Genomic DNA, 230,686 nt, shown 5'->3' on the forward strand with positions numbered 1-230,686 from the left:
TAAAGTTGTTTCAGTATAACTCGTGCCACCGCCAGAAACTACAACTCTGTTTGAAGCCTGAGTTGAAATACCGCCTTCCACAAGTTCAACCGGAACGTTGAAGTAGATTTGGACTGCATTGTCTTTTAAGCTCTTAGCTCGTACAGTTTTTACAGCCTCTACGCTTGCTTCAGAAGGAATGTAACTCTCTAAAGTCGTAACAATGTTTAAGGTATTATCAGATAACTCTGCTTGATAATGAGTATTGCCATTGTAAACGCTATATGCTGAGTTATATTCATTGTAATTAACTCTAACGTTTCTTGATTGGTAAACAACCCCATCCGCTTCAAAGCTAGGGATCCTTAGCGCTAACTCACCAAAGAAGTTCGCATCAACAGCATACTGCTTAGACGCTTCGTCATACACTGCATTGTCAGCACCACGCTCATTGCCTTCAACAACAACACGTCTTACTTTCATTTCATTGCCTAACTCATCTAACACGGTTAGAGCAACGGTGAATTCATGTGCGTTGATAGCGTCTAAATAAATCTGGTGAGTTGAGTCTACATTGGCTGCACGCGCCAACATAGCGTGTCCGTTATTGGTTGTGTGAAGCGTTTCATGCCTGTAATCAACGTTGCCGTCGTTATCAACATCTGCCGAAAACAGTAAATCAACAGGTAAATCTTTAGCGACTTGAATTTGGTACACGCCCTTTTCTTCATTGAATGTCGCTTTTGTTGCAAACTCCTCATTTGCAAAATTTATAAACTGAAGGTTTTTCCAAGAGTTGTGCGTTGCGATTAGGTCATCAGCCCAAATAGTCAGACCTTTTACAACCTCTTCACTCTTTGAGTCTAGGATACTAAACTCTTTTGTAACACCTTCTGAAACTTCTAGGTTTAGTAGATCAATTGTTGACTCTACGCCTTCAGCAACATAGCCGCTTGTGGTCGTCATAAAGTGTCTAGTCAAAAACGCATTGCTTTCACTTGCTACTCTAACAACAATATCTCGACTTGCTGGTAATCCATCAATACTAAATGTACCGTCTTCAGCAACTGAAACGGCAGCAGTCCATGCATTATTCACAAATGCACTTACTTTGGCATCTGCAACAGTTACACCTTCGGTAGCTGATACGACTTTACCTAAAACAACCGCTGGCGCTTCTGTATTTGCTTGCTGTTCTTTTAGTATGTCAACTTGTTGCTGTAAAATCTGGTTTTGGCTATCTAGGCGATCTGCAAGTTCTTTATTGCTATCGTCTTCTACCTCTAAACAACCAGTTAGTGCAAAACAAGTAGCTAGTCCTAGGGCAACTTTTGAATATTTAAACATTAATATCTTCCTGTATTAACTTTATATCATTTTGTAATCGGCGAGTATTAGAACATAACTTTTTAGGAAAATATTCATGTTGCAAAATAAAATTCATAAAAGGCCAGTTTTTTGAGTGATTTTTAACCAAATCCACATATTAAAAATAATATCAATGCGTTTATAAATCCTAATGTAATAGATTGTAAAAAAACCAAAAGATTATTAAGATAATAGCTGGAGACAAAGGCTTAACATTAAATTTACAATCAACATAGTAACGAGCAAAGTGCTCATCACTATGTAAAAAGCAGACAGCTAATCTAGTCGATATTAACTTTCTTTATGTTAATTGAAACACTGCCACTAGAATATGCGGCATCACCAATCAAAAATAAAGAAATATCACTTTGCGATTTAATATAAACAGGGCTTGATCCGTTAATGGTTTTAACTTCCTTATCGCCATCAATATTTATATAACTCATCCCTACTGAATTATACTTGCCACCCAATTTATTATAAGAAGCGTTATTTTCCATAATTTCTAAAGAGTAAGTTAAATTTGGTTCAACGCTATGTGTTAGCACTTCACCTGAATCCGTACCTAACGCATTTAGTTGTGCATTCAAGGTAACTAAATCACCCTTAATTTTAGACACGCCACTGACCTGAATACGTAAATCACGAATGGTTACGCTTGAGTCAGTTGTGTAAGGCGTAAAGGCTATTTTACCTTCTCGAATAAAACTCTTAGAGAAACCTTCACTTTCATTAAAACATGTTGAGAAAGTTGGCCTTGCTAAACTGCTTGACCTACCACTTTGGCGATTATCACCTCTGTACGTATCACTATAAACGAAATACTTGTATAGTGTGATACCAGCCTCTCCAGGCGTTGAGCCGTTGCCAGAATACTCCGTATCCACTTCAAAACAAACCGACTCAACAGAGTCAAAATGTTTAGAAATATCTACATATGCTTTAGAAAACTCAGATAAATAACCTAGCTCTTTATTATTTAAATCGAGACCATTAGCGTCCAGCTCACTATAGCTTAATGGAAAAGTAGATTTAACGACAGGTGTTAAATTATATGTTGAAATTGACGCTTGAGAAGAGATAGAAAAAATAAATGCTGAAGTTAGAATTGCTTTATTAAGCATGTGTCGTCCTTTTTATTAAATATAAGCATAGCCCCTCTATGCTGCGGCGAATTATATATATTAATAAAACCAAGTCAAATAAATAACATAAATAAATTAAAACCATAAAGTAAGAACCAAAAAAATCTAACACATTTTAAATTTACGGAAACACCGACCTTCAATCTAAAAACAACTAAAAATTAATTATATAAATAAAAAACATTATTAAAATGTTAATGCATATAGCAAAACAGCTGCTATGCTTAACGACTAGTAGTTTATTTAGAGAGTCAACGATTGATGTTTGTACGTTGTGCCATGTGGCTATTATGGTTATCTACTGCAAGTGTTTTTGCAGCCCCATTCACTGAAGCTGAGTTCGAAGATCTCAGAACAGAAATAAGAAAAGCTTCGGCGCAATCACCATTAACAGCCATTGCTACCACAGACAGCATTTTGAAGAGATACGATACACAGCTTTCGGTTAGGCAAAAAATCAGATTGCTGTATGGAAAGGCTTGGTTTCAAATCCAAACCGATGATGTACACAGTGCCATTTCTACCCTATCAATTTGCAAAAGAATGAGTATTCAAGTTACTGATCCGACGATTTTATATAGCTACTATAGCCTTACAGCTGGCGCGTTAACGCGAATGAGCCTATACGAGCGCGCATTAGAAAACTACTTAGAAAGCTATAAGCTAGCAGCTTTAATGGACACAGAGTTATATTTGCGCCAAACCGAAAATAACATAGGAAATGTCTACCTTAAATTAGACCGCTTTGAAGACGCTAAAAGCTATTTTGAACGCTTTTATCAAGATGCTAAAAGCAGAGAGCTCCCCCAACAAATGGGGGTTGGGCTGAACAACTTAGGCGAAGCCTACTTTGGGTTAAAAGACTATGAAAAAGCACTCGAACTTCACAAAAATAGCCTCAGTTTAAGGGAAGAAAATAACCTCTCCTATCACAGCTCTTGGTCTCATCATAACTTAGGACGCACTTACCTCGCACTCAAACACTATGAGTTAGCAGAAAGCCACCTAATAAAAGCGATTGAGATTAGGGAACAAAGCAATGCAATCGCAGATAGTATAGGGCCCAAAATTGACCTAATCAGACTCAGGATTAGTAAAGGCGAGCAAACGGGAATTGAGTATATCCTCAAAGGAATTATCACCTTAAGCGCTCAACATGCTCGGCTTCAAGAGAGAGCACAAGCATATGAATTATTGGTTAGCTACTTTCAACAAAACCAACAATGGAAAAGTGCATTCGATACCGCCCAACAGCTTATGCAAAATAAGTTTGAGTTTTTGCAACGACAAGCGGAGATTGGCGTCGCTTTTTATGCGGCCCAAATGAACCTTGCGATAAAAGAGAGAGACATAGCATCGCTCACACAAGAAAACATGCTGCACCAAATCAACTCCCAAGCAGCAAGAAATCAGCTGATTTTAGTTTTAGTTGGCGTACTGATAATCGCACTGTTAACACTGTATTTTGTAAGTAGAATAAACGCAAAAAACAAAGCATTAGTCGAAACACTTGAAAACCTCAAGGCGACGCAAAAGCAATTGCTTGAGTCCGAAAAAATGTCAGCGATGACAACTTTGGTGTCTGGCATGGCACATCAGCTTAACACGCCCTTAGGTTTGGTAGTGACATCTGCGTCGTGCCTAGAAGATAAGTTAAAGGAAATCCTTGCGCTTTTAGCAGGTAAAAAACTCAGTGCCAAACAATTGCAAACCTTTCTTGAAGATGCATCAGAAATGCTCGCAATGACGGCTAACAACTCAGCCCGTGCTGCTGATTTAATCGCACGCTTTAAAATGATTGCCGCAAATTTAGATACCAGTGAAGCAGTGGATTTTGAAGTACTTGATTATCTCACGCAAAGATGCGGGTTGATTGCTCAAAGCCTCGAAAACGGCATTAAGCTAGAAGTGAGAGGCGCGAATGTGCAACTCCACTCTCACCCTGAAATATTATTGAAGGTGATTTCTCAACTGGTCAATAACTCCTGTACCCATGGCTTTACAACGCAACATGCGGGCAATATTTCCATAGAAGTGAAAGAGCAAAACGAGTGGGTAGTGATAACGTACGAAGACAATGGTGTGGGCATTAGTGAAGAGGATCAAGAGCAAATATTTGACCCCTTTTATACAAGTCAGTTAGGTCAAGGCAACCTTGGACTAGGGTTGAACATAGCCTACAACTCAGTCGTACATGTTTTGAAAGGCGAAATCAGCTATGAACACCAACCAACTGGCGCTAAGTTTATCGTACGTATCCCCAAAAACATTGAATAGAGGCAGTCTAGCAAATAAGCTGTAGCAGCCAACAAGGCTATAACGGAAGACCATCATAAACCTGATTATTGGGGCCTGAATTCTACCATTTGATAGTAAACGTAAGTGTGAGTGCTATTTAAAAGCTACGTTACTGCGTCATTCCCCAAAGATCTCTTCCGACAAGTGCAGCACAAAATAAATTTTTACATTATATTTCAATATTTATATCAATTAGATCAAATTATAAACAAAAATATTATAAGCATTTGGTCTCTTCTACGTTGTTTTTAGACCGTTCCAAGCTTACAGTTATTGAGAAACACACACCAAATTGCTGATATGTTTATCGCAGTAAAGTGCCTCATCAGATATAGGCCAAAGTAGTTGAACCGCTTGTATGCACCGTAATTCAGGGCAGATGTTCAAGTGAATAATCAGTAGGAAATAACATGTAAAACGTAAGGAACAGACATGAGTATCAACAAGCGATTTAAACTTTCGACCATTTCCACAGTCATGCTATCTACTATCAGTTTGTCAGCTATGGCTGATGCCCCAGTATTTGATGGCCATTCTGACACGCAAACGTTCGCTGTTAAATCAGCTAAAGATCAACGCTATATTGTTCGATTCAAGCAAGATCTTTCGGGTGGAAAGACAAACTTCAATGATTTCATTGCACTAAATTACTTATTCACAGCTGGTGCTGAACCATTATTTTCACTGGGTGAGCAACAAGCGATGGTTGCGCATCTAGACGAATACAGCCTTAAAACACTGCGTGGCTTCTCGTCCGTTGAATCCATAGAAATAGACCCTAAGCGCTATTTGTCCCCTGCTATAAAATCCCAACAGGCCATCACGCCATTTGCCCAAAGCACACCTTATGGCATTAATATGGTACAGGGTCACCTGTTATCGCAATCCAACACCTCCGCAAGAAAAGTCTGTGTCATTGATACTGGCTACAACTTGGGCCACCCCGATTTGCCATATGGTAATGTGACCGGAAATGCAAATAACAATGCCGTAGGTAGATGGAACAATGACGGCAATGGCCACGGCACCCACGTAGCGGGTACTATCGCAGCTGAAAATAATAATCAGGGCGTGGTCGGTGTGTATCCTGGTATGGACCTGCACATTGTAAAAATCTTTGATGATAATGGCCAATGGACATACGCATCAGACCTAGTTAAAGCAATTCAACAATGTAAAGACGCGGGCTCACATGTTGTGAATATGAGTCTGGGTGGTGGCAACTACTCAAATAGCGAAAACACGGCAATGCAAAACTTCGTAGACGGCGGACTTATGCTCGTAGCCGCTGCGGGTAATGACGGAAATAGCTCAAAGTCTTACCCTGCGTCTTACAATTCTGTTATTTCTGTCGCATCTGTCACGTCAAATGAATCTCGCTCTTCTTTCTCGCAGTACAATGACCAAGTTGAAATGGCAGCACCGGGGTCGAGTGTCAATTCCACCTATCCTACCAATACCTATAGAAGTTTAAGTGGCACGTCAATGGCAGCCCCTCACGTTGCAGGTGTTGCAGCACTTGTTTGGAGCCACAACACCCAGTGTACAAACCAAGAGATCCGCGCTGCACTCAACGCCACAGCCAAAGATAAAGGCGCAACTGGTCGTGACAACTACTATGGCCACGGTATTGTTAAAGCCAAAGATGCCTCAGACCATATTGCAGCTAATGGATGTCAAGGCGGTGGCGACCCGGGCGGCGTACAACCAGTGAATGGCGCTTTGCCAAACCTTCAAGGGACGCAAAATGGCTGGACACATTACACATGGGATATCCCACAAGGCGTGAAAGAAATGAGTTTACAAATCACTGGCGGAACAGGCGATGCAGATCTGTATGTGAGATATAATGCACGCCCTGATGCAAATAACTATACCTGCCGTCCATGGAAAAATGGCAATGAAGAACAGTGTGTGTTTACCAACCCTAGTTCAGGAAAGTGGCACATTAGTTTATATGGTTACAATAACTACAGTGGTGTAACGTTAAACTACGCGTATAAGTAACAAGCTTCTCAGCGGGGGCTTCCCCCGCTATTTAAGTTTATCAATATAAGCACACTCAAAAATTGACCCTATACTTTGCTTTTGTCACTTCTGCCACACCCCAGAATGAAAGCACCGCAGTGTCAGCAAGGCAATCAACACGACCAGTTCTTGGCTAAACACGGGTGTGATTAATAGGTTTAAGGGCAAAGAAAAAGCCCCGAAGGGCTTTGGTTAAACTAAGAGTAGAAATATAAATTACAGTACTGATGAGTGGATTTTGAAATAGTTCCTTCCTTCACAGCCTGCTCAAAGTCCTGTTTTAAATTATTTGATTTTGTATACATATTGTATTTACCACCCCTTTCAGATACATACTGAGTTAAGCGCCATAAATCAAATCCATCGGCCCGATCGTCAGGCCCAAAATCAAAATCGACATCGTAATCTTTGTAACTAAGCAAACAACCAACTCCATGAAGTTCATACTCTACTCCACTAGTCAACAGGCCCTTTTGAGGAATATCATTATCCCTCCATGCTCTTAGAGGAGGTTTCCCCTCAGTGAGTTCTTTTAAAAGCTCAACTCCTCGAGCAACATCATCTAAATAATCATCAATTAATATTCCAAGGTCTTTATTCATCGTCTTCTCGGCGGTTTTAAGCTATCTAACCCTACAGGTTCTGCCGACTCTACAACCTCCTTTACGCTATTGAAATTACTTGGATGGTTTGCGACGTCATCAACTATATTTACATTCACATTAGTTCTAGTTCTTCGAGCTGCTGCTCTGTGATGTCCATCAATAATGTACCTTTGACCATTATCTTCAACTACATCAATTCCGTCAAAAACATAACCATCTTGTCTCATAGTTTGTGAAAATTCATCCACTTTTTTTGATGACTTTTTCCAGATATGCTTTGGCTTCTTTGTAAAGTATTAGGGTCTACACTCTTTATAACATCCGTTTTATTAATGATTTTTGTGCAAAGAAAAAGCCCCGAAGGGCTTTGGTTTTTATTTATACAAATCGCAAGCCTATGCAACTATATTTTCAATAGAATATTCCATTTGTTGCATAAGTTTCTTACCAATTCAATGTAATTATCATTGCAAATATCAGCTTGAGCGTCCTCCATGTAGAACTGAACTCTTTGCATGAAAACTTTAAGTGGCCCATAATTTTATACATTTCAACGATTTCTTTTGCTGTTTTATCTTTGAAAGAATTACCTAGACCTTTACTGTTTGTAACATCTAATCTTTCTTACTTGCTTCAAACTCAATGAGATGAGTCGATGCCTTATTCAACATCTCCATTAAGTCATTCGTGCTAACAGTAAAGTTACAGTCCCACATCGTAACCGTAGTTTTTTGAGAATCGCTGCACAATACTATTTCTCCCCATTGGTTATTGTCGTACATTAATTCAGCATAAAAAATACCTCTATCATCACAATGTAACAGGCCATAATCTAGTTTACTGTTCATTTTTTAGGCTCCCTAAAACCTGATAAGTTATTTTCACTTGGGTCAAATCGAAATATTCTACCATCAGGTGCTATCGCATCGACAACGGGAACGGTCTGCCCATTTTTCTTTGCTGTTTTATTAATTAGCTTTGTTCCAGGTGTCGTAAGAATATCGTCTACAATATCTTGAGCTTCTTGATTCTGAACTCTTGCTTTTCTGCTAGAAGATGAATAAATACTGCCTTCGCGTTGAGAGTGTTTATCTAGACTAAAGCCAGCTCTTGTGCGTCCTCCTTTATATGGTTCGGCCGCTAGCTGACTTAGCTCATCTATATTATTTGTAACCTTATTATCAACCAGTCCCCCAACAGTATCAACTAATCTATCAGCTACTTTAACCCTATTTTCAACGACAGCTTTACCCACCAAAAATGTAGCATGGGAATACTCTCCATCCGTCGCAGCTTGCAATATTGGCTGGTAATCTATTTGAACAAGTGATTTCCCATTCTCGAATATCCAATCACGCATAAACTTGCCGCCATGGTACGTGTGGTGCACAACTTGACCCAAGACGCTTTTATCTTTTCCTTCAATAATATCGGAAGTAACGAAAGATGGCGTATACTCTTGTGAAAGCTGTTGGTATTCCATTTCAACTTCTTCAAATACAGCTTTGACATCATCAAGTATGTTATTAATGCACTCAGACGGCATATGCCAGTCATCAACTTTGCAGGTATACCCCGTTGGATCTGTAAAGCTAAGTGGGTTATTAAATACGTAAGTATAACGATTTAAGCTTCGCGCCGATTCTGGCGATTGTACAATCGGGTCAGCTTGCATAAAGCGGCCAAGCGTTGGGTCATATATTCGCCCGCCCATATGTATGGCTTCAGCATGGTCAACATGCTCATGACCTGTATAGCCTTTTTCAGTGATTTCAGCTGCATTTTGCACGGCAGGGTCAACGTGTAACTGTTGGATATTGCCCCATGTAAAGCCGTCTCTTCTTCGACCAAACGCATCGTAGCTCAACCTTTCAATCAGCTGACCCGCTTCATTCGTTATTACATCAGTAGAACCAATATGGTCTTTAAACATATAACGTGTTGATTGCGACTCGTCGCTTAGAATAGAAATCGCATGGTCGCCAATATACCTGCGATAGCTATACTTACTGTCTTCAACAATGACCTCGGTATTGCCAACGTAATAGGTATCTTTTTGTTTACTGCCTTCAATGTCAGAACGTTTAAATCGGGCGTTATTTGCATCGTATTTAAACTCTGACGTCGCAGCTTGTGAGCGAATCAAACGTGGCTTATCAAAGTAGGTGTAGGTCACACTTCGTTGAAGCGCCGTGCCGTTGTATGCATGAGTTTGGTTGCCTCGAGCATCATAACAGTAACTTAAACTGCCCACAGTAGAGACCGCATGCTTACCAGCATAGTTAACACAGTTTTTTGCTTTTTCACCGTATTTATATTCACTACCTAACTGTAGGTCGCTCTTAGTTTTAATATTACCGTTACTAAAGTAGTCCATCGACAGCGTCTGGGTACTGTTCATAGAGGCAGTCTTCAAACGATTCATCGTGTCGTAAGTAAATGTCTCTAGCAATTCACTGCGCGCAGCATCACCAATTTTGTCTTGCCTTGCCCGTAAATTACCTACTCCGTCAAATTCATAAGCTAAATCTTGTGCCACCCCGTTACCGGTATTAATGCTACTTATATAGCCGGTTTTAGGGTCCCAACTCGCCTTACTGATGATACCGGAGCCAGAGCGCCACTCAGTGATATTACCAAAAGCATCCATCGTTTTTGCTTGGTAATACGTGAGGCTGCTATTACTTGCTTCTTTAATGGCATCGGTATAGCCATTTTTATAACTATATTGGATCCCTCTAAAATTACCTGATGCATCAAACTGTTGAAATACGCGCCCTAAATGGTCATACGTAGTCGACGTCATAAACTGCTGTTCATCCAGCTCATAGCCAACCGCACTGATACGACCTAATCTATCGTACGCAAAGTAACTTTTAGCACCATCCTTACTGCCCTGCTCGTTAAGCAGCGACTTTTTATAATTAAAGTAATGGTTGTCAACAGTTTGACCCGTTGGGTTTTTCGCTGATTTGTCCTTTACCCTTCCGACACTATCATAAAGGTAGGTCACCACGCTGCCATCTGGCGCAGTACGTGTAACCATCTCCCCCAGTGCGTTATTGGTAAATTTGATGTCGCCTTTATCTGGGTCAGACATGGCCACTTTATGACCTTGGGCATTGTACTCAACAAATATTTCACTACCATCAGGGTTGAGTGCTTTGCGTAATAATCGGTGCTCGTTATAACGATATTTAGTTTCGTTATTGTCCGCATCAAAGCTTGATACTAGCAGCCCTAAGCCACTCATTTTTCTGGCAACTGTATACTCAATATTAGCGCTTGAAGAGAGTGTACCTGAGTGACTACCAAAGACATATGTATGGCTTACCCCTTTATCTATTCGTACCGACTCTTTGATACCAGAAGGTTTGACGGTGCGCCACAGACGATGTAAATCATCGTAACTATGCTCCGTATAATGGGCTGTTTCTCCCTCTTTATGTGGGTGACTCTGAGCGACTAGTTGACCAAAAGCATCGTATCTACTAATTTGGTCAATCCACTCCAGCGTCAAGGAACGTGTTTTTTGAAGTACCATCCTCCCACTGTTATCAAAGTATTGGATTGTTCTAGGCGCCGATGAGCTCTCAAAAGTAATTGCAGAGGTAGCACCTATCGAGCTGATTGAAAAAGCACTTCTCAGTTGTTTTGAGTAACTACCGTCTTCACTTGCAACAAAATACTGACGGCCGAAAACATCATAGCTGATATGAGTTTTCATACCCGCCGCATCTTCTACAACTGTCGGTAGGTTTAAACTGTTATGTCCAGAATACTTAGCGACGTAAAATAAACCATTGTGCTCTGAAGTAAGAAATCGTCCGTCAAGATACGTATAAGTTAGCTTTTGTGCTACATGATATGCCGATAACGTTTTGTCTGTTATATCTGCGGTCGTACAAGTTGTTCTGTAATGCGAGCTACACTTACGATTTTCCAGTACATTGCCATAGGTGTCGTACTTAAATGTTTCTTTTAAGTACGTTTGTTCAGATACTGGGGAGCCGTGTTCATCAACGCCGGTTTCGATCGATTCAGGTAGATTGTTAGTATTATATGTGCTTTTGACATGTTGAGTACTTTGAATCGTATCATCGCTATCGGTTCTAGATTGCGTAATAGTTTCAAAGGTAGGCCTTGCAATATACCAGTTATTAACATCCTCATCGTCATAACTATATGAGGTATGTTTCTTCCACGTGTAACCTGCCAAGCTATCAGTATATTCGTCTGTATTACTCTTTATACGGACATAATCTTTATCAATGGTTTCGTAAGTTGTGGTTTGCAGTCTCTTTAACGATTTGACGCGACTAGTACCACTTGCAACCACTCCATTCTTAGATCCAAAACTGTAACTTTGGGTCTCGACTTTTTCAGGTAAAACTGTAACTACCCTGCCATCAAGAATAGAGAGGGTCTGCCATGTATTCACCTTGGTGGTTTGAATTACATTGCCTTTATACGCCACGGTTACTGCTTGTTGCTGCCCAGTGAATGGATAGTGTTGAAGAAATTTACGTGTGGTAACCTGCTCATTCTCTAATGACGTTTTAGTTACTTCAGCAAAACCCAATGAGCCGCGACCGCCAGCCTGAAATTTTAGGCCCGCATATTTATATTGGTAAGTTTGTGTAAGTTCTTTGCCATTGGAATCTTTGCCGGTGTAAATCTTCCACTTAGATACGACGTAACCGCCGCTTTTGGCATCTTTTACAACCGCGCCATTACCCCAAGTTTTTTGATTCGCATCCGTGTGTTTTTGATAGACATTGGACCCAAGAGAAGCATAATCAAAGTTATGTGATAACCCCTGGCCATCACCCTCTTTAATACTTACTAGCTTATCGACAGCTATATCGTTGGTATTGGCATCATGTAAGATATGAATTGTGTCTTTGGTCTCTTCAAGGTATATCAGTGCCGGTGAGCCATCTCCATCTAAGTCAACCCACATAGCTTTGCCTTCTCGGCCGGGGTTAGGTTCCCACTCATTAGGCGGTGTAAACGCGCCTAACGAAACAAGCTTATTCTTGTCAGGGTTACTAATTTGCGCATAGAGCGTGCCCTTATCCCAGTATAAGCTATCGCTTTTACCATCCATGTTGATATCTTGGTAGCTGGCAAGGCCAACTGAATTGGTGTTTACATAGTTTAAATTGGTGTGTGTATCACATTTAACAAAGTCGGTGCCATCATAACAGTGAGTACCAAAGTCTATATAACCATCTCCGTTAACATCACCCATAGCATGAGTGTTCCAACGCTCTCCAGAATCACTAAAAGAATCCGACTCAACAGCTTTTTCTTCACTAAATGTTTCACCATTGGAAGTATTGATTAGAGAGGCTGTGTGCCCACCATAGAATGCTTGTCCCGTCTCTAGATCTACGGCATATGCACTTACGTCATATATTCGGTCAAGCAACCCGTCGTAGTTCACATCAAGTAATTGCATAACGGTAACAACCGCACCACACTTTTCTAATTGTGAACATTCAGACTCTTCGTCTTCAATTGTTTGAAGCAGCCCAATATAATCTGAAGAAGCTACTTGCTCACCCGTTCCAAATAAATCTCCGTATACATTACCGAACCTTAGTGTTTTTTTCTCATTGATGGTGATTTCATCTTTGCCATCATTATTTAAGTCCGTTACATACCAATTAATATAGTGTCGCCGTCTGTCCAAGCGATCATCGCTAACGGTATGAGATGTCCCTTCCTTACTTAACGAACCACGAGTCGCACTGGTTCCAGAAATATCAAAGTTGTAGATTTTATACTTGTCTGTATCCACATTGGATGCGTAAACAGCCAATTCCAAGTTACCATCACCGTCATAATCCATTAACTGCATCGACGGATCTACAAGGTGGTTGCCAAAGCCAAACTCTTTCTTTAAATCAATCTTCAGTGCGCTTGCAGAGCCTACCAAGCCAATGGGCACATTGTCACTGTAGCTAAACTTCGTCGCAGGTAAGCACAGCTCTGAGCCATTACATCTCGTAATTGATTCAAGTAATGAACGGCCAGTTGCTGCACTGTTCTTATATTTAAATGCATAATCAGCAACTATATCATTGTCGTGGTTGTATACTTCAATTGCTGATAGTATTTGATCATTAGCGACTTCATTCCCTAAAAAGTATTTATGGCTACTGTCTGTGCGCGCTTCGTATACAAAGCTAACTTTATTGCTCGCGTAGGTGATTTCTGACAGTCTTACTTGGTTACCTGCCTTATTGTTATATTCATACTTAATAACGTTGCCATAGCTGTCTTTTTTCTGACTTAAATGCCATTTATAAACAGTACTACTCGCATCTTTTGTTTGCGCATTTACAGTGCTACCAAAAGACCATTGCTCACCAGATTGAGTGTATACGGTAAAGCCTGAGCTAGAATAAATCACCTTAAAGTTAGGGTCTGATTTAAGTCTATACTCTGCGCCTGCAGCAATAGCCTGATCCTCTGTGACAGGTATCAATCTTTCACCGCCATAGCATAGCGCATCGGCACTATTTAACTGTACATTTTGGTAATAGCCGTCTTCTTCTAGGAATCTGCGGCACCGAGTAATGGCAGAGTGTCCTGAAAGGTTCCAACCAACCCCTAGAAGACCATTTTTACCAGAACTTGAGTAGTTAACAGATAGCTCAGGCGAAAACCCACCACGTCCTTGTAAAACCTCGATTTTGGTTGAATAAACAGCACTACCACCAGAATTTACATCAACATTTGCTGGTATAACGCCGACTTTCTGATTCTTATCTTCAAGAGCTGGTGCTTGAGCAAATTGAGGCAACTCCGGCTGATCTAAATTGATTGTGCCATCTGTTATTAAATTCTGACTTAGCACTTCGCCGCCAAAGCCAGTGGCGATTAATGTAAACTCAGTCATTTTATTTACATTAACATACAAAGAACCTTTGGTTGGACTCAAGTTATCTAGCTTAGAAACCACGGTGCCCGCTTCTTCACGAAGCAAGGAAACACTTGTTGCGCCTTGTAAGCTCCACTCAAGTTTAACCCGACCCGAACTGTTAAACTGGCTGTTGTCAGATGTGAAAGAGAGGATATCAAGTGACCCCTGCACTTGATGATTGTACGATTGCCAAGGCGCGCAGCCATACTTGTGGCACCCTCGCACCCTAAAAGGTCCACTACTGCCATATACAGAATGATACGTTAAACTATGTCGCTCTGTAACATACGTCCAAACACCATTTTCGTACTTTTGTAGTTGATAATAATCAGCATCTTTATTTGGTGACCAAGCAACATCGGCTCGATTTGAGTGAGTTTTAACAGATAAGTATCTAGTAGTCTCAGGTATAATTTCTACCGGTATAAAAGTGACAATATCACCGACAAAAATAGGGGCATATGCTTGTTCAAACTCAGCTCGAAGCTGGGTTGAAAAAAACAACGCGGCAAAAAGAATCAACATCCTTTTCACATTTACTCTCCCAGTTTAATCAATAAAAATCGTGTAATTATACTGGTATATATTTAATCGAACAATGCTGCTAAATTATTTATTTTTACCTCTTAAGCCTCACTATTTAATGAATAAACTCGCAAAAATGCACCTTCCGCTTTAAATAAGCACTAACTCGTTCCGAGTTATCTACTTTCTTTTCATTATTCTTTTAAAAAGGAAAATGCGAGCACTCAAATAATAAGTTCGAAAGTAAAAAGAGGCACTTTCAAAGCCCCTCTTCGATTAAGGTTGTGAGCAAAACGCTAGGCTGATTTTCTAAAGCCATGTAGCGCAACCTGCGACAATATGAAAAGTGTCAATGTCATTGCCAAACCAAAAAACATCTCTGGATTGTACCCTTCGATAAATGTTGAGAGAGTCCTCGCAGAGAAGTTGAAAAAGAAATACATAGATGCTGGTAATAGAAGTAGCCAATCTTTTTTATAAGCCCCAATTGCAGTGATCACAGCCAAGCTCAAAGTCGGTGCGCCTAGCGTCCGCAAATTAGTAAATCCATAATCACTCGCGGCATTAAAGCCGCTTGGTTGATTGATTAATTCAGGAAATAACATGGTCACTAGCGCTGCTGAACCAAGAATTAGTACAAACAAACCAGACAGAATTTGTGCAAATTTAATCATAATATGTAAACCTATATCGTGTTGATTTAATGATTTACATGCTAGCTTTCTCTCCAATTAAGTACTTGCATAATCCAGTTAAGAATTTGCACTTTTCAGTCAACCCGTATGTTTTCTGAGTTGGGAAGGCGTCACTTGATACTGCTGTTTAAATGCACGAGAAAAATAGCTCAATTCCTCAAAACCACATTCTATCGCAATACTCGTTACACTTTTGTCGGTTAACTTTATGAGTTGCCGAGCTTTTTCAAGGCGTTTACCAATTAGGTATTTGTTGGCGCTAGTACCGTAGACTTGTTTGAACCTACGATTAAAAGTCGATGCACTCATGTGGCATAAAAAGGCCATTTCATCCACTTTTAAGGGAGTGTACAAATGCGCATTTACCACTTTTTGTAATGCGGGCTGGCTTGGTATAAACAACTGATTCAATAATGCAAGTACGCGACCACTGCGGTCAGTTGAGATTATCAACTCGATTAACTCTTGAACTTTCAAATCCACGAGCTTATTTGTCATCAAGTTAGACTGCAAAATATATGCTTTCAGCAAGGTAAAGTAGCTACTTAACAGTTTTGAGTCAGGCAGTACAACGGCTGAAGAGGCTTCTAAACCCTCCTTAGCTTGATTAGTACCAATCATGTTTGGTAGTGAGGCTTGATAAAGCTGTTGTATAAAGGATTGCGTCAATCTTACACCTACAAACTCTACTGAATTTCCCCTAGCATCCTCCAGCCATCTATTAATAAAATTGTCAGATTTCATTAATAGCGTATCACCCGCTTTCAAGGAGAATGCCTCACCTGCACAAATGAGTGCAGATTGCCCTTTGAACACATGGACGATTCTAGCTTCATCGACTAACTCATCTTGATAGGTAAAAGGCGCATTAAACCTGCGCAGGCCCATCACGGTTTGATCGTTATATTGAATACCAGTAAACATCGCATCTTGCGAAGAGGACATAGATCAAACCACCACTCTTGTTATAACCATATATAAATTCCTGCCATGCGATTAGCTCGGCCAATGTGTGTATGGATTAGCTATCTGCCTGTTTACGACTTTGAGGTACGCTTGAAAAACACTAGGCTCCAAAGAGGTCCAAAGATAAACCAAAAGAATACGGTGAAAAAGGGTATTTTGAACCATATCTCTAAGGCCTGAGTCTTCGAAGGATCATTGACAAAGCCCGTTATCAGGATAAGAAGCACATACATTATCGCAACCGCAAAAATGCAGCGAGCCCAAAGCTTGAAGTCGTCGATGACTGCACCCCACCCAGTTAAAACTGTATTGGTAATGTCAGTCCCCATTACTTTATTAGCAAAGACCCTATCAGCCCAAGCAATGAGCTTTTGACCAAACGCTATTGTAAACCCTATATAAGCCGTGGCTAAACCATGTGCAAACGTCGCGCTTTGCCCATCATTAAGATCAAATATAACAAATGCTAATAGCATTAAATCGACCAATGGAACACTTGCTAGAATATAGAAACTTAACCTCTTTTTATTGAGTAAATACCTCACTGAAAAGCCACAAAAAAGCAAAGCCCAAAATGCAATTTCACAGCCTAAGATCAAAATATAAACAACATTAATATCAAAGAGCATATTGCAATTCTCGTTATATCGGATGTGTCATTATCTGTATTATTCAGAAAGCCCGACTGAAAAAATTCAATCAATATGAGTACATTAACATATGTGATCAAAATTCAATAATAGCCCCCCATGTATAATACTGAAGTGCAAATCGGATCTGCTACCAAAACGCTAGATTTACCGTATTCACCAGCACACATTCACACTGCGTTACATATTGAAATATATGTAAATATTGTAATTTTACCGCTATGTTATTAGCATAAGAGTGCATAGAGAGTTTGTCGTTCTCATCGTTCGATTCGCAAAGCAAATAAACTCACATACCCATACAAATAAAGGATAATTTAATGAAAAGAACAATACTAGCTCTCGGCCTCTCAGCTACTCTGTTGGGCTGTACTACACAGATAAATGAATCAGGCTTTATAGCGCAAGACGAGTCTACTATTAGGTATTCTCAAGTACTTTTAAGTAAGCTGAGTGCTCAAACACCAAATCATGACATCAAGCCCATTGAACTCAATGTCGAAGATGAGAACGTCGTGCTCCATGGCCTGCATTTAGATAATAAAAATACAAACAATACAATCTTATACATTCCAGGAAATGGAATGAGTGTGGCAGATTCAGCAGAGGGTCCACTGATCAATCTAGCAAAATACGAATTTGATATCGTTATTTTTGATCGTAGAGGACTCGGCGCAACAAAGGGGCCTGCGACTATCGCCAACCTCATCAAAGACGCAAATCTAAGTTATCATTTTACAAAAGATAAGCTAAGTGCAGACACCCTTATCGTGCATGGGTTCTCACTGGGTAGTTTTGTTGCTGCGCAAGTTGCGAAGAAACAACCTATCGATGGCCTTGTAATGGAAGGCTCGGCAACCAATGTCGATGAATGGGTTGACGAGGCGATGCCTTGGTATGCAAAAGTGCTTTTTGACGTTCAAATAGATAAAGCATTTTATAGCGTCGACAATAAGCAGGTGCTGCGAGACGCTTATCGAGGACCCTTATTAGTCATCGGTGGCGGTCAGGACAAACAAACTCCTATTTCACTCACCCATAAATTATTTTCGGCCAGTCAAAGTACGAATAAACAACTCATAATCGCTGATGAAGCTGGTCACAATGATATGTTTAACAATAAGGAAGTGAGAGCAGCCTACCAAACCTTTTTATCTCACTTTTAGCGGGTTTTATTGCTGCAACTGAGCAGCATCAAGTAGCTCAGTTTCAATATGTATTATCCTTATTAATGTTGAAACTGAGATCTTTATAATCTTCCCTCTACGATTTGTATCTGGCCCCCAGTGACATCAAGAAATAATGAACAAGCCATATAAAATCATTGATAAAAAATAGCCTTAACACCAATTAACATTAATCTTCAGGCTTTTCAGATGACATATGCGCCGAAAACATTGTCTGTTTAGGTACTCACTACATTTGAGATTCGGCCAGCTCAGCAAAAAAGCCAAATATACGCTTTGTTGATGGATTAACCAAACCAGTATCAAAGAAGCCTTTGGTGGAGAGCGCTCGATTACCTAGACGCGGTGATAACTCTGTAAACTAACCGTCTAAGAGTTCAATACCAACTTTCTGAAATCAGACATCAATAAAACAACATATAAACATTACTTTAACTTGAAGGAAACATGATTAATACTTACCCTTGTGTTTCCAAAATAGATAAATACTATGACCGTGTTGAGTAAATAGCAAAAAGTCCAAGGGCAACTCGTCACTCGAGCTGCCTCGTTTGTTAAGAAATGACGCACATTAAACAATTATTAAGGATAAATAATGACATCTAAAATCACCCTCGTTAGTCTAGCTTTGGCTTCTGTAGCAATTGGCTTCAATGCAAGTGCAGGACAAGATATTACGTTTAAATTAGCAGCAACGACAGATGGTACTACACATTCAGTCCCCATGCCGATAATGGGCCAAAATGCGTTCTCTTTTGACGTACTCCTTGACTACCAGTATCAGAGCAACGGCGGTCGCTGCGTTATTTTGTATCACCAAGACTCTTGTACCATAGAGAATATGAGTGGCGCTGTGACTTTGTCTAATATTCACTGGGGAAGAGCTTCCATAAATGGTTCAATTCAGCAGATCTCGAGTTGGATGTACGTAAACTCTCAGGAGCCAACAGCAACAGTTTTGATTCCATCAAGTAACGTACACTTTTACTATCTCAATAAAGAGAAGCCAACATCCACATTAAATGTGTATGGGCGCTCTTCTCTTCAAGTCAGTAACTACGGGCGCGCAAGCCTTCAAACCACAAAAAATGCAAATAACACAGGCTTCGAAATAGCGCGCGTTCCAGCTTACACAAGCGAGTACGGTGTTAAGTTTCCAATGATGGCTGGCTGTATGAATTTAGCCGTTCTTAACACTTCAGCATCGAGCATCAAAAGAGTTAACTTCGTTAATACAAATCAACCAACAGGTCCCATTACGACCACATTATGTGTACCAGGGAATGATGTAACAACGTTTGTAGGTATTGACGCAAAAGCAGAACGTGTTGCCAATATTTCTACGAAAGTTCCAGAAGAACTAAAACACCTCTATTAATCAGATCCTCGAATCTACCAAGCATTTTGGTATGGCCTTAATGTATATGGCTATACCAGATACGAAGGTTCGTGTATCTTTTATTTACATATTAAGTTTTACCATCACCACAATGACCATTTTGCTGCTAAGAGCTTAGCGCCAGTTTTATATAGGTGCTGAGATTAGTGAATCTATGTAATATCAATGGAAATAAGCGTTAGAGACTAAGACTAAAGGGTTTACTTTTCACTGCTGTTTTATATGAGGGCTATAAAGTGCTACAAACACAGACAAGAGGCACAAGGTCACCCATAAGCTTTCAATTTTTTCTAAATGTTCTATACGTTCTAATTGAATGTTGACAAACCCTTCCTAGCTGAATATATTATCGCGACAAGTGAGCGGTCTTCTATGATCTGAATCAACCTAAGTATTGGAATATTAGAATCAAAATAACTTTTTGAACTCAACCAATACGACAGATATGGAACTTAACCAACGTGGCATCGCTCCTCATTCTAATTTGTGATATTTAAAAGCATGGAGATATGCGATGGATCATTGGTCAGATTTTTTCCCTTATATTTTTATGGGCGTCAAAGTAATTGCATTAGGCGTGGCCGGCTATTTCGCCGTAAAATGGCACTTTGACCAAGACAGAAAGCTAAAAGAGAAAGAGTCAAAAGAAAGCTAAAATGAGGGAGTCAAACACGCTTTGACGTCTCTCTATTTGCATTTATGAATGCCTAGCAACAAAGAAAATGTCTAATATTTTCCCTTTCAATTATTTCTGCTCTAAGTAACGTACTATTGAGATGACACCCTATTCGCTAACTTGGGTGTCTAGTCAATTTCTCGTCAATTTTAATGGTGCCTTATTCTTATACTTAGTTAATACTCGCTCTTCAAAAGTGATCAGGTTCTAGCTATATCAACGAGTTTGAGACCACCCAAACCTAGTGGTCTAATGTATTACCAAAGAGTTAAGGGGAAAACTCGTTTTTAGTCGGTCGTTTCCCTCTATTGCATAGCAGCAAGTCGGGCTGGTGATTCTATGTTTGCCACTTGAGAACAAACACTTAGATACGCTTTGAGCACCCGCATGCTTCGTCCGATATCGGTGACTATTAAACTCTTTTGTTGATAAGCCCCAGCATCCAGTAATTATGCCGTATCGATAACCTTTTGGTTAATTAACTGACAGGCAAGCTACTTTTTACCAAGACGTATTTTGGGGACGAATATAAGTTTATTTCGTTATCTAAAACAACTTATTGTTCTCTAATCGACTGGTATAAGTACAGATGTTTGCTAGGCTTGCTATATAAGATTACCTCATAGATACATCATAGATGTCCACGCATAGCAGGTATTTGGATGCAGCTTTCAGAATTACAAATAGACTATATAAAAGAGTTGTTCAATGTTGGACTGGGTGAAGCAATTGTTGAACTCAACGATATGATTAACGAAGAGATCTTGATGTCGGTTCCAAACTTTGATCTGTTCGAGAAAAATGCCATTTTTGATAAACTCCAGATAGAGTCAAGCCGCAATATCACTGCGGTTGTTCTGCCAATTCAGGGAGGGATGGAGTGCAATGGGATTTTATTGTTTCCCGCTCAGCACAGCCTCAACCTAGTGAGAAAGGTGCTAAAAGAAACGAGTGGTGCTGATACTTTAACCGCATTAGAAGTAGAGTCACTGACTGAAATATCCAGTATTATTTTAGACGCCATAATCACCTCGATAAGTGACATGATGCATGTGTCTATCAGTACAGGCATGCCAACGGCATACTCTGGTACCTTTCAAGCGCTGGTAGATAAGTATTACGTTGGTGACACGGTTATGTCCGTCGGTATGCATTTTGAAATCAAAGACAGCCAAGTCAGAGGCGATATTTTATTTGTACAAGACATATTAGTCATTGAAGACTTCTTAGAAAAAACCAATCAAATGTTATCTGAATTGGGGCTTTAATGACACAAGGCAATGCACCTCCTGAATATATGACCGAGGCCATTAATCGCACGGATCTCGGCATGATAGTTATTAACTGCCACAGAGAAATTGTATTTGCAAATGACTGGGTAAAGGAACACAGTGCTGTTGAAGGCGCAATTGAAAATAAGCTCATTACGTCTGTCTTTCCCGACCTTCCTCCTCGTTTAAATAGAGCGATGGATAAAGCATTAAACCTTAGGCGAGCTGCTATTTTATCAAACAAGCTTAACCCAGCCCCCTTCCCTTTTTATCGTGACAAACAGTCTATAGAAGAACGTACGCTAATTTCTCAAGTCGTTAAAATTAAGCCTATTAATGTTGAAAAGCAGTACTGCCTAATCGAAATAATCGACATATCTGAAAGTGTTAACCGTGAAACGGCGTTGCATCAGTTGGCCACAGAAGCCAACCTCAAAGCTGAACAAATAGAGGCTCAAGAAAAGCGGATCAGAGGAATTTTTGAAAGTGTCAAAGATGCCATCATTATCGTAGATGCGGGTGGTAACATACAAATGTTTAACCATACAGCAAACGAACTACTTAGTAGCGCGTCAGACACTCTAAATAACATCAATTTACACCAATTCCTAAAAGAGAAAAACCAGCCATTGTCAGAAGCCAATGGCGGTGTAAATCAGATGGCTGCCATGCTTCCCTTGTGGGCAAAATACGCCGACTCGATAGAGTTAGAAATCACGCCATATGGCAAAGAAAGTAGCTTTTCTGCAGAATTGTCGGTGAGCACAGTTGAACTCTCAGAGCAGCGGCATTTTGTGGTTGTATTACGTGACATCACCGAGCGAAAACAGTACGAGCAGCAACTTGAAACAATGGCTAAATTTGATGAACTAACCAGCTTGCCTAACCGCACTTTATTGATGGACAGGATCCAGTCTGCAATTGGGCGGGCGAAGCGATTTGATAACAATGTCGCCATTATCTTCTTAGACTTGGACCGCTTTAAAATCATTAACGATACTTTAGGCCATGATACCGGAGACAAGTTATTGCAACTTGTCGCAAATAGGCTTCTCGAAGGCATAAGAGAGTTGGATACTGTTGCTAGGTTAGGTGGAGATGAGTTTGTTATTTTATTAGAAAATTTAGAGCATAAGGAGCATGCGGCCCGTGTAGCTGAAAAAGTTGTATCTATTTTTGAATTGGCTTTTGATATTGACGGCCACCAGCTGTTTGTAACAGGCAGCCTTGGCATAGCGACCTATCCAGAAAATGGAGAGACCGCTTACGACTTGATCAAATGTGCCGATACTGCCATGTATGCAGTTAAAGACTCTTCGCGAAATAACTACATGTTCTTTTCCGAAAAAATGAATGAAAATGCAAGAAAGCGCTTAGAACTTGAAGCAGAGTTGCGCTTAGCAGTCAAAAATGAACAATTTTCCATTGTGCTGCAGCCTCAACTCTCTCCAGATAAACAGGTGTTACACGGCGCAGAAGTGTTAGTACGATGGTTCCATCCCTCGAAAGGATACATATCTCCCGTAGATTTTATTCCTATTGCCGAAGACAGTGGTTTTATTGAGCAGATATTCGACAGTGTTCTTGACCAAGCATGTCAGTTTTTAGCGCAATATAAACACGCTTTACCACAACACTTTAGAATGGGTGTAAATATTTCCCCAAGGCAGTTTTCAAGTGAAGCCTTCACCAAACGATTTATGGCGGTGCTTAATCGGTACCAGCTAGAAACACGCTTCTTTGAACTCGAATTGACCGAAGGAATGTTGATGAAGCGAACTGACGAAACCATTGCTCTGTTGCGCAGCCTCGTTGAAAAAGGGTTTGTTATCTCTATTGACGATTTTGGGACGGGCTATTCGTCTTTAGCATATCTAACACGCTTTCCTCTGCACACATTGAAAATTGACCGCAGCTTTATTATTGACCTACCCAATGACGAAGAAGCCGCTCTGGTTTGTAAGAGCATTATTGGACTCGCCAAAAACCTAGGACTCATGTTAATTGCTGAAGGCGTAGAAACAAAACAGCAAAATGAATTTTTGGCCGCTGAGCACTGCGATGTGATACAAGGGTATTATTTCGCCAAACCGATGCCTGTGCAAAATTTTGTAGAGTGGCTAGATGCACTCAATGCAGACTCAAATTAAACAAAGCATCAATTGGAGGTTTTTTACCGAAAGCCAAGATTTATCCTAAACTAATTAGTAACAAAGAAATGGGAGAATTTATATGAAAGCACTGGTTGTGGACGATAGCTTAGTTGCCCGAGCACAAATAAAAAAAGTACTAAAAGAAGAATATCCCGACATCGTTATTGATGAAGCAAAATGTGCTGCTGATGCAATCGCGCTGCTAGCAAAAGCAAATTATGATATTTTTACCATTGATTTCAACATGCCTGGCGGCACGGGTGATGAAGTCATTGTTGAAGCAAAAGCCAAGTGTCCAAACGCAAAAATCGCCTTACTCACGGCGAATAAACAGCTCCCAATGAAAGATAAATGTCAGGAATGGGGAGTCAAGCTACTTGAAAAACCCCACTTTAAGAATGCTTTAATTGACTTTCTCACTTGTGCCAGTAATACATAGCAAAAATGAAAATCAGTTTTTGTTATGGTTGAGAAGCGAAGAGCCGTCAATTTAATGCTGACATCACCGTGACTTTCCTCTAAGTCAAAAAGGTTAAGTTCAACTAAACTTTGGACAAAACAGGATCTGTCCTTATCACCTTTGCCATAAAATCTAAAAAGCTCCTCACCTTTAAAGGTATATAGCGGTTTTTAGGAAATACCGCACTGATCGGATAGCGTTTATAATGATCGTTTAGGATATGTAATAACCTTCCCGCCTCTATTTCTTGATGTACCATCCATTTTGGCATCAAGGCAATTCCCGCATCCGCAAGAAGCATCTCCATCAACCCCATTCCATTATCACATTGAAAGTTGCCCGTTACCTCAACTTTGGTTGTGTTGGATTGAGTACCAAACACCCATACGGTGCCTCGCTTTGGAGACAGGCTATAAATCAAGCAGTTATGCGTTTTTAGGTCCTCTAATCGACTCGGTATGGAATATTTACTAAGGTACTTAGGTGACGCTACGACAATGAGTTCGTCATAGCCTAAATTTTTTGCAACCAACGATGAATCTTGCAAATCACCTAATCTAATCGCCACATCAATCCCTTCCCTAACGAGGTCTACCATATTCTCATCAAATTTCATGTCCAAGCCAATTTCAGGGTACAGCGATAAAAACTCTGATATGACTGGCGCAACATACATGCTACCAAACATTGTTGGAACGGTAATTCTCAAATGTCCTTTTGGTGTTGCGGTTAAAGAACGAGCTTCGGCTTCAGCCTCATCAATTTCCATTACAATGTTAGATACTCTTTCGAAGTAGGCTTTCCCCGCTTCAGTTAGCGTGTGTTTTCGGCTTCCCCTAACAAGTAGCTTTGTGCCCAATTTATTTTCAAGGCTCGCAATGCGTTTACTTATTGTCGCTTGATTTGTATTCAACTCCACCGCCACGGCACTAAAACTACCCGTTTCAACCACTCTTATAAAAGAGCGCATCGCAATAACCGAATCCACAACCATTCCCCTAAGGCATAGTTAGTATGCCATTGAACTTCTATTTATGACACTAGAGCATACCTCATACTCCTTATCAAGAGATACGAACGGCCCAAAAGCAATTTCTTAGTTCAGTTCCAACAGATAAAGGGGAAACAAATGAACACCGATGAGATACGTATTATTGATAAACAAACGCTACCGTTAGGTGGATTTGCAGGCATAGTCGAAACTCGCATGGCAATGAGCCCCAGAGCTTGGCCTCATGCGCGCTCTAACTCTCAAATTAGTCACGGGTTAGATGATTTTATTTATCTTGCATATGGTCATTTTAAACCGAATAACGGCGCACCAATTCACCCACATACAGATGTTGATATCGTGAGCTTTATCACTTCAGGCAGCGTGGGGCATCAGGGCTCTCTGGGAGATGGCACCGTTATCAACGGCCCGGGCGTTCAAGTTCAACGTGCGGGAACAGGCATGCAGCATGCGGAATTTAGCGTAAATGATGAAAAAGCAGGTATCGTCCAGATTTGGTTTTTACCTCCTAGAAATGGCTTAACGCCAGCCTATCAAGATTTCAAGCTTGAAAAACTGGGTTAACGACGGTATTAGGCGGCAACACCAGTGACACATTCGACAGCAATATGCATTGCCAAATTGGCTTTATCGAGGATCACAAAACCCTGCCTGTCTCCAAACCTTTTGTCGCCATTATCACGCGAGGTAGCGCAACGATTAATGGTGCAAAAGTAACAGAGGGACAACTCATCGAAGGCAAACAGATGTCGTTAACCGCCATTGAAAATCTTGGTCTTGTTTTAATCACACGTGGAGAAAGTAAATGAAAATATTAGCCTTGGGCGCTTCGAACAGTAAAAACTCGATTAATAAAGCACTGGCTATGTATGCCTCGAGTTTAATTGGCGAAGCAAAAGTCGACGTTTTGGATTTAAACGACTTTGAACTCCCCATGTATAGCGAAGACAGAGAAAAAGAAATTGGTCAACCAAAGCTTGCTCAGAATTTTATTGCAAAAATGAACAGTGCAGACGCCATCATCGTGTCCTTTGCTGAGCATAATGGGACATATACCGTCGCCTTTAAAAACATTTTAGATTGGGCTAGCAGAGTATCGAGAGACGTTTATCAGAACAAACCCGTTATTTTCTTGGCCACTTCTCCAGGCCCCGGCGGTGCATCAAATGTACTCAATACCGCACTGCAATCGGCCCAATTTTTTGGCGCAAATGTCAAAGGTAGCCTGTCAGTACCCAGTTTTTACGAGAACTTCGACTCGTCAACTCTGCAACTTTCTAATCCTCAACTTAGAAGTGAATTAGAAATCATAGTAAAAAGCCTTACTAACGAAGTGGGAGAAAAACATGCATAAATATCAACATCACCTAAAAAGTATTGTCATCACACTGTCTCTAAGTGCAGCTGCGATGCAAGTCAACGCTGCTGCCAATCCGGTATCAGCGACTATCTTAGAATTTGCAGAAGCCAACACTTTGTTTGTTGCTGACTCGGAATTAGGTCAGATTTTTGCGTATTCGCTGCCCTCGCTCCCCTCAACTAAGACCTCAGAAAGTTACAACTTAGAAGGCGCTGGAACAAAAATCGCTGCCCTACTGAATGTGGCTCCCGCAGCAGTTAACTACCATGACATTGCTGTTCATCCAACAACTAAAGAAGCATTTATTTCCGTTTCATACTTCAGTGGAAAGCAAAAAGCCTCAGCGATTATAAAAGCAAACCAAAATGGTGACTTTACGAGAGTTAATCTAAATAAATACAAGCATACAGTAAAAACCCTAGCAAAAACGGCCGATGACTCCGTTAAGTTTTGGCGAGATATTCCTGCTACAACGCTAACAATTACCGACTTAGACTACGTCGATGGCACGCTTTATGTTTCAAGCCTCTCAACGGGTGAATTTGCATCAACACTTCGAAAGATTAAATACCCCTTTGATGAAGCTGACACCAGCTCAAATATCGAAATTTATCACACTGTGCACAACCAAACAGAAACGAGAGCGCCCATCAGAGCTATGGAAGTGATTAACCTAGATGGCGTTGAGACAGTTGTCGCCGCTTATACATGTACGCCACTTGTGACTATTCCAACATCAAGTTTATCCAACGGTGCGCATGTAAAAGGGAAAACCATTGCTGAACTTGGCTATGGCAATACTCCTCTAGACGTTATCCACTTTACAGCTACAGATCACACTCAAAAACAAGAAGATTTCGTACTAGTAATCAACAAAGAGCGAAGTGCTGATTTAATTCGCGTTGCCGATTTGACCAAAGCAAATAAGAGCGAAGGGTTATCAACACCTGAAATGTGGGCAAAAGCGGGCGTACCCACTCGACCAGTCCCCTTATCTGGCGTACTTCAAGCAGCGGATCAAGACGCGCAATTCATTGCAACGTTAAAACGTAATATGACAACAGGCGATATTGATTTGGTCTCATTTAGAAAAGGTGCATACTTCCGCTTGAATGACTTTATCAGTGAATATAACTTCAAAGATTATCAATATTACCCAGAGCAAGAAATGTTCAGGCACTTTCAGAACCTACTCAAAACAGATGCTGGATACCCTGAATTGACGCGTGAACTCGCGAAAGAGGCTAAAAAGTGATGAATCGTGCACTGCTATTAGGCGCTTTATTGTTTTTTTCTTCAATATCAAGCGCTACGTTATCTGCGCAATGTAGTGATATACGTATGCAAGTGCACGTGTCAGCAGTCTACCCGACTGCTGACACGCTGCCAGAAAATCTGCTTCGATTTTATATCTACTTTAATCAAGCCATGCGAACTACAAATACACTCGCGCACATTTATCTCACTGACGAGTCTGGCCAGCGGCTCGAGGGCGTATTTCTCGAAAACAAGTTTAGCCTTTGGAGCCCAGACAGAACGCGATTAACACTGCTGTTTGACCCTGGCAGAGTAAAAACGGGTTTAGTCGCACATAATTCATTAGGACGTGCCCTAGAGGTTGGTAAAACGTATCATCTAGTCGTTGACGCAGGCGCGCTCAATCGCAGCAACTGTGCCGACAAATATATCAAAACCTTTAAAGTCAGTCAGGCAATTGATAGCAAACCAACTATTTCAAACTGGGTCGTTAATCAACCACTTGCAAATTCAAAAATGCCCTTAACGATTGATTTTACTTCATCAATCGATCACACGTCACTGGCTTTTAGAATCCGAGTTAAGAACACACGTGGTGACACCGTTGCGGGTTCAATTGATATCGCGCAGGAAGAGAAAAGGTGGGTGTTTACACCAAAACAATCTTGGCAACCTGAAGAATCTTACACCTTAGTCATTGATGCAATTCTTGAGGACATTGCAGGGAACAGAATAACAGGTCTTTTTGATCAGCCTGAGTTGGTTGAAGGTATCGCGAGCGAAAATATGTATTTTAGTTTACCAATAGCGCTGAATCAGAAACTGTAGTGTATGAAAGTTTCTCCGCTTGAGTAGGCAACTACAACCAAACAACAGGTGAGCAGTTTCCTTGAGCTTACGCAGCTGATATCAAGCCCCTATCTAGGGGCATATCATTCGTTAAAAAATGCCTTTCTAAAGGCTTTAATTTCCGCTGTATAATGACTTTGCCATTGCTGTTCAGATAAATGTGAAAGCGCTGTTCTTCTGTCCATTCGTAACTTTGCTTTCTTTTTATTTAACGCATGATGATAACTTTTCACAGCCTTTTGTTGCTCGACGACCTGATTCTGTCGAGCTAAAATCGCGTTTGCCTTAAGTGGACTAAAATAATGCTGCGCTAGCTGGCTTTTTAACTGTGATAATTCGCTGGGGTCCATGTTTGCGCCTAGCAACTCTATCGCGATACTGTACTGTTCGTTTTTACTCGCTGGCACTTTGCCTTGCTGACCAAGGGTGGTTAGCTGCGCAAGAAATTCACTTTGTTCTAGTTTATTGCCCATTGCCGTTAATTCTGCCAACGTCGCTCTAGCATCGTAAAAAGAGAAGGCCTCATGAAATAACTCAGCGGCACTATCACCCCAGACTTGCGTGTAGATATTTTTGATTCTCTCAACTTTTTCCACAGTACTGGTGTTAAAACCTTCACTCTCTGTTAATTGGTTAAATTCCCTCTGTTTGGCTGGGTATTCAGCAATCAATTGGTATTTACTGAAACTCAGTTGATTTTGTAATTCCATTAATAAATCATCACATTCAGATCTCAGCGAGCAAGATTGCCAAAAAGATTCAATGAAGGGCTTTAGCTCCTCAATATCAGCATCAGCGAGTTTTTTAATCAACGCTCTTACTCGCTCGCCATCATATATTGGCTCAAATTGTTCCGTTCTATCTTGGTTATGATGGCGCGCCTCATGTTGCTCTTTTACTGGCGATTGTACGTGGGTTACATGCTCAACGGACGCTGAATCTGCGTAGTTAAAAACAACCAAAAAGGCGATTACCAATACTGAAAAAATAAAACAAAGAAGACTTTTTTTCACACAAAACCTCTACTGCGCAGTTGCGAGTTAATCACAGAGAGTGAGCTTGATAAATTAACATCCGCTCACTCTATTAATCGTAGATTACTTAATCACCGCTTTTACGGGAAAATGGTCAGATAAATCCCAATGCTCCCAAATACTCTGATGCGTGCTACGAGGCACTTTAACCTCATTCGTGTTATTACTCACAGCCTTGTACTCATCACTTACAACGATATAGTCCAAGTACTCAACTGTTTCTCCGGCTTTTTTTGCAAATGCGTTAACTCGAGGATCAAACGTCGAGCTTGTGTAACCTGTATATTGTGGCGCAGACGCTGCCAAGTTAGTCAGCATATTTGCGTAATCCCCCGGAAACTTAAGCTTATTAACGTTAAAATCACCACCGTAAACAACCGTTTCATTTTGTGGAATATTTAAGCTAATTGCCAAGTTGCGTATTTGTTTAAATTGCTGCTGTCGGTGCTGTCTTGCAGTGTCTGTATCACTGGAAGCGGTGTGCGTGGCAAATAGATGATAGGCTTCGCCATTTTTTATTATTTCAGCATAATTCACCCCTTTGTCAGCAAAGCAATCTGTACTAGAACAATCCGGAAACACATACTGAGCCTGATTGACGATTGGGTATCGACTAACGATGATCACACCGCCATCATATATATTGACCCCAGGCTTATCTAACATTCTAGTTTGATAAGGATATTCAGCCGAAATTTGCTGTAAAAATTCCTCGCGTTGAGCGTGAAAGACCTCTTGCAATAATAATGCGTCGTACCCTTTCAAATACTCTGGTAACAGCGCCATACGATCTGAGATATGAGAGGCAATAACAGGCAGCGCCCATATATTGTATGACATGACTTTAAGCTGTTCCGGCGCTGGTTCCGACGCTTCGTCTAACTGATTAGGTGTAATTGTGTAGTAAAAATCATCGTATCTCGCTGTAGACTTGGCTTTAAACGCCACCTCAACGGGATGCGACGATATATCCATGTTTGACTGGTAACGGTGTATATTTCTATCGCTAAACTTCGCAGAACTAAAGCCCTGTCCATGAGCACTATGGGTGATGGTCGATCCATACCACGTGCCTTTCATATTTTGTTGTAAGTTAACAACTTCCCCTGATTGGGTGGTCACTTTCGTTTTAAACTGATAGGTATGCCCTGACTTAGCGCCATAATAACGATTAAAGCTTAAAACCATTTTACTTTCATAGGGCTGTAACTGCGTGACATGCTGAGACCACTCATCGCCATACTCCATTAAATCTGAGCCGGTGTGCTCAACTGAAATATTTAAAATTTGATCGCTATTGTTGGTTAAATAGATATCACTATCTGCAAGCACTGATGAAGAAACCATCGCTGCAGCCAAGCTTAGTAATTGAAGTTTCATAATTTTTCTTGTTGGTGATTAAAGTTGCGAGAGATTATTAGGAATATATGTTACTTTTTTATGTCTTTTAGATGAATTAGTCTAGACCAGATTAACCAGAAGTTTTTGTCGGATATGAATGCCCAAGCCCTTCACAAAGTCTTGCTAATTCATGTCCTCAGTCTACCACCTACAACAGTTCAGCTTGCCCCACAGTTGTAACCTGCCATAAAACCGGCACCACTATGTAAGTCACTAATATATAAATAAACACTACTAAAATAATTATTTATAAAAACAGTAGTGAAAACGTCTAAATGCATATCACATATTTTACAAATGGGTTATTTGCTTAAGTTTTAAACCTTTTCTTTATACATTCCGACTAATAGGGGAACCCAAAAAAGGAGCATAATCGATGTATAAAATCTTAATGTTACTAACTGTATTTTTGGCTTTTTCAACTAGCCTTTTGGCAAACACGCTTCCAGTCATTACAAGTAAGCCAGTGATTGATGGACACCTAGATAAATCCCTTCAACCTATAAATCTAAATACATTCTCAAAGATCTATACATTTAATAATGAGTTTACTGAACAAAATATCAGTGCAAATTACCTCTTGGCTCTTCATCAACAAGGACTTTATGTTTTTATTCAAACTGATGCCGATAGGGTCCGTTTTCACAAACGTGGATACCTCTATGGTGATGGCTTCAAGCTGCTCATTGGTAAGGTCACACCATTTGGCATGAGCAAGGAATATCTAGAATTCGCCTTTTCCCCTACAAACTTAAAGGAAGATAAAGAGTTCGAAAGCTATGTTTCATCTTACAATGGCAATAATCAACACCGTGTGATTTCTAACCAAGTGACGCTAACTGCCAGTCAACTTAAAAACGGGACAGGGTTTGAAACTTTTATTCCTTGGCAATTTCTCCACCCCTACCACCCCGCTTCCCACAAAAATTTAGGTATAAATTTGTACTTTGCAAAAGGAATGGAAAACAAATCGGGTCAACATGTGACCAAAGGCTTTGCTATCAAGGCTGATGAAGGGCTGTGGGATGAATCAATTGAGCATAGAAATTTGAAAGCGTTTAATTTCGAACGCGGAGCAATTTTCTCGGAGGTTTTTGATGGTAGCTTTTACTTTGAGAACAACGCCGTTATTCAAGGTCAGCCATTAAGCGGAACCATTCAATCTACTACAACAAAAAATCACAAGAAAACATTCGAAATATCAGATGATAACTATGAGGTTATAAGTACTTTCGCAGACATTCCGGTAAATAGTGGTAACTTCACGTTGGCCACGACGTCATTGCCAATAGGTACTTATAAAGTGACGCTTCAAAGTACAGAAATTCACCATACGCAAAGAGTAACTATATTACCTGAAATTAAAATTCAATCACTTGTGGATGAGTTGGCGCATTTAAACTTAAGAGCAAGCGAAGAAGCAACATTGGCATTCAAGATAAATGAGCTACGTAGTCGAATTATTAGCTTAAAATCATATGAAACCGCTGAATCAATTGAAAAAGATTACTCTGAAATAAAGATCTTACTCAAGAAACGAGCACATGGTGAGCAATTTAATACTGTACCCAATAAAACCTATCGCAGAGCATTTTATTCATTGCTAGATGGTCAAATACAGCCTTACTCTATTCGATTACCAAAAGGGTACAACCCCAACATCAAGTACCCCTTGTTAGTCTTTTTACATGGTAGTGGCCAAGATGAGCAACACCTATTACAACGAGAGAGAAGTAATGGTAAATTTATCGAAATTGCGCCATTGGGCAGAGATATATACAACGCCTATGCATACCAACATTCCAATATCGACATAGAAGAAGCCATACAGGATGCACTTAAGCATTATTCTATAGACGAGAATAATATGATCATTGGTGGATTTTCGATGGGTGGTTATGGTGCACTAAAGGTCTTCTATGAAAACCCTCACAGATATAAGGCCGTAGCAGTTTTTGCTGGTCACCCAAATTTAGCCAATCAATGGCTAGATAACGGCCACTTTCCTAATTTTGAAAAGTTAAAATATTTGAACATTTTCAAAGATATACCAATTTTCATTTACCATGGTACAAAAGACCCGGCTTTGGAATTCAAATTAATAAAAAAGCTTGCTGAAGACCTAAACAAAACAGGAGCTTTAGTAACAACTTCGTTTATACCTAATCGAGGTCATATTTATCAAGACGCTAATACTCATAAACTTTATGGACAGTGGCTAGACAATATCATAAAGCAACAACACAAAATTGAGACAACACCCAAAGTTACACTTGAACGCCTTAAGGAAAGGGAGTAATAGTTTAACGCCTTTTATTGATAGTCCTATATGTCCAGCTAAACTTAGGACATCATCGCAAAGTGTATGCTCACTAAAACACGCATGTTTTTGAAAGAATGCGCTTTCTACCAGTTGGGCGAATTATGAACTGCGAACGATACGGACTCGAAAGCTAAGGAGGCTTAATGACAGAAAATAAACCCGATGAACGACACGCTCACGTCAAACAGCTACTTAGCAAAATGGACCCTGATGTCGCCGCCAGCTTTAGTTACAAACAACGAAAAGCACTGCAAAAAGTCATTAATACGCGAGATTGGAACAGTCACAAAATAGACTTTAGGCCAACGTTAGCTTTACCATTTTTGCCTTGGAGCTTTTATTTTGTATTCCTCGGAGGGGTGAACAAACGTAGTTTGAGCTCAGCAGAGCGTGTTACTGCGGCCATCGCATTTTTAACTACCTTACTCATTGTCGGCTTTATTTTGCTTGGTATTGTATTTGTTGTGCTCTATTTATTTAAGTCTTGGTTGGGTATTGATTTTTTCCCAGATGAATCACTGGGAATTTGGGATCAATTTAAAGACCTGTTTCGGTAGTAAGGTTTATAACCAGTATTAAAGTAGCATGCTAAAAACATTTTTATGTGCATCTATCGCAACTTTACCTTTGCAAGGCGGCCTACATCAGTTTGAGGAGTATCGCTGTTTGACGAGGCAAAGGAATAGACACTTTTATAGGCATGAATACGGTACATCGAAGTCGAAAAAAGACCTTAAACACCCATTTCTAATTCTGTAAGCTCAGCTTTTCAAAAAGCGAAAAGAGAGTAAGAAAAAGACACTTCAAATTAAAATGGTTTACCCACACTCAACCTGGTCAAAAATAACACAACGCAAATTTTATAATTGCCTCCCTTATCTATTTCCTTGACCTGACTGGCTAGTATAAGCCAGATTATTTAACCTAAAAAAACCTTAAAACATCAAAGACATTATATTAAATTGTTAATTTATTATGCGTTAATTAATATAATAATCAATTTTCAATAAATAGTATTTTTGTTTCATTCCTGCACAAAAGTCAGAGTGTTAAAATCACACTATATCCAATAACACAGAAGTCAATATAATGAAAGAAATGAAAACAAACACTATCGCAAAATGGGTAGCGCTAGCCCTAGGTGTTTCTTGCTCTGTCGCTCAATCACAAGAACTTGTCTTAAACGGCGACTTCAGCACACAAAGCCTCGCTGAGTCTGAAACTACTATGGTAGCCGATCATTGGCTTTTCTCTGGCACAGGTCAGGCGGGTCTTTTGAACCCGGCACCACACCATTATTCGAATGAATCTGAAGTTAATAACATTGCTTTCGCGGGTGCCAACTCAGTTATATCTCAAGACTTGGGTACTCCATTAGATCTGAACGCCAATTATAGAGTACGCGTAAAGCTAGGTTGGCGAGAAAATGCTGATGCTTTTAATTATAAAATTGGACTGCGTGTTGATAATCACACCATTGATATTACGCCAACCACGCAGCTAACCAAAGGCGTATTTACCCAGTTAGACATCGAGTTTAAACCAGATGCGACACACCAGTATTTGGCTGACCTGAATTCAAACTTGGTTTTAACTCTGGAGAATAATGACACACAGGTAAGCTTTATAGACTTTGATGATGTATCGGTGACTATTTCAGCTAAAAACCAGGACTCAGACCAAGACAATATGCCCGATAGCTGGGAGTTGAGCCACGGATTAAACCCTTCAGATCCATTAGACGCATCAACAGATCTTGATGGTGATGGTGTCACAAACCTCAATGAATTCTTAGCTGGCACAGATCCGACGAATGCTGCAAACTTCCCGCATATATTCAATCACCAATTCACCGGTAACGTTGAAATAGAAAGTGCACTGAGGTTAGTCCCTCAAAATACGGCCCCTATGGTGTGTAATACTGAACATGAAGGCTCAATGTACTACAACAGTGTTGAACGGCTCGTATTCGTTTGTGATGGCAGTATTTGGAATGAGTTTAGAGGGTTACAAGGTGAAGCTGGTGCAGCTGGTCCTCAAGGTATTCAAGGCCCACAAGGTATTCAGGGCGTTTCAGGAGAAATCGGTCCTGTAGGACCACAGGGAGATATAGGGTTAACGGGGCCTCAAGGGCCACAGGGTGTTCAAGGTGTATCTGGAACTTCTCATTGGCAAGATGGTGCATCTGCGGTGTCCACCACAGTTAAAGTGGGTGTCGGTACCGTCTCACCGAGCGCTGCACTTGAGGTCATTGGTAACGCAATCGCAAATGATCCAATTGAGTCAAACCACCTAGTAACCAAATCATATTCGGATGCGCAATATACAGAGTTGAAGCAAAAGTACGACCATTTACTTGCTATGGTTAGCACTCTGAACAAAGATGTTTATCCGAGTGACGGCTTAAGCTGTGCTGACGTACTTGCAAATAACCCAAATGCGCAAAGCGGCTTGTATCAAATTGATGCAGATGGCCCTGGCGGTAATGTAGCGATAGAGTATTTCTGTGATATGCAGAATATCGACGCGTCAAGACCTATTGTGCCTGCTGATACGACGGGTAGTAACAACAATATTGCTCTTGTATACAGCAATGGTTTACAACTTAATAATTACAGCGCAAGTGGTAATGTAAGTCCATTTAGCCCTGCTGGTGCATTTGATGGGCACGTTTACTACACAGATCCCAACGCAAAAGTAAATCCTGATGCTGGTAATATTGTCACAAAGGGGATTTGGTTAGCGCCAACTAATAGCAATCAATGGTTGCAGGTTGATTTTGGCAGAAAAACGGTTGTTACAGGATTTAAAACACAAGTTTCAACTCAGCACGCTGAATTCTCTCCAAGAACCCCAAGAGAAGTCATTTTCCAAGTCTCTAACGATGGCGTGAACTTTGTAGATCATGAGCAAATTGTTATGGACAAAGGCACTGCTCAAGTTACTTTGAATCGCGCAGCCTTTGGTACTCACTTTAGGCTGCACGTAATAAACACCCACGGCTCTAGTGATTATGTGCAAATTGATGAAATGGAGTACTTTGGATTTTTTGTTCAGCCAGATCCACAAGAGCCCGTAGATACGCAAATTTCAAACTGCCAAACAATCCTAGCCGAGAACCCACAATCGACGTCTGGATTTTATCAAATTGACCCTGACGGTACCGGCGATATTGCGCCATTCACTACATTCTGTGATATGGAACTAAAAGGAGGTGGTTGGACATTAGTTGGGATACGTTATGTGCCTAATAAGCCATATGATCACATTAATAATTTCGACGTACTATTCACTGAAGCGAGTAATATCACTTCGTTTGATGACAACTATCATTTACCTGACTCTCATTGGCAGTACCTAAAGTCGAATAGCCAAGAATTGATGATGAATATGCGCGACGTTGGAGTATATGCAATTGCTGATATTGCCGCATTACAAAACGCCAATTGCATTCCTTTAGTCGACACACTTGGTCGCGTGCCAAATAAAACAGGGGAAGAACAATTTAGACTGTTTTGGCAAGAAGTCTCTGGCTGTTCAGCTGTAGGTACCGACTATTCAATGCTTAATTATCATAATATTTATACTTATGATCCCAGCATTTATAAAGATACAAATATAGCAAGCACCGCATTTGAACAAACTAATTTTATTTATGTAAGGTAAGTTAAAAACAGCGCACAGGTTGCTAATTGCAGCTTGTGCTTTTTATCCTTACAGGGTCAAAAGAATATCCCGCAATAAAAATATGCCGCCCAAGTAATCTGTCGTAAATAGGTGCATGGCATACCTAAGCACAAACTATCACTCGCACTTATCGAAAAACGCCTTGCTTACCAAGCTTTAAGTGTTAGGAATTAATTCATAGTAATAATATTAAAATATGAATGGTCCTGAGCTAAATTCAGCTTTTTAAGCCACCGTAAGTTTTGGTGAGCTTTTTTTCAACTTAGAACGATGGAGAATTCATGATGGATTTATCAAGTAAAAATCGCCGAGATTTTATCAAAAAAGTCAGTATTACCGGTATTTCAGGTGTTGGTGTCGTGGCAGCTTCGAGTTCTCTTGCAACAGAAGCCCCGAGTAACCTTCAAAATACCAAGGTGTTTGACAATGTTAATGCGATGCGAAGTGCCTCACTAAGTGTCGGTGACGTCGTTACGACACTGGGTTATCACAACTCGCTGGATGGGGGTGGAAACCAATATACCGTAATAGTAGACAATGCCATTACCCCAGACAATGGGGAGTATATTGCACTCAATACAGGTGGGTTAATCGCAAAGGGGTTGTTTTCATCTGGTGTGCATAACATTAAACAATGGGGTGCTAGGAATGATGGTTCGGACTGTTCCGAGCACATTGAAAAAGCGCTTATATGGCAACAGTCTGCCCCAAACCGAGTGCTGTACGGTGCCGGCGGTACTTATGTGCTCAACCGCGCAGTTTCGATTTCAACAGGCTTAAAAAACGTATACTCCACGAATCTGACTCGCTCATACCCGCTTGTTTTAATCGGCGATGGTGATTGTATTCTTAAGGCAAGTGGACAAATTCGCGTACATCACTTTCGATTTCCTCAAGCGCGCAGTGATCACTTTATCGAAGGAATATGCTTTGATGGCGCAGGCATTATTGAGCGTGTTGTCTCGTTCGAGTGTACAGGAATGCCGGGCAATGGCACTATTAAAATAGCGCAAGACACCATTGTCAAAAACGGCCTTGCAATGGGTATCTACTGCCGTGGTGTTTTTGCACGCCTTTATTTTGATGGCTCAATACAAAATATTAGCACTGAACAACCATACCCTACGACAGGACTGAGCATAGCCCAAGGGACTAACAATACCGAATACACTAAACACGTAGTAATTGGCTCCTCTGCACACATTTCATCTATCTCTAATGGCTACAGTCCTATACGTGATGCTGACGGTATAATCTACATCGCTATGAAAGATGTTACTGAAAAACATGATGCCACCTTTACGGTAAACCCTGGCGCCACCTTCGAAAACTGCCAAGGCAGAGCGATTAAATCTCAGGTTGTTAATAATGTTATCGTTGGGCCCATCATTAAAAGGGATTCGTGTAATGGTCTAGTAGACATAGATTTACAATATGGTGGTGGCAGTATCTCAAATGCCGTAATAATCCATAAGAATAGTGCAGTAACTTACGCCATTGGTGTCTCAAAACGTGCGCTTCCAGATGTGACAGGGGTATCAGTTACACACAACACCCTTTCTATCATTCAAGACGATACGTCATTGCCAGTGACAACAGCCATGATAAGTGTTGGTGTACTGATAGCGTTCCACTCAATGGTGTTTTAATTCAAGGAAACAAGGTAGAAGGTAAAGTTAAATACTTTAGTACCGTCCGCGTGGCTGAACTTACTTCAGGTATCAATGAAGTGGTAATAAAGGACAACTATCTCAAAGCACTGCAAACAGCATTTCTGCAAGTTTGGGCCTGCAATGGAGGTTACCCTGAAGTATTTTTACGTAGTTCAGGCAATTTTGTTGAGGGCTACACGATACATACTGAACAAGTTCAGAACACGCGAGCCTTTCCAGTGACCTGCAATAACAGCGGCATTGCTCCTTTTAACATGATTAGCGAAGTAGCGTTAACTCAAACGCGCAGTAATGTTTCTGGCAATGCTCAAGCACATGCGCTTACATTCGATAAGGTCGCTTCAGACCACCTAGGTTTGTACAATAGCTCTACTGGTGAGTTTTCAGCGCCATTCTCGGGGTTGCTTAAGTTTCAATGTCATTTGGAGCTACACAATATTGACGATGAACATGGTGATTTAGAACTTACAATCCTAACCAACAGTGCCGTAAGTAACAGCTATGTGGCAAATTCAATTAACTTACAAACAATGAAAAGTAATAGTAAAAAATACTTTTTAAAAGAATGTGGTGAACTACAAGTTCAAGCAGGTGATACGTTGTCATTCAAAATTACGGTTGCAGGCAGCACGAATGGACTGGACATAGTGGCATCTCCAAACACAGTCATTAAAGTTGAGGCAGTTCCTGATTTAACCTGATTTATATCAGGGTTATTTTTAGTTCAATAAACAGGACATAACCATTTCTTAAAAGACTGCAGCAATGTAAGCCAAATCATAAGCCCTTAAGTCACAGGGCTTATTCAGATTAGAGTAAATATGCATTTAATGACAAAAACTGAGCGTATTTTTCTTTATATTATTTACCCCTACCTTCCTAATGCCTTTGGAAAATTTAATCATTGCCAATAATCCTTATATCGCGCGATAAATAGGTAAAACAGTCAATGTCATTCATGTGAATATTTTAATGAAGGATTAATTATTATTTAGTTTTGGTGTATGTTGGCTAAAGCCAGATTGCAAATTAATGACTTTGACTTGATTGCAATTGGCCCATTCAAGTGCATTTTTTGCATAGATTAAATCTGTCATTTACAGGAATTAAATAATGATAAAATCTCTCTCTACATCTGCTTTTGCCACAACATTCATGCTCGCATCTACGATTGTCTCTGCCACTGATACAGCTGTAATTACCTATGATGAAGTGTTAGATGGTGTGGATAACAACACCCATTCTTTGTCGATTGGTGTGTCTTTTTCGGGTGACGTCATTGCAGGTATGGAGCAATCAACCAACTCACTTCTAACAGGCAAACGTGAAGAAGCACAAAACTTATTTGAAGGAGCAGGATCTCAAGCTCGTTATAGTTTTGTATATCGCGATAACTCGGGAGAAAAGTGGTTTGTAGGTGCTGAAAATGCCTCAGGTCTTATATCGGGAACATGGTATGGCGCAAATGGAGACAAAGGTGACTTTACAGCAAACTTTAGCTGCCCTTCGCCACTCCCTAGCTATTGTAGCACCTTGAATATGACCGCTGACGCGATATTTTCAGGCTCAGGATTAAATTACTCTAGAGCTATCGATGAGTCTTTTTTACAAGACTCCAACGATCCTAACAAAGGGCTTTACGTGCAATCTGATGACGGCGGCCTCCCCTTTCCAATGGGATTCAATATAGAATTTACTAAAACATTTACCTTACAATCATTTAAGTTTGGTACCTATAACAATGGACAAGGAACGCGCGCTACGGGTTTTACCTTTGAAGTATGGGAGAATAACGGCTGGGTCAACAAAGGAACGTTTAATTTCAATGCATTACCTTCAAAGCAGTGGATTAGACAAGAGTTCTCTTTACCTGCACCTGTCACAACGTCAAAAATTAGAATCGCCGCTACCGGCACAAGTGACTATTACAACGGCGGTCGTGTTTTAATGTGGGGTCTATCTTTCCATTAAAATATTAATCAAGCCCCTGCATCGCAAATTGCAGGGGCGCTAGAATAGATATTAAGAGAATTACGCAGTCAGAAAAAGTAGACCAGTGTAAAGTAAAAAAGGTACATAATTATATTGATTGTATATACAGTTAAACTAAAAACGTCACCATTCCATTTTTTTGCAATTTCTAAACCCCAATAAAAATTAAAAACAATACTCATAAGAACTAGTGGCGCGCAACGTAGATTAACGATACCGAACATCCAAAATCCGCACCTGATGAACCAATGTCGTAAAATGATCAACAGTGCTTGGTTGAATAGAATAAGATTGCTAGAAAAAACACATTGAAGATTACTGATATTTTACTCTTAACAAGCTAACTAACATAAGCCCTTGTACTCTATTAGTTTTCTTCTATGAGTCATACTTACCATTATTTTTGCATATGGAAGACATTGCATCTCCATAAATGTCCATTTAATTTAATATCCTACCCACTCATGTATGCTCTTAATTTCTTATCTAATTAAAGGCACAAAAATTATATTTTCACACTTAGCATGGAAGTAAACCATAGCTAATTGGGCATGAGCCTTGAATGGATTATATTTGCAAAGCGCTTACGATGTTTGATAGCGTGAGCGCCTTGCCCTCCTATACTATTCAACCTCACAGCCGCAAACAGAACCAGCAGAGCGATTTATATTCGTCCAGTTTCCATTCCACTTAAGGTAACCTCTGGCATTTTTACATGTCCCCTTACGCTCTTTATCGTTATCTGCGGACGGGTTTCCTCCACAAATTCGTGCTGCTTGCGCGTTAGATGGGATTTGGCTAATCGCATTAACATCAGCTGCTTTGCCTTGACCAGTAATAATATCAATAAAACTATGACTCAACTTTTGGCTCGTAATATTATTGCTCATGGACTGGCTGGTACCTGAATATTGGTGACATCCAAAACAGTTACTTGAAAAATTGTTATTCAAATTAACATGTTGAAAGTCGGTTTCAGCAACACTATTAGCCAAACGCAGAGAACCTCGTTCATTTGGTACACCAATACCACCAGAGCTTTTAGAGGTATCACTCACCCAGATAGCACCAACATTAAAATAATTATTCAAAATTTGCATAGGCATTGGGGCGCTTGTAGCCGATAGCGACCCATACAAATGCGAATTCTGAGATACAATGTTGGCTAAGTTTTCAGCGGCTTTATGATCACCTGAAGCGGTACCATAGGGATAAACCGCGCAAATATTAGTGGGTTTACCCGTTGCTGGACCATTGGTCACTTTTGGTTGATTAAATTGACACGCATTATCGCTTTCGGCACTGCCAGGTAAACTTGCTGTACATGATTGGCTGGCGAACAACCATGGCGTGTCTTGAGTACCCTGAGCATCACATGTGGGTGAATTGGTGTTATGTTCATAGGTTGCCCACACAAATTCGGGATGATCTGTTGTGGCCACAGCAATATGCATACCTAGCAAACCCAATGTCTGCGATTTGCCCTCTATGATTTGCTGCTGAGTAACAAACTGATTAGCTTGTTTTTCACTGTCACTAAGTACCTTCCATGCGAACTTTAACTCAGTGGTTCCCGAAGGGAAGTTAATAATGTTGCGCTTTGCCAGCTCTACCGCGCTAGCTGGCAAATCACACAAAGATCGGTTAAATCTTACATCGTAATAAACAACGTTACCGTCCTGAGCATATATCGTAGAGCCTCCACCTGCTTGACCTGTGGAAATCGAAGATTTTTGTAACGATGTACGCAAAGTCTTTGGGCTTTTTATATCATCACAAGAGTTAGCTGGACTGCCTATGGCATCATCATTAAATTCCAGCAACGGATAGTGAGCATTTACTTGAAAATTGCGCAATGACGCATCTTCTGATGATGGTGACATCAAGTATAAATATGCTTGAGTCGAAAACTGATAAAAGTCGCAAAAGTTTGATGAACCATCAGGACCACTCTTTTTGACTTCAATAGGGAATGAAGGGTTAGTGATCCATTCAGGGTCAACTAAGCAATCATAAGTGTTTGAAGGAACGCTAGTAATATTATTTGAGGATGAATTGGCGGAAGATACCGTATTCCCTGAATTATAACAGGCAGTAAGCTGAGTTACCGAGAACACCAAGGCACCTGTTAATATGAACTTGCTAAATTGTGTTTTCATTGCAATATCCCAATTTTCATGTGGCTGCGCCAACAATAAATGATTCCATATCTACTGATATATGAAGGTTTAGATACGCTATAAGCCTTGCACTGATTGAAGGGAAAAGGTATTACATGCAATTACAATTAATCACATTTACAGATTGAATGCAGCTCTCTGCATTGACTCACTCATCAATAGAAACGACCGCAACCGTCAAATAGGCGTGTACGGCAATTGGGGGAAAGCAACAAGGAATGAAAAAGTACCTAATATTAAGCGCTTTAGATTGGCTTTATACTGCCACCGAAGACTTTATTAAAATATCCAACTACAAATCTTTACCAAACCAAATAAGATGATGAAAACCAGCACGATAGAATACGCTATAACAGCCATCAATCTCGCGTCACCGTCTTTACAGGAACTTGTTAGCTTTTCGACCATAGATACTCTAATCGCTCCTCCTCTAAAAAAACTTATAATATTTGAGGCACAATAGAAATATACGAGTGAAACAAAAATCAAACTCAATAAATCTGACGCTTGAAAGTCAACAATCAAACTTCCAACATAAATCAGGTACCCTAACGCAATTGTGAAAAATATTTTTTTATTATTCATCTTTAGTGGTATCTACCATAGGTACTATCCAACTCGGCCAAAGGAAAGTCTACGTATGAATTTTTATTTTGATTTATCACAGCGCTTGACGAATGATGAATCTATAAATGGCACTGATTTCTTTCGACCATCTAGCCAAAATGGTGCATGATGAACAATGTAAGAAGAAGGGAGCTCAACTTCAATAGCCCGACCATTTAAAACCACCTCGCCTCTCACAACCCAAAAACGCCCTACAGTTCCCCATCCATGATGTACTACTCTTGTAATGACGATCTTTTCACCAGAATCAAGATACCCCAACATTGACCTTTGCTTTTCAAAAGCGAGCCTGTCAAACATATCTTTGTCGAATGAAGAGCTGATTTGCACATACGCGTCCCAGCTTTTAGGAAATCCACCTTCCCCAACTACCTGTATGCCATTGCAAAATTCACTATTGTTGTTAATTCCTGTCAAATCCGCACACCTTCCTTCGAACACAAAAGTTGGCTTTTTCATGTAAAAGCATTGATTAGTCAAATGAACCGCTTCTTTTGAACCAGTGTAATCTATTGAAGAAGTACACCCCCCTAATGCTAACGCCACTATACAGATAGCTATTAATCGCATATAAGCTCCTATTCATTCTGCTTTTACAGCGAGTGTTTACTTTCCCAACTCCACCGGTTTAAACACAATCGCAGACAGCTATATCAGCCCATTTTAAGGTCTTCTAGTAGCTGATTTAACCAAGATGGCGCTGATTCATGGCTGAGCAAATAAACTTGCTCGGTGTATTCTAAATTTTCAGAGCACTCAGGCAATTCACATAATTGCCATTCTCTAACAATGTAATCAGGCAAATATGCCAACGCCAATCCGCTTTTAACGAGTTGACCAAGTACGGCATAGTCGTTAACCACCCACTTTATATTCCTACCTACTTTTGGTGCCAGCCAACCATCACACCCTATTCCTCTTTGCTCACCGCAAAATGGCGACGTATCAGGCGCTGCAAAGGGATATTGAACTAACTGTGTTGAACAGATGCTTTTGTGCTTTCGCATTGGGTGGCTCTGTCCCATAGCTATTTGCATCGTTAGTTCGCCGAGCTTTGTTAAGTGAATATCATTTGGCAGATCTTTTACAACTTCTCCTGTTACGATGGCTAGATCCACTTCCCCTGCGAGTAATTTATGCACAGCATTTGACTCATATTGCGTGTCAAAAATTAACGTAATGTGCTCATTCGAGTTGGTTTGACGTGCTAAAACGCTTGCCCATTTGAATTGCAAAATACTCGAAGCTGCAACAACACATTTAATGGCGTTACTTCCTTGCGTTAACTGTGTTTTGGTATCTTCGGCTAAATTGGTCAAAGCCACAGCTCTAGGCTGCAACATCAAGCCATGTTCATTTAAACGTAATGACTTGCCTACTCTGTCAAACAACTTAACTTGTAAAGAGCCTTCTAACCGCTTTAAAGATTTTGATAATGCACTGGGTGAGGTATCGAGGATCTGGGCAGCCTTTTGCAAATTCTGTTGCTGCGCGATAACGATAAACTTGTGTAAATCAGCTATTTCCATTTTGGAATCTATAACCACAATTAAGAAACGATTTAGAACTAAAAATAGCATACTCTAAACTACCTCTAACACTTTTTATTTTGATAGCTTCCTATGAAAAACGTTTTTATTGGCTTTTTACTGATTTGCATTGGTAGCGCTGTGCGAGCGCATGACCATTCTATAGGCTTACATGGTATGGTTTTATTTTCAGTTGATGATCGCATATATGCCTCCCACCTGCCGATGCCAAGTGGAAAACACGCCGTACAATTTATTTTTGAAGCGCAGCTGCCAAACCAATATAGAGCGCAATTAATGCCTTTTTTAAAAGCGAATACGCTGGTAACCGTCCGACCAGAGACATTCTCTCTAAACGAACTGAGAGCTGGCAGCCTCACGCAATTTTCAGGCGATATTTTTATCGGTCACTTTGAACGTACAGGTAAAGTTAAATATACGGACATCACATTTCATGTTCAAAACGTCTTGTTAAATAAACCTGTGAGTACATCACAACAAAACGGGCAGTTTTATGCACTTGGACTTGGCAATAACACCTGTTTACTCGTACATAAAATTGGGAAATCTCCGAGTTTTGATCAAATTGCAAAAGCCCAATGTGACTATGATGCAGGGCATACAACTGAGCAAAGCAGCTCAACAAACCGACCATTTACAACATTTGAATTGACTGATTTTGCAAATCCTGAAACGCTATACTTAGAAACCAGTGATTTTAAATAAGGACTCGCTATGCCTTCACTAGAAATACTCGCGGCCTTTTCTGTCGTTTGCTTTTTACTGAGTATTACCCCTGGCCCTTCAATTTTGTACATTATGGCGCGCAGTATAAGTCAAGGCCCAAGTGCTGGAGTATCAGCAGCAAGCGGGATGGCAATTGGCTCTTTTGTATATGTAATTGCGACGGTACTAGGATTAGCTGCCATTTTTAAATACTCCCCCATTGCTTACACAGGATTAAAAATTGCTGGCGCTGTGTACTTAGTATACTTAGGCTGGCAATACTTTAAGCCAAAAGAGCAAGCAGAGAGTAACCCCTCACTTACCAAAGCAAATAACTTTGCCATTATGAAACAAAGTTTTGTAGTGGAGCTCACAAACCCAAAAACAGCGTTGTTCTTTTTAGCTTTTTTACCTCAGTTTGTGACTAACGAAGGTGCGCCAGTATCTGCTCAGCTAATGGTGCTCGGTGTGGTATACACTCTAATCACCCTTTGCTGTGATATTTCTATCGCACTGCTCTCAGGCAAAATGGGGAACTGGCTTAACCAAAAAAGTAATCAGAGTCAATGGCCGGACAAACTAGCTGGCTGTGTGATGTTTACGTTGGCCGGCGTGATAGGCTACGAGAGCACAAAATAAACACATTAGTGGCTATTTTTTATTATGGTAAAAGTGATAAGCCGAAAAAGATTTATCTTACCATGTTGATAAGTATTGCTCTTCATATAAGAGCATACTCCCTCAATTCTGATGAATCTTGAAACGGTGATTCCTAAGCCTTTAATCAAATAAAGCACAATTTCATCGATGTCTTTGAGTCGCTCTACAATATAAAGCTAAGGGCACTCAATCTTATGACTAAACTTCAATTAACGTATAACTCTAAAAACAGCCGGTGAGAAATCGTTTCATAAAATGAGTAATTTAAGAGCGCAGGCTAGCATTTTTGCATCCGATGCTGAGAAAATTATTATATTTTTTAATACGTCCGCACTTTTAATATATCAAATAAGACTTTTCCACTTGTGCATTCAGCCCCAGATTTATTATGTAAAGTAATTGTATAGTTGTTTGCTAAAGCTGTGTTTAAAAGCATTAGGGTGTTCTGTAATTCTATTTCACTTTGTACATTAAGATAGAATCGTTCACCTTGACAATCATCTTTGTGAGGTTGATGCATTATTTCAACCATAAGTTCACGCCCATCAACTAAAGTTATTTCTTCGATTTTTCCTTGAGCAACAAATGAGTTAGCGTGCACATTAAAACTACAAAATAATATTAGAACTAAAAAGGCTTTCACTATGGCCCCCTAAAAAACTTCGATTAACAGGTTAATAATTGCGGACTAAAATTGAGCGAAGCGAAAGCGCTAAAAATTTAATATCCGCTTTAAAAACTTTTCATGCACGGCAATTTAACTTTCAAGAAATAATGCACCTATAATCAACAAAACCACAAAAAATCATGCAAACTCCTAAAAATACTAAACATGACAGATATTAATACTCCATTTATGTCTTCGTCAATTTGTGTATTTCCAAAGTTGTTAGGTGCGGCTACAATGGCCTTCTTTAATTACTTTATGCATGCGCCATTTTAGTAGGTTGGCTTTCCTTGGCTTTATAACTCTTCTAATTCCAAGGTACAGTCCTCAACTCAGATAGCTTATACCTTTCAGGTACAATACACGTTACGAATTTATTTTCTGATTCATTTAACTTACTATAATTTAAGTAAATGTATGCAGAGCTAAAACTCTTATCTGACATAGAAAGGTTGGTTTGATAGTAACTGCCAGAGAACTCAAGTGTCTCATTGAATTCCAAATCAACAATCAATTCCTTTTTTAGCTCTAAAGTAACTCCCTTAAGGTAGTAGCCATTAAATTTTTTTTGGGTAAAAATTTCAAAATCACTGTAATCACTATTCAGCTTCACAGTTCGCATAAAGATATTTAATTTGTCATTATTACCTTCACAAGCAAAAACATTACCAATCATAGTAAAGTAAGCTAAAAGCACAGTTAAAATATTCTTTTTCATTTTTGTCACTCGTTATTAACCCTTTCTAGCTACTCGCCAGAAACACAGTACATATGAATCAATAAAAGGTGTATAAATATAGAATAGTAGATACACGACACCCATCTTAATTTATACCACAACTACATCTCGACATGTTTCAAAGCAGAAACAAACCACTAAAAATTGCTCAATTCACTTTGTAGTCCATTCATCCTCTCTAAGTCGGCTACGAACAGCCCTTTCCGCATCCCTCCAACCAGCTATTTTTTCCGATAATTCGTAGCTGCTGCATTTAGTAGTCGCGCCATTCGCAAACTTACCACCAGTGAGAGAACCCGCCGTACCTCCAATTAATGCGGCAACAATTGTTCGACCAGCAATTGCCTCAGACTCAATACTATCCGTATCAAACCCTGCATTACCCATTGCCATTTTGGTAAAGCCTGCAGATACAAATCCATGACCAAACTTTCTGCCAGAAGCAACTAAAGTAATACCGTCAACCAAGGCATGACTTCTTGCCCACTCTAGTTGCTGCGCAAACTCAAGCTACCCGAAATCAACGCCTTGGAATTTTGCGGCCCGTCAAATCGACAAGCACTAAATAGTACTTAAATTCAATTGGCAGCCCTTTTGGCATGTGCTTTGTTGGGTTACCAGCAAAGCGCAAGGTGAATTGGGTTGTTTACCTTCTTTCTGCTCTTTGCGAAATTTATAAACACTTGTGATTCTAAAAACCGCTTGCGAGTAGTACATAACAAAGTTAGCATATAACAAATTTGTTATGTACTAACTTTTGATAAAGGCACTGATGTGAAAGTTTTGTTTTTATGTACCGAGAATTCAGCTAGGTCTTTAATGGCAGAAGTACTGTTAAAACACCATGGCAAAGGGCAATACGAAGTGTATAGCGCAGGTACTGAGCCCAGTGGCGTTGACCCTCGTACACTGACAGCCATTGGGCACTTTGGTCTGAATACCGAAGGCCTCAATTCACAACATATCGATGAGTTTACACACATGCACTTTGATTACGTCATCACTTTGTGTAGTAGTGCGACCAAAGAATGTGAAGGTAGAGTCAATGGCGTAAATTGCTTAGCGTGGGACATAAAAGAACCGAAAACACGCTCTGGCGACAATCCATTTGAAAAAACACTGCAAGAGATCAACGAAAAAATACAATCCTTATTGCTAGAACGTGCACCACAGCCACCAGCAACAGTTGACCCAACTGCTTTCTTTAAAGCAATGGCAGACGAAACGAGGTTGAAAACCTTACTGATCATTGCTGTGGAAAAGGAAGCCTGTGTTTGTGAACTTATGACAGCTCTGGATGAGCCAAGTCAGCCTAAAGTATCTCGTCACTTAGCACAATTGAGAAAAGTCGGCATCTTATCCGACAGAAAATATCATCAGTGGGTGTTTTATTCTCTCAACCCAACCTTACCTGAGTGGATGAAACACACCATCACTTCGACAGTCATAAACGAACCCCGCTTTATTGAGCAACAACTCGCACGACTCAATGCGATGGGCGATCGCCCGACTCGTTTTTCAAATCTATGTAGTTAAGAGGTATTTTAATGGGTATTTTTGAGCGTTACCTATCTGTATGGGTCGCGGCAAGTATTGCACTCGGTGTGGGGCTCGGCATTGCGTTTCCAGCGCTTTTTGAAGTCGTTGCGTCATTGAGCATCTCTAATGTGAACTTGGTTGTTGCGCTTTTTATCTGGGTCATGATTTACCCAATGATGGTGCAAATCGATTTCTCTACGATTAAAGAAGTAGGTAAAAACCCGCAAGGATTGGTCCTCACGATTGTTATTAATTGGTTGGTTAAACCCTTTTCGATGGCAGCGCTTGGCTGGCTATTTTTTGAGGGTATATTCGCTAATTATGTCTCTCCAGAAACCGCTCAAGAATACATTGCAGGTATGATTTTACTGGGCGTTGCGCCCTGTACTGCCATGGTGTTTGTGTGGTCTCAACTGACCAAAGGCGATGCCAATTATACTCTGGTACAAGTTTCGGTAAACGATGTCATCATGATTTTTGCGTTTGCGCCTATAGCGGGGTTGTTGCTAGGCGTATCAGATATTCATGTTCCATGGAGTACCTTATTTGTTTCAGTGGTGTTGTATGTACTCATGCCGCTTGTAGCAGGTATTTTCACCAGAAAAAGACTAAATAACTCAGGCAAGAATGACGACGCAATAAATGCTTTGCTCTCGAAGCTCAAACCTTTTTCTGTCGTTGGATTGTTGGCAACGGTGGTTTTGTTGTTTGGTTTTCAAGCCAACACCATCATTGCGCAACCACTTAATATCGTGCTCATTGCAATCCCTTTAATATTGCAAACGTACGGTATTTTCTTTATCGCATATTTTGCAGCACTGAAACTCAAGTTAAAACACAATATTGCAGCCCCTGCATGTTTGATAGGGACTTCTAATTTTTTTGAGTTGGCTGTAGCTGTCGCAATATCACTGTTCGGTTTACATTCAGGCGCAGCGCTTGCGACCGTGGTTGGCGTATTAGTAGAAGTGCCAGTTATGTTATCGCTGGTTGCAATAGTGAACAAAACCAAGCACTGGTTTAACCCTTAATTTTTAATTGAGAGATTTGTATGCAAACTCACCCTTTTGACAAGTTAACGTTAGACAATGGTACAACATTTATCTTTACTCCCTGCCCGGGTACGAAGGAAGTCGCACTGGAAGCATCCGTGCGTCATTTACAAGAGGCTGGTGCGCAAGCAATCGTCACGCTAATGTACGACACAGAGATGCAAAAACACAACGCTGAGGACTTGCCAACGGCTTGTGAAAAGTTAGGGGTGCAGTGGTTTCAACTGCCTCTACCAGATGATGACGCACCTAATGTTGACTTTACACAGGCGTATAACGCCAATATCGCCGCGATCATGTCAATATTAGAGCAAAAAGGCACGCTTGCTGTGCATTGCAAAGGTGGCTCAGGCAGAACAGGGCTAGTTATTGGCCTACTTATGAAGCAGCAGGGCTATGAAAACGAGCAAATCATCAAGCAGGTGCAACAAATCAGGCCCAAAGCCCTAAAGCATCCTACTCAGTTGGCGTTTTTTAACAACTTCTAGCCTCTAATCACGGTGAGCGTACCAACGCTCACTCAAGCTGTTTAATCGCCAATTGCACGTGCTCGATGAAGCGTTTCACCTTGACTGGCACATGCTTTTTACCTGAGTAAAATGCGTTTAAAACCAAATCTTCTGGCTCATTGTTTAAATTTATTTTGACAAGTTCACCGGATGCAATCTCAGCAGCACATGCATGCAGAGGTAGCAATGCAAAGCCAATCCCCTTCAACGCTGCTGACTTTGCCATATGCCCACTATTAACTTTAAACCGAGATTGTACGTTTAGTGTGATGTTTTCTTTAAATCGCCATGGCATCCCCTGCATAACAGAATGTGTTGTAATACAAGGCTGTTTACTCAGTGCTTCGAGCGTATCGATATTTGTGTGCTTATCTAGTAACGAAGGCGCTGCCACAACACAACTTGCCCAGCGACACATCTCCTTTGCAACCCAGCCAGAGTCATCCAATTGCCCCCGATTAAAAGTAAGCACAACGTCAAATCCATCTAGCAGCCCCTCTTTGGGATTGAGCTGTGTATCACAACTAAATCGCAATTGCGGATGGTTTACAGCAAACTCAGCAACTATATCAGCCATAAAAGGTAAATCTGGGGTCATTACTTTAAGATGACCTGCGACTACCTCGCCACCCTGCTTAGCCGAGACTAAGGCTTCTTCTATGGCTAATAAGTTCGGCGTCAAGGAATCAAACAACATCTTACCTGCAATGGTTGGGTGCATCTTTCGTGTCGTACGCTCTAATAAACGTACGTTCAATTGCGCCTCTAATAACGCCAGATGTCGACTTACATTGGAAGTCGGTAAATGTAACTTTTCAGCCGCCAATTTAATGCTGCAATTTTCGTAAATCGCTTTAAAACTGACTAACCACTTTATTTCTATCTCTTCAAGCACCCTTATTATCTCATTGAATAGGATTGTGAAACCTAAAATATCATATTTATCCCAAATTCAGTGTTTGAAATAATTTCGCCAACAGACAAGAGGAATAGATATGAAAATTAACATTGCAATTGTAGGTGCTGGCGTAGCAGGATTAGCGCTCGCTATTTTAGCAACCGAGCACGGACATAATGTCACGGTATTCGAGCAAAAAAATACCCTCGCTAGCATAGGTGCTGGGGTTACTTTATGGCCAAATGCCACCTTTGTGTTAGACCAACTGAACCTGTTAGAAGAGGTGATGCAAATCAGTGGTAAGCCGCTTACGATGTGCAGTATTGATAAATATGGGAATGCGCAAACCTTAATGAATATTGAGCAATTAAACAAAGCGTGTGGCTACCCCAGCTTGACCATTTTACGACAAGACCTGATGCGAATCTTGTATCAAAAAGCACAAAGTTTGGGCATTAAAATTCAATTTCAATATCCAGTCGACAAACAATCGTTGCATTTGTTCATGGACCAGTTTGACTTGGTTGTCGGCGCAGATGGCAGAATGCGCTCAACAACGCGACAATTGATGTTTGGCCAACATTACCAACCTCAATATCAAGGGTTCATTAATATTGTTGGTACGAGCCCCCTGAGCACCCAACTCGCTAACACAATTATTGAGTATCGTGGTGGCGGCCAGCGCTTTGGTATCGTGCCTTCACATCCAGGGACCTGTTACTGGGCAGCAGCCTGGCCGGAGCCCTTAAACCAAGAGAAGACCTCGGTGGATTGGGCCACAGAACTAACGCATCGCTTTAAAGATTGGCCCAATGCAATTCGACAAGCAATTCAAAGCCGCTATTTAGCAGACGTTAAACCCATATTTTTACATGACCTTGCGCCATTACCTCACTGGCATAACAAGAATCTTTTATTGATCGGGGATGCCGCTCACGCATCTTTACCAACATCAGGTCAAGGTGCATGCCAAGCCCTCGAAGATGCGTGGCATTTGGTTACAGTATTAACCCATGATCTACCACTAAAAAAGGCACTCAAAGCCTTTTATCAACGCCGCATTGAAAAAACGACAGCCGCTCAGGCCGCTGGTAGGCACATTGCAGCCCAGACCTTTTCTTCTGACGATACCGAAATGGTAAATAGGACATTGCCTGATACTAATCAGCTGAGTCAATTTTGGATGCAAGGGTTGACCTCAGATCCAGCGGTATATCAGCCACATTTAGAGTAACCCACATTTTTAGATAAGGGTTTAGAGTAAAAGTTGAGTGTTAACTTAATTTAAATAAAAAATCGGTTTCCGGTTGTGTAAAATTCAAACTATCGTAATGTATTAAGAAATCTCTATAACTCATCAAAAAGAAATCGAATATGGAAATATTTTCAGTCATTGTGGCAGTGTCACTCACTATGTTTTTGTTTTCTTCACTGAGCTCTATGTTAGTTGAATTAATTAATCGTAGATTAAATACTCGCAGCCGGAAGCTGAATAACATGCTCCATACATTCTATGAAGAAGAATTAAAGCCCTACGCAAAAAATGATGAGCAAGGGGCCGCAGACAAGTTTGTGCGTAATATGGATAAGAAAGATAGCAAAGAGCAAATCAGTACTTTGGACTTTATGCGTGGCCTAGCACAAACAGACATTGGCTATCAGATCTATACCAGTATTGAGAAAGATGCGCAGTACTTTTTCGATGATATTGCGTACAGATTTGAAGAGTTTGGCGAGCGATATAGTGAATACTATCGACAACACGCCAGAAAGGTGAATATATGGGTGTCTATTTTTTTGGCCTTTGCCATGAATATAAACCTCATTACCATTGTCGACTCACTTCAGTATCGAAATGGCGTCAGTGAATCATTGGTAGCAAAAGCACAAACACTCGTGCAAGAGACGCATAATCCAGACACCTCCGCTAATTTGCAATCGATGTTAGCTGAAATTAACAGCTTACAAATCCCCTATGGATGGCCAAAACAGCCCTTTATTGACAATGAAGCAAAGCCATTTGATCTTGAGGCATATGTCATGGCATTTCGAGACTCAATTCTTATGGGAGTTGAGCAGTTTGGCTTAGGGTGGTTAATTTGGATAGTAACCACCCTCGTCACGGGCATGCTAATTGGGTTAGGCTCTCCGTTTTGGTTTGACGTGTTAAAGCGGCTTTTCTCATTTAGTAAAGTGGCCAATATAATGTTTTCAGCCAATAAAAATATAGCCAAAGACAGCCAACCACAACAGCAAGCACCTGAGCCGTGGCAAGTATTTCAACACAGTATACAAGCACGAGAAGCGCAACAAACATTGCTAGAAAATATTAAAAGTAGCCAAAACAAATCCGATTCATAAAACAATAATAGCAATTTTAAGGATAAGAATATGGCTGATGACAATGCCAATAGCCAAGATGAAAAACCGCGCCTTATCACCCGGTTTAGACTTGTGGGGCTATCAATATTTGGCGCACTGGCTGCATGTGTTCCCTTATTTGGCGAAGGCTACATTAGCAATGCTATGAATTACTTTGTTACCGGTGGGTACAAGCCTGAGGCCGTTATCTCAACAAACAATGAACAAGGTGTGTTTCAGCTTTTGGATACTGTCGTTTTTGATGGCAAAAAAAGTACAGCTGGTGCGGGTTCGCTCTCACAAATCACCAGCCATCACCTTACGCTCCACTTTCAAAATGACATTATTGCAAGCTGTGAAGCTGATACTTGTAGTCATACTCTCACCAAACCAGGTGTTTACGACATCGAATTGACCATTCAAACAAACGGTCCATTTCATGATCAAGATAATGAAAGCGCCAAGACCACTATCTTTGTTCGCGATAAAACCATCGAAAAAACACAGCTAGTCGAAACCGACTTAGATATCAAAAAAATTATCGCGGCACTGATCGCTGAATATGCGAACTCAGAGAAAAAATTGCTTGAAGATCTCAACTATCGTGGCTTAAGTGAGCAGCTTAATAACCCCTACTTAGCCTTGCAAGCATGGGAAAATTTAGAGGTTTATAAAACCCAATCAATAGTGCTCGGTCATAATAACTTTGCCCAGTCCATGGCTGCCTTAAAAATGGCATTAACGTCCATAGACTCTCTTTCAGTGCAACAAAACTATTACTTAACAGAACATCAACGACACTGGAAACACGTGGAGGAAGAAGCAAACAAGGTGTTATGTTCGCTTGAACCGGCTTTAATGAGTTGCTCAAACGAAGACCAGAATAATATCAAAAAAACTGCTGACAACGTGGACGATGACACGACTCCCCCCTCTGATAACAACGATGAAAAACACGCTGGCACACAGCATAATAGTAGTGGTGATCCAAATCTAAAAAATGCAAAGCCACTAGAGTTTGCCACACTTAAACCAATCAAGTTACCTACCGCCAATGATATAAAAGAGTTTATGCAAATTTACTTTTTAACCAAAAAAGCGGGTGGTAACTTTGCATTTAAAACTTTCGATAGCATGCCTACTGGGCCCATGTTTGGGGAGCAACTCTCCCCTGACTTAGTACAGCAGGAACCCTTTATCGTTACATTGAAAAAGCGCACCTTTTTCGGTCGCTACCTGTGGTTTAAAATCACACGGCCAACACTAGCATCATCAAACAATCAATCTGGTGAAATCTGGTACAGTTGGGAAAACATCAATACTGAATCTTACCAATCTTGTGAACAGACACTAAAAGCCGACAGTAATGCAGCTGAAGCACCGGTCACGAGCCAGATATATGATTTAAATAAAAACAGAAGGTTTTGCCATGAATGGCATGGGACGAATATCAAATTAAACAAAGGAAAGCCTTACTGTATCTCGGCCAAAGCTGCTGAGAATCATCCCATCTCGCTAAATGCAGATACAAAAAACACCACCGTGAATGGGCTCCCTATCGATCAAAGCAATGACAATGACAGCTTTTTGCACAATAAACAAAACCAAAGCGTCAACATTGGGAAACTGATCGGCACGATTGGCACAAGAAATGGCATATTTGAAATCGGTGAGCAACTATCATTTATTGCTGAAAATACGGGCGTTTTATATCTGAACCTAAACGACCGCTCCCCCGAAGATAATAAAGGGAAAGTCAGCTACTCAATAATGGACACACTCTGCGAAGGCTAGCTTTGTCTGTCTTGCATATTGCGCCTCAAATTCAAAGAGGCGCTTATACATATCTAAACATATCCTAACCTGAACTGTCAGACTCGAAAACTAAGTTTGATCAAATTAAACCGTCGCGCAGGTGCCATAAGCGACTAGACGTGATTACCCCGTTAATGTAACTCAGGAATTTAGCTCAATTGATTACTATGACGAGGAAACGGACAATGTCCCTTTAAATCTCCAGAATTTCAGGCTTTAGCAAAGCGTACAGGAGACTCCCCAAAAAATGTTTGTACATCGCCTCTATCTCTTCTTTAGATATCGTCCCACCACGTATAAGCATTTCTTGTCTTTCAGCGGGTTCCTTCACAATATACCCTGTAGAACTGAATCCATTTTTTGCATAAAAAGCTTTACGTTTAATTCTCTGTTGAAAATTATCTGCTGAATCGTCAAGCTCCTCAATGTTCAAAACAACTCTTTGCTCGGAATATTTATCTTTCATCGAATCCATAACCTTGCTTCCGTAGCCATCAGAACGACGCAACTCTGATATTGCAAAAAATTTTACAAAGACAATATTTTTATACTCTTTAACATAAATAAATCCCACCCAAAGGTCTTGATCATATAGAGCGTAAAAACCCGCTTTACCATTTCTCATTCTATATTTAACAATCCAAGGAGGTAGCCGTTGAGTTTTTGGAAAAGCTTCAAAAAAAAGGTCTATAACTTTTGAGTAGTTAGTATCATGCTTGGTTAGAGGTTCGAATTTGATGGTCATATGTTGTATCCACAAATAGAGTGATATGGTTCGAGAATTAAGAGGTAGTCACTATTGAGTAATGAAATGTTATGGTGATTCGGTTCAAATGCGATTATTGATACTTTAACTGCTAAGCTTATATAGATTTCATTAACGCTGACAACCAATCGAATGTTAAAACTGTGGTGAAGACTTTTAAACCGATTAAGCTCAGAAATAATAATATCAATACAGCCTTCATTTTTTTACTTCTCACATTTTTCCAATATAAGCTCTTTGCTTTAAATTCATTTTTGATATCCTCAAAATTATCTTTCATCAACCGGTCCCTAAGCTTTCTCATTGGTATTGACTAGAACAAAATGTCAGCCAAGTTGCAAACAGTATGTTGTAACAAAACTTGAGGTGAATTGCGCCTGCATGGTCGCGTGAGGAGTGGTTTTATCTCACCACTCCCAATCATTAATTCAAACATCTCACTTGAAACGAATTTTACTGATTAGTTCGAATAAGGTTTTCTAAGGCTTGTGCGTTTACATTGCTGACACTGCTGATTTGAGAGCCATTATTGAGTATTTTTTGCATCGCACTGCCATCTCGCCTCATCTTGAACACATCTAAAAAGCCTGTTTGGTTCTCAGAAGTAAAGAAGATGTGTTGACCGTCAACCGACCATGTAGCGCTCCAGTCCTGCTCCTTGTTAAAGGTCAAGCGTGTATGATTCTCTCCTTTGACATTCATGCTATAAACTTCTTGATTACCATCTCGATTTGACAAATACACTATCTGGCTGCCGTCTGGAGATAAACTCGGTGCTCGATTATCTGCGTCGTCATGGGTAAGCGTAACAAACTCACTCCCATCTAAATTTGCCATTGCTATTTGGCTAGGTTTTGCATGCGTATGAAATAACACTTTCGTGTTACCAACAAAACTTGCCCCCCCTCCCAGTAAATTAGGAAGCTGGCGTTGCTCGCTGCCATCGGGCTTCATGGTCCATATTTCCTCTTGCCACTGACCTTTGTCATTTTTGTATTCTCGGGTGAACATAATGGCGTTGCCATCTGCCGACCACGAGGGGGCGCTGTCCCATTTATATTTGGCAGTGGTGAGACGCTTTAGATTGGTACCATCGATATCAACAACATGAATAGACCAAGTTTTGAATTTATCGTATTTACCATAAAAAGCGATATGTTGACCGTTTGGGGAAACCGCTGGGTAACCGTCGGCTTTTGTCGCATTGACGACTCTTAATCGCTGTTGACCTGACTCATCACTCAAGTAGATAGAACGATTTTTTGACTCCAATGAGGAGTAAACTAGTTTATAAGGCGTTGAATTAGTACTCTGTACTGCTGCGCAACCGCTGAGCAATACACCTATTACTACACAACTCGACAATAGGTTAAGTGTTGTTGTTTTCATACATCTCCTGTACACCGTTTTGGCATGATTCAGTCTGAACCAAATATTAGAGTGCAAAGATGCTAACTTGCTTTGCAGCCACAGGCTTGATGTATCGATGACGTCTTGGTGATTTTACGACTTTTGAAATAAAACCCATTAGATAAGCTTAAATATCAAATGGTTAAATTCAAGCCTCATGCGATATTGAATAGAAAACTTGTGGCGCATTGCACCACCTACCGTTACAAATGCGCATATTTAGTTGCTTAGTTGCCAATCGCCTTGTTGACGACAGCTAAGATCTCTTGCTTAGTAGAGGGCTTCAAAATATACCCATCAAGGCCATGCTCAGCCCATTTTTTAACGAGTTGCTTGTTCTTATTTCCTGTTAAAGCAACGACTGGCGTTTTGATATTTTTACCGACATTTCTTATATGCTTGGTTGTATTTAACCCATCTAAGTTAGGTAGAAATAAGTCCATAACAATCAAGTCATACTGTGTAAGCTTAATTTTTTTGATAGCAGCTAACCCATCATCAACTTGCTCGATCTCATACCCAACATTCGTCAAAACGTCACTTATCATTTCTCGATAAATATGATTGTCTTCAACTAATAAAATAGACTGCTGACTTGTCGGTGTATCTAAAAACCCGTCACTCGACCCTGTGCCATGTAGATCTGATACCTGTTTTTCTTTGATTGGTTGCTGGAGTTGCTTCATCAACAAGCTGTTTAAATCTTGGGATTGTTTAAGCCCATCTACAAGTCCCAATAACTTGCTCGATAACGACTCCTCTAAAGCACTTAACAAGGGTTGTATATGGGATTCATTCAACTCTGAAAGTAGCTCTTTATGCATACTGTCAGGCAGCTTTTCAAGGATGTCTTGGTTAATTGTATTGACTTCATCTCGGCTTTTACTGATCTCCTCAACCACAGACGCTTTGTAACTGAGCCCCATTTCAATTAACGCGTTCAGCTCTTCGTTTTGATTTTGTACGATGCTATCGAGCGAATCTATGTAAGTATCTGAATCAGTGAATTGTTTTAGTCCTTCATAAACTATGAGCTGTAGACGGAATTTTTCATATAATGGTTGGTATACAAAGTAACTGTCAAACAGGTTTTTTAAACAGCACTTAAACGCCAACCCTGACTCCTTATTGCTGCAAAGTAAAACGCTGTAATGGTTTTTGACTAAGCGCTTTTCCTTAATCAACATATTGTATAAGCAGATGCTTTTTTTCACATCTGACAACGCAAACAAAATTACTTTGGGCGCTAATTGTTCAATATCATCCAGAGCTGATTTCCTCACGACTAAGCATCTAAAGTCGTTCGTCTGCTCAGAAATAAGCTGCGTTACCCCCTGAACATCGTCTTCTCTATGAGTCAGTACCAAAACAGCTGGATGGCGTTTTGCAATTCGGTTAATGCTCGCCATTGGTTAGCTCCTTTTTAATTGCAATAAATTCCCCATTTAACTTGATGATGATTTGTTTTATTGCGGACTTATTTTTGGTCAAGCTATAGCGCTCGATTGTTTCAAGAAAGTAGGCGCTGCGCTCCGCGCCCACAGCCCTCGCTGAGGTTTTAAGAAAGTGAGCCTGGCTCTTCAACTCTCCAAAGTCATTGATATTAAAAGATTGGACAATGGTTTTTAGCACCGTTGCCGCCTGTGCCAAAAATTCAGTATGAAATTTTTGAATTTTATCTGGCTCATCGCCTACCAGATCAATAATGGTTTCGCGATTTAGCGTCTTTAGTTCATCAGGCTGAGTGTTCATACCAACGCTCCATAATCAGCTTTATATCTGTGAGTCTCACAGGTTTGCATAAAAAATCATTCATACCGATGGATGTACACATATCCTTTTCACCTTGCATTACTGCGCCCGTAACAGCAATGATGGGCACTGGCGGTTGCTCACTTTTGGCTTCCTCTGTGCGGATTTGCTTGGTCATTTCATAACCATCGACTTCTGGCATGTGGCAATCAGTTAAAATCAGTTTGTAGTGATGACTGTGCCAAAAATTAAACCCCTCAGCTCCATTACTCGCCACATCACAATGAAAACCCAGCTTTTCAAGTTGGTTTTTTATTAATTTTTGATTAAACGGGTTATCTTCAACTAAAAGAATGTCGTGACCGCAAGTACCGCTTTCAACTGTTTTGTCCTGCGGCTCAGCGTCAAATGTAAAGTCGTCCATATTCAACTGCTCTTGCTGCTGGGCCTCAAGTTGCGAACACAATTGATGTGCGGTCAATGGCTGGTTTGGATAAACGGCTAATTGCACAAAAGACAAAGCAAACTGACTCTGTAACGAAGCGTCCGTATACACGATTAAGTTTGGGAGTTGCTCTAGCTGAGGCAACCAAAAGCGCATAGAGTCTATTTCGCTAGACAAGACCAAGTGTAACTGCGCTGGAGGCATAGCGTTCATTTTGCTTGCGCTGTTCAACTCACGAAGTGTAACGTCATAAAAAACGTGAGCGAGCTTAAGTAAATGTGCATTGTCGAATGACAATTGGCCCACAACATAACAAGCGAGCGGTGTTTTTTCACGCGCCTCACGCTCGCTAATGTCTAACCAAAATGGCGCTTTTATCGTAAAAACACTGCCCTTATGTAGTTCACTTTCTACAATAATTTGGCCACCCATAAGGTCTATAAGTTTGCCACAGATGGAGAGGCCTAACCCCGTACCGCCAAACTTTCTGGTTGTAGATTTTTCGGCTTGAGTAAAGGGTGTAAACAGCTTATTGATAGTCTCCTTGCTCATTCCAACGCCCGTATCCGAGATACTAATTGTCACCTCGCCTTGATATATATTGAGCTGTTTAAACTGTGCATTCAGTGTGATGTGCTTTTGTTTTACCCCTTGAGTGTTTGTAAACTTTATCGCGTTGCCAAGTATATTGAGTAGAATTTGCCTAAAGCGGTTTTCGTCACCTTTTAGGGGTTGTAGCTGGGCTAGGTCCTCATAAATGTTGAGACTGATCCCCTTTTCTTTAGCCGATGCAGCGAATGTGCTAACAACCTCTGACACCAGTGTTGGTAACTCAAATACCACAGTCTCTAATTCTAATTTGCCCGCTTCAATTTTGTTTAAATCAAGTAAGTCATTCAAAATCGTGATCAAGTGATTTGCCGATGTCGATGCAGTGTAAACTAAGTCCTTCGACTCACTGGTGAGTTGGCAATGGGCGAGCAGATCCAACGCCCCAATTATGCCATTGAGCGGTGTTCTTAATTCATGGCTAATCATGGATAAAAACTCAGATTTCACTTTATTGGCGCGCTCTGCTTTTTGTAGTGTGTTATGAAGCTCAGCAGTGCGATCGTTGACTCGAGTTTCAAGCTCTGTATTAAGCTCTTTTAGCGCCTGTTGCGCTTTGTGAATTTCGGTTTGATCGATACAAACACCGTCTATTCGACAATGCTCTCCTTTGTAGTTTTTACCAACTCGCCCTTGAGCAAAGACATAAATGACATCGCCATTTTTCAAAATACTGCGATAATGCTGTTTAAATTCAATGCCCGTCTTTAAGCTTTCATCCAAAGCCGCTAATACCTTGGGCCTATCTTCTGGGTGTAATAACTCAACCCATTTGTTTAAGTCACCAATATCTTTGGGCTCTAACTTAAAAATGGTGTTGGCCAACATATCCCATTTCCAACGCCACAAATTACCTGACTTTGTCGCCCGCCAAGTGCCTATTTTCCCTGCTTCAATTGCCAATTGCTTACTTTCATCCGCATCATTGAGGGCAATCACGGTATTTTTCTCAATTGTGCAGTCTTGAAGTGTCCCATTTATCCATTGCAATGCCCCTCGCTTAGCAAGGCTCCCTTTAAGCGCAAACCAACGTTTTTGACCCGCACTTTTAAGCCTAAACTCAAATTGCAAAGGCACACCAAATTGGGCATGGTTTTCAAAAAACAGCGGAAATAACGCGCGGTCATCCTTGTGCACCAAACATATAAGCTGACGCCAAGTGACTTGCACATCGTCTTCAATGCCTAAGAACTGTTTAGTTATATCTGAGAGGTACACGTGCTTTGAATCTAAATTGTATCGCCACAACCCTATGTTGGCGCTGTTAATGGCATCTGCCAAAAAGCTCCCTTCATCAAACACCGTGTTACATTTTTGCAGCACAACGGAATAGCCGTTCGTTGTTCCATATTTGTAAAGTTTAAAATAACGATTTTTGTAACAGCCAATGGCACTGTCGACTTTATCTAATTCAAGATTTAGGAGCGCTTGAACAGACAGCCCCAATACCTCTTTACAACCCAACAGCTCAACTGCAGCTGGACTGATTGACTTAATGAGTAAAGCCTTGTCGGTAACGAGAAAGGGGATGCTGCCTTCCATACACTTCCCTGCTGCAAATCACTGAGTAATTAAAATTAAATATAGCAGCTAAACACCAGATGGCTCTGTTCATTGCATCCAATGTATTAGCCCTGATGGCGCAATCAGCATCATTCGTTATGTTGATAGTCGCGCCTTCATTAAATCGCTTAATTACTCGATGGTGGGATAAGTAACATTTTCCCTAATACTTTACCGCTTTGAATTTGTTCGTGCGCCTTAGCTGCGTCGATAAGCGGCATCGTTGAATATACCGGTGCTAGCTTGGTTTCTTTTAATAACTCATAAACGTGCTCTAATGAACGTTTTACCAGTGGAAAGTTGGTAAAGTAGGTCGCGTATATTTCTGAATACGAAATAGTGGGCGCTTTACTAAAGTGATTAGCAACTTCAGCCTGCAAATTGGTGCTGCCAATACCTGCTAAAAACCCAAAGACAACAATATGCCCTAAAGTAGCAAGTGCTTCTAAATCTTGTTTTATGGTATCCCCGGCCACGGGATTGAAAATATAATCGACCCCTTTACCAGAAGTGACCTGTTTCACTTGAGTCAGCCAGTCCCCTGTAGAATTAAAGGCATAGTCTGCACCTAGGTTGAGCGCCTGCGTTACTTTTTCGTCTTTTCTATCTAGCGCTATGACTGTCACGCCAGCGGCCTTTGCAAGCTGGATCAAAGCTGTACCCACGCCACCAGTTGATGCATACACTAACGCGGTTTTGCCTTGCTGTGCACGCACAACGTTATGCAACATATGATATGCCGTAAAATAAGTAACCGGCATAGCGCCTGCTTCGAGCAGATCCGCGTCATCATCTAAAACAATGAGCTTGTCTGCATCAACAGCAGTGTACTGGGCATACATTGAAGCGCCAATTGGGCCTAAAAATGCCACTTTTTGCCCATTTTCAAGCCCAGTTCCGTTGTTATCCACTATGGTGCCACTGCCTTCCACACCTGATATCAAGGGTAACTCAGGCATCATTCCCGGTGGCATGTTACCTTCACGGATCACAGTATCGATGAAATTGACCGGAGCCGCAGCCACTTTAACTAACACTTGACCGCTGTTAAGTTTTGGAGTGGGAATGTCCGTATATTGCAGCTGTTCACTACCGCCAGTTTGCTCTAATAAAATCGCTTTCATGTCTCTCTCCTATCATTCAAACAGCCCTATGCTGATATAGGGCTTCACTTTAGCGAGCTAATGATGAGAAAAAAATAAGCAATGATGGACTTGTCAATCCCAAAAATGGGATAATCTTTCTAGTCTTATTGCTGTGAGTACATACTATGAAACGCGTACTGGATGATCTGAACCTTTTTTGTGAGGTGGTGGAACAAGGCAGCCTAAAAGCTGCATCTATGAGCACTGGCATACCGCATAGTACCGTCAGCCGTAGAATTGAGGCGCTAGAACTCGCTTTGGGATTAACCTTGCTGCAAAGAACAACGCGAGAAGTGACTGTTACCCCAAGGGGCAAAGAGTTATACCTTGATTGCTCTGTGCTTTTTAATAACCTCAGAGATTCGATAGCGCTTGCAGAAAATGCTGAAGCGACATTTAAAGGCCCACTCAATGTGTCGATGCCAGTACGTGCAGGCATTGATTTTTTGGGTGCATGGTTAATCGATTTTGCATCAGAGTATCCTGAATTAAAATTAAATATCGCGCTTTCAAACACCAATAAGAATCTTATAAAAGAAGATATAGATCTTGCTTTTCGTGTAGGCCCGCTATTGGATTCTTCCGCTATTGCATTGCATTTATGGGATATACCCTACTCTGTTTGTGCACACCGTTCTTATCTCGAAAAGTACAACTTGAGCCAGAATAGGGTTACCGAGCACCAAATATCCACTCTGCCTTGTATCGTTGCACACCCCGCAAAACAGTGGTCATTTTTGAATGCTTCAAGTAATGAAGTGATGCTCAGCCCGCTGCAAAGCCTAGTCGTAGATGATCTAGGGCTTGCCTATCATGGTGTACTCACGGGAAAGTACATGGCCATGCTACCCAATTCAATGATTAAAAGTGATGACGTGGTAAGACTCGCAGTTGATAACCTAAACCCACGTACAAGAGTCATGTATGCATACTACTTTGGTAAAAGGCATGTACAAAGCCAGATAAAACAGCTCGTACAATACATAAAGAATAGGTTTCAAAAGAATCTGCAAACACCCATATAAAATACCCTCACAGCAAAATACTTAATCGCCACTACTGGCTATCTGTGTCAATGGCAATGACCGAAGACAATGTCTCTTGTGGCCCCACTTTGGCTGCGCCACCAATTACGTAAAGGGTATTATTTAAAGTCACCATTCCATGACCATGCCTAGGCGTTGGCATATCATGCAATGACGTCCACGTATCGTTCACTGGGTCATAAGACCAAACCTGCTTAAACGCTTGCCCCGCTCGCCAATTGCTATTCGGGCCAAATACTTCCCCGCCTGAAACAATAATCTTGTTATCTAACACACTGGCAGAGAGGCCGCCAGAAGCAACGGGTAACGGTGCAACTGTGGTCCATGTATCTTTTTTGACATCATATACTTCCACATCACGCACATTTTTGTTATCAGCACTGGTTACACGGCCGCCAATAACATAAATTTTGTCACCAATAACTGCACTAGCCGCTGAGCTTCTCAATATGTTTGCAGGTTTAGCTTTGCGCCAATAGGCGTTGTTGATCAATACGAAGTGCGCGTCACTATCAACATGTTTGCCCGTACTTTTTGAAACTGTTTTCCCTCCAATGACATGAATATTTTTACCCACATTTGCATATACAGACTCCGCCAATGGAATGGGTAAAGAAGGACCTTTTCGCCACTCTCGAAATGTCCCATCGAGTCTAAATACCGTGCGTTGAATTTGCCACGCATCGTCCTTGTTTCCCGTGAAGCCTCCAATTCCATAGACATAGTGTCGATTGCTCACCATACCTAGATGATGTCTGGGTTCGGGCAAAGAAGGTTTTTTTTGCCAACGACCCGTTGGTGGATTCAATAAATACACGTCACGTGTCGGGCCTAGCCCAAAAAAAGAAGGCGTTTCTGACGGTGTAAATCCGCCGCCAACGACGATGCGCTCTTTAAACACTGCTGGATAAACCTCTTGCATTGCAATTGGTAAGTCTGGTGCTTGTCGCCAAACACTCTTTTCAGTGGTTTTTGAATCACCGCTTAGTTGATTAGCGAATGCCAAAACACTGACAAAACTCATTGCAAACATGGTCAATTTAGCAGTAGATAAATGCATTTATGCTCCTTAACGTATGCCCAAAGAATGATACCTTCAAAACACAATGCAAGATCATTCTCTTTGTGACAAATTAATGGCTATCAATCTGTGTGTTAATCAATAACATATCTTTGACCATAGTGGATAAAAATACGTCCAGCTACTATTTAAACCGCTAAAGTGCAAATTAATGAACATCACCTTGCACCACATGCAAAATAACAAACCACAATATACTTCCAACGAAGCGGTTTACGTCTGCCACTGCGCGTAATCAAAACTCATATACATACTGAAGCTTGGTCAAGTACCTGACCCCAGATTAAACACTCAGTGGCAGAGGGCATTGGATGCACTTTTAGTATTTTCAACAACACAAATTAAGCAAATACAGTTGAGATAAAAGGCACTCCCCAAGACAGCGCTAAGGTAAAGCAAAGTGCCCAGAATATCTGGCGCATTGCCAAGCGCGATGCAAATCCTAAGCTCATTTCACGAACAATGGTCAGCAAAGAAACCACACAAGGTAACATCACTCCTGCGAGATACACTGCGCAAAGCAGCTGGATATCGGTGATTTCTGTCAACTTGAGGCCCTGAGATGTACTGTCAATCAATCCGATTGCTAAACCATCTTTACGAATAGCCCCTAATATTACCGCTATGGCAGCCCCTTCTGGTAAATTGACCATGGTCATCAAAGGCGCAATAAAATGTGTGAGCGATTCAATTACGCCAAGCCACTCTAAGAAACCAACCAATAGACAAATGACAACAAAGAGCGGAAAGGCTGTATTAAAAAATGATTTCATCACGCCTACCATTTCAGATAAGGCAAATCGCCAGTTGGGTGGCTGTAAAAACCCTCTACTGAGTAGATTATAAGAAGCAGCATTGCGCTGCTGTTTCGTTGTAGTTAAAAGCAAATAAATACAAGTTGTTACGGCTAAGATAAGCAAGTATGGTAATGTGAGGTACGGCTTTCCCGCAGCAGAAAAAACAGCAACAGTTGCAGGTAGTTGGTAAGAGCATGCGGAGCCAAATGAAATGGCTGAAATACAACTTCCCCTTGTACAACATGAGCAGTTTCTAGTTTGAATAATGGCAGGTACATTGCATCCAAAGCCCATAACTACTCGCACTAAATCTCGCCCACTGAGCCCTATCTTATGCATAAAAGGGTCGAGTCGGTAAGACAGCCGATCTATCAGGCCTGTGGTTTTATAGATAGATATTATCATTGAAAATACAATGACCGTTGGCAACGCATATAATATCAAAAAAGGCAGCATCGAAATTAAACCATAGTCACCAACTAGCATATGGTTAAAAGGGGCAGGCAAAGTACCTAAATTGTTTTTGAGTGTATTAACTGGTGATTCGACATATGGGTAAAGCAAGTCTGCAAAAGCATTGGCATTGGTCACCGCAAACCAAGCAGGCAAAACCAATAAACACAGCGATAGTATCGGCCCAAGCCAAGCATACTCAAACACCAATTGCTTGGGTTTCACAGACCAATTGGCTTCAAGCTTAGGAATTTCAGTAGGAAAGCGCGCAGGCTGAGTCAATGCCTGCTCTATCTGTACAAGTTGCTCTGTTGTGACATGACGATTGTCGATAGTTATCCAAGCTAAGTCAGTGTCAGCCCTTAGTTTGTCTAGCTCTTTTCTAACGTTTTCTCGATGTTTAACTTTGTCCCAATAAGTAATGATAACGATCCCACTCCGCCCTTGCACCATATGCCATAAATCACTTAAATCACTGGGTAAATCCGTTGATTTGAGTGTTAATATGACGTGTTCACTGGTTTTTAAACGGCGTAACACTTGAGAAGTTACAACACTGTCCATCCGAGTTTGAATACCGGGCGTATCGGTGATCACCTGTCCATTCCAAGTGTACTCCTGACAGAACAGAGAACTACCTTGTAAATTGCTACTCCCAGACTTTTTGCCCATGAGGTTTTCTGTTAACGCGGTTTTTCCAACACTTTCTTTGCCAATTAGCAGCCACTGGCTTTTTACTTTTGGCTCAGGGTAAAAGGTTTGTACATCAATAAACTGCCCCATTAGCAAAAGCACTCCTGCTCTTTACAGCAATCTAAATCTTGCAACAGCATGCCTGCTTGTTTGTAGTGTTTGAATATCGATGTATCTAGCTCTAGCTCACCGGCAATAACCGCACAAGGCGCCGCAAAACGTCCTCTGAATTTATAGATGAAGCACAACAAGGTAGGATCATGGTATAAGCGTGGACCCGCTAAAAAGACATTACGCATTTTAGTCGACTCATCAAAAGGGCTCACCCAAGGGTAACCATTGTCTTGGTAAACAAAGAAGTCTGTTAGGGGACCTAAGTCTATTTCAAACCCGGTACAATTAATGGGGGGATATGGCGTGACAATCTCTTTGCCGTCGGTAGATTGTACAATATACTCCTCTCCTTGTTGGTATACGTTGCTGACTTCAAAGTCATCATCATACTCTACCCCCTCTGCACTAGATAGACTTGATAAACGCTCCGCCGTATAAGGCGATAACACCCGGCTCGGGTCAAAAGTGTCTTGTTGAGCACCATTTAAGTCGAGCAGCGTTACTTCATGACCTTGACTCACTAAGTTAAATGTCGCATCTACACCACTTTCATAACCACCAATCACAACATAATGACCTTTGGAGAAGTTATCCCAATCACTTATTTTGGAGTTATGGATACACAGCTCTGCGCCGCTAAAACCAGTGGTATTCGGGGATTGAAACTCACCACCTGCCCAAATGATAAATTTACAGTGTATCGTTAACTCACCTGCCAGCAGCTCATACCCTTTGTTTGGCCCTCGAGAAGACACTGAGTCTAACAGGGTGTTGGTCGTCACTTTAATCTTGTAGTGTTTCGCAACCATATCTAAGTACTTTGCATACTCTTCACCACTTAGATGTTCTTTGCCAGCACTAAAAGCAGGCGACGTGTCTGGTGTTATCGCGTTTAAATCTGTTTGGTGATAGCCATTACTGGGAAACGAGGGGGTGATCAATCGCATCGATTTTGGCCACCTTAAAAATGACTCCCCAATCTCTCCTCTTTCCAATACGATGAGTTCTTGATCTTCAATCCCCATTTGTTTCAATAGTGCAGCGCAACCCAAACCCGCAGGGCCTGCACCCACTATCACTACTTCAGTTTTTGTTATTTGTTTTTCACTTGGCATTACCACACCTCAAATTGATACAATATAACATACCAATATACAACAATAGAAATGAGAATTCATTGCATTTAACTGACAAATGTTTAAAGTCTGCTATGCGAATCCGCTTATCCAGAGCCACTACCCAATAGTTATCAGGCACTTGAGTATATTTTACTTTTAGCAAAATTAGGGACATCGACTTGTTCAAAAAACTTGATATACTGATTAAAAAATAAGAAAAATATAAAAATGAATAAGTTAGTTATTTCCATGTCTATAGCGCTGAGCAGCTTAGCGCTCCCCAATTTAGCGCAAGCTTTAACTTGGCAAGAAGTCAGTCAAGGTTACAAAACTCAGCTTTTAGATCTTGGGGTCGTCGGCGGCGCAATCGCACTTATCAATCGAGACCAGTCAAAGAACACACTCTACTTTGGTTTAGCCGACAGACAAAACGCCTCAGCTATTACAGAAAAAACGCTCTTTCATTGGGCTTCTATTACTAAAACCTTCACCGGTATTGCTATCATGCAATTAAGAGACAGGCATAAACTGAAACTGTCGGATCCCGTGGTCAAATACCTTCCCGAAATTGCCAAGGTATATAACCCATATGCAAACACTCACGAGATCACAATAAAGCATTTACTGAGCCATTCAGCAGGGTTTCGCGCTTCCAGCTTTCCATTTAAAACCCATGATTGGCAACCTCATGAGCCCACAGATTTTGCACAGCTCACTGCAATGATGCCCTACTCCAAAATCCAATTTGAACCGGGTTCAAAATACAGTTACTCAAACCTTGGGATCAATTTTTTAGGTGAAGTGGTCAAACGTATCACAGGCGATGATATTGAGGTTTACATCGACAAAAACATCTTTAAACCTTTGAAAATGTACGATACTTACTTTGACTCGACCCCCTATCACCTGCAAAAGTACCGTTCTAATAATTACTATTTTAAGAACAAGGAATTCCACGCAGGCGGCCCAGAGTTCGATACTGGTGTGACTACCGCCAATGGCGGTATTAATGCATCAATTGAAGACATGACGAAATATGTCGCTTTTTTAATTGGTGATACAGCAAACGCTTCCTATGAAGGCATCCTATCTCGCAGCTCGTTGGAAGAAATGTGGCAGCCACAACACTCTACCCAAAAAAGCACCAAAAAAGACGAGCGCATTGGTTTAACCTTTTTCAGCCGGACATTAGAAAACCAGCAGTTTGTTGGCCACACAGGGTCTCAGAAAAACTTTTATAGCTCACTGTTCGTTAATCCAACATCTAAAACCGGACACTTGTTTGTGTATAACACTTCAAAAATAGTCACACAAGCCAATGGTAAACGTATGGCCCTGACGATGCCCATCTACCATCACACTCAATTACAGTTGTTTGAGTTAATGGCAAAGTAGTAGGTACAATCTTTAGGGCTATCAAAAAACCATTAGGTTTATCATTTTTATTCAGTGCTTTCCTGAATTGATTGCGATATAAATAGCAGGTGTTTTCAATTAGGAACCTGTAATGGATGTCGTACCCACGGTAATTTATTCATTCATGCTTGGTATTATCGCACTTGCCCTTGTACAAGCATGGCGTAAACCTCAGCAACAGCAAACTACCTTTTTAATTGTGCTGTTGTGCCTGCTTTTTACCCATGTATGCGGTGAACTATTTATTTATTCTGGCGCATACCAATATTTGCCAGCTCTGGCAGGTTTACAATTTCCCATACGTACTCTACTTGGGCCAGCCTTATACTTTTATGCTCGTGCAACAATGTCTCCCAATGTCTCCATTTCAAGACGCAGCTATGCAATCGCCGCATTAGGGCCAATACTTGTGATGGTTGCTATGATCCCGTTTATGTTCAGTTTAACGCCTCAAGAGAAACTCGCACTGGCAGATCCAGCAACACGAAACCCAGAACACTTTAAAGTTGCCTTCTTAACCTGCCTAGTAGCGATGGTGATTTTTATTGTATTTATCGCTATTTACTTTGTAAGCGCACTCAAGGTACACGCACGGCATCGTCAACAGCTTATGGAACGCTTTGCCGACATTCAATCTCGCTCTCTCGACTGGTTTAAAGTCATGTTATTACTGTGGGGCCTTGTTTGGTTTTTTTATGCAACAGCTTATTTACCGGGGTTCACAGGTTGGAGCATACCGGGGCAAGGTGTCTTTTTACCGTTACTTGAAGCTGGCGTTCTGCTGGCTTTTGCCCAGCTAGCACTCAATCAACCAATTCTGACCCAATCAGATAAAGGCACTCCCATTGCGCACCAAACCAGAACTGCGACCCTAAGTAACGACCGAATGGACACAATTGCCAGCAAATTGAAAGATGTGATGGCGCAGGAAGCACTCTTTATGGATGACGCACTTTCTTTGAATAAGCTCTCTCGCTCCATTGGTGTCAGTGAAAATCATATTTCAGAGACGCTGTCACAATTACTAAAAACCAACTTCTTTCATTTTGTGAACAGCTATCGTGTTCAGAACGCGCAACAGCTGCTAATCAACACAGATAAACGCGTTTCCACAATTCAATATGAGGTTGGTTTTAACTCTAAATCTACCTTTAACACTGCTTTTAAAAAAGTTACAGGCATAACCCCATCACAATACCGCAAGCAAGCATAAGGCAACGTTAACAAATTGGAGTCACGTAATGCATTACGTGACTCCCGTTGTAGAATAGGACTCGATTTATTCTGCGTCTGCACTCCCTATGAGGCATGGTTCAATGGTGTATTTTAGATACGGGAAAACAACAATTTGCAACTTGATATTTACAAGTCTTTTGTTACCCTAAGCCGTGGAAATCTAGACTCAAGTGACCCATTTTGGCCCCTATATGAACAACGACGTGACGAGACTAATAGACAATTGGAAGTCAGGCTGTAAACAATCTGAACGAGCGCTCAAAGCTGAGATTTTTTTGCACCTCAAAGGGCGTTTAAAGAAACACAAAGAACAGCTGTTCTCTAATGGTGAAGCGGAGGATATACTCCCAAACACTACCTCGTTTATCAACGAGTATTTTATCGACTTCGCGCCACCTACCAGAGACTATGACAACCGCAGACAATACTTAAAAGACGTCTCAATATTCATTCGAAACGCCTTGATCAGTGAACTCAGAAAGAGAAAAGCACTAAAACGTGGCAATCTATTGGCACATACATCCCTGAGCGAACTCCACAGGATTAACATATCCGAAAATGATGAACAGTATAGTATTTTTGACGAAGCAATCTCTCTACTTAAAGGCAAGTCTGAGCAGTGTTATGAAGTTGCGCTATTCTATTATTTTTTAGGTATGACAGGAGAAGAGATCGCCGCAGAGTTCGCTATTCCCGCAGGGAAGATATATCGCCATATTGACGCAGCTAACGCATTTTTACGCAGTAAATTTACTGACGCTCCATGAACGCGCACAGCAATGAATCAGTAGATGCATTCAGCATATTCTACGAGCTCTTAGATCACCCCACCGACCAACTGATGCCAAATTTAGCTCAGATGAATGAGCTCAATGAGGATGTACATTGCGAGGTCAAAGAACTCGTCAAAGCACATATCAAAAATAAGCAAGACCACTTTTTACACAAGCTTGTATCGCACAGTACCAATATTGCTCTTGGCAATGATGAACTACTGTTTATGCATGGAGAGGTAATCGAAGGGTACGTCTTATCTGATCTCATCGGCGAAGGAGGACAAGGTGTCGTATACAAAGCACACCGCTGTGACGGCAAATTTGAGCAAACAGTTGCCATCAAACTTCTCTATCCAAACACGGCTATCGTCTCGGGAGAAAAGACATTAAAAAGAGAAGCACAAAGCCTCGCTAAGTTTCAACACAGTGGTATTGCACGTGTATTTACGATTGGTGAATACCAGCATCACTGCTACATGATTATGGATTACATTGACGCCCCCTCAATGGACAAGTTCTTTAGCACTCATCTACTCACGCTAGAACGTGTTATTGATATATTTATTAAGATTTGTGAAGCTCTGGAGCATGCTCACGCTCATCAAGTGTTACATGCGGATATTAAGCCGAGTAATATTTTGATTAATAAAAACATGCAGCCGCTATTGATTGACTTTGGTATTAGCAAGCAAGTGAGTGTTTCCAGCAAGTTAGATAATAAGGCCTTGGGCTTTACGTATCGCTTTTCTAGCCCAGAGCAGCAAAAAGGCGAGCCATTAGATTACGCTAGTGATGTTTACTCTGTCGCTAAAGTCATGCAGTACTTCCTGTCTCAATACTTTGCAAATCCAACGTTAAAAGCACGCCTTCTTAAACCTGTTCTTGCAAAGGCACTGAGCGAAAACCCAAATGAGCGTATCGGTTCAATCACGTCTCTAAAAACGTCGATTGCAGCCGTACAGGCGCTCTGCCCTGTGGAGTTTGAAACCGTAAGTCGGCTAGATAAGCTTAAATGCCTCTACGCTCGGCGTTCAATGCTATTTAAGGCTGTCGGCGTGGCATTACTCATTTGTCTACCCTTGCTGATAGCATTTTCAATTCAACGCGCCACCATCGCAGGACTCTTCTTACAACAAACTCAGGTCTCGGCATTTTTGCAATCCATTTTTGAAACAACTCAAAGTGATGGGCACTTCCACGATATTCTGAACCAGAACAGCTTACCTTCATTCTCGGATAATCAAATTAAGAATATCGAAGGGCATGGAAAAATATTATCCCCTTATGTTTTCACTAATCACGGTGGCAAAGTCGGTGAGCCTATAAAACTTAAGGTAGTGAGTGAGCATACTACGCCAGCAGATGTGGCATTTACTATTTTAGGCGACGGTTATATAAGCCATACAGGCCATTACATGCACCGCTTTTCTGTTCCAGGTATTCATACCGTCACCATAGAAGCCGTTAAAAATGCGAAAGAATACGACAAACTCGTTTTGCGATTTGTCATTCGAGATGGTCGATCTCTCCCCATAAAATTTGATGATGTGTCCACTCAACATCCCTATTTCGACAATATACATTACCTTGCTTTGCGCGGCGTAGTGATCGGGCGGCCAAACCCAAACGGCAGTGGACGACTATTTCAGCCATCTCAGATAGCAAAGCAAGCAGAAGTATTGTCTATTTTGTATCTGGCAGCCCATGAACAAGGCATCATCAAGCTTAAAAAAACACAACGACAGTACAGTAACTTACAAATCGTAAACGACAAAGGATACATTGAAGACTTTTCATGGGCTAGCGCGTATTTAAGCCATGCTGAACAGCAAGGTCTATCAATTGACCCAGCACACTTTGATCCTAAAAAGCCCGCTTCAAAAGCATGGACTGCAAGGACTGTCAGTCAATTATTAGATCTGTATGACCCTAGCCAATTGAACAACTTTAAACATATTGAGTTTAAAGACCACCTTGAATTCGAGAATACACAGTTACTAAAATACGCAAAAATTTGTGTTTTGTACGGCCTGTGCGCAGCCCATGGTGGTCACTTTCAGCCGCAAAGAGCAGTAACACGCGCAGAAGTTGCCAATATCGGCGCTAAAATTCTTAAACTATCTAAACCTGAAATACTGGAATCACTTTAATACTCACTTACCTCAGCAACTAACTCGCTAAAAAAGTCAGAAAAATTTCTCTTAATTGCGTGCCTTAACAGTTAAAGCACAGCTGCTTATTGTATCGCCTGTTTCAAAAGCACCACTGCAATGTATTTCACGCAGGGTAAAAACCGCAAAAACGTAAGGAATATCATTTATGAAAATCAGAATTATAGCAGCTTCACTTATACTAGCGTGTGTCACTTCCAGCCAAGCGAAGGCACAAGATGTGCTGGTCGAATTGGCGGAAGCGCCCGATAATTTTGCCCAAATTAGCACCCCAAGGTGTGGTTATTGCCCTCAACTTTTAGAGCCTGAAGGTGATATTGCGTGGACCAAATCATCTCATGGTGCGACAAATGCCTCAGAATGCTACGAATTCGTTAAATTCAAAGGAGATGATGAAACTGACTGTATTGTCAGATATGCTGACTATAATACCGGTGCAAAGCTCGTGGATACTACCATGACAAAATGGATCAGTATGAAATACCCTAATGGGTTAGCCGCCTACACAGTTAGAGGAAAGGGCTTGTACCTTCGAATGGGAAGCCAAGCATGCAGCCGTCTACTCAATGCACAAGACCATGTAAGAGTTGACCTGTGATTTAAGATCACACCATAAATAGCTGGCGGATGTACGAATTGGTAAACGCTTGCATTCGCGCTTTTCCCCCCTGCCAGCTTTAAATAAATCAACACTCAGTAAAAACTTGCAGTAAGATAACCCGCTCCTAGACTCGACTACTTCCCTTTATATAGCATTTTATCTAGCGCTTCTTGGCAATCAGCACGGTTCCACACTTCAACGTTTTACCTACCAAACTTCAATAGCAACATTTATTCGCAACTAAAGTCGGCGCAAACTATTTCTCTAAAAAAAGAATTAATTCGGAAAAAAATCACCAAATTGCGTGCCTTCAAGCTTTGGCAAATCGCAAATATCCTTGTCTTATCACGAAGCAATTAGTGATCCGCACTTATCCTACATGGAAAGTTATTACTCTCATTAACTATTGAGGTTTTTTATGAAAAGCATGACATTAGTATTGGTAGCACTCTCTACATTTTTATCAACGTCAGCACTAGCAGGCACGGTTACTGGCGAACAGTGCTGGACAGAAGATAACAGTGTTAAGTTCAGAGCGAAGGCATCGGTTTGGGATAGAATTGCCGAAAATAAGCTTTATATCAGTGTAACGACTGATTACAACCGAACTTATACGGTAACGAGACCATTAACTAATATTCAAAGCGTATTCATGGATATTTACTTTACGTCGATGTTTCAGCAGTCAGGTTACCCGAATGCGCAGCCAGTCAACTATCGCATCTACGACGCATTTGGTAGCGTAGACAAAAGTGGCAGCTGTATTTAATGTATTGCAAAAAAGGGGGGTAACCCCCCTTTCTATATTTGAAAAGCAGTCGTTTAATTTAGATGTCTAACATCAATTATCCCAACTAAAACAGATGTGTTTAAGACAACGTACTCAAAGCTTATCAACTCAGTGCATTTGTAAGTCATGTACGTAGTCTACTCTGACAAGCTCAATCACCTGATCATCAATGATGCGAGACTCTATTAGTACATCTCCTACTAATGCAAACACTCTATTACCAATATAAAACGGCCTAGCGTTACCATACCAATCACTGCAACTCACTTCGCAGTCAATAAAGGTTTGTGGGTTCACTTTGGCTTTTACTTGACCAGCTAGAGACACTGATTCATTGCTCGTTATGCCCAAATAGACAATGCTCAAATCATCTTCCATTTCTTCTGATAGGCTTGCTTTGCTCAGTGCCGTAATGCCAGCAATGCCATAGTTGTCAGTCACGCTTTGATAGTTAAACGCGTGGCTAATATCTTCTTTTTCTTGAAACTTGTCGAACACCCCTTCACTGTCAATAGATGGGCTACCTGCTAGGTTGAAAATCGACACGCTATAGTTTTCTTGTAGATTGACTCCAGACACAAACAGCTTGTCACCAATGGGCTCAATTCGATCCACTGTGTGTGGTAAGTCAAAGGTAAGTTGTTCATCACGCGACAAATGAGTCAAAGAAAGGCTGTCTAATTGCTCAACATGCCTATTCTCAATGTAAGTTCCATATAAGTTTTCACCCAGCACTAGCCACTCATTGGTGAAGCGGTTATTGATATATTCAGTCTCCACAGACCATTCACGCTGGGGCCTAACAATGCTATCACTACTTTGCCCGAATTCGACATCAGAGAGCTTATACAGCAAGGCTTTTATCTCAGGGGTGGAATGCGCTTCACTCACAGTCAATAAGTGTAACGCCCCTTCGCTTTGCATAAATGAAAACTGATTACGGGGTTTCCCTTTAACCAATGCACTGCCCATTACCTCACCGCTGTGCGGCAACTTCAATAACCTCGACACTCCTTGAGTCTGCACGCCCTCATACTGAAAGTCAGTCAGTCTCTCTTCATGCAAAATGGGTGTTGACAGATAGAACGCTGAATTGGAGACAAAATATTCGGACTCACCAGAAGCCACAACCGCCGTGCCACCGCAATCAAAATTGACCGTTAAAGGATCACAAACAATGACTGTATGCAGTATCGGTGACAACTGCATGTCTAAAGGTTTATAGATATCTTTAACGCCTATAATACTTTGCCACTTTAATGCACTAAACCCTTCGTCAGTGATCTTTGCAAATTGCGGCAAGACGCTTGCTTTATGTGAACTTGGATACTCAGATGTAAGCTCGATGGGCAAGTATGTGAGATACTTATTATTGACGATTCTTGAGCCGAAATTAGATCCGCTAAAGTAGTCATCTGATTTGATTAAAATACCGTCTCGATAAGTAATTTCGCCCTGACTGCCTAAATTAAAACGCAACAGCTGAGATGCATCTAATCCATAGTTGTAGCCAAGTACCAGTAAAGTATCTTTTAATACGAGCAGTTCGTCATACCAAACATCTTGATTCCAAGAAGGCTGGTTTATTTCAACTTTTGACTTGGCATCAAGTATATCGTGGCTGTTCTCGGTGATTTTGACAGAATATATGACCCCTTTACGGAGAATAATCAAGTAGTCTCCAGTGAATTTTATAATGCCACCTTCATCAACATTGTCGACTTGATTATTGGTGATACTTAAGTCAGAAGAAGCAATACGGCTTCCAGTCACTTCTATAAACTCAACTCCTTCAGAGTAGTGCTCTAAAAGCTGCTTGCGGCGTTCCGACTCACGATAACGGTGTAATTGGTGCATGCCCTCTTTATAATTATCAAAGTCTGCTTGTGATTGAAATGTCGTAACATGTGCCGACTTCAACCCTCTTAAACTTGGCTGTTTAAAACTACTACACCCGCTCATTAACAATGTTACTAAGCATGTAAACAGTAAAACTAGCTTCATAGTCACTCCAAGTATTTAAATACACATCATCATAAAGACACCGCACTCTTCGCTAACACAGCTGTTAATCGACGCTTGCGATTTAAATAGGCCTCATAACCGTCATCGTCTTTATCAGCTAATTTCAATGCAATATTTACCTGCTCTAAAGATTGCGCATATTGGTTGTTTTGTTCATACGCATAGGCCAGACCATTATAAGCGCTGGCCATGGTTGGGTTTTGTTCGATGTTGTATTTAAAGACTTCAATCGCCCCTACAAAATCTTTGGCATCCACCAGCTCATACCCTAGTCCGCGTAATACCCACTCCTCGGGAAGAGTCGGCTCTGCACGTTGAAAAGAAACCTGCTTATAATACTGTTTGATAGAGCTCACCCCGTCTGTCAGCGCACTGCTAGGCATTATGAGAGACAAAAATAGGTTATGATACGCATTAAAGATACCCGCAGCAGAAGTCATCGCATGCGGTACATCATCAAAAGTATCTGCCGTTAATTTAAATTTGTGTGGTTTATTGTTTGCTAGAAATGCGTGCAACTCATCATAAATGTCGCGCATTGGCGCAGCTTCTGAACCAATATTGATATAAAGGTAATTGTCAAATGTCTGTCTCTTAGCTACAAAGGATTTTACATTTTTAAGGGTGCTATGTGCCCCCCACCAGACGGCAGGACTGTATGCGATATGTCCTTGAAATAAATGAGGCCTTGATTGCATTGCATGCAACACCAGTAGTCCACCTATGGACGCGCCTGAAAAGACCTTAAAATCATGTGTGCGAAAAGTGCGATTGACCTCTGGGATCAGCTCTTTTTCTATAAAATCTAAAAACTTGTCGCCGCCACCACCAACGCCCACAGGACCTCTTGGGTCATAATTTACAGTCGGAGCCAAGTCTCTTGCTCTATCGGTGTTTTCAATCGCAACTATGATCATTTCTGGCGCTGCACCTGAGCGATGAAGCTTGTTTAATACTGCGGATTCTAAAGGGATATTCTCTTTACCATCAAGCCGATACAAGACCGGAAATATCTTTTGTTTATTCTTATAGTAGGAGTCAGGAAGCAAAATTGTGACCGTTCTTTGCTCAGACAATATTTTTGAAGAAAGCGTCTTGGTTATGTTCAGTTGCTCAGTTGCAAGGAGCGAGCTTGTGGTGAGCATAAATAAAAACGTAGAGAGTAGGACTTTGGCATAAAACATCGAATTTCCTTTTTTTGTTGTTATGCCAACACCTTAAAGAATCAAAAGCTTTTTTGCAAAACTAAAAAACGAGCAGCCGTACTTGCTTATTTCATTGGCTAAATATCAAACGCCAAGTGTAAAGAAGCGCGATTAACGAGATCTATGAACGCCCTTACTTTTGGCATATTCAACATGTCTCGATGTACCAACATCCATGCATTTACTTGCCATTGCTGTCCAATATCGACTTCAATAAGAGCTATAAAATAGTTGTTAGTCACCTTTTTATAGCTGAATGCACGGTTATTATGTTCTTTTTCTAGAAATCAGCCGAATACCTTTCACTGTCAATAGATGGCGGAACTACTAAATAGAAAATTTACACACTATCGTTTTCTTGAAGATTTATACCGAAGAGAAACAGCTTTTCACCGATGGGCTCAACACGATCCAAGGTATAAGGTAAGTTGCTCATCATGCGATATATAAATCAAAGAAAAGCTACTTGCTCCCAAAGCGCCTTTCACACATATTAATGAGCATTTAAGCTCAAATAGTTCGTAATCATAATCAGGTCATTAGTCCGAGCTTTTATCTAAATAAAGGTACCTTCTTTAAGGCTAGAAATTGTCTTTGAATAGCTCATCTAGCATACCTTGGTCAACATCATCTGAACGTGTTGCAATCATCTTGGCTAAATTGTTTAACTGCTCTAAATCGTCTGGACTCTCATTACTAATTCGATACTCTAAGATACTCTGTTCAATATTCATCTCATAACTTGGTGGTATAGATATGTTTTTATTTATCAGTATATTGGCAAAAAAATAATGATTTCTTGAGTTTTGAGCTGACAAAGAAAACAGCTCGAGTAGGTAACTATCAACATCAAGGTTTTGTCTAACTGCATCGATTAAAAGGCGATGCCTCTCATTAAAGTTACTTGGTAAAAACTCTATGATTGCAATTTGATATAAATCTTTCTGAGAGCCTGAAAGCCCTTTATACAGCAACACTTTTAGCTCTTCGTAATCAAGAACTCCACCACTGCAACTCTCAAAAAGCGCCTTAGCCGACTCATACTCCATATCCATATGCTGGTCGTAGTTTGCTAAAAATAAATCTGCGCTTTCGTAGCCTCGCGTTGCATAACACTCTCTATTTTTCAAAACAAATGCTTTTGCTGCATCTGCTTCACCATTTATTAATCGCTCTTTCAGCTCGTATAAAGGCAATGTCTGATCTTTAAATTCAAAGTTAACAGGTTCAAAATAATCTAAAGAACCGGCTTTAATTACTTCATTTTCAACGTCTGTAAGTGGTTCTACTTTTTCATTGACCTCTATCGCTAAGATATTGTCATTCGTAATTTTAGCTTTATCACTTAGCGCTTTCGCGCTAAGTGAATTGTATTGAATAAAAATAAATATAATCAATACACTTGAAGCTAGAACTAATAAAGAAAAGTTAGTTCTACTCATCATTTACCTTACAATACCTTGCTTCACAGTCGTCAGGTGACCATCACTTACTGTGACTTTGTATCTGTATGTATTACGCTTGTTAGCAGGTAAGTATGCTGGATGCATCAAATGACCAGGGTTTGAATTTAATACACGGCCATCATAATAAAAAGTCCAATCAACTTTAAGGTTTTTATTTGCTGTATGCTTATCAAATATGTCGATATCGATCGCCATAAATCTGCCAAAGTTACTACCCCAAGGAGTAAATGAGAGTGACCTAATTTCAGGACGAGTGTTTGTTTCGATAACAACTTGTGTCGCACCACATCCATATACTCCCATATCCTTACCCCAGATCGGCTTAAAGTCTATTCCTTCATAATTATACCCACCACCACTGCTAGAGGCTTCAATTCCGATTGAAAAACCGATTTCATAGTCAGAAAATACAACTCCATTAAGCAACTTTTTACCACGTCCTTGAAATACATGATCAAAGTTATAATCGTGTTTACCCGAGTTGTTGATAACTGTATAACCATTTCTATCACTGATCATCCAGCTATATTTAAAATCAGCAAAACGCTTTACACCGGCACGTTTATAGTTTTTAGACTCAATCTCATATGGAGTACCAGTAGAAACAAGGTATTTGTCAATCTTACGGCTGTAGTCACCACCCACAAAATAGACGTCAACATCAGCTGTACCAGCTTTCGTGATTCCAGATAACCAAGGAGCTAACCATTTAGATCTTTTATCTTTTCCGCAGGCAGCCATTGACAAGCTAGCAATGTCATTGTCATAACCGTTATGCATATCACCAATAAAACGTATCGCATTTTGTTCTGGAATATGGGTGTTACTTTTAGCGTACTTATGTGCTCGTTCGAATACCCAATCAATTAGCCAACTCCATTCGCTATTTTTACTTGAGTTGTGTATTAATTGATGGTCGCTAGTTTGAGATGCCCCAGCAGTCAATGTTGTTAAGGCAAGTGTCGTTGTCAAAATGGTTTTTTTAAAATTCATTAAGTTTTCCCTTTAAATACCAAATCAAAATAGAGTTAAAATTCTATTTTGCGCAATATACAACAAACACGTCCCAAATCAAGAAACAAAAAAAACTAAAAATCCTGAAAAAATCAACAAAAAGTAGAGAAAAGGCACAAAAAAACTAAAAACAAATTAAAAATTTAAGTATTAAAATAAGAAGTAATGAATAGATAAAGATTAAAATACCAATAATTGCAATTAAAAATATTTATATTTTAAAGATAATCGTATTTAATTAATCTAAAAACTCATACATTGAGGCTCAATCCATCAGGGTTCCTTTGCTTTACAAGATCAATAAACGCCCTTACTTTTGGCATATTCAACATGTCTCGATGTACCAACATCCATGCATTTACTTGCCATTGCTGTCCAATATCGACTTCAATCAGCGCAGAATTGTTTGCGATGGTTTCTTTGGTGGATACACCAATGCCAAACCCATGATGTAATGCGTAATTAAGGACCTGCCCAACGGAGCTTGTCAGCACAATTTGCTGCGTTGGAATGTGATTATAAACCCACTCATTCCAAGGTAGATGGGCCACCCGCTCATTTAGCGCGATGAACTTATGCTCCGTGATATTACTTTTGTTTGGAGTACCAAAGCGTTCGATATAATCGACATGAGCACATAGCTTTAATTCGAGCTGTGCAAATTCAAAAACGATATTATCTGGTGTATCTGGCCTTGGACCCATTCTAATGGCAATGTCAGCCTCGCCGTACTCTAGGGCAAACTTGCGAATATCGCCAAGTATATCTACCTGCATTTTTGGAAATAGGGTCTGGTATTCCATAATTAGCGGCATCAGCATGGGGGCTAATTCACTGACACATGTTATGCTAAGAACGCCAGCTAACTCACGTTCAGCGCTGCTTGCTTTATTTGCAAACTGCGTAAACTGAACGTCTGTCACCTCCCCAAGTCGCATGACTTCTAACCCAGCTTCGGTCGGTATGTAGCCTCGGTCGTTGCGTTGAAAAAGCTTAACAGACAAAGCAGCTTCCAATGCATCAATATGACGCATAACGGTACTGCGGTGAATACCCAAATCTTCCGCCGTCGCACTCAGCGTACCAAGCTTACCTAGACGATAGGCCGTTTTCATTTCAGTCCATTTGTTCATTCCAATTCTCGTTGCAAATACGCACACACTGGTTGCATTTTCAATCATTCATTGCGCTTTCGCAACAGGTTAAGCTACTTACATCGCTCGAATTCAATTAAGACAGAGATATGAAAACACAGGTATTAATCATTGGTGGTGGTTTTGCAGGTGCCTCCACTGCACAAGCGCTAGAAAAACGCGGTATAAACACGACGTTAGTGGATAAAAAGGATTATTTTGAGGTGACTTACGCCGTACTGAGAGATGTCGCGCATCCTGAGAAAAACAACGGAAAGTCGAGAAAGCGTTACGTCGACTTTCTCGATGGTCAATTTATCCAAAGCGCAGTCGTCGAACTCAATACTCATTTCGCAGTGCTCGCAAGCAGCGAAACAATCCATTTCGATAAAGTCGTTATCGCGTCGGGGTCCAGATACCCAAGCTTACCGCTTGCAAAGTCAGTCGATGCAAATTCTCTCGAGAGCAGAAATAATGAATTGCAAACGTATCATGAAGCGCTCAAACAAGCTAAGGACGTACTCATTCTTGGCGGCGGCGTTGTCGGTGTCGAGCTTGCGGGCGAACTTGCTTACGCAATACCGCACCTCAAAGTGACTTTGGCACACAATGGGCCTCACCTTCTCAATGGATTCAAAAGCAAGGCAAGCAAAAAAGCGCTCAGTCAACTGACACGCATTGGCGTTGAAGTGCAGTTTAATGCCCGCTACCAAGACACTGAAGATGGGCTCGTCAACACAACCAATGGAGCTAAAATCAATCCAGATATCACCTTTAGCGCAACAGGTGTTATCCCAAATAACGAATTTTTAAAGCGACATTATGCACACGTATTGAACCCGCAAGGTCAAGTCATAGTGAATGAGGCACTTGCCGTAACTGGACAACAACATATGTATGCCATAGGCGACATTGCGGATGTGGGCGAGGCCAAATTGGGGTACTTGGCCGTTGAGCAAGGTAAATACTTAGCAAACTCGATTGCTAAGCAAATTTCAGGGTCACAACCAAAACCTTACAAACGTCACCCATTTATGGCGCTCGTTCCGACTGGCCAAGAAACCGGCATCGTGCAATTTCCATTTATGGTCTCAACTTGGAAACCGCTGGTGAATATCAAACAAAAAGACTTGTTTATCAGCAAAACATTTAATGGATTCACTCAATGACTATGACTTTGCGTATCCGCTACTTAGAATACTGAAAAGCTTTTTGATAACGAGATTGTCAAGCAGCCACATCACTAAGACAGCTATGACAATTGCCATAAAAATAGAGCTAAACCTGTACAACAGGACGATTATGGCGTCTTGCAGGTTTGGTACAACATCAGTTAGCGGTACACTCAAGGCCCCTATGGCAGAAAACCCAATACCGCCATAAAGAGGGCCTTTTGAAAGCATACAAACACAGACATTGAAACGAACCAACCCATAGTAACCTGAGATAACTTGTCGTGATGACGTTTTAAATTCGGTTTGGCTTTATAAAAAAGCCAAACCGTACGGTCATTACTTGAGTAAAAAGCGTCGAAGAGTGTTAAAAACAAAATCCCTGTTTTTTAAAATAAATCGGTTTTTAGGAAGCCTCGCACTTGAATACAACACCGTTTTTGCTTTAGAAAAAGTCAAAAAGCCTTCATAACCATGGTAGTGCCCCATACCTGAATTACCTACCCCACCAAACGGTGCATCATCGGCTGCAACATGCATGGCAGTGTCATTAATTGCGACGCCACCACTGTGCGTATTGGTAATAACCCGGTCAATCAATGTCTTGTTATTCGACATGATATAAAGTGCAAGTGGTCTTGGACGTTCGTTTATGTAATTGAGTACTTCACCTATGTCTGAGTATGTAATGACAGGCAATATTGAGCCAAAAATTTCCTCCTGCATGACAGACATATCCGCAGTTACATCTGTTATTATGTGTGGATAAACCAATCGTCCCAAGCGCGTATCTATGTCTTTTACGGCATGAATATGTGCGCCTTTCGCTTTAGCGTCATCTATAAATCCCATCAGTCTTTGATATTGCCTTGCGCTGACAATATGAGTCTGACTGTTGCTATCTGAACTGTCGAGGTGATATTCACGGTAACGTGCTAGGAAAGTTTCAACAAATTCATCTTTTCTCGACTCTGGTACGAATACATAGTCTGGAGAAACACATATTTGCCCCGAATTCACTGATTTACCAACAATCAAAGCATCAACCGCTATATCCATGCTGATCTTGTCATCAACAATTGTTGGCGACTTTCCGCCCAGCTCTAAAGTAATCGGAGTAAGATTGTCGGCAGCCGATTTAGCCACTAACTTCCCAACCGTTGAAGACCCCGTAAAAATCAAATGATCAAAAGGCAGTGCAGAGAAAGCAGCGCCAACATCTGCTTCCCCTTCAAATACTTGAATATGTTTACTCAATCCACTTAATGCTTCTCTGAGCGCATTATTTGCATTTGGCGTAAACTCACTCATTTTGATCATTACGCGATTACCTGCTGCAAGTGCTTGGATTGCAGGGCCCATTGATAAAAAGATCGGGAAATTCCATGGCGTGATCACACCGACAACGCCGAGAGGCTGATAATGTACTTTCACTTTGGATGGCGACAACATAAGACCAGCGTGACGTTTAGACGGTTTCATCCACTTTTTGAGGTGCTTAATCGCATAGTTAATGCCTGCAACACTAGGTAAAACATCGGCAATCAAGGTGTCAAATTCACTACGGTATCCATAATCTTGCTTAAGCGCCTGATAGAAAACGTGTTCGTTTTTGATGAGTGCGACTTTGAGCGCCTTTAGTACGGCAACACGCTCCTCAAAGCTTGGGGCTGGATTGCGATTATATGCCGCCTTCATGGTTGCAAAGTCATGTTTCAATTGCGCAGGCGATAAACTGGTAAAAGGCGATACACTTCTAAGGTTAGTCATTTAAATCTCACTTCTCGTTAAGCTGCTCATGTCAGTATTTATTTAACGCCGGCTGTTACAAAGACAAACTCAGTTTGTAGTACGCTATCAAGGCGTTTTGAAATCTGTGATTAGACTAACGGCTAACTGCACAAAAGAATAATTATAATCTTTGGCTAGGGTTGCAAAATTTTGGAATAACAAAACTAAACAGTACAAATTAAGCCCTGCTAAGGCTCAATTATTTAAACAGTATATTGATTGAGTATGTCGATAAACTTTTTAACTGTTGGCGCATAAATGGTCTCAGGGCGTGTAATACAGTAGGCTCGCCAAGGTATCTCAGCTTCGATCTTAACTTCGACCAAGTCTCCGTTGGACAGTTCGTTAGAAAACAACTCTCTAGGCCCCCCTGTGTAATGTTCTGACATCATCACAATGGACTTGGAAATATGATAGTTATCACAGGTAATATTGAGTGGTAAGGACATCCCATGGCTTGTTAAAAAGTCCGCTATGGGTTTATTCATTGCAGGACCTATGACTGGGTATTTATTTAGATCGGCAATACTGACCGGGCCTCTGCTTTTTAAAATTGGATGTCCGGCCCTCACCACAAAAATCAATGATTCATTTTTAACTTCGGTAATGACCCACTCTTGTGGTAGTTCTCCCCGCACAAATGGGCCAATGGCAATGTCCAAATCACCGTCCAGAATGCCTTGTTGTAACTTATCAGGCAGCGCGACCTGGAACGAAATCTCAACATTATTTGAATCTTCAACAAAATCCATCAACACTTTCGGAAAGAACAACTGTTCAATGATCGGGCTTACTCCGATATTCAGTGTTCCACCCTCTAAATTAGACAGTAGCTCAACATGGCGACACATCGCGTCCAGCTTCGATTGTATTTGCTTCCCATTGCTGATGAGGTAGTTTGTGACATCGGTGGGTTTCATGCCGGTGCTATTGCGATGAAACAGCTCAACTTTTAATACTTGCTCCAGCCGAGAAATACGTTTGCTCAATGTGGGTTGAGACATAAATAACTTCTCAGCTGCCTTATTGATACTTCCGGTCTCAGAAATTGTGCTAAGTATATGAATATCAGATACATCTAACATAAGAACAGATTCTGCATTTTTCTTCGCGATGCGTTTAAATATATGCCCTTTCTTGTTGTATTCAAAGACTTTTGTTTTAGATAGTGTCATTTTAAAGTTCGCTTATTCATTACCCATTCGCAGTACAAATCACCCATTTAGACTGACCATTTACCTTATTCCCTTTCCCTGATGAGCCGCACTTCATCACTTTTAGGCTAACACTCACTCAAAACTCTCAGCTAATGAAGAGTTTTCGCTAGAGAGTTCAAAAACTTGAATAACAAATCGGTGGTCGTTATTCATTTTTTTATAGCGGGTCGTAAAAGCATTCAGCGCGAGCGCCGCGCAAAAGGAATAAAGTGCGCATTTAGAAAAGGCTGCAACTTGGGACGAAAGTCGCTTAGCAGCAAGTGCTAAGCATTAACTGATTTAACCAATTTGGAGGTAAATCATGAGAAACCGAACCGTGACTCAAAACGAATTTGAAATTGCTGAGGGAATTAAACTTATTTCTTCAACAAACACGCGTGGTGTTATCACTCACTGTAATGATGAGTTCGTCGAAGTAAGTGAGTTTGCAAAGAAGAATTAATTAGCCACAATCACACTAGTATCACTTTCATTTAAAGGTTTTCATTGATTAGAGCAGTCAGCCATTTGTGGTAACTTTAATTATTAGCCTAAAACTAATAATTAAATAGCTTTTACTCATCTAATGCATAGCCGTGCGCTCACTTATACTGCGGCTTCTTTTTACACATTTGCAAGGGGTATCAATGCTCAAACATGTTGTGCGTATTTCAACTTTGGTTGCCACTTTAGTGATTGGTCATGTGCACGCCAATCCATTGCCATCGTTGCATCAAGCTGTCATTGCAGGCGACTTACAAAAAGTGAAAAAACTTGTCGAAAGTGGCGCAGATGTAAACCAATTAGACAGTGCAATGGGCAATTCCCCTCTGCATATTGCCGCCCAAACAGATCATGACGACATCTTGAAGTATTTGTTAGATAGAGGCGCATTTATCAACCTACAGGCCCCTCGCTCTGGATTTACCCCCTTGATGGTTGCGGCCTGGTATTCTAAAGAAGCGAATATCGAGCTTTTATTTCAATACCCAGAGTTAAATATCAATCTCAAAACACGCACAGGCACAACTGCGGCAGACATGATTGGAGGATGGGACAAACATATCGAGCCCCATGAGGCCAAGCTGTATAACGCTTTGAGCGAGCTGTTCAATCAAAAACATGCTGAATTAAAGCATGCGCTAGCCAAACAAAAGATTTTAAACGTGGTGGAAGACTCGCTTCTCAGTGAAGCACAAAAAATAAAGCGCATCTCGTTGCTCATAGATTATGGACAAGATGTCAATCAGCGCAGACCTGTATACTCTAGCCCCAATGACTGGCACACACCTTTGCTTGTCGCAGCCAGAGACGGTTATCCAAAAATCGTTAAACTGCTGTTAGATAATGGCGCAGATCAAACGATTCCGGGCTATCCGATGAACGCGATCGCTTTTCATAAAGCCGGATATATGGGACACCCCGAAATTGTTGAGTTACTGCTCAATGCACCAAAAGCCAAAGAAGTACTCAATGCACAAGGGCCAAATAATGGCTATACCCCACTTCATGATGCAATTTGGCATGGTAACACAGCAGCCGCCAAAGCATTTTTGCAAGGGGGAGCGACAACGCATTTAACGACCTACGAAAGTGATACGCCGCTAGAACTGGCCAAGCGATATCAATATCGCGATATCATCCAGCTTTTGCAAAACAAGTCAGCACTGTAATACCTATCAAGGCAGAGAATACCGCCCGATAAACATCGGGCTTTACTGAGTGTTAGTTAGCCATAAGCCCGCGCTTTTTGGTATGCACTACGCCCTTGCACCTCTGCTAAATAACGTGAAATATGCGGCCTACTTTCAATTAGGCCGACACTTAGCGCGATTTCCAATAAAACAGTCATCATAATGTCAGCAGCACTGAACTGCTCGCCAGCAAAATAGCGCTGTTTTGATAAGGTTGCATCGATAAACGACAAGTCCAGGTTGAGTTCTTTTGCGATATAACCATCCATCGCTTGCGAACCATCTCGCGACTCCATCTGCATCAACAAGCTGGCGATCACAGGCAGCGCCAATGACCCTTCTGCAAAATGGCTCCATTCAAGGTATTGGTAGTATGCGCGAGTTCCTTTTTCAGGGCGCAGGTCACTTTCCTTGGCTTGATCCAATATGTATTCCACAATCGCACCAGATTCGCATATTTTAAGGCCTTTGTGCTCGATAATCGGGGCTTTACTGAGCGGGTGTACTAGACCTAGACTAGCAGGCGCAAGACGGGTTTGCTCATCACGCAGGTGATGCTCAACCTGATAGTCCATTTGCAGCTCTTCCAACAACCAGAGTATCCGCGTGGAGCGAGATTGGTTTAAATGATGTACTTTGATCATAACTTAGCCCCAAGATCTAATTGCTCAGGGCCAACTTGCACAACTAGCTTGCCAAAGTTCTTACCTTGTAACAATCCGATAAATGCAGTGACCGCCTGCTCAAGCCCCGTGACGGTGTCTTCTTTATATTTGATTTGGCCAGACAATAGCCAAGGCACCATAGCATCTTGAAACTCTTTATAGCGGTGGCCGTAATCATCAAACACGATAAAACCCTGCATTTTAATTCTTTTGACTAACATATTGCCCATTAGCAAACCCATTTGATCGGGGCCTGCGGGTAACTCCGTCGCATTATACTGAGATATCAAGCCGCACAGGGGAACCCGTGCTTTGGTATTCAGTAACGGTAATACCGCATCAAAAACTTTGCCTCCGACATTTTCATAATAAATATCAATGCCATCGGGGCAAGCTTGTACAAGCTGTTCATCTAAATCTGTAGCGCGATGATCAATGCAAGCATCAAAGCCAAGCTCGTGAACTGCGTAGTCACACTTTTCTTGACCACCTGCGATACCCACGACCTTACAGCCTTTAAGCTTAGCTATCTGACCCACTAAACTGCCTACAGCACCCGTCGCCGCTGCCACAACTAATGTCTCACCAGCCTGAGGCTTGCCAATGTCTAGCAATCCCATGTAAGCCGTAAGACCTGGCATACCCAACACGCCTAATCCATACGATGGATTTTGCATCGTTTTATCAAGCTTGATCACCCCAACGCCATCAGACACACAATAATCTTGCCAGCCACCAAATGCGACAACCAAATCACCTTGTTCAAAATCAGCATGATTTGATATTTCCACTTGGCAGATACTGCCTCCTACCATCACTTCCCCAAGTCCAACGGGGTCTGCATATGACTTAGCATCATTCATTCGGCCACGCATATATGGGTCTAATGATAGATAGCGTGTTCTTAACAACATTTCACCATCAGCGGGGGTTGGTACAGGCGACTCCACCAGCTTAAAATCACTCTGTATTGGCGCTCCGTTTGGACGTGCCGCTAAAGTGATCTGACGATTAATATGGGTACTTTGATTCATTATCAAACCTTTATTCCTTTTCGCTCAAAAGTCTTTATTACTTAGCCAGTTGCTTTACTAACGCCTCGCCTACGGCGTGCGCACTTGCAGGGTTTTGACCTGTAATAAGCCGTTCATCCACAATCACCAGCTCATTCCATGGCTGTACCTTGCTATATTTGGCTGCTTTTCTGGCCAAAGCTTCTTCTAACAGGAATGGAATGTCATTGATGGTGCCAAAGTCGACTTCTTCTTCTCGCGTGAATGCGGTCACTGATTTGCTCGCAAGTAAAGGCTCGCCTGAACTGAGCGTAATTGGCAACAAGGCGGCTGGACCATGACAAACCGCAGCGATAATACCGCCTGACTCGTAGTGCCTAGCTGCCAGTGTGCCAACCTCTTCATTGCTTGCCAAATCTGACAACAAGCCAAAACCGCCAGGATAAAAAATAGCGTCATACTCATCCATATTCACTTGCGAAAGCGGTACTGTGTTGTTGACCTGAGTTTGAAAAGATTCATCGCCCAATATCTGATTATTTACAGCATCTTCTGCGATATCCGTACCATACAGTGGTGCTTTACCGCCATTAATTGAGGCAATATCAAATGCGATATTATGTGCGTTTAACACATGTATTACGTGTGTCAGCTCAGGTGCATAGGTACCATTTGCTTGATCTGTACTGCCTAACGTTGCGTGATTTGTTACAGGGATAAGTACTTTTTTCATGATCAATACCTTAAGTAAATGTTGTCTGTGAGGTTGTGTAATTCAACTCTATATTGTTACCGCATGAATGATAATTATCTAAATCTGTGAATCTCTTTTGCTATTTAGCAATAATAAGCGTTAAATGTTGGCATATACGATATCGCCTTTAGATAGATTGTAGAGGAACTAGATGGATAGCTTTGATGGTATTTTCGAATTTGTTGCAGTTGCTGAGAGCGGCGGGTTTTCGGCAGCCGCCAAAAAACTGGGCTGCTCTACTAGCCATATCAGTCGACAAGTTGCGCGCTTGGAAAAGCGCACGGGCAGTATCTTGCTGGCGCGAACCACCCGCCAAATCAACCTCACAGAAAACGGTGCTTTTTACTATCAGCAATGTAAGCAACTCGTCGCTGGATTACAACAGGCCAACGAACAGTTAAACCAGCAACAGTTTAATCTTAGTGGCACGCTTAGAGTCAGTGCGGCTGGTGCATTTGCTGAACGTTATATCGCACCCGCATTGATGGAATTTGCCAAACAGCACCCAGAATTAAATATTGAAATCGACTTCAACAGCCGCATGGTTAACTTTGTCGAAGATGGCATCGATTTCGCGATTCGCTATGGTGAGCTCAATGACTCTAATCTCATTGCGCGCAGACTAATTAGCCGTTCAATGATGGTGGTTGCCGCGCCAAGTTACCTTGCAGCACATGGCACCCCCAACCACCCTAATCAACTTAAAAGTCATCGCTGTATTATTGCAAATAATGATCACTGGACATTCAATATTGATGGCACAAAGCAAAGCATTAAGGTAACCGGTAACTGGCGCAGCAACAATGCCAATGTCGTGCTAGAAGCTTGTGAAAAAGGCCTTGGTATTGCTTACATGCCGCAAAGTACTTTTACTGAATCACTCGCACAAAAAACCCTAGTGCCAATTTTAGAGCCCTATTGTATCAGTGGCGCAACAAGCTGGATTGTTTATCAAAATAAGCAATTTATGCCTCTGCGTGCGAGGCTCGCAATTGATTTTTTACTGGCTCAGTTTGATGATTGGAAATAACATCTTAGCAAAGTCATTTACGTGAATGGCTATCCAACCACTGCAATGGAATGTGCCAAAGGGAATGAGATTTTCGGCTAAAAAATTTCATATGGCCAATTTCTTTTAGACCATGCTCTTTCGGGTCTAGGGTCAATGTCTGCGCTTTTATGTTGGGGCTGACTGACATCATATCTCTGACATTTTTGTCATTTGCAATAAAATCATCCACGGCATTCACCCACAGAGCAGGCAAGGTCAGCTCTTCAAAATAGTGTTTATCAATGGTCTTGCCAAATGCGGTTTTGACATAGCCACCCCCATTGCACCATGTACGCCATTGGTGACCCACTGCTGCAGGGAGTGGTTCACCCATCCCAAACCACTGTGACTTGGTATGCCCAAACAATAAATTAGAAAATGGAATAAACATGTTCATAAAAAAGTGAGACTTAAACTGGTCTCGTATTTTCATATTCAACAACCGACCAGAAGAACTGGCAAAATTGAACATGGATGTCAGTTCTTTTGCATTAGGTGCTAGACCGATTAACTGACCCCCAGCACTGTGCCCTATTAAATGATAGTTTGAATCAGGAAACGCTTTAATTAAGGCAGCGATGGCAGCTGGCTGGTCTAGCTGACCCCAACATTGCAAGCTGGCTGGATGCTTGCCAACCTCCCCCTGCAAGGAGTCTCCAATACCGCGGTTGTCATAGCTCAAGACACCATAATCGTGACTCGCTAAAAACTCACAAAATGCAGTATAGAACTGACGCTTAATCCCTGTTGCAGGACCTATTAAAACAGCCCCTTTTACATCATTGTTTGATTGGTAAACGGTCGCTGCTAACGGGTAATTATCCTCACAAATAATTGTGATTTCTCTACTGGTTATATTTGGCATAACGGCAAAAAATTAAGAGTGCATAACTTTTAGCTTACAAGTGGTAGAACCAGTTAGCAAGCAACGAACCCTGAATTTAGAGTAAAAACTCAATTCATAGAACTTCATACCCTTAATTTCATTTACTTTCCATCACGGAAAATTATAACTTGCCAAAGCGGAAAGTTATAAATTAGACTAAGTTTCCACCATGGAAAGTAAAAGGAAGTACCCAGTGAAAAACGATTTACCATCTCAGACAGAAGCAAAAGATGCACTTAACGCGGTGCACAATATTCAACAAAACCTGCTCATTGAATATTCACCGCCAGTTTGGTTGAGACTGATCATGAGTTTAAGTTATGGGGCGATATTCTTTGGTTATGGTATGACCGAGCACGAAAACAATTGGGCGCTGGCAATGATAGTTGGCGCAATCATCTTTACCTTATCTACTGCGCTTTATTATTACTTATATAAAATACAAGGGATCAAAATCCGTATCATCCCTCGCTCTATTAAAGCTGAGAAAATAAATGCGTATGCAGCAATTGGGTTTGCAGCCCTTGGGTTTTTCAGCCGATTTTTACGCACCGACATAAGCCTTGATTGGGCGCCACACATTTGTGCCGCAACGGCTTCAATTGTCATGTTTTGGCTGCTTATCAAGCTCCCTACAGGAGAAACCGTGGTAGAGGAAAAATAGAGATGCCAGAGTTAGATCCCATTATTCATGCCCCAAATAGGTTACGCATTTGCGCAATGTTAGCGACCAGTGCTGAATTAGACTTTAGGCTCCTAAAAGAGCAACTAGATGTGAGTGACTCAGTACTTTCGAAACAACTCAAAGCATTGGAAGACGCCAATTACATTGAAGCGAAAAAGCGCAGCTACAACGGTCGCCCACGTACTTGGGTATCATTAACAGACCTTGGTCAATTAGCATTTAATAATCATGTTGCGGCGCTAAAAAGTATTATCAATAGTGATTAGACCAAGGTGAAAATGCGCCACATCTTTTTTAAACATTCAGTGGCGCATCGGTTTGCTAATGATTAAAAGCTCACATTTACAGGTGTAGTTGGCGTTGAGCCTGCCGCATCATCCCAACACTTTACTTCACCGTTAGCAATCAACGCGCATGATTTTCCGTCGGCATTGGCGATTTGTATGGCATCCGCGATCCCGCTCACTGTGTAGTCACCGTCACCATACGCTGAACACTTTATAGTGCCATCGTACATCACCGCGCATACTCTAGACGTCGGTTCATTTTCACCTGTAATGGCCACGCGCTGCGCACCTTTTAGATAAGCGAACTCAATGGGCGTTAGGTGCTGTGCACCATCAATGAACCCCCAACACATTAGCTTATTTTCGCTTGGCTCTGAACCAGCATCAATGGCGCACGCAACAACATCACTACTGACCAAATCTACAGCATTGCTAATCCCTGAAATCGTAGAAATTTCATTTTTCATGCTACGAGAGCCACTTAGGATGGTTTTACCTAAGCACTTAACCTCACCTGTATGCATTGCCGCACACACATGCCCAGCACCTAATGGGTTGCCAACCGCAATTTGTTTCACGCCCACAAGTTCAGTACTGACAATATTTTGAGGGTCACTGCCACTCCAACTATTTCTGTTGTTTAGAATCGGAAAAGAACCCCAGCACTTAATAACACCTCGTTCGGTACTCACGACATTATTAAGTGTTATTTCAGCGCTGTCTTGTACTGCACACGTGAAATTATCAGTTGCGGCTAGTTGAATCGCATTCGCAACCGAGTTAGTGGATACCGGGGTTGAAGAATTTGTTGTATTGCCATCACCTAGTTGTTTGTGATCATTTCGACCCCAGCATTGCACTGAGCGGTCTGCCAAAATGGTACAACTATGGTTATTGCCCGCTGCAATTTGAGTGGCATTGCTCAGTGAGCCTGCTGACACTGGCGTACTTGAGTCATTCACTGTACCGTCGCCAAGCTGTCCGTAGGTATTGGTGCCCCAACATTTTACTGCGCCACTTGCTTGTACAAAGCACGTATGCGCTTGACCGGCAGCTAAAATGGTATCTTTTTTAACCTTAAAGCCGGATGTGCCCGTACCTGCTGTTGCATCATTGGGCGTCACATTCAACTCACACGAGTTTGAAGTCAGGGCCGAATTATAATTCCAAGACATGCACTTATTATCGTCTTCACATTGCTGCATACATGCTAATTCAGAAGTCACAGAAAGTGTCTTATATGTGTTACCAACACGTTGTTGATTGCTAGCTACTGGGCTTAAAGTCAAAGTCTGTTCTTTAACACCCGAGGTACAATAGTTACAGGTTGTTGGCGCATTACCAGAGCTTTTCAGCCAGCACCGTGGCGTTGGACCCTGAATGCCTGCATCAACATAAGTCCATGAACCACATAAGCCATCTTCTTGACACATAGTTTTGCATTCAGAAGCTTGAGCACCAGCACTCAGTAGTACATGATAATATTCATTACCTAACCGATCTGTTTGCGTCTCTTGTGCCCCCATATCACTAAAGTGAGTTACCGTTTTGTACCCCGATGTACAATATGTGCAAGGAGTGGAAGTATTTTGGGCACTTTTCAACCAGCACATACCATTTGTATGCTGATAACCTGGGTCCACATAGGTCCAAGAGCGACATCTGTCATCATTTTCACACGCAGCTAAGCACACGTTTTGATCATTACTTTGCACGGCAAAGTTTCGGTATTCTCGCCCGAATCTATCTGTATTCTCTTCCACCGCACTCATTGAGCTTGCTAATGTATAACAAGGCAATATCACGCTTATCAGTAGAAGCAAAAACCTCAATTGACTATTCATAGTTTATCCTTTCGAATGATTATATTTATGGCATGTTCCAAACCTAATTTTCGAAACCAAGCTTGAATAGTGTGTTTTTAACAATATTAAAGTGCCAAATCCATTACACTTAATTACACATGTAAGCAGAGAAGCATGAAGCCCAAGTAAAACAACATTAAATTCAGAAAAAAGTAAATACCACTCTTTAAGTGATTAAAGTTTATTACAGTTAATGCAATAGATGGCGCTTTACAACTGACTGTGCCCCCACAGCACTTATTTGGTTGTATTGCATTTCAAAGGAGAGAAAGTAGCCAACTATCTTGGCTACTCAAGCCCGATTAAATATCTAAAATTACCGCTAAGCGCTTTTTAATAAGCGGATTATTTTGTTCGCGGTAAAGCGCTTGCAGCCTATCGACATTATTTTCAGACAGTTTGTAATTCGCTTGCTGATATACCCGAGTGAAAGAGTCTATTGTTGTGACATGAGGCGATTGCACTAAACTTGCGATTACTTGATCTTGATACTCTGTTTTATGCGCCAAAGATTTGATCGTGTTATTGCGAACCTGAGTGTCACTATGATGTAAGTAATTAGGCAGCTTTTCGACCAATTCAGGGTTTTTACTATTGGCTATAGCCAGTATTGCCGTAGGCAATTGAGTTGGATCCGAGAGTTTAGTATTTAAAAACCCAGCAACCTGCTGAGACTGCATGGGTGAAAAGCGATTCATAGTGCCGATGCTCAGCATTGCCATGTTCGACAGCGCACTATTCTCAGCGTTATCAGCCACCGTTTGTAAGCTCGAAAACGCAATATTTGTGGCATTTTCAAACCGCCCGAGGGCCATCACTATTTTTTGTCGTACTTGCTGACCCAGTTCTTCATCGCTGATCAGATCAGACAGCATTTGCTCTGCTTGCGGGGTTTGCGCTTTTTGTAACGCATAAATCAATGCCGAGTTGAGTCTTACATGATTCATCAATAACGACTTAATCTCATTTGGGTCCTGATTGGCCAGCAGGTATTTACCCAACTGTGCAGCAAGATCCGCATCCAAAGACGATTTGAGCTCAGTTAAATGAGAAAGCAAATTTTCGTCTGTGATGTCATAGACTTGTTTGGCCTTTAATTGAGCTGTGGACACTGTCCCATTTTGGTTACTGTTCCAGCCAACATAGTCAAAGCTTGTAAAGTCGATGGGTCTCACAAATACCGACTGTACGACATCATAATGTTGCTCACCTTGCTGCCAAACCTGTTGATTATGATAGTTAAGCTCGCGAATACCGACCCAAATAGAGCCGTTATCATTAAGCGTTAGCTGCCACTGCTCTTCTTCTTCGCGTTCTGGGTGGGATGCTGTGTTTATTCTCGTGCGACTTACCGCGTTATCTTTTTGGGTATAGCGATAAGTTTTCATCCCTTGCGCGTCTTCAAATGTCAAAGCAGCGCTAAGCGAGTAACTCATCAAATCCAGTACCTTAGGTAGCACAGATAACGTGTGTTGTTCACCTAACCCGAGTAAGTTTAACTTGGTAAACTGACCATCCTTGTAGGTCATATAAAATGGCAACTGGGTAGGCATTTCTTGAGCTTTGTTGTCTGACGTGAACTGTATATTCGTGAGCATCGCCACCAAATCTGATGCCCCTTCAGTCTTTGGCTTGAAATACATCTGCCAGCTGAGATCTGAGTATGTAATTGCAGTACCTTTCTCACTTAAAACCGCTGAATGGATCTCAACCTGATACCCATATTCCTGGTTATCCTTATGCATCGGTTGCATTGATTCAGAGGCTGTATATGTCACTTGCACTGAGGGTTTGCTATCTGAGTCCTTTAATACCAAAAATGCGCTAACAGCAATGACAAATATCGCAATAATCGTTATTTTTTTCATGTTCTTATCTCAAAGTGGTGGCCGGGGCCACCACAGTCAAATATTAAAGCGCTTCCCAAACAGGGCTTGCGTATTCGTATAGCACCGTTTCACGTGTATAAAGTGGATCCCACTTCATTACGTCAACATTAAACTGCAACAAGCCCCAAAGCTTTTTACAGTAAGCTTGGATTTTTCCATCTCCACCTGTTAGCTTAGTGCTCACTTTGAGCTCTAAGAAGCCTTGTTCAATAACTTGCTCATCTTGAACTACACGACGAATACCAGCTTCAACGTAGCCTTTACCTTTTACTTTCAATAGGTTTAGCTTTCCTTTTACGCCTGCTTCAGAAATACCGTGGCCAAAGCTACCATACGCTGAGCTTGATACTAAGCCACTCACATACGGCTCAACAGCTGCGTATAAATAGTCTGGGCGTCTTACACCGTCAACTTCAAATGGCTCTTCATTGCCATGTCCACCAACAACACCGCCTACGGTAAACTCAGCGCCAGCTTCAATACCCGCACCAAACTTTACACCCACTTTTAGCAAACCAAGCGGATCGAGTGGTAGCTCAACTTTTGGCTTAATTACTTCAGGGATTAAATCAAAGTAATATTCCACAGGGTAAGTGATAGATGCATTCAAAAGATCATCACAATTCGGTTTGAAGCTCGCTACTGTGTCGTCACCAACGGTAAAGTTAAAGCTCATGCCCTGAGTACAATCTAACTTGCTGGGGTTAAAAGCAAATTCCAATTCACCAATCGACATTTTGAAATTGCGATTGTGTAGTTTCAGCCAATTTCCAGCTTGATAAAAGCCCTGAGTTGCACCGTTTGCGACTTGATCAACATACATCCACCCCTGTTGATCACGGTACTGATGAGACTGCCCAATAACGTCATTTTTTTGAATTGAACGCACATTGCGCTCAACATAACCTGGATCTTTATATAGATATGCATCAGCGGCTGGTGACAATGTGATCGCAGAGATGACGCCAAGTATTGCAGCGTAATTAAATTTCATGGTTTTCCTCATGTTTTTGAGTTATTAAATTTATGAATGTTGCGCAACACTTGTAAATTAACACTCATTTTTTACATTTTGCTTTCATTTTTACCTTTATTGGCTAATTCATTAACGCTGACTCAATTCGTATCTCAGATTTACAGATTAAAAGTTGTAATTAAAAGATCATTAATTTCATAGAATTACCAATTAGAGCATAGAGTTAGGATGGAATATTTCGCCACAATTGAGATACTCACGCTTGCAACTTATATCATTGTGAAATTTTTAATTAATTTTGATGTAAAACTGGTATTTGGCCGCAACAAAACACACCCGCTTCATTTCATGCACGTTGCAGTTATATTGCCTAATTAAAATGTAGTGATTACAACCCTTTACCTAACCTTCTGAGACACCATATACTCATAGGTAAATACCTATCTAAAATTGAAATGACATGCTTCCTAGCCAACTTCCCATGTTTATCGCAGCAGCAAAAGAAGGCAGCTTTTCAGGTGCAGGACGTAAGCTAGGCGTATCTGCGTCCGCTGTAAGCAAAAGTATATCCGCACTTGAAATGCAAACAGGTACTCGTTTGTTCCATCGCAGCACACGACAGTTTTCTCTTACCGAGGATGGTCAGATCTTATTTCAGAAAATTTCGCCGCTATTGTTAGAAATTGACAACAGCATCGAAAGTATCTCGCAGCAAAATCAACAAGCCAAAGGCAAGCTAAAAATCAACTTACCAGACAGCTTTGGCCGTGAATTTGTCTTACCCCACCTAACGACCTTTTTGCAAGCTCATGAAGGTATTGAGCTTGACCTTGTTTTCGATGATCGGACGCTCAATATTGTGGAAGAAGGGTTTGATATCGGCATTGGTAATAAAATAAATGAAGATAGCCGACTGATAGCGCGACGACTATACACCATGCAATCTGGTATTTTCGCAACGCGAAAGTACTGTGAAAAGTTTGGTGTACCAGCATCTCTTGAAGATCTCAGTTTGCATAACTGTGTTGTTTACAGCCCATTGGGACAAGGTCAGCGGTTTACTTGGCCGTTACTAAATGATGCTAAGGAGCTTATTCGTATTGAGCCAAAAGGTAACCTAACGGTCTCTAGTATCAGTGCAGCAAAAGCGGCCATGCTACAACATTTAGGGCTCACCTACATGGGGAGGTGGCATATTGAATCAGAGCTCAGTACCGGAGAAGTTATCCCTATCTTACCCCACCATTGGAGTACGCCAAGTACAGTATGGCTCTATTACTCCTCTAAAGCGCATTTACCCAAAAGAACACGTCTATTGATTGACTACCTCGTGGATAACATCGCTCAGAACGCTTCATAGCTCATTTTATTTATGAATTTTAGTCACAACTGAAATGAGCTTTACCCTACTACTGCGCACAACTGATTTCATAAATAATGAGCTCAATTCATAAATCATGAGAGCAGAGACTATGAAAAAAATACTCGTACTTGGTTCAACAGGCTTGTTAGGTAACGCGTTACTAGATGCATTAAAACCGCGCTATGAGGTGATCGAAGCGTCATTCAGTCACCCTGAAAATGCATTTGATTTGTCTGATCCCCAATCACTAATGGCACTGTTTGAAAAAGTCGGCACGGTAGATGCCATTATCTGTACTGCTGGTGTTGCCAATATGGTTGACTGGCACACAGCACAAAGCACGGACTGGACGCTTGCCATCAACAACAAGATGATGGGACAAATTAATACGCTCAGATTTGGCGAAAAATTTGTCAACGACGACGGCGTGATCATATTAACCTCGGGTATATTGGCGCAGCACCCTTTTAAAGGCAGCAGTGTTGTTACCACCGTCAATGCCGCCGTAGAAGCCGCGGTAAAAGCCGCCGCCATTGAAGTTGAACGCATTAGATTTAATGCAATATCACCGGGTTGGATCTCTGAGACCATGGTCAGTATGGGTATGGATCCAGAACCAGGTATGCCTGCTAAAGAGGTTGCACAATACTATGTTAATTTACTAGATAACAGCGAGAGTGGCACAACAACTATCGCCGCTAAACTCTAATTCAATTACAGCTCCAACAGAGGATAGGCCCCAATAAAAAACATCGGAGGCCTATCACACTAAGTTGTAAAAACAGACTATCAGTCAGCAATTTATAAAATTAATAATTAATTCGTCGACGCTGACTGTTACTTAACTTAAATGATTGCGCAGTATCTGCTTTACCAATACCATATTGATACTTTATAACATAACAAATGGTATTCTAGTGTCTAAGCAGTATCTAGCTCTTATTATCTCTTCTCTCCTTGTCCCTAATTTTGTATTTGCCAACGAGCAAGATAAAGAAATTGAAACTATTCAGGTCGTTGAAAAACGACTTCCTTATCGCGGAAATGTCTCTATAAACGATTTGCCGCAATCTGTCTCTGTCGTTTCTAGCGATTTACTCAACGATATTGGCGTGAAAGACTTTCAAAACGCGGTGGGCTTGGTTAGCGCAATTTCACGACAAAATAATTTTGGCGGCCTTTGGGAAAGCTTTGCAATTAGAGGCTTTGCAGGTGATGAAAACCTGCCATCGGCCTATTTGATTAACGGGTTCAGTGCCGGTAGAGGCTATAGCGGCTTGCGCGATACCTCTAATATTCAATCTATTGAGGTTTTGAAAGGCCCGGGGTCTGCACTTTATGGTCGCAGTGAACCTGGAGGCACCGTTAATATCATCACTAAAAAGCCTCAATTTGAACAAAGTGGTTATATCGCACTAACTGCGGGTGAATTTGCCCAACGTCGAGTCGAAGCAGATTACACCAATGGACTCACTGACTCTGTGGCATTTCGTATTAATGGCGCCTATGAAAAAGCCAATAGTTACAGAGACACCATCAGCTCTGAAAAACTCGCACTAACGCCCTCATTCACTTTTAAAGTCTCTGACTCGACACAGGTTAACTATGAGCTTGAACATGTCGATCAGGAGATCCCATTTGACCGTGGTATTCCTGTTTTACCGGGGTTTGAATTACCCATTGAGCGTTTTTTAGGCGAGCCCAGTGATGGCCCAATTAAAGTCGAAGCGACAGGTCATCAGTTTGAAGTCTCACATCAAATGAATAACACTTGGATGTTCAATGCGGGTTTGGGCTACCGTACATCTTCACTAACTGGACTCTCATCAGACACTGAGCTTTCGCCCGGACGCCAGCTTTTGTACATAGATGGAAAAACGCTGAATCGACAACGTCGTTATCGTGATTATGATGCGACAGATTTATCGGCACGATTTGAAATAAGCGGCGATGTCCAACTGTTTGAACTCAACCATAACCTGCTTATCGGTGCCGATATTTATGACTATGAACTGGATTTTGAACAACAGCGTTACCGTGTAGCTTGGGGTAAGGGTGATTCAACCTACAGTATCAATATTTTCAACCCTGTTTATGGACAAGCAAAGCCTGCAATGAGTCCAACCATTCACAACCTCGAAGCGCAACAAGCGTGGGGGATATATCTGCAAGATCAAATTGATGTCACGGACGCATTACAAATACTTGTTGGCGCGCGCATTGATAAATTTGAACAAACGGTCACAAATCAACTTAAACAAACGGCCAGCGAACAGTCACAAACAGAGTTTAATCCTCGTGCTGGTGTTGTATACCGCATCAATAAGCAGCTGAATTGGTACTCAAGCTATTCAGAAGGATTTAGACCTAACGCGGGTGCTGATTTTGAAGGTAATACGTTCGAACCGGAAAAGAGTAAATCGCTAGAAACCGGTATAAAGTTCACAACAGCCAACGATATCGTGCGTTTAAATGCTGCACTTTTCCAAGCTGAAAAGTCAAACATTCTAACAGTCGACCCTGTCAACGAAGGCTTCTCTGCGGCGCTTGGTAAAGCACAAAGTAAGGGGGTCGAACTCGACTTAGCTTGGGATATAAGTAATCAAACTGAGTTGTCTGTTAGCTACGCATATACCAAAGCCGAAACAGCCAACGATATGGTAAACCTCGATTGGGGTGTGCAGTTACCCGCGGGCAGTCAATTGATTAATATTCCTGAACACAGTGCGAATGTCATATTGCGCCACAACCGTGCGCTGGCTGGTTACCCTGTCGACTTTGGTGCCCACGTCCAATATGTCGGCACGCGGTTAGGTGAAACCATCAACCCAGACTATACCCTACCAGCTTACACACTGGTAAATCTGTTTTTCAACGTTGAGCTGACGCAAGACCTTGGCCTGCAATTGAAACTAGATAACGCGTCTGACGAGCGCTACTACGCAAACTCCTATTCTCATATGTGGACGATGCCGGGTCAGCCATCAAAGTATAGCGCAACGCTAAAATATCAATTCTAATCAATAGGAACGGCCTGCTTGCAGGCCTTTTAAACTATGAATGAGACAACTATAAAAAAACGCATCGACTCCATCGATATGCTTCGGGGGTTGGTCATTTTAATCATGCTCGTCGACCATGCACGCGAAAAGTTCTATTTACACAAAAACGTCGCTGATCCGATGAATATTGATAGTACCGATCCCGACCTATTTTTCACACGGTTACTCGCGCATTTTTGTGCACCCATTTTTGTCTTTTTAACCGGCTTGTCTGCGTGGTTATATGCCCATCCGGCCAATAAAGCACCACGCAGTGCACAGAGCTTTTTACTTAAACGCGGCTTATTTTTGATTTTAATTGAAATCACGCTCGTTAATTTTTCGTGGTTTGCAGCCTATACCACCCTCTACTTACAGGTAATTTGGGCCATTGGTGTGAGCATGATTGCATTAGCCGCGCTCCTATACTTGCCCCGTCTTTGGATAGCAGTCATCGGATTAGCCATTGTATTTGGCCACAACGCGCTTGGTTTTATTGAGTTTGCGCCTCATGAAACGGGTTACTCACTGTGGACTATCCTGCATGACAGAGCATTTTTAGTCAGCGAAGGGGCGTTAAAGATCAGGGCATCATACCCTGTGCTGCCTTGGATAGGCGTGATTGCCGTGGGCTACGCAGCAGGACCGCTATTTAGCCACAACGTAGATGAATTGACGCGACGTAAAACCTTAATCATGGGCGGCACGGCGTGCCTTGTTGCACTGGTACTACTTAGAGCCTTTAACATTTATGGCGAGTCACAGCCTTGGCAAATGTATGATGAGTCTATTCGCAGTGTGATGTCATTTTTGAACTTTACCAAATACCCACCATCGCTGATGTTTTTGCTCTTTACCCTTGGCATAGGCGCATTTGTATTAGCCTATTTAGAAACTGCAAAAAGTAAGCTGTGCGCGATGCTAAAAACCTTTGGTTCAGTACCGATGTTCTTCTACATTTTGCATTTATACGTGCTGCTCATTACCTACTTTATACTGTCAAAAGTCATTGGCACAACCACTGTCATTGGCCCTAACGACTACCCTTACTTGGGGTTCCCTAATGTTTGGTTAGTTTGGCTTGCAGCCATTGTGCTTGCAGCGCTACTTTATTGGCCATGTAAAAAGTTTTCTCAGTTTAAGCATTCAAGTCAATCTGCTTGGGTGAAGTACTTTTAAGCAACACGCATTAGCCACCATCACTTGATGGTGGCATTTTCCATTTAAAGATGGGTATTAAACCACGTGCTCGCTTGCACAATTGATTCATTGACCTCCGCATCTTGATCATAGAAATTAAATTGATGATAAGGCGACGCCAACTCAGTCTCCATCCAATATAGTTTTTTGTCCTCGCTGGCGATATCAGCAAAATAACGCTTTGTGTAATCTGGTAATACGGCACCATCAGAGTGGATCATCAGCGTCGGAGTTTTAAGTTCTTTAGCTGATGGCATAGGATCAATAGTTAACCAATCTTCCCATGACATGACCGCAAATTTATCACTACTCCACTGTGGGACAGCACCGCGCTCAGGGTTAAGATAATAATCATACGGTCCATACATCGCAGCACTGGTATCCGTTGTCGAAATACTTGGAATATACGCAACATCTCCGGTTAACTGGTATTGCCTTTTGGCCTGCTGCGCTTGTGTAATTTTTTCAAATACCCCCGCTTCACCGCCGTAAAATTGTTTAACGGCCTCAGCATCGTGCAACCAAGATGCCGCAGTGACAACAGACTGAATCCTGCTATCTTGAGACGCCGCAATGAGTGTGTACATAGCGCCAGCACAGATACCGAGCGCACCAATCTTGTCATTGTTAACCGTAGGCAATGATTGTAAATAAGTGACCGCGCTTTTTATATCTGCCACCTTTTGCGTTGGGTTTTCGTAAAACCGAGGCGCGCCTTCACTTTGGCCAAAATTTCTAAAATCAAAAGCAAGCGCAATAAAGCCTTGTTCGGCCAGTTTATCTGCGTAAAGGCCTGCCATTTGCTCTTTTACTGTGGTCCAACTGCCTGAAACTATCACCGCGGGATACTGTTTACTTGCATCATAGTCTTTTGGTAAATATAGGTTTCCGACTATTTTTTCTCCATCGCTTAAAAACTCAATGCTTTTAATCACACGTGTATTATCGCTTTGAACCTGCTTAGTTTGACTCATTTGGCTTGCCTCTTGTAAAAAGTTTAAATTGCCCTTTTGACCATGTGTTTGTAACGTCATCTCTACGATTTGCCAACGACCATTGACGTTTTCTAAGGCGTGAACATAACGTCCATAAATATCCCAAGAATCAATGCCTTGTGCACTATGACTGGCATAAACATGAGAGAAAACTTGCGCTGATTTCCCTTTTACAGACACCTGAAAATTACTCAGCATATGATGGGTCTCAACCTCAGCGAGCAGATTGCGCCATCCAGAAATGAGGTCAGTGGCAGCCACCTTGCTGCCAGCCTGACCTGACATGCTTGAATAATCAACAAATACGGTATCAGCGAATGAAGTTTGCGCCTTTTGCCATTGCTTGGTGTCTATGGCACTTACCATATCAACGATCACTTGTTTGACATCTGCTTGTTGCTGCATCAATGCTAAGCGTTTGAACTGGCTATGGTTAGCTGGACTCTCTGCCGTCATACCAATTGAAGGTAACCCAGCTAGCGCGGACAAAAGGCAGATGGTCAGTGATTTACGTTTGCCTATGGGGGATTTCATATTGTCACTCCTACTCTTAACCCGTCAGGCAAACGGTTTGGTCTGCCTTTGAACTGGATTTAGATTATCAAGTGATAAAATGAGAAGATTGAACAATCCTGCTCGATTTTTTGTACTTTATTGCTCGGATTAATCGGTTAAATGACTTTTTATAAATTGGCCCGGCGTGCACCCCATATTGGCTTTAAATATTCGGGTGAAATGAGACTGGTCATTGAAGCCGAGCTGCTCAGCAATATCAGCAATATGTGCAGACGGTTGTGCCAAGAGTGCTTTGGCGCGCAGCAAGCGATGATTTAGCAAGTATTGATATGGCGTAATATCCATTCGCTTTTTAAACTCACGCAGGAAGTAATACTTACTACACCCCACCAGCTCAGCTAAGTCATCTACCGTGATGGTGTTACTGATATTATCAGTGATGAACTTATCAACTTTTTCAATTTGATACGTATCCAGTTTGGAGGCTTGCTTTTTTTGGTTGATGAGATCTTGATAGTTGGAGTAGTTATTGATGTAGTGATTACTTAGCAATGACACTAAGTTATTTATAAATGGCCTGCCATTTCTGCCTTTGTTTTTTGCCTCCAGAATAAACAGCTCCATAACGCTTTTTATGGCGTCGTCTTGCACGTTATAGTTGTTCAAGAACTGGAGCGACTTACCCTGCAAATCGAGTGGACAATTGTTCAAAAAGATCGCTTCTTCAATCGCCAAAATCACAAAATAACAAGGTTCAGAAATATTGTGTGTAAACGGCGTTTTGGGGGGATTAATCCAGATATTACCCGGTACCGTTTTCAGTGCAGTGATCCCTTCATCCGTGTGTACCTGCCAATTGAGATCTTTTTCCAATGCCAGAGCAAAATAAAAGTACGGCGTATACACATTTTGCGGATAAAAGTGAGGTGAACTGCCCTTTTCTAATACAATGCCCGGCCAATCAAGCCCTTGATTAGAAAACTCAATGTCCAACACGTCACCGCAGTCAGAACGCTTTTGGCTGTCATAGCAATAAAATTGAAGTGATGATTTCTTCATGCCCTTACCTGTTCTTTATGTCTTCTTTTCGGGCTTGCTGTAATTGAACGCTCTGTTCATCACAATCCGCCATTTTTAGCCCTGTTTCAGGATGAAAAATCACCGCACCTTCACTCACTTTAATGAAAATGGCGCCGTCATTTAGTTTCCAAGATGCATTCGGAGCCCCAGGTAAACGATAAAATGGCGCAATCACATAGCCTTGTTTTGTCATTTGGATCTTGAAAATCATGCCGAGATTGGAAAAACCATGGGCAAGCCCAGTCACAGCATAAGCATAGTCACCAATGACATACACATCCTCGATATTCTCTTTCAGAATGATTTTGGTCTTATCACTTTTGACAAAAGACATCAGCTCGCCGCCAAACTCACCACGGCTATCACCTACAAGCCACCGCCCTTGAAACTTGGCAGCAAAGGCTGGCGTGATGTTACGAGGTACTTCACAGTACTCAGCTTCATAAGCACATACTGGCTCCGGATAGCTAAACGCCGTTAACGGCTGCGCTTTGGTAGCATACTGTTTGACTTCAATCGATTCGGGCACTTTTTCAAAAAAATGTGTATGGCAAATAGGGGGAACTTGTGCCAAAGCCATCAACTTAAACAAGTCTTCGGATCTATCTTGCTCTTGATAGAAGGCACTTAACGGAGTTTCCTGCTTAAAAGCGGTCACGACTTCATGGGCATATTGCCTCAGAGGTGCATACCAATGTGTTTGCGCCACGTCATCAATGGCGGGTAACGCAGATTTTGCAGACAATAAATGTAGTGCTTTGATGCCTGCGTAAGATTGACGCCAATCATGAGGGTTTTCAACTAAGGTAATCAGGTCTGAAATACCTTGGTGATACCCGATATAACCCAAGCTTAGCGCCGCTTCGACTCTGACTTCCCAGCTTGGCGCTTGTAAAAAAGCCACGATTTGACTGCCCGTTTTTTCAGACACTTTCCCCAGTCTAGCTAAGTCAGTAAATGGCAATTGATAAACGGAAGAGGGAAACCCAGCCTCTATTTCTTGACTCAACTGCGCTGAATAAAAATACTCTACCAATGGGCTTTTCATGGTTTGTAATGACTCGGTTACAGAGTCAACAAACTTGGGATGCGCAATGGCATAGTCATAAACCCATTGAGCAATTTTGGGGTCTTGGGTAATGTCGCCTATTGCTGACATAGCGACATGCTTTGCAGCATCGGTTACTTTGTCATCTTGTATGAGTTTTATCAGCTGTTTGGCAGATTCTGCATCAACTATGCTGAGTTCGTTTCCGAGCTTATAGAAAACTTCTCCAATCCCATCAAACGCCTCCTCATCCTCATGACAAGGTTCAAAACATCGGAGACCTTCAATCAAAAAGGGAATGCCATCAGCGCCTAAACGCATCAACGCAACACCAATTTGATTTGACGCAGTTTGAACACGCTTGAGCTCATCAACTAAAAACGTGCCCGCCTTTTCGCCGCCTATATAGCCCAGTGCTCGATAAGACCACACTCCTCCCCTTTCATATGAACGGTTGTGTTTTATCACACTTTGGATAATCTCAAAGTCTTCTTCTTGCAAACCTTGTATTTGAGCAATCAAACTGTCAGCTACCGCTTGGCGATTAGGATTTGATTCTTTTGCCACTCGCGCCAAAGGCACAAGTGCTTTTCTTCCATGCGCGAGTAACTGTTCTCTGATCGCTTTGTCGACGTTACCTTTACCCCGCACATTCTTGTGTTTGTAGGGGATCTGACTAATACACTGCTCAATATCTTTGCACCGAGCTGCACTGGCAACATGCGACATAGTCATCGACATCGCGCAGAACAAGCCAACCCACATTATCCATCTCATATTTTTCTCGTTATTTGTCAGATCAATTACGGTAGATTGCAACCCCTGCAATTTTGAACAATCATCTATCAACTAGTTGCGTAAGCTGATGTCAGTAAGGGGGGAGTCTATGCAGCACGCAAAATTCAGCTTTTACGACGATTTGGTTTTCAATAATGAGTGATTTATCGAATAAGCCAAGCGTTTTGCGTTCTTTTGAGTAAATTGATATGTGTTCCTATTACTAACAAAAACTCTCACAGGTCACAATCATTCGTTGAACCGGCATCAACAGACCAATCATGGTGATAATAAATTGATAAATAATACTGTAACTTAGGAAATTGACTACCCATATACATAAGGACCCAACGCGCCTTAAACGGCAAGTAATTGTTGTCTACCCTGTAAAGCGAATCAAGACCGAGCCAACAGTTACGAGTCTACCTTTAAGGCTTTGTTATATGAACATCGATTCAAATGTCCCCCTATTAGTACACAAGGAATGAGCAATAAAAGAACTAAGTATGAGGATACTCCCTCATTAAAGTTAAAAACAGTAAATAGTACTTGTGGTAATAGACCAACACCTGCAACCATTTTTACATTCATACGCTTAGTATCTTCATAGGTTCTAGCCGCTATATAGCCTGCGAGAAGTGCGTAAATAATGCCTATTGGTACATAAAGCATTGCTACATAGTCCGCACTGTATTGCTGAAAACTCTCGGTTGTGAGGCGGTTTACTAGGTAATTCATAAAGCCTAACGTAACAAATTGCCCTAAAACCAAAATTCCCACTCCTCGACCTACAGCAGCTGGAGCTGAAGGTAATTTACCTTTAAGACATTCATTCAACGCCTTGTAAAGTAGGTAGACTAAAACTAAAACAACATAATCAAAATATTGCATAATGGTTCACCTTGTTTCACATAACGCCTTACTAAGTGACACATAAATGCTTGGCTAAACATAGCAACGAAGGAGCGCAAGCCAAGCGTTCTGCGTCCTTTTGAGTAACTTGTGAGTAGTTGAGTTCGTCCATTTAATACGTTTAAACATGAATATTCTTGACCCCCTTTGAAGGTTAAGCTCATGCTCATTTCTTAATAGAATCTTTAATTTTTGGCTTTTAGTATGGCCTTGTAAGAAAGACTGTTGTTTGACCTTACGATTTAAGAAATAGACATAGTCGTTATCGGTCTCAATATGTCCACTTTCTATGATGGGCTCTCCTGGATCAAATCCATAGCAATCATTATAAATGATATAGTTATCACCATTGAATTCTAGAGCATCAGGACATTCAAGTTCCTCACCATATTGAAGCCATGTATAAGCACTTGCGGAAAACTCATTAAGAATATAGAAATAGTTATTAATCTGAACATAACCAAAGACTGCTAAAGCCACGCTCTGTGGAAATTTAGGCGCACTGGCGAGTGAATTCCCGTAGCAGCGCCTTGTTATAAGTATTTGTGGGCACTATTGACCTACTGTTACATGGTAAGTTGTAAAACACCGACCTGATAATTCTGTTGTATGCACTTTGGTGGACATTTTATTCAACGCCTTGTATTCGGGCCTACTGTCAAGCAAATGGAATCGTATTTCTTTATGCCCTAACTCTTTAGCCCAGCACATGAGGCTTTTGAAAATTGATATGCCAAATCCCCAGAATTTTTGTGAGATAACAATCGCCAATTCATACTCGTTGCCATCAGGTTGAATTCCACACCAACCTGCTAATACGCCACCTATATAAACCGCACGAATACGACAACCATGCGTGGCATCAGTCGTTATTTTCTCATCCATCCACGTTTGAAGGCTTGCCTCGTCAAAATAAGGGTGATCAATCAAATGTTTTCTGAGGGAATCCTGATTTACGATGCCCATCAGCTCGCTAGGGTTTACTTGATTAAAACGCAAAAATTCAATTTTACTCATATCTTGATCCATTTAACGTCTCGCTTAACCGGCGCTAAAAGCAGGCTAAAATTAGCGACAAAGGAACGCTGCCTGCTATTTTGCATCTCTTGATTTAAGCGTTTGTTAGCTACAGTTGCTCCCAAGCGCTTAATTTATGCTTTTTGGCACTATTACTATAATAAGCTGCTGTGCATACCCCCAACATCAAGCCACTAAACAGACCAAAAGCAAACACGTTAGTGATTGAAATGTCATCTAAATACCAAAATACTAACGCAAACGAAATGGGTATATACCAAACCGAAGCGATGGCAAAATTCGATGAAAAACTATTGTAATGAAAAGGCACAATCTCAAACCCAAGCTTCCTTAGCAGTCTATATGGTGGCGGCATTACGTTAATTTTATTAATTTTTGCTTCCTCAAGCTCTCTTAGTGCCGCTTCAAGCTTTATCGAATATGACATATATACTCCCTATAGCTAACGCCGTTAATAGCTTGCTAAAATTTGTGAGGAACGAACAAAGCAAACTGTCTGTTTTTGGTCCGACCTTTTTAATTTGCTTTGTTATATGCCCCATTCAACTGAGCTAACATCATCTATGCTTTTAACTAATAACTCTAGTTTTGCTCTTACTAGTATTTCTATTTCTTCATTAGGCTTACTGAACATCTTTTTAAACAGGGAAACCCTTTCTTCTGCCCAAATTTGCCACAAAGGAATGTCAGACTCTTCATCATTTTTGCCCATGAAAATATCAATTTTTGTACCATTAAACTTGGTACTGATAATAAACATATACTCGGAATCTATAGGTTGTTCTGGTTCAAGGCTAAAATTTTTGAGCTTTAAATACATATAGTCAGAGAGCTGGCGAGCAGACTCAAACTTACGAGTTTTAAAATATAAATTTTGATTCATGCTCACTCCCTTAAAATCATACAATGCCACATTAACGGCAAGTTATGTTTGCTAAAATGTGTGATAAAGCGAAACAAGCGTTATAGTGCCCTATTTTAAATACCAAGATATATTTCTAATAAATATATCTTGGCCAAACAACACTATAAATAGCTAAACCGTACATAAAAAACAAAGCAGTTCTGTAGAGGTAACCTCTAATATCAGACACTTCTTTAGACTCAAACTGTACGAGGCCAATACCAACACCGAATGCCCTGATGCAACCGACCAATGCTCCCAAGCCGAGAGCATAAGGAAGATAAAATTCCAAACCATACATACCAGCAAACATAATTGAAGCAATGCCTACAAATGTACCAATATAAGGCCAAATTATAAATTCTGCGAATAGTTTATCTAATTTACTTAACTGCATAGAAAAAGTAACACCTAAATATAAGGAAAACATGCTTTGCAAGCATTGGGAAGATACGAATCAAGCCAAGCATTTTGCGTGCTAGTTAAGCAATTAGTTATAAGCCGACCTTAGGCAGCTCTTTTGTATTAACAATCTCAAAGTTAGTTAAGTTGATTATAGAGCTAAGTGATTTACCGTTTAATTGATAAATTATAAATAGCTCTGTTTCAGATAAAAGAGTATTACCTATTACATGCTCCACGTCTGTTAATATTTCTTTGTAACCTGAACCATTGGGCTTTGAAATAGAAACTGTTGTTAAATCACTGGGCGTCAGTCGATTATCACTATTCGAGTCTAATTTTACTAAGGAATAAAGAATAGCTATGACTGGCTCTTTGGAGCTGTAATCACCTATACGCAATTGACTGGCACTCTCGATAAGAAAATTTGTGTGGTTAAACAGCCACTTATTCAAGTTAGTTTCAGTATTTATAAACAGGTAGTTTCGAGTGGAATTAGAAGACTTGCTAAAATATCCACGGTTGAAGCTTTGATCAGAGTTTAAAGGAATCATTAATGTCCTATGGCTAGTTAGACTAGTAACATGACCAAGCCTCCAACTTTCTTTTGCTTTACCGCTTTCTTCGAAGTTAACAATATTTTGCGTGTTGCGTTCTCTCGTTATATCTTTGAAAATTTGGTACATAGCAAACAAAAGCACACCGATTGCTAGAATGCCTGTCACTGAAATAAGTAGACCATTAAAACGCCATACTAATTTAAAAAACTTATTATCTTCCATACTCAACACCCTAAAGGCTTATAATATCATTGTAATTGGCTAAAAATAGTTGGCTACAACTTTGTTATGCTTTCGATTCGTGAACATATTTAAACGCACGGCCTTTCTTCTCAGGCTGCCATCCATTTTGTAGTGCAGATATAATACACTTTTCAATATCTTTTGGAGTTATGGGTAATTCAGGATATCCGATCCAGCTATCACAGCGCAGCCAAGGAAATGTTATCGATAAAACCGCACCTGACGATTCAGCTAACTCTACTGCAGCGGTCATATCGCTCCCAAAAGCTCCTTGACTGTATATTGGTTTATTTCTAATCGTCCATCGATACACAACAGAGTCAACAACGACTTTGCGTGAGCCTTTCTTAGGAATTGTCATAATTCACCGGAAAATATAACGCCTTAATAAGACGGAAAAATGCTTGGCTAAAATTAGCTACGAAAGAACGCAAACCAAGCATTTTTTGAGCCCTTGGTTTAGACGCTTGCTATACACCTCAATCAGAGTATTTCGTCACACGAACACCACTTTTATAGAAATTGTAAACTTGCTTAATGTCTCGGATATTAGTCTCCAATTCAGTTAAGCTTTTTTGGTTTAAAAATAATTTAAAATCATAGCCTTTTTCATTTTTATGTAAAAAGAATCAAACTGAAAGAAACTTTCCGATTTAATGTCAGAGTTAAAAGTCTTTTTACTCTTCTCATGACCATGTTCGTAATACGCAACTTCAATAACAATAAAATTCTTTTTGTCCTCAATAAACACTATATCCAGCGAGGTTTTATTAACTTTCTCTAGCGGCTTTTCGATAAGATCCAACTTGTTAGAACCAAAATACTTTTCAAAAAGTAGAATTGCAAAGAGCTGCTTATTCTCAGGGGGCTCTTCTGGATTTTTTGAAAATTTTATAGGCCAGCTATCGTGTTTATAGCCTAGCTTAATAAGTTTTCTTTGAGTATCTGTTAGAGGTAGAATATTTTTTCTATCAGACTGACAACCTGTTAAAGCCACTAAAAAGAGCATCAAAACTAAGTTTGTTAACTTCACGGTATTTAAAGTTCCCTAACGCATAACGCGCCATCAACGGCACAAGATAGCAGGCGAGAGTTTGCGACGAAGGACCGCAAGCCCGCTGTTTTTCGCACATGGTTCATTTAACTTGTTCTATTTCACTTTACCACTTTTTCGATAAATTCATCCAACAATGAATTTTCAAAAGTAGACTTACTCAAAAACCATAATTCGAGAAAAACGATAGGCACTATGAAAATGCAAAGTGCGTCCCATCCATGTTCACTAATGGCACTTGGAAGCATTGGTAACATTAAAACAGGGAGAGTCCAAATAAAATCTATTGGCCGAGTTTTGATATGAATTAAACTTTCTTCACCTGTTGTTTCTATCCATAGCTCTTTGGCAACTGAATAATTCATTTGAGGGTAACCAATATTTTTATAAAAGCTCAAACCAAATGTTCGAGTCCCTTTGACTTTCACTTCAAGGTATTTTGTGTCAGTAACGAATTTATTATCTAGCTTCAACAGACGCTCTATTAACTCTTCTACGGAAAGCGCTGTTTTGATGATTCGTTTTTTCCGAAATAGGCTAATCATGCTCGTTAAATAAAACGTTTGCAGCAACGGCGCATGCTTGCTGGGTGTTTTTTGCCGCGAAGCGATTAACGAATAAACCGGCCTGCGAGTATGCGTTCGTTTTGACAGCAATTGTTATATGCGCTTATATTGGATCATAAAATGAGTAAATTACAGTTCTGCCGCTGTATTCTTTTAGCGACCCAAGGCCAATACTTTTAAAAGTATAATTTCCTGTTTTTTTAAAGCCACTCCCCATAGAGCCAAGGACCATCACAGGTTTTGCATGAGAGGAAACTTTTGCTAACCTTTCTAAAGATTCTATTTGAGAATCTTTAGAAACAAAATTCTTGATACTTGTTGATTCAATTTTCTTTAGATCGAAGTCAAACAAAATATCAATTTTCGAACAGTTATCAAAAGACTTTGTTTCGTTAAGTGTACTAATCAAAGCCTTGGCCTCGGTATCTGATAACCTCTGAAAATCATGTATTTCTATTTGCCAACTCATACCACCGGCATTTGCCAGCAGAGGAAAGAGAGTAATAATTGTTAATAAATTTGTCTTTATATTCTTTAGCACATAACGCTTGCCTTACCGGCACAAAATAGCAGGCTGAACTTAGCGACAAAGGAACGCAGGCTACTGTTTTGCGTTCTTTGATTGAGTCGATTGTTACAAACCACTCGTAACTTGATAATCTGCAACTAAGCCTACATTCTCTATTGGTGATGGTAAAATATCGTCGGGAGTATTAAGGACACCATCACGACCATAAGAACGAATATGGTATGAGCTCTCATCAATAAGCTTGTAATAGTAAAACTTCCCTTCGGTATTTACTTGCGCTGCATCATGAAGAAAAACTAGTGAGTTTTCTGGTAAAGATTTTCGCAACACTTCTAATGACTCAGGGTATCGCCCATTTTGGACTCTATAAAACTCTATTGCTTGTACTGCGCCTGTTAACTGCGTTTTTGCAAGTTCACCACGCAAGTCATCGTAAGCACCGCCTTCTTGTACAAAGCCAAAGTATCCCAACGCACTATAAAGAATGACAGTGAATGCAATACCACATGCACCAACTATTTTCAGTTTTGTATGCTTTATGGCAAAACCCCATACAATGGCGATGATTCCAAATAACACACCAATTAATGGAATAAACGACATCCCACCAATCACATAGCCTAGGCACCCAGCTTCTTTCTTATTTTCTTGTTTGTTTTCCATACTATATTGATACTTTTTGTGGTTGATAACGCTTACTAAGCGCGCGAATAATTATTGGCCCAAATTAAATACGGTACGAACAAGGCTTGCATTTTTCCATACGTATTAACAACTTTATTATGCATAAAACTCCTGCTTATTACAAAATATCAAATGCCATATAAATCATAAATATAGAATGAGCACTCAATAGAGAAATACATGATAATGATAAGACAATCACAGGCTTTCTTTTATTCTTCATCGCTTTAAAAGAGAGAAAAGTCGCTAGGCTATACACTAACGGATAACCCACTAAACTCATTGCTATTACCCATCGGGTTAAACCATCCAAAAAGCCATTTACAGGAGCGTCGAAAACCATTGCAGCATTAATTAAATTAATAGGCCAAGGAATGAGCATTAGACCAAATAAAATTAATGGTAATATAAATGCAGACACCCTAAGTACAGAAATTTTATTGATTCTTAGAATCATACATAACCCATTAATAAGGCTCGAAAAATACTTTTCTAAATTCATCGACATAAGAGCGCAAACCAAGTATTTTACACCGCTTGGTTGAGGAGTTTGTTATGTTTACAATTCAGCTCTTGAGCACCAAAACTCTGAATAACTACCGTCTTCCCAACACTCAATACAAATTGTCCCAAACTCTCGCTGCGTGTTTAACTCTCTAGATATGACGACCTTTTCTGATTGAAGTAAATTTGAGATCAGATCTAGGTCATTAAAGCCCTCTATTTCGATACTCTTACACTCGTCATCGTACTTGACTTGAAACCCTAGTTTGAAGTCATCTTCTGCACTCCCCCTCCTAAATGTTAAGTCACTAACAAACCAAGGCTGTTCAAATTCAAATAATACCTGATAGTCACTCGTACTCGACCTAAACATAACACCTCTATTCAACGGCAAAATTTGGTTGTCTATAATGTAAAGCAGAGCCATCCTGCCAAAATTTTCCGGTGGTTTGATTCACATAATTTATGCAGTTCTTCTAGTATATTACTCCCTTTAAAGCTACTTTATTTTCCCAGCCATTGTCTGAAAATTTAGAAAACTTGAATGGGGTTAAGTTTGGTAGCTCCTAACTAGAAGATTGCTCTATTACTTTCTAGAGGAAACTTAAGCGCTCCTCGTTTCCCCCTAAAAAGCTTTCCCACAGAATTTCAACAATTCCGCCTATAACTTCACAGAACCTCAATTCATCGATTGGAAGGCTCCTCAACGATCTTGCTGCACAGCAACCATCAAAAATCTTTAAGGCTACCGCCAACCTTGCCGTTGGCGACAGTTCACTACATTGCTCTATATACGAAGCCATAGTGCCTTTAATGATAACGCCCGTAACAGCTGTGGGAAACAGTCGACTTAAATTAGAAAGAAGCGAACGGTAACCATCTGTTCTTGAATCGCTTGCTAGGAGCTTTGGTCATTGTGGAGTTCAATAACACACAGCAAATCTTCTTCTAGAACCGTCACAAACTCTGTTCCTTGTATACTCGGATTGGCCAATAGACTATTATATACTCTAACAACCTCATTAAAGCAGGTTCTCATTAGATCTATGTCAGTAGAGTAACCGCTACCAATTTGAAAGAGTAGCTCTGAAACTCCATTCTTAAACTTTGACTTGAGGTATACCTCTTCTAAGTATTTAGGAACTACTGCAGCCGCACTATATAAGTCACTTTGTACGACAACATGATTCTCAATCTTCCAGTAAGCTTTTTCAAACTCTTCTTCACTGTCTGAAAGTAAGGCTAATATAGCTTCTGGAATACTGGACGCGTCAGTCATTTGAGTTCGCAAATCCCTCCACTTTTCTTCGTGAATTCGTTCGAGCATGTCAACACTAAATAATGAACTAACCTACCTACTAAACGCAGTGTAGCACGCCCGGGGGAGATCCTGATTTACCCAGCAAGAATGTAGTTTAGTGGTTTGTTATGTGATTTTAAATAAGCGCGCCGAGTGAGCAATTTAACCACCCACTTTATCACCAATACGATTATTTTATTGATGCGCATAGCAATGTAAAATACCCATTTTCAACCGTTTGCGCCATAACTTTATTTTCTTTCATTATCTCACTGACAATTAACATACCCTGTATGCGATTAAGCCACTTTCGGGCTTCAGCAGGCAACAACGTTTGATCGTTGGTAATCAAAGCCGCAATGATTTCCGAGACAGCTAAAGCTTCTAAGCAAATACCTACCTCCAAGTTCTCACTCTCATTTAATGCCGGTTATATCGGTAAAATTAGACTATTCAATCCTCTTGATTTTTCCAATTCCCATATCCAATAACTGGCACTATCATTACCAAAATTGCCTTCACTTCATGCACCCAAACTAAAACTCCTCTTTTACGCGTCACGCCTTGCCTAACAAGCGCAAAAAGCAGCCTAGAACAAGCGACAAAGGAGAAGAAAGTTGCTCCGCCTCGTGACTAAACATTTTCTTTTGCTGGCAGTGTGGATTTAAAAGCCACATTATACTTTTCACATAATACGTGATTTAAAACACCATCTTGTTGCATTGAATCTAAGCGCTTAAATTTACTGACAGGTGAAACATCTGTGATTCTCATGATTTGCTGGCCGTATTTTTCAATGCGATCTTCGCGATAAACCATACAGTCATAGATTAGATCAGGAGCCTCCTCTCCATTGAATAGTTCTACTGTTAACGCATACATTATTTGAACCCAACATATTTCCAGAACAATAGTGCCTTCAGAGCACCCCCGCTCTGCCTTCAAGTAATATGATTCATCAGCGAATTTTCGCGGTGTTTCTTTGATTATCTTCCACTGCATTTGAGTACCTAATGCCGCCTTAAATGGTGAGTAATTGTTATCTAAAAATGCGAAGCGGAACCGAGCCAACTGTTATGAATCCGACTTTAAGACTTTATTAGTTGCCTTGTAATCTGACTTTTCATCTATTAGCCCAGCTATTCCATGAAGGTTGACAAGTTGTAGGCTCTCCGAGATCCTCTATCTCGCCTAGAGCGTCTTCAGCATACTCGTAGCCTAGTGTTTTCGCCTTGTTTAACCAATTCATTCCTGTTTCTTTTTCACCAGTACAAAAATAAAACTCTCCTATCCAACCAGCAGCTTCTGAGTGTCCATTTTTTGCTGCCCATAAGTAATATTTAACAGTCTCACCAGAATTCTTTTTTTCTAATAATTTACCTAATTGATAGCCTGCTTCAGGGGTCTTATGCACTTTAACTAAATGCTTTAACAACAAAGTACTTCTTTCAAAATCTTTACTTAATTTGGAATCTTTTACCCCTAGATTTAAAGAACCATGCTGCGAGTAATAATATCTCCCTCTGGAAAAAACACTTGCCAAGTCTAAAATTTGCTGCTCACTTAACTTTTCGTGATTTTGATATAGTTTATTAATAGTAAGTGTAAAATCATCTTTACTATTGTTACCCTTAATTTTATTTAATAACTCTTTCGCCTTTGGAAAACCATTATCATGTAACAACTCAGCTAAAGCGATTGCCTGCATCTTTTCTTCTTCACTTTTCAATGCGCTCGAGTTTACATAAGAGTTAACAATAGAAAACATCGCTAAAAGGTAACCATTATTTGCTGATTTATCTATCCAATATTCAGCTTCTTTTTGCATTTCCAAATTCGATTCTTTATTGTAGGCAAGGCCTAATACAAATTTCCCCCAAACAAATTGTGCTTGTGGGTTTCCGTTATCTGCTAACTTTTTTAAATAGATAGCTTCACTTGACGGTTTGTTTTTAGTTCCAAACTCATGACTAAAGTTTGTTCCAAATAATATTGCCATATCTGTTTTACCTTTTTCGAATGTAAAACAAGTATCCACAATACTTTTTACATTAGTGCCTTTCAATTGATTTAAGCAATCACTCTCTGCATAAGCATCAACCGTAAATAAGGAAACACAAAGAATAGCAAGATATTTATACATAATATTAATTTAACTCGAAGCTCTAAGGGAAACTAAAATATTACTCTACGATAAAAGTAGCATAACCACAGCAGATTTATCGCCGCATCACAACGACTACCCATGTATACGTTTTATTATGTCCAACCATAACAACAACTTGAATAGATGTCACCAACTTACAATTGATAAAAGTACGTCAAATGTCGCATAACAATGATAATTGATAAATTATACCAACTGTATAATACCAATCTAACCGTTCAGAATACTCAAGCAATCCAAAGTAACTACCTTCCACTCAGCCTCCTTGATATATAACGGACCAATAATGGTAAGCCTCGAGCCAAGCTAAGCTTTATTAGTCCATACATTGATGCGTTTGTTAGCAGTTTACTTTTGGTTACTTTGCGCCTCAATAACTTTGAAATCTAGCTTTTCTGCATTATTAGAAACAAAATTGAAACAAGTAATAAATATAAGAAAGCCTAAAACAAAAATAAGTAAATGCTTGATTTGTCCACCTTCAAGTCTCATTAATTTACCAGTAAAAATACAAAGACTTCTAAGGGTAATGATAAACAGTGTGAACATGAATATGAAAAATACAATTTTAAACACTATGATCATCAATCTCACCGATACTGCTAACGCCCCTATATGGTGCTGATAAATGCTTGGCTTAATTGTGTAGCGAAGCAGAACTGGGCCAAGCTTTAGCAGTCCCGCGCTTAATTGGCTTGTGAGATGACGTTTTCACTGAATGGCGGTTGCTCAAGCTTGAGTATCATTTCTTTTTTATCAGTTAACACGACTAAAGTTTTTTGTGCACCGTTCCAAGCAATATCTATGACACCATCAATTAAGTCATCATCATAATCCTCATCCACAGTATCTTCAGAGTATGAAAGAACCGATTTACATACAAGCCTCAGCAATGGATTGAAGTCATTCACATTGTCGACAAATTCAATCGTAAAAATACGATTATTGATGTCATAGACCATTTTCGATATATAAGGCGAACAATTTGGAATCCAAAAATCTAGGTTGTTCACACGCTTTCCTTGGTCACCTAACGCTCTAATAATAGGGAGAAAATTATAGGCTATACTGTCGCCTCGCGGCAAGCCTATCATTTTATGTCTTTATTGATTTCCTTGTTAGCTTTCAACTTCCCCAAGCCAGCTAGTAAAGATACTTAAAGAAAGCCTTTCTCTTTCTGAAAGAGGCTCTGCTTTAAGTTTTTCAATTACTTCTAATACCCTTCCCTTTCCGCACCGTTCAACGAAGTACAATGGCAATTCTTCGACGCTTACATCCCAAGTTTGTAAACACATTCTAATTTTTGTCTTTAAATCAATTAATACACGAGGCTTTAGTTTGTAAAGAATAACACCAGCATTTTGTTGTCTAATATAAGACTTTTCATCGCTTTCTAATAAGAAAATACTGAATAGGCCTTCAAATAACTCTAGTGGCTCTACTTGCCTCAAGCTCTTTTCTATAACCTTTCGTTCAGGCCTATTGGTTGGGCCAAATTTATCTGCATATTCTATTACAATATTTGAGACATGAGTTCGATTCATGACCTTCCTTGAAACATAACGCACCAATAAGCGGCAAAAATAGTTGGCTAAAATTTGTGAAACACGAACAAAACCAACTGTTTTTTGTCCGCACTTTTAGTTTGCATTGTTATATTTCAATTGGTTGAAGTGTGAATTCCACATGGTTTCTGGGTATCACTATTTGTTGATACCCAGAGCCAGTAACTCCTTTTTCTGACATAAGTATATGATCGAACGGAGGTGCAACCTCAAACCAATCACCAGAAACTGAAACAAAAGAGTCAAATTCAAATTTAGATAGTTCAACAACTTCACCAGTAATCCAGTCTAATGCGTTTTCTGCGGTACAGATAACCTCATGAGTTGCAGCCGCTTTATGGAAAAACACTCGGCTATACTCGGCAGCCTCATAATCACTGCCACTACCATAAATTGTTAGTGACTCTTGAGAAGAACATACAGTGCGTTCAACTAACAACTCCCAGTTTGCTTGAGCCCAATCGTCAAAAAAATCAGCGAAAGGAACGAGCAACTCCCCACTTTTTTCAGTTTCTAATTTATGAAATTCATATGCCCTAGAAACTAAGTCAAAATTTTGATTTAAGAAGTTAATAAAACTATCAATACTTGTATTTAGGAGCTCGATGTTCATGAATTACTCTTAACTTTCCTTGAAATATAACACCTCAATAATGGGCACATAAATGCTTGACTAAAATTAGCAACTAAGGAGTGCAAGCCTGCTTTTTTGTGCCCTTGGTTTAACGGCACTGTTATGTTTTTTCACACTCTGTAGTGTCTATAGGGAATGTAGCTATTTCTTTGTGATTCATATCCATGTAACTGTACTTAACAACAATTGCCATTTTTCTAAATTCAGACATAGACTCACTTGTACAAACCGCATTCACTAAATTAGGTTTCATATTTTCTTGGAATTTTGGAACATCCATATCCGCTACTTCGTAGTTAATTAGTTTATATTTATATGTAAAAGTTTTATTGAAACCAACCGTTGAAACAAGATGTGTATCATTGTCCACAACCATAGGCAGGTTAACATTGATGGTATTAGCTGTTTCAATTAAAATTTCTGTGTAATCATCGGTTTTTGAAAAGATGCCACTTACAGCCCACTTTCCAATTATCGCACCACCAATAGCGCAAATTATTATTAATGCATTTGTGCCTAGCTTTTTCATTTTACTCTCTCAAAAATATAACGCCCCAATAAACGGCGAATAATAGTTGGATATAATTGTGAACGAAGTAAACGCAGCCAACTGTTATGCGTCCGACTTGATTGGTTTGCCATGTTGATAATTTCAACAGCCTGATCATTTTATCACCTAGCTCAAAATCCCCCTAGCTATCTCTTGAGGTAAAGCAATATTGTTTTTTAGACACTCGAACCATTCTTTACGATGACCTAGTAGCTCCCCAATAAGCGTCACTAACTTATCTCTATCACTAGCTAACATATTATCGGACGCTACTAGCTCTACAATTTTATTTGCTAGTTCATTCAATTTAAACGAGCTCTACTAATTGACATAACGCTTGTCTAACCGGCGCGAGATATCAGGCTAAAATTAGCGACGAAGGAGCGCGAGCCTGCTGTTTTTCGTCCTAGGTTAAAGCGTTTGTTATAACTACGAATACCCCAACACTTTAAACCCTGTAGAAGTTTGTCTAATTGGAAACTTCGCAATAGCAGAAAGGTGCTCAATTAAACTTCCTACCTTGTAGTTTTCGTCAAAATTAAACTCTAACCACTCAATCTCTTTATAAATGGATGGTTCAATAAACCAATAATTATCAACATGCTCCGGAAATTGCTCTGAATACGAGGTTTTTAATTGGTCATTGTTAACCAATTTATAAGCTATTCGATAGCTTAGCTGTTCAAATGATGCAGCCGCCTTGAGCAATTTAACCCACTTTGCATTACTCATATAGGAAACGGAAAACTTGCGAGCAATTACAGAATCTAATCGTTGATAAGATTTGGCTAATTTTTCTTCCTGAACCTGAACTTTACTCATAGCCTCAAAAGTAGTTATGACGCCCGCAGTTGAGGACGACTTATAGCGACGAAGGAGCGTAAAGGCGTTCCGACAGCCTGCGATTGTTGTGCATTATACAGAATCTCAGTGAATTTCAAGATACGGGGCACCATGTTTGTTTTTGCCAACAACTATGGCAATCACCTGTTGGCCAAGTGTTAACTGCAAAGTTGGCTTTTTAATAGTGCCGAATAGATAACTATCCACTTGACTACAGAGATAACTCCATTCGGTTACATTTATCTTACTAAACAGATTGTTGGGCTTAATTTTCGCATCTTACCAACCTCTCAGTGCAATGCCCTTCAGGCCATTCTGACTGCTTCCAGCAAAATGATTTATCATCTTTTAGAATTAAGTCCCATAAGAACATTTCACCTTCTTCCGTTTTTTGTGTTTCATTAATAACTATTGTTCTAAGAAGCTTATCACCCTCAGCAAGAATAGAATAAACAATTCTATCGTATGTTTCCTCACTTGTAGTTAACGCCAAACCTGATTGAGAACTGTGGTACATTTTACTACCGGTGTCATTGAAGGTGATTGTTATAGAATGCTCTGGCGCACACTTATTTTTTTGTGAAGCCCAACCCCATTTCCCAGCTAAAACACTTCTAATATCATCTTCTTGAACATTAAAATAAATTTCCGCAGTACCATAGCCTTCTATGCCCATTTCCGCATACCAATCACCAGGCTTATTTACACTTTTATCAAGGTAATGAGAGCACCAAAAAGACAAGTTACCGCCATCTGATTCATATGTATTATGCTGCGAATTAACTATATTTCGGTTTCCATCATATATAACACAGCTGTATCGATATTTTCCGGCAGGTACATTCCATTCTGAATAGACGTAAAATTGTTCATGGTCTAATTTTATTGTGTCAATTTTATCGACTGGAAGTCCACTTGAATCTAAGCCACTAGTTACAAAAACACGATAACCACCAACATGATCAACATTTTTTGCCATTGAGTAACCCGTGCTTAAAAAAACTAAAGCTAGAGAAAATATTATACTTTTCATAAATCTCCATTTTGAGCCTAACGCTTTAATAATAGGTAGAAAACTATAGGCTACACTGCCGCCTCGGAGCAAGCCTATTATTCTATGCACTTATTGATTGACCTGTTAGGTACCATTTGTCCAGTCCAGAAAAATATTTAGCATTGCTTCGAGCTTTAAGGGACCACAAACCCCAATAAATTGGTTATTTTCTACCTAGCAAATGAGCCAGTTTTTATCAGAGCCATACTCAGCCTCTACTGTTGTAAAAGTTCGTTTCTCCAATGAAGTTCAACTTAAGTCTATTATTAGTGACCATCCAAGGTTATCTAAAGTATCAACTTTTATCCCAAAAGAATGCTCCCAATCATCATTAAAATGAGAGAAATACTGGTCTTGAATTTTATTTAAAGAATCCATGATTCCCTTTGGCAACTAACGCCACGTTAACCGGTTAACTTTGCCCTAGTAGCAGCGTATGTTATGTGTTTACTCATACTCTTGCCAGTTTGCTTTGACATCTCTATATTGCTCGGGAAGGTTTTCTTTTGCCTCAGCTACAGAACCATAACCTGCATCTTGCTCGGTTTCCCAACCAGAATCGCAGGCAAAGCGATAGATAAAACCTGATTCATCGTACTGGCAGAGTGCTAAGCCAAATATTTCTGAGGCAATTTCCCCTGACTCATAACGAAGCACACCAAATGGCCTTTCACCAGACCAAGTCCACTCTAGAACCCTAGCTCCATCGATTTCTTTTGGCGGTTTACTCATGTTTATCCTGACACATAACACTTACATTTGGTGGGCCACGACTAAGCCACAGCACACACCGAACTTTTAAACCAAAACCGCCAGACTGTTTTGCGTCGCCAACATGTGTTTGTTATATTCTCGCTCACTACTCTGCTGCTTCAACTTTTCCAGATCCTACAATTCGAGAACCTTCCAACAGTTCAAATTCTGCACCGTTGCTGAATGCAGAATAGTCAACACCCTCAGGGTACATCAACTCGATAGTTCCGATAAACTCCTGCCCTTGCTGCGTATCCTTTGGCACTTCTAAAACATGAACAGCTAAATAGTCTTCGGTGCCTGAGAAAACGATATGAGGAGAGTACCCAGCTCCAACTGGCATGCATGCCCTTCCACCTTCTGGCTCTTTGAGAAAACAAATCTTTGCACTAATACATTTCATAGCTTTACAACATAACGCCTCAAACACCGGCTTGGTGAAGTGGTCGACTTTTTTTTGAAAAAAGGTGACAGCTTTACCAAGTCCGCGTGCTTTGACTGGTTAACTGCAGAACTCACCAAATAAGTAATACCAATGATAGCCATAAGCCTCTATGGTTTTACCACCGTTGCAAATTCTAAATTTCGGTGCTTTCATAACATCATGTATGTCTAAAAGGCACTCCTTTATATCTTCGTGTTCCGTATCAACATAGAAATCATGGCTGTCTTTTACGAGAACAGTACCTTCCTTATTCTTCGCTTCCCAAAATACTTCATTGACATCATATGGTACTGTTACGTAAACATCGATGTCATCAGTTTTGATCGTTACGATAATAGCGCTACCATTATCGATTTCGACGACATTGGGACTATCTCCAAGTATCTTTGATATGTACTCTTTTCTCATTCGTCTCCGTGACAGTTAACTTATTACCCCAAAAATTCAACTCCACAGAGGTAATGAAAATATCCTCCAAGTCTACTTCTTTAGATGAGTCATATGCTGAGTTGTATACTTGAACACCCCAGTTTTAGCATCTGAAACTTCAATATAACCACCATTTTGATTAGTACCATTATCATGTGACTAATGCGGTACAGTATAAACTTAGCTTCATGGAATTATTGCAGGCACATGCTTCAGAGCTGTCCGCTTAGCATAACTAGAGAAAGAAATGATTAAGCATGTGATAAAAATCAAACAATGTTTCATAGACACTTAACGCCGCGTTAAACGGCTAAGTGTTAGTTGGCTAAAATGTGTAGCGAAGCCGAGCCAACTATTACGTGTCCGCACTTTTAAACGCTTTGTTATGTGCTAATTAACACACAGTATCTCTTCACTATTTATTAAACAGTAGTTTGACCCCTTAAGCTTTTCAAATGAGTCTCCTACTTTAACTGAAGAAGAAGTTAAAATTATTCTAGAACTAGAAAAACGTTTTAACTCTCCATTTTTTAATTTGATCTCAATTCTAGGAATACCATGATTTCTAGATTCCCATTCAATTAAAGCAACACTTCCCTTTGCAGAAAACCTTACAGAACTATCACGATCCCAGATACTATGCAGCACACCTAAACCTAAAGTCGGAATAGCTAACAAAATGAACTTAGCAAATTTGGGCATTTTTTCTCCTTGGAACATAACGTTTTATGGAAGTTGGCTAAAATTGAGCGAAGCGAAAAGCTCGCAGTTTTTAATCCCTGTTTAATTGTTTGTTAGGCTTACTCACCACTGAAATATATGTATCAGGAATAGATATAACACCGTTATTTATAGAAAACTTTTCAAAGTCGATTTCAGAAACAACATAGCCTCTTTTTGACAACTCTATATTGATATCTTGAAACAACGTTGTTGATTTTAACGCTCGCTCATATGCTCTCATTAGAGGATGGAATGCCGGGTTGTGCAAATTACCAGAAGACTTTTTAGCTGCAACTAATTCAGAGCTATAATTTAGTTTGTAAAATTCCAATAGCTCATTGTTTGTTTTTTCTGACGATTGGCCAATAAGCCTAAGACTAAACTCCTGTCGAGTGAACTCCAATACCTTGAAAATATCCTTAGCTTGATACCCTTCACTTTTAACTAAAGCCAACTCTAGGCTTGGTGTTGCTCCATATCTTTTGAACTCTAATATTTTCAACTCAGTTGAGTGAGAATAGCTAGTGTAAATAAGCAATGAAAAAATAATCAGTCTATGAATTTTCACTATTCTTCCTTGTAAGCCTAACGCCCCAATAAGCGGCTGATAATAGTTTGCTATAATTGTGAACGAAGTGACCGCAACCAACGGTTAGGCGTCCGACTTGATTGATTTGTTAGCTAACGACAGCTCCAATACGTGTTTAAACCCACAACCTATCTCTACCGACTTAGTTTGAAAAATAGAAACCACATCTATTTCACCTGCGTATAAACCTACGATTTCTCCGTTTTGATTAACTTTTTCGGATGAACAATAATAAACAACATAATACTTTTTCCGCTCCTTAACGACAGCGCTCACAGATACCGAATAAATGATATTTTGAATCACAACTTTTCGAGGTGTATTTACTTTAGATATCGTTTTAGAGCTTTCAAACCAACTTACTTTTATCGGATGTTCTAGCTGAGCTCCAACAACCGATAAAGGAAACATAAGTGTTACTACAAATATAACTATTCTCACCATACTTCCTTAAGTTAGCTAACGCTTGCCTAACCAGCGAAAAATAGCAGGCTAAAATTTGCGATGAAGGAGCGCAGTCTGCTGTTTTCCGACCTTTGGTTTAGGCACTTGTTATAAGCTTGAGTACAAACTAGCTTCTAACAATAAGTGTGAAAAAACTGTCAGACCAATTATTAATAACCACCCTCTTGCTCGATATATCCATGCTGATTCAGGGTGTTTTTTGATATTAATGCCTTGTCTATAAATAATAAATCCGGATACAAAACTACAAACACAGACTATTAAATAATAAGTTGGGTTCCATACCTCAAGTTTGTTCCCCATTAGCATATTTATTAAGCCTAATGATGAAAATAAAATAGCGAATGAACCTAAGAGCTTTAACACCAAATCTCCAGAAGTTTATAACGTCCGCATATACGGAACAAAATGCTTGGCTAAAATTGGTGAGGAACGAACCAAGCCAAGCTTTTTGGTTCCGCTCATAATGCGCTTGTTATGTGTACTAGTCGCTAACGCAACAAACACTTACTTGATTTAAATACGAATAGCTAAAAAATTGAAGTAAACGACCAACCATCGAGTGTTCAGAATTACTTTGAAGCATAGGTTTCAATTGAATTAACTCGTGAACAACTTTGTTTGATTGAGTAGGTGATAACTTAGGGTCTCTGTAATAATTTTTCCAAACAAAATTTAACTCAGGAAATTGAGCAGATTCAGTAACATAAGGAAATATAAACTCTTCATGATGGTCTATTTTTTCATGCCTTGAATCAGCATACATATCAAAAGCCAAAGTCATCTCCTGTACACATAATGCTTGCCTAACCGACGCGAAATAACAAGCTAAAATATGCGACGTAGCAGCACAAGCCTGCTGTATTGTGTCCACTGTTTAATTAATTTTTTAGGTTTATTTAGCATACTAATTTTTTATAACGTACCAATTATCAAACAAGTTCTCTAAACATTGTACTTTAGGTAAACACACGTCTTTGGGGTCAATATTTTTACCTAAAGCGTAAGCACCTTCACCAACCCCATACTCACTTTTAAAGGTAAAAGCTTTTCTTAATATCCAAGCCTCACCCTCTTTTTGAAGCCAAAGTGAACTAAATCCACTTTCTTTATATGGAACGACAATTCTGCTTAAATCTGGGTTGGAGACTTCTTGATATTTAGCACCTGCAGAAACCCAAGCTAATGAAACTTCGTTTTCAGGAGCGGTTTGTACCCACTGTATAGAAACGTAACCTTCTTGCTCTGTTGCCCTTATAGCTTTTACAAAGCTTTTGGAATTCAAGAGCACATAAACTACATGTTTCACTTTGCTTTCAGGCCAGTATGGGACTGTTTTAAGTGTTACAAAGTAAATTATTAAAGACAAACTTAAATACAAAAGCAACTTTTTCATAAACCTAACGCCCTGTTAGTGGCTAGCAACGCATAGCACGGTACTTAAACTAACCATCGTTAACACTTCACCAAACTAGAACCCAAATTGCCGAGCGTTGATAGTCCGTCTTAAGCAGTTTGTTAGCTGCTAGCCTCAGACAATGATTTTCGGATCACCCATATATAGAGTAACGCGAGTAAGTCGATTTGAATGAACCCTAAGTTGTTCTGACTTGAGTACTCCAAAAGTGAACCACCAAGAGTAAAAGACGCTAATAACCAGTTATAGGTTTCGCTCACCCAATCTAAGGTAAGGAAAATACCTCCTAAGCCATAGTAGTTGAAATAGACTCCACCAAGCCCAAACGCAAAAACTTGGAACCCAATATTAAAATAAGGAAGCAAATAATAACGCGACAAACGCTTATATAACACGACACCTGATAACACGTTGAGTAGAATGACAAAACACGACGTGACTATATCAAGCGCCGTCATTCCAGCATTCGAAAGAACAAGCATTACTAAGGCTATTAGTCCAACCAATAATTGATTAATACTAATGAGCGTAAACAAACGATTCAATCGCGATTTTTTGGCACTCACCTTTTGTGCATAATATTCTTGTATCTCGTATTTTCTAGCAGCAATTTCGTTGGTTAAGTTTTTGTAGTTTTCTGGATAGGCTTCGGCATCGATATTTTCAAGCGCTTCAAGCAGCGACTTTACATCGTAGTTTGAATAGTTAACTTTCATTTATATACTCTGTTTTCATTAGGTAGCTAACCCCTCGCTTAGCCGGCCCAAAATAACAGGGTAAACTTTGTCACAAAGGAGCACAAGCCTGCTGTTTTGTATCCTTTGGTTAAAGCGCCTTGTTAGAAGGAATTAGTCACCGGAGCCACCACCTGAATATGACCCTGTATCACAATCCCCAGCATTAAGCTCTGAGCCTGAGTCGCTCAACGAATCGAAGTAATCATTTATACGTTTTACTCTAACTACTTTAGCTAATTCAGAGCAAGCTGCCGTTTTATCTTCTCCTACTTCATCTGTATCATCGGCTAAAGCCCCTGAGCTAGTGTCTTTTCCAAGCAACCTTGCTACTTTGTTGAACCGCTCTGGAAAACTATCTCGATCGATGTTTTCAAAAACATCCAAGAGCTCCTCATAAGAATAATTATCGTAGTCAGGTTCTAATGACATTTAAAATTCCTTCTAATGCTTAGTTAAGGGTCGGCTGCGCAGCAGGCATCCCGTGGAGGGCCGAAGGCCCGGAGTGAACTTTAGCAATTTATTATATTTCCTTACGCCACTCGTGAAAACACCAATGACATTGTTTTGCTGTCGGTGTTCTTACAACTCTTTTACATGACGGGCACCGATTCACTATTTCAGGGTGATCTCTTAATACTCGGTCTCGCACAGCTAGTTGAAACTGGGCTACACCTTTAGATAAAGCTTCGTTAACACCTTTATCGTTGAGGTGCCACCACTGTTCAAGGATTTTTTGTGCCATCACAGGGCTTGATTTTTCAGCCTTAAATCGAGCCAATACGGCTTTTTGGCCGAATTGCTCCAGCTCAGTCATGTAATTATATCCATGGCTCCAAACATAATCAGTCAACACTTGGTCTTCATCGTAATCCATTGCTGCCCTTTGAAATATAACGCCTAAATAAGCGGCGTAGAAAGGTTGGCTAAAATTAGCGAAGAATGAGCGCAAGCCAACCTTTTGCGTCCGTTTTGATACGTTTGTTATGTGTTTTATGGCACCGTTAGAATATTATTCCAGCAAGAAGAGCTACGGAGACTGCCGCTTGTAGAATTGCGCCTAACTTATTTGGAGTGTGATACTTAATACACATCTCTTTTTCATTTTTATACTCTTCGCTTGATTGTTCTTCAATTTTGATATCTTTAATACATTGAACCTGCCGCTCGTTTAAATTAACGGTAGAACTTTCACTTTCTAAAGTTGAATTAGATGCACAAGAAGTGCAAAATAAAATTAAGATTAAAATGACAACTCTCATATACACAACACTTTCAAAAATACATAACGCCTTAATATTAGGAATTTTTACACGCTAAGGCGCGAAGCAACAGTGTAAAAATATCCATAATAATTAAATTGTAAGCTATGCCGTACGCTCCACTCTGAAACTATAACAACCATAAGCAGCATACCTTGCAATTACAAAGCTTACCTTTTCATTGCTTAAAAACTCTTCAAGATCTGATTCGGCTTGCTCAGGTGACGTCAATTTTGCGTCTAATATACGCTCATTAACACAGTAAGCTTTTAGCACAAATGTATGACCTAAATAATCAGTTTCAGATCCATTTGGCAATGGCAGTTTATTACTATCAAGTTCCCCACTCTCCGAGTTTGCCAACACGAAAATTGGACCATATTCTTTATACGGGCCTGTTTTTGTGAAAGGACAATAACTGGCCAATATTAATTTTTCACCAACCTTAGCACCACGAAGTACATCTCGACATGGCTCTCCACCTTTTGCTTCCATTATTTCTACAGGTTGATTTTGATCATCTATACCGAAATTTCTAACCTTATCTAAGAAATCCGATCTTACCGTTACTACTTTATATTTCATTTGGTCCCTTAAATAACTAACGCTTGCCGTAAACGGTACAAAATAGCAGGCTAAAATTAGCGACGAAGGAGCACAAGCCTGCTGTTTTGCGTCCTTTTAACGGCCTTGTTAGGTACCGCTGCGCACTTTATCGTACAGATAGTTTATTGAATGATGAAGTTCATTTTGATTACAAAAATAATCATCGATGACACCAAAAATTTTAAACTCACTGATATTGTAACCGTCTTCAATATCGTTGAAATATAGTACTTGGTTTCCAAATATAGCTACGACATAAAAACCACCGCCTAAGTCGCCAATGAGTGATAATTGCCATTTCTGAGGCATAACCTTAATAAGGTTCCAAAAGCGCTGCTGAGGTTCGTCAAGGAGCCAGAATTGATTTTCAAGATCGTTATCAATCCATGACTTTTCTACCGGATTCCAGTTATTCACAATATTTCCTAGGTACCTAACGCCTTCATAAACGGCGAAAAATAGTAGGCTATAATAAGCGGCAGATGAGCGCAAGCCTACTGTTTTGCGTCCACTGTTTAATTAACTAGTTATAAGCCTATTAACTATTAATCACCGCCTCCAGAGATATTTGAACTATCGCTCGAACCGCCGCCGAAAGGCCTTGATGAACTTATGGGTATATCTTGTGAGCGGTGGAATAACCACAACCCAGTAGCTGCAAATACTGGAATCAGCCAAACAAGAATAATTTGAGCTACTTTTTGAAAAGACTCTAAATCGCTTCTCTTAGCCAAATAAATAGAAACAACTAAATTTAATAGAGCTACTAAAGCTACAATGATTAACCTGTAATTGTTTTCCACGTTGCTCCCCTTGGCTTATAACGCCCCGCTAAGCCGAGGCAAATATGTAAGTTGCTTTGTGGTAAAGTGAGCGAAACGAACCACAAAGTAACAAGAATTTTTGGCTTCGGCTTGAGCGGTTTGTTATACGCATCTAACCGCTCGTGAAAAAGTATCTCGATCTACCTCAGAAATAACAACTTCGGTGAACTTCTCTTGGCTTGCACCAAATTTTAAGTAGTTTGATCTTGCAGCAGTTAAAGATAAGTCATCATTCAATTCAGAAGATAAGGATGCTTTTGGGTGAATCTGGATCGACTTCGTCATCTTCCCAAAAGCACACAGGGCATACAAGGCATTTACCTCGCTCCGTCAGAGAATAATAATCACAACAGGGGCACTGCCTAAGACTATCGCTTGAAGGGCATTCTGAGAGTTTCATAGACCGATTGTTTCAATACCGTATAACGCCGCCATAAGCGGGCGAAACAGCTAGGCTACACTTTGGGAGCAACGCGAACCATGCCTAGCTTTTTTGGTCCGCACTTGATGGCTTTGTTATGTACATTTATGAAATTTAAAGATTAAAATCTAACTGAGTCTCAAGTTTGTACTCTTTTGGGTATTGAACGCAGTTTTTGAACGTATCTTGATACTTCCATTTTTGTAAAGCACTTATTGATACACTATCAAAAACACCTGTGGGAGATGACTCTATTATCTTTATGTTGGATACAGTACCATTAATTACACTGTATGAAAGTTTAGCAAAGCCAGTAACCCCGTTTTCATGAGCTTTTTTAGGATATCGAGGCTCGATTCTAACTATTGGTTTAATCTCATCAGGAACATAAGTGTAGTTAGCCGGATAGTGCCCAGGATAGGTTTTGCATACGTTCATTGGAGTTGATTTACAACCGGCCAAAATCGCTAAAATTGCTATTATTCCAAATAGTCTCACTTACTACTCCTAAGTGCATAACGCAGCAAATAAACGGCTAAAAATAGTTGGCTATAATTTGTGAGGCACGAACAAAGCCAACTGTTTTTTGACCGTGCTTTTAATTTGCTTTGTTATGTGTGCTTTTGAAATGATAAAAACCAGCTATTACCCCAGACGGTATAATAAGTTCTATATACATTTCGCACACTACAAGAGCTTAAGGATATTGAACGATTACCCCAATTGCAATCTTTACCACTGTAAATAACATCAATGCGTACACCACCAAAAAGGAACTCTTTAATCCAAATATCCATACTTGAAGCTTTAGCCCACTCTTGGTTAGGTGAACCTAAAACTTTATGAACTTCACCTCTTTCTAGGTTCTTATGCGCTTGTAAAGAGTTGCTCCACAGCATATATGATGGCATTACTAATATAAACACCACTATTAATGAGAGTAGTATTATCGATATTACTGTTTTTTTAATCACACTCTTTACCCTCGGCATATATATCGCCGTGATAACCGGCTAATAATAGTTGGCTAAAATTTGTGAGGCACAAACAAAGCCAACTGTATTGTGACCTTGTTAGTTGCCATTTTTTACCGCAAATATTTCATCTAATATTTTTTCACCAAGCTCTGTTGGCCCTAACTCAAACAAAATTGATTTATCCGACTGTTCTTGATATTGCTCCCAATTTAGTGGGTTTGCAATATGCTCTGTAGCTTCATCAATTGACATTATGGTAGAGCTATTAACCTCATACAAATTATCGTTGGTATTTTCAAGAGTTAATTTGCAAAGGTAAACAATTCCCTTTTCAAGAACGCTAATAACTAGATTTTCAGCCATTGAGTATTTTTGTGAAATTGAAGCTTTAGGATGAGAAAAGTGTATATCAGTTATCACTTCAGAAAGTGGTATACCAAAATCTGTTAGCTCGACTAATAAAGCTCTCTCTTCTTTAGTTAACTCCACGCTGTTCGAAACTCCTTGGCAACTAACGTCTTGATAATTAGCAAATTTTGAAGGGTTGGTTTGTGCGCGCGAAGCGTAATGCGTAAAGCGGTACAGTAAAATTAATCCGACTAATCAAGTTGTTAGCCTTACTTCATTTCCGTTGGTGTAATTTTATAGTGAAAAACTACAAGTACATCATCTTTTATAGACTGGTATCTATTTATCTTAGAAACAGCATTATAAAACGAAGTTAATATGCCATCTTCCTTTTCACCGCCCGTTGTTTGCATTTTAAAATCGACATTAGAAGATGGAGTTAATCTAAATTGAATTAACACTTCAAATGAAGTTGTACTTTCTTTAAATGCTTTAGCTGAAATACCATTTAACTCTTCTTTTAACCTATTAAGTTCGTCAGTAGAAACTTTTTGATTAACGTCGCCAGATTCAGTCTGGAAAATTAATTTTTCTATACGAACATTCGGAACGGGATACCGTTGAACATCCGGTAAAAACACCTCCATCGCATTCAACTTGCATGGCTCCTTATCTTCACATGCCAAAGCTGATCCTGAAAGTGATATTAATATGAAAAGTACTACAAGTTTCAAATTGAACTCCTGTTAGGCTAACGCCTTGTTAAGAGGCATTTTATTAGCCTGCTAAAATGTGAAGCGAAGCGTATAAAAAGCCCCTATTAAACAGCTATTTATGTTTAAATTACATCGTACTTTGAAGTACAACCAAACTCTCGATCTAAAACAGCTTTAAATACGTACTTTTTCCCTTTTTGAACATTAATTACATGCTCTGTTTTATGAGAAACATTAATAGCGCCTTGTATATAATGACAACTAACAATCAAGTTATGTTTGCCTTGATCTAATTCTATAGTTTCAGTTGAATTAAAAAAATCACTAACTTTTTTTCCGTTTACGACTTCTATCCTGGTTCTAGTAGACGAAGCGAGCGGAACTAAAACACTGCCAAGGCTGTCGCTGTAAGCAATAATGATTGCTTTTTCTGGATTTGCAGAGATTTGTTCTATGCTAGTTGCTGCACATCCAGACAGTAAAGTAAATATTGTGAAAAGTAATATTTTCCGCATGACGATTCCTTAAACATAACGCCGTGCTAAGCGGCAAAAAAGTTTGGCTTAAAATTAGTGAGGTACGAACGACAAGCCAAACTTTTGCGTCCGTTCTTGATCACCTTGTTATATTTCATTTTCAAGAATATGTTGATACAACTCTAACAACTGAATACTAGATCTATCTTTATATTTTTCATCAAAGCCACCCAACATGATATTAGTGTGGAAATTAATGTCGCAATTTTCATTCAATAATGCTTCTGGAATGTTATGCAATGCGTCAGCTAAGTCAGCGATCATTTCAGACTGTTCACAAGACAAGCCTGATTCTTGCCCCTCATAGCTCATCAATCGAATTCTCAGCAAAGCACGTTGTAAGGTTTTGAGTAGAGCTTTTTGTTCGTTATTCACCAAGTCTCCAAGAAATATAACGCGTCGCTTCACCGGCGTAAAATAGCAGGCTAAAATGAGCGACGTAGGAGCGCAAGCCTGCTGTTTTGCGGCCTTTTTAGGCTGCGGTTATGTCTACCTTCACATCAAATGCTAAAATTACATCATAAAATACATGTGATAGATTTGTCATAGCATCATCGGATATTACCATTGGGTGAGTTTTAAAAGTCGTAGTCCTCTTTTTTGAAAAGAAACCTTTCTCCGAAACATCCGAGCTTGCTATTTCTAGTTTAAAGTTTAAGTAATCGTTAAGTCTTCGCTCAAAGCTTGAACCTTTATAAGGGCCGACAACAATGTGTAGTTTTTTTGTTTCACCTGCGCCAAGTGACTTAAGAAAATGTAATTTAGCTTCATCTCTTTCATTTTCATCAACCAAAATTTTATACTCAAGTTCTAATTCCATCTACTTTCTCCGATGAGTAGTCTAATACCTTACTAAGGTGCAGCTAGCCAACACATAGCTCAAACAAAGCCACGTAAACACTGAAGCCAACCGAATCAAAAATGCCAAAGGTTAGCTGCCACTCTTGTGCAATTTGTTATGTTTCAGAACTCAGACTTAATGAGGCCGAAACATTTGAGATCGTGAAATCTATTTTTCCAATAGCCGCTTTCTCTTCTTATACCCTCTTCAGCAAAACCCAACTTCAATAACAAGCTTTCTGATGCAGTGTTCCCAATGACAGTATCCGCCTGAATTCGATTTAAGGCACCACAAGGTAACTCACCACAAAACGCTGCTTGTACTATCCGATTAACCGCTTCTCAGGTAAAACCTTTGCCCCAATAAGCTGGCATCAAGTCATAGCCAACAACAGCATTTTTCATTGCTATATTCCATGAGTTGAAGCCACACGTACCAATTAGCTGATTAGTTTCCTTCAAGCGTATGGCCCAACGAATCCCTGAGTTATTCTCAAAACGAGAGTGAAAAAACTCAACTAAACTTTCAGCTTGCTCACTTTGACTAAACGCTTCTAAATCATAGTATTTAACAACCAATTCGCTTGAGAATAGTTCAAACAATTCACCTGTATCTTCTTGATGAATTTTTGTTAATCTCAATCTGTCTGTTTCTAATTCTGGAAACTCCAAATCCTAACTCTCCTTGAAACATAACGCCTAAATAAGCGGCGTAGAAAGGTTGGCTAAAATTAGCGAAGAATGAGCGCAAGCCAACCTTTTTGCGTCCGTTCTTTATTTACTTGTTAGGTGTATGCTATTAAAAGTGCCAATACCGATAAACATGCGAGCAAAACGACAAACGCCTTAAATTTTCGAAAATTATTCTCTAAGGTTAATACTTGCTTTTCTAAGTCAATAATCGTTCTAATATAAATGCCACTTTTCAAGAATATAAACAAAAATGAATTCAACATTAAACCAAAGTGTTCATTTAGGACATACCAACCAAAGTTAACTGGCTTGATATAAAACACAATACCACTTACAAGTATTGCTACTAAAACATTTAATTTAGCTACATGAGCATCAAAAATATCACCAACTAGGTAATGTTTATATTGAATATGTTCCGTTTCTTCCAACTTCCCCATGCTTGCTATGCAACGATAACTATATTTTTTTGCTCTTTCTTCATTGTATGGAGCTAAATCACTGCAATTAGAGTTGATACATCGGTAAAACTTCACAGTACACCTAACGCCGGCATAACGGACTAGTAGAGCTTGGCTAAAATTGGTAAGGCACGAACCAAACCAAGCTTTATTAGTCCACGCATTGATGTGTTTGTTAGTGTTCTTGTAACCATTTTTTCGATTCTTCTTGCATTTGAACCGCTATTTCAGTAACACCATAATTATCATTAGGCTCTAAATCATCTACAGCGTAATACAAGCCGTACAACATTTCTAGACCCACATTGTCACCAACGTATTTAGTTATATTTTTGTGAAAATCAAAATACTTGAGATCAGAGAGTAGACTACTGAACTGTTCAAAAGGGTCGATTTCTTTACTCGCTATAATCTTTAGATGAAACCTAATAATTAAATAAACCGAGTCTTCAAATGATGGAAGCGGAGCAATTAGTTTTTCAAAGGTAGATGAAACAACTTCCCAGCACTTTGGCTCGGCATCAACAATATTTAACAACCCCTCTGAAAAAGTACCATTATTTAATTTATAATTAGCATAATTAACTAAGTCATCAGTATTTAAAGTTCCAACAACATACCTTGCGACAAAGTAATATTCGTTTTCTTTTTCATTCACTTAAAATCAGAACACCTATTCTTTAAGAGCACTAACGTCTCATTCAGAGACAATAAGATAGTTGATTAAAATTAGCGGCGAAGGAGTAAAAACTAATTGTTTTTTGTCCTGCTGAAATGACTTGTTAGGTGCTACAGTACGGGACAGAATATTTACCATTTACATCAATAGGATTAATACTGCCAGATTCACGTTTATCCAAGTAGTTTTTATAGTGTTTACCCAAAGACAAACGACCAAAGCCTTCTGGATCTCCATATTCCCCATTTTTGCTTTCACATAAGCAAAATAAACTCCTACCGTTTATATCGTGCTCCTTTCCCTCATACCACACATGATATTGAAGCTTTTCACCCTTAAAGCCTTTTATGGGTTTGAGAACATCAATTGATATCAGGTAATGTGAATAACCAAATTTCTCGTTTCCGTTATATCCAATTTTTTGGAAATCAGTAACTTGCCCCTCCACAACAACATCGGCGGATTGAAAACACTGCTGATAACTACGATCCCAGAAATCGTCATCTTCTGCAAAAACAGGAGTACAACAAAATCCAGTTAGAATTATAAATAGTTTCTCGAAACTTGAACTCATAGTACACCTAACGCCTCAAGCACCGGCTTGATTAAGTTGGCGGCTTTTTTGGAACAAAAAAGGTGACAGCTTTACCAAGTCCACGTCCTTTGGCTTGTTACGTTTGGTTTAGCACTCAATTACAACATCCCCTTCACCTAGGCGAACACAATTGAACTGTTTATCATCAATTCTCACTTCTTGCCAGTATTGTGGATCGTCTGTTTCACCATCTTCAATTATTCGATACTCGCTACTTGGTGAATCGCATTGCTTTTGAGGTAACTTGGTGAAAATTGATCCTGCTGAAATACCATGCTTATCGCACTTTTTGAGAAGACTAATAGAGTGCTCAATCAGATTTTTGTTGCCAATAAGCTCCACTTTCTCCTCCAGAGTATCACATTTGGATATTTCCTCGACGAGACTTAAAAGCTCTTTCTCTAAAATTTGATATACGAATTCCATAACTCTCTCTTAGAAACGTAACGCCCCGTTAAGGAGCAGATGAATAAGTTGGCTAAATAAACGAGGTACTAGCAAGAGCCAACTTTTATTTGTCCCGCTAGAGTGGCTTGTTAGGCCTTTAACCTGCCTCTCCCCATGATAGGTTAACGACTTTAAAATGCGTGTCTATCTCGATTAAACAAAATGACAAAGCAAAGTAGTAATCCTCTGTACGAAGTTGCATACAGTACATCGCCTCATTTGAATTAGATGCTTTAGCAGATGAAATATTATAGGGCTTTGTAAATTTGTAACCTGTCGTTTGTTTTAATTTATTACGTTCAATCTCATCAAGGCAGCTTAAATCTGAACACTGATTTACATAATTTAAAATTGAGATAGCTTTTGAATCACTGATATCGATGTTTACGGGAACGCCATTAACCAATCTACGTTCGCTTTTTGTAGCTGAACATGACGCTAAAACAAAGATTAGAATTACTCGTAGAAGATTCAATTAAATACCTAACGCCCCATTCAGGACTTTTAATTACTGGCTAAACAGACGAACGCAGTGAGGAAAGCCAACTGTTAAAAGTCCCGCACTACAATGGCTTGTTAGTTGTACTTTTGACAAACCTCTCCTAAATCATGCTTAAACTTTTTCACGAATTGAGGGTAACCCACACCTGTTTTATAAGAAACAACCACAACAACATTTTCAAGAATATTAACCTTAAACGAGGGTGAATCATAAATTTGGTTTGGCACATAGCTTACAACTGATGTTTCCCAACCACTTTTGTTCTCTTTTAAGAGTGAGACTACATTATCGTAATCAGTATCACCTTCTGAAACCCTTTCGCCGAAGAACTTAAATTGTGAAGGTATAAAATCAACTCTTATATCCTGCTCACGGAAGACATATAAATAAGCCAACACAAAGAGAGCTGTGACGATAAAAATCAAATATTTAAGAAATTTAAGCAGCATTATCCTTGTACAGCTAACGCCCACATAAAAGGCGAATGTTAGCGAGTCCAACCCGCCTTTTTGTGGACAATTTTTAATCGCCCATGCTATGCATTTGCTTTCCTACGCAATTTGATTTTTGAAACTATAAAACCAACCATGGGTGCCCAAACCAAAACAGCAACCACAAATGCTCGTATACTGAATAGAACAAACATAGGTGAGAATAATAACCACAACGACCAATTCATTATGACGCATAACGCTTGCCTAACCGACGTAAAATAGCAGACTAAAATTTGCGAAAAAGGAGTGCAAGCCCGCTGTTTTGCGCCCTTTCGTTTAGGCACTTGTTATATTTCATTACCGTGAACATCAAAGCTATTAACCTGTAACTTAACATCGTAGTTTTTAATTATAAAACCTACTAGAGCGTCGATATCCAAGATGCCAAAGTATTTAAGAGTTATATTTTCGTGATTTAAAAAGAAAGTCCAAGTTATGGATTTATCGTTGTCACCTGCATCCTCTATCTTTTTTTCGATAGAAGAAATATCCCAACAGAGAATGCTAAGTTTTTTCCTAATTTTTCGCTTGGTGATATGAGTAATACTTCGTTATTTTCAACCCTAGCTATCCAGTCTCCATTTGCTTGAATTTCACGATAAGCTTGAGTGAAAAGGTAACCCGCGAATAGAAAAAATAAGGAAAAAACTAAAACTACAAGCATTAATGCTGGGAAATTATGAATTGTCTTTTCAACAACGCCATAGAAACTAAGCCCGTCTTCACTTCCTAGGTAGCCCAGCCACCCAAATGGCAATAACATACAAATAGCGCCTACAATAATTAACCCATACCCCACGCCTTTTGAATCTATACATTCTTCGTATCGCAACACTTCACCAGAACCTTTTTGAAATATAACGCCCCGTAAGCCGAGGCAAATGGAATGTTTGGCTTCGCTTAAGCGGTTTGTTATACGCTCTCACCCAATGCCTCTTTCATAGGTACAAATGCTTGATCCAAATGCTCTCCAGCTTTCGAGTCATAGTATGCATTAGACTCAAGCATCATGCGTAGAATGGAATAAAGATCGTTCTTATGTGATGGGATAATGCTGTCCACACTTTTAATACGATTAAATAGTTTCTTAGTGTCTTTGACTGAGCCATCTAAGCTTTCAGAGTCCAAGATTAGAATAGCCTTATTCAGTAGCTCAACTATATCTTCAAATTGTGGTTGTTTGATTGTCATGCTCGATTCTACTTTGACGTATAACGCCCTAATAAACGGCTAAAAATAGTAGGCTAAAATAAGTAACAAAGGAACGCAAGCCTACTGTTTTGCGTGCAAGGTTTAATTGTCTTGTTGGGATGAAAGGAAGAGCTCACTCTGTTTTTTTAGTGAATGGTAAATGAGAGAAAAAACTATTAACAAGCCGAAATAACAGAATAATACCCTCTGTACTCCTGGATTATCTAAGAAATCAATTTCAGATTTCACATCAGGCAAAATGATTAGAGCACTTAATATTAAGTAAAATAGTATCAACACAAAAGCTGTATGTCTGTTTCTCCAAGCATCTCTGCGCCACTTAAAAAGCAGAACCCAATAAGCAACAACACCAAGAAAAAACGCAAATAAAAGACTCAAACCTTCAATCCTTATTTTTTACCCTAACGCTCCAATAAACGAAGAATAATAGTTGGTTATAATTGTGAACGAAGTGAATGCAGCTAACTGTTAGGCGTCCAACCTGGTTGGCTTGTTAACTGTACTTTTGCACACCTCTATTTTGTGTGACCTCTAGAATTGTGCCCTGCTTGCCATTTATCGACCAAGACTCAAAAGTACTAGAATGTGCAAATATTTCGACAGTAATACCATTGGACAAAACTAAGACCAAATCACCTGGCTTTTCTTTGATAATTGCTTTTTTTACAGTTGCCCCAACGATTAAGTTATTCATTATCTCTAAAGATCTTTCATCATAATCGCTCGAGCACCAATCATCTGATGTTATTTCAATATTACCATTCACATCAAGGAATCGAAAAAAGCTTTCAACAGCTATAGACAGCTGATTAGAAAGGAATATATTAAGCCAAACATCATTCAATTTAGCAATACTTGCTATATTCGCATTTTCGATAAGGCTACTCATCATCTTCCCTATACTGCTAACGCCTTATGCAGCGGTGAGTGACATTGGTGGGATTTTTGCTGGCGAAGCCAATAGCGAAAACCCGCCAATGTTACGAACCCGACTGACACAACTTGTTAGATTTTAATCTTCGTCTTCCACCCAAATACATGCTGCGTGTTTTTGCCCTACAAATAAAACACCGGCATCAAATGTTGCATTTGTTAAAGGGTTACAGCTGCGACTTCCAATCGTATGATAATTTGCCCAATTTCCATTGGTATAAATTTTCGTATTTTCATCGAAAAATTGTTCGACTAAATAAGTTGCATTCTTTATAGCAACTGATTCCTTCACCAATTCAACACCGTAAGCTAAATCTTTCCAAAGGATTGTTTTTACAACCTCTACTGCATAGTTAAAATCGCACTCTTCAAGATAACCAGGTATCGGCGCAAGGCCAAAATATTCCATCAATTTCTCTATAGATACATCGCAAGAGTGAGTGCATTTAATTTTAAAATAACCGCAGCTACGGTCGTTTAAGATCTGAGTTATATTCACCGAAATTCCCAAAATCTAACACCTTACTAATGGGCGTATAAATGCTTGGCTAAAATTAGCGACGAAGGAGCGCAAGCCTGCTGTTTTGCGTCCTTTGTTTAATTAACTTGTTAGAGATACCTAGAACGGAAAACAACTCAAACTAGTTGGCTTAATTTGGCCAGAAAGCCTTGTTGCAACTTCTGCCCATGAATTACTGCCATTTGCATATAAAAGCAACTTTGAAATATGACGCTTAATAACATTCCAATCAAACTCTTCGAGTACCAATGTCGGTGGCATAAATGAATTTATAGTCCGATTTTCAATTGCCTTGGGAGAGGCTACATAGAATTCAAAAAACACACTATCGGTTTGATGATTTTCAAAGCTCAGGTCTAATTCCATGAGAACATCAAACTCCTCCCAATCACTAGGATAACCGGAACTTGATGGTTCTAATTGATCACTTGATATTCCGAGTAACTCGATATTCATGGTATCTCTAACGCCCCAATAAGCAGCGAATAATAGTTGGCTATAATTGTGAACGAAGTGAACGCAACCAACTGTTAGGCGTCCGACTTGATTGACTTGTTAGTTAACCACAACAAACGGCGCAAAAAGGCTTGGCTAAACTTAGCGACGAAGGAGCGCAAGCCAAGCTTTTTGCGTCCTTATGCTTGATGGCTTTATTATGTGCTTTTTGCGCACTCAATGTAAACATCAGGAACACTAATTGAGTTGCTATCGAATGACAATTTTTCAAATGAAATATTGTTTATATGGTAGCCATTCTCTTTTAATAATCTATTCAGCGTTTTATACAGTGTTGTGCTTTTAAGAGCATCAACAAATAGTGGTTTTACCAAATGAGGCTCTTTAGTTAAATCACCTTTCCAATAGGGAAATTTATCACTGTAAAAGTTAAATAACTCTGAATTAGTGTTTTTCGAGGACTCACCAATGAGCCTTACATATAGCTCTTTACGGCTAATTTTGATTACTGAGAAAACCTCTTCAAGAGAGTTTGCATTGCTAGGGTAAAGAGCCAGTTCCATACTAGGAGTGGCGCCGTAACGGTTAAAGCTAGTTAATTTTACTTCAGTGCCAAAAGAAACTGCACTGAATAGTAAACTGATAATCAACAGTGAATGTTTGATAACGCAACCTCCAGTAACACATAACGCCTCAGTTAAAAGGCAAAATTTGGTTGGCTATAGTGTGAAGCAGAGCGAAACCAGCCAACCTAATTTTGTCTGCTTTTAAACTATTTGTTTTGTGTTCTTTTACTAATCGTTACTTGTTTAAAAGTGAAACTAACTTTTCTAGCCAGCTTTTTTTACGCTTAGAAACTGATTCTTGTAACATTGCTAGTTGCTGTTCGTCAGTCAATTGTATTTTATTAAATTTATTTGGATTAGGCTGAGGTGGTTTAAAACCGAGTTCGATAGACTTGTTGAGCCAATATTGTTGTTTATCCAAGTCCTTTTTTACATGCATTCCAGTTTTGTACATTTCGCTTATATTAAAGGCTGCACAACCACTTCCCAGTTTGTAAGCTTCAGTAAATAAAGACTCAGCCAACATTCCATTTTCGTTGATTAATGCATCGACTCCACATCTAATTAGTTCTTTTTCTTTTTCCATGTTTGGCACCGTACTGGGTGAACACATAACGCCTAAATAACGGGCTAATAAAACTTTTCTATACTTAGTGAGGTACGAACTAAGCCAAGCTTTATTAGACCGCGTTGATTTTTTTGTTAGCTCTCATTGAACCCTATATAGTAGCAAAAGTAATGAACAAACCAGAGTGTTTTTTTAGCTATATAATGAAGCTCGTAATTATCTAATTCTGTAAAATTAGAGTCTTCGGTAATATGCACAATATTATTTCTGTTATCTCTAATAAGCTTCCAAGTGCCTATATGAGGGAACTTTAATTCTTTTAATTTTTCTTCAACTTTTTTGGCTCTAGTTAAACCAAATACTTCATTAAAAAATGCGTCTATGGCAGCAGAACCAACACAAATAGTCGCTATCCAGCAACCATTTCGAAAACACCTTTCCATTTCTTCAGTTAACGTAAAGTAAAAGTCGTAATTTTTATTATATTCCAGATAGTAATGAGGTCCGGTATTTGTATCTAATTGAGCATTTAGAACCGCTGAATCATGTTGACGACCAAGTTGCTCATCTCTCATTGCCCATTGCTCCCGAGTTGGTGGTACTGGGATACCATTATGATCATTTTCTAAAAAGGGATCGAACATACTTCCTCAGAGAGCTAACATATTATTCTACGATAAAAGTCGCATAACTACAGCAGAATTTCCACCGCATAACAACGACTACCCATGTATACATTTTATTATGCCCAACCTTAACTATAACTTGAATAGATGTCACCAAATTATAATTGATAAAAGTACGTCAAATGCCGCATACCAATGATAATTGGTAAATCACATTAACTGTATTTGTATACATATAAATAACCCAAATGGAATTTGCTATGAAATCGCCATTTTTATCTATGAGCCAAGCACATATGCATCCCACAAAAGATGCATCAAGAATACTATTTCATGTTATGTACGCTGGATAACCAAGTTCATTCGTTTCCATCACTTGTTGCACCCAAATACACTTGGCGAAGTGGCTGTAGAGCAATTTTTAAGTCATCTAGCTAATCAACTAAACGTGGCTGAAAACACGCCAGCTCAGGCGCTCAATGCACTTGTATACATGTACAAAGAGACTACTAAACGGCCGCTGAGTTTAGGGCTAAAGTTTAATCAAAGTCGTCACTAACCATTGTGCTCACAGAGCAAGAACAAGCGTTACAACACCAATTACTCTGTCATCTCGTACATTGAGTTCAATTCCTAGCGTATAAATAACATCTCCAATCCCATCAAACGTCTTGCCTCATACACTTTCCAGTATTTAAGCGAGGTGAGTTATACACCGCTCAATGCCTTGACATAAAGCTGCGCTGTCGGCACGTGACATCGTCATAGCACTGAGAAAACCAACCTGTATTATCCATCCCAAATGTTTACACATTTTCTGTCAGCTCAGATGCCATAGATTGCCAACCCCGCAATTTTGTACAAGCGCTTATGAATAAGTTGCGTTAAGCTGATTTTGGTAAGGGGGAAGTTTATGCAGCAATCAAAATTCAGCTTTCATCACGAACTAGGTGGTTTGGAAGTACTTCATAATATTGATAAAAAAACTGATTTTGGGCGTCATAACCACAGTGGTTATACGCTGGCACTGGTCGATTGCGGTGCACAGCGATTTTTTCGCTCTGGCGGGCAACATTTGGCGGGTAAAAATAGCTTGATATTGATCAATGCAGAACAAGTCCACGATTGTCGAAAAGCCTGCGAAGGCATCTCATCATATCGTTCTATGTACCCGACGCCAGAGCTATTTAATCGTCTCATGGACAACACCAAACACCGCGCTCCCTATTTTTCTGACGCTGTGATACATGACCCAGTATTAGCATCGCAATTACATGGGCTATTTGACACCTTAGATTCATCCGCTAGCCAATTAGAAAAACAATCACAGCTAGTTGGCTTTTTAACTAACCTCTGTGCAACCACCGGAAAGTTGCACCTCGCAGAGGACCAAAAATCAATTCAATGTCGTATCGACTTGGCAAAGTCCTACTTACTTGATCATTTGTTTGATGACGTCGCTTTGAGTGACCTCGCCTCTCTTATACACATGAGCCATTTTCACTTTGTCCGCGCCTTTAAAGCCCAAACTGGGTTGACGCCCCATGCGTTTCAGATTCAGCACCGTTTAAACCATGCCAAAGCGCTGCTGCGTCGCGGCGATAATATTTCAGACGTCGCAAACTCGGTGGGCTTTTACGATCACAGTCACTTTAGCCGACACTTCAAAAAGAATATGGGGATCACACCCAATCAATATAAACAGGCTTGCTAAACAATGAAAATTGCAATTAAGAAAGGGCTGCTAGACATGCTGCCACTCAATTTAGCTGTCCTGCCTTGGGGCATTTTATGTGGATCGCTGGCCATTCAAAATGGCTTTTCGGCACTCGAAGCGCAGCTCATGTCTTTACTGGTGTTTGCGGGTTCGGCCCAGCTTGTGGCCATTGAGCTTATGGCCAAAGATGTTTCTTTTGTCACGCTGCTCATCACCACCTTTATCATCAGTGCACGTCACTTGCTTTATGGCTTATCAATACGCAATAAGATGGTTGATAAACCGCTAAAATGGCGCGGGCCTATTGCTTTCTTTTTAACCGATGAACTGTTTGCTTTTTCCCATCATCATCGCGCTTATCAGGGTAAATTGCGCCTCGTGTACGCTTTGGTGGCAGGTGGTAGCTTCTATCTTGCGTGGAATTTGTGGACTTTCTTTGGCATTGTGGCGGGTCAATTTTTGCCCGACTTAACAAACTTAGGATTAGACTTTGCCATTGCAGCCATTTTTATCGCCCTTGTCGTACCGGGCATTTCGAATTTACCCATATTGCTTGCATGTGTTGTCTCTGGACTGAGCATGCTGTACTTCAAAACAATAGAGTTCGAGTTTGGCTTAGTAGCTGCTTCGCTACTCGGCATGACGACAGGCTATTTACTCCAAGCCAAAGAGGACAAATCATGATCACAACGATTATTGCCCTAGCGTGCGTCACCTTTGCAACTCGCTATTTATTCTTGGCCAAGCATTTACCTTTTACCATTGGTCCCAAGTTTCAGCGCTTCTTAAGATTCAGCGCCCCCTGTGTATTGACTGCTATTTGGGTACCTATCGTATTTATGCAAAACGGGGAGTTGGTTACCAATCTTCATAATCCCTATATCTTAGGTGCAACGATGGCTATTTTGCTTGCGCTTAAATTTAAAAGTCTGTACGTCACAACTTTTGGAAGCCTAGCTGTATTTTTTGTCTTTTTTTGAAACTAAAAAAGCCCCTACGGCCACAGGCGACAGGGGCTTATAAATCTACTAATAATTATTATCTTCTGCGACGTAACAACGCAGGGATAACAAGCAATAGCATTAGTACAGGCATAGAACCACTCGAGATCTCTACTTTTTCTGGCTCAGAGCTGCCGCTAGGGCGAACATTCACTGTGACATATAATGTACCTGACGCTTGGGCATTGTGCTCATCAACGACGACATAGTTAATCGCCACTTTGCCTTCGCTGTTTGCATCAGGCTTGAATGTGATTGAACTATCGGTGAATGTCACTTCACCTGACTCAGCAGTCGCACTAATAAGTGTCAACTTACCCCCTTCAGGATCAGAGTCATTGCTAATCACATTAACAGTGACAGTTTGGTCATTGTACAAGTCCGTGATGTCATCAACCGCGATTGGCGCTTGGTTTTGCACCGGTGCTTTGGCAACGATGTTTACACGAACAGATGCCGTGCTTGTCGCACCTTTACCATCGCTCACTGTATACTGAATCGTATCAGTACCAACATAATCAAGCGCACTTTGATACTGCAAGCTTGAATCATTGTTAATAGTAACTGTTCCGCGTTCTGCTACCGCATTGATCACATACAGTGTGTCACCGTCAGCATCAGTGTCATTGGCAAGCACTTCTATCACTACTGACTCGTTGCGAACAACCTCTTGCGTATCATCCAAAGAAACTGGTGCTTTGTTGTCACTGCGCGTCACACCTACACCGCCTGGATCGACGATTTTGCCATTTTTAACGCCATCGGCGTCGTACTCACCACCATCGACTAAGGTTAGTCTCACACACCAAGCACCTTCAACTAGGCCTTCTTGCCAACTCGCATCATTAATGCTTGGGCAATAACCTTCTTGACCCATGGCAGAGTGAATCGCATTGCCATTTTGTGCAGAGAATGTCACCCAACCTTGGTTTGGTAAATACTTACGATATTGAGCATTTGCTGGTACCGCAGCTTGTTGTGGCAATACTACTTTAACGCTATCTGTACCACTTGGCATGTTAACGACGAAGTCAAAAATACCACCGCGGTTTTCTACACCTTCATCGGCATTAACCAAACCAGTATTTACGGCTTCTTCAGCACTGAGTGATGCCGCGTTTTTATCGCTGCTAAGCCCTAGACCACCTAGAGACATACACACACCGGCTTCGACTTCAATCAGGCTTGATCCCCAGTTGTTGCCACTTGAAGGCAAGACATTACACTGTACGTCAATTGGATCTAGGTAATTAGGAATACCATCGGCATCGTCGTCACCAAAACCTTCCATTGCATCATTCAGCAGGTCACCATCTGAGTCTGCGTTTTCATCTAACGTAGGTTGTTCTGAAACGACCTTAAATACCACGCTTTGCGTATCAAACAACCCTTCGTTATCTATGGCTTTCGCACTTATTTGGTAAACACCAACAGACAGATCTGCAGCATTGATGCTAAATACCGTTGAATCGTTGCTTTCGTTAGTCAAACCATCTTGTGCAGTCCACTCAATAACGTGTGTGTCCGCGCTATTTTGATCTAGCACTTCGGCAGTGATCGTAATAAGGCCGTGCTCAGTAACCATGATTGAGCGAGCTTCACCTTGTTGCTCTGCATTTAGAGTTAGCTCTGGCGCAATATTAGATTCAACGATTGTAATTTCGTGGCGCTGTTCAACACTTGCATTTAAGCCTGTGGTATCCAACGAAATTACCAATGTTTCGTCTGAATCATTCACTTCATCTAGCAGTGTCTCAACCGTGATTTCACCACGCGTACCTGACTCGATTGTCAACTTGCCAGCCGCCATTGTGTAATCATCTTCACTTGCCGTGCCTGAAACAGCAAAGTCAATAATCACTGGATATTCGAAATGCTCACCACTTAACACAACAGGGACTGTTGCAGTTTGCCCTTCGACAATAATCTGACTCGGCGCTGGTATACTCACCATTGGACGCACATTAACTATTTGTGCAGCTTTTGCACAAACGTCTTCTGTACCACAAGCTTGCCAGTAAACTTTATTCTCGCCAGAAGGTAAGAAGTTACTGCCTACAAGCTCAACAGCGATAGGTTCACCACTATTATCAACCGCAGTTGCCACGCCCAAATCAACTTTAGTAAGCTGGCCAGTTGCATTGACGGTTAAGTCAGCCGGCACTGTGATCACAGGTGCAGAAGGTTGATCTTGGCGGACTTCTAATACACCCTCAGCACGACCACCGAACCCATCCGAAATAGCATAACGAACTTGTGCTACACCGTTGAATGTGTCGTTGGTGCTAAATACGATTTGGTTATCTGCAATAACTGCGTTACCCGCATCTGCATTTACTGCCACGAGTGACAACTTGTCACCATCAGGGTCTCTGTCATTATTTAACACTGCAACCGTGACCGTTGATTGGTTTGCATCTAGTTGCACAAAGTCATCTGTCGCCACTGGTGCAAGGTTTGCGGTGCTAATTTGAACACGTACTGTGCCCTCAGATGTCGCGCTGCCGTCACTGATTGCATAGTTGATAATAGCATTACCCGAATTTAAGGCAGGCGCTTTATACAGCAGTACATTGCCATCGATAACCACATTACCAATATCCGCAGATGCCGATGTTATGCGTAGTAAATCACCGTCAATGTCACTATCATTTGCAAGTACGTCAATTTCAGCCGTTACTTTTGCAGATACAGTCACTGAGTCGTTAACCACTGTCGGTGCATCATTTTGTGGCGCAACCGTCACCGCAATGTCTGCACTGGCTGTGAGACCTTCTTCATCACGAATTACATAAGAGATTTGTGCAGCGCCATTGAAGTTTGCCGCTGGCGTATAAGTTACCTCAGAACCAGAGAACTCTACTTGGCCACTGCCCGATGTGAGTGTCGCAGAGCTTACTTTTAAGGTTGCAACATTTTCGTCAGTATCGTTACCCAATACAGCAATCGTCACGACCTGATCTTCAAGTACGCTCGCAGTATCATTAACAGCCACTGGCGCTTTATTCTTGGCAATAACGTTAACAACAATGTTGGCACTCGCCGTACCGCCGTTACCATCTGTGATGGTATAACTAATCAATGCTTCACCAACAAAATCAGCGCTTGGTACATAGCTTACTTGCGCATCCGTGAAGCGTACCTCACCAGAGCCTGAAACGAGTGTAGCCGCGGTGATAGTTAGCGCATTCGCATCTGCGTCCGTATCATTGGCGAGCACATCGATGGTTACCGTATCACCTTGAACCGCATCCGCTGTATCGTCGTTTGCAACAGGCGCTTGGTTATCAGGGATAACAACCGCTTCTAGATCGAAGTCGGTGATCACAGGATCATGATCTGACGAACGATAAGGAGACTCCGAGAACCACTTAGATTGCTGATCTTCAGACTTGCCTTCGGTGTTGTAGTCCAAACCGGCTGCTTCATCCGCATTTATATGCCAATGCATCGTTTGTACAACGCTATCTACCGACGTGCTGGCTGTTAGCATGTGATCTAAGCTACCCGCCACGCCGCTGTAGTAGTATGAGTAGTTGTCACCAGCTTCTTTTTCAATGCTCAGATTAGCAAAGCCGGCATTGTAGAATTCAAGCATGGGCGCTTCATAAGCATATGCATTAAAGTCACCTAAAATGGCATACACAGGTGCATCTGCACTTTGAATAACAGTATTAGTTGTCGCTTCACCATTGGCTTTGGTTAGCGCTGCGATCACGGTTTTTGCTGCCAATACGCGCTGACCATTACAAGCGCCCTCGACTGCATCATCCATATCCGCACCACATGAACCACCTTTAGAGCGGAAGTGATTAACAACGACGCGAACTTCTTTTCCGCCGTTAATTGGTTTGAATGACTGTAGCATTGGCGGTCTATGCGCGCGGGTTGCCTCGTCAAAAGGAGCATCTGTGATCACTTGTGCTGTGCCCTGTGGCGCAACTCGGTTTGCACGATAAATAATGCCAACCGTCACTGAGTCAGTACCAACTTGATCGAGTTTAGGATCGATAAACGCCCAATCGTTGACCTCATCGCGCTCATTTAAACCATCAATCAGGTTCTTGATCGCACTGTTATCACCGTAACCATTGTTTTCGATTTCCATCAAACCTACAACGTCTGAATCTGATGCCAATATTGCACGGATCACCTTGCTACGTTGGCGGTTAAACTCTTTCTCGTTGTTTGCACCACGGCCATTAAAGTCAACAAAGTAGTTCAGTACGTTAAAGCTCGCGACACGAATATGTTGCTCAGATTTACGCTCGACAGGCTTGTTGCGGCGCGGGTTAGACTGCTCGAAACTCGGTACACTTGTCGGTATTAGCTTGTAGTTACCGTATGTGTAGTGAATCACACCCGACATATTAGACGCTTGTGCACCAGAACGCAGTGGCTTATCCGCACTGAAATCTGGGTAGTAACTGATCTCTTCCGGGTTACTTTGGGTTGAATTGTCATCTACAAGTAGCACGTTTCTGACATTAAGTTCAGCTAACTCAGCTCGGCGAGGATCGTCTTTAGGATACTTATTTGTAGGCTGCATTCGCATGCCTTGAGACAAGTAAATTTCACCATATTTCGTAAAGTTGTGGCTAAGTGTGACATGCAGCTTTTGCGGCATAGAAATCCACATACCTTCCAAAGTCTCTTGATCGAACCCTTTTGCAAAAGGTAAGTTCACCTCAGTTGGTGTTACTTGTGTTAGCACATCGGTTGCACACGAGATTGTGTCTGAAACGGTATTGATTTGAGTGAGGTCGTACTTTTCAGCAACTTTACCTAGTACTCGAACTTGTTCACCCACTTTTACTTTAGTGTTTGTATCAGCAACGAAAATACCTTCTGAAGTATTACTATCACGATCTGCATGTTGATCTTCTTCTTGGATGAAGAAACCACCGTGTTGACCTGCATCTTGGAAAGACGCAACAACCACACCTTCAATCACCACAGACTGATCAACAAGTGGGCTAGACTTTCCATTACCTTGAATAGCGCTAATTAAGGTCGCAGGATCGCTACATGCGCCAATTTGTACTTGAGGTGGTGTTGACCCCCCGTCCGTACCACAGGCTGCAACACCACTACAACCCAAACCATCGGCTGTATTTTTTGCGAAACCTTCCCATTCAATACTTGGATCAAAGGCATCATCTAATACTGTGTCACCCGAAGTGATCCCGTCTTTGCGTCGTAGGGTTTTGTCTTTAGTTGATGTATCACCACTGCCCCAAGCACTGCCAGGATCGGTGCCGACTTGACCAAATACATCTGCAACTTGACCATCGACCATTAGAACCAGCGCATCATCACCATTGAAGTAAGTAATGGTACTGGTGCTGTCTTGGCGGCTTTTAATATCGTCGTTTGCGCTGCTATTCGCAATAACGTGCGTTTCGCCATGCTTTAGTTCACCAGACAGCGTTTGCGTTCTTAACCCTTCAGTCGTTAGCGGCTTACCGTTGTCTGCAAGTGTAATTGTCACGCGGCTAAGGTCTAAAGTTGCACCGGTAAAGTTGGTAATTTCAACAGCTTTGTTGCTACTACTTCCCTCAATATACTCGGTGAAGATAACTTTGCTCGCTTCAACCTTTTCACTCACCTGAATAGAAAACTCAGGCAAGTTCACAACATCGGTGTTGCCATCTGTCACACCTATTACAATATTGCTTGTGGTACCGATGTCTTTACTAGAAGGCGTACCAGACAATTCACCGTTTTGCGTATTGAATGTTGCCCAAGTCGGTTTGTTGGTGATTGAGAACGTGAGCGTGTCATTGTCTACATCATTCGCTTGTGGCTGAAAGCTATAGGCAACATCAACAACGGCACTGGTATTTGGTTTACCTGATATAGTTGGAGGGTTCTTAATCGTGCTAGGGTCGACGACTTCAATGTTGAAGCTCGGTAACGACACCGTCGATTTCCCATCCGTCACAGAGATCTGAATATTCTCATAAACCGCGATATCAGCAACCGCAGGGGTTCCAGATAAACGACCTGTTTGTGTATCAAAAGTCGCCCATGATGGCTTGTTCACGATAGAGAAAGTTAAGTCATCTTTATTCTGATCTGACGCCGTTGGTGTAAAGCTATACACCCTACCAGCACCAACGGTAAGTTCAGGTTTACCGCCAATGACTGGTGCTACATCACCTAATTTAGGGCAGGTATCACCGAATAAAATTTCTGCAAACTCAGGGTTATCAACAAATGGATTACGGTTACCCTGTTGTTCAACGATGCGTTGGTGTCTATCAAGCTCTAACTGATCAATCGTATCTTCACGATGCCAATCCATGAGATTACACAGTACACCTAAAGTCGGTGAACTACTTGCGCTGATATTGTTCACAAGCTCAAGATCTGGCATGCCACCGTCTGTGCCATCATAGCGCACGGCCATGTAGAACATCATACGGGCAGTATCACCTTTTACTGCATCTCTTGGCTCAAATGAGTCACTGTCAGTAAAGTTACCAGGGGCGTTATCAACCGGGTTACCACCGTCATCATAGTCTTTGCTACTACGTGTTGAGTTAACCTTTACATCGGTTGGTCTCAAATGGTGAATGTCAGTATAACCATATTGACCTTCGCTCGGAAAACCATGGGATTTTGGCCAGCTATGCTCACGGTTCCAATCGGTTGTGCCACCACCATTGGTGTTTTTGTCCTGACTTCGACCTGTATAAAACAGCAATACATTGCTTGGATTATTAGGATCTTCGTCGGTATATTTTAACGCATCCCACACTTGCGAGTACGTCATTCTTTGCTGACCTTGCCTCGCAATCTGCGACAATGCATTTTCTAGCTCAGTGCCCACTTTGCCAATCGCCGAGGCATAGTAAGTATTGTAGTCGTAGTTACTACCCGGTTTGTCAGTTACGGTAATCGAAAATGCCGGTAGGCTCACTGGTGCATTGACACCATCAGTCACTGAAATGACGATGTTGTCATTGCTGCCTACATCTGACTCAGCGGGTGCGCCCGACAGCTTACCCGTTGCCGTATCAAAGGCAGCCCAGCTTGGCTTGTTTGTAATTGAAAATACCAAATCGTCGTTTTCAAGATCGATGACAACAGGCGTAAAGGTATAATTTCTAGTGGCCTGCACTGAAGTGCTTGGTGAGCCAGATATCACAGGCGCATCGTTGGTACCTGCCGCTCTTACTAAGATTGAGAACCCATTAAGCGCATTGGTCACGGTGCCATCATTCACTGTGATAACAATGTTGTCGTACGTACCGATATCAGATGCCGTTGGTGTACCTGATAATTTGCCTGTTGCCGTATCAAAACTTGCCCAGCTCGGCTTATTCTCGATGGCAAACACCAGCGTGTCATTATCTAGGTTGGTTACAGTTGGAGTAAATACGTAGTTATCAGTGGCATTCACGATGCCTTTTGGTGTACCACTTATTTCTGATGGAATGTTACCACTGCCACCACATGCAGCGACACCGGAACAACCTAGACCGTCAAAGGTATTCTTTGCAAAGCCAACCCACTCATTCGCAGGGTCAAAGGCGTCATCAATAACGGTATCGCCATTTTCAATGCCAATCTTGCGACGTAGCGTTTTGTCTTTTGTACTTGTATCGCCCGAACCCCAGCTGCTGCCGGGATCTGTACCCACTTGGCCAATACTGTCAACAATTACGCCGTTGACTAACAGGGTTAGTGCATCATCCCCATTAAAGTATGTTGCAGTACTCGCAACATCGCCCAGCGCTTTTAGCTCATCGCTCGCACCATTATTGTAAAGTACATAACTTCCACCCGCAGCCAACGTCCCAGACAAAGTCAAAGGCGTCACGTCATCAAGCTTTTTACCATTCGCGGTTAATGCAATGCTAACCGTGCTTAGATCGATGCTGTTGCTACCAAAGTTGGTTATTTCTAACGCTTTATTATTGCTGCTACCTTCAATGTACTCAGTGAAGATAACATTCGCACTGGCTTGGCCTGCAACGATACTTGAGCATAGCCCCATGGCTATACAGCGCCTCAAGTATCGCAGTTTAGTGCGATGCTTATTATTAGAGTTCATATTTTTCCCGTGTGTTTATTACTCTGTTTTATCATTTTGAGTTAAATTGGTTTTATTTAGGGTACAAATATTCCCAATGAAAAATGGGAGGCGAATATAATACTCTATTATGAACTTTTTATTAAAAATGAATTAAAGATAGGACATCAAATAGCAACAATTGAAACGAGGTTAATTTAACACTAGATCGAATAAAAGTACCATAAAGGGGACATTTGTCCGCGTATAAGTTGCTGATTAATCTATACTAATAAGATGATAAAGTTACATATTAATTGATTAACCGTAGAGAACTTCAAACCTACTCAAACGATAAAAAACATAAATAAAACATGATAAAAACATTTGAAACACAAAATAAACACAATAGAACGTTCTAATTTTCACAATTATTTACAAACTGTTTATTTTTCGTGCTACCGGCACCTCTAATTACTTCATAAATCTGAACAAAAACCATGCTATACGACCGCAACGGTTGTAATTAAATATCTGATTAACACTGTCCGTAATATCCTTTTCAGTGCTTAAATACGCTAAAACCTAAATAATTATTGTCAAACGACTTGGCAATAAAATGCTTGGCTTATGGTTTAATATCATTAATATGCGACAATCTAGACTGAATGAGTTCCCATGTGTCAGGCGGTTCAATGGGTAAAAAGGCTAAACAGATGAAGGTATTGGTAACAGGTTCCGCAGGTAGAGTGGGACGCGCCATTTATATCAAGCTCATGCAAAACTATGAGGTTGTCGGATTGGATCTCACGCCTTGCTCAACGGCAGACTTTGTCGGAGATATTCGCGATCGCACACTTGTACGCAATGCCCTAGACGGGGTGGATGCCGTAATTCATACCGCTGCCCTACACGCTCCTCACGTTGGTCTAAAGAGCGAACAGTCCTTTCAAGAAATCAATGTCGACGCGACAAAACAGCTCGCTTTACAAGGTATTGCAGCTGGCATAAAACAATTTGTGTTCACCAGCACCACGGCTTTGTATGGTTACGCCTCTACTCCTGAGGGCAAAGCAGGCTGGATAAATGAGCAAACGCCTCCACAACCAAAATCTATTTATCATAAAAGTAAAATTCGTGCTGAGCACGAGTTAGAGGCCATTGCGAAAAAACACGACTTGCCTGTGACAGTCCTACAAATGTCGAGGTGTTTTCCTGAACCAGCTGATTTAATGGCGGTGTATCGCTTAACGCGAGGTATTGATGCCAGAGATGTGGCACTCGCTCACATGTGTGCGATTAAAAAGTGCCTTGCAGGGTTCAATCGTTTTATAATTTCGGGTAAGACGCCATTTAGTAGCACAGATACGTCAGACCTATTTCACCGCGCAGACACATTATTAGCACAGCAGTGCCCAAAAATCGCAGCGGCATTTCAAGCGAGAGATTGGGTATTACCAAAAAGCTTAGATAGGGTTTATGATTCGTCTTTGGCACAAACCCAGTTGGAATGGAACCCGCAATATGGCTTTGAGCATGTCCTGACATTGCTCGATAACGACTTTGCAGAAGTACTCCCTGTATTAACGAACACCAAAAAACAACCTAGCAATTAGCCAGCGTTGTATTTACGGTTAATACAAGTGCTTTTAATATAGTCATCAATTAAAAATAAGCGCGCATTTTACGATAAATGATTGGTGTAGATACATGATATTAAATAGTATCGATGGTATTACGAGAGATTTATTCGACCAAGATGATAGCTGTAGAGATTTTAATTTTAAAGCGAAGAAATCGGAGCATATTATTGCGCTCATTGCGTGGTTTCAAGAACGCTATAACACCCTATCATGCAATGGTGATTTAGGTGAATTTTCAGATTTCTCCTCTTGTAATACGCGCCTAACAACATTACGCCCATCTCAATATGTTCAGATAATATGCCAAGATACATCTACTCTAATCAAACATATACAGGTGTTTTTATATATAGAGGACAATAGGAATATTGATGTCGAAATCTCCTTCTTTGCGCAAGACATTGACAGGAGTCAATTCGAGCTAGGCCCATTTCTAGCACTGCTCAAAACTTGGCAAATCTTAGCACAAGCAGATATTGGTTATTTGCGCTATGAGAATGCCAGCTGGCACTTTGGTGATAAAAACGATGTGATTTATATTTCAAAGTTAGTATAAGACCTATAAAGGTTTTAAATGCTATTTGTATACCCACTTTTGAATCATAACTGGAGAAAACATGTTAGTTTGGGATGAAACCGATGTATTAACGGTCTTGGAGGTTATTCCACAAGTTGACTGTGATGGTATATGGCACAGATATGAGGTCGAAAAGGACGGCATTAAACTGACGATTCATATTTATCAGTATGATGGAGACATTAGCTTCGAACTCATAAATAGTGCAAATAATATGAGCCTGTTTTCGATGTCGCTGGTGGATTGTAATGGCGTTTTGAAAAAAAAAAGATAATACCGGTGAGTATCTTCAATTTGCGCCTGCAAACTGTTTTAGTCATCGTTACGACGGCCAAACCACGATACCTTATGGCGTTCGAGTAATGGTGAACCCAAGCATCAATGTTTCATTTTACCGATAACCAACATGAAATATTAAAGGGATATAAATAACGCTCAATAAGCTATTTGAGCAATATTGCAAACAAAAAAATGTGGAGCCTGAGTTAAAGGATGGATTCTACGAGCACATACAGACCTTATTTTACACTCGCAATATGCATACTCACCATGTGTGTGTCATTGTTCGTCGCACTTCAAGTTTCAGGTTCCTTTTTTGGTAAGTCCCGAATTATCTATCTCGCTGACTATGGCGGCATTACCCTACAAAGCATTAAAGACATGGAACTTTGGCGATTTTTAGCGGCGCAACTTATTCATGTTCATCAAAAACATATGCTGTATAACGTGCTGTCAATTCTATTAATTGGGGTTATTTTAGAGCGATATATTGGCCATAAATATATGTTCGCTGTCTGGCTAATCGGCGGTGGTGTCGGCACTGCGTTTACCACCGCGCTTGGCTCAGTGCCATGGAACACAGGCACTGGAGCTTCACAAGCCGCCTTGGCATTTGCAGGGTTTGGTCTCATATTTTTAAAAACACACAGACGAAGCAGGTACTCACTTATCATCGCAATAGTATTTGCGATATTGCCCGCTTTATACCTCGATTTAAAAACAGCAGGCTACCCAAAGCCAACTCATATTTTAAGTTTTACAATTGGAACCATAATGGCAGCGTGGTACACATGGCGCTCAACCGTTACCCCAAATTCAAAGGTTAACTAACTTACTTGTAATACATGTGCTCAAGGTGTACTTCACAATTTTTTTAGCGCCACCCTCGACCAAGTGACATGTTGTTTATTCGGCAGCTTACTTGGTTGATTTTCGAGCTGAAGAATGACTTCAAAGCCAAATTCTTTAGCATATTCAACAAGCTCTTTTGCGCTTGTTGGGAACACATGGGTTCCGCCACCAGCGGGACCGTGTCTGAGTGAAATGGCACATACTGCATTGTGCGCCATTAAAGATGATAGTCGCTTTATGCACCTTCGACGCTCTTCATAACTCAGGTGATGCCAAACACCATCCAAGAGCACAAAGTTAAACGCACCCTCGTCAATTGAGACTTTCTGTAGCGCTGGCAAGCTGTCGTTTAACCACAGAATATCCAATGTTTGGTAGCTTGCAACAGCCTCCTTAAGGAATGGTGCAAAAGGCTCTATCGCCACAACTTCGTAGCCAAGCCTGCTAAGCGCTGCTGCATTTTGGCCGACTCCGCATCCTGCGTCTAAAACTCGTGCAGGCAGTGGTGGTAAAAACCTTAAAAAATCCTGATTAATGTCCTCAAACTTCAGATTAGCACTGGCGGTTACAAACGCATCAATGACTTTTTCATACCCTTGAGTCCCTAAAACCAACTCTATTTCTCCTCTCGTTTTATTTTTCGTTTTGATTTACCATGCTGCAATCAGGGTGAACAATATTCTATTACCCCATCATTCTTGCCTCATGACGGCACTAACCAAGGCCAACCATCTTCGAATTACCCATCAAACTCACAGCCAACCTGGATAGCAACCATGCATTGAAAAACGCTTGCTCGATTTTGCTGCAAGTCTGGGGCAGAGTGTTTTTCATAACCAGAGTACACGCATACTACAAACCGAAAAAAATCATGTCACTGAGAAATTCAATAGGATGGAAAGCTTCAGGTTCACTCATAAAATTACATACCATGATAGTATTTTACTCCCCTCGACTTCCGGTTATCTAGCAGTGCTGACTAAAATAAATAACTTCATAAAAAACATAACAGTAAAGATCAATTAGCTAATCCAACATATACTAAAATCGCTTTTATAAAACAAAAAGGGAAATCATGAAAATTAAAGCGATATTAATTTGTCTTTCAATGGGCATGAGTGCCAATTTGGCCGCAAATTCGGTCTCATATAATGCCACGGAATGTGTACAAAGGTATGTCAACCCTGGTGAGGAAACATTGAAATATAGGCATCGTTCATCGTCAAGCATCGAGAATGCCACAGCCCAAGATATCTATGTGTATTGCCCGCTTAACTTACAGCAAAACACACAAATCGAGTCCGTGCATGCATATTTTAATTTGGCCAGTAAACACCCTAGTGCCAATGCAGCTTGTACTTTAGAAATTAAAGGAATGGCAAACCCTAGTGTGAGGCTATCGACTACTTCAGGCACATTTGAACGCGCCTCAAGACTCACAATGAGACCCGCTGAAGATTACGAAGCACGTTTAGCTGCCTATCAAAGTTCATACCAGAATACTTGGGGAGAAGATGTGTCTGCCCATTTAAATTGCATAATACCGAGAGTTTCTGATGAAGCCATAAATGGGCCATACGGTTACACTCGCATGGTTGGGTATGTAATTAATTATACTTCACTATAAGATGACATCAGGGAAGTGTTCATTTAAACGATATACTTGTTAAAAGATAAACCCTTCCCTTTCACGAATAAGTGGCTAGCCCTTTATTGATACATTTCATACTAATGCGCAGTGTCTATTCTGAAACACGTCCTAACTAGTCTATTATTGCGTAAGCTTCATGGAGTTGCGTGTATTGGGGGGCTTAGTCATTCATCAAAGCCAAAGCGCGGCATAAAGTTGTGTTTAACTTAAAACAACGCAAATACATCAAAGTGAGTAATTTAGACTAGCAACGAGTTACTATTTACTCAACACAGGATTACCTTCTGCTAATTTTTCTAAGCGAGCGATTTGGGCTAACTCAGTTGGTGACAATGGTTCATAGAACCTCGGGTAAGGCCATCCATATCCCCAACGAAATGAGGTGGGTAAATACGGACTGCCACCAACTCTTACGCCTGCGAGCATGAGCTTTGCAATTTTAGCTTCACCCACGTTGGCAACACATTTTTCAAGCTCACGATCTGCATTTAGCCTGTCATCGTAAGTCCCCCCCTTCCAGTATGCATAGTCATGTGCGGTACAACATGAAAGCCACAACTCTTTTTGTGTGGGTGTACCATCAGGAAAAACACTGCACCCATCAGACGTAAAAGCGCTAATCGAATTGGCAGACAAATGTGTTGATATCAAAATGAAGAGCAAAGAAAGTAACGTGCGCATATACAACCTTGAAGCAAATACTCTAAAAGCAAGGGCAGATTAAAATACACGAGGAAAATATTAAATTCCAGTCACCGCCAGATTACCAATAAAGTTAATGTCTTCTCTATTCACACATCCACTAAAATGCCTTAGACTATGTGGCGATTTATCCTATGAGAATTATATGCTTAAGCCACTAACAAAATTTTTCATTGTTATTGCGACGTTGATTGCCTTTGTCGGGCAAGCGAGTGCGTATAATTTCATGGGAGCGACTGAACATAACACCGAAGTCCAAGACACAACACAATCAATACAGCTAGCATCTGCGGGCCTTGATACCACGAATATACCCAGTGACGACGATTGTTGTGAAGTTGACTGCTGCGAATCCGACTGTATATGTCCTGCAAATGCATGCATTGCCTTTGTCTACTTGAGTGCTCAGAGCAATACTTCAAGTGTTGTCGCACAAGGCCAATCCACTTTTAATGATGAAACGCAGCGCCCAAATAGCGTGCAAGCTCCGCTCTTTAGACCCCCCATTTTTACCTCTTAAGGGTTAGTACGCCCAAAATTTGTACACGTTAAAAATTTAAAAGTAAATTCGCACAACTTGCGAGCAATTTTTGGCATGTTTGAGGTAAAAATGCTTAACCAATATTCTAAATTGGCAATATCAATGATGTTGTTGCCCTGTACAACGTATGCCGCCGGCCATGAAGAACATCATCATCACGATGATCATGATAAGAACGGTAACATAGAAAAAATCCAAGTCACCGCCTCCAGATTAGGCAGAATCGTGACAGAATCAGCAACCCGTACAGAAGTTATTAATGCTGAAGAAGTTCAAGAAAAAGCGCTTATGCGACCGGGAAATATCTCTATGTTGGTGGCAGAAACGGGTGGTGTAAGAGTGCAAAATACGTCCCCTGCACTTGGTAGTGCAAATATCAAGCTACAAGGCCTGTATGGCCGTTATACCCAGCTACTGAGCGACGGCCTGCCACTTTATGGTGGGCAAACAGCCTCTATTGGTTTGTTGCAGATCCCTCCTACCGATCTCGCTAATGTGGAGATCATCAAAGGTTCAGCCTCCTCGCTTTATGGCGGCTCAGCACTTGGAGGCGTTATCAACCTGATTTCCCGCACACCGAATGATGAGTTCGAAGGAGAGGTGTTATTGAATGCCACTTCAAAAAGCGGTCAAGACATCACAGCATACGTGGCAGCACCAATCTCAGATGCGTTGAGTGGTTCTATTACAGCGGGAGGGCACCATCAAGCAGAGCAAGACCTTGATAACGATGGCTGGATAGACATGGCGGCTTACAATCGAGCAACCATGCGTCCGCGTTTGTATTGGTCAGGAACAAACGGCGAAAACCTGTACGTAACCCTTGGAGCTATGACGGAACAACGAACAGGTGGTACTGTTGAAGGTGCGCAAATGCCCGACGGTAACCCCTATGTGCAAGCGCAAGATACCGTTAGATTAGACAGCGGATTTATTTTTGAAAAGCCATTAGGCGAGGTTCTAAACCTGAATGTTCGCGGCTCGGCAATGCATCAAGAGCACGAACACCAATATGGCACGATATTAGAAAATGACACCCATGACAGCTACCTAATTGAGTCTAGCATGTCCGGATATACAGACACCACGGCGTGGCTAATTGGTGTGGCATATCAATCAGATTCTTTTGATTCTGATGAGTACTCCGACTTTAACTATACGTATGAAGTCCCCGGTTTATTTTCACAACTCGATTATGAAATGGCCGATGATGTTTCGCTGTCACTCAGCGCACGTACTGATTGGCATAGCGAATATGGCACGCAGTTAAGCCCGCGCATTTCGATGCTCTATAATCCAAATAACTGGACGATTCGCGGCTCATATGGCCAAGGCTTTTACGCACCCACGCCATTTATTGAAGACATCGATGATACCGGTCTATCTCGCCTCGAGCCGCTAGAAAACCTTGAGGAAGAGAAAGCATCAACAGCCTCTGTAGACATCAGCTACACCTTTGATAGCGTTGAAACCAGCGTCACATTATTTGCCTCTGATGTTGAAAATGTTACCGAACTGGAAGTGATAGACAATATAAACTCAGCCAAGCGAGTGCGTATCGTAAACGCCCCCGGGCAAAGTGAAATACGCGGTGCCGAGCTTCTACTTCGTTACCGCTGGCATGACATTAAATTTACAGCCAGCTACTTGTACACTGATGCCACAAAAGCAACTTCAACAGGACTTTCACGCACACCTCTGTCGCTTACACCAAGGCACTCAGCAGGCGCAGTGATCATGTGGGAGGAGCACGGTAGTCACCTCGTTGGGTTTGAAGCTTATTACACTGGTACTCAGCACCTTGAGAATAACCCCTATCGCGAAAGCAGTGATCCATATTGGCACCTCGGTTTATTGGGTCAAATCACTCTTGGTAACGTCAGTTGGTTTTTAAATGCCGAAAACTTATTAAATGTCCGTCAAACCAAAGAGCACTCGCTTGTGTTACCGGTTCAAGCACCAAGTGGCCGTTGGACCACTGATATCTGGTCTCGTAATGATGGGTTTACCGTCAATGCTGGCGTAAGAATTCAGTTTGGCGGTTAAAATATCGAACAGACCTTTAATTTAGTCGTATTGGGGAGAGTCTTGACTCTCCCTGCTTCGGCTCAAACACCAAAGTAACCCTCATCCCCTCCTAGCGTAGAGGTTTAAATATTTACCTTTTCGCGGCCTATTATTCCTTTATCTTTAGTACAAAAATATGTAATAACGGCATCTCTCAACACGTCTTTATTTACAAATTACAAAACAACTGTTAACAATAATGGAGTTGATAACTTATCAACACCATTTAATTATTTAAAACTAAGGAAAGGACATAGAAATGATAAAAACGACAATCGTTGCACTCGCAACATTAATAGCAACGGCAGCTCCCTCACACGTTGAAGCAAACGATATTATCAATGTGTATTGCTTTAAAAACGGCAAGTTACTTTGGGAAGATGTATTCTACGACTACCGTGCAGCACAACGTGCATCCGATATATGCAGAAGAATCGGCGGTACACCCGACATGCTTTAAGTTAAAGCGCTAGTCGATTACGTAAATAAGTAGGCCTTTCCTACTTATTTACGCTTCGCTCAGCTTTTTAGAAACTTGAAGTATAGAAACCTTCACTTCATACCGATATCAACAAATAAAAAGTGAAGGATGTCCAAAAAGAAGTGAATTAGTTACAAGCTTTTATCCACTTCCACACAGCCCATTGTGTTGAGTTGTCAGCTGGCGATTGGCCTCTTGTCCACCACTTAGCTTCATACACATTACCGTTTTGAGACGCTTGATCACCTTTTAGGTAAACTGTGCCGCTATCCCATGCAGGGACATTGCAGCCACTGCCCGCGGTAACTTCAACGGTGCGTGTCAATGTATCTTGCTTACCAGCCCCATCAGTGACCGTTAGCGAAACGCTATAAGTGCCAGCGGCACCATACGTGTGAACAGGATTTTGCGACTGACTAGTGCTGCCATCACCAAATTGCCATGCGTAGCCAACAACGCCAGTATCATCAGTAGACGAATCAGTGAATGACACCGTTAAGTTATTAGCACTGTGAGTGAAGCCTGCCACAGGTGCTTGATTCGTACCATCAGTCACAGAAACAGACTTAGTCACTGTACCTGTCGCGCCTTCATTGTCGGTCACGACCAATGACACTTGGTAAGTACCTGCTTGTGCAAAGGTGTGGTTGACACTTGTTTGAGATGCCACACTGCCATCGCCGAATTGCCATGCAACGCTAGCAATACTGCCGTCTACATCACTTGAGCCACTTGCATCGAAAGTACAGGTCAGTTGATTGCAATTAACCTGAATGTCAGCAGTAGGTGGTGTATTACCTACATGGCCATTGTCTCCCACTGGCACGACGCCACCAAAGTGTGAGGATACTTTTGGCCAAATTAGCTCGATACGCGTACCACGATTAAGTTTTGTCGTACATTGCGTGCTATTTCCATAATGGTGCAATGCGATAACATTGTTGTGCTCTGCGGACAATACAGGCGAACCCGACGAGCCACCAATGGTGTCACATTTGTAGCCCATATCTGTATTGCTACCTCGTCCTGCTGTAACCGTCTGATCTATTTGACAGTAACCCGTGTCATTTTGATCGCTTTCTATCGCCAGCTCTTTAGGATTGCCACTGCCATGCTGTGGAATATAGATCCTTTGTCCAAGTGTTTGCGAGGTCACATCAAGACCAAAATGACCAAATCGTTTAATCTTATCAAACTCTTGTACCGTGAATAGTGTGTAGTCAAGGCTGTAGTCGGTAGCCAGCAGTTGATCGCCTTTTACTTTAACAGTTGCATTCGGCTCCCCTGTACCACAAGCAGTACGCTGATAGTTGAACCAAACCTCTACATTTTTGGCTTCCGCTGCGGTGTCAAAACAGTGATTGTTCGTAAACATGTGATTGCTCGATCCGACACGCCACGCCGTACATAGGCTTCGCCCGCCAATCAATAAACGTGCCACGGGACGACTGCGCTCAAACTCTACTGGGTGAGAAGACTCCCAGCACGCCACATCTCGGCGCTCGTTAATTCCACAAGTTGATTTTGGCTCAATTAGATCTGCAGCTAACATGTGTGCTTTTGCAGCTAATTCTGACTCGGGGTAACCGGCAAAGAAATTATCAATCTCTATACCATGGTGAGGCTGCCAAAGAGTCGGATTCGGAACAACCAGTTTCAACTGGATAGCATCAGCAGAAATCGACATAGCAGAAGTGACATCGCTGTCATTATGATCATAACGATATGTTTCACGCCCGTCTAAATCACTCACTTGTAAATAAGCGCCTTTTGGCAGCTCAAATTTAGCAAAATTAACCTTGATAAAGTTTGCATTAGGGTGATGAATTGTATGTTCAAAGTGCCCAGAAGCAGAACTCAGAGTATGGTTTAAACCCAATGCCATTTGATATGGCACCGCCTCAGCTACAATCTCTCTTTGCTGACTTTCGAGCGGGCTAGCTTGTAAGTTGGTCGCCAAGAGCAGCGCACATGCCGGTAGCATTGATTTGATTACTTTACATGATGTCATAAGTTGAATGTCCTTTATTTGTAATTATTGTGCTTTAAATGAAAAGGCTTTTGAAACTTATGTTATATTAAAGTTAATATCAAGGTTATTTTTTGAATATTTCTTGTTGATAGAATTTAGCTATCAACTAAATGTTCATCGTAAATTGGCATATGTTGGAGGAAACCATTGTGATAACAACTGGTTTTTTAGCTCTAAAAATCATCACTGAATATCAAGGGTGAATACAATTTAATATATGATTAGATATGTGCCTTGGTTGCACCCGAGCCTAAGAATCAAGACCTCTCACGTTATTTAATACACTGCTCTAGAAATCAAAACGCATACACCTTTGCACAATACTGTTCTACCGTAATGCTATTTTCAAATGCCATGACTTGCACACATCTTCATAAAAATTAGCGTATTAAATTCATCTCAATGCCATCAACATTGTGAGTTTGGTATACTCGCCAATTATGGTTTGTACCCGAGTTTGATTTAATGAAATATACAGGGCACTTATTTGTACTGTTTGATGCGCTTGTTGAGCATAAAAACCTGCTGTTCTTTTGTGGGAAACTGTTTACTGGCGTCGCCTTGTTTACAAAGAGCGGTATTATTATCAAAAGGTCACATGTTGAACAAGGCGTTCTAAAACATGACTATGTTCCACCATACTCCAACTTAGAAACTGTCAATAAGCACCTCATTTTGGATGACGTAGTTGATGAATTTATTGAACCTCAAATGGTTAACCAAAAAATTTTCACTGGTATGTTGTATTCAAACTGGAAAAATGGCTGGATAGAGCGTGAGCAGGTTTATACAGATGGGATCTGTACCGAGGGCGCAAGTTATCATATCAACTCGAACCGTTACAGTGAACTCGCACTTGACACTGCAAACACTGTTCAGTTGTATCAATTTTGTGAACAAGGTAAAGTCACCTATTGGCACGTCGCATACTTTAATCATAATTTGATTAAAAATAACGGAGAAATAACATGCAGGCTCAACTCGCATGATGGTTTACTTGATGTAAGCCTGTCGGGATCATTTTCCGAAATTCCAAGTTTACACAAAGAGGTGAAGTACCCGAATGTAAGTTTCATTGATATAGAAGGTGCTTTGCAATTTAAAAACGTTCATATCAACTCGTTGAGCTTAACTGAAGTAAACGAAAAAGACCTTAAGCACGTAGCAGCCATTATTAGCACGCAACACATAAAAGAAATTACACTATCCGATTTTGACCAAAACTGGTTAGAGGTTTTGTCTCTTGCCTACTCAAAGGGTATGAGGTCTTTAAAGGTTTACACTAAAAAAAGTGAAGACATTTTACAATTGCAAACACATAGAGATAAATCTATGCCAGAACTGAGCATCAAATTCTAGCGGTTACCAGCCCGAGGGATTTTGTATTAAAGCCATCACGGTAGTCACTATCACTTTATCTCTACCAGTTGAAGATAAGGGCTATGAATGGCTACGGGTTTAATGACTCTTCGCCCCCAAAATGACATAAATATTGCAATTTTCAGCTCAATGGATGAATTCGTGCGATAAATGCCTACATCTTGCGAATTTAGTTAGGTATCATTCTAGATACAAGTATATTATAACATTACATTACTTTTATTAGGGGATACCCAGTGCTAAGAAAAACCCACCTAGCTTTGGCCATTTCGGCAGCGGTTCTATTTGCCGGCTGTTCGAAAGCGCCTGAAGAGCAACAAGCCAGTCAAGCTACTGCTGCCGAGAAAACTGTTGCAGAAGCTACAAGCAGCGATATTAAGCAAAACCCTTTCTTTCAAGAGTGGACAACTCCATTTGGCGCGCGCCACTTGGCCAAATTAAAACAGAGCACTTTTTACCTGCGTTCAATCAAGCTATGGTTGAGCATAAGAAAGAGATTGATGCGATTACGGACAATGAGCGCCCTGCCGATTTTGCTAATACCATCGAAGCAATGGAATTAGCAGGCTCAACGCTGTCGCGTGTTTCTGCGGTTTTCTCTAACTTGTCTAACACAGAATCAAACGAGCAAATGCAAAAGCTGCAACGTGAGATTTCACCGTTATTGACGCGTCATGATAATGAAATTCAAATGAATGAAGCGCTGTTCAAACGTGTGGCTAAGGTGTATGAAAATCGCGGTTCGGCACTTCTTAACGCTGAGCAAACGCGTTTACTTGAACGTATTTACAATAGTTTTGTTCGTTCAGGTGCAAAGCTTACCGGTGAGGAGCGTGCAGAGTTTGCAAAAATAAACGAACGCCTTTCAGCATTGACGACTGAGTTTGGTCAAAACGCTTTGAATGATTCTCGTGCTTTCACGCTGGTACTTGAAGAGTCTGACTTAGCGGGGTTATCCCAAGCACAACGTGATGCAGCTGCTGCCGCCGCGACCGCAAGAGATTTACCTGGCAAGTACGTCATTACACTTAACCGCTCAAGTGTTCAGCCTTTCTTACAGTTTTCTGAGCGTCGTGACCTACGTGAGAAAGCATTCAAAGGTTGGGCGAATCGTGGTGACAATGACAATGAATTTGATAACAAAGCTATCATTGCAGAAATCGTAGAACTCCGTGCAAAACGTGCTCAACTACTAGGATATAAACATCACTCTGAGTATGTGCTAACTAACTCTATGGCGAGCAAGCCTGAAACTGCAATGGACCTACTGACAAAAGTATGGGAGCCAGCTGTTGAAAAAGCCGAGCAAGAGCGTGAGTGGATCAAAGAACAGATGGCTGCAGAAGGTGTCACTCATGAGCTTGAACCATGGGACTGGCGCTATTACGCAGAGAAAGTGCGCAAAGCTAAATTTGACCTAGACCAAGGTCAAATCGCTGAGTACTTCGAGCTAAATAATATGATCGAGGCACAGTTTTACACAGCTGAGCGTTTATTTGGCTTAAAGTTTGTTGAGCGCACTGACATCCCAGTTTACAACCCTGTTGTGCGTGTTTGGGAAGTACAAGATAAAGCAGGTAACGCGATTGGCTTGTTCTACGGTGACTACTATGCGCGTTCAACTAAACGTTCTGGCGCTTGGATGAGCTCATTCCGTACGCAGCAGAAACTGGCGGGTGATGTTAAGCCATTAATTCTAAACAACATGAACCTGAATAAACCTGCTGAAGGTGAGCCGACGTTGATGAGCTACTCAGACGCAGTAACTTTATTCCATGAATTTGGACACGCACTACACGGCTTACTTTCAAATGTCACTTATCCTACACTGGCTGGTACAAGTGTACCTCGTGACTGGGTAGAATTCCCTGCACAATTGTTTGAGCACTTCATTGCTCAACCTGAAATGCTGAAGAAATTTGCGCTTCATTACAAAACGAATGAGCCAATGCCAAAAGAGCTACTGGATAAGATCAAGCAAGCTGGCACATTCAACCAAGGGTTCGCAACGGTTGAGTTTACAGCTTCTGCGCTTGTAGATATGGCTTACCACCAAATGACCGACGTAAAAGATCTCGATGTTCGTGCCTTTGAAAATAAAATACTCACTGAGTACGGTAAACCTGAAGAAATCATCATGCGTCACCGTAGTACACACTTCGGTCATATTTTCGCAGGTGGCTATTCTTCAGCTTACTACGCATATATGTGGTCAGAAATCTTAGATGCAGATGGCTTCGATGCTTTCTTAGAAAAGAAAGATATCTTCGATAAAGAAACAGCTGAACGTTTATATCAGTTTATCTACAGCCGCGGTGACACACTTGATTACTTTGAAGCCTATGAAGGCTTTAGAGGTAGAAAGCCAACTACTGATGCACTACTGCGCAACAGAGGTTTAGACTAATCCCACCCTTAAAAAGCCGAAGTCATAGTACTTCGGCTTTTTATTTGTCAAACAATGTTTATTTAGTCGTTTTTATAAACCCAGTTCCCAAAACTTCAAAGTAAAACTGACCATTGGTTGCATTAATAGGTGTTGCGATTAGCTGGTCATTCTCTACACTCCAACTAAATGAGGGCCAACTCCTTCCTGCACCTTCGATACGTCCTAGAGCATACTGCTGTTCAACAAATACCGTATTGTCTGATTTGCATACAGCAATTTTGTATAACGCAGTATTCTTATTCAAACTGCTTGACGGGTCGCCATTTGAAGCTTGTATCATTAATTCTCCACCATAGGAGCTGCTGTGTCCTTGGGGAGACAAAAGTCGGCAAATTTCTGTAGGTGAGGTAACATTTTTATTGGGCACAACTGTGTGCTTGGGTAAGTGCTGAATATAGCCCCCCCGCTGAGATCTAACGCCATTTGGCAGATCATTATAGCCTTCAACTAAGTAAGCCCCTTCTCCATCTACAATCACGTCTTCAATTACGTGTGCAGAATTTGACTGTTTTGAGGCACTATTAATTAACGTAGCTGTATTTTCTTTTCCACCTTCCGACTTAAGGTGGAGTAGATTAGCAAACCCTTGATTAGCAGAATTGTTGTTAAATCCAAAAACACTGTTCAAACTGATGTTTTTGTTTTCTCCACTGATGTTTGAAGCTGTCAAATAGAAACCTGACTTCCTATTGTGCTCTGCTCCAGAACCTACTATATCCAACGAATGACTGTTTGATATCTCATAGCCATGTTGGCTATTTAGGTCCGATGCACAACTACTGATAGAGCTATAAAAAGCTTGGTTAATTTTATATCCAACTTCATTTCTTGCTGAATAGCAGTTATCAAATTTTAAAGAAGTGTGTAAGCCCTGCATGTTAAACCCATGACCGGCGTTATGAGACGCAAATACTCTACTATATGTTCCCAAGAAACCACGGCCAGAACTAACACCATCACCTTCATTGTAAGATATTCTAAGGTCTGCAAAATATGCATGGTTCCAAGCAATACCCGTAGTTTGATCTAACGTAAACTCCCCACCTAACTGCGCTACCCCATCACTTTTAGAGTTATATACAGCTAGATCTCTTAGTGAGTAAAATACACCAGGTTCAAAAACTACACCGCTATCAGTCCCATTCGCTTCACTAAAATCGAGTACACTCGCCGCTTTACCACTCCCTAGAATAGTTCTATTTACAAAGTTGTTGTGGCCGTCTACTTTAAAATATGCCTTTGAACTAACATTATTTTTGCCAATTGGAATATCAATTACGCCACCCGTTGTAATGCTATCCCCTGTTATCAATAAATTACTGACATTATTGATACCGGTTGAATTGGCCACTTGGTTTAAATTAATGCGATCTCCATGCACGAGCAATAGTGCTAAACTGCTGTTTGCATTGCTGGTATGTAACTCGACACTTTGTGGTGACGTATAATTAGAGAATACCACTTGGTAAAAAGTAGATGAGGTCCGTGCAATGATGGATGCCTTGGCTTGAATGAATACAGTGTCACCTTCGCTTAAGTCATGACTGTTAAGCGCTTCAGATAACGCTTTAAAAAAATATATATTGCTAGTCCCTACTGACGCATCTACATTTGTTGCATATGTTGCTGCTCCAACTGGTATTGCAGCACCAAGTAATGCCCCAGCACTTAAAAACTGCCTTCTTCCAGCGCTGTCTATCTCGTTCACACTATCTAAACTTTTGCTATCATTCTTATTTTTCAAAGAAACTCTCCACTATATAAATTGAAGAATCTTAAGCTGTAAATAATAAGAAAAACAACACCTAACCTCAAACATGAATAAACTCATGAAACAAGCACACACAATCAATCAAATTTAAACAAACCATCTATAATAAGTCATTTTATTTAAATCAAGGTGGTTGTTTTATAATCCATAATGAGCCTAATATTATTGTTAGAGTTTAGTCGATAGCCAAATGGCAAGTCGAGTTGAAGATTTCACTACCAGTCGTATTGGCAGGTATATCACTGAATTTGAACCGTGATTTACACCTAAATCCAAATGTTCTTCTTCGTCTTTTTTAATGCTTAGCACTGTCTGATAGGCACTGTGGTTATGGGCTTATAAATACCTTAGTTGCCAGTCTAAATGGTGTAACACTGTCGATTCAACTGCTTGAGTACATACCCAAATTAGCAAACCTGTGATAATGCCCAGTAATGAACCACCCAGTGACCAAAACCAAAGGGCATAACAATGCCTGACATGATGCACTTTTAGCCATGATTCAAAAATTTAATAGTGCTCTTTTTCGTGTACCAACATTTCATCGAGCTGATTAACTAAAAGTCCTTATAAAACAAACGAGTAATTAAGCGCTGCGCTTGATAGATACAAATAGCGCCACGTTCACCTGCATGATCAACACGTATGATTCGTTCAACTTCCTTTGCTGTCATTTAAAACCTCAATAGTGACCGCACACAGTGATTATTAACATATTCCATCAAGGTGATTTAGGAGCAATATGCTTAAAAGATGAATATTGAATAGTGCGAGTATGCTATACATTACCTTGTAACGCTTAAGTTGGCTTTTCAAAATCAAAGGGATTGGGCACACAACGCCAATTACCAAACTCGCAACAAAACTTAGCATATAAAGCAACTCAGAGAATTCATGCTCAAAACTTGGCCTAAAAAAGCCAACAACAATAAAAACAAGTGGAGTAAATGAAAATATTGCCCTAAGTTTATTTTCTGACACTTTTAGCCCCCTCGTTAGATCTATTACCCAGTCACATCATCTCAAAGCTCTTTCCCTCAAATACAGATACATAGGTAACCCAATAGACACGCCTACAATCAAAGTACCAATCACCGCAAAGTACCTATACTTGATTTGTTTTCTTCGGCCATCAACTAAAATAAATCCTATGAGCGCGACTGCCGATACAAGTACATCTAACCAAGCAAATTGACTAACCGAGTTTGCCGCCGCATGACTGAACAAAAGAGGAATGTCCAAGCCATGGGCTAATATCCAAGGTGCTAATACCCCATATGGTATCAATAAACCCAGGAAAGTAAGGGTAAGATAAAATCCTTTCATATATTCTCTCCTAATTCATTTTTTCGACGACAAAATAAAATACACCAACACAGCCATTGGAGTGGTATTTCAAAGCATTCATCACTTTTCTTTGTTATCGTCCATATTCCTTTGCGATTACTATTTAAACAGACTGAGTTACTGAGTTTATAAATCAATTACACTCTTTAGTGAATGTATTTAAATACTTTATGAAAAAATTCAAGCTATTTCAGTTGTTCGCTTCTGGGCGATAAGTAATAATACTTATAACCCAATAAAACAAAAGTAACGTTTAATCAATAGAGAATAAAATAGTTAATGACTTTTCCGATTCGGCAGATCCGTGCCGTTTATGACAATAAAACGATCCGTGTTTATCAGGCTTACAACGACGCAATAGCAAATTCCGCACTTGCCAATGGCACTTTCATTTCACCTCCTTTTAAAATGGAGCGTATGACCTGGATTAAGCCATCGTTTCTTTGGATGATGTATCGCTCAGGTTGGGCGAAAAAAGATGCTGGTCAAAACCGTATCTTGGCAATCGATATAAGTAGAGAAGGATTCGAGTGGGCACTCGACAATAGCCTATTGAGCAATAAGGTGAAAGAGTTCACCGATAGAGAGGCTTGGCTAAAGCTTAAAAACAGCACTCCAGTTAGGATCCAGTGGGACCCTGAGCGTGACATTTACTTGCAACCGCTCGAGCACCGCGCTATTCAAATAGGATTATCCAACGAAGCGGTCGACCTATATGTGAATCAGTGGGTTCAAAAAGTCACCGACGTAACAGAACTCGCAGCGCAAATCAAAAGTTACGTTGACAACAACCAATTAGAGGCCGCTAGGACTTTATTGCCAAATGAAGTACCGTACAATCTCAATACCAATATAAAAAATAAAATAATGGCTGATTAGAGCGTGTAGCCAAGGCTAAAAATAATTTTGAACAACTCATAAACGAAAATGAAGAAGAGAATGGGACTCTCTTCTTCATTATGATTAACGCTAAGCTTTACTTTTTAGTAGCTTTCGCAAGAATTATAATAAGGCGTGCCAGATTTATTTTTACACACGTCATAACCTGCGCCACCATAATAATAATCAGCAGCTGTACCGCCTTCTAAGTAATCATTTCCATTGCCGCCGTATAGTCGATCTGATGCTGTATCTCCATACAACTTGTCATTTCCGTTACCGCCATACAGAATGTCACTGCCTGTTTTACCATAAAGACGATCGTTACCATCATATCCGTAAATGATATCTGTGCCTGTACTACCAATGATAATATCATCGCCACCAGTACCGTAGTGTGTACCACGAGCTTCAGCTGAGCTTGCAAAAGAGGCCGCAGCCAACGTTCCTACTACCATCAGTAAATTTACGAGTTTCATTATTTTTCCTTAATTATAAATTTTTTGTTTCGCTTCATTTTTGGAAAGACTTTTCCAAATCTGGTCTCTTTTACTTCTCATTGCATAACGACGGCTTATACTCAGGTATTATCTTGAGGTGTTTCTTATATCATTGTTCATTATGCGTAATTTGTTTATTTCACTATCATTTAAGGCATACTTAGATAGTGACTTGAGTGCATATAGTCGAATTGGAGGGGGCTCATTTTCGTCATCCGCTACTTGCCAAAGAACACTGCGATTTTCTTGAGATTTAAAAGGGCTATCTCCCAAGGACATGACCGCTCGCGCACGAGTGTTAACATCAGGATCTGTTAAAGCCAAAGTTCTCACATCTTGCAAGTCTTCATTATTCGTGGCCCATTGCGCCATTTGATAAACGCCATGACGACGGACATTTTGATCCTCTGCTTTTACCACTTTTGATAACGTGCTTTGCACACGTTGGTAATCTTCTTGTGAGCTTGGAGCCGGTTTTAGCGCCATTAAAGCAAATTGCTGTAGGTCAGAGTTTAGGTCATTTCCAGAGTCAATATGTGCTAGTACACGATCCCGAGTATCACCCGTCACCTCTTCCATTTGTGCAATCAATAGAAGTCCGGCTGTCCTCGCCTGCTCATCATTTGATAAATCCAAGGCCATATCTAGTGCCGCTTCTTGAGCAAGCTCATGACCTGACTCAGAAAGCACTGCGCTAAGTTCTCTTCCAAGCAAACTATTAGGATCTTCAATAAATGCGTCGATTAATTCAGAAATTAACTCGGGGTCTTGATCAAGCAAATTAAGCAGCTGCATTCGTGCTGCGATATGCTTGTTGCTAGGCCCCATAATGGCATGCTTGAGTGGCTCTGGGTTTTGGGCGATGCTTGTGTTTAGCTTCTCCAATGTATCTCTAAGCTTTTCATTCGTCGTGATGCTTTGATCATTTTTTATCAGTGTTTGATTATTTTGGCTCTCAGCGGATGACACTAAAACCTGATTATGCGCATGCTTCTTTCCTGCACTGTCGTTTACCACATCAACTTGGATAGCAATTTGCTCGGCAAGTCGAGGAGACGCCAATTGTTGTGTTGATGAAAATCTCAGTTGTACAAAGCCAATAATAACCAATAGCACTAGAATAGCCGCAGCAATTACATATTTGTTCAGAAAATACCGTTTATGTTGCATCACAACACGCTTTTATTGTTTTATTTTTGAGCTAAGATAGATTGCTAAAATGACGTTTACGTTGCGAAAAAGCGAATGTTTTTTGAACAAAAAAGCGAATGTATATTTGCAAAGCGAAGATTGGAGTCATTTAAACATCATGAGGGTAAATAAATGTTAAATGACTAACCAGCTAGTACCAACCACAACCCCTGTGACGCAATTGAGGACACCGTGCTTTTTTAACACGCCAAGCAACTCGAAAAACTAAGCGCCAAAAGATACGTTGAAAATATAAGCGATACGCATATCAAATTGACTGAATTGTCGAAAATTTAATCCCGCTTTTCATCTTAATTCTCGTTTCATCCAACATGATGCTGCCTAAATCACTCTCAATTTCACTAGTAAGGTTATATGACTTAAAGAACAAAAAAATAATACATAATTATCAATTTAGCAGATGACTTTAAGTCATTGTGGTATGTCTTTAGGTAATTGGAATCGAACCTCTAGAGAAAGAGGTTACTATAATTTAAAAAATTTATTTAAAGACTCTATAAATCCTGAATAAAATAAACCTTCGATTAATCACCTAAAATAAAGACCATTAGAAAAAATTAAATAACAATCCATATAGATAGTAATAAACCGTAAAATCAATAATATATCTTAACACCAGCACTAGCAGAGAGTTGTTCATGGCCATAATCAACCTTCTTATGTTTAAAGCCAAAAACAAGAGACTTATTACTCTCCCAAAAGTAAGAGTTTTGCAGCTTAGACTCTATTCCATATCCTCCAGAACCAAACTCATTATATAAAATCTTACTGCTAAAGCTCACTTTATTATTCCCTTTTAAATAAGCGAAAGCTCCAACATCAAAGGCGGGGGTCAACCAAATATTCCCATGTGCAAGAGAAGTTTCTAGACCAAATGTAGAGTACAACTGTAAACTTGGATGAGGTTGAACACTTAGCCCAAGTCCTGCATTAGAATAAAATCTACTTTCCGAGTCAAATTGATAAATATCAAACCCACTATAGCCAATTGAAAAATAACCAGATATTCCCCCAGCTATAGGATCATAAGGAATATATTGAGCAATTGAATAAAGCTCGAATTTTTCTAATTTAAATTTATTTTTACTCAGAATTACTTTTGGACTTAAAAGTTTTAAGCTTGATTCAGAGAACGCATGCCTGTTGTCATCTGTTAAAAGATGTGAAGCGGGTAAAATATCAAACTGAAGATAGTCTTCGTTGTGATTTGATACTAACTGAATAGCGATTTGACTATCACTTGATCTGCGTAATGGATTCTTAAAGTTACTTACATCTATACTCGTATAATTTTTATCGAGAAAATATCCATCTATAATATTTTTATTATTTAACCATTTAACTTCTGTAATAAGATTATCGAGATAAAGCATTTCATTTAAAGCTAATAAATAATGATAATACAAAGCTGGCTTATTAACTAGGTTACGTTCTAATATGTAACTATCATTTTTTAAATACCCTAATAAAGTCTCTTTTTCAAAATTTGAAATTTCCCTACCGTAAGCTCTTAGCCTCCAATTTAATGAAGGTTTAACTGTGGCCTGAGTAACCATATCGCTTTGATTAACAATTTTTATAACATCTAGTGGGCTTAACCAATCTGAACCAGGCTTAATAATACTTGGGTTTACAACACCCAAAATATCTAGAGTAATAGTTGCACAGTTATGTGTGTGGAAAAAATAGTCGATTCTCTTATCTTTTAGTTCCCACAAATGAAGAGATATAAGCTTAACTTCAAAGTCAGCTAAACCTAGGTGATATTCATATATATTACGAGATTCAATATCACTATAGTAATCTTCACTCTCTTGGTAAGGAGATACAATAAAATATCCTTCTTTCCCTGTAACGATAGAGTCATACATCAATTTTGGAATATTTATAGTGTCTACTTCTGTAAAATATGAAACAGCATGCTCTTTTTCATTTTGGCCATTTATCTTTAAATAAGTATGCCCCATAAAACTGCTAGGACTTGTCAAATTCTCTGATGCATAGACTAAACTTATAGATTCAGCTGAAATAGAATCAAGGTATTTTTTCAGGTCAGGGCAATGTTCGAAGGAAATATCTTCATTTAAATAAAAACGTTCGTTAATCCAGTAAGCCCTAGCGGGAAACTGACAAACATATTCTCTTTTTTTTTCATCATTCCGTTTCAAAAGTGAGATAATATTTTTTATTTCTTTGCCAGAGTTTGTTGAAATAAATGATTTAGACTGAACATTTTGACTTTCACTTTTCTTGTGTAGTAATGCATCGTATACACGATAATCTCTTTCAGTCAACTCTATACAAATAGCTTGAAAAGAAATGGAAAAGATTAAAAAAAAAGAAGCGAAAGCGCTTCTTTTCATCAGGAAATATTCTTTCATATTAGTTAGGGCAAACTACCGATACAGAATCCTGATAGCGCCACATTTTCTCTGAGCTATAATCAGTGGTTGAACCAAAAGCGCCACCTGAAAGAAGGTTAACAAAGAATGTAGGCTCTACTTCTTTATTTAATGCGATAGCTTGCTCACAACCCTGAGTAGTAACATTCAAAGTTTTATTCTTATTTTCTTTCTTAACTTCAACAACCCCTGGAGCTGTTTGAACATTACCATCTACTTCAACTTGTAGGCCCTGCTTAGTAGAGCTTACGTTAATGCGATGATAATCATCAGTTAGAATAGTTGAACAACCCGAAAGAGTTAAAATTGCTGCGCCAGCTAAAACACTTGTTAATTTCATGTTAAATTCCATATTATATTTTTCGCCGCGAATACTAGCAAAGATGAAAGTAAATTAAAAATATATTTTTAATTTAAAACAGTAAAAAGGATAAAAAACAACCACACCATAAATATATAATTGAGTTTTATAGTAAAAAATCTAGCTGCATTGCAGGTGGACTTGATTGTTAAGCACCTTATTGTGGCAATTGGTCATATGCTACGAATCTGAAGGCTGCTGTCGTACTGCTAATTTATTCCCAATTTTATTCTCTGGGCTTCATATAACACCCTACAATTTCTTCGTTTATACCTGTCAGGCTAGCAAAATACACTCGCTGTCAGTAATGGCTTCTAATAGCTTTATCTTACGTAGATATGAGTACTTTGTGAAAATTCATGTTTTTACAAATAGCCCTAGCCACCGAGCCATTTGCACAGAGCTTTCCTATTTATCAGAAAGTGCGTTAGCACGAGTAGTGCTGAAACTTTGTCAGTGGTCATACACCAATATCTATTGAACCACCTAAGCAGCCCGATAACATAGTCATTAGAATGACCTTATTTTTTTAATTTCATGTGGGGGAATACCTAGAGACTCTAAAAATGCTTGATGTTGTTCAGGCTTCATACGTTCAAAATTACGATGCCATTCAATCATGTCCTTGTCACTAAAACCAAGTGATATCATAATCTCCACCCATCGTGATTTAGTAACTACCTTTTCTTCAAGAAGACCTGGCTCTTGTAACATCACGACAATTGCCTGTTGCTGCCTCTTCAGAGTTTGAATTTCTCGCGCTAAAGTATGGAACTGGCTTTTTAGTAACGCTGCTTGCTCCTGATCACTTTCGCTTGAGACCAATGTAGCAATATCAGCAACTGACATTCCAAAAGAGCGATAAGCCAATATGGATTTTAGCTTCTTTACTTCTCTCTCACTGTACCATCGATACCCATTTTCAGAGCGGCAGTTAGGTGTTAATAGCCCTACTCGTTCATAATATAAAACAGCCGTGCGAGAAATCTCGCACTTTCTGGCTAATTCGGTAACGGTTAACATGGTAGCTCCAAACAATTAAATTGGCTTTAAATTTGGCTCGATAGCGGTCACTTTTGCATCTTCACTAAACATTATCTCCTTTGTTATGTACTGGCTTAATACACCTATTGCATCAAGCACTAAATCTTGGTTATTCGCTAAGAAAGTTTCCCAAGGTTTATCTTTACTGCTTTTCATACGACTTGCCATAATTTTTAAAAGCGTTGTCGTAACCGTGAGATTAAATTTATCTTTTGCTCCGAGGCTCTCAGCATAAACCTTAATTCCACTACAAACTCTTTGTATTGCCTCAACCTCTGTGTATTCATTCAAGTATATAAACGCAATGCGAAGATGACCGATGTGGTTAAAGTGGACTGGATCTAATGATAGATCTTCAAATTGCGTTAAAAAAGTACTGTTGTCTAAATGATTTGTCGCTGGCATTGAAGTTCCTCTCAGTGTACTTAATCGTATTGAGTTGAAACCTTAAGCCCTATACCAATAGACGGGTCAAGTGCTCTCTGAATTTAAGCTGTTTAAATTTGTTTCAGTCGAGTATATAAACTAAATACGTCGATGTGAGAGGTGTAGCCCTGTAATTGAGTGCGTAATGAGGTTCGAAGGGGTGATTGATTTTGAGTACTTATAATAGTTTCACTTACTCTTGAAGCACTTTACCAAAAGCTAGAGAGCTTTACTCTCTAGCATTCACACTAAATAATATATCTATTTATTGCGCACGTAGCGAAAAGTTTTTGGGTGTAGCGGCACCATTTGTACAACTGCCAGAAAAGCTCACACCTATTTTCTTGCCAGAGATAATGGCTTCTTTTGCTGTTTCTAAAAATGTGCCAGACAGTTGATTGCTAATTGGCAGCCTAATAAAATTACTCTCTGAGCAACCAGAGTGAGATACATCTTCTTTCACCACAACAAAAACTGTATTCGTTAAGTTACTTGCACCAGCCTCTAGCACAGTGTACGGCTTAAGGTCGTAGACTGCATGCGCACTTGTCGCAACCATTCCTAACGTTAGAGATAGCGAAAAAGCTGCTTTCATAATGTTTTTCATTTAGAACTTTCCTTATTTTAATTTAAATTATGCATTAGTCTAAAATTCAATAGGCATATAAACTTCGATCATCAAAATTCACCTATATATTCCCTATGTAATCACGACTAGATGACATTGATACTGCATACCAATGTCATTTTATGTAATCAACTCATTATAAAACCTATAAATTTCCGGTAAATGAGACCAAATACTTAGCCCTGTCTCATTGACTTACTCAGTTTGCCGCTATGGCTTGTGTGATCTGTTCATTAGTCATCGCAATGCCATTAAAATTCCAACTTCCATCTACAGCATGCACTACATTAATGTATATATTTTCCCTTGGTTGGGTGCGTTCAGACAGCTCATAAATAATATTGGTAACATCTTGACCAAACCCTATTTGAACGTCTCTATCGGTGAATGCAAACGAGGGTACCTTCCATTCGACCCATACACCTGAAAACTCCTTTCCACCAGCATATGTCGCGCTTTTTGGCAAAACCTGAATCATTGCTGTGATATTCGATTTCATCGTTTCATTGCCTGTTAAGTTGTGCCATTTAAGCATCGCATCAGTGATTTTTGCTATGGCCAGATTTTCGGTTCCTTGAGGTAAAACACCTTCGGTGAGCGTGAGTGTTAGTGGCATGTTCTTTCTCCTTTGAATGTCTAAAAGTTAAAATATAGTGATCACTATAAAAACCATAATATAGCGATCACTATATTGTCAATGCATTTTATAGTGATCGCTATTTTTAAATGTTATAGTGACACTTGTTGTGAATAGAGGAGGCCTTCATGCCAAGTAAAAAAGAGCAGACACATCAACGAATTTTGGAATCAATGCACAAAACCTTTAGACAAAATGGCTATGATGGTGCTGGAGTTAACAGCTTAGCCAATGGCGCGGGTGTGACATCAGGTGCTTTTTATGCTCATTTTGGCTCTAAACCGAATGCTTTTAGAGAAGTTGTCACTGAAGGTGTGAACCAATTAGACTCTGCGCTACAAAGCTTTCAAGAGCGCCACGGCGATCAATGGTTAGATAAATTTATTTCTTTTTATTTGCAGGAAAAACGATGCAGTGATTTAAGTGAAAGCTGCGCTCTACAAAGCTTAACACCAGAGGTAATTCGCGCTGATGACGAGACTCGCTCAACTTTCGAAGCGTCGCTGCTTAAAGTTGTCGAGACCTTTGAACAAGGCACAAAAGAGCGGAACGATTTAAATACTTGGGCAACATTGGCTACCTTAATCGGCGGTGTTACTTTGGCGCGTGCAGTTAAAGATCCGCAGGTGGCTGAGGAAATTGCCACGTCTGTTCAGCAGCATATTATCCCTAAACCTGAATGAACCAATGAGATTCGCTCATAGAGTTTTCGATTAGAACCTAGTAAAACATCAATTATTATTTTCTAGGTTTTTACTTTTGAATTTTTTATTAAATCTATATGATAAGTTAGTTACACGGACTGTTGTAATTCAATCATATTCCGTTTTAAAACAGAAAATACAGATAAGAACACGACAGCGTCTATATACCTAAACAGCCGCTTTTAGGGTTTTTGCACATCCATTTCAAGTTATAAAATAATTAATAGTCATAAATTCAGAGATGTTTTTAGCAAAGCCTGACCTCTCAAAAACATTAATATTTTAATACCAACAAGAAATAAAATATCAATAATGTAGTAATGAACCTACACGAAATAAGGTTAAAAGATAGTTTTCCCACATTTACATATAGACGAAAAACAAACAACTTTAACAACCAAAAAACACCTAAATAAATCTCAAAGGAAATATATGAAATTGCTATTACTACCAATTAGCGCATTACTTGCTAGTAACTTTGCTTTAGCTCAAACTACACTAGAAGGAAATTATATTCTCACAACCGATAACCTGCAAAATGGTGTTATTGAGGCCGGCACATCTCAAGAGATCGCAATTATAGGAGACAAAGTACATTTTATGTCTCAAACTGCCACTCAATTTTTGTCTGGTAATTCTTCAATAGTGGGTAACGTTATTGACTTCAAGTTATCTGATAAAATTCCCTCAAATACTCAGTACTTCTTAGGAAACGTAGATGTTCAAGGTAACTACAGTGGTACTTGGTTTGCCGAAAATGGCTCCAAAGGTGACTGGACACTCAGTGCCCTTCAATCAAATGCGGCAACGAGTTGTAAGGACATTTTAGATGCAGGGCTTAGTCAAGGTGATGGTGTATACGACATTACAACCGTTTCGGGTGAAACGCTGAGTGTGTATTGTGATATGACTAGAGATGGGGGTGGCTGGACCTTAGTCGGTAGCTACCCTGCAAGTGAGACAGGCGGGATTTACCGTATTGAACAATATGGAAGTATTCCAGAAACAGATCCGAATAATGTCACCAAGCTTTGGCTATACAAAGGGGAGTTGAGTGTTTTCTCTGATGTAAAAGAACAAGTAAGTTGTTCAACGCTTGATTGTGGAGATGGCTACAATGTATATGGTACAAATTTCACTTCAAGAGAGCTTGAACTTGTAAGATATAACTGGGGTGCTAAAGACAGAGTTGAGTTAATGCCCAAAAACTCTGATAAGCCTAGTTGTACGACTTCTTTAGAACCAGGTGCAATCGTGTATGAAGGGTGTGTTGGCACAGCTTACATTGGTGGAAACGTCGCAGATACGACAGTAGGTTGGCAAGGCGATGTGCTTGCTTCTCATTGTTGGGTTGCGACCGGAACATACAAACCAGGCTCTAAAGGTTCGGCGATTTGTAGCAAGGGCAGTTTACCAAACGGGACGCAATGGGCTTTACTTTGGATGAGGTAAAAATCTCATAGCTACATCTAAACAAAAGCAGCTCCACGAGAGCTGCTTTGACTTTATGGCTATGGCCTATTCAACTACTTGCTACATAAGGATAAAAACAATCTTTCAAACGACTAGCTGCGTGTTCTTATACTAAATTTCAACAAGCTTAGTGCTTTGAAAAAGCTGACCATTACAACCATGTCATGGTCTGTGTGTAGTTTCACAAGCTCGCTATTCAAGCAAAAATGACAGGCGTTCGTCACTTTTAGAAACTGCCAACTCTGTAATTTCGGGTTTTACCACCCCTTCAATCACAAATGGGTCCTCAGCAATAATGCTTTCAAGTTCCATTTGGCCAACACCAATGGCTATTATTGCACCACCTCCACTTGGCTTAATGCTGCCAGAGAGAATAAAAACCCCTTTCTCAAACCAAGTTTGCAACCAAGCTTTGTGGCCTTCCATATAATCTTTTGCCAAAGATTTGTTATCAGAAAACTTTAATTTAACTATAAACATGTATTTGCTCCTTCAATTAACATCTAAGTCTTTGTGATTTGATTTATTTGTAATATAAAACTTCGCTCCACGGTCATCGCGAATTAGCTTTATAAAACCTCTAAAAGGATCTATTCAACCTTGAACCTCAATACCGTTTTTAATTTTTCTGGTGCAACTTTTCTCACATCCGATAGGTAAATCTCTCTGTGCACTTTAGACACTCTCACCAATCCATTCTGATTTGCAAACGCTTCCATGATTTCAAAAGTTTCTTGTTCGTCTTCAAAAGGGCCTATGTGAAGCATTTGGATACACTTTTCATCAGCCATAGATTCAAACCGTATGAGATCTAGTAATGGACTTGGCTTTTTCTCTTTTGTGGCAACGAGTACATTCTCAAACAAACTGTTAGTTACAAACTTCGGTTGCCGGATCATCAATTGATAAATCAAATCTTCTTTTGCAATAGAGCCAGTGAAGTGCGTTTTGGCTGCATCATTTATATCCCAAGTACCTTCAAGCGGGTATACAGTATAATCGCAATATGCATGTGGTTTATTCGCTCTCTGCTTTAAGCGCATCTTGATGCCATAAGCCACTGAATACAACGCACCAATACTTTCAGTAAAAATGGAGTTGGTAGGACTGCCAGCACCACGAACAGTAATAAAACAAAACTCTGGTACATCAATAATGACCGGTTTTCGTTTAGGGATATACAGTTCTTTTTCCTTTTTACGCCATTCGTACTTCTCTGACATAGTCGTCCCTTTATGTTTGATGTATTTAGATACACTGATAGCGTCAGGCTTGCTAATTTACGCTGCTAGACATATTGCTGACTAAGCTATTTTCTCGTAAACATCATTTTCCAATTGGTTTCCCACGTTTTCCCATCGTCCTTCGAAAAAGCTTGCTCCCACGTCGGTATTTCTGGATTTGTTGCATTCCAAATAAAACGAACTTTAATTGGCTGGTCGTTGAAAGTATCGTCTGCAAAAAACTGCCCGACTTTCTCATTAAATGTGCCAACGACAGGTGTGTCCATCGACGCGGGGTTTCTGCCATCTAACCACCAAATTGACCACTCTCTTGTCTGTGCATTGTAGGAGCGTATTGCTTTAGCTCGAATTGATGCTTCAGGAAAGTGAAGATGGTTGTCTTCTATGTTACCAAACCCACCAAGCGTTTTAACCGTGGCTGACTCTCCAGTAAACTCATACCACTCATCACTATCACTTAAAATCTCTTTTAAACGGCTATGCCTTACGTTCCACTCACCTATAATAAAATCAAAGTCTTGCGGGGCATCTAGCTCTAATTCGAGTAACATATCCTGTCCTTTTAGTTATTAATTTTTAACTTCCGCGAATACCTTAGCATAAACACTGTATAAATAAACAGTTAAAATTAAATGAATAGGATTTGTTACAAAGAATATCAGCACAGCTCTTGAAGTGATGGATCATGGAATTTTTACAATTTCATCTCTAAAGGCCATCGGATGATTATCCGTGCTTTTAAGTTTGTCCGCTTCTATGTTAATAAACTGAGTTTGTGCAATACAGTATTCATCCACCTTCGCAGTTGGTTTAAACCAAGTCACATTGCAATTAAAGGATCCCGGACATGCTTGGTCTACCCAGTTGGAAAACTCTGCGACTTTCGCTTTACCATTCGCAGTGGTACTTGCATCATCATGTGCAGCTTTCATCCTATTAAAAAGGTATGGCGGCGTCGTATAAAATTCGGGTTGTACTTCATAATAGCAGTAGTAACCGTTTGAAACACCTTGCTTAATGGGCACCTCGACTGAATGTAAATGGCTGTCTGACGATGAATTATTGGCTCGTTGGCTACCTAAAAACATATTTGACGCATCACTTGGCCCATGAAGAACCCCGTTAATTTGATGCATTCTGGTAAGCTTGGTAGTGGAGGTATTTGATGCATTTGGGTCAATTAGACCCTTATAGGGAACCCATTTTTGCAAATCTTTTAGGTCAGCAGGGCTTGATTGCTTTTTTGTTCCCGTTATAAACACTTCATTGCTTTGTGCCGTGTTCGTAAGACTGTTAATACTGCCAGAAGATACATTATTCGCGGTGAGCTTTTTAGTCACTGGTGAAATGAGAGACCAGTTTATCGTAGTGGGGTCAACCACTTTGTTCGCCATCATAATCAGCTGCCTTTTCAAGTTTTAAAATAGCTTTTAAATACTTTGAATAAGACGGATTAAAACGGCTCCTGTGATTATATTATTACTTTCAAGTTCACCTGCAGTTATTACTCGATCACGTCGTCTGATTGACCAGCTCATTTAGCGTTTTAAACATTTCATGCATTGCAACCGGCTTACCTATATGATTTACAAAACCCAATTTTTTATAGTGCTCTATATCCTGAGGCATTACATTTGCAGTTAAAGCAATCACAGGTATCTGTGGGTTAAGTTGATGGATCAATGAAAATGCTTCAATGCCATCCATTTCTGGCATTTGTATGTCCATTAAAACTATGTCAAAGGTTTCATTTTGAAACGCTTGTACAGCCAATTTGCCATTCTCAACAAGCTCTATTTGCGCGCCCGTTTTTTCGAACATTTTTTGAATGACGATTTGGTTTATTTCATTGTCTTCCGCGATGAGGATCTTTACTTTGGCAAAGTTCGGGATTTCGCCTTTACGAGCTTTATTTTTCGAGTCAGGTAACGCAGCTTGTGAAAGCGGCAAAGTAACGCTCACGCAAGTTCCTTTATTTTCTTCACTGTCTATCGTGACTTTTCCGTCCATCAGCTCAACTAAGCTCGCTGTAATGGCCAAACCTAAGCCAGTGCCTCCATATTTTCGTGTCGTTGAAGAATCAGCCTGTTGAAAGCGCTCAAAAATTGAATTTTGGGTTTCTTGTGCCATCCCAATACCTGTATCAATAACATCAATGTGTAATGCCTGCATGCTTTGATATTGAACCGTCTTGACTTCGATCTGAACACCACCAACGTCAGTGAATTTGATCGCATTAGAAATAAGATTCAGTAATATTTGCCTAACACGGACCGCATCGCCCAACCAACCTTGACTTAGCGCTGAGTCATATTGTGTCCCAAGTGAAATAGACTTTTTCAACGCACCACCTTTTAAATCTGATACGACAGATTCAACGGTGTCGTGTATAGAAAAAGGAGCTGCCTCAAGCTCCATTTTGTGCGCTTCAATTTTTGAAAAATCCAAAATATCATTAATAATGGTTAGCAATGACTGAGCAGAATAAACCGCTTTGGACACTAATAGCTTTGACTCATTGTTAAGCTTTTCTTGTTCAAGCACTTGCAGGGCACCCAATATGCCATTCATGGGTGTTCGGACCTCATGACTCATATTTGCCAAAAATTCGCTTTTAGCTTTGGATGCTTGCTCAGCCTTTACGATTGCCTCTGTCAAAGCTTCATTTTTTAACCGCATTTCATCGCGAGAACGCCTGATCTGACCGGCATATTTACGATTAAAGAACCCGACATTACAACAATATAAGTAAACACTAACCGCCGCGACTATTTTGGTGATCAGAGGCGACTGCTCAACGAACTCAAATCCAAGCGATAGCCCCCCAGCTAAGCAACCCAGCGCCAATGCCACTGTACAAATATAATACCGCTTGATACCACCCAAAATTAGGCTATTCAATGAGTTGACAATTAAGAGCGCAAAGACGACCCAAATCTGAAACCCAGTGGCGGCGCACCATATGCCATAAAATAGTGCATCAAGATACAAATTGATGTACTCGGCCCCTATGCGTTCGTGAGCAAGTTTGCTATGTAAGCGTGCTATGTGTGGCCACACAGCACAGTTTAAAAAAATGAAGCTGATAGTTGCTATCGTTAAGTCAGTATATAGTGCGCCAATAAGCATGACAGCCATCAACACGCAACCGATTATGCGAGGCGCATAATTGAGCTTTCCAAGAGATGGTTTTTTTTCTGGTGTTTCATTCGTATGTTGAGCAGACGTCATGTCAAATACTTAAGTCCAAGCGCAGCTATCCTCCTAACTTTATACACTAAAAAACACTTTTTTATTTGTTTTTTAACCCAATAAGTTAAAAAAATGCAACCACATACGATCTCGTCACAATCAGCACGAGCTTCAAATTGTGCCTTACTCCTAAATTCCAAATTGAATATCTGTTGTTATGCTCACCTTAAATTGGCTTGATAAATGACTTTTCACCACAATAATCGCATGGCTACCCCTTCCCAAGGCACTCAATGTAACCTGCTCCTGCGAAATTAAGCGTTTATAATTTGCAAAATAAAAAGCGCGAGATACGTATATATCCAGCGCTTGGGAAACAATATGCTTAAATTTTTGGTCTGAGGCTTTCTATAATTTGGGCATCTACCCAATAACTTTTCCCAACCCAATTTTGACTGCCATCATCCTTGACCTGCCACTCACCTCTGGAGAAAAATAAATATTTACCGTCAGGTGTCACGCGAGGAGAGCTTTCATTCAAGTTGGTATTTATCAATGGTCCCATATTTACCGCTGGGAGCCACGCGCCTTGCTTACTTCTAAAACTGATATAAATGTCAGTTTTACCGTGCCCATCGTCACGTACAACGTCCCACATTAAGTACGACTCGTCAGGCGCAATATAAGGGTGAGCAATCCATTCACCCCGATTGATTTCAGTACCGAGTTTTATTGGGCTGTGGTGCTTCCCATTAACCAAACGAGAATAACCTATATTTCCTTTGCCCTTATCTTCTTTTTTGTAAAACGGAAAAAAGTAAGTGCCTTGCGCTGACAGAGAAATACCATGCCCTTGCTCTTTTAAAAACGCGCCCTGCTCTTTTTGCTTAGACCACCCAGTGTTTGTTTTACTTCTAAACCACTTTCCGCCATACATCATGCTGCCATCCAAAGAAAACTGTGGCCATCTAATATCAGTCTCAGATGCCTTCCCCCAACGTCCATTTTCATATCGAATCACAAAAAATACGCGCTTTTTGTACTTTCCATTTTTCCTTGTGAAATAAAACTCCGTCATATCTGGTGAAAATGTACCACCTTCAAACCGGCCATCTGGTGACACTACTTTGGGATCAAACAGCTTAGGTGTTAATCCTGGTGGTGTTTCTCCAAAATAATGCTGCTCGGATATTGCTGAAGTTTCTTGAGCAAACGTATTACTACTCACGCTCATCGCAGACAGTAGAAAACAAGCTGACATATAAATACGATTCATAGTTCACCTTAATTATTAAAATCAATGAGTTAAATTGTTCTTAGTTATATGACACTGAGGTCAAAATCTAATCTAGACAAACTCAATGTAAAAAACCTGACGTCACTATGATTTTGAAATGATTTGAACATGACGACGTAGAGAAACTTTTGAAGTTACTGACAAACCATATGATTACTTCGGCAATGTTTGAAGATAATGAACACAAAAAATGGAGTATAAAAAATTTATATCAATAAAAATCAGAAGTTTAACAAGGTGCTTTTGAAATTTAGCATACATATCAATAGAATGATGGACGACTTGATAACCATCAGAACATTTTTACAGGGCCCTTTTTCAATCGAGCCAGAGCAGTGAACTGCAAAAGCGAGCTTAAATGAATGCTAGAAGCGCGCTTGTTTTGCTGAGATAGAAACAAGCCGGACCAAGACCATTCGGACCAAGACCATTCGGACCGAGACCATTCGGACCGAGACCATTCGGACCGAGACCGTTCGGACCGAGACCAGTCACGCCCAATCAATTATGTTGTGTATCGTAGCAACGATGTGGACAGGGTGGATGCTAAAAGTTTGTTCATACTTATGTGTAGTGAACGCCTAAAAACAGGGCTTATAAATACTCAATATTACAAAATGAGGATGAGGGCAACTCGTGCATTAGGCCCCCACTACTTCATTGATATTTTTCGATTTTTGATAGCCAAAATATAGCCACCATTTTTCCGTTCAGATAAACGGTTATTCACACTCGTAATTTTTGATTTAGCTAAAGCGTTTTTATGTTCCGCAAGGACTGCAAACAGCCCATGAATTACAAAACCCACCAAAATTTGAGACAATATTGCTTAACCTTTTTTGCTCTTCTGTAACGAACTCATGGGTCACTTTATTGTTCACTGTAAACAATACATGGCCTGGCAATTCATCTTCTTCATTTGGCTCAACATAACTAGCCTCAGGCAAGATGGTCGAAATGTCTGTTTGCTGTTCCTGAGTTAATGGCCATGAGTCAAACTCGACGTAAAACTCAATGTTATGGGCAGTATCAAAATCAAAGTCTCGTTCTGCCAAGATACGTAACATGTCGCCATCAGCATCCAATGGCCAGGGGGTTGTTTCACTCATCAATCTCTTCTCTAAAAATTATGTCTATATTACTAGTCGTATGAGAGGACGATAGATTTACTTATTTTTAATTATTGTTTGGGGTTTCTAGGATATACGATACGAAGTGGGCCTTATCAGGGCTGTTTTGACGCGCTTAGGCTACTCAAATCAATTGAGAACTGAGTCAAATAGCCCGTGGTACAAATTTAGAGTCGCGCGAGTGCGCGACTCTAATGGCATTACAACATTATTTAATGCTTGTTTTGCTTTAGTAATGCATCAAGTTTAGCTTCGACGCGTAATATATCTTCTTTTGTGGCAAGCGCTTGCTCGGGCTTCCCCTCTTCGTCATGCATAATTTGCATGGCATCAACGATGATACCAATGAACAAGTTCAACACAGCAAAGCTAGTAATGATGATAAAAGGTACGAAAAACAACCATGACTGTGGGAATAGCTCCATGGTTGGACGTACAATTCCCATTGACCAGCTTTCTAGCGTCATTACTTGAAATAGGGTATAAGCCGAGGCGCCAATGCTACCAAACCACTCTTGCATGTTAGGATCGGGGTGTTGGCCAAACAATTTTGTGGTAAGTACGGCTGACACATAAAACACGATACCAAGTACTCCAATGACCGACGCCATACCGGGTAGTGAATGACCTAGCGCACCTATAACTCGGCGCATTTGCGGTACCACCGAAAACAATCTTAATACTCTTAGAATCCTGAATGCACGCAGTACAGATAACGCACCTCCCGCTGGTACCCAAGATATCGCAACAATAATAAAGTCGAAGCAATTCCAACCTGATTTAAAAAATTTAACACGATAAGCAATGAGCTTTAAAATGAGCTCGAAAGTAAAGATCAGTAAGATCACGAGATCTATTTTATGTAAAACGCCCGCATTGTCTTTACCAAATTGGGTTGTCTCTAAGCCCAAAGTCACAGCATTAAACAAAATAACGGCAATAATAAAGTTTTGAAACGTCTTCGCTTCTACAAGCGACGTCAGTTTAAACAGGAAGTTGTTTGAGGATGTCATGGCTCTTTTTTAGGAAAATAAAAGATAAGCAATGATTTCGGGGCTAGACACTTTTGTCAAGGGAAAAGCGATTTCTACACTGCAACCTCAATTGTTGCTTTGACCTTTCACAGTTATACAATCCCGGGTTTATTACCATTAAGGCAAGCTTTGCTTTTTGCTTCTCAATAGAATTCGCAAAATCCAAAAAAATTCACCCCACTCCGATTAATCGCCACACAAAATATATAACCATCTAATTTTGAAGGATTAATCAAGACTCCTATTTATGGCACAAGTTTCGCAGTTATTTCGGTGAGTTGATATAAGCGTACCGCCAAGAGTGTGAGGTTTTACCTGAGGCGCTTATTTCTCTCAACACGTTGGACACAGTGAGGAATGTATTATGGCGAGTCTAAACAAAAGAGAGATGGCATTGCGTACCATGTATCAACATCATGGGATATTGCATTTCCAAAACATGTATTCCCAATCAACCCTAACCAAGTGGAACCGCGTATTGGATCCCGTATTCAAGCGGTTAGCTTTGCAAGCTCGTAGCTATGTAAAGCCGGATGAGCTAGTAGAGTTGGGGATTCTCGAGGAGGTAATGTGTAAAAGGTTATTGAACGTTATCAGCGTACTAGACCCATGTCCCATATTCTTACACTGTCACTGCTTTGAGATAGGCGGGAATTGTGACGCAAGCCTGACAGACTTTCATGAATTAAATGGCTGGCACAGAGACACTAGCGACCCAAGTGTCAGGTCGGTGCGTGACTGCAGACCTTGCTCAATCTATATCTATTTATCAGACGTGAAGAGCTCTGACTTTGGCTCTTTTGAAGTTGTACCCAGATACGACAAAGGTCCACTGAAAAGCAATATGAATAGCTGTAATATCACAGGAGATAAGGGCACATGTTTTTTATGGAATCGGGATCTTTACCACCGCCCGAATATAAATCGGTCTGCTATGAAGCAACGAATTTTAAAATTGTCTATTCAGACCAATGGCTGGGCGAACTCGCAAATTCAGCAGAGCGAGTTTAGACATGCCTTAGCAATTTTAGGTAAAAATAACCCTGCCCTCGCTTACTTGTTAGGTAGTCATTTTGGAAACAATTTAGCAACCACTACAATGCCTTACACAAGAACGGGTGATTTGCCTCGTATCAAACCAATAGATTGTTCAGAAAAAACAAAAGTGCCGACTAAAGCAGAAAAGATGCTGCGTAGGATAAAATACCAATTTGATAAGGCGTTAGGTTTTTAGCCTTCTTATCACGTTTTACTCGGTTAGCACCTTGATGGTTAGTACACAACCTTATTTCTACCCGTATTCTTGGCTTCGTAGAGTTTATTGTCTGCTTGTTTCAGTATGCCATCAACGTTGTTATGTACATCATTCAATTGTGCAACCCCGCAGCTGACAGTAATGGTTAGGTCGTTTTCTCCAATGGGCGTGTCGCGAATTACAGCACAAAGCCGTTGCGCACTTTCAACAGCACTTTCTATGTTGGTGCCGGGTAAAACGACCACAAACTCCTCCCCGCCTATGCGCGCAATAAACTCATTGGCACGCTGGTATTGCTTTGTAACCCTATTCGCCACTTCAATCAAAACTTCATCGCCGACATCATGGCCATACGTGTCATTCACATTTTTGAATTTATCAATATCTAACAGAATCACTGAAAGCGCTAATTGATGGCGTTGATTATATCGTATTAAAGCACCTAATTGCTCTACCATATAACGGCGATTAAACGACTTGGTGAGGGGATCTGTATTCGCCAAATTTAGCAATGCATTGGATAACTGCTTTTGCTTATAAGCAAACACACTGACACCTAACAATACGGATATGGCGAGTAAAATATATAAAGTTCGTAGTTTGTTTTCATCCATCAGCGCTTTTAAAGATGCCTGTTGTAATCTAATTTGCTTATCAGCCAACTTAATTTTGGTTTCCTTGAGGTCAGTTTCAAATTTGACTCTCGTCTCCTTCTCTAATTTCAGCTGTTCATTTTCTCGTGCTTTTTTCTCCAAAACGATATATTTAAAGAGCATCTCTAACGCTTCTTGATCACGCTCTAGGCTATCGAGTGCCTTAGCTTTAGTGAACAGTAAACGCCTTTCATAACGATTGTAATAACGGCTTTCGAACTGTTTAAGCAAATCACTGGCTTGTAAAATAGTATGCAATGCTAGATTCCCTTGCTCCAGAGCCAAATAGGCCTGCGCTTGTTCGAGGCGCAGTACTGTCATTCGCACAGGGTTGTTGGCAGTTGTCCACTCATACTCCTTAGCTTGCTCCATAAACAAAATTGTCTTTTCAAATTTCTGTTGTTTATAAGCAATGCGCGCTAAACCAAATGGTGCCCAAAATTTAGCTCGGTCTATATCTAACTCCGATGCGATTGACCTTGCCTGTTGATAACACGCTTCAGCCTCTTGCAGTCGACCAGCCTTCATATACACAGGACACAAGCCGTAGTAACTGTACATGACATCGACCCAATGATGGAGCCTTTCTGCGTTGTGTAATGCCTTATACTTTAAGACCAATGCCTCGTCATAATTTCCCAATACCGTGTAGTAAGCCCCCATTACATTGTTAACATAAGTTTGGTATTGAGGGGACACCTGCGCGTTTTGAGAGAGTGTGAATGCCTGACTCAAAATTTCAAAAGAAGCTGCTGAATCTTCTGTCCAAAGCAAGTATGCCCCCAAATAGGTTTTTGCCTTAACTTGCATTTCAACATCTTGCCACGTTACAAAAATTTCGAGCGCACGCCTCACGTCTGCTTTGGCTTGTGCTAATCGACCTTGCTCGAGTTGCTGTAAGCTCAAGTGCATCAATAAGTAGGCATGAACCCAGCTATCTGAGTTGTGAGAGGATTCTTTGGCCAACCTATAGTGTAAAGTCGCTTTATCAATGTGCCCTTTGAAGTAGTAAAGTTGCCCCAGTAAAGTGTGATAAAAGCTTAACTGTGTTGGATTAGAGGTGCTTTTAACTACCAATTTTGCCGCCGCAATGGACTCGTCAGGAGATGACAGGCTTTTTTCAAGTGCTTGTTTATATTCTTTAACTGGTTCATCAACCGCTTTACTGATAACTGAGAAAAGAGAGAAAGAAAAAATCAACAGATACCTTGCTATGCTGCTCACTAAATAATCCAGCTAAATTGGAGGTAATTCTAATATTAGTCTAACGAAGGTAACTTTCCGCCATTATTCAATTGTTGATTGCCTTAATGGAGTCATGAGTCCGAACGCTCAGTGTTTATCAAAGTAGGTTTAACCGGTAACCTTGTTTTGTCTGGTCATCTAAAGAGAGGAAGACCACTGCAGCGGCCACTCGTGCACTCTATAGCGAGCTTTGTATCTCACTTTCCTCAAGGCAGTCGATGTTACCAGCAAAAGCTAGCAACATCACTTACACTGCTAAACGAGCTCTATTTCTAAACTACCTAACAACCTGATGGCTTCGAAACGATCAAACCTCGCTTTTTTTAGGTCATTATTAAAGATATCAATGTCGAAGTCTGTTGCGTTCGAGAAATCAGCACCTGTTAAATTCGTATCCGCGAATAGAGAGCGACCAAAGTCTGTAGATTTAAAGTTGGCGTTACTAAAATCTCCACTTCTAAAGTCCACGCCGCGAGCTACACAACTTTCCATTAATAGATCTGGTAATGACAACCCATAAAACGAGCTGTCGTTCATCAGACAATCGTAAAACTGGATCGGAGCGCTAAATATCGGTCTGGGCCATGCCACTTTACTCCAGTCAATACCAACTGTTTTTGAATCTCTAAATACCACATCTGAAAACTTACTGTAGTCCATTTTTGTAAGGCTCAAATTACACTTTGAGAACTCACAATCCACAAATTGGCAACGACTAAAAATAGTCTCGGAAAAGTTACACCCGATAAAAGTGCAATTTTCAAACACCTTTGATGAGAGTTTTTCTCCAGCTAAATCCTCGCCCTCAAATGTATTGGACCAGAACTCATTCTCTTCTCTAATACTCATTTAACCTCCTTATAATTCAAATTCGTTTCTCTTCGGTGTAAAGCAATACAACAGCTCAATGCACCCGATTGAAACAGGTTTTCATGTCTTCAACATTGCAACTAAGTCAGGTTTTATCAACTCATATCTATGTCGTTAAATCGTTGCATTAAGACTTCAGCTTTGCAAAACCCCAATGTTAACGGGTAAGCTTGGTTCTTTTTGTCGATATAAAAGAGCGCGGGAAAGCCGCTTACACGCAACTGCTGCGCAATACCAAGATGCTGTTGAAATAGCGCCTCTGTCTCTTGCGCGTTCAATGTTTTTACAAAATCATCGCCAGATATTTCAATTGAATTAGCACATTCAATGAGCGTTTCTTTTAATGAAGGGTTTTTAGCGTGTTGGTAGTAAGCCGACTGAATAGCTTTAACCATTTTTTGAGCATTGCTTTTTGAAATCCTCTGCGCAGCTATAACTGCTCTACACGCTAAATATGTAGCTCGATAAGGTGTATTCAGCTGCCAATAATCATGATTAAACGAAACCTGAGTCTTACTTTCAATTTGATGCCAATACGCAGAAATAGTTTGCCTAAGCTCTTCAGGCATCGGTTGGTTTGTGTCGGGAGCAAGCCCTCCCATTATCCAATCCACGTGTGCCGAAGGGTATTTGCGCAAAAACTGTTCTAACTCAGGTTGAAACCCGTAACACCATCCACACATCGGATCCATCACATATAAAAATCGCATTTTTCTCTACTTTCCATATGGGGGGCGAAGCTGATAAAGCATTCTGTCTGGTTATTTTGGTTGTACCATTATACACAGTTCCGTACATTTCAAATTTTTGATTAATCGGATTTTTTGACAATTATTACCTCCATATGCAGCATTGAACTGTATAACTCAGCCCTAGGAGTAAATTTGCTAGACTTGTCTTATCAAACAGAAACGATGGAAAAAGAGGGCGATGCGCACGCACATCGCTCAAAAGTGATTGTTAAAATTCAAAATTTACTTGTACAGGGTAGTGATCAGAGAGCTCGTTGTAGTAACCGTTGTGATAATAACGACCATCACTTAGGTTCCAATTACCTTTTAAATAGCTCCAGTACCAATCTTTTTGCGCTGTTGGATAGCGAACCACCATGCTTGGAGAGTTTGTAGGGTGTTTATGGTCGGTATGCCAGAACACATAATCAAGTGTGTCATTATAATTCAAGCTATAGTCAAAATAGTATGCGTTAGCTTTCGTAAACCAATTGTGTTTTGCGGAGAAAGAGCCAACTTCTGGTGTTGTAAAATGTAACCCAGCTCTTGCAACTTCAAGCATATCAGTTACTTCGTTTTGTTTACTCCACTCAACATTCATGTCGCCACCAAGAATAACGGGCTCATGACTGGGAATTTTTTCAGCTTCAATAAATAACTGAATTTCACCTAACTGACTCATTCGCACCTGATGCTCTTGCTCTGTATTACCATCGTGTGTTGCTTGTAAATGTGTGCCAACTAAATGATAGCGCTGGTTGTCCTTTTCTATTTCCACATAAGCAAACCCTTTGTTTGCCAAGTAGTCCCAGCTACCGCTTAAACTGTTATGAAACACATGGGCTTTTTTAGAAATAATTGGGTATTTAGAAAGGATAACAACCCCACCACGAATAACAAAAGGGCTATTAGAGCAATTGCCAGACAAACTGTCCCACCCGCTGCCACTGCAGTCTTGACCGACATTAGGCGTTTGATATGGATATAGTTCAGAAAGCGCCGCCAGTGCTTGATCCGCGTCACTATTAAACACTTCACTGACAAGAATAACATCTGGCGTGTCGTTCAACGATTGCAAAACTGTTGGTAAACGCTCTGCTCTGTTACTTTGATCCCAGCCTTGTACATTGAGTTGCATAATATTATATGCCATCACTTTGAGTGACTCGGCCATCGCATGCGTACTAACCAACATAGATGCACAAAATAGGACGTGCTTTGTTTTCATGACTATCTCCAATACTTCAATTTTTTTATTGGATACATATGTACCCATTTAAAAGTAGAAATTTCGGGACATGAAAGTAGTCGGAACAAATTTCAGTTCCATGTCTAAATGATTATATTTGTATTAAAACAAGCATGTAAAAGTAAAAGGCGGTTGAAAAGCGCTTGTCACTTCAACTGCCTTAAACTCCTAGACTATATAATTTATGCCTTACCCTATTAAGGTAGGTATAAGACTAAAACCACTCCCTTTAGTTATGCTGAACACTCAAATAGAGATCACTACACTCACTGGCACACTCTAATGAAAGACTATGTGAGCTCCCCGATTCGCCCTCTTAATTAAGGAGCTAACAACTTGTTTTAGTGATAAATTATAGTTATAGTGCTTTAAAATCTAATAAACAAAATCATGGACGTAATATGACTCAATACGATGAATATAAAGTTATCCACGTTGTAGAAGGCGGATGTGGCACGCTATTACTTGGTTCAAGTGGTATGCCATTAAAAAAGCTTGAAGCGACGCTTAACCGTGAAGCTCAAGATGGTTGGCAGCTTGTGTTTCAGGTAATTGAAAATAAACGCTTTATGCTCTTTTGGAGCCGTGAAGCCGTTATTTTAACGCTTGGTAGAAAACGTGCTTAAACGGTTTGCGCTGGCCGCCATTCGCCGCTATCAGGTAAATGGCGGTGCCAAAGCTCATTTTAATTTATCTTGCAACTTTACCCCTTCATGCTCCCAATATACCTATCAAGCTATTGAAAAGTATGGCCTGATGAAAGGCGGGTGGTTGGGGCTAAAACGTATTCGTCGTTGCAACGATCCCGACTGTGTCGAAGTTAAGTCAGACCCCCTGCCTTAGGAGTTTAAATATGGATGATTCTAGTTTAAGAGAACAAGAAGAAGCATTGCGTGAGGGCATATCGTCACTCTCGCCTGAAGCTCGAAAACGCTACTACCAACTCGAAGAACAACTCGTAAAAGATCCCGATACGTATGCAGTACTTAATTACTTCTTTGCTGCTGGGTTGCATCACTTTTACTTGGGCAAAATAGTCCGAGGTTTAATTAACTTTATTCTGATGCTCGTCGGCCTTATTACATTCGCTATCGGTGGCTGGGTACTCATTGTTTTAGTCATTGTGATCGAGCTACCTCAGCTATTTAAAAGCCAAAAAATAGTGAGAAAACACAATATTGACGTAATGGAAGGTGTGATTAATGAACTCAATCGAGAGCAGAGTTAAAGCCCAGCAACAAAAACAGTTACTGTGGATATGCTCTACTGCCCTGCTCATTATGGCGCTAGCGGGTTATAAATTTTATACCCATGGTCTTCCTTATTTATCAGAAAAGATTGCAGCTGCAATCCCCGCTTCTATCTATACCACTGTAGATAAAAACACGCTTGAATCATTAGACGATAGCGAATTTGAACAGTCTCAGTTAAGTGAAACCAAACAACAAGCACTTCGTTCATTGTTTCTATCTCTTTTAAATGAAGAAACCACCAGTGAGCGCCAATTCAAATTAGAGTTCCGCAACTGGGACGGTAAAGCCAATGCAATGGCTTTAGCAGATGGCACAATCGTGATCACCGATGCGATGGTAAATTTGGCTTCTGAGCAACAGGAACTCAGCGCTGTGTTACTTCACGAGCTAGGCCATGTAGAACACAATCATGTTATGGAATCCATTGTAAGTTCATCCATCGTTTTTGCAGGCTTAACCCTAACATTAGGTGATGTTTCTGCACTGGCAGATGTAATATTACAAGGCGCTGTCGTTAGCATAAATCAAAGCTACTCACGACAAGCAGAACTTGAAGCCGATCATTATGCATCTGAGCAACTCATCGCGCTATATGGTAATGCTCAAGCAATGCAGTCTATTCTGGCGAAACTCGCAGAGGAGTATCCAGATGAAACTAGCTGGCTGAGCACACATCCAAGCTTTGAAGATCGGATAAAAAAAATTGAGAGCGAGTAACGGTAGCAATACTGTTATTTGCTTTTCATTTAGTTCGCTTTAGGTTTCCTCTACTTCAAATCCGCCTAGCTCACGAATAAACTCATCACCCCAATCCATAACTTGATGTTCACTCAACTCTACCAGTCCCTGTTTTTGTAGTTCTGTAACTTTGGCCGCAACAGACTCAAGTTCAGCAACTTCACAAGGTTTAAATAAATCAGGATAGGCCTTTGCAACCTTTTTGGCTTTTATAGGGCAGACGGTATGCAATGGATGTTCAAAGGGGACATAGGGGCCTAGCAAAACTTCAACGACCATTGGTTGATGCTCTGCACCCCAGAAACAATGTGGCGTTGCATGGGGAAATAGAATCACCTCTCCAGGGCCAACTTCCTTTTTAGCCATTTTTCCAGAGTACGTTTGCACAATAGCCGTTCCGTACCCTTCTAATACTGTGATCAACCGGCTACTTAGCGGGTGTACATGCATATCCCCTTTGGCGGCGGACTTAGGTGGAAACATATCAAAGCCGAATGATAGCCCATCATCCTGTTGCTTAACTATTTTAGTCAGCATGCAATCAATTTTTTCCCAAGGAAAGGATTCAAATGCTTTGTAATTGGGTAGTAGATGCAAAGGCACTTGGCCGAAATGCTCACCACTTTCCCACTGCCTTAATACAAAGTGATCTAGCGCCGCTTTAGTTAACGCATCTCTGTTAGTTAGCAGGCTTAATAGTGTGTCTGTCATAACCATATTCCTTTTGAAAGACGACTTTAAATTTGCGAGCACAGTATGCTTACCTATCAACACTTTACTGCCCACGAAAGGTTAAAAAAGTGTAAACCCCCATATGCATAAGATCAAATTAATAAAAGTCATGTACTTTCACCTTAGAGAGCTGGGTAAAAATCATACACAGTCATGGCAACAAGATATATTTTGCAGAATAGTCCTGCTCCTCAGCTTACCTAAGCGTTTATATACGACTAATAAATTCAGCTTAATAGTAGTTCATCCCATTGAAAGTAATAGAAAATGATAAAGACTTACTCATTACCTGCCCGCTTTTAACATTTCAACGCGACTGGCAATAAAGATAGGCTCCATAACAAATACGTCGTTGTATTAATTATGCTTTAAAAGCGCTTTCTCCTATGTGAAAACAAGCTCCGCGCCATATTGAGTTTTCCCCTTATCCTTTTCGATTTAAATTCACAAAAAATTCACCTTAGTACCTAGTTGATTCACAACATTATGATCAATATAATAATGATTCTCATTTATATTAAAAGGATAATGACCAAATGAAGATACTTTCTGTACTTTTACTTTTATTGTTTTCTTTGCCAGCTTTGGCTAAAAAACCAATTCGTGTTGTAGATATCGGTGTAATGGGTTTGGCCTCTCACGATTTATTCCAGTGGAATGCTGAGACTCGTGAAAATGAAGAGAATGGACGCTTTGATTTAAGTACGATTTTTGACTACGCAAACGGAACGAAAATTTACCAAGGAGGAAACCCGAAAAATTCCTCCAATGCAGCGGTCTATTCAATTACGCAAAATATTGTGAGCTTTTATGCTGGTAAAAAAGCCACATTGCTTATGTCTAGAACCGTCACAGAAGAGCAAGCACATATCATTGCACGAAAACAAACCGTTGAATATTTTATAGGCATGGTGAGAGAGTCTTATGTGCGCTTTACCAACGCAGGGTTTCCTAACTATGCCCTCGCACAGAGTGTGACCGACGAAGAGCAGGGAGTAATGCGTGCTCTACATGATATCCTACCGGGCAAAATAATGGTTAACCGCAACCTTACACAAGAAACTTTGCTCGTAACCGACTTTAAACTTGCCATGAATCAACTTTCACCTTCGGAAATGATGCAAAACGTCAAGTTTTTTGATGGTAAGTACGACGAAGAATACCTTCATGTCGTGATCCCTGGCTTCCCTGATTCACGTATCATCAATTTAAAGGAAATTGACGGGGCCTTTATTGCAGAGCAAACAAATTATAACTTGGACAATATGCTTGTTGAGCTTCATTTCTATGGTAAATTTCCGTTCTTTGGCAACCTAATCACCTTCACGAGTTTTGGTTATCACTTAGAAAACTTGTTTGCGAAAGGTATTTGCAATAAATATGTCGATGGTAGCCCAAACCCTTGGAATACAGTTGCAATAGAGTGCTATTAAGCTGAAATATCGATTTGATTATCAATTTGTATTTTTAATCTAATTGTAGATTATTGCAAAAGTGCAGCTCCAACATTTCAATCTGGAGCTGCATCAACTCACATTTGAGTACGCCGATCACACGCCCCCAAAATAGTAATGACCCAGTAATAAAGCATTAGCTTGAGATAAATGGCTAATTTGTGATTAAAATGAAAAACTAAGCCTTTCAGTCGTTTATAGTTAGGATGATTTTATTGACTCCAAAATCTATGACCGCTTTATATTTTGAAAAAAACGGATACCCCAATAACCCGTGCACACCCTTTTCCCCGCCTGCAACTTGAACATGGTCTAAGTTGAGAGACACAAAACTTGGCTCTTCATATAAAGTGCCATCTAGTTCTATTCCAGGTATATCTATACGGCCCATTTCATGATCTGAGGTACCAAGCCCTTGAGCACATTCCTCGTTCGTTTTCTCTTCTATACCTAAATCAGAAAGACAGGCTCTATCTAAAACAGACGCACCAGCGGCAGTATCTAATATAAAGCGCAGTAGCCTCCCATTGATTTTAGCTTCTATAATTTGATGTCCAGTTTCTGTCACTTCAAAATCTAATAAAGCTTTATTCATAACTATTCTCCTTAACAATCCTTATTTCAAATATTTATGCCTCTAACACCTATCATTTAAAGAGCATTGGCAAAATTACGCTTTTCACTTATTAATAATTTTCACTACACCAAATAATGATTCAACAGTAAAACAACAAAACTCAGAAGTAAACACAAAGCTTGGTTAACCATTAAAAATCACTACTACATTTAGACACAGTATCAGAGCCAATATATATTGATTACGAAAAACAGAGTAAACTAGAGAGATCTGCAATAAATACAATTAACACCAAACCCTACTTTAACTGCAGAGTACGAATTAATATTTAAGAAAAAACCAATATTAATACCGAAATATTTCTACTTCACTCTACCACACAGGACTAATTAGCTAAAATAGGAGTACACCTAAAAGGCTCTCACATTCTTTTAAAGGGTATTCCCGGCCTTAAAATTAATTATAAAATCTTGGAAATAAACTATACCTCCGCTTAGTAATTTTTAGTTAGTCTCTGTGAAAGTTATAAAATCATCAATATGATTGAATTTTTTGATAACCTTACCTACATCGAAATCAAACTCATAAACACTACAGTTCGGGTCATTTAGTTCAATATAGAATACAGACTTCTCCGCTCTGCCAATGATAAATACTTTAGATTCCTTCCATTTTTTGAAAAACTGCAGGTCTTTTTTTTCTTCTTTAGCTGACGAGCCGATTAAGAACCGAATTAATGCCCCCCATAAGCTGGGCTTTTTCGGTACTTCGTCATAGTTGTGGATATGGAAGTAGTTAGCATTAACTATTGTTTCCGCATTGGTGTGAAAAATATAATTGATCAAACCAGTGTCGCTACTCTGTGTATCAATTTTGCTTTTATATATCTCAGGTAAAGCTATTCCGAGCTCTTTCTCAATGTTCTTCGATATTTTCATTTAAAGTCCAGGCTAGCAGGAACGCTTAGCTTTTTGATCGTAAACGTTCGACAATTAGTACAGGTAAGCACGAGTCAATCTCTTATATACTCGCTTTGAATTAATTACTGTGCCGTTTAGTACCGAACTATACCGATAAAGTCAATAACAGACTGTTTACCTCCCAACTCTAAAGGGTTTCCTCTCTTGCCGAAAACAATTGAGTAGGCACACACTTGTTCACGAAGCTTGATAATACGTTAATTAGTGTCTCTTACTAACATATCGGTTATACATACTAAAAACCTCTTGATTCAACTTTTCACTGAATATCTCTAAAAATGTTAGCTTCCTAGTAACAGCGATATATATAGAAAAGATTAGTAATACCAGCATGAACAGCTGATTCTGCCAAGCATTTAGCTCCCATTGTCCTGACCAAGTAATATTGAAACTTGAATCAACGGGGTATAAATAGTAGACCGGCCATTGATTTCCATCAGGGCCCTTTGAGCCGATTATGTCTAAGACAATATGAAAGTGAACCAAAAAAAATGAAAGTAAAAAAACCAGCTTTCGCTGTGTTTTGGAAAGTAATGCGAGTAACGTTGATATTAAGAGCGCGGAATAAATAGAGTGCCCAATATAATGATGATACATTGCATAATAGTTCGTCTTATCCGTTATCCAATCTACAACTAAGCCAATACCATCTATATCGGGCAATACGCCAGCTGAAGAGACTAACGCTCGCTCCCTTCTGTTTTTTACTAATTTCACTGTGGTAAGCCAGCTAAAAAGAAGGTGAGCGACAGGAGCCATAAAATCAGTGCCTAATACTATAATAATTGAAAAGAAATTATAGAGTGCTCCCTCACTCTACATCAACCCCATATTTTCCAGAGCCCTCTAATAATGCAGAATTTATTTTTCCAGCTTTTTTTAGCCTCCTCTCCCCCTGCTCTTCATGGCTTCTATCATCTAAAAAATACGGCGAAAAACTTTGCTACATTCTGATGGTTTACTTTATCTTTCGATACTTAATAAAGCAGCCCAGCAAGGTTAATACACAAGCTGCTTTAAAAAATAATAAGCTAAGCGGTCTCCACCAAGCACCTGTGCTAGCTTCAATGATATCAGACACACCAAATGCTATAAATGTGATTGATGCGCATAGTGATACTTTGTAATACACATTTGAGGGGCCTTTTATAATGGCATTCGCAAATAACCCAAGGGCAATTAAAAACCATAAGGCCGATTCAATGTAATTAAACTCTGAGATTGACATATATTTCGTAGTAGCTTCCCACTTCCTTATTGTGATTTTAGTTAAATTGATAGTTCCTGAAAAGCCATGTTGTACTTCACTGCCGTTAACACCAAGATAAGTGAGAGATTACTTTCTCGTGGCATCTGCCTCTTTAACGCCATCACATTGAAAGTAGGTGACTAAGTCTTCTGTTTGGTCCACACACGCGATCCTGCCATTGGTAGATATACTCAACTAGTTGCTCGAAGTTCGTACTTGCTCCACGTTAACACTGATATAAACCACAACCGGCTAGAGTACTTTTGAATTGTCTGGCTTATATTTAATTGGCTTTCAACTTTAGCGCCTGAGGCTTTTTTAAAGCAAAAAAGCCACACTCCGATACCGCTTGTGAAGAATCTGAAGAAAATAAAAGCTATCGAGGAATGACTGTAAGTATACTTGAAAGAATTGGCAAAGTAAGAATACTCTAGACCTTAAGATTAAAAATCTCCTTTAGATTAAAACAAAGTTAACTTTCTATGATACGGCTAACTTCCTGCCAACATTTTTCTGGGTTACTCTGAGCTATAAAATGACCGCCTTGAATATTTACTACGTTTAGTTCTAAGCACACCCGTTTAAAAGCGCTAATAACCTCCTTATTCACCAAATAATCTGCACTGGCATTTAAATAAGTTGTTGGCTGCTGAATTTTTTCGACAGGCTCTATTGCTCGTCTGATGATTTTTAACCGTTCTTTGAGCGCTTTATTTGAAACGTTATCAAGTGCTTTATAAAAAAGCTTAACCAATTCAGTACGATTAGCGCTACCAAAGAGCAAGTAACTCAGAATAGCAATAGGAACTATGCGGTGACGCATCATGGATAACGGAATTAAAGCACTAAATTTAGCCAACAAGGATGGACGACTCAAAAAGCTGGCAGCAAAAAAGACGTGTTTAACCGTGACACCACTTAATTGACATAGTTCGTAGGCGATTAGCCCTGAATAAGACTCTGCAAATATAACTATCTCTTCAGACTTAAATTGTTCAGCTATTTCAACGGCTTGCTCTTTTGGGTTATTAGAGCTGAGGGATGACAGAGTTACAACTTCATAAGAACATGATTCTGCTATACATTTTTTGATTGGTTCGTACAAAATACCGGTTCCATCCATTCCTGGTAAAAATACTAATCGCATGATTACTTTCCCTAAAAAACGTGCCTCATTATATAAGCAATTTGATTGCAGGCGTCACTGTGTGAAACTGATAAACAGTGAACAAATATGCATAAATCAATTCGCCTTAACTCCACTGTTAAGGCGCAACGCTCAGTTGTGGCCACCTTACTAGCCACCCTTTTGATTTTACCCGATCATCAAACACTTCCCGTGGCCTATTGGGGTTATAAGTAATGTCACCCTTCAGCAATGATTCTACCCCAAAAGCAGCAATACATTCATATTGACTTTCTGCGGTCTGACGGATAGCAATTGCAGTTTCCTTTTCGGGCCAATAACTCATGGCATCTAGCGCGCTTTTATACGAAGAATCGCCATTGCGCCCATGCATTATCGCTTGATTTCGAACCTGCCAGTTTAACTCTGGCATTTGTAGAACGAGTTGACTTTCATACTTAATGTAAGCATCAGGGTTTGCTTCTTCAGGGTCAAAATAAATCACATCAACGTCGTTAAGTGGTGTCGGCGAGTCTAGGTTATGCAGAGCATCCCAGACCAAATTGCGGACAAATCCCGCTGCTATATAGCACTGAGGTATCGCCAGTTTTGCGACTAAATTGAGCGCCTTAACTCGAACCATATCGCGCTTAATTAATTCTACAATTCTGTCCACTTTTACCTGCGTAATATCGTCTAGAGCAACAGCGCCATTTGTGGCGCATTGTTGGCTCTTATTCATGTGATTTATTATTTACGTTGGACCAAACTAAACCAGTTCCCCGAATTATCTACACCCATCGCTTCGACGCCATAAAGCTGCTCTGTTGGGGGTTGCATAAACTCCACCCCTTTTGCCACCAGCTCTTGGTATGTTTTCTGGCAGTTTTCAGTTTCGAAAACACCCGCCCCAAACGCCCCTTCAGAAATTAAGCTTCGTATTTTTTCGGCTGAGTCTTTGGTGAACATCGGCCCCTCTTTTGGTTCTGCTAATACCAATTGGAGTTGTGAATTGGATTTCGGATGTACAGTTAACCAACGAAAGTCCCCTTCCACTTTCATGTCATCTCCGACTTCAAAACCGAGTTTGTTTTTATAAAAATCAAGCGCTTCTTCCTGATTGAGAACGTATATTGTTGAATGCGCTATGGATGTGATCATCTTTATGCTCCCTCTTGTTGATTCATCCTAATGTTATAGCAATAAGCAGCATGATATTTCTCCAATATTGCTCAATTCGCCAACTTACCCAAAAATTTATATGCAAAACAAGCCGGAATAGTCTGTGCGGGAAAACAATATGCTTCGCTAGATAAAGCCCACAGTTTTCGGCGATATACAGTAGGTGCCACACCTACTCGCTTTAAAAACAACGAAGAAAAGCTACCAAGGCTGCTGTAACCCACTTTCTCGCAAACCTCTGAGATACTGTAGTTTTCTGTAATTAGCATTTTCTTCGCTTGTTGGAGTCTAAGGCGAGTCAGGAATTCGTTAGGCGTCTCTCCATAAGTATCTTTAAATACGCGCAAAAAGTGGTAAGGAGACATGTATGAGCATTTTGCGATATCCGATAAACTGAGTGGGGTTTGGTAATTATCCGCAATAAAATCCCTGCCTGTATTCAGCCGTTTCAATCTATTGTTTGCAGCCATAAAACATCCTTATTAACCTATTTGAAATAAAGCGCCTCTCAAAGCTATTTCATAGCATAATTTTTTAAGTTGCTTCAATACAACACCTTAACTAGCGACCATAAAATTGCTTGACTAAATTTAACGCCAAGAAAACACAAACCACGCACTTTGCGCCCTTTTTGAGATATTTACTAGTTTGTATTCCTTTTCAGCCAGTCACAAATATATTCGGTAGTATTATTTATTGAAACGGTATTTTGAACAATTAAGTCAGAGTTATTTCTGACTTGGCTTGCAACGTTAATATATATTTCTCTAAGGTGGTCTACGTATTTTTTTAAGTAATTTGATATGGAACATGCTGATTGCCCGCACTGGCTTTCAATCTGCCTTCTAATAACTCGAGCTAGGCATAACTCCATAGGCGGATCTAACAAAATAACGTAATCGATTAATCTCGACATAGAGTCACGCTCTTTACCAAATGGCTCTTCTATGAAGATAAATCGCGTGTTCCGTTCACAAATCAGTTGTTCCAAAGCCTCTAAAAGCCTTGGCGTTTTAATAAGGTCAACATCTGAACCATCTTTTAACCAAGCTCTCATATTTGAAGGGTAAGTCTCCTGATCTATATGATCATCAAATAGTAGAAAAGGGCTATTAAATTCGCCCGCAAGCAACTTTATAACTGTGGTTTTTCCCGCTCCTGAAACACCACTCACCGCGACAACCTTTGTATTATGCATACGGCTCTAGTACCACAAAAAGTTAATGCAGATATTTCCGGGCCCTATGGCAATGTTTTTAATTTTGCATTGCATAAGATTTTGCCTGCTTCAATTCCCCTTCTGAGCCAGCCCAGCGCCAATGAATATCTTCAATTTTATCATCTAATATATCAAGCTCGACACGCAATTTGTCTCTATCTTTTGTTATCCAGAACCATGAACTAGCATTGTATCTTGCAAAAATTGAGCTTGCCGAGTCTTTATGATTTGTTGATTGTAATGATTTTTTATATGCCTCTATCGCCTTGGTTTTAATTTTTTCCGATTCGATAAACTGCTTTGCTTCATCAGACATATCAACAAAAACATCGAGATATTTCCAATACTCTATGTATGCTTTTAGTAGAATAATGGGTAAATCAGATCCCTCCTGCGCCCGCTCAAAAGTACTTTGAGCAAAAGCAATCATTTGTTCGTTATTGCCTCCCCATTTTTCAGAAAGAGCGATCACCATATGCATATGAGCGGCCCAGTTATCTTGGTCTCTTTCAACGGCTTGATTAAAGTAATATTCTCTTTCTTCAATATCATCCGAAAACCAAGTGGACACCATAATTAGATAAGCCCACGGAGTTGGGTCTTCAGGGTTTTGACTTGCACATTGGCCTAGTATGTTCCTTGTTTTATCCAGCCTTTCAAAAAATAGCGCCCATCTTTTTTTACTAACCTCAAAGCCTCGGCCATATCCTCTTGCATCCCAAGACCACTGCAATAGGCGTGCACCGTAGCATAGCAATGCGTCTGCGGAGCTTGGTTCATTTTTAACCCAATCTTCAAGATACTTTATTGGAAAAAGCCTCGATATACCGACACTAATAAAATAACGCTCACTGAATGACGTTGCATTAGAGAGCATTGTTTTTAAACTAGAATAATCTTTAGAGTTAAGCAGTAGATGGTAGATCTCCACACTTCCATACGAACATTGCCGAATCGACCTTTTCCGCATATTTTGCTTGGAAGCAGCAAAAATGATTAAAACTAATGCTAACACGCCGAATAATATGACTAACATTTAAAATCCTTAATATCTGCAGCCTGCATTTGAGCGGGTTCACTTCGTACGCCGCTCCTTGCTCTATTGAAGCGCACTACAAGCGCATGTCATCCCACTCATTTAGTATCAACTAATTGCGTTAAACAAGTGATGTTCTGAATCTTTTACTTATAGCTCATATTTATTACAAACATAAGTGCCGTGTGAAACGCTAGTACACGCAAGCGATTGTATCCGTGCCTTTTTGTATTCGTATATTAGTTAACTTTCGTTCAGGGATAGGATGAGGCCAACTTTCAAAAACTGAAAAATCAATCATGTTTAGATGATATTTAATCATAAATGGGAACGGGTTTTTAACCGATAGCATCATACCTACGCTAGAGTCCATTTGTGTAAATGAAAATTCTAAAGTCTTATCAGGGTTTACTATTTCAGATACTTGTTTGAAATTACCTAAGCGCCCTTTTCCTATAACTTCAGCTTCAATGAGCAATTCGTCACTGGGAAGTATGGATAATTGTTCACCTTGAACAACTGCCAATACAAGGGAGCACTTGATCTACTATGCCATTATCTGTTTTGAACTTAACATGTTTATTTTGACGGCATGAGTTGGCTTTACAAAACTCTTCAAGCGTCACTTTTTTTGAGGGCCTGATGTACTTTCTGTAGCAGTTCTTTCTGTAGCAGTATTTTCTTTAGTAACTTGAGTATTAGTCGACTGACAACCTACTAATAATGATACAAGGCCAAGTAATGTTAAAGAGTATTTCACAAAAATTCCTTTAATTTACAACACCTGCATACAATGCTGGTGACACTTTTAATATTGACATCGACAGAAAACCACCCTGACTATTTGTGTATCCAATCCAGCCTCTTTTTGTTTAAGCTAGGCCGAAATTATAAACACCCGCATTAAATCATTCTTTGTTAGCCGATGCTTTTCATGCTGGTTAGGTACCATACGTAGCCACAACTTAATATGTGACTATGTCGCGTCCTGCTAATTCGCCTTGTTAGCCAACGCTTGCTCAATCATTTTGCCACGCTTTATCCAAAAAATGATTGCTCCGATAGGTATTGTAAAAGTGAATATTAACGGAGCGAATTCACTTGCAGCGCTAGCACCAACTCCTAGCAGCTTTATTGTTGCAATTTTTGTCACTATTTCGCCAGTAGTCCAATTCATAAACACTGCGCCAATGCCAACAAACGACAACACGTACCAGCGCCATTTTTTCTCTATCGGGGTTCGATACACAAAAAAGCAGGTCACGACCATGAATATTGGCGTGGCTATTGTAAGTACTAATAAAACAAGCCTAGTCACACTTAACTCTACATTGCCAAACGCGTTTAATACTTTTTGCGATTCATTCGTGCGGTAAACATGAAACCCTGTTACCAATAGTTTGCCATCTTCCTTTGTCATAGAAACGCTTGCTACTGACCAGTCTACTTGGAACTGAGACTCGAACGAAAAATTCGCCGACCAAATACTATTGATGGTATGGATATTGAAACCCATTAACTCAGTTTTTAACGGCTCGCCATCAGGAAAAAAGCGGGACAACTCTTCCAGCTCTTCAATTGTTGCCTTGTTAAGAAGCTCTGGATGCATTTGAGCTTTTATATATTCATAATTTTTTAATCTCAGTTGGTCTAGATAATCCTTAGCAAAAGATGATTCTTCTTTTGGAGCTATGGATACTTTAAGGTCTTCGTCCGAACACCCCACCAAAAAAAATGCAAAAATGATGGTTAATATATACTTCATTTCGTTGGTCTCTTTGAGGTAGCTAATACCTTGGATTTATAAGTTTTGGCTATGATAGCGCGCACAATGCGTGACGCCAAATTCTTAAACGCTTGCTTAGATAGGGTTAGTAAGTGATCATCTGCCTATACACGACTGTACGTTAATAAGGTCAGGTTTCTTCGTGTACATCGGCAATAACTAGTAAACAATAAATGCCGTTGCAAAAAGTGGATTTAAGAAAGTCGCAACACATCATATATGGATCGTCAAGGTCAGTAAAACAGTTCCAGCATTTCCAAATTATATTTTTTAAAACGAGCTAACAGTATGATAAGTTAATTTTATAGATGATTTTTCAAATTTTCTTATACGTTATTTCTACTAGCCACCGGCCCTTTATATATCACTATTACGGCGTGTTTGGCCATCTGTGAATACCCCACTTGATTTGGCTATTCTCAATTTTTCGACCACCGATTGTGGGGTAGCCAGGCGGTATGCAAACAACATTACTCATAGTGGCGTTTATCGTAAATTTACTGAATATTTTAACTAGCTTCTCATGCTCTGGGTTTAGATCAGGCAACGAGAAAAACACTAACTCTCCAATCGATCTAATAATCCAATCTTCTACATCCTCATCATCACCGACTGACTCAGCCATCAATTCGGAAGAAGCCATCTTGAACAAGTCAGAATACTGTCGAACTGTCCAGCCACAGAACTCTAATATCTCCTCCTCATCGGTATAATAAAGATCAGTAATATATTCCTCTTCCTCCTGCGTTAGCAGCCCTTCCTCTTCTTCAGTCAAATTAAAGTAAAGGTACTTTGCGACAACGCTTGGCAGGTTGTGAATGACTAATCCAGGATGCTCTCCACTTCCACCACCCAAAACCAAGTTTTTAGGGCTTGCCCCAAAGTCATAGGCACCCCATTTCTCTCCTTTAACTTCTTCTAGAGGGTGGTAAATAGGAAGGTAGCCAATTTTTCCAATATACTCATGATCAATTGAATCAATATAGCTCATTAAACACTCGCTTTTATTTTGGCTTCACTCTTGTCTAGCCAGTTTATAATCATAGGCTAAAATTAGCGACTTTGGCTCTTGTCATGGTATTAAACATTGAAAGCCATGGTATATACGGTAAAAGTCCATTTTCTCTTTAGGCATGCTTTTGAACAGCGCACAAATGGTAAACGGCCTACTTACTTATCGTTATCAATATACCCCAAATCACGAATATCTGAACGGCTAAATGAAATTTTATCTCCAAGATTACCGCGTCTAACGACTTTAGGGGGATTCGCCAAGATGCTTGAGAATAGATTTCCCTTATGTGTAAAAGGAAGAACTATAACCAGCGTAGACTCCAAATATCGAACGACAAAAAATAGCCTGCATGACAGGCTATTTTTATAAAAACGACTTAATTGCAGTAGTTATCTACAAAAGTTAAATCATTAATATGCTTTGGAGCATCCATAACATATGTAGAAACGGCGGTTTGAGGATTAACGGTGTAAATTTTCGCACTTTCACCTGCAACTCTGCCTGAAACGTATAATGTGCCCTCATCAGAAATTGCTAAACCAGACGCCCAGTTAATGCCATGATGACCCACCAACGTTAATTCCATTGAACTATCATCGATCGTATATAAAGATTTACCAGTTAGTACATAAAGTGTGTTGTTATCAGCGGAGTAAGCAATATCACCATGTGAGAAGGAGTCACCTGAGTAGCGCATCTTACCTAGCACTGTTTTTTCGCCAGTTTGTATGTTGTAGTCATACATATAAGTTTTACTGGTGGCGCGTAAAGATTGCCCACTGGCTGTGACTGCGGAACGGTAAATTGGCCAAGACTTAGCATCGGCCTCAGCGACTTGCGCGCCCGTTTCTAAATCTAATGACCAAAGTTTTGATGCTTTGGTGCCTGAATCGAGCTGCTCCATGAAATAAAGCTTACCATTGTGACTGGCAATATTTGACGCTGTATTTTGCGCCCCAGCGACGACACTGAACGTATTTGTCTCTAAATCAAACTTATAGACATAACCCGTTTCAGACGAACCATAATTGTTAATTCCGAAGATACCCGTGTGACAAGCCTGTTTTTCTGTTACTACTACATTGTCAATAAAGCCCCCTAAACTATCATTTGTACCGGCGCCAGTGAAACGGAGCTCTGAGCTACTTGAAGTCGCCTCTAAAGACAATGTAAAAGACTGCCAACCTCTTTGCGTTGCGTTTAAATTTAACACGGTTGTGCCATTCCACTTAACATCGACTTTATTTGTCTGGTTGTTCCCTGTGACACGTGGTGAGTAGTAAAACGACACTTCATAGGTTTTCCCAGCTTCTGTCGCTACTGTTTGAAATACACTGTGATTAGCTGTCGAGTCGAGCTCAATATATTGGTTGCCATCTTGCGCGTTAATGATACCAAGGCGTGATGTTTGAATTTCAAACTTCGCCCCAGCTCTTTGCCACCCAGTAACTGTACTTAGTAATGTCCATTTTGATTTTACGACATCTTGTTCGAAAGAGCCGTTTGTAACTAAATTGTCCGCTGTTGCAATTTGCGAAGCAAAAAGCGAGGACAGTGCAAAAAGAGAAAATTTCATATAGCAATACTCCAAGGTTTGATTGTGTTTAAAGCATATTCTCAAAAAATTTATTACTTATATTCAAAACGTTACATAAAACATGACCACGCGGTAAGAACGAATTTAAATATCTGCTTGTAATGAATTTGCACAAATGATGCCGAAACTGGAAGATGCGCTTATCAACCTAGAGACAGCCGATGTAAGCTCCTCTCTCACACCGGCTTTAAGTATCATTTCTGCTTATTGAATGTTGAGCTTACGCCTTGGATTAGTAACTTAGTGGTGGAAAGCTGTAGGTGAGCTTTGGATTGGAACTCTGAGTAACGATGAAGCAACTTTAAACAATCTAAGGAGAGGTAATCACAAGCTTGCTTATTAGAGACTACAACCAACTCAATGCCTATTTGTTCTTTGGCAACTAACTGTTTTTTCGCAAAGCGTGCTCTAAATTCAGGGTTTGCAATTTTACTGTAGGGCTTAACTTCAATATATTTTTGCGGCTTCTCATGATGAGCAATTAAAAAGTCAGGTGTGTAACGGCAAGTTTTGCCGTCAAACTCATATTCAAATCCTAACGGTTGTGCTTCAAAGGTTTTTATTTCGCGAGAGTATTCAAAGTGAAAGCACGCATCGAATTCTAAGGATGATTCTACTAGGCAAGTGGCTTTGTTCTTTTGTCTTGCGAACTTGTAGAGGTTTTTGACTCTGGAGCGACTTATTTTGTGCCTAATTATAACCATCACCGAATATGTGAGACGATATAAAAGTAGGCTATGCAGGGTTATAATTTAGTTTTAATGCGGGGTTTTACTACAAATTTGCAGACTTACACTTCAAACAACAATGGAGTTTGTAGCATAAGTTTGCATAAAGCGACCCTATTACTTCAATGACTTAGCTGTGTGGTCGAAGTATAACCTGGCATAAAAGTGAAGTGAAAGATTGCAAAAAGTGACGCATTTTAGTGTTCTTCTCAAAGTCGGTTTAGTACTAGAAGCGGACTATCAGCGTAACTCGTTACTGTCCCAAAACGTGTTTAGTCGAATGCCTCAAAAAATAGCGGCCATTAGAAAATTATTTTTAAAGCACTGGTCTTATACCCAGTTGCCTTGTGTTTCTTCTATAGTCAAGAAAACGACCCATTGGTTCGTTTTTATCCTTTCCATAATTTCTACAATGATTAAAAGTATATCTTTAGCAACAAGTTAGTTATTGTGATAGAACTGGTACAATGATAAAGATGCCCCTTGGCTCAGGAGAAAAGCGACCCAATGGGTCAATATTAAATTGTTATATGTACCGAGAATTTTGATGAACCCTGCAATAACTGTCTTAAAAGCACATTTGGCAAAATTGGAAGCTCGTGAACAATTTGAATCAATAGATGATAAAGCTGCACATATAGGTGAGATTATTCAATTTAAAGATTCAATTGCTCAACTTGAACTGTGCGAGAAGTATCGAATTACTGGTGGTTCATTGATTAGCCAATTACCTGAAACACCAAGTATTGAGCATCAGTTTGTTGTAGCGTATCAAAATGAGTCTACTAACTCTGAAAATTGGGAAGAGGTTCTATTTAATGGTCGCCAGGTCTGGTTTTCTTCTGGAGACCTTGTCATTCGTAAGTAATGCACATATAACAAGCCAATCAAGTCGAACGCCTAACAGTTGGCTGCGTTCACTTCGTTCACCATTTTAGCCAACTATTATTCGCCGCTTATTGGGGCGTTATGTGTAAATGAGTATGAAAGAGAAATATGGTGCAATCTGGATAGAAGTTGAAGTCGATGGTTCGTCCCAAATCGTCTTTGAACAACATCTTCCGAGCGCCCAGAAGTTACATGTGATCTATAAGCAATCTAGTGATAATTTTTTGCCATGTTCATTTGTTCCAAAAAAAGACCCGCAGTGGCGCCTTCCGTTGTGGTCACAGGAGAACGAAAAGGCAATGATGCCAACTGTTGAATCTGCAAATCTGCAAATCTGCAAAAGAGTATTTAAGTCACTATGCTTCGTAAACACATAACAAGTCAATCAACTTCGCGCCTTCGGCGCGGACGCAGCAAGCTGCGCCGGTTATTGAGGCGTTAGGTATATAAAGAATGTTTCATTTTCGTGGAAAGTTAAATTTCAATAAATCTTCAATTTTAGCTTTCGTATTTATTTCGTCCTATTACTGTTTAGCCAACTTTTTTGTTTTCGACATTTTCAATTTATCTAAGGGGGAATACCTAGCACTGTTTTGGACAAATGCGATTCTTTGCGGGCTTTTCTCTATGGGCTCAGAGAGTGAAAAACTGTCCTTTTTAGATGATGATAATGAATACTATAAAAAGAAAGCCGAGATTAAAGTTGGCTTTTATTTCGCAGTTATAGCTTTTTCAATTTGGTATATTTTTTACGAAGAGTTCGTTATAAAAATGTTATATAACTCCACATCTGCTTTTGCTGTTCTTGCTATTACTATAAGTTTAGGCCGGCTCGTCACTCGTGATGCATTGTCAGAAGAATCTGATGCCCATAAAAAATACTTACAAGCTAACTTTAAGCAAAGCAAAATCTCTGCACTTATATATTTATTTGGCACATTAATTTCGATAGCAGTATTCATTCATGGGACATGGGTAACTAGATTTTGATCAGAATATCTAACAAACGCATCAAAAATGACGTCAAACGCTTGGCTGACGCTCCATAGTCGCTAATTTTAGCCAAGTATTTTACGTTTATTAGCAAGGTGATAGCCTAGGTGAATATGCATAACATTCATTGTTTTTTTAGAATTTTAGTTGTTTTATTATGTGGTTCCTTAACTGCATGCGACAACGATCCGCACAATGGTTTTGGGTGTGTGGCAAATGAGTCTCACCCAGCAGTTAAGCATGCTCGATCATTGTCGCCTGTTCAGTTAGAGTTTGCATATAATGAACTAGCCAAATTAGGCAAGAACAATAAACCTGAGTTTTTCGACAAGCATTATCGGGGTGACGATATTCCAGCAAGTCTCAACTTTTTGAAAGCAGAAACTATTGGGATAACTCCGGAGGGTAATACAAGCGTTTTCCTAGCTAACTGTTTAGATGAGAGAGTAATATTCGTACCGTCGTTACGAGGAAAAGACACGACTATTATGCTTTATTGGGCTGAGCCAACAACTGAGAATCCATATAAAACTGGATACGAAATTCTATGGCAAAAGAGCTATGATTAGCTGTGGGGCTAACAAACCAATTCAGAAATGGGACTGCTAACAGCCCCGGATTGGGGAGTTACAAAAGCATGCATCGAATTCTAGGGATGATTCAACTAGGCAAGTGGCTTTGTTCTTTTGTCTTGCGAACTTGTAGAGGTTATTGACTCTAGAGCGACTTATTTTGTGCCTAATTATAACCATCACCGAATATGTGGGACGATATAAAAGTAGGCTATGCAGGGTTATAATTTAGTTTTAATGCGGGGTTTTACTACAAAATTGCAGACTAACACTTCAAACAACAAGAAGAGTTTTGGGTGGTAGTCTTACCAGCCACATCCCGGCACACAAGTCATCCGCTGTGGCTGCTTCCTTCCGGACCTGACCAGGTTCACGAACTATTGTTGCGAGAGGACCAATAAGACTACCATTGAGGGCCTTGTTTGGCGCGGGTTGAATTATGGCGATTTTCTTACGGGGATGCAAGCGAAAACTAAAAAAGCTTGCTCGTTTGCTGTTTGTTTAAGCAATGGAGCAAGCTTTTGATTAACTGAGTATTAAATTTGTGCTAGTTGGCCAACGCGCGTTGAAATGCCTGTAGGCGTTTCTTGGCTTTTTTCATATTCTCAGGGCCCATACGCAAAAATAGTTTTTGTGCATCTGATAGCTGCTCCCACTCTGCGTATGCGTATTTATAAGTCACTGACTCTTGTATTAGTGGCAGGCTAGACTCAGGAATTGGCGTTTCTAGTAATTCACCTAATGCCTCTTGTAATGTGTAGTCAAACTCATTGCCGTTGTAACCGATTTCTTCATAGGCTTCGCTGATTAGCGGCTTATACTGCTCGTATAAACGAACTAACTGCGCCGTGCTCATTGAGCTAAGCATATTCACATACGGCGTGTAACGCTCAAAGCTATTAGGGTCTGTTACGATAATGTCGTCTTCAATGACCATAAAGTTATCAGCAGGCTTGCTCACAGGGTAATGCTTTTTAGCAATCTTTCCCTGCGCTAGGTTGTCAATAAAAACCACACTGCGTCTTACCATGTCTTCAGTCACCAAAAGCTCCATTGCTTGTTTGCTTAGATAGCTTGCAACGCTATCACGAACACTTGTATCACTGTCATCTAAGGTCGGTAATACTGGCTCTACCGGTTCAACGGGGCGAGCTTCAGGCTGCACTGTCGCTACGGGTTCCTCAATAACAGGCGCTTTAGACTCAGCTCGATCAGTACTCGTATCTGCGACCGTTTCTTCTTGTTGCGATTTAGGCTCAGTACGGGCCGTATTAACTACCGTTTTAGGGGTTTCTTCAGGCACTACGACATCCTGTCGAAATTTTGTATTCTCTGCTGGTTTACTTTCTTTATTCGCTAATACAAATACAGCAACAATAATTAATGCAACTGCGGCAATCGCCGCAAGAAGAAGTTGACTGTTAGAAGGCTTTTTATTTGTCCTTGGCTCTGCTGAACTGTGCTCTGACATGGAGACTCCGTAAAATTCGCTTAAATAATTTGGCAGCTAAATAATTCTCACTGCACTATGCAATTAAAACACAAACTAAAAGATATCTCATCTGCGTTAACGCGCATTAATGAGAGTTTATCTCAAACTCGCATCTCTTTGCTGACAATTACATGAACATCTGAGCAAACAAGAGCCAAACCAACAAATGCATACAAATGAACAACACCTTTTCACACTGTGCTGTATGAGCTTAATAATGTAACTGGCTGATATTTATAAAAGATGCAAAATACACTTTCGTCTTAAATTGAGTATAGTATAAGTAAGCAGGTTATTTTTTGTTACTGTTTCTGCTTGGCAAATTGAAAGGACGTGTATGAATAAGGCGCAGAGTAAAATTGGCCAGCCACACATCGCTCTCCTATTGACTGGTGGTGGTGCTAGGGCCGCATATCAAGTGGGCGTGCTCAAAGCTATTGCACATAGCTTGCCACGTAGCGCACCGCTTCCTTTTAAAATTATAAATGGTACGTCTGCTGGCGCTATCAACTCGACTGGCCTTGCTTGCTACTCGTCTAATATGCATTTAGCGATAAGAAAAATAGAATGGATTTGGAAGAGCTTTCACACCGACATGGTATATAAAAGTTCACTGCTTGGTGCATTCGGACACTTATTTAACAATGTGATGCGCAGCTTCCAAGCGGATTATATTAATCACCCACCAGCAAGCCTTTTAGACAATACCCCACTGCGTCACCTGCTCGAAGACGTATTGGATTTGGCCCGTATTGACCGCAATATACATCGTGGATTTTTAGATGCGCTGTCTGTAACGGTTTCAAGTTACTCAAGCGGCAAATCAGTGGCTTTTTATCAAGCCAAAGACGCAAAGCCATGGCAACGCGCAAAGCGAGAGGGCGTGCAAACACACCTAACGCTCGACCACTTAATGGCCTCCAGTGCCATTCCGATGGTATTCCCTAGTGTGCGCGTAAAGCACAATTACTATGGCGATGGCTCAATTCACCAACTTTCTCCGCTCAGCCCATCTATTCATTTAGGTGCCAGTAAAATATTTATTATTGGTGTCGAGCAGCCTAAAGCGCATACACCATTGGGCTACGAGGCACATTTTCCCGGTATGTCAGTGGTGGCAGGCCACCTTTTGGACAGTATTTTTAGTGACACTTTGCAGTCTGATCTTGAGCGGCTCGAACGCGTAAACCGGACTGTCAGCCTATTACCCGCACGAGAAAAACATAAAGAATTGAAAAGAGTTGATACCTTGGTGGTTAACCCATCGATGAATTTTAATGAGCTGGCTCTCGACTTTTATGATGACTTACCCATTGCCGTCAAATTATTGCTACGCTCGATTGGGGTGAAAAAGCACTCTCAGTCCAGTTTAACCAGTTACCTACTTTTTGAGAAAAGTTACACACAAGAGCTTATTAACATAGGTTATGAAGACGGATTGGCTAGACTCGACGAAATTCGGGCGTTTTTAGAACTCGATTAAGGTAAACCATCTAGGATAAATTGCTCTGCTCGCTCTACTCTGCGCGGTTTGCCTTTTAGCAGTAAGACATCACTTGCCATCAACATGATGTCTTCGTCTGGCATGGAAATCTCAGTACCATCTCTTCTTAATGCTTTTACTACCACCTTGTGCCGCACAAGTTGCAGCTCCGAAATCGTTTTGTTTACCGCATAAGCTTCCTCTGGTAACGCAATTGCATGTAAATATTCCAAACGATCAGACACAAAGCTTGACTGACTATTGCCATACTCGTGCAACTCATGGCTGTTTCCCGTGAAAAACCCATGCAAGTACTCATAGCGATTTTGCCTTTCTTTACTGACCCGTTTAAAAATACGCCTCATAGGTACACCTGACATATATAAAACATGTGATACAAGCATCAAGCTCGCCTCAAGAGACTCTGGCACCACTTCGGTCACACCCAGCTGTTTTAAATCTTCCAAATGCGTATCATCTTGCATGCGCACCAAGATTTTTACTTCTGGGGCAAAATGTTTTATCGCGTCTATCACGATTTGGCTTTGTTCAAAGTCATCCATTGTCACAATCACTAACCGCGCTTTACTTACACATGCTGACTTCAAAATGGCTTTTTGTGCTGCATGACCAAATATCACAGGCTCCCCTGCCGTTTGTGCCTCTTGCACAATAATTGGGTTACGTTCAATGGCAATGTAGGGGATTGCTTCAGGTTTTAAAAATCGGGCAATCGTTTGCCCACCCGCGCATAGCCAAAAATCACCACATGATCTTTTATCGTGGGATCTTTAAACCCAGAGTTCGACATGTCAGATTTGTGTTCAGTGTCTAACTTAAATAGCTCTAGTAAGCGATCTGTTTGACCAATTAAATAGGGGGTTAAAGCCATGGAGATGACGCCTAATGCCAGTAAAAACGACGCAACATTCGGCTCAAGTAGGTGGTGTTTTCCTGCCAGTGCCACCAGCACAAAGCCAAACTCCCCCATTTGCCATAACATCACACCCGAGGCAAACGCATCTTTTTTCCGCTCCCCCATCAGTTGGGCACTAACATACACAATGGCCAGTTTGGTCACCAGCAGTAGCGCCATAGCCCCTAAAATATAGAAAAATGAATTGATCACATAGCCGACATCCAACTGCATACCCACTGTCACAAAGAATAGGCCCATCAAAATATCTCTAAATGGCCTAATCTCTGCTTCCAGTTGATGACGATATTGGCTTTCACCCAACATCATACCGGCTAAAAACGCCCCTAATGCCATAGACAATCCAAAGGCATACGTGAGTGCCCCAGCACACAAAGCAACAACCAAGGTGGTTAACACAAAAAGCTCGTCAGTTCTTGCCAGCGCGACCTCATTAAATACTTTAGGGAGTACCCATTTCCCGATTGCCCACAACAGCATACACACAAAAGCGCCTTTTGCGAGGGCCAGTACCAACGCCCCAACCAACACTTGATTGTCCGTCTGTGCCATCAAAGGGAACACAATAAGCATAGGTACTACGGCAATGTCTTGAAACAACAACACCCCAACAGCAAGCTGCCCCTTGCGAAGATTCAACATGCCATTTTCTTTCATAATCTTGACGACGACTGCGGTTGATGAAAGCGCAACAATGCATGCAATGATCAATGACTCAGACCACGCAAGGCCCACTTTGAATAAAATAACCGTAACTAAAAAAATTGAGAGAATAACTTGTGTACTACCCAGTCCGAAAACCACACTGCGCATGGCCATGAGCTTTGGAATAGAGAATTCCAAACCAAGGCTAAACAATAGAAATACAATTCCCAACTCCGCTATCAAATGTATCTCATGACTGTTGTCCATCCACCCGTAACCACTGGCAACTAAGCCTGTGAGTAAATAGGCTAAAATAGGTGGCAAACCTACGCGTTTAAAGGACCAAACAAGTAAAACCGCACACAAAAGCAGTGCGACAAAACCTGCAAAGTGACCATGTAAAGCATTTACAATTGCAATGAGTACTTTTTCTGAAAAAAGCCCGGCAAAATTTTGCTGCAAATGGCCTCCTAGGTGTCAAAGATTCGTTATAGATGATTTTTCACTCAATTTAACTATAGCAAGCAACTGTTTTTCAGCCAGTTTAATTTATTGGCATGAAACTAGCTTATCTGTTTGGGAATGTTGTAATTAGGGGAATTACCAAATGGAAAATGTCCATATTTTGGCGCAACGAACGCCTTCGCGCGGTGACTACATACCGTTCGCGACGGACCAATATGTTTCACAAGCGCCAGAACAACCCAGTACGCTCGTCGAAAAGCTGCAAACCACATTAGAGGTGAACGGCATTTTAGATATTTTTGCAGGTTACGTTAAACGCATTACAGACTTAGCAGGGCTCCAGTTTCACTCGAGCCAAGGGTTATTTCAAATGCATCAAAGCGATAACCAGCTTAAACCTTATACGTTCGATTTAGAACTGAACGGGCATCATCTAGGGCAACTCGTGTACTTTAGTAAATATAGCTTAAGTGGGACTATAAGAGCACGACTGATGCAGCTACATACTTGCTTGCTGTATCCGCTCAGGAATGCGTTGATGTATCATCGCGTGCTGCAACTCGCTACCAAAGATACACTAACGGGCCTGTACAATAGAAGTCAGTTTAATGAGTATTTGGATACTAAGCTTGAGCGCAGCCGCCGCCATCACCGTAACTTCAGTTTAATGCTGCTGGACTTAGATAATTTCAAACAAGTCAACGACAAGTATGGTCATAAAAAAGGCGACGAAGTGCTCATCGAGTTTGCCAACATTTTAACGTCAAGTATTCGAGCAACCGACGCGGTGTTTAGATTTGGTGGCGATGAATTCGCTGTGCTTATTGATGACCCAGCATTTACCACCAACAAAGTAATTGCAGAGCGCATTATGGACAGAGTCAATGGGTGCAACCTACTGGCCAAACACGAAGTAACAACCAGTATTGGGTTTACGCTTGCATCGAGCCAAGATTGCTCAAACGAAATATTCGCCAGAGCCGATGGTGGGCTATACAAAGCCAAAGAAGCGGGAAGGAATTGTGCACGCGCAGTGTAATCAACTCATTGGTACTTACCATCCCCTAATGGTAAGTACCACCATGATTAACGGTTTTTAATTTTAAACAACCACAGTAATATGGCAAAACCGCAAAAAAAGCCGTTAATCACCCACCCTAACGCCCAAAAATCGGGCAAATCACTAAATAAAATTGAAAGCATGGGGGCAGCCAATCCTAGGATGAAATAGTACCCGCCTTTGCCATGCCAATACGCCAACAGCAACGCAGCAGACAGCGCACCAACACTTAGCGCTAGTAGTACATTAGTAATGTGGAAGGCCGAGACCAAGGCCAAAATGACAAACCCAGTACAACATATCGCAATTGCGACAGGCGCCTTACGAGCCAAAGAGAGGCTAATCGTTTTATTTTCTTGCATTTACTTCTTTCCAGAATATTCCCTGCTCACTCGCATAATCTTCATTTACAAAGTAACCCACAGCTGCAACTAACGTGTCGTCATAATAAATCAAAGGCACTCGCGTTCGTTCCCATGTGGGCACGTTTAAGTCTTTCAACCAATGTTTAACCGTATTTCTACCTGGCTTGCCAAGAGGTTTAACCTTATCACTCAAACACGCAAACCTAAGTGAGACAGTTTCAGTTGGCTGCGGCCTTCGTATGCCTTTTCCTTCGCATACAATAAGCTTAGTGTCACAACAAATCGACACAGGGCCATTGAGACTCAGCTCTTTAACGTCGAGCATGGGTGATAAGTTATTGTCAACCCAATAGAGCTTCCCTTGATAAAGCTTGACGCTGCCTTTCGTCAATTGGATAGTCACTTGTGCATCAACTCGGGCACCCAAGGACTGTCGTAAAATTTGCTCTAGCTGCTTTTTAGAGGGCATGCTCTCATTATGTTTCGCAAGCCATGTACGTACCACATTGCTTTGCCTCAAAGCAGACAGTTTTCCCAGCTCCATCACAACTAAACACTTATCATGTAGACAAAGCGCCAGATCGCTCTCTGATAACTCGTCTATTAATGCTTGTTGAGCTTGCAGTATCGAAATAGACCTCATCACACTCGGTACAAACCCTTTAAACCGCCCTTTCAGAAGGGGCAATACTTGGTTGCGTAGAAAGTTTCGGTCAAACACGTTGCTGCGATTTGACTCATCCTCAATATGTTGCAATCCAAAAGTTTGCGAAAATGCCTCTATTTCTTGGCGCTCTACATGGATTAATGGCCTCAAACAGTGACGACCGCTTGACAAAGTAGTAGACACTCTCATTGCACCCAGACCCTGTAACCCCGATCCTCTTTTGAGACGAATAAAAAACGTCTCCACCTGATCATCTGCATGTTGACCGAGTAATAGCGTAGAACCGCACAAAGCGTGCTTATCCAGTGCTAGGTAGCGAGCTTCTCTTGCTTGCGCTTCCAAGCTGGTTCGCGGTTTGGCTTGGATTGTCACCTGCGCAGCGTTAAACATGATTGATAGTTTTTGGCAGAGTTGTTCGCAAAAGTGTTGCCAATGTAATGCGTTTTCAGACAATCCATGGTTCACATACACCGCTTTTACAGGGAGGTCACCGTGTTGAGTCGCATAACGATGGCACAGATAAAGCAGCACAACTGAGTCGACACCACCAGACAACGCCACCGTAAAGCCTTTATGTAAACGACCACCACAGTGTTGTTCAATCATTGCTGTAAACTGTTTGTAAACGCTTGTGCGTTCCATACCTTTCCCCGATTAAAATCCAGTGGCGTTATACCCTATCAAGCAAGATTTGCAAAGCGCCATACCATAATAATGTTTGCATTTTGAACTAGCGCATACTCTGTAAAATTAAATTGTGAAAATTGCGCTTTCTATGAGCAGAGTATATTGTCGTGCCTTTGTGTTCTACAATCGTTATCGTTGTATTTTAAAAGATGATTGATCGATTTTGTGAGTGACTTTGAAGATATTAGAGAATCCTCTGAATTAAACAGACAGGTCAACGTCTTGATGTTCACTTGCCATTTATTTTTAGTGACCGAAATTATCATTATTTACCAAAACAAAACAAACCCGAAATTAATTGACATCTGCGTCAAAATTTAGGTAAATCGCTACTTATGTATAAAAAGTCGCATTATCTTGCTGGTCTGTTTTCAAGATGCAGCTTGGGGCAGTATAATGCGAAGAAAATTGTATGTGATGACAGAGAATTAGCCTTCACGAAGAAAAAACAGTTATAAGATGAAGAGAGAACTTGTATCTAAAGTTCGCGAACTTCTTCAAAAACTGAGTTAAACAGGCAATATTGACATTTAGTTGGGACTGCTTTTAGCAAAACAGGCTATGCTATTAAAGACGTTGCAGATGACTGAGTCTTGGCATTTTTAATCTGTATTCTCTACATTAGACCGAGACAAACTTTAAAAAAATTATCAGATAGGTTAGAAAATGAGCTTAAACTATTTAGAATTTGAACTTCCAGTAGCTGAATTAGAGCAAAAAATAAAAGAGCTACAAGCTGTTAGTCGCTCAGGTTCTTTGGACCTAAGTCTGGAAGATGAAATCAGTAAGCTAAAAGAGAAAAGTGTGCAGCTTACTGAAAAAATTTACTCAGAACTAAACCCGTGGCAGTTACTACAACTGGCACGTCACCCTATGCGTCCGCATGCGAGTGACTACATCAAGCGCATTTTTACAGAATTCGATGAGTTTGCAGGCGACCGCGCATTTGCGAACGATCCAGCTATCATTGGTGGTACAGCACGACTAGATGGCAAGCCAGTGATGGTTATCGGCCAAGAAAAAGGCCGTGACACAGCAGAAAAAATTAAACGTAACTTTGGTATGCCAAGACCTGAAGGTTACCGTAAAGCAAAACGCTTAATGGAAATGGCTGAACGCTTCAAGATGCCGATCATTACTCTAATTGACACACAAGGTGCCTATCCGGGTATCGGCGCTGAAGAGCGCGGTCAAAGTGAAGCGATTGCAATGAACTTAAAAGTAATGGCGTCATTAAAAGTACCTACAATCTGTACCGTAATTGGTGAAGGTGGTTCAGGTGGCGCATTGGCAATCGGTGTTGGTGACCGTGTAAACATGCTTCGTTACAGCACATACTCTGTAATCACACCTGAAGGTTGTGCATCAATCCTTTGGAAGAGCGCAGAAAAAGCACCACTTGCAGCTGAAGCCATGGGTGTATCTGCACAGCGTATCAAAGATAACAACCTTATTAATGAAATCGTGCCAGAGCCACTGGGTGGCGCACACCGTAACTATGATGCAGCTGCCAGTAGCCTCAAGTCTCAGATCCTAAAAGATCTGTCTGATCTCTCTGCGCTAAGCCAAGAAGAAATGCTAGAGCAAAGATATCAGCGCCTAATGTCGTTCGGCTACTGTAACTAAGCCGTACCAGATACGAAAAAGGCCACCAAGTGCAGCTTGGTGGCCTTTTTGTTTGCGTTTAGCCTAACGGCCAAACAGCGTAACTAGTCAAAGATTAATTCAATATCTTGTCCTGTTAATTTTTTCAATGAACGTATCAACTCATCGCTGGGTGTAACGCACCATTGCATACCTAACGTCAGTTCGGCTGTCGCATCGGGTCTTTGATATTCAATAACAACTTGGCATGTGCCAAACTTATACGGCTCCAATACTCGTTTTAAGTTCTCACCAAAGCTTGTATCCATTTGAGTCATATTAAGCGTCATTTTCAATGCACTTATGCGCTTTTCACGTGCTTGTGCAATGGTATTCACTTCCCGCGCAGTCATAGAAATACCGCCAGAGAAGTTGTCAAAGGCAACATGACCTGAAATGACGAGTACTTGGTTAACTTGCAGTAGTTCCTCGTACATTTCAAATTGCTCTGGGAAGAACCGCACGTCAATTCGCGCACTCTTATCATCAAGGGTGATCAATCCCCAGCGGTTACCCTTTTTATTAACCAGAGTACGTGCATTGATCACTAACCCCGCAGCCGTTGACTGTACGTCACGGTTAGTCGGCTGTAAGTCAACTAATTTGCCCGATGTATAGTTTTTAAGCTCTTTTCGATATTGATTAATTGGGTGACCGGTCAAATATAACCCTAAGGTTTCTTTTTCACCATCCAACCATTCGTTATCACTCAGTGGGGTCGCTTTCACAAACGCTTTGGCTACATCTTCGGGTTCAACGGCCAGTAAACCAAACAAGTCTGATTGGCCTAGCTGTTCAGCTTTGTGATGCTGCTCTGCTGACTTCATAGCATCTTTTAAGCTAGCAAGCAGCGTCGCCCTGCCACCCTGCGTTGTCTCTGGGCCTAACTTGTCTAATGCACCCGCATAAATCAATTTCTCAATGACGCGTCGATTTAAGCGTTTGAGGTCCACTCGAGCACAAAAATCGAATAGATCTTTAAACTCTCCGCCTTGCTCACGCGCTTCTAAGATTGCTTCAACAGGCCCTTCACCCACCCCTTTGATAGCACCAATACCGTAGACGATCTCACCTTGCAGGTTGACTGTAAACTTATAGACACCAGCATTCACATCCGGTGGCAACAGCGTCAGTTTCATGTTTTCACATTCATCCACCAACGTCACTATTTTATCGGTGTTATCCATATCGGCGGACATTACCGCTGCCATGAATTCTGCAGGAAAGTGCGTTTTCATCCATAGCGTTTGATAAGACACTAGTGCGTATGCAGCCGAGTGTGACTTGTTGAAGCCATAACCCGCAAACTTTTCTACAAGATCGAAGATCTTCATAGCAAGTTCGCCGTCTACCCCGTTGTTAATCGAGCCCTCTTCAAAGGTCGATCGCTGCTTCGCCATTTCCTCAGGCTTTTTCTTACCCATTGCTCGACGAAGCAAATCAGCGCCACCCAAGCTATAGCCAGCTAGGACCTGCGCTATCTGCATTACTTGCTCCTGATACAGGATGATCCCGTAAGTCGGCTCAAGTATGGGGGCTAAGCTTTCATGTTGGTATTGTGCGTCAGGGAATGAGATCTCTTCACGACCATGCTTACGGTCAATGAAGTTATCTACCATGCCCGATTGCAAAGGACCAGGTCGGAAAAGGGCAACCAGTGCGATCATATCTTCAAAGCAGTCTGGCTTTAGACGCCTAATAAGATCTTTCATACCCCGTGATTCTAGCTGGAATACCGCGGTCGTTTCAGCTCTCAGTAAAACCTCAAAGCTAGCGTGGTCATCAAGTGGGATGGCATTAATATCAACAAATGGTTTCTGCTCACGAGCTAAACGCTCGTTCGCCATATCCAGTGCCCATTGCAAGATAGTCAGCGTTCTCAGACCTAAGAAGTCAAATTTAACCAAACCAGCGGTTTCAACATCATTCTTATCAAACTGAGTAACAGGGAATTTACCCTCTTCGTCACAATATAACGCTGCAAAGTCGGTGATACTGGTAGGCGAGATTACTACGCCCCCTGCGTGTTTACCGGCGTTACGTGTACAGCCCTCTAGAATACGACATTTATCTATAAGCTCTTTAACTTCATCGTCGCCATCGTATGCCTCTGGCAAACGAGGTTCCACTTCGAAGGCCTTGGCCAAAGTCATTCCAGGGTCGCCCGGAACCAGTTTAGATATGCGGTCAACAAAGCCATAAGGGTGGCCTAGTACACGGCCAACATCTCGAATAACCGCTTTTGCAGCCATCGTACCAAATGTAATGATCTGGGAAACTGCTTGGCGACCATAGAGCTTAGCTACGTGGTCAATTACTTCATCACGCCTATCCATACAAAAGTCGACGTCAAAGTCGGGCATTGATACACGCTCTGGGTTAAGGAATCGTTCGAAAAGCAGATCGAACTCAAGCGGATCAAGGTCGGTGATCTTAAGGGCATAAGCCACCAAAGAACCCGCACCTGAGCCTCGACCCGGTCCAACAGGAATGTTGTTATCCTTACTCCACTGGATGAACTCCATTACGATTAAGAAGTAACCTGGGAATCCCATTTGGTTGATTACGTCAAGTTCGATCCTTAAGCGGTCATCATATTCGACTCGTTTAACTTTTCGGTCTTCTTCGTCAGGAAATAAAAACTGTAAACGCTCTTCAAGACCATCTTCAGATACTTTAACTAAGAAGTCTTCTATTTTTAATTCACCCGTTGGGTAATCAGGTAAGAAGTAAGTACCTAATTGCACCGTTACATTACAACGCTTGGCAATTTCTACTGTATTCTCAAGGGCTTCAGGAATATCGCTGAACAATTCTTGCATTTGTTCAGGGGTTTTTAAATACTGCTCTTTTGAAAAACGCTTGGGCCTGTTTTTATCTTCTAGTGTATAGCCGTCGTGAATCGCTACCCGAATTTCATGTGGTTCAAAGTCTTCTTCATTTAAGAAAACCACCTCATTCGTAGCAACCACGGGTATGTTGCGCTCACTTGCCAGTGCAACAGCAGCATGAAGATACTCTTCTTCAAGCTCCCTCTCTGTACGATGCAGCTCTAAATAATAATGATCAGCAAAATGTTCTTCATAAAATGCCAAGGTTTCAGCGATTAATTGTGGATTACCTTTAAGAATCGCCTTACCTACATCCCCATCTTTTGCCCCTGAAAGGATGATTAAACCTTCTTTAAATTTAGCTAACCACTCTTTATCGACAACAGGGCGATGAAAAACATGACCGCGTAAAAACGCTTCAGATATAAGCAAAGTCAGGTTTTTATAGCCTTCATTATTCTTTGCTAGAACCACGATTCGACATGGCTCATCAGGAAATTGATCACTTTTGAGCCATAGATCAGCGCCCACTAAAGGCTTAATTCCAGCGCCATGTGCTCCACCGTAAAACCTTACTAAACCACATAAATTCATTTGGTCTGTAATCGCTAAAGCAGGCATTTCCAGCTCTTGAGCTCGAGCAACAATAGGCTTGGTTTTAGCCAAGCCATCTACCATAGAGAAGTCACTATGAACACGTAAATGTACAAAACTAGGCGTTGGCATAATTAAGAGTGCTCCGCGAGAATACGCTGAACTGGTTTAAAACTTTTACGATGATAGGGCGTGATGCCATGTTGGGCCAGTGCTTCAAAGTGTGCTTTTGTTGGGTAGCCCTTATGTCCTGCAAAGCCAAATTCAGGGAATTGCGCATCTAGCTCAATCATCTCATTGTCTCGAGTAACCTTGGCTAAGATTGATGCCGCACTGATCTCTGGTACTAAACTATCGCCTTTTACTACAGCTTGCGCAGGGACTGTCAAATCGGGTAATCGATTGCCATCAACAAATACAAACTCGGCAGCTATATTTAACCCCTCTACAGCACGTTTCATCGCTAACATGGTAGCGTGTAGAATGTTAAGCGCGTCTATCTCTTCCACACTCGCTCTCGCAACACAGTAACAAAGCGCCTTTTCTTTGATTTCTTCGGCCAATGCATTGCGCTTTTTTTCAGTCAGCTTTTTAGAATCCGCCAGACCTTCTATCGGCTTTGTCGGATCCAATATTACAGCCGCGGTTACAACATCACCGACTAAAGGGCC

The 230,686-nt window shown here is 40.5% G+C and carries 228 protein-coding genes, 1 other RNA gene and 3 pseudogenes (2 of these 232 only partly in view); 73 read left to right on the top strand and 159 right to left on the bottom strand.

Annotated features, from left to right (window positions below):
• Window positions 1–1,326: the 5' portion of a hypothetical protein gene (locus tag A7985_RS06855; protein ID WP_065789668.1), read on the bottom strand. The gene continues 675 nt to the left of window position 1, outside the view; 1,326 of the gene's 2,001 nt are visible here — the first part of the coding sequence; it begins with the start codon at window positions 1,324–1,326; its stop codon lies beyond the left edge, outside the window.
• 302 nt (window positions 1,327–1,628) lie between these two features.
• Entirely contained in the window at window positions 1,629–2,471 is an 843-nt protein-coding gene (locus tag A7985_RS06860; RefSeq protein ID WP_065789669.1) for a hypothetical protein, read from the bottom strand.
• A 282-nt stretch (window positions 2,472–2,753) separates the two neighbouring features.
• Here A7985_RS06860 and A7985_RS06865 point away from each other — a divergent pair, with 282 nt between their 5' ends.
• Entirely contained in the window at window positions 2,754–4,769 is a 2,016-nt protein-coding gene (locus A7985_RS06865) for a tetratricopeptide repeat-containing sensor histidine kinase (RefSeq protein WP_065789670.1), read from the top strand.
• Window positions 4,770–5,222: 453 nt separating this feature from the next.
• Window positions 5,223–6,797, top strand: a complete 1,575-nt coding sequence (locus A7985_RS06870) for a S8 family serine peptidase (protein WP_065789671.1) — start codon at window positions 5,223–5,225, stop codon at window positions 6,795–6,797.
• Window positions 6,798–7,015: 218 nt separating this feature from the next.
• Here A7985_RS06870 and A7985_RS06875 read toward each other — a convergent pair whose 3' ends face one another.
• The 7 genes from A7985_RS06875 to A7985_RS06905 form a co-directional block, all read right to left on the bottom strand.
• Complete coding sequence (locus A7985_RS06875) at window positions 7,016–7,420, bottom strand: DUF6896 domain-containing protein (protein WP_065789672.1); 405 nt, start codon at window positions 7,418–7,420, stop codon at window positions 7,016–7,018.
• Window positions 7,417–7,650 (bottom strand): hypothetical protein, encoded by a 234-nt coding sequence (locus A7985_RS06880; RefSeq protein ID WP_065789673.1) that lies wholly within the window; start codon window positions 7,648–7,650, stop codon window positions 7,417–7,419. Before A7985_RS06880 ends, A7985_RS06875 begins: the two co-directional genes overlap by 4 nt.
• Before the next feature lie 387 nt (window positions 7,651–8,037).
• Complete coding sequence (locus A7985_RS06885; protein ID WP_065789674.1) at window positions 8,038–8,271, bottom strand: hypothetical protein; 234 nt, start codon at window positions 8,269–8,271, stop codon at window positions 8,038–8,040.
• Entirely contained in the window at window positions 8,268–14,882 is a 6,615-nt protein-coding gene (locus tag A7985_RS06890) for an RHS repeat-associated core domain-containing protein (RefSeq protein WP_065789675.1), read from the bottom strand. The genes A7985_RS06885 and A7985_RS06890 overlap by 4 nt, the downstream gene beginning before the upstream one ends.
• Window positions 14,883–15,178: 296 nt before the next feature.
• The gene (locus tag A7985_RS06895) at window positions 15,179–15,556 is read right to left on the bottom strand and encodes a hypothetical protein (RefSeq protein ID WP_065789676.1); all 378 of its coding nucleotides are present in this window, start codon (window positions 15,554–15,556) and stop codon (window positions 15,179–15,181) included.
• 99 nt (window positions 15,557–15,655) lie between these two features.
• On the bottom strand, window positions 15,656–16,522 hold the full coding sequence (locus A7985_RS06900) for an AraC family transcriptional regulator (RefSeq protein ID WP_065789677.1): 867 nt from the start codon (window positions 16,520–16,522) through the stop codon (window positions 15,656–15,658).
• 92 nt (window positions 16,523–16,614) lie between these two features.
• Window positions 16,615–17,172, bottom strand: a complete 558-nt coding sequence (locus A7985_RS06905) for a hypothetical protein (RefSeq protein WP_065789678.1) — start codon at window positions 17,170–17,172, stop codon at window positions 16,615–16,617.
• A gap of 341 nt (window positions 17,173–17,513) precedes the next feature.
• Here A7985_RS06905 and A7985_RS06910 point away from each other — a divergent pair, with 341 nt between their 5' ends.
• The 6 genes from A7985_RS06910 to A7985_RS06930 all read left to right on the top strand — a co-directional run bounded on the left by A7985_RS06910 (window position 17,514) and on the right by A7985_RS06930 (window position 24,318).
• Window positions 17,514–18,359: an alpha/beta hydrolase gene (locus tag A7985_RS06910; RefSeq protein WP_065789679.1), complete on the top strand. Its 846-nt coding sequence runs from the start codon at window positions 17,514–17,516 to the stop codon at window positions 18,357–18,359.
• Between the two features lie 616 nt (window positions 18,360–18,975).
• Complete coding sequence (locus A7985_RS06915; RefSeq protein ID WP_065789680.1) at window positions 18,976–19,758, top strand: hypothetical protein; 783 nt, start codon at window positions 18,976–18,978, stop codon at window positions 19,756–19,758.
• A 535-nt stretch (window positions 19,759–20,293) separates the two neighbouring features.
• Window positions 20,294–20,434 (top strand): hypothetical protein, encoded by a 141-nt coding sequence (locus A7985_RS26415; protein WP_176716697.1) that lies wholly within the window; start codon window positions 20,294–20,296, stop codon window positions 20,432–20,434.
• Window positions 20,435–21,117: 683 nt separating this feature from the next.
• Complete coding sequence (locus tag A7985_RS06920) at window positions 21,118–21,723, top strand: hypothetical protein (RefSeq protein WP_065789681.1); 606 nt, start codon at window positions 21,118–21,120, stop codon at window positions 21,721–21,723.
• The gene (locus A7985_RS06925; protein ID WP_065789682.1) at window positions 21,723–23,876 is read left to right on the top strand and encodes a putative bifunctional diguanylate cyclase/phosphodiesterase; all 2,154 of its coding nucleotides are present in this window, start codon (window positions 21,723–21,725) and stop codon (window positions 23,874–23,876) included. The genes A7985_RS06920 and A7985_RS06925 overlap by 1 nt, the downstream gene beginning before the upstream one ends.
• A gap of 82 nt (window positions 23,877–23,958) precedes the next feature.
• The gene (locus tag A7985_RS06930; RefSeq protein ID WP_065789683.1) at window positions 23,959–24,318 is read left to right on the top strand and encodes a response regulator transcription factor; all 360 of its coding nucleotides are present in this window, start codon (window positions 23,959–23,961) and stop codon (window positions 24,316–24,318) included.
• Window positions 24,319–24,421: 103 nt separating this feature from the next.
• Here the strand turns inward: A7985_RS06930 and A7985_RS06935 are convergent, their stop codons facing one another.
• Window positions 24,422–25,327: a LysR family transcriptional regulator gene (locus A7985_RS06935; protein ID WP_065790049.1), complete on the bottom strand. Its 906-nt coding sequence runs from the start codon at window positions 25,325–25,327 to the stop codon at window positions 24,422–24,424.
• 141 nt (window positions 25,328–25,468) lie between these two features.
• Here A7985_RS06935 and A7985_RS26745 point away from each other — a divergent pair, with 141 nt between their 5' ends.
• From A7985_RS26745 to A7985_RS06955, 5 genes are read left to right on the top strand one after another with little or no spacing between them, the layout of a single operon-like run.
• A complete protein-coding gene (locus A7985_RS26745) occupies window positions 25,469–25,915 on the top strand; it encodes a pirin family protein (RefSeq protein ID WP_218061282.1) in 447 nt (148 codons plus the stop codon).
• Between the two features lie 44 nt (window positions 25,916–25,959).
• Complete coding sequence (locus tag A7985_RS26750; protein WP_218061283.1) at window positions 25,960–26,160, top strand: hypothetical protein; 201 nt, start codon at window positions 25,960–25,962, stop codon at window positions 26,158–26,160.
• Entirely contained in the window at window positions 26,157–26,705 is a 549-nt protein-coding gene (locus A7985_RS06945) for an NADPH-dependent FMN reductase (RefSeq protein ID WP_065789684.1), read from the top strand. The genes A7985_RS26750 and A7985_RS06945 overlap by 4 nt, the downstream gene beginning before the upstream one ends.
• On the top strand, window positions 26,698–27,966 hold the full coding sequence (locus A7985_RS06950) for a hypothetical protein (protein WP_065789685.1): 1,269 nt from the start codon (window positions 26,698–26,700) through the stop codon (window positions 27,964–27,966). The genes A7985_RS06945 and A7985_RS06950 overlap by 8 nt, the downstream gene beginning before the upstream one ends.
• A complete protein-coding gene (locus A7985_RS06955) occupies window positions 27,966–28,796 on the top strand; it encodes an Ig-like domain-containing protein (protein ID WP_065789686.1) in 831 nt (276 codons plus the stop codon). The genes A7985_RS06950 and A7985_RS06955 overlap by 1 nt, the downstream gene beginning before the upstream one ends.
• A 104-nt stretch (window positions 28,797–28,900) precedes the next feature.
• Here the strand turns inward: A7985_RS06955 and A7985_RS06960 are convergent, their stop codons facing one another.
• Both A7985_RS06960 and A7985_RS06965 read right to left on the bottom strand, forming a co-directional pair.
• Window positions 28,901–29,830: a hypothetical protein gene (locus tag A7985_RS06960; protein WP_065789687.1), complete on the bottom strand. Its 930-nt coding sequence runs from the start codon at window positions 29,828–29,830 to the stop codon at window positions 28,901–28,903.
• An 84-nt stretch (window positions 29,831–29,914) separates the two neighbouring features.
• Window positions 29,915–31,231 carry a sphingomyelin phosphodiesterase gene (locus A7985_RS06965; protein ID WP_065789688.1) on the bottom strand — a complete coding sequence of 439 codons (1,317 nt, stop codon included), beginning with the start codon at window positions 31,229–31,231 and terminating at the stop codon, window positions 29,915–29,917.
• Between the two features lie 397 nt (window positions 31,232–31,628).
• On the opposite strand from A7985_RS06965, the gene A7985_RS06970 reads away from it, so the two are divergent.
• The 6 genes from A7985_RS06970 (at window position 31,629) to A7985_RS06995 (ending at window position 40,906) form a co-directional block, all read left to right on the top strand.
• Complete coding sequence (locus A7985_RS06970) at window positions 31,629–33,551, top strand: alpha/beta hydrolase-fold protein (RefSeq protein WP_065789689.1); 1,923 nt, start codon at window positions 31,629–31,631, stop codon at window positions 33,549–33,551.
• A 167-nt stretch (window positions 33,552–33,718) separates the two neighbouring features.
• Window positions 33,719–34,132, top strand: a complete 414-nt coding sequence (locus tag A7985_RS06975; RefSeq protein ID WP_065789690.1) for a hypothetical protein — start codon at window positions 33,719–33,721, stop codon at window positions 34,130–34,132.
• 541 nt (window positions 34,133–34,673) lie between these two features.
• On the top strand, window positions 34,674–37,241 hold the full coding sequence (locus A7985_RS27075; protein ID WP_141685278.1) for a fibrinogen-like YCDxxxxGGGW domain-containing protein: 2,568 nt from the start codon (window positions 34,674–34,676) through the stop codon (window positions 37,239–37,241).
• Between the two features lie 302 nt (window positions 37,242–37,543).
• Window positions 37,544–38,911, top strand: a complete 1,368-nt coding sequence (locus A7985_RS06985) for a hypothetical protein (protein ID WP_141685279.1) — start codon at window positions 37,544–37,546, stop codon at window positions 38,909–38,911.
• 50 nt (window positions 38,912–38,961) lie between these two features.
• The gene (locus A7985_RS06990) at window positions 38,962–39,636 is read left to right on the top strand and encodes a hypothetical protein (RefSeq protein WP_065789693.1); all 675 of its coding nucleotides are present in this window, start codon (window positions 38,962–38,964) and stop codon (window positions 39,634–39,636) included.
• Window positions 39,637–40,048: 412 nt separating this feature from the next.
• Window positions 40,049–40,906: a hypothetical protein gene (locus A7985_RS06995; RefSeq protein WP_065789694.1), complete on the top strand. Its 858-nt coding sequence runs from the start codon at window positions 40,049–40,051 to the stop codon at window positions 40,904–40,906.
• Window positions 40,907–41,550: 644 nt separating this feature from the next.
• On the opposite strand, the gene A7985_RS07000 is transcribed toward A7985_RS06995, so the two are convergent.
• From A7985_RS07000 to A7985_RS07015, 3 genes are all read right to left on the bottom strand, one after another.
• The gene (locus A7985_RS07000; protein WP_141685280.1) at window positions 41,551–43,086 is read right to left on the bottom strand and encodes a mannan-binding protein; all 1,536 of its coding nucleotides are present in this window, start codon (window positions 43,084–43,086) and stop codon (window positions 41,551–41,553) included.
• Window positions 43,087–43,755: 669 nt separating this feature from the next.
• Window positions 43,756–44,304 (bottom strand): hypothetical protein, encoded by a 549-nt coding sequence (locus A7985_RS07010; RefSeq protein ID WP_065789697.1) that lies wholly within the window; start codon window positions 44,302–44,304, stop codon window positions 43,756–43,758.
• An 83-nt stretch (window positions 44,305–44,387) separates the two neighbouring features.
• Window positions 44,388–45,263 (bottom strand): LysR family transcriptional regulator, encoded by an 876-nt coding sequence (locus A7985_RS07015; RefSeq protein WP_065789698.1) that lies wholly within the window; start codon window positions 45,261–45,263, stop codon window positions 44,388–44,390.
• Window positions 45,264–45,356: 93 nt separating this feature from the next.
• Here A7985_RS07015 and A7985_RS07020 point away from each other — a divergent pair, with 93 nt between their 5' ends.
• Together A7985_RS07020 and A7985_RS07025 are read left to right on the top strand one after the other, a co-directional pair.
• Complete coding sequence (locus tag A7985_RS07020) at window positions 45,357–45,989, top strand: hypothetical protein (protein WP_065789699.1); 633 nt, start codon at window positions 45,357–45,359, stop codon at window positions 45,987–45,989.
• A 9-nt stretch (window positions 45,990–45,998) separates the two neighbouring features.
• Window positions 45,999–46,628: a LysE family translocator gene (locus tag A7985_RS07025; protein WP_065789700.1), complete on the top strand. Its 630-nt coding sequence runs from the start codon at window positions 45,999–46,001 to the stop codon at window positions 46,626–46,628.
• A gap of 340 nt (window positions 46,629–46,968) precedes the next feature.
• Here the strand turns inward: A7985_RS07025 and A7985_RS07030 are convergent, their stop codons facing one another.
• From A7985_RS07030 to A7985_RS07040, 3 genes are all read right to left on the bottom strand, one after another.
• Entirely contained in the window at window positions 46,969–47,292 is a 324-nt protein-coding gene (locus A7985_RS07030; RefSeq protein WP_065789701.1) for a hypothetical protein, read from the bottom strand.
• Window positions 47,293–47,623: 331 nt separating this feature from the next.
• Entirely contained in the window at window positions 47,624–48,034 is a 411-nt protein-coding gene (locus A7985_RS07035) for a hypothetical protein (protein WP_065789702.1), read from the bottom strand.
• A 174-nt stretch (window positions 48,035–48,208) separates the two neighbouring features.
• Complete coding sequence (locus A7985_RS07040) at window positions 48,209–48,523, bottom strand: hypothetical protein (protein ID WP_065789703.1); 315 nt, start codon at window positions 48,521–48,523, stop codon at window positions 48,209–48,211.
• A gap of 306 nt (window positions 48,524–48,829) precedes the next feature.
• Here A7985_RS07040 and A7985_RS07045 point away from each other — a divergent pair, with 306 nt between their 5' ends.
• The 3 genes from A7985_RS07045 to A7985_RS07055 are packed head-to-tail and all read left to right on the top strand — an operon-like array spanning window position 48,830 to window position 51,134.
• Complete coding sequence (locus A7985_RS07045; RefSeq protein ID WP_065789704.1) at window positions 48,830–49,591, top strand: metalloregulator ArsR/SmtB family transcription factor; 762 nt, start codon at window positions 48,830–48,832, stop codon at window positions 49,589–49,591.
• An 11-nt stretch (window positions 49,592–49,602) separates the two neighbouring features.
• A complete protein-coding gene (gene arsB / locus A7985_RS07050; protein WP_065789705.1) occupies window positions 49,603–50,625 on the top strand; it encodes an ACR3 family arsenite efflux transporter in 1,023 nt (340 codons plus the stop codon).
• 20 nt (window positions 50,626–50,645) lie between these two features.
• A complete protein-coding gene (locus tag A7985_RS07055) occupies window positions 50,646–51,134 on the top strand; it encodes a phosphatase domain-containing putative toxin (protein ID WP_065789706.1) in 489 nt (162 codons plus the stop codon).
• A 28-nt stretch (window positions 51,135–51,162) separates the two neighbouring features.
• On the opposite strand, the gene A7985_RS07060 is transcribed toward A7985_RS07055, so the two are convergent.
• A complete protein-coding gene (locus A7985_RS07060) occupies window positions 51,163–52,050 on the bottom strand; it encodes a LysR family transcriptional regulator (RefSeq protein WP_065789707.1) in 888 nt (295 codons plus the stop codon).
• Between the two features lie 100 nt (window positions 52,051–52,150).
• Here A7985_RS07060 and A7985_RS07065 point away from each other — a divergent pair, with 100 nt between their 5' ends.
• From A7985_RS07065 to A7985_RS07075, 3 genes are all read left to right on the top strand, one after another.
• Window positions 52,151–53,287: an FAD-dependent monooxygenase gene (locus A7985_RS07065; RefSeq protein ID WP_065789708.1), complete on the top strand. Its 1,137-nt coding sequence runs from the start codon at window positions 52,151–52,153 to the stop codon at window positions 53,285–53,287.
• A gap of 140 nt (window positions 53,288–53,427) precedes the next feature.
• On the top strand, window positions 53,428–54,414 hold the full coding sequence (locus tag A7985_RS07070; protein ID WP_065789709.1) for a hypothetical protein: 987 nt from the start codon (window positions 53,428–53,430) through the stop codon (window positions 54,412–54,414).
• Window positions 54,415–54,444: 30 nt separating this feature from the next.
• Entirely contained in the window at window positions 54,445–56,208 is a 1,764-nt protein-coding gene (locus A7985_RS07075) for a hypothetical protein (protein WP_065789710.1), read from the top strand.
• A 214-nt stretch (window positions 56,209–56,422) separates the two neighbouring features.
• Here A7985_RS07075 and A7985_RS07080 read toward each other — a convergent pair whose 3' ends face one another.
• The 6 genes from A7985_RS07080 to A7985_RS07110 all read right to left on the bottom strand — a co-directional run bounded on the left by A7985_RS07080 (window position 56,423) and on the right by A7985_RS07110 (window position 63,898).
• Window positions 56,423–56,974: a GNAT family N-acetyltransferase gene (locus A7985_RS07080; protein WP_065789711.1), complete on the bottom strand. Its 552-nt coding sequence runs from the start codon at window positions 56,972–56,974 to the stop codon at window positions 56,423–56,425.
• Window positions 56,975–57,448: 474 nt separating this feature from the next.
• Entirely contained in the window at window positions 57,449–58,384 is a 936-nt protein-coding gene (locus A7985_RS07090; RefSeq protein ID WP_065789713.1) for a TolB family protein, read from the bottom strand.
• Window positions 58,385–58,632: 248 nt separating this feature from the next.
• On the bottom strand, window positions 58,633–59,814 hold the full coding sequence (locus tag A7985_RS07095) for a response regulator (protein WP_065789714.1): 1,182 nt from the start codon (window positions 59,812–59,814) through the stop codon (window positions 58,633–58,635).
• The gene (locus A7985_RS07100; protein ID WP_065789715.1) at window positions 59,801–60,157 is read right to left on the bottom strand and encodes an Hpt domain-containing protein; all 357 of its coding nucleotides are present in this window, start codon (window positions 60,155–60,157) and stop codon (window positions 59,801–59,803) included. The genes A7985_RS07095 and A7985_RS07100 overlap by 14 nt, the downstream gene beginning before the upstream one ends.
• Window positions 60,141–62,753 (bottom strand): hybrid sensor histidine kinase/response regulator, encoded by a 2,613-nt coding sequence (locus tag A7985_RS07105; RefSeq protein WP_065789716.1) that lies wholly within the window; start codon window positions 62,751–62,753, stop codon window positions 60,141–60,143. Before A7985_RS07105 ends, A7985_RS07100 begins: the two co-directional genes overlap by 17 nt.
• A 149-nt stretch (window positions 62,754–62,902) precedes the next feature.
• Entirely contained in the window at window positions 62,903–63,898 is a 996-nt protein-coding gene (locus A7985_RS07110) for a quinone oxidoreductase family protein (protein ID WP_065789717.1), read from the bottom strand.
• A gap of 146 nt (window positions 63,899–64,044) precedes the next feature.
• Between A7985_RS07110 and A7985_RS07115 the strand changes: the two genes are divergently transcribed.
• Window positions 64,045–64,944, top strand: a complete 900-nt coding sequence (locus tag A7985_RS07115) for a LysR family transcriptional regulator (protein ID WP_065789718.1) — start codon at window positions 64,045–64,047, stop codon at window positions 64,942–64,944.
• A gap of 31 nt (window positions 64,945–64,975) precedes the next feature.
• Here A7985_RS07115 and A7985_RS07120 read toward each other — a convergent pair whose 3' ends face one another.
• The 3 genes from A7985_RS07120 to A7985_RS07130 form a co-directional block, all read right to left on the bottom strand.
• Entirely contained in the window at window positions 64,976–66,025 is a 1,050-nt protein-coding gene (locus A7985_RS07120; protein WP_065789719.1) for a Kelch repeat-containing protein, read from the bottom strand.
• Between the two features lie 362 nt (window positions 66,026–66,387).
• The gene (locus tag A7985_RS07125; protein ID WP_065789720.1) at window positions 66,388–68,079 is read right to left on the bottom strand and encodes a nucleoside recognition domain-containing protein; all 1,692 of its coding nucleotides are present in this window, start codon (window positions 68,077–68,079) and stop codon (window positions 66,388–66,390) included.
• Window positions 68,079–69,218 carry an NAD(P)/FAD-dependent oxidoreductase gene (locus A7985_RS07130; RefSeq protein WP_065789721.1) on the bottom strand — a complete coding sequence of 380 codons (1,140 nt, stop codon included), beginning with the start codon at window positions 69,216–69,218 and terminating at the stop codon, window positions 68,079–68,081. Before A7985_RS07130 ends, A7985_RS07125 begins: the two co-directional genes overlap by 1 nt.
• 231 nt (window positions 69,219–69,449) lie before the next feature.
• Here A7985_RS07130 and A7985_RS07135 point away from each other — a divergent pair, with 231 nt between their 5' ends.
• The 6 genes from A7985_RS07135 (at window position 69,450) to A7985_RS07160 (ending at window position 76,190) form a co-directional block, all read left to right on the top strand.
• On the top strand, window positions 69,450–70,616 hold the full coding sequence (locus A7985_RS07135) for a serine hydrolase domain-containing protein (RefSeq protein ID WP_065789722.1): 1,167 nt from the start codon (window positions 69,450–69,452) through the stop codon (window positions 70,614–70,616).
• A 112-nt stretch (window positions 70,617–70,728) separates the two neighbouring features.
• Window positions 70,729–71,850: a helix-turn-helix domain-containing protein gene (locus tag A7985_RS07140; RefSeq protein WP_065789723.1), complete on the top strand. Its 1,122-nt coding sequence runs from the start codon at window positions 70,729–70,731 to the stop codon at window positions 71,848–71,850.
• Window positions 71,851–72,064: 214 nt separating this feature from the next.
• On the top strand, window positions 72,065–72,640 hold the full coding sequence (locus tag A7985_RS07145) for an ECF-type sigma factor (protein WP_065789724.1): 576 nt from the start codon (window positions 72,065–72,067) through the stop codon (window positions 72,638–72,640).
• A complete protein-coding gene (locus A7985_RS07150; protein WP_065789725.1) occupies window positions 72,637–74,799 on the top strand; it encodes a serine/threonine protein kinase in 2,163 nt (720 codons plus the stop codon). The genes A7985_RS07145 and A7985_RS07150 overlap by 4 nt, the downstream gene beginning before the upstream one ends.
• A gap of 169 nt (window positions 74,800–74,968) precedes the next feature.
• Window positions 74,969–75,418 (top strand): hypothetical protein, encoded by a 450-nt coding sequence (locus A7985_RS07155; protein ID WP_065789726.1) that lies wholly within the window; start codon window positions 74,969–74,971, stop codon window positions 75,416–75,418.
• Window positions 75,419–75,839: 421 nt separating this feature from the next.
• Window positions 75,840–76,190, top strand: coding sequence for a hypothetical protein (locus A7985_RS07160; RefSeq protein ID WP_065789727.1), 351 nt, complete (start codon window positions 75,840–75,842; stop codon window positions 76,188–76,190).
• A gap of 129 nt (window positions 76,191–76,319) precedes the next feature.
• On the opposite strand, the gene A7985_RS07165 is transcribed toward A7985_RS07160, so the two are convergent.
• The 6 genes from A7985_RS07165 to A7985_RS07185 all read right to left on the bottom strand — a co-directional run bounded on the left by A7985_RS07165 (window position 76,320) and on the right by A7985_RS07185 (window position 83,054).
• Entirely contained in the window at window positions 76,320–78,215 is a 1,896-nt protein-coding gene (locus A7985_RS07165; RefSeq protein WP_065789728.1) for a beta-propeller domain-containing protein, read from the bottom strand.
• 29 nt (window positions 78,216–78,244) lie between these two features.
• Entirely contained in the window at window positions 78,245–79,420 is a 1,176-nt protein-coding gene (locus tag A7985_RS07170; RefSeq protein WP_065789729.1) for an alpha/beta hydrolase-fold protein, read from the bottom strand.
• Window positions 79,421–79,518: 98 nt separating this feature from the next.
• A complete protein-coding gene (locus A7985_RS26420; RefSeq protein ID WP_176716698.1) occupies window positions 79,519–79,683 on the bottom strand; it encodes a hypothetical protein in 165 nt (54 codons plus the stop codon).
• A gap of 339 nt (window positions 79,684–80,022) precedes the next feature.
• A complete protein-coding gene (locus A7985_RS07175) occupies window positions 80,023–80,886 on the bottom strand; it encodes a hypothetical protein (protein ID WP_065789730.1) in 864 nt (287 codons plus the stop codon).
• Complete coding sequence (locus tag A7985_RS07180; protein ID WP_065789731.1) at window positions 80,887–81,900, bottom strand: hypothetical protein; 1,014 nt, start codon at window positions 81,898–81,900, stop codon at window positions 80,887–80,889.
• A gap of 272 nt (window positions 81,901–82,172) precedes the next feature.
• Window positions 82,173–83,054: a LysR family transcriptional regulator gene (locus A7985_RS07185; RefSeq protein WP_065790050.1), complete on the bottom strand. Its 882-nt coding sequence runs from the start codon at window positions 83,052–83,054 to the stop codon at window positions 82,173–82,175.
• 110 nt (window positions 83,055–83,164) lie between these two features.
• On the opposite strand from A7985_RS07185, the gene A7985_RS07190 reads away from it, so the two are divergent.
• Complete coding sequence (locus tag A7985_RS07190) at window positions 83,165–84,223, top strand: NAD(P)/FAD-dependent oxidoreductase (protein ID WP_065789732.1); 1,059 nt, start codon at window positions 83,165–83,167, stop codon at window positions 84,221–84,223.
• Window positions 84,224–84,565: 342 nt separating this feature from the next.
• Here A7985_RS07190 and A7985_RS07200 read toward each other — a convergent pair whose 3' ends face one another.
• Both A7985_RS07200 and A7985_RS07205 read right to left on the bottom strand, forming a co-directional pair.
• Window positions 84,566–85,996, bottom strand: coding sequence for a coniferyl aldehyde dehydrogenase (locus tag A7985_RS07200; RefSeq protein ID WP_065789734.1), 1,431 nt, complete (start codon window positions 85,994–85,996; stop codon window positions 84,566–84,568).
• Window positions 85,997–86,220: 224 nt separating this feature from the next.
• A complete protein-coding gene (locus tag A7985_RS07205) occupies window positions 86,221–87,192 on the bottom strand; it encodes a LysR family transcriptional regulator (protein ID WP_218061284.1) in 972 nt (323 codons plus the stop codon).
• A gap of 343 nt (window positions 87,193–87,535) precedes the next feature.
• Here A7985_RS07205 and A7985_RS26425 point away from each other — a divergent pair, with 343 nt between their 5' ends.
• The gene (locus A7985_RS26425) at window positions 87,536–87,676 is read left to right on the top strand and encodes a hypothetical protein (protein WP_176716699.1); all 141 of its coding nucleotides are present in this window, start codon (window positions 87,536–87,538) and stop codon (window positions 87,674–87,676) included.
• Window positions 87,677–87,860: 184 nt separating this feature from the next.
• On the top strand, window positions 87,861–88,886 hold the full coding sequence (locus A7985_RS07210) for an ankyrin repeat domain-containing protein (protein ID WP_081310451.1): 1,026 nt from the start codon (window positions 87,861–87,863) through the stop codon (window positions 88,884–88,886).
• A 56-nt stretch (window positions 88,887–88,942) separates the two neighbouring features.
• Here the strand turns inward: A7985_RS07210 and A7985_RS07215 are convergent, their stop codons facing one another.
• Genes A7985_RS07215 through A7985_RS07225 form a run of 3 tightly spaced genes read right to left on the bottom strand, consistent with a single transcriptional unit; the run spans window position 88,943 to window position 91,318 of the window.
• Window positions 88,943–89,551 carry a glutathione S-transferase family protein gene (locus A7985_RS07215; RefSeq protein ID WP_065789735.1) on the bottom strand — a complete coding sequence of 203 codons (609 nt, stop codon included), beginning with the start codon at window positions 89,549–89,551 and terminating at the stop codon, window positions 88,943–88,945.
• Window positions 89,548–90,606, bottom strand: a complete 1,059-nt coding sequence (locus tag A7985_RS07220) for an NADP-dependent oxidoreductase (protein ID WP_065789736.1) — start codon at window positions 90,604–90,606, stop codon at window positions 89,548–89,550. The genes A7985_RS07215 and A7985_RS07220 overlap by 4 nt, the downstream gene beginning before the upstream one ends.
• 37 nt (window positions 90,607–90,643) lie before the next feature.
• Window positions 90,644–91,318, bottom strand: coding sequence for a type 1 glutamine amidotransferase domain-containing protein (locus A7985_RS07225; protein WP_065789737.1), 675 nt, complete (start codon window positions 91,316–91,318; stop codon window positions 90,644–90,646).
• A 172-nt stretch (window positions 91,319–91,490) separates the two neighbouring features.
• Here A7985_RS07225 and A7985_RS07230 point away from each other — a divergent pair, with 172 nt between their 5' ends.
• On the top strand, window positions 91,491–92,369 hold the full coding sequence (locus tag A7985_RS07230) for a LysR family transcriptional regulator (protein ID WP_065789738.1): 879 nt from the start codon (window positions 91,491–91,493) through the stop codon (window positions 92,367–92,369).
• Between the two features lie 13 nt (window positions 92,370–92,382).
• Here the strand turns inward: A7985_RS07230 and A7985_RS07235 are convergent, their stop codons facing one another.
• Complete coding sequence (locus A7985_RS07235; RefSeq protein WP_065789739.1) at window positions 92,383–93,255, bottom strand: alpha/beta hydrolase family protein; 873 nt, start codon at window positions 93,253–93,255, stop codon at window positions 92,383–92,385.
• Window positions 93,256–93,469: 214 nt separating this feature from the next.
• Here A7985_RS07235 and A7985_RS07240 point away from each other — a divergent pair, with 214 nt between their 5' ends.
• Window positions 93,470–93,940, top strand: coding sequence for a hypothetical protein (locus A7985_RS07240; RefSeq protein WP_065789740.1), 471 nt, complete (start codon window positions 93,470–93,472; stop codon window positions 93,938–93,940).
• Between the two features lie 2 nt (window positions 93,941–93,942).
• Window positions 93,943–94,227, top strand: coding sequence for a transcriptional regulator (locus tag A7985_RS07245; RefSeq protein ID WP_065789741.1), 285 nt, complete (start codon window positions 93,943–93,945; stop codon window positions 94,225–94,227).
• Window positions 94,228–94,289: 62 nt separating this feature from the next.
• On the opposite strand, the gene A7985_RS07250 is transcribed toward A7985_RS07245, so the two are convergent.
• The 3 genes from A7985_RS07250 to A7985_RS07260 form a co-directional block, all read right to left on the bottom strand.
• Entirely contained in the window at window positions 94,290–96,092 is a 1,803-nt protein-coding gene (locus tag A7985_RS07250; RefSeq protein WP_065789742.1) for a PAN domain-containing protein, read from the bottom strand.
• 323 nt (window positions 96,093–96,415) lie between these two features.
• Entirely contained in the window at window positions 96,416–97,981 is a 1,566-nt protein-coding gene (locus tag A7985_RS07255) for a HEAT repeat domain-containing protein (protein WP_065789743.1), read from the bottom strand.
• Window positions 97,982–98,024: 43 nt separating this feature from the next.
• Window positions 98,025–98,996, bottom strand: a complete 972-nt coding sequence (locus A7985_RS07260) for a hypothetical protein (protein ID WP_063364488.1) — start codon at window positions 98,994–98,996, stop codon at window positions 98,025–98,027.
• A 442-nt stretch (window positions 98,997–99,438) separates the two neighbouring features.
• On the opposite strand from A7985_RS07260, the gene A7985_RS07265 reads away from it, so the two are divergent.
• The 4 genes from A7985_RS07265 to A7985_RS07280 all read left to right on the top strand — a co-directional run bounded on the left by A7985_RS07265 (window position 99,439) and on the right by A7985_RS07280 (window position 104,561).
• On the top strand, window positions 99,439–100,338 hold the full coding sequence (locus A7985_RS07265) for a LysR family transcriptional regulator (protein WP_065789744.1): 900 nt from the start codon (window positions 99,439–99,441) through the stop codon (window positions 100,336–100,338).
• A 112-nt stretch (window positions 100,339–100,450) separates the two neighbouring features.
• The gene (locus A7985_RS07270; protein WP_065789745.1) at window positions 100,451–101,050 is read left to right on the top strand and encodes a short chain dehydrogenase; all 600 of its coding nucleotides are present in this window, start codon (window positions 100,451–100,453) and stop codon (window positions 101,048–101,050) included.
• A gap of 208 nt (window positions 101,051–101,258) precedes the next feature.
• The gene (locus A7985_RS07275) at window positions 101,259–103,361 is read left to right on the top strand and encodes a TonB-dependent siderophore receptor (RefSeq protein WP_065789746.1); all 2,103 of its coding nucleotides are present in this window, start codon (window positions 101,259–101,261) and stop codon (window positions 103,359–103,361) included.
• 36 nt (window positions 103,362–103,397) lie between these two features.
• Window positions 103,398–104,561 (top strand): DUF1624 domain-containing protein, encoded by a 1,164-nt coding sequence (locus tag A7985_RS07280; RefSeq protein ID WP_065789747.1) that lies wholly within the window; start codon window positions 103,398–103,400, stop codon window positions 104,559–104,561.
• A gap of 44 nt (window positions 104,562–104,605) precedes the next feature.
• On the opposite strand, the gene A7985_RS25735 is transcribed toward A7985_RS07280, so the two are convergent.
• The 66 genes and pseudogenes from A7985_RS25735 to A7985_RS07625 form a co-directional block, all read right to left on the bottom strand.
• Window positions 104,606–106,111 carry an alpha/beta fold hydrolase gene (locus A7985_RS25735; RefSeq protein ID WP_081310452.1) on the bottom strand — a complete coding sequence of 502 codons (1,506 nt, stop codon included), beginning with the start codon at window positions 106,109–106,111 and terminating at the stop codon, window positions 104,606–104,608.
• Window positions 106,112–106,240: 129 nt separating this feature from the next.
• Window positions 106,241–107,152, bottom strand: a complete 912-nt coding sequence (locus A7985_RS07290) for a helix-turn-helix domain-containing protein (protein WP_065789748.1) — start codon at window positions 107,150–107,152, stop codon at window positions 106,241–106,243.
• Window positions 107,153–107,156: 4 nt separating this feature from the next.
• Window positions 107,157–108,998: a HEAT repeat domain-containing protein gene (locus A7985_RS07295; protein WP_141685281.1), complete on the bottom strand. Its 1,842-nt coding sequence runs from the start codon at window positions 108,996–108,998 to the stop codon at window positions 107,157–107,159.
• 414 nt (window positions 108,999–109,412) lie between these two features.
• Entirely contained in the window at window positions 109,413–109,889 is a 477-nt protein-coding gene (locus tag A7985_RS07300; RefSeq protein WP_065789750.1) for a hypothetical protein, read from the bottom strand.
• 573 nt (window positions 109,890–110,462) lie between these two features.
• Window positions 110,463–110,927, bottom strand: coding sequence for a hypothetical protein (locus A7985_RS07310; protein ID WP_065790054.1), 465 nt, complete (start codon window positions 110,925–110,927; stop codon window positions 110,463–110,465).
• A gap of 109 nt (window positions 110,928–111,036) precedes the next feature.
• Complete coding sequence (locus A7985_RS07315; RefSeq protein ID WP_065789752.1) at window positions 111,037–111,375, bottom strand: DUF6404 family protein; 339 nt, start codon at window positions 111,373–111,375, stop codon at window positions 111,037–111,039.
• A gap of 102 nt (window positions 111,376–111,477) precedes the next feature.
• Window positions 111,478–111,831: a hypothetical protein gene (locus A7985_RS07320; RefSeq protein WP_065789753.1), complete on the bottom strand. Its 354-nt coding sequence runs from the start codon at window positions 111,829–111,831 to the stop codon at window positions 111,478–111,480.
• A gap of 115 nt (window positions 111,832–111,946) precedes the next feature.
• Window positions 111,947–112,249, bottom strand: coding sequence for a hypothetical protein (locus tag A7985_RS07325; protein ID WP_065789754.1), 303 nt, complete (start codon window positions 112,247–112,249; stop codon window positions 111,947–111,949).
• A 97-nt stretch (window positions 112,250–112,346) separates the two neighbouring features.
• A complete protein-coding gene (locus A7985_RS07330) occupies window positions 112,347–113,036 on the bottom strand; it encodes a hypothetical protein (protein ID WP_065789755.1) in 690 nt (229 codons plus the stop codon).
• A gap of 64 nt (window positions 113,037–113,100) precedes the next feature.
• The gene (locus A7985_RS07335; RefSeq protein WP_065789756.1) at window positions 113,101–113,418 is read right to left on the bottom strand and encodes a hypothetical protein; all 318 of its coding nucleotides are present in this window, start codon (window positions 113,416–113,418) and stop codon (window positions 113,101–113,103) included.
• A 219-nt stretch (window positions 113,419–113,637) separates the two neighbouring features.
• Entirely contained in the window at window positions 113,638–114,090 is a 453-nt protein-coding gene (locus tag A7985_RS07340; RefSeq protein WP_065789757.1) for a hypothetical protein, read from the bottom strand.
• Window positions 114,091–114,212: 122 nt separating this feature from the next.
• Window positions 114,213–114,656, bottom strand: coding sequence for a hypothetical protein (locus A7985_RS07345; protein ID WP_065789758.1), 444 nt, complete (start codon window positions 114,654–114,656; stop codon window positions 114,213–114,215).
• Between the two features lie 124 nt (window positions 114,657–114,780).
• Window positions 114,781–115,218, bottom strand: coding sequence for a hypothetical protein (locus tag A7985_RS07350; RefSeq protein WP_065789759.1), 438 nt, complete (start codon window positions 115,216–115,218; stop codon window positions 114,781–114,783).
• A 93-nt stretch (window positions 115,219–115,311) separates the two neighbouring features.
• A complete protein-coding gene (locus A7985_RS07355; protein WP_065789760.1) occupies window positions 115,312–115,869 on the bottom strand; it encodes a type II secretion system protein GspG in 558 nt (185 codons plus the stop codon).
• Between the two features lie 139 nt (window positions 115,870–116,008).
• A complete protein-coding gene (locus A7985_RS07360; RefSeq protein WP_065789761.1) occupies window positions 116,009–116,347 on the bottom strand; it encodes a hypothetical protein in 339 nt (112 codons plus the stop codon).
• Window positions 116,348–116,449: 102 nt separating this feature from the next.
• Window positions 116,450–116,767, bottom strand: a complete 318-nt coding sequence (locus A7985_RS07365) for a hypothetical protein (protein ID WP_065789762.1) — start codon at window positions 116,765–116,767, stop codon at window positions 116,450–116,452.
• Between the two features lie 525 nt (window positions 116,768–117,292).
• Window positions 117,293–117,721: a hypothetical protein gene (locus A7985_RS07370; RefSeq protein ID WP_065789763.1), complete on the bottom strand. Its 429-nt coding sequence runs from the start codon at window positions 117,719–117,721 to the stop codon at window positions 117,293–117,295.
• Between the two features lie 163 nt (window positions 117,722–117,884).
• A complete protein-coding gene (locus A7985_RS07375) occupies window positions 117,885–118,100 on the bottom strand; it encodes a hypothetical protein (RefSeq protein WP_065789764.1) in 216 nt (71 codons plus the stop codon).
• A gap of 227 nt (window positions 118,101–118,327) precedes the next feature.
• Complete coding sequence (locus A7985_RS07380) at window positions 118,328–118,696, bottom strand: hypothetical protein (RefSeq protein ID WP_065789765.1); 369 nt, start codon at window positions 118,694–118,696, stop codon at window positions 118,328–118,330.
• Between the two features lie 121 nt (window positions 118,697–118,817).
• Window positions 118,818–119,837: a hypothetical protein gene (locus A7985_RS07385; protein ID WP_065789766.1), complete on the bottom strand. Its 1,020-nt coding sequence runs from the start codon at window positions 119,835–119,837 to the stop codon at window positions 118,818–118,820.
• A 710-nt stretch (window positions 119,838–120,547) separates the two neighbouring features.
• The gene (locus A7985_RS07395) at window positions 120,548–120,874 is read right to left on the bottom strand and encodes a hypothetical protein (protein WP_141685282.1); all 327 of its coding nucleotides are present in this window, start codon (window positions 120,872–120,874) and stop codon (window positions 120,548–120,550) included.
• 105 nt (window positions 120,875–120,979) lie between these two features.
• Window positions 120,980–121,405, bottom strand: coding sequence for a hypothetical protein (locus A7985_RS07400; RefSeq protein ID WP_065789769.1), 426 nt, complete (start codon window positions 121,403–121,405; stop codon window positions 120,980–120,982).
• 109 nt (window positions 121,406–121,514) lie between these two features.
• A complete protein-coding gene (locus A7985_RS07405) occupies window positions 121,515–122,039 on the bottom strand; it encodes a hypothetical protein (protein WP_065789770.1) in 525 nt (174 codons plus the stop codon).
• Window positions 122,040–122,160: 121 nt separating this feature from the next.
• A complete protein-coding gene (locus A7985_RS07410) occupies window positions 122,161–122,589 on the bottom strand; it encodes a hypothetical protein (protein ID WP_065789771.1) in 429 nt (142 codons plus the stop codon).
• A gap of 450 nt (window positions 122,590–123,039) precedes the next feature.
• On the bottom strand, window positions 123,040–123,432 hold the full coding sequence (locus A7985_RS07420) for a DUF6678 family protein (RefSeq protein WP_065789773.1): 393 nt from the start codon (window positions 123,430–123,432) through the stop codon (window positions 123,040–123,042).
• A gap of 286 nt (window positions 123,433–123,718) precedes the next feature.
• Entirely contained in the window at window positions 123,719–124,486 is a 768-nt protein-coding gene (locus A7985_RS07425) for a hypothetical protein (RefSeq protein WP_065789774.1), read from the bottom strand.
• A 270-nt stretch (window positions 124,487–124,756) separates the two neighbouring features.
• Window positions 124,757–124,885 carry an Imm53 family immunity protein gene (locus A7985_RS27145; protein ID WP_081310453.1) on the bottom strand — a complete coding sequence of 43 codons (129 nt, stop codon included), beginning with the start codon at window positions 124,883–124,885 and terminating at the stop codon, window positions 124,757–124,759.
• A 69-nt stretch (window positions 124,886–124,954) separates the two neighbouring features.
• Entirely contained in the window at window positions 124,955–125,239 is a 285-nt protein-coding gene (locus A7985_RS07435; protein ID WP_065789775.1) for a hypothetical protein, read from the bottom strand.
• Between the two features lie 127 nt (window positions 125,240–125,366).
• Window positions 125,367–125,603 (bottom strand): hypothetical protein, encoded by a 237-nt coding sequence (locus A7985_RS07440; protein ID WP_065789776.1) that lies wholly within the window; start codon window positions 125,601–125,603, stop codon window positions 125,367–125,369.
• 159 nt (window positions 125,604–125,762) lie between these two features.
• Window positions 125,763–126,113: a hypothetical protein gene (locus tag A7985_RS07445; RefSeq protein WP_065789777.1), complete on the bottom strand. Its 351-nt coding sequence runs from the start codon at window positions 126,111–126,113 to the stop codon at window positions 125,763–125,765.
• Window positions 126,114–126,524: 411 nt separating this feature from the next.
• Entirely contained in the window at window positions 126,525–126,836 is a 312-nt protein-coding gene (locus tag A7985_RS07450; protein ID WP_065789778.1) for a hypothetical protein, read from the bottom strand.
• A 70-nt stretch (window positions 126,837–126,906) separates the two neighbouring features.
• Window positions 126,907–127,425 (bottom strand): hypothetical protein, encoded by a 519-nt coding sequence (locus A7985_RS07455; protein ID WP_065789779.1) that lies wholly within the window; start codon window positions 127,423–127,425, stop codon window positions 126,907–126,909.
• Between the two features lie 84 nt (window positions 127,426–127,509).
• Window positions 127,510–127,857, bottom strand: coding sequence for a hypothetical protein (locus A7985_RS07460; protein WP_176716700.1), 348 nt, complete (start codon window positions 127,855–127,857; stop codon window positions 127,510–127,512).
• Window positions 127,858–128,395: 538 nt separating this feature from the next.
• Window positions 128,396–128,689, bottom strand: a complete 294-nt coding sequence (locus A7985_RS07465; RefSeq protein ID WP_141685283.1) for a hypothetical protein — start codon at window positions 128,687–128,689, stop codon at window positions 128,396–128,398.
• 129 nt (window positions 128,690–128,818) lie between these two features.
• Window positions 128,819–129,307 carry a hypothetical protein gene (locus tag A7985_RS07470; protein WP_065789782.1) on the bottom strand — a complete coding sequence of 163 codons (489 nt, stop codon included), beginning with the start codon at window positions 129,305–129,307 and terminating at the stop codon, window positions 128,819–128,821.
• Between the two features lie 122 nt (window positions 129,308–129,429).
• The gene (locus A7985_RS07475; RefSeq protein WP_065789783.1) at window positions 129,430–130,044 is read right to left on the bottom strand and encodes a hypothetical protein; all 615 of its coding nucleotides are present in this window, start codon (window positions 130,042–130,044) and stop codon (window positions 129,430–129,432) included.
• 132 nt (window positions 130,045–130,176) lie between these two features.
• On the bottom strand, window positions 130,177–130,494 hold the full coding sequence (locus tag A7985_RS07480) for a hypothetical protein (protein ID WP_065789784.1): 318 nt from the start codon (window positions 130,492–130,494) through the stop codon (window positions 130,177–130,179).
• Between the two features lie 91 nt (window positions 130,495–130,585).
• Window positions 130,586–130,939, bottom strand: coding sequence for a hypothetical protein (locus tag A7985_RS07485; protein WP_065789785.1), 354 nt, complete (start codon window positions 130,937–130,939; stop codon window positions 130,586–130,588).
• Window positions 130,940–131,066: 127 nt separating this feature from the next.
• Window positions 131,067–131,324: a hypothetical protein gene (locus A7985_RS07490; protein WP_065789786.1), complete on the bottom strand. Its 258-nt coding sequence runs from the start codon at window positions 131,322–131,324 to the stop codon at window positions 131,067–131,069.
• A 105-nt stretch (window positions 131,325–131,429) separates the two neighbouring features.
• The gene (locus A7985_RS07495) at window positions 131,430–131,909 is read right to left on the bottom strand and encodes a DUF1203 domain-containing protein (RefSeq protein ID WP_065789787.1); all 480 of its coding nucleotides are present in this window, start codon (window positions 131,907–131,909) and stop codon (window positions 131,430–131,432) included.
• Between the two features lie 108 nt (window positions 131,910–132,017).
• Window positions 132,018–132,347 (bottom strand): hypothetical protein, encoded by a 330-nt coding sequence (locus A7985_RS07500; protein ID WP_065789788.1) that lies wholly within the window; start codon window positions 132,345–132,347, stop codon window positions 132,018–132,020.
• Between the two features lie 128 nt (window positions 132,348–132,475).
• Window positions 132,476–132,733 (bottom strand): hypothetical protein, encoded by a 258-nt coding sequence (locus A7985_RS07505; protein ID WP_065789789.1) that lies wholly within the window; start codon window positions 132,731–132,733, stop codon window positions 132,476–132,478.
• Window positions 132,734–132,856: 123 nt separating this feature from the next.
• Entirely contained in the window at window positions 132,857–133,039 is a 183-nt protein-coding gene (locus A7985_RS26215; RefSeq protein ID WP_065789790.1) for a CPCC family cysteine-rich protein, read from the bottom strand.
• Complete coding sequence (locus tag A7985_RS27150) at window positions 132,993–133,154, bottom strand: CPCC family cysteine-rich protein (protein WP_081310454.1); 162 nt, start codon at window positions 133,152–133,154, stop codon at window positions 132,993–132,995. The genes A7985_RS26215 and A7985_RS27150 overlap by 47 nt, the downstream gene beginning before the upstream one ends.
• A 135-nt stretch (window positions 133,155–133,289) precedes the next feature.
• Window positions 133,290–133,673: an energy transducer TonB gene (locus A7985_RS07515; RefSeq protein WP_065789791.1), complete on the bottom strand. Its 384-nt coding sequence runs from the start codon at window positions 133,671–133,673 to the stop codon at window positions 133,290–133,292.
• A 113-nt stretch (window positions 133,674–133,786) separates the two neighbouring features.
• Window positions 133,787–134,149, bottom strand: a complete 363-nt coding sequence (locus A7985_RS07520; RefSeq protein ID WP_141685284.1) for a hypothetical protein — start codon at window positions 134,147–134,149, stop codon at window positions 133,787–133,789.
• Window positions 134,150–134,248: 99 nt separating this feature from the next.
• A complete protein-coding gene (locus A7985_RS07525) occupies window positions 134,249–134,641 on the bottom strand; it encodes a hypothetical protein (RefSeq protein ID WP_065789793.1) in 393 nt (130 codons plus the stop codon).
• Window positions 134,642–134,769: 128 nt separating this feature from the next.
• Window positions 134,770–135,234, bottom strand: coding sequence for a hypothetical protein (locus tag A7985_RS07530; protein WP_141685285.1), 465 nt, complete (start codon window positions 135,232–135,234; stop codon window positions 134,770–134,772).
• A 104-nt stretch (window positions 135,235–135,338) separates the two neighbouring features.
• Window positions 135,339–135,731, bottom strand: a complete 393-nt coding sequence (locus A7985_RS07535) for a DUF2057 domain-containing protein (RefSeq protein ID WP_065789795.1) — start codon at window positions 135,729–135,731, stop codon at window positions 135,339–135,341.
• Window positions 135,732–135,839: 108 nt separating this feature from the next.
• A complete protein-coding gene (locus A7985_RS07540; protein WP_065789796.1) occupies window positions 135,840–136,127 on the bottom strand; it encodes a hypothetical protein in 288 nt (95 codons plus the stop codon).
• A gap of 97 nt (window positions 136,128–136,224) precedes the next feature.
• Window positions 136,225–136,572: a hypothetical protein gene (locus tag A7985_RS07545; RefSeq protein ID WP_065789797.1), complete on the bottom strand. Its 348-nt coding sequence runs from the start codon at window positions 136,570–136,572 to the stop codon at window positions 136,225–136,227.
• Window positions 136,573–136,715: 143 nt separating this feature from the next.
• Window positions 136,716–137,264: pseudogene (locus A7985_RS07550) on the bottom strand (GNAT family N-acetyltransferase).
• A gap of 113 nt (window positions 137,265–137,377) precedes the next feature.
• On the bottom strand, window positions 137,378–137,821 hold the full coding sequence (locus A7985_RS07555) for a hypothetical protein (RefSeq protein WP_141685286.1): 444 nt from the start codon (window positions 137,819–137,821) through the stop codon (window positions 137,378–137,380).
• A 100-nt stretch (window positions 137,822–137,921) separates the two neighbouring features.
• Window positions 137,922–138,404: a hypothetical protein gene (locus tag A7985_RS07560; RefSeq protein ID WP_065789799.1), complete on the bottom strand. Its 483-nt coding sequence runs from the start codon at window positions 138,402–138,404 to the stop codon at window positions 137,922–137,924.
• A gap of 124 nt (window positions 138,405–138,528) precedes the next feature.
• Window positions 138,529–138,999 carry a hypothetical protein gene (locus tag A7985_RS07565; protein ID WP_065789800.1) on the bottom strand — a complete coding sequence of 157 codons (471 nt, stop codon included), beginning with the start codon at window positions 138,997–138,999 and terminating at the stop codon, window positions 138,529–138,531.
• Window positions 139,000–139,107: 108 nt separating this feature from the next.
• Window positions 139,108–139,446: a hypothetical protein gene (locus A7985_RS07570; protein ID WP_065789801.1), complete on the bottom strand. Its 339-nt coding sequence runs from the start codon at window positions 139,444–139,446 to the stop codon at window positions 139,108–139,110.
• A gap of 118 nt (window positions 139,447–139,564) precedes the next feature.
• Entirely contained in the window at window positions 139,565–139,942 is a 378-nt protein-coding gene (locus A7985_RS07575; protein WP_141685287.1) for a hypothetical protein, read from the bottom strand.
• A gap of 101 nt (window positions 139,943–140,043) precedes the next feature.
• A complete protein-coding gene (locus A7985_RS07580; protein ID WP_065789803.1) occupies window positions 140,044–140,418 on the bottom strand; it encodes a hypothetical protein in 375 nt (124 codons plus the stop codon).
• 508 nt (window positions 140,419–140,926) lie between these two features.
• Entirely contained in the window at window positions 140,927–141,295 is a 369-nt protein-coding gene (locus A7985_RS07585) for a hypothetical protein (RefSeq protein WP_141685288.1), read from the bottom strand.
• Between the two features lie 80 nt (window positions 141,296–141,375).
• Complete coding sequence (locus tag A7985_RS07590) at window positions 141,376–141,654, bottom strand: hypothetical protein (RefSeq protein WP_065789805.1); 279 nt, start codon at window positions 141,652–141,654, stop codon at window positions 141,376–141,378.
• A 514-nt stretch (window positions 141,655–142,168) separates the two neighbouring features.
• Window positions 142,169–142,567, bottom strand: coding sequence for a DUF6188 family protein (locus A7985_RS07600; protein WP_141685289.1), 399 nt, complete (start codon window positions 142,565–142,567; stop codon window positions 142,169–142,171).
• 120 nt (window positions 142,568–142,687) lie between these two features.
• Entirely contained in the window at window positions 142,688–143,107 is a 420-nt protein-coding gene (locus A7985_RS07605) for a hypothetical protein (protein WP_176716701.1), read from the bottom strand.
• Between the two features lie 120 nt (window positions 143,108–143,227).
• Complete coding sequence (locus tag A7985_RS07610; protein WP_065789809.1) at window positions 143,228–143,584, bottom strand: Imm8 family immunity protein; 357 nt, start codon at window positions 143,582–143,584, stop codon at window positions 143,228–143,230.
• Between the two features lie 197 nt (window positions 143,585–143,781).
• Complete coding sequence (locus A7985_RS07615) at window positions 143,782–144,147, bottom strand: hypothetical protein (protein WP_141685290.1); 366 nt, start codon at window positions 144,145–144,147, stop codon at window positions 143,782–143,784.
• A gap of 238 nt (window positions 144,148–144,385) precedes the next feature.
• Entirely contained in the window at window positions 144,386–144,736 is a 351-nt protein-coding gene (locus A7985_RS07620) for a sel1 repeat family protein (protein ID WP_065789811.1), read from the bottom strand.
• 116 nt (window positions 144,737–144,852) lie between these two features.
• The gene (locus tag A7985_RS07625) at window positions 144,853–145,362 is read right to left on the bottom strand and encodes a hypothetical protein (protein WP_065789812.1); all 510 of its coding nucleotides are present in this window, start codon (window positions 145,360–145,362) and stop codon (window positions 144,853–144,855) included.
• A 184-nt stretch (window positions 145,363–145,546) separates the two neighbouring features.
• Here A7985_RS07625 and A7985_RS27155 point away from each other — a divergent pair, with 184 nt between their 5' ends.
• From A7985_RS27155 to A7985_RS07640, 4 genes are all read left to right on the top strand, one after another.
• Entirely contained in the window at window positions 145,547–145,903 is a 357-nt protein-coding gene (locus A7985_RS27155) for a site-specific integrase (RefSeq protein WP_081310455.1), read from the top strand.
• 354 nt (window positions 145,904–146,257) lie between these two features.
• The gene (locus A7985_RS07630) at window positions 146,258–147,058 is read left to right on the top strand and encodes a helix-turn-helix transcriptional regulator (protein WP_065789813.1); all 801 of its coding nucleotides are present in this window, start codon (window positions 146,258–146,260) and stop codon (window positions 147,056–147,058) included.
• A 3-nt stretch (window positions 147,059–147,061) separates the two neighbouring features.
• Entirely contained in the window at window positions 147,062–147,745 is a 684-nt protein-coding gene (locus A7985_RS07635; protein ID WP_065789814.1) for an AzlC family ABC transporter permease, read from the top strand.
• Window positions 147,742–148,041 (top strand): AzlD domain-containing protein, encoded by a 300-nt coding sequence (locus A7985_RS07640; RefSeq protein ID WP_065789815.1) that lies wholly within the window; start codon window positions 147,742–147,744, stop codon window positions 148,039–148,041. The genes A7985_RS07635 and A7985_RS07640 overlap by 4 nt, the downstream gene beginning before the upstream one ends.
• Window positions 148,042–148,099: 58 nt before the next feature.
• Here the strand turns inward: A7985_RS07640 and A7985_RS07645 are convergent, their stop codons facing one another.
• Window positions 148,100–156,124, bottom strand: coding sequence for an ExeM/NucH family extracellular endonuclease (locus tag A7985_RS07645; RefSeq protein WP_081310456.1), 8,025 nt, complete (start codon window positions 156,122–156,124; stop codon window positions 148,100–148,102).
• Between the two features lie 674 nt (window positions 156,125–156,798).
• On the opposite strand from A7985_RS07645, the gene A7985_RS07650 reads away from it, so the two are divergent.
• The 4 genes from A7985_RS07650 (at window position 156,799) to A7985_RS07665 (ending at window position 159,412) form a co-directional block, all read left to right on the top strand.
• Window positions 156,799–157,698: an NAD-dependent epimerase/dehydratase family protein gene (locus A7985_RS07650; protein WP_065790055.1), complete on the top strand. Its 900-nt coding sequence runs from the start codon at window positions 156,799–156,801 to the stop codon at window positions 157,696–157,698.
• Between the two features lie 94 nt (window positions 157,699–157,792).
• Complete coding sequence (locus A7985_RS07655; RefSeq protein ID WP_065789817.1) at window positions 157,793–158,281, top strand: hypothetical protein; 489 nt, start codon at window positions 157,793–157,795, stop codon at window positions 158,279–158,281.
• Window positions 158,282–158,342: 61 nt separating this feature from the next.
• Entirely contained in the window at window positions 158,343–158,576 is a 234-nt protein-coding gene (locus A7985_RS26880) for a hypothetical protein (RefSeq protein ID WP_256096652.1), read from the top strand.
• A gap of 275 nt (window positions 158,577–158,851) precedes the next feature.
• On the top strand, window positions 158,852–159,412 hold the full coding sequence (locus A7985_RS07665) for a rhomboid family intramembrane serine protease (RefSeq protein ID WP_247684564.1): 561 nt from the start codon (window positions 158,852–158,854) through the stop codon (window positions 159,410–159,412).
• A gap of 32 nt (window positions 159,413–159,444) precedes the next feature.
• On the opposite strand, the gene A7985_RS07670 is transcribed toward A7985_RS07665, so the two are convergent.
• Window positions 159,445–160,047 (bottom strand): class I SAM-dependent methyltransferase, encoded by a 603-nt coding sequence (locus tag A7985_RS07670; RefSeq protein WP_218061285.1) that lies wholly within the window; start codon window positions 160,045–160,047, stop codon window positions 159,445–159,447.
• 461 nt (window positions 160,048–160,508) lie between these two features.
• On the opposite strand from A7985_RS07670, the gene A7985_RS07675 reads away from it, so the two are divergent.
• Window positions 160,509–161,060 carry a hypothetical protein gene (locus A7985_RS07675; RefSeq protein ID WP_063379547.1) on the top strand — a complete coding sequence of 184 codons (552 nt, stop codon included), beginning with the start codon at window positions 160,509–160,511 and terminating at the stop codon, window positions 161,058–161,060.
• A gap of 282 nt (window positions 161,061–161,342) precedes the next feature.
• Here A7985_RS07675 and A7985_RS07680 read toward each other — a convergent pair whose 3' ends face one another.
• On the bottom strand, window positions 161,343–161,765 hold the full coding sequence (locus A7985_RS07680) for a hypothetical protein (RefSeq protein ID WP_063379548.1): 423 nt from the start codon (window positions 161,763–161,765) through the stop codon (window positions 161,343–161,345).
• A gap of 166 nt (window positions 161,766–161,931) precedes the next feature.
• On the opposite strand from A7985_RS07680, the gene A7985_RS07685 reads away from it, so the two are divergent.
• The 3 genes from A7985_RS07685 (at window position 161,932) to A7985_RS07695 (ending at window position 164,854) form a co-directional block, all read left to right on the top strand.
• Complete coding sequence (locus A7985_RS07685) at window positions 161,932–162,306, top strand: hypothetical protein (protein ID WP_065789820.1); 375 nt, start codon at window positions 161,932–161,934, stop codon at window positions 162,304–162,306.
• 90 nt (window positions 162,307–162,396) lie between these two features.
• Complete coding sequence (locus A7985_RS07690) at window positions 162,397–164,373, top strand: TonB-dependent receptor plug domain-containing protein (RefSeq protein WP_065789821.1); 1,977 nt, start codon at window positions 162,397–162,399, stop codon at window positions 164,371–164,373.
• Window positions 164,374–164,653: 280 nt separating this feature from the next.
• A complete protein-coding gene (locus A7985_RS07695; RefSeq protein ID WP_065789822.1) occupies window positions 164,654–164,854 on the top strand; it encodes a hypothetical protein in 201 nt (66 codons plus the stop codon).
• Window positions 164,855–165,002: 148 nt separating this feature from the next.
• Here A7985_RS07695 and A7985_RS07700 read toward each other — a convergent pair whose 3' ends face one another.
• Window positions 165,003–166,886: a PKD domain-containing protein gene (locus A7985_RS07700; protein ID WP_065789823.1), complete on the bottom strand. Its 1,884-nt coding sequence runs from the start codon at window positions 166,884–166,886 to the stop codon at window positions 165,003–165,005.
• A gap of 486 nt (window positions 166,887–167,372) precedes the next feature.
• Between A7985_RS07700 and A7985_RS07705 the strand changes: the two genes are divergently transcribed.
• Window positions 167,373–168,266: a hypothetical protein gene (locus A7985_RS07705; RefSeq protein WP_065789824.1), complete on the top strand. Its 894-nt coding sequence runs from the start codon at window positions 167,373–167,375 to the stop codon at window positions 168,264–168,266.
• Window positions 168,267–168,687: 421 nt separating this feature from the next.
• Window positions 168,688–170,694, top strand: coding sequence for a M3 family metallopeptidase (locus A7985_RS07710; protein ID WP_256096653.1), 2,007 nt, complete (start codon window positions 168,688–168,690; stop codon window positions 170,692–170,694).
• A 58-nt stretch (window positions 170,695–170,752) separates the two neighbouring features.
• Here A7985_RS07710 and A7985_RS07715 read toward each other — a convergent pair whose 3' ends face one another.
• The 4 genes and pseudogenes from A7985_RS07715 to A7985_RS07725 form a co-directional block, all read right to left on the bottom strand.
• Window positions 170,753–172,480, bottom strand: coding sequence for a hypothetical protein (locus A7985_RS07715; protein ID WP_065789825.1), 1,728 nt, complete (start codon window positions 172,478–172,480; stop codon window positions 170,753–170,755).
• A gap of 195 nt (window positions 172,481–172,675) precedes the next feature.
• Window positions 172,676–173,017, bottom strand: a pseudogene (locus A7985_RS27160) (demethoxyubiquinone hydroxylase family protein).
• Between the two features lie 47 nt (window positions 173,018–173,064).
• Window positions 173,065–173,181 (bottom strand): demethoxyubiquinone hydroxylase family protein, encoded by a 117-nt coding sequence (locus tag A7985_RS25765; RefSeq protein WP_081310460.1) that lies wholly within the window; start codon window positions 173,179–173,181, stop codon window positions 173,065–173,067.
• A 343-nt stretch (window positions 173,182–173,524) separates the two neighbouring features.
• Entirely contained in the window at window positions 173,525–173,833 is a 309-nt protein-coding gene (locus A7985_RS07725; RefSeq protein ID WP_065789827.1) for a DUF2834 domain-containing protein, read from the bottom strand.
• A 300-nt stretch (window positions 173,834–174,133) separates the two neighbouring features.
• On the opposite strand from A7985_RS07725, the gene A7985_RS07730 reads away from it, so the two are divergent.
• Window positions 174,134–174,733 (top strand): DUF4291 domain-containing protein, encoded by a 600-nt coding sequence (locus tag A7985_RS07730; protein WP_065789828.1) that lies wholly within the window; start codon window positions 174,134–174,136, stop codon window positions 174,731–174,733.
• Window positions 174,734–174,837: 104 nt separating this feature from the next.
• On the opposite strand, the gene A7985_RS07735 is transcribed toward A7985_RS07730, so the two are convergent.
• The 8 genes from A7985_RS07735 to A7985_RS07770 form a co-directional block, all read right to left on the bottom strand.
• Window positions 174,838–175,212, bottom strand: coding sequence for a calcium-binding protein (locus A7985_RS07735; RefSeq protein ID WP_063379555.1), 375 nt, complete (start codon window positions 175,210–175,212; stop codon window positions 174,838–174,840).
• A gap of 108 nt (window positions 175,213–175,320) precedes the next feature.
• The gene (locus A7985_RS07740; RefSeq protein WP_065789829.1) at window positions 175,321–176,403 is read right to left on the bottom strand and encodes a hypothetical protein; all 1,083 of its coding nucleotides are present in this window, start codon (window positions 176,401–176,403) and stop codon (window positions 175,321–175,323) included.
• A 638-nt stretch (window positions 176,404–177,041) separates the two neighbouring features.
• Complete coding sequence (locus tag A7985_RS07745; RefSeq protein WP_065789830.1) at window positions 177,042–178,808, bottom strand: Lnb N-terminal periplasmic domain-containing protein; 1,767 nt, start codon at window positions 178,806–178,808, stop codon at window positions 177,042–177,044.
• A 19-nt stretch (window positions 178,809–178,827) separates the two neighbouring features.
• Window positions 178,828–179,187 carry an adenosine deaminase gene (locus A7985_RS07750; RefSeq protein WP_065789831.1) on the bottom strand — a complete coding sequence of 120 codons (360 nt, stop codon included), beginning with the start codon at window positions 179,185–179,187 and terminating at the stop codon, window positions 178,828–178,830.
• Between the two features lie 531 nt (window positions 179,188–179,718).
• A complete protein-coding gene (locus A7985_RS07755; protein ID WP_065789832.1) occupies window positions 179,719–180,231 on the bottom strand; it encodes a MerR family transcriptional regulator in 513 nt (170 codons plus the stop codon).
• 15 nt (window positions 180,232–180,246) lie between these two features.
• Window positions 180,247–180,657: a hypothetical protein gene (locus A7985_RS07760; protein ID WP_065789833.1), complete on the bottom strand. Its 411-nt coding sequence runs from the start codon at window positions 180,655–180,657 to the stop codon at window positions 180,247–180,249.
• A 286-nt stretch (window positions 180,658–180,943) separates the two neighbouring features.
• Window positions 180,944–181,285: a hypothetical protein gene (locus A7985_RS07765; protein ID WP_065789834.1), complete on the bottom strand. Its 342-nt coding sequence runs from the start codon at window positions 181,283–181,285 to the stop codon at window positions 180,944–180,946.
• Between the two features lie 220 nt (window positions 181,286–181,505).
• A complete protein-coding gene (locus A7985_RS07770) occupies window positions 181,506–181,922 on the bottom strand; it encodes a 4-oxalocrotonate tautomerase (protein WP_065789835.1) in 417 nt (138 codons plus the stop codon).
• Window positions 181,923–182,071: 149 nt separating this feature from the next.
• Here A7985_RS07770 and A7985_RS07775 point away from each other — a divergent pair, with 149 nt between their 5' ends.
• Window positions 182,072–182,626 carry a TetR/AcrR family transcriptional regulator gene (locus A7985_RS07775; protein WP_065789836.1) on the top strand — a complete coding sequence of 185 codons (555 nt, stop codon included), beginning with the start codon at window positions 182,072–182,074 and terminating at the stop codon, window positions 182,624–182,626.
• Between the two features lie 453 nt (window positions 182,627–183,079).
• The gene (locus tag A7985_RS07780) at window positions 183,080–184,099 is read left to right on the top strand and encodes a fibrinogen-like YCDxxxxGGGW domain-containing protein (RefSeq protein ID WP_065789837.1); all 1,020 of its coding nucleotides are present in this window, start codon (window positions 183,080–183,082) and stop codon (window positions 184,097–184,099) included.
• Between the two features lie 213 nt (window positions 184,100–184,312).
• Here the strand turns inward: A7985_RS07780 and A7985_RS07785 are convergent, their stop codons facing one another.
• The 8 genes from A7985_RS07785 to A7985_RS07820 form a co-directional block, all read right to left on the bottom strand.
• Entirely contained in the window at window positions 184,313–184,600 is a 288-nt protein-coding gene (locus tag A7985_RS07785) for a YciI family protein (protein ID WP_065789838.1), read from the bottom strand.
• A gap of 110 nt (window positions 184,601–184,710) precedes the next feature.
• Window positions 184,711–185,343 (bottom strand): GyrI-like domain-containing protein, encoded by a 633-nt coding sequence (locus A7985_RS07790; protein WP_065789839.1) that lies wholly within the window; start codon window positions 185,341–185,343, stop codon window positions 184,711–184,713.
• An 86-nt stretch (window positions 185,344–185,429) separates the two neighbouring features.
• The gene (locus A7985_RS07795; protein WP_065789840.1) at window positions 185,430–185,915 is read right to left on the bottom strand and encodes a DUF1579 domain-containing protein; all 486 of its coding nucleotides are present in this window, start codon (window positions 185,913–185,915) and stop codon (window positions 185,430–185,432) included.
• A gap of 132 nt (window positions 185,916–186,047) precedes the next feature.
• Window positions 186,048–186,761 (bottom strand): hypothetical protein, encoded by a 714-nt coding sequence (locus A7985_RS07800; RefSeq protein WP_065789841.1) that lies wholly within the window; start codon window positions 186,759–186,761, stop codon window positions 186,048–186,050.
• Window positions 186,762–186,876: 115 nt separating this feature from the next.
• Window positions 186,877–188,595 (bottom strand): ATP-binding protein, encoded by a 1,719-nt coding sequence (locus A7985_RS07805; RefSeq protein WP_065789842.1) that lies wholly within the window; start codon window positions 188,593–188,595, stop codon window positions 186,877–186,879.
• A 346-nt stretch (window positions 188,596–188,941) separates the two neighbouring features.
• On the bottom strand, window positions 188,942–189,832 hold the full coding sequence (locus A7985_RS07810) for a PD40 domain-containing protein (protein WP_065789843.1): 891 nt from the start codon (window positions 189,830–189,832) through the stop codon (window positions 188,942–188,944).
• A gap of 782 nt (window positions 189,833–190,614) precedes the next feature.
• Entirely contained in the window at window positions 190,615–190,962 is a 348-nt protein-coding gene (locus tag A7985_RS07815) for a ribonuclease E inhibitor RraB (protein ID WP_065789844.1), read from the bottom strand.
• 233 nt (window positions 190,963–191,195) lie between these two features.
• The gene (locus tag A7985_RS07820; protein ID WP_065789845.1) at window positions 191,196–191,996 is read right to left on the bottom strand and encodes an ion transporter; all 801 of its coding nucleotides are present in this window, start codon (window positions 191,994–191,996) and stop codon (window positions 191,196–191,198) included.
• Between the two features lie 385 nt (window positions 191,997–192,381).
• Here A7985_RS07820 and A7985_RS07825 point away from each other — a divergent pair, with 385 nt between their 5' ends.
• Window positions 192,382–193,251 (top strand): hypothetical protein, encoded by an 870-nt coding sequence (locus A7985_RS07825; protein WP_065789846.1) that lies wholly within the window; start codon window positions 192,382–192,384, stop codon window positions 193,249–193,251.
• Window positions 193,252–193,289: 38 nt separating this feature from the next.
• Here A7985_RS07825 and A7985_RS07830 read toward each other — a convergent pair whose 3' ends face one another.
• From A7985_RS07830 to A7985_RS07845, 4 genes are all read right to left on the bottom strand, one after another.
• Window positions 193,290–195,149 carry a GGDEF domain-containing protein gene (locus A7985_RS07830; RefSeq protein WP_141685291.1) on the bottom strand — a complete coding sequence of 620 codons (1,860 nt, stop codon included), beginning with the start codon at window positions 195,147–195,149 and terminating at the stop codon, window positions 193,290–193,292.
• 276 nt (window positions 195,150–195,425) lie between these two features.
• Window positions 195,426–196,019, bottom strand: coding sequence for a pentapeptide repeat-containing protein (locus A7985_RS07835; protein ID WP_065789848.1), 594 nt, complete (start codon window positions 196,017–196,019; stop codon window positions 195,426–195,428).
• A gap of 116 nt (window positions 196,020–196,135) precedes the next feature.
• A complete protein-coding gene (locus tag A7985_RS07840; RefSeq protein WP_065789849.1) occupies window positions 196,136–196,750 on the bottom strand; it encodes a DsbA family protein in 615 nt (204 codons plus the stop codon).
• Between the two features lie 250 nt (window positions 196,751–197,000).
• Window positions 197,001–197,999 carry a sphingomyelin phosphodiesterase gene (locus tag A7985_RS07845; protein WP_065789850.1) on the bottom strand — a complete coding sequence of 333 codons (999 nt, stop codon included), beginning with the start codon at window positions 197,997–197,999 and terminating at the stop codon, window positions 197,001–197,003.
• 422 nt (window positions 198,000–198,421) lie between these two features.
• Here A7985_RS07845 and A7985_RS07850 point away from each other — a divergent pair, with 422 nt between their 5' ends.
• From A7985_RS07850 to A7985_RS07865, 4 genes are read left to right on the top strand one after another with little or no spacing between them, the layout of a single operon-like run.
• Window positions 198,422–198,646 (top strand): DUF4177 domain-containing protein, encoded by a 225-nt coding sequence (locus tag A7985_RS07850; RefSeq protein WP_065790056.1) that lies wholly within the window; start codon window positions 198,422–198,424, stop codon window positions 198,644–198,646.
• A complete protein-coding gene (gene yidD / locus A7985_RS07855; protein WP_065789851.1) occupies window positions 198,639–198,863 on the top strand; it encodes a membrane protein insertion efficiency factor YidD in 225 nt (74 codons plus the stop codon). Before A7985_RS07850 ends, yidD begins: the two co-directional genes overlap by 8 nt.
• A 10-nt stretch (window positions 198,864–198,873) precedes the next feature.
• Entirely contained in the window at window positions 198,874–199,248 is a 375-nt protein-coding gene (locus A7985_RS07860; RefSeq protein ID WP_065789852.1) for a hypothetical protein, read from the top strand.
• The gene (locus A7985_RS07865) at window positions 199,223–199,990 is read left to right on the top strand and encodes a M48 family metallopeptidase (RefSeq protein ID WP_065789853.1); all 768 of its coding nucleotides are present in this window, start codon (window positions 199,223–199,225) and stop codon (window positions 199,988–199,990) included. Before A7985_RS07860 ends, A7985_RS07865 begins: the two co-directional genes overlap by 26 nt.
• Before the next feature lie 39 nt (window positions 199,991–200,029).
• Here the strand turns inward: A7985_RS07865 and A7985_RS07870 are convergent, their stop codons facing one another.
• A complete protein-coding gene (locus A7985_RS07870) occupies window positions 200,030–200,722 on the bottom strand; it encodes a cupin domain-containing protein (protein WP_065789854.1) in 693 nt (230 codons plus the stop codon).
• Window positions 200,723–201,279: 557 nt separating this feature from the next.
• Between A7985_RS07870 and A7985_RS07875 the strand changes: the two genes are divergently transcribed.
• The gene (locus tag A7985_RS07875) at window positions 201,280–202,176 is read left to right on the top strand and encodes a hypothetical protein (RefSeq protein ID WP_065789855.1); all 897 of its coding nucleotides are present in this window, start codon (window positions 201,280–201,282) and stop codon (window positions 202,174–202,176) included.
• A 208-nt stretch (window positions 202,177–202,384) separates the two neighbouring features.
• On the opposite strand, the gene A7985_RS07880 is transcribed toward A7985_RS07875, so the two are convergent.
• The 14 genes from A7985_RS07880 to A7985_RS07950 all read right to left on the bottom strand — a co-directional run bounded on the left by A7985_RS07880 (window position 202,385) and on the right by A7985_RS07950 (window position 214,668).
• The gene (locus A7985_RS07880) at window positions 202,385–202,792 is read right to left on the bottom strand and encodes a retropepsin-like aspartic protease (protein WP_065789856.1); all 408 of its coding nucleotides are present in this window, start codon (window positions 202,790–202,792) and stop codon (window positions 202,385–202,387) included.
• Window positions 202,793–203,277: 485 nt separating this feature from the next.
• Window positions 203,278–203,712, bottom strand: a complete 435-nt coding sequence (locus tag A7985_RS07885) for a hypothetical protein (RefSeq protein ID WP_065789857.1) — start codon at window positions 203,710–203,712, stop codon at window positions 203,278–203,280.
• Between the two features lie 243 nt (window positions 203,713–203,955).
• On the bottom strand, window positions 203,956–204,513 hold the full coding sequence (locus A7985_RS07890) for a metal-dependent hydrolase (protein ID WP_065789858.1): 558 nt from the start codon (window positions 204,511–204,513) through the stop codon (window positions 203,956–203,958).
• 962 nt (window positions 204,514–205,475) lie between these two features.
• Entirely contained in the window at window positions 205,476–206,150 is a 675-nt protein-coding gene (locus A7985_RS07900; RefSeq protein WP_065789860.1) for an alpha/beta hydrolase, read from the bottom strand.
• Between the two features lie 118 nt (window positions 206,151–206,268).
• Window positions 206,269–206,871 carry a nucleotidyltransferase family protein gene (locus A7985_RS07905; RefSeq protein WP_081310463.1) on the bottom strand — a complete coding sequence of 201 codons (603 nt, stop codon included), beginning with the start codon at window positions 206,869–206,871 and terminating at the stop codon, window positions 206,269–206,271.
• A gap of 8 nt (window positions 206,872–206,879) precedes the next feature.
• Window positions 206,880–207,290 (bottom strand): VOC family protein, encoded by a 411-nt coding sequence (locus A7985_RS07910; RefSeq protein WP_065789861.1) that lies wholly within the window; start codon window positions 207,288–207,290, stop codon window positions 206,880–206,882.
• A 71-nt stretch (window positions 207,291–207,361) separates the two neighbouring features.
• Entirely contained in the window at window positions 207,362–207,781 is a 420-nt protein-coding gene (locus A7985_RS07915) for a helix-turn-helix transcriptional regulator (RefSeq protein WP_065789862.1), read from the bottom strand.
• 173 nt (window positions 207,782–207,954) lie between these two features.
• Complete coding sequence (locus tag A7985_RS07920; RefSeq protein ID WP_065789863.1) at window positions 207,955–208,509, bottom strand: hypothetical protein; 555 nt, start codon at window positions 208,507–208,509, stop codon at window positions 207,955–207,957.
• A 58-nt stretch (window positions 208,510–208,567) separates the two neighbouring features.
• Window positions 208,568–209,566 (bottom strand): hypothetical protein, encoded by a 999-nt coding sequence (locus tag A7985_RS07925; RefSeq protein WP_065789864.1) that lies wholly within the window; start codon window positions 209,564–209,566, stop codon window positions 208,568–208,570.
• Window positions 209,567–209,759: 193 nt separating this feature from the next.
• Window positions 209,760–210,092 (bottom strand): hypothetical protein, encoded by a 333-nt coding sequence (locus A7985_RS07930; protein WP_065789865.1) that lies wholly within the window; start codon window positions 210,090–210,092, stop codon window positions 209,760–209,762.
• Window positions 210,093–210,557: 465 nt separating this feature from the next.
• Window positions 210,558–211,331, bottom strand: a complete 774-nt coding sequence (locus tag A7985_RS07935; RefSeq protein WP_065789866.1) for a hypothetical protein — start codon at window positions 211,329–211,331, stop codon at window positions 210,558–210,560.
• A 391-nt stretch (window positions 211,332–211,722) separates the two neighbouring features.
• A complete protein-coding gene (locus tag A7985_RS07940) occupies window positions 211,723–212,343 on the bottom strand; it encodes a hypothetical protein (protein ID WP_065789867.1) in 621 nt (206 codons plus the stop codon).
• Window positions 212,344–212,743: 400 nt separating this feature from the next.
• Window positions 212,744–213,943, bottom strand: a complete 1,200-nt coding sequence (locus A7985_RS07945) for a DUF642 domain-containing protein (RefSeq protein WP_065789868.1) — start codon at window positions 213,941–213,943, stop codon at window positions 212,744–212,746.
• 215 nt (window positions 213,944–214,158) lie between these two features.
• Window positions 214,159–214,668 (bottom strand): TnsA endonuclease N-terminal domain-containing protein, encoded by a 510-nt coding sequence (locus tag A7985_RS07950; protein WP_065789869.1) that lies wholly within the window; start codon window positions 214,666–214,668, stop codon window positions 214,159–214,161.
• A gap of 571 nt (window positions 214,669–215,239) precedes the next feature.
• On the opposite strand from A7985_RS07950, the gene A7985_RS07955 reads away from it, so the two are divergent.
• The 3 genes from A7985_RS07955 to A7985_RS07970 all read left to right on the top strand — a co-directional run bounded on the left by A7985_RS07955 (window position 215,240) and on the right by A7985_RS07970 (window position 217,142).
• Complete coding sequence (locus A7985_RS07955) at window positions 215,240–215,560, top strand: hypothetical protein (protein WP_065789870.1); 321 nt, start codon at window positions 215,240–215,242, stop codon at window positions 215,558–215,560.
• A gap of 473 nt (window positions 215,561–216,033) precedes the next feature.
• Window positions 216,034–216,570 carry a hypothetical protein gene (locus tag A7985_RS07965; protein ID WP_065789872.1) on the top strand — a complete coding sequence of 179 codons (537 nt, stop codon included), beginning with the start codon at window positions 216,034–216,036 and terminating at the stop codon, window positions 216,568–216,570.
• 212 nt (window positions 216,571–216,782) lie between these two features.
• A complete protein-coding gene (locus A7985_RS07970) occupies window positions 216,783–217,142 on the top strand; it encodes a hypothetical protein (RefSeq protein WP_141685292.1) in 360 nt (119 codons plus the stop codon).
• A gap of 306 nt (window positions 217,143–217,448) precedes the next feature.
• Here the strand turns inward: A7985_RS07970 and ffs are convergent.
• Together ffs and A7985_RS07980 are read right to left on the bottom strand one after the other, a co-directional pair.
• Window positions 217,449–217,545, bottom strand: an RNA gene (ffs, locus tag A7985_RS07975) — signal recognition particle sRNA small type.
• Window positions 217,546–217,692: 147 nt separating this feature from the next.
• Window positions 217,693–218,616 (bottom strand): DUF3014 domain-containing protein, encoded by a 924-nt coding sequence (locus tag A7985_RS07980; protein WP_065789874.1) that lies wholly within the window; start codon window positions 218,614–218,616, stop codon window positions 217,693–217,695.
• Window positions 218,617–218,974: 358 nt separating this feature from the next.
• On the opposite strand from A7985_RS07980, the gene A7985_RS07985 reads away from it, so the two are divergent.
• Entirely contained in the window at window positions 218,975–220,120 is a 1,146-nt protein-coding gene (locus A7985_RS07985) for a patatin-like phospholipase family protein (RefSeq protein ID WP_065789875.1), read from the top strand.
• Here A7985_RS07985 and A7985_RS07990 read toward each other — a convergent pair.
• A pseudogene (locus tag A7985_RS07990) lies at window positions 220,117–222,116 on the bottom strand (cation:proton antiporter domain-containing protein). The gene A7985_RS07985 and the pseudogene A7985_RS07990 overlap by 4 nt on opposite strands.
• 193 nt (window positions 222,117–222,309) lie before the next feature.
• Between A7985_RS07990 and A7985_RS07995 the strand changes: the two are divergent.
• On the top strand, window positions 222,310–223,206 hold the full coding sequence (locus tag A7985_RS07995) for a GGDEF domain-containing protein (RefSeq protein ID WP_065789876.1): 897 nt from the start codon (window positions 222,310–222,312) through the stop codon (window positions 223,204–223,206).
• Between the two features lie 47 nt (window positions 223,207–223,253).
• Here the strand turns inward: A7985_RS07995 and A7985_RS08000 are convergent, their stop codons facing one another.
• Together A7985_RS08000 and tilS are read right to left on the bottom strand one after the other, a co-directional pair.
• Window positions 223,254–223,589: a hypothetical protein gene (locus A7985_RS08000; protein WP_065789877.1), complete on the bottom strand. Its 336-nt coding sequence runs from the start codon at window positions 223,587–223,589 to the stop codon at window positions 223,254–223,256.
• Window positions 223,576–224,901 (bottom strand): tRNA lysidine(34) synthetase TilS, encoded by a 1,326-nt coding sequence (gene tilS / locus A7985_RS08005; RefSeq protein WP_065789878.1) that lies wholly within the window; start codon window positions 224,899–224,901, stop codon window positions 223,576–223,578. Before tilS ends, A7985_RS08000 begins: the two co-directional genes overlap by 14 nt.
• Window positions 224,902–225,612: 711 nt before the next feature.
• Between tilS and accA the strand changes: the two genes are divergently transcribed.
• Window positions 225,613–226,572 (top strand): acetyl-CoA carboxylase carboxyl transferase subunit alpha, encoded by a 960-nt coding sequence (accA, locus tag A7985_RS08010; RefSeq protein WP_065789879.1) that lies wholly within the window; start codon window positions 225,613–225,615, stop codon window positions 226,570–226,572.
• An 83-nt stretch (window positions 226,573–226,655) separates the two neighbouring features.
• On the opposite strand, the gene dnaE is transcribed toward accA, so the two are convergent.
• A complete protein-coding gene (dnaE, locus tag A7985_RS08015) occupies window positions 226,656–230,147 on the bottom strand; it encodes a DNA polymerase III subunit alpha (RefSeq protein WP_065789880.1) in 3,492 nt (1,163 codons plus the stop codon).
• Between the two features lie 2 nt (window positions 230,148–230,149).
• Window positions 230,150–230,686: the 3' portion of a ribonuclease HII gene (gene rnhB, locus A7985_RS08020; RefSeq protein WP_065789881.1), read on the bottom strand. 57 nt of this gene lie beyond the right edge of the window; 537 of the gene's 594 nt are visible here — the last part of the coding sequence; its start codon lies beyond the right edge, outside the window; the stop codon is at window positions 230,150–230,152.

Origin of the sequence: Pseudoalteromonas luteoviolacea (assembly GCF_001696455.1) — a bacterium.
Classification (GTDB): domain Bacteria; phylum Pseudomonadota; class Gammaproteobacteria; order Enterobacterales; family Alteromonadaceae; genus Pseudoalteromonas; species Pseudoalteromonas luteoviolacea_C.

What these genes read in the sequence shown, in the direction of transcription:
- A7985_RS06860 (WP_065789669.1), bottom strand. Translation starts at nt 2,471, where the DNA reads ATGCTTAATAAAGCAATTCTAACTTCAGCATTTATTTTTTCTATCTCT.
- A7985_RS06865 (WP_065789670.1), top strand. Translation starts at nt 2,754, where the DNA reads ATGTTTGTACGTTGTGCCATGTGGCTATTATGGTTATCTACTGCAAGT.
- A7985_RS06870 (WP_065789671.1), top strand. Translation starts at nt 5,223, where the DNA reads ATGAGTATCAACAAGCGATTTAAACTTTCGACCATTTCCACAGTCATG.
- A7985_RS06875 (WP_065789672.1), bottom strand. Translation starts at nt 7,420, where the DNA reads ATGAATAAAGACCTTGGAATATTAATTGATGATTATTTAGATGATGTT.
- A7985_RS06880 (WP_065789673.1), bottom strand. Translation starts at nt 7,650, where the DNA reads ATGAGACAAGATGGTTATGTTTTTGACGGAATTGATGTAGTTGAAGAT.
- A7985_RS06885 (WP_065789674.1), bottom strand. Translation starts at nt 8,271, where the DNA reads ATGAACAGTAAACTAGATTATGGCCTGTTACATTGTGATGATAGAGGT.
- A7985_RS06890 (WP_065789675.1), bottom strand. Translation starts at nt 14,882, where the DNA reads ATGTTGATTCTTTTTGCCGCGTTGTTTTTTTCAACCCAGCTTCGAGCT.
- A7985_RS06895 (WP_065789676.1), bottom strand. Translation starts at nt 15,556, where the DNA reads ATGATTAAATTTGCACAAATTCTGTCTGGTTTGTTTGTACTAATTCTT.
- A7985_RS06900 (WP_065789677.1), bottom strand. Translation starts at nt 16,522, where the DNA reads ATGTCCTCTTCGCAAGATGCGATGTTTACTGGTATTCAATATAACGAT.
- A7985_RS06905 (WP_065789678.1), bottom strand. Translation starts at nt 17,172, where the DNA reads ATGCTCTTTGATATTAATGTTGTTTATATTTTGATCTTAGGCTGTGAA.
- A7985_RS06910 (WP_065789679.1), top strand. Translation starts at nt 17,514, where the DNA reads ATGAAAAGAACAATACTAGCTCTCGGCCTCTCAGCTACTCTGTTGGGC.
- A7985_RS06915 (WP_065789680.1), top strand. Translation starts at nt 18,976, where the DNA reads ATGACATCTAAAATCACCCTCGTTAGTCTAGCTTTGGCTTCTGTAGCA.
- A7985_RS26415 (WP_176716697.1), top strand. Translation starts at nt 20,294, where the DNA reads ATGGATCATTGGTCAGATTTTTTCCCTTATATTTTTATGGGCGTCAAA.
- A7985_RS06920 (WP_065789681.1), top strand. Translation starts at nt 21,118, where the DNA reads ATGCAGCTTTCAGAATTACAAATAGACTATATAAAAGAGTTGTTCAAT.
- A7985_RS06925 (WP_065789682.1), top strand. Translation starts at nt 21,723, where the DNA reads ATGACACAAGGCAATGCACCTCCTGAATATATGACCGAGGCCATTAAT.
- A7985_RS06930 (WP_065789683.1), top strand. Translation starts at nt 23,959, where the DNA reads ATGAAAGCACTGGTTGTGGACGATAGCTTAGTTGCCCGAGCACAAATA.
- A7985_RS26745 (WP_218061282.1), top strand. Translation starts at nt 25,469, where the DNA reads ATGAACACCGATGAGATACGTATTATTGATAAACAAACGCTACCGTTA.
- A7985_RS26750 (WP_218061283.1), top strand. Translation starts at nt 25,960, where the DNA reads ATGCATTGCCAAATTGGCTTTATCGAGGATCACAAAACCCTGCCTGTC.
- A7985_RS06945 (WP_065789684.1), top strand. Translation starts at nt 26,157, where the DNA reads ATGAAAATATTAGCCTTGGGCGCTTCGAACAGTAAAAACTCGATTAAT.
- A7985_RS06950 (WP_065789685.1), top strand. Translation starts at nt 26,698, where the DNA reads ATGCATAAATATCAACATCACCTAAAAAGTATTGTCATCACACTGTCT.
- A7985_RS06955 (WP_065789686.1), top strand. Translation starts at nt 27,966, where the DNA reads ATGAATCGTGCACTGCTATTAGGCGCTTTATTGTTTTTTTCTTCAATA.
- A7985_RS06965 (WP_065789688.1), bottom strand. Translation starts at nt 31,231, where the DNA reads ATGAAACTTCAATTACTAAGCTTGGCTGCAGCGATGGTTTCTTCATCA.
- A7985_RS06970 (WP_065789689.1), top strand. Translation starts at nt 31,629, where the DNA reads ATGTATAAAATCTTAATGTTACTAACTGTATTTTTGGCTTTTTCAACT.
- A7985_RS06975 (WP_065789690.1), top strand. Translation starts at nt 33,719, where the DNA reads ATGACAGAAAATAAACCCGATGAACGACACGCTCACGTCAAACAGCTA.
- A7985_RS27075 (WP_141685278.1), top strand. Translation starts at nt 34,674, where the DNA reads ATGAAAACAAACACTATCGCAAAATGGGTAGCGCTAGCCCTAGGTGTT.
- A7985_RS06985 (WP_141685279.1), top strand. Translation starts at nt 37,544, where the DNA reads ATGATGGATTTATCAAGTAAAAATCGCCGAGATTTTATCAAAAAAGTC.
- A7985_RS06995 (WP_065789694.1), top strand. Translation starts at nt 40,049, where the DNA reads ATGATAAAATCTCTCTCTACATCTGCTTTTGCCACAACATTCATGCTC.
- A7985_RS07000 (WP_141685280.1), bottom strand. Translation starts at nt 43,086, where the DNA reads ATGAAAACACAATTTAGCAAGTTCATATTAACAGGTGCCTTGGTGTTC.
- A7985_RS07010 (WP_065789697.1), bottom strand. Translation starts at nt 44,304, where the DNA reads ATGCGATTAATAGCTATCTGTATAGTGGCGTTAGCATTAGGGGGGTGT.
- A7985_RS07015 (WP_065789698.1), bottom strand. Translation starts at nt 45,263, where the DNA reads ATGGAAATAGCTGATTTACACAAGTTTATCGTTATCGCGCAGCAACAG.
- A7985_RS07020 (WP_065789699.1), top strand. Translation starts at nt 45,357, where the DNA reads ATGAAAAACGTTTTTATTGGCTTTTTACTGATTTGCATTGGTAGCGCT.
- A7985_RS07025 (WP_065789700.1), top strand. Translation starts at nt 45,999, where the DNA reads ATGCCTTCACTAGAAATACTCGCGGCCTTTTCTGTCGTTTGCTTTTTA.
- A7985_RS07035 (WP_065789702.1), bottom strand. Translation starts at nt 48,034, where the DNA reads ATGAAAAAGAATATTTTAACTGTGCTTTTAGCTTACTTTACTATGATT.
- arsB (WP_065789705.1), top strand. Translation starts at nt 49,603, where the DNA reads ATGGGTATTTTTGAGCGTTACCTATCTGTATGGGTCGCGGCAAGTATT.
- A7985_RS07055 (WP_065789706.1), top strand. Translation starts at nt 50,646, where the DNA reads ATGCAAACTCACCCTTTTGACAAGTTAACGTTAGACAATGGTACAACA.
- A7985_RS07065 (WP_065789708.1), top strand. Translation starts at nt 52,151, where the DNA reads ATGAAAATTAACATTGCAATTGTAGGTGCTGGCGTAGCAGGATTAGCG.
- A7985_RS07070 (WP_065789709.1), top strand. Translation starts at nt 53,428, where the DNA reads ATGGAAATATTTTCAGTCATTGTGGCAGTGTCACTCACTATGTTTTTG.
- A7985_RS07075 (WP_065789710.1), top strand. Translation starts at nt 54,445, where the DNA reads ATGGCTGATGACAATGCCAATAGCCAAGATGAAAAACCGCGCCTTATC.
- A7985_RS07080 (WP_065789711.1), bottom strand. Translation starts at nt 56,974, where the DNA reads ATGACCATCAAATTCGAACCTCTAACCAAGCATGATACTAACTACTCA.
- A7985_RS07090 (WP_065789713.1), bottom strand. Translation starts at nt 58,384, where the DNA reads ATGAAAACAACAACACTTAACCTATTGTCGAGTTGTGTAGTAATAGGT.
- A7985_RS07095 (WP_065789714.1), bottom strand. Translation starts at nt 59,814, where the DNA reads ATGGCGAGCATTAACCGAATTGCAAAACGCCATCCAGCTGTTTTGGTA.
- A7985_RS07100 (WP_065789715.1), bottom strand. Translation starts at nt 60,157, where the DNA reads ATGAACACTCAGCCTGATGAACTAAAGACGCTAAATCGCGAAACCATT.
- A7985_RS07105 (WP_065789716.1), bottom strand. Translation starts at nt 62,753, where the DNA reads ATGGAAGGCAGCATCCCCTTTCTCGTTACCGACAAGGCTTTACTCATT.
- A7985_RS07110 (WP_065789717.1), bottom strand. Translation starts at nt 63,898, where the DNA reads ATGAAAGCGATTTTATTAGAGCAAACTGGCGGTAGTGAACAGCTGCAA.
- A7985_RS07115 (WP_065789718.1), top strand. Translation starts at nt 64,045, where the DNA reads ATGAAACGCGTACTGGATGATCTGAACCTTTTTTGTGAGGTGGTGGAA.
- A7985_RS07120 (WP_065789719.1), bottom strand. Translation starts at nt 66,025, where the DNA reads ATGCATTTATCTACTGCTAAATTGACCATGTTTGCAATGAGTTTTGTC.
- A7985_RS07125 (WP_065789720.1), bottom strand. Translation starts at nt 68,079, where the DNA reads ATGGGGCAGTTTATTGATGTACAAACCTTTTACCCTGAGCCAAAAGTA.
- A7985_RS07130 (WP_065789721.1), bottom strand. Translation starts at nt 69,218, where the DNA reads ATGCCAAGTGAAAAACAAATAACAAAAACTGAAGTAGTGATAGTGGGT.
- A7985_RS07135 (WP_065789722.1), top strand. Translation starts at nt 69,450, where the DNA reads ATGAATAAGTTAGTTATTTCCATGTCTATAGCGCTGAGCAGCTTAGCG.
- A7985_RS07140 (WP_065789723.1), top strand. Translation starts at nt 70,729, where the DNA reads ATGGATGTCGTACCCACGGTAATTTATTCATTCATGCTTGGTATTATC.
- A7985_RS07145 (WP_065789724.1), top strand. Translation starts at nt 72,065, where the DNA reads ATGAACAACGACGTGACGAGACTAATAGACAATTGGAAGTCAGGCTGT.
- A7985_RS07150 (WP_065789725.1), top strand. Translation starts at nt 72,637, where the DNA reads ATGAACGCGCACAGCAATGAATCAGTAGATGCATTCAGCATATTCTAC.
- A7985_RS07155 (WP_065789726.1), top strand. Translation starts at nt 74,969, where the DNA reads ATGAAAATCAGAATTATAGCAGCTTCACTTATACTAGCGTGTGTCACT.
- A7985_RS07160 (WP_065789727.1), top strand. Translation starts at nt 75,840, where the DNA reads ATGAAAAGCATGACATTAGTATTGGTAGCACTCTCTACATTTTTATCA.
- A7985_RS07165 (WP_065789728.1), bottom strand. Translation starts at nt 78,215, where the DNA reads ATGAAGCTAGTTTTACTGTTTACATGCTTAGTAACATTGTTAATGAGC.
- A7985_RS07170 (WP_065789729.1), bottom strand. Translation starts at nt 79,420, where the DNA reads ATGTTTTATGCCAAAGTCCTACTCTCTACGTTTTTATTTATGCTCACC.
- A7985_RS07175 (WP_065789730.1), bottom strand. Translation starts at nt 80,886, where the DNA reads ATGATGAGTAGAACTAACTTTTCTTTATTAGTTCTAGCTTCAAGTGTA.
- A7985_RS07180 (WP_065789731.1), bottom strand. Translation starts at nt 81,900, where the DNA reads ATGAATTTTAAAAAAACCATTTTGACAACGACACTTGCCTTAACAACA.
- A7985_RS07185 (WP_065790050.1), bottom strand. Translation starts at nt 83,054, where the DNA reads ATGAACAAATGGACTGAAATGAAAACGGCCTATCGTCTAGGTAAGCTT.
- A7985_RS07190 (WP_065789732.1), top strand. Translation starts at nt 83,165, where the DNA reads ATGAAAACACAGGTATTAATCATTGGTGGTGGTTTTGCAGGTGCCTCC.
- A7985_RS07200 (WP_065789734.1), bottom strand. Translation starts at nt 85,996, where the DNA reads ATGACTAACCTTAGAAGTGTATCGCCTTTTACCAGTTTATCGCCTGCG.
- A7985_RS07205 (WP_218061284.1), bottom strand. Translation starts at nt 87,192, where the DNA reads ATGACACTATCTAAAACAAAAGTCTTTGAATACAACAAGAAAGGGCAT.
- A7985_RS26425 (WP_176716699.1), top strand. Translation starts at nt 87,536, where the DNA reads ATGAGAAACCGAACCGTGACTCAAAACGAATTTGAAATTGCTGAGGGA.
- A7985_RS07210 (WP_081310451.1), top strand. Translation starts at nt 87,861, where the DNA reads ATGCTCAAACATGTTGTGCGTATTTCAACTTTGGTTGCCACTTTAGTG.
- A7985_RS07215 (WP_065789735.1), bottom strand. Translation starts at nt 89,551, where the DNA reads ATGATCAAAGTACATCATTTAAACCAATCTCGCTCCACGCGGATACTC.
- A7985_RS07220 (WP_065789736.1), bottom strand. Translation starts at nt 90,606, where the DNA reads ATGAATCAAAGTACCCATATTAATCGTCAGATCACTTTAGCGGCACGT.
- A7985_RS07225 (WP_065789737.1), bottom strand. Translation starts at nt 91,318, where the DNA reads ATGAAAAAAGTACTTATCCCTGTAACAAATCACGCAACGTTAGGCAGT.
- A7985_RS07230 (WP_065789738.1), top strand. Translation starts at nt 91,491, where the DNA reads ATGGATAGCTTTGATGGTATTTTCGAATTTGTTGCAGTTGCTGAGAGC.
- A7985_RS07235 (WP_065789739.1), bottom strand. Translation starts at nt 93,255, where the DNA reads ATGCCAAATATAACCAGTAGAGAAATCACAATTATTTGTGAGGATAAT.
- A7985_RS07245 (WP_065789741.1), top strand. Translation starts at nt 93,943, where the DNA reads ATGCCAGAGTTAGATCCCATTATTCATGCCCCAAATAGGTTACGCATT.
- A7985_RS07250 (WP_065789742.1), bottom strand. Translation starts at nt 96,092, where the DNA reads ATGAATAGTCAATTGAGGTTTTTGCTTCTACTGATAAGCGTGATATTG.
- A7985_RS07255 (WP_065789743.1), bottom strand. Translation starts at nt 97,981, where the DNA reads ATGAAAAAAATAACGATTATTGCGATATTTGTCATTGCTGTTAGCGCA.
- A7985_RS07260 (WP_063364488.1), bottom strand. Translation starts at nt 98,996, where the DNA reads ATGAAATTTAATTACGCTGCAATACTTGGCGTCATCTCTGCGATCACA.
- A7985_RS07265 (WP_065789744.1), top strand. Translation starts at nt 99,439, where the DNA reads ATGCTTCCTAGCCAACTTCCCATGTTTATCGCAGCAGCAAAAGAAGGC.
- A7985_RS07270 (WP_065789745.1), top strand. Translation starts at nt 100,451, where the DNA reads ATGAAAAAAATACTCGTACTTGGTTCAACAGGCTTGTTAGGTAACGCG.
- A7985_RS07280 (WP_065789747.1), top strand. Translation starts at nt 103,398, where the DNA reads ATGAATGAGACAACTATAAAAAAACGCATCGACTCCATCGATATGCTT.
- A7985_RS25735 (WP_081310452.1), bottom strand. Translation starts at nt 106,111, where the DNA reads ATGAAATCCCCCATAGGCAAACGTAAATCACTGACCATCTGCCTTTTG.
- A7985_RS07290 (WP_065789748.1), bottom strand. Translation starts at nt 107,152, where the DNA reads ATGAAGAAATCATCACTTCAATTTTATTGCTATGACAGCCAAAAGCGT.
- A7985_RS07295 (WP_141685281.1), bottom strand. Translation starts at nt 108,998, where the DNA reads ATGAGATGGATAATGTGGGTTGGCTTGTTCTGCGCGATGTCGATGACT.
- A7985_RS07300 (WP_065789750.1), bottom strand. Translation starts at nt 109,889, where the DNA reads ATGCAATATTTTGATTATGTTGTTTTAGTTTTAGTCTACCTACTTTAC.
- A7985_RS07310 (WP_065790054.1), bottom strand. Translation starts at nt 110,927, where the DNA reads ATGAGTAAAATTGAATTTTTGCGTTTTAATCAAGTAAACCCTAGCGAG.
- A7985_RS07315 (WP_065789752.1), bottom strand. Translation starts at nt 111,375, where the DNA reads ATGTCATATTCGATAAAGCTTGAAGCGGCACTAAGAGAGCTTGAGGAA.
- A7985_RS07320 (WP_065789753.1), bottom strand. Translation starts at nt 111,831, where the DNA reads ATGAATCAAAATTTATATTTTAAAACTCGTAAGTTTGAGTCTGCTCGC.
- A7985_RS07325 (WP_065789754.1), bottom strand. Translation starts at nt 112,249, where the DNA reads ATGCAGTTAAGTAAATTAGATAAACTATTCGCAGAATTTATAATTTGG.
- A7985_RS07330 (WP_065789755.1), bottom strand. Translation starts at nt 113,036, where the DNA reads ATGGAAGATAATAAGTTTTTTAAATTAGTATGGCGTTTTAATGGTCTA.
- A7985_RS07335 (WP_065789756.1), bottom strand. Translation starts at nt 113,418, where the DNA reads ATGACAATTCCTAAGAAAGGCTCACGCAAAGTCGTTGTTGACTCTGTT.
- A7985_RS07345 (WP_065789758.1), bottom strand. Translation starts at nt 114,656, where the DNA reads ATGATTAGCCTATTTCGGAAAAAACGAATCATCAAAACAGCGCTTTCC.
- A7985_RS07355 (WP_065789760.1), bottom strand. Translation starts at nt 115,869, where the DNA reads ATGGAAAACAAACAAGAAAATAAGAAAGAAGCTGGGTGCCTAGGCTAT.
- A7985_RS07360 (WP_065789761.1), bottom strand. Translation starts at nt 116,347, where the DNA reads ATGATTCTAAGAATCAATAAAATTTCTGTACTTAGGGTGTCTGCATTT.
- A7985_RS07365 (WP_065789762.1), bottom strand. Translation starts at nt 116,767, where the DNA reads ATGTTTAGGTCGAGTACGAGTGACTATCAGGTATTATTTGAATTTGAA.
- A7985_RS07370 (WP_065789763.1), bottom strand. Translation starts at nt 117,721, where the DNA reads ATGCTCGAACGAATTCACGAAGAAAAGTGGAGGGATTTGCGAACTCAA.
- A7985_RS07380 (WP_065789765.1), bottom strand. Translation starts at nt 118,696, where the DNA reads ATGCAGTGGAAGATAATCAAAGAAACACCGCGAAAATTCGCTGATGAA.
- A7985_RS07385 (WP_065789766.1), bottom strand. Translation starts at nt 119,837, where the DNA reads ATGTATAAATATCTTGCTATTCTTTGTGTTTCCTTATTTACGGTTGAT.
- A7985_RS07400 (WP_065789769.1), bottom strand. Translation starts at nt 121,405, where the DNA reads ATGAATCGAACTCATGTCTCAAATATTGTAATAGAATATGCAGATAAA.
- A7985_RS07405 (WP_065789770.1), bottom strand. Translation starts at nt 122,039, where the DNA reads ATGAACATCGAGCTCCTAAATACAAGTATTGATAGTTTTATTAACTTC.
- A7985_RS07410 (WP_065789771.1), bottom strand. Translation starts at nt 122,589, where the DNA reads ATGAAAAAGCTAGGCACAAATGCATTAATAATAATTTGCGCTATTGGT.
- A7985_RS07420 (WP_065789773.1), bottom strand. Translation starts at nt 123,432, where the DNA reads ATGAGTAAAGTTCAGGTTCAGGAAGAAAAATTAGCCAAATCTTATCAA.
- A7985_RS07425 (WP_065789774.1), bottom strand. Translation starts at nt 124,486, where the DNA reads ATGAAAAGTATAATATTTTCTCTAGCTTTAGTTTTTTTAAGCACGGGT.
- A7985_RS27145 (WP_081310453.1), bottom strand. Translation starts at nt 124,885, where the DNA reads ATGGATTCTTTAAATAAAATTCAAGACCAGTATTTCTCTCATTTTAAT.
- A7985_RS07435 (WP_065789775.1), bottom strand. Translation starts at nt 125,239, where the DNA reads ATGAGTAAACCGCCAAAAGAAATCGATGGAGCTAGGGTTCTAGAGTGG.
- A7985_RS07440 (WP_065789776.1), bottom strand. Translation starts at nt 125,603, where the DNA reads ATGCCAGTTGGAGCTGGGTACTCTCCTCATATCGTTTTCTCAGGCACC.
- A7985_RS07445 (WP_065789777.1), bottom strand. Translation starts at nt 126,113, where the DNA reads ATGAGAAAAGAGTACATATCAAAGATACTTGGAGATAGTCCCAATGTC.
- A7985_RS07450 (WP_065789778.1), bottom strand. Translation starts at nt 126,836, where the DNA reads ATGCCCAAATTTGCTAAGTTCATTTTGTTAGCTATTCCGACTTTAGGT.
- A7985_RS07460 (WP_176716700.1), bottom strand. Translation starts at nt 127,857, where the DNA reads ATGTTTCCTTTATCGGTTGTTGGAGCTCAGCTAGAACATCCGATAAAA.
- A7985_RS07470 (WP_065789782.1), bottom strand. Translation starts at nt 129,307, where the DNA reads ATGAAAAAGTTGCTTTTGTATTTAAGTTTGTCTTTAATAATTTACTTT.
- A7985_RS07475 (WP_065789783.1), bottom strand. Translation starts at nt 130,044, where the DNA reads ATGAAAGTTAACTATTCAAACTACGATGTAAAGTCGCTGCTTGAAGCG.
- A7985_RS07480 (WP_065789784.1), bottom strand. Translation starts at nt 130,494, where the DNA reads ATGTCATTAGAACCTGACTACGATAATTATTCTTATGAGGAGCTCTTG.
- A7985_RS07485 (WP_065789785.1), bottom strand. Translation starts at nt 130,939, where the DNA reads ATGGATTACGATGAAGACCAAGTGTTGACTGATTATGTTTGGAGCCAT.
- A7985_RS07490 (WP_065789786.1), bottom strand. Translation starts at nt 131,324, where the DNA reads ATGAGAGTTGTCATTTTAATCTTAATTTTATTTTGCACTTCTTGTGCA.
- A7985_RS07495 (WP_065789787.1), bottom strand. Translation starts at nt 131,909, where the DNA reads ATGAAATATAAAGTAGTAACGGTAAGATCGGATTTCTTAGATAAGGTT.
- A7985_RS26215 (WP_065789790.1), bottom strand. Translation starts at nt 133,039, where the DNA reads ATGACGAAGTCGATCCAGATTCACCCAAAAGCATCCTTATCTTCTGAA.
- A7985_RS27150 (WP_081310454.1), bottom strand. Translation starts at nt 133,154, where the DNA reads ATGAAACTCTCAGAATGCCCTTCAAGCGATAGTCTTAGGCAGTGCCCC.
- A7985_RS07535 (WP_065789795.1), bottom strand. Translation starts at nt 135,731, where the DNA reads ATGCGGAAAATATTACTTTTCACAATATTTACTTTACTGTCTGGATGT.
- A7985_RS07545 (WP_065789797.1), bottom strand. Translation starts at nt 136,572, where the DNA reads ATGGAATTAGAACTTGAGTATAAAATTTTGGTTGATGAAAATGAAAGA.
- A7985_RS07565 (WP_065789800.1), bottom strand. Translation starts at nt 138,999, where the DNA reads ATGAGTTCAAGTTTCGAGAAACTATTTATAATTCTAACTGGATTTTGT.
- A7985_RS07570 (WP_065789801.1), bottom strand. Translation starts at nt 139,446, where the DNA reads ATGGAATTCGTATATCAAATTTTAGAGAAAGAGCTTTTAAGTCTCGTC.
- A7985_RS07580 (WP_065789803.1), bottom strand. Translation starts at nt 140,418, where the DNA reads ATGCTGCTTAAATTTCTTAAATATTTGATTTTTATCGTCACAGCTCTC.
- A7985_RS07590 (WP_065789805.1), bottom strand. Translation starts at nt 141,654, where the DNA reads ATGACAATCAAACAACCACAATTTGAAGATATAGTTGAGCTACTGAAT.
- A7985_RS07600 (WP_141685289.1), bottom strand. Translation starts at nt 142,567, where the DNA reads ATGATGAGTAGCCTTATCGAAAATGCGAATATAGCAAGTATTGCTAAA.
- A7985_RS07610 (WP_065789809.1), bottom strand. Translation starts at nt 143,584, where the DNA reads ATGAATATCGAGTTACTCGGAATATCAAGTGATCAATTAGAACCATCA.
- A7985_RS07615 (WP_141685290.1), bottom strand. Translation starts at nt 144,147, where the DNA reads ATGGAACTGGCTCTTTACCCTAGCAATGCAAACTCTCTTGAAGAGGTT.
- A7985_RS07620 (WP_065789811.1), bottom strand. Translation starts at nt 144,736, where the DNA reads ATGGAAAAAGAAAAAGAACTAATTAGATGTGGAGTCGATGCATTAATC.
- A7985_RS07625 (WP_065789812.1), bottom strand. Translation starts at nt 145,362, where the DNA reads ATGTTCGATCCCTTTTTAGAAAATGATCATAATGGTATCCCAGTACCA.
- A7985_RS07630 (WP_065789813.1), top strand. Translation starts at nt 146,258, where the DNA reads ATGCAGCAATCAAAATTCAGCTTTCATCACGAACTAGGTGGTTTGGAA.
- A7985_RS07635 (WP_065789814.1), top strand. Translation starts at nt 147,062, where the DNA reads ATGAAAATTGCAATTAAGAAAGGGCTGCTAGACATGCTGCCACTCAAT.
- A7985_RS07640 (WP_065789815.1), top strand. Translation starts at nt 147,742, where the DNA reads ATGATCACAACGATTATTGCCCTAGCGTGCGTCACCTTTGCAACTCGC.
- A7985_RS07645 (WP_081310456.1), bottom strand. Translation starts at nt 156,124, where the DNA reads ATGAACTCTAATAATAAGCATCGCACTAAACTGCGATACTTGAGGCGC.
- A7985_RS07650 (WP_065790055.1), top strand. Translation starts at nt 156,799, where the DNA reads ATGAAGGTATTGGTAACAGGTTCCGCAGGTAGAGTGGGACGCGCCATT.
- A7985_RS07655 (WP_065789817.1), top strand. Translation starts at nt 157,793, where the DNA reads ATGATATTAAATAGTATCGATGGTATTACGAGAGATTTATTCGACCAA.
- A7985_RS26880 (WP_256096652.1), top strand. Translation starts at nt 158,343, where the DNA reads ATGTTAGTTTGGGATGAAACCGATGTATTAACGGTCTTGGAGGTTATT.
- A7985_RS07665 (WP_247684564.1), top strand. Translation starts at nt 158,852, where the DNA reads ATGTGTGTGTCATTGTTCGTCGCACTTCAAGTTTCAGGTTCCTTTTTT.
- A7985_RS07675 (WP_063379547.1), top strand. Translation starts at nt 160,509, where the DNA reads ATGAAAATTAAAGCGATATTAATTTGTCTTTCAATGGGCATGAGTGCC.
- A7985_RS07680 (WP_063379548.1), bottom strand. Translation starts at nt 161,765, where the DNA reads ATGCGCACGTTACTTTCTTTGCTCTTCATTTTGATATCAACACATTTG.
- A7985_RS07685 (WP_065789820.1), top strand. Translation starts at nt 161,932, where the DNA reads ATGCTTAAGCCACTAACAAAATTTTTCATTGTTATTGCGACGTTGATT.
- A7985_RS07690 (WP_065789821.1), top strand. Translation starts at nt 162,397, where the DNA reads ATGCTTAACCAATATTCTAAATTGGCAATATCAATGATGTTGTTGCCC.
- A7985_RS07695 (WP_065789822.1), top strand. Translation starts at nt 164,654, where the DNA reads ATGATAAAAACGACAATCGTTGCACTCGCAACATTAATAGCAACGGCA.
- A7985_RS07700 (WP_065789823.1), bottom strand. Translation starts at nt 166,886, where the DNA reads ATGACATCATGTAAAGTAATCAAATCAATGCTACCGGCATGTGCGCTG.
- A7985_RS07705 (WP_065789824.1), top strand. Translation starts at nt 167,373, where the DNA reads ATGAAATATACAGGGCACTTATTTGTACTGTTTGATGCGCTTGTTGAG.
- A7985_RS25765 (WP_081310460.1), bottom strand. Translation starts at nt 173,181, where the DNA reads ATGACAGCAAAGGAAGTTGAACGAATCATACGTGTTGATCATGCAGGT.
- A7985_RS07725 (WP_065789827.1), bottom strand. Translation starts at nt 173,833, where the DNA reads ATGAAAGGATTTTATCTTACCCTTACTTTCCTGGGTTTATTGATACCA.
- A7985_RS07730 (WP_065789828.1), top strand. Translation starts at nt 174,134, where the DNA reads ATGACTTTTCCGATTCGGCAGATCCGTGCCGTTTATGACAATAAAACG.
- A7985_RS07735 (WP_063379555.1), bottom strand. Translation starts at nt 175,212, where the DNA reads ATGAAACTCGTAAATTTACTGATGGTAGTAGGAACGTTGGCTGCGGCC.
- A7985_RS07740 (WP_065789829.1), bottom strand. Translation starts at nt 176,403, where the DNA reads ATGCAACATAAACGGTATTTTCTGAACAAATATGTAATTGCTGCGGCT.
- A7985_RS07745 (WP_065789830.1), bottom strand. Translation starts at nt 178,808, where the DNA reads ATGAAAAGAAGCGCTTTCGCTTCTTTTTTTTTAATCTTTTCCATTTCT.
- A7985_RS07750 (WP_065789831.1), bottom strand. Translation starts at nt 179,187, where the DNA reads ATGAAATTAACAAGTGTTTTAGCTGGCGCAGCAATTTTAACTCTTTCG.
- A7985_RS07755 (WP_065789832.1), bottom strand. Translation starts at nt 180,231, where the DNA reads ATGTTAACCGTTACCGAATTAGCCAGAAAGTGCGAGATTTCTCGCACG.
- A7985_RS07760 (WP_065789833.1), bottom strand. Translation starts at nt 180,657, where the DNA reads ATGCCAGCGACAAATCATTTAGACAACAGTACTTTTTTAACGCAATTT.
- A7985_RS07765 (WP_065789834.1), bottom strand. Translation starts at nt 181,285, where the DNA reads ATGAAAAACATTATGAAAGCAGCTTTTTCGCTATCTCTAACGTTAGGA.
- A7985_RS07770 (WP_065789835.1), bottom strand. Translation starts at nt 181,922, where the DNA reads ATGCCACTAACACTCACGCTCACCGAAGGTGTTTTACCTCAAGGAACC.
- A7985_RS07775 (WP_065789836.1), top strand. Translation starts at nt 182,072, where the DNA reads ATGCCAAGTAAAAAAGAGCAGACACATCAACGAATTTTGGAATCAATG.
- A7985_RS07780 (WP_065789837.1), top strand. Translation starts at nt 183,080, where the DNA reads ATGAAATTGCTATTACTACCAATTAGCGCATTACTTGCTAGTAACTTT.
- A7985_RS07785 (WP_065789838.1), bottom strand. Translation starts at nt 184,600, where the DNA reads ATGTTTATAGTTAAATTAAAGTTTTCTGATAACAAATCTTTGGCAAAA.
- A7985_RS07790 (WP_065789839.1), bottom strand. Translation starts at nt 185,343, where the DNA reads ATGTCAGAGAAGTACGAATGGCGTAAAAAGGAAAAAGAACTGTATATC.
- A7985_RS07795 (WP_065789840.1), bottom strand. Translation starts at nt 185,915, where the DNA reads ATGTTACTCGAATTAGAGCTAGATGCCCCGCAAGACTTTGATTTTATT.
- A7985_RS07800 (WP_065789841.1), bottom strand. Translation starts at nt 186,761, where the DNA reads ATGATGGCGAACAAAGTGGTTGACCCCACTACGATAAACTGGTCTCTC.
- A7985_RS07805 (WP_065789842.1), bottom strand. Translation starts at nt 188,595, where the DNA reads ATGACGTCTGCTCAACATACGAATGAAACACCAGAAAAAAAACCATCT.
- A7985_RS07810 (WP_065789843.1), bottom strand. Translation starts at nt 189,832, where the DNA reads ATGAATCGTATTTATATGTCAGCTTGTTTTCTACTGTCTGCGATGAGC.
- A7985_RS07815 (WP_065789844.1), bottom strand. Translation starts at nt 190,962, where the DNA reads ATGAGTGAAACAACCCCCTGGCCATTGGATGCTGATGGCGACATGTTA.
- A7985_RS07820 (WP_065789845.1), bottom strand. Translation starts at nt 191,996, where the DNA reads ATGACATCCTCAAACAACTTCCTGTTTAAACTGACGTCGCTTGTAGAA.
- A7985_RS07825 (WP_065789846.1), top strand. Translation starts at nt 192,382, where the DNA reads ATGGCGAGTCTAAACAAAAGAGAGATGGCATTGCGTACCATGTATCAA.
- A7985_RS07835 (WP_065789848.1), bottom strand. Translation starts at nt 196,019, where the DNA reads ATGAGTATTAGAGAAGAGAATGAGTTCTGGTCCAATACATTTGAGGGC.
- A7985_RS07840 (WP_065789849.1), bottom strand. Translation starts at nt 196,750, where the DNA reads ATGCGATTTTTATATGTGATGGATCCGATGTGTGGATGGTGTTACGGG.
- A7985_RS07845 (WP_065789850.1), bottom strand. Translation starts at nt 197,999, where the DNA reads ATGAAAACAAAGCACGTCCTATTTTGTGCATCTATGTTGGTTAGTACG.
- A7985_RS07850 (WP_065790056.1), top strand. Translation starts at nt 198,422, where the DNA reads ATGACTCAATACGATGAATATAAAGTTATCCACGTTGTAGAAGGCGGA.
- A7985_RS07860 (WP_065789852.1), top strand. Translation starts at nt 198,874, where the DNA reads ATGGATGATTCTAGTTTAAGAGAACAAGAAGAAGCATTGCGTGAGGGC.
- A7985_RS07865 (WP_065789853.1), top strand. Translation starts at nt 199,223, where the DNA reads ATGAACTCAATCGAGAGCAGAGTTAAAGCCCAGCAACAAAAACAGTTA.
- A7985_RS07870 (WP_065789854.1), bottom strand. Translation starts at nt 200,722, where the DNA reads ATGACAGACACACTATTAAGCCTGCTAACTAACAGAGATGCGTTAACT.
- A7985_RS07875 (WP_065789855.1), top strand. Translation starts at nt 201,280, where the DNA reads ATGAAGATACTTTCTGTACTTTTACTTTTATTGTTTTCTTTGCCAGCT.
- A7985_RS07880 (WP_065789856.1), bottom strand. Translation starts at nt 202,792, where the DNA reads ATGAATAAAGCTTTATTAGATTTTGAAGTGACAGAAACTGGACATCAA.
- A7985_RS07885 (WP_065789857.1), bottom strand. Translation starts at nt 203,712, where the DNA reads ATGAAAATATCGAAGAACATTGAGAAAGAGCTCGGAATAGCTTTACCT.
- A7985_RS07890 (WP_065789858.1), bottom strand. Translation starts at nt 204,513, where the DNA reads ATGGCTCCTGTCGCTCACCTTCTTTTTAGCTGGCTTACCACAGTGAAA.
- A7985_RS07900 (WP_065789860.1), bottom strand. Translation starts at nt 206,150, where the DNA reads ATGCGATTAGTATTTTTACCAGGAATGGATGGAACCGGTATTTTGTAC.
- A7985_RS07905 (WP_081310463.1), bottom strand. Translation starts at nt 206,871, where the DNA reads ATGAATAAGAGCCAACAATGCGCCACAAATGGCGCTGTTGCTCTAGAC.
- A7985_RS07910 (WP_065789861.1), bottom strand. Translation starts at nt 207,290, where the DNA reads ATGATCACATCCATAGCGCATTCAACAATATACGTTCTCAATCAGGAA.
- A7985_RS07915 (WP_065789862.1), bottom strand. Translation starts at nt 207,781, where the DNA reads ATGGCTGCAAACAATAGATTGAAACGGCTGAATACAGGCAGGGATTTT.
- A7985_RS07920 (WP_065789863.1), bottom strand. Translation starts at nt 208,509, where the DNA reads ATGCATAATACAAAGGTTGTCGCGGTGAGTGGTGTTTCAGGAGCGGGA.
- A7985_RS07925 (WP_065789864.1), bottom strand. Translation starts at nt 209,566, where the DNA reads ATGTTAGTCATATTATTCGGCGTGTTAGCATTAGTTTTAATCATTTTT.
- A7985_RS07935 (WP_065789866.1), bottom strand. Translation starts at nt 211,331, where the DNA reads ATGAAGTATATATTAACCATCATTTTTGCATTTTTTTTGGTGGGGTGT.
- A7985_RS07940 (WP_065789867.1), bottom strand. Translation starts at nt 212,343, where the DNA reads ATGAGCTATATTGATTCAATTGATCATGAGTATATTGGAAAAATTGGC.
- A7985_RS07945 (WP_065789868.1), bottom strand. Translation starts at nt 213,943, where the DNA reads ATGAAATTTTCTCTTTTTGCACTGTCCTCGCTTTTTGCTTCGCAAATT.
- A7985_RS07950 (WP_065789869.1), bottom strand. Translation starts at nt 214,668, where the DNA reads ATGGTTATAATTAGGCACAAAATAAGTCGCTCCAGAGTCAAAAACCTC.
- A7985_RS07955 (WP_065789870.1), top strand. Translation starts at nt 215,240, where the DNA reads ATGAACCCTGCAATAACTGTCTTAAAAGCACATTTGGCAAAATTGGAA.
- A7985_RS07965 (WP_065789872.1), top strand. Translation starts at nt 216,034, where the DNA reads ATGTTTCATTTTCGTGGAAAGTTAAATTTCAATAAATCTTCAATTTTA.
- A7985_RS07980 (WP_065789874.1), bottom strand. Translation starts at nt 218,616, where the DNA reads ATGTCAGAGCACAGTTCAGCAGAGCCAAGGACAAATAAAAAGCCTTCT.
- A7985_RS07985 (WP_065789875.1), top strand. Translation starts at nt 218,975, where the DNA reads ATGAATAAGGCGCAGAGTAAAATTGGCCAGCCACACATCGCTCTCCTA.
- A7985_RS07995 (WP_065789876.1), top strand. Translation starts at nt 222,310, where the DNA reads ATGGAAAATGTCCATATTTTGGCGCAACGAACGCCTTCGCGCGGTGAC.
- A7985_RS08000 (WP_065789877.1), bottom strand. Translation starts at nt 223,589, where the DNA reads ATGCAAGAAAATAAAACGATTAGCCTCTCTTTGGCTCGTAAGGCGCCT.
- tilS (WP_065789878.1), bottom strand. Translation starts at nt 224,901, where the DNA reads ATGGAACGCACAAGCGTTTACAAACAGTTTACAGCAATGATTGAACAA.
- accA (WP_065789879.1), top strand. Translation starts at nt 225,613, where the DNA reads ATGAGCTTAAACTATTTAGAATTTGAACTTCCAGTAGCTGAATTAGAG.
- dnaE (WP_065789880.1), bottom strand. Translation starts at nt 230,147, where the DNA reads ATGCCAACGCCTAGTTTTGTACATTTACGTGTTCATAGTGACTTCTCT.